Origin of the sequence: Williamsia soli (genome assembly GCF_017377795.1) — a bacterium.
In the GTDB taxonomy this organism is placed as follows: domain Bacteria; phylum Actinomycetota; class Actinomycetes; order Mycobacteriales; family Mycobacteriaceae; genus Williamsia; species Williamsia soli.
Window position 1 is genome coordinate 169,547 of sequence record NZ_JAFRDR010000001.1, and the last position, 230,686, is coordinate 400,232.

Here is a 230,686-nt window from a genome sequence, read left to right on the forward strand (position 1 = left end):
CGCTCGACCTTCGCTGCGATGAAGAAGGTCGCTGCGGATCGTCTGGCGACTTAGCCCGAAGCGTGGGACGGCGCGGGCCTGCGGGATAGACTCCTGCGCCATGACCACGAGCAAGTGGGGCCAGGACTCGAACGAGGCGCAGGCGCAGTACTTTGCCGCGCAACTCGAGGAGTGGGCTACACAGATCGAAGAAGAGATCACGACCCTCGCGGCACCCGCAGAGACCCATGCCACGAAGCGAGTCGAATTGTATGAGGTTCGTAGACAGATCGATGCGCTGCGCCGGCGGTTTCCCGCCGCTTTCTGAAGCGTTGCGTCCTTGGTTCCGGGGCTGACCGCACCATCTCGTGCGACATGCCCGCGCATGAAGGTGGAGTGAGGCGGAGTATGTCAGCGTGGGGCCACGCTGTCACCCATTGCAGGCTGTGAGGTCGGGTACGGTGCCCCGTCGCGATGCCGGCCATTACCGTGCACGTCGGGGGGAATGTCCGATTTCATATCCTCACGGAAGGCCCCATGAGCAACAAGTCACTACCCGCGATCGTTGACGTCGCCTGGTTGCAGTCCCATCTCGACGACGCTGATCTGGTGGTCGTGGACGCCACCACTCACCTTCCGATCCCAAAGGACGGGCCGTATGTCCCCGAGTCCGGGCAGGCGACCTATCAGGCCGAACACATCCCGGGCGCGCTCTTCGCGGAGCTGTTGACCGACTTCGCCGATCCCGACAACGAGCAGGCCTGGACGGTGCCGAGCTCGGAGCGATTCGCCGCGGCGGCGGGCGCCTTGGGGATCGGCTCCGGAGCGAAAGTGGTCGTCTACGACCAGTCGGCGGGCTTCTGGGCAACCCGCTTCTGGTGGCACCTGCGGCTGGAAGGTTTCGACGACGTCGCTGTACTCGACGGTGGCATCGCTGCGTGGAAGACTGCGGGGCTCCCGGTCACCGACGAGCCGTCGACCGCGACACCCCGCGAGTTCGTTCCCCTACGCCGACCGGAATTGCTGCGCTCGACAGAGGAGATCTTTGCCGCCCTCGATGACGAATCGACCATTCTGGTCAACGTGCTGGACGAGCCGACCTACCGCGGCGAAACCACCACCTACGCACGCAACGGCCACATCCCGGGCAGCATCAACGTGCCGGTCACGGGGGTGCTCGACGCAGAAAACGGCGGATTCAAACCCGTTGAGGAGCTGCGAAGAGCATTCGAAGCTGCGGGTCTTCTCGACACCGACAAGACAATTGTCACCTACTGTGGCGGCGGGATCGCTGCAACCGGTGTCGCGCAGGCCCTTTCGCTGGTGGGTCGGAACGATGTCGCAATCTACGATGGTTCGATGACCGCGTGGGCTGCCGATCCGGATCTGCCGTTGGTCACAGGTGATTCGCCGCGCTGATCTGAGACTTCTCTCGCACGTTCACTGTCCGTCGGTGGTGCCTTCGGAGCCACCGACGGCGTGTTTACGTTCGCCGCCCGCACCTTCCTGGGCTGCCTCGTAGACGTCTTTCTCCTCGTCCTTCTCAGCGGTCTCGCCGACGGGCTCTTCGTTCTCATGCGGGAAGGTCATGGGTGCAGCGTGCCCCAACCGGTGTGACACCAAACAGCGCCCCGACCATCAGGTCGGGGCGCTGTGTTGTTGTCTGTCGGATCAGCCGATGCTCACGCCGCGGTTGTTCAGCCAGACCTGGGGGTCGATCTTGGCGCCGCTCTGGTCCCAGACCTCGTAGTGCAGGTGCGGTCCGGTGGACTGTCCTTCGTTGCCGACCGTGGCGATCTGCTCGCCGGCCTTGACCTGTTGTCCGGCCGTCACGAAGCTCTGGTCGACATGGCCGAAGACGCCGATGGTGCCGTCGTCTTGTTGGACCCGAACCCACTGCCCGAAGCCGCTCGCGGGTCCGGACTCCAGTACTGTGCCGTCGGTGACCGCGTAGACCGGGGTGCCGATCTCGTTGGCGATGTCCAGTCCGTAGTGGGTGGTGCCCCATCGGGCGCCGTAGCCCGAGGTCAGGGTGCCCGTGGTCGGAGAAACCGCAGTGCGGCCGTCGGGTTGGGCCGACTGCGGAGGAAGCAGGTCCTGCACCAGGTCATCGAGCGGCGCGGGCAGCGTCAGGTCCGACGGCAGGGTCAGCTCCGGGGGCAGTGCCGGCAAGGGGGGAAGTGCAGGGAGTTGGGGCAGCGCGGGGAAGCCGGCGTTGACCGGTGCGGCCGGGGTGTCCGCAGAGGCCTGAGCGGCCCCACCCACCGACAAGCCGATCACTCCGGCGACGGCGGCGAATGCGCCTGCTTTGGCCGTGGTCGGGACCACGCCGGTTCGGGGGGCGCGATGCTGCGGTCCACGGCTTGCGGACGCCTCCTGCACCAGTACTCTGCGTTGAGCAGCGGTCGGTTGCGCGCCGGACTGCGTCAAACAGATGCCACGCTCCCACGGAGCCATCTGGGCGCGCGTGACGCCGGGTCTGACCTGGAGGCCCGGTGAGACAGGGGCCACGGCGGGCGCCTGAAGGTACGGGGCGGGTGCGGTCAGGCGGTGTCGAGCCACAAATAGGTCCTTTTCTCAGAAGCAACGTTTTGGTATCAGCGAGGACACGGAAAGGTTACTACGTGCCGTGCGGGCGCCGCAGGCGGGCATGACGGAAACGGGCAAACCGGTCAGCCTTCCGTAAACTGGTGAGCGTTGGTAATGGTGAGCGTCGTGGTAGTCGTGAAAGAGGAGTGTGCCCGGTGTCCGAACGCCATCGGAGTTCAGATGGTCACATCAGTCGGCGGGGGCTACTCATCGCGGGCGGTGGTGCGCTCGCTGCAGCGCTTGCCGCCTGCGCGAGCGGGGGTACGACGACACAGAAGTCCTCGGCTCCGCCGCCGGTACCCGAGGCGCAGGTGACCTTCGAGCCGCCGTCGGCAACCGTGGGCTTTGATCCGGTGGGCACGGTGCTGGTCAGTGTCGCCGAGGGCACGCTGGCCGACGTGGTCATGACCAACGATGAGGGTCGGGTGATCCCCGGGGTCATGACTCCCGACAGATTGGCCTGGAAGCCCGACACCGCCCTGGGTTACTCCAAGACCTACCGGCTCGAGGCGACCACCCGAGACGCGGCGGGCCGTACCCGTTCGACAACCAGCACATTCAGCACCGTCGAACCGAACAACCTGACCATGCCCTCGTTCGTCACCACCGGTGGGGGAGCGCTGCGGGACGGCGCCACCTACGGCGTCGGGATCGTCACCGTGGTGCATTTCGACGAACCGATCACCGACCGTGCCGCTGCGCAGAAGGCGCTGTCCGTTCAGACGGAGCCCGCCGTGGAGGGGCAGTGGAATTGGGTCGACAGCCAGAACGTGCACTGGCGGCCCAAGGAGTACTTCCGGCCCGGGACCAAGGTGACCGCTCGTGCGATGGTCTACGCCATCGACCTGGGCAACGGTCTGTACGGCCAGGATGACGCAGTGTGCTCGTTCACGATCGGCGATTCGCATGTCTCCATCGCCGACGACACCACGAAGCAGGTGAGCGTCTACGTCAACGACGAACTGGTACGCACGATGCCGACCTCGATGGGCCGGGGCGGCACCGAGACGGTGAATGGGAAGACCATCCACTTCTGGACTCAATCGGGCACCTACACCGTGCTCGACAAAGCCAACCCGGTGATCATGGATTCTTCTACCTACGGACTGCCGGTGAACTCGCGTCTGGGATACCGCGAGACCATCAATTGGGCCACCCGGATCAGCAATGACGGCATTTACCTGCACCAGCTGGAAGACACCATCCCCCAGCAGGGCAACACCAACATGTCGTCCGGCTGCCTGAACCTGAACCCCGACAACGCCAAGTGGTTCTACGACCTCGCGGTCACCGGCGACGTCGTCGAAGTCCGCAATACCGGCGGTCCTGCGCTCGAGTTGTGGCAGAACGGCGACTGGGGCGTGCCCTGGGAGACCTGGACGGCCGGCAGCGCACTCTGACAGACCGGCCGGCGACGAACAGCAGTGCCCCGACCGCTTGGCCGGGGCACTGCTGTCTGCGCGGGGGTGGCGCTATTCCGCCATCACGTCCGAGTCGTCGTGTTCCACTGACTCTTTGCCCCCGGGGAGGAAGTAGTAGCCCAGGCACACGAGGCCGAAGAACAGGTAGCCCAGTGCCACCTCGGGCGCCGCGTTCCAGGCGACCTCCGGGGCGTGGATGAGGCCGATGAACGAGAGCACCGCACCGACGGCCGACGCGATGGCCGCGTAGAGGAACTTCTTGTCGATGATGAAGGTGACCATCGTGCCCAGGACGAGTCCGACCAAGACCGCCCCCTCGCCGAACACCTTGAGGCCTTCGTAGACGACGCCCGCACCGTTGAGCGACTCCATCCCGACATCGTTCGCCGTCGTGCCGGCCGCTGAGAGAGCGTTGTCGATGAGTCCGTGGGCCCACTGCGCGAGGTTCGGCAAGATCGCCGCGACCACCGCGATGGCGTGGATCCGCGGTACTGCCTGGAAAGCCTGCGCACCGATCAGCAGACCGATGTACAGCAAGATCGGCACGATCGCCGGTACCGGCAGTATCGAATCGAGCACCCCGAAAAGGCCTAGGAAACAGAGCAATCCGATCGCGACGCCGCTGGCGAGTGAGTAGCTCGCGCGACCGCCGGCGTCTTTCCAGCCGGGATGACCTATGTACACCGCAGGCGGGAAAGGGGAACCGAAACCGGCACCGATGATCGCGCCGGCGCCGTCGGCCAGCAGCACGCTGCGCAGGTTGTAGTTGTCGCCGGCGGCTGCCGCGCTCTCGACATTGCTCATCGCCTCGGTGAAGTTGTAGACACCGAGGGGGATCGCGGTGCCGAGCAGTGGCGCGAGGTCTTTCAATCCGTCGAACAGCATGTCGAAGCGCTGGTCTGGGACGCCGACCGCGATGTCGCCGATTGCGTCACCCACGGCAGGCGCATCCATGAAACCGCCGGCCCAGCCGATGGCGGTACCGACGAGCAGGGCGGCCAGACCGACCGGAATGTTGCCCGGCAGGCGCACATTGGTGAAGAAGCCGATCAGGATGATGGCGAGCACCGGTAGGCCGATCCACGCGGCTTCGTACATCTGGGCCGCGGGCCGCATCGAGATGAAGGTGATCGAGATTCCGGCGAGGGTGCCGAGCATCGCTGCGCGCGGGGTGATCTTGCGGATATACGGACCGACGAACGCCCCGATCATCACGATCACGCCGATCATGAACGCCCACGCGAGACCGGCCTGCCAGGCTGCGATCGCGTTGTCGGTGTTGAGGTAGACCGGCAGCATGACCACGAAGACGACGATGAACATGTGCGGGACGCTGGGTCCGTACGGCAGCGCCGTGACGTCGGTGCGATTCTCTTTCTGCCCCAGGCGTCGTGCCAGCCAGGTGTAGTAGAGGTTGCCCAAGATCAATGCGACACCGAGCGCGGGCAGCACCGTTCCCAGGACGTCACCGGGGGAGACGCTGATGACGCCGATCATCAGCCCGGTGAGGGTCAGGACGTTCACCAGGATGTTGAATCCCAGGCCGAAGAAGGCGTTGGTGTCGCCGCGAGTCCACCACGGGATCTTCACGGGTTCGGGGGTCGGCAGTGGGACTTTTTCGTTGACTTCAGTACTCATGGACGGTTCCTGTCAGCTCTGGGAGGCGGGGGCGGAGGCTGGTGTGACGGATAGAGCGGCAATGGCGGGGATGACCGCCGCGGAATCGGCGACCCAGCCGAAGATTCCACCTTGCGCACTGATCATTTCCAGACCGATGCGCTGGAACTCCGGGAAATACGATCCGACGCAATCGGATACGACGAGGCACTCGTATCCGCGGTCGTTCGCCTCCCGGGTGGTGGTGTGCACGCACACCTCCGTTGTGACCCCGGTGACGAGCAGTTGCGTAATGCCCGCCCCGGTGAGGATCTCCTGCAGGTCGGTGGCGTAGAACGCCCCTTTACCCGGTTTGTCGATGACGATCTCTCCCTCGATGGGTGCGAGTTCGTCGATGATGTCGTGGCCGTACTCGCCGCGGATCAAGATGCGGCCGTACTCACCGGCGTCGCCGATCCGCTTGGACGGCGCGCCGCGCCGAAGTTTTGCTGGGGGACAATCGGATAGGTCGGACACGTGGCCTTCGCGGGTGTGGATCACCATCATTCCGGCGGCTCGCGCGGCGGCAATGAGGTCGGCGAGAGGCGGGACCACCTTCAGGAGCATGTTCACGTCGTTGCCGAGGCTCTCCCCGAAACCTCCGGGCAGGATGAAGTCGCGCTGCATGTCGATGACGATGAGCGCCGTTTTACCCGCGATCAGCGAGTACGGTTCGGGCGCCGCATCGACAGATGTTGACACGGTGGGGGATTCGGTCATGAATGCTCCTCGATGACTGATGTTGGTGCCGAATGGTGGTGCTGCGCATCGGCGGGCAGCGCGGAGATGGTGCGGGGTTCGTCGAGAAATCTTGCGGCGAGAGTCAGGACTGTGTCGTCGGAGAGCGCCGGCCCGAGGATCATCGCGCTCAGTGGTCGGCCGTCGGCGGTATGGCCGACAGGAATGGCGACACCGGTGAGGTCGAGAAGATTTCCGAAGTGTGTGTAGTGACCCAGCATTGTGTTGCAGTCGATGGGACGCGCAAGCACCTCCTCGACCGTGAAGGTGGTACCGATGGTGGGGACCACCAGGACGTCCATGTCTTCCCAGAGGCGGGCCACCTCGGCTTTGAGGTCTTGTAGCTTCTGTTGAGCGGCAAAGGCATCGACGGCGGTGTATTTCTCGCCGCTGCGGAGGATGTCGCGGACGACGGGGACGATCGACTCAGGTTGTGCAGCGAGGAAATCAGCGAACTCGACGAGGCGTTCGGCGACCCACGGTCCCGAATAGAGCAGGGCGCCTGCGGCGAGGAACGGAGCCAATGGTGCATCGACGATGTCTTCTGTGCGGGAGATTCGGTGGCGGAACGCCAGGTGCGCTGCCTGCATCTCGTCATCACCGAAGAAGTCGAGCTCATCAGGGGCGGGCAACCCCACCCGGATCGATCGGCCGTCGTGGCGGGGACCGCGGTCCCGAGACCAGGAGTCGCGGTCGTCGCGACCGATCACCACGTCGAGGACCCGGTCGGTGTCGTCGATCGATCCGGCCATCACGGTGATGCAGTCGAGCGACTTGCAGGCCGGGACGAGTCCGACAGTGCTGATCAGACCGCGGGACGGCTTGAAACCCACAACTCCGTTGAGTGCGGCCGGAACTCGGCCCGACCCGGCGGTATCGGTGGCGACAGCGAAGGGCACCTGCCCCAGGGCCACGGTCAGAGCGGACCCGGAACTCGAACCACCGGAGATCATTTCGTTGCCGTACACACTCCGCGGCACCGTGTACGGGGTGCGGGTCCCGTTGAGACCTGTCGCGAACTGGTCGAGGTTCGTCTTGCCGACGTACAGGGCGCCGGCGTCGAGAAGACGCTGCACGACAGGTGCCGTGGCCTCGGGGAGGTAGGCGTAGTCGGGGCATGACAGCGTGGTGGGGACGCCAGCGACGTCAATGCTGTCCTTGACTCCGAAAGGGACCCCGTAGAGCGGGAGGGTGCGGGCGCCGGGTCGTTGTTCGATGGCTTCGGCTGCGGCGAGGAGCTTCTCGCGCGGCACAGTCGACAGCCAGGTACCGTCGTCGCCCCTGGCGGCGATCGCGTCGGCCACGCGGGCCGCTGTTTTTGTCGGGGATCCGCTACCGCTCGCGTGGGACTGCAGGATCTCTGCGACCGATGGACCGATCGTGGGCCCGGTTGCCGTTGCATCGAAAGTCATAATGTCGATTGTCGACAGAATCGTGCCAACGGCGAAACGGCTGTGTGTCGTTTGTGTTAGCTGTTGCTCTCCAGGCCCAGGTAGGCCAGTTGTCCGTGGTTTTTGGCCGCCGCGACCGCAATTCGTGGATCGTTGGTTTCCAAAGCTTCGAGAATTCGCTGGTGTCGCCGGATCCCGTCGCTCGGGTCGTGGACGCGGGCTTCGCTACGAAGATTGATCGCCATCGGCAGCTGCAGCTTGAGCAGGACAGGTTCCATCGCTATGTCGAGCTGTCGATTGCCGGCGAGCCCGACGACCGCCGCGTGGAAGCGCCGGTGGGCGTCGTCCTTCTCCAGGTCGTCATCGCGCTCACTCGCGGTGCGCATGTCTTTGAGGGCTTCGCGGACCGGATCGAGGGCGGACTCGACATCGGCAAGGGGCAGCGCCGACTCGATGGCATGTCGTTCGAGGATGTGCCGCAATTCGAACAATTGCAGGATGTCCTGTGGTGACCACTCGGTGACGCGTGACCCCCTCCGCGGGAAGTGTTCGACGAGGCCCTGCTGGCTGAGCAGGCGCAGTGCCTCGCGCAGCGGCGCCCGGCTGATGCCGAGACTTGCGCACAGTTGTTCCTCGACGATCTTCTCGCCGGGCTTCAGTGCTCCCGACAGGATGGCGTCGCGAACACGGCGGCCCGCAACGTCGACCAGGCTGACGGGAAGGCCTTGCTCGTCGATCGCTCCTCTTGGCACGGCCACAAGCCAGCCTCGTCCTTTCGCTCAGCGAACCGGGTGATTTTGTCGACAATCCTAGCCGGATGATGGAGATTCTTACCTCCGACGTCATCGCCCAGGGACACCTGCAGGCAGCACGATTGTCATCACACACAACATTCAAGGAGTAGACAATGACCGGAACTATCCAGGACACATCGCATCTCGACACCGTGGGTGCGCTCGTCGACCGGTATCTCGCCGCATGGAACGAGACAGAACCCGTCGCTCGTCGGGCGCTGATCGAGGCACTGTGGACCACCGACGGCGTGTATACCGACCCGCTCGCGTCGGTCTGCGGCGTCGACGGTATCGATCAGGTCATCGCCGGCGCGCAGGAGCAGTTCGCCGGCCTGACGTTCGTTCGTGGAGACGTACTCGACGCCCACCACAACATCGCCCGATTCACCTGGGAGTTGGTCGCAGAGGTGGGCGCCGAGCCTTTGGTGGTCGGATTCGACGTCGCGGCCGTGAACGACGAAGAGAAGATCACCGCCGTCTACGGGTTCATCGACAAGATGCCCGGCTGAGACGAGCGAGAGGGATCGGGTCTCGTGGAGCTAGGTGATGCTGACGCCCCCGTCGACGACGATGGTCTGACCGGTGACGTATCCGGAGGCCGGCGACGCCAGCCAGATCGCGGTGGCGGCCAGTTCTTCTGGGTCGCCGGTCCTGCTCAGCACCAGCCGCGGACCCATGGCCTGCAGGTAGCCGTCGGGGTAGGTGTCGGTCATCTCGGATTTGAAGAAGCCGGGGGCAATCGCGTTGACGCGGATACCTTTCCGGCTGCCCCACTGCTGGGCCAGGTCGCGGGTGAGTCCGGAGATGGCAGCCTTGCTCGCGGAGTAGGCGGCTTGCGGGAGGCCCGCGGTGGTGATGCCGAGGATGCTCGAGATGTTGATGATCGAGCTCCCCGGTTGCATCACTCGGCCGGCGGCCTGAGCGGCCCAGTACGAGCCGTTCAGGTTGATGTCGACCACCGCCCGGAACTCGTCCGGGGTTTCTCGGGTCGCCGGCACCGCGGTGCCGACGCCGGCGTTGTTGATCAGCACGTCGACCTGGCCGAACTCAGCCATCGCGGCGTCGACGAGCGCGGTGGCCTGGTCTGGCTGGGATATGTCGGTGACGACGGACAGTGCCGTCCCGCCGACGGATTCGACCAACTTCGCGGTCTGCTCGAGCCGGTCGGCGCGGCGGGCGGCCAGGACGACCCGGGCGCCGGCCTCGGCGAAACCCTTGGCAAAGGCAACGCCGAGCCCGGACGAAGCGCCGGTGACGATCACCACCTTGTCGTCGATGCGAAAGCGGTCGAGCACAGTCATGTCCAGCTCCTCGGCGTTGATGATCCGGCGTTCGATGGTCCGGGCCCGATCATAGGCTGACCGTGAACTCGCGCGGACATAATGCTTCTAGGAACGGAAGGGAACGTCCGGACATGACCGACCGACAGCGCTACCTCTTCGGCGATCTGCTGCGGGATTGGCGAACCACCAGGCGCGTGCCGCAGCTCGAATTGGCGTCGGCGGCCGACGTCTCGGCGCGACATCTCAGCTTCTTGGAGACAGGTCGGTCGGCGCCGAGTCGCACAATGGTGCTCAAGCTCGCCGACCACCTCGACGTGCCGCTGCGGGAACGCAACCAGCTACTGCTGGCGGCAGGGTTTGCGCCGACCTACGGCGAATCGCCACTGGACGGCGAGCGGATGACCATGGTGCGTAGCGCTTTACGTCAAGTCCTCACGGCAACCGAACCGTACCCGGCGCTGGCGGTCGATCGGCACTGGAATCTGGTGGACGCCAACGCAGCGGTGGCGGCATTCACCCACGATGCACCCGACGACCTGCTCGCGGCGCCGTTCAACGTCCTCAAGTTCAGTCTCGATCCGCGTGGACTCGGTGGCCGGATCATCAATCTCGGGCAATGGCGGACGCACCTGTTCGAACGGCTGGACCGGCAGATCCGGGTGACGGGGGATCCCGAGCTGAAATCATTGCTCGCCGAACTGAAGGCATTCCCGGGGCCGGAAGTGGAGGAAGAGGACGCGGTGATCTCCGGCGATGTCGCCGTGTACCTACGTCTGCGCACCGGTGATCAGGAGTTGTCGTTCTTCAGCACGGTCACCACCTTCGGAACGCCACTGGATGTGACCGTGGACGAACTCAGCGTCGAGAGCTTCTACCCCGCTGACGACAAGACCGCGGAGTACCTGCGTCGACTGCTGCCGTGAGACCGGGGAATCAGCGCGGCCGGTGAGCGGTTATCTCTGTGACACAAGAGAGGTGGATCACATGGCAAAGACCCGGTTGATACCCGACGAGACACATCCGATCACCGTTGAGGCAAGCGCAGGTCAGGTTCGGGTGCGGGCCGGCGAAACCATCGTCGCCGACACCGCGGAGTCGCTCACGCTGCAGGAATCCACGTATCCGCCGGTGGCGTACATCCCGCTGTCCGCCGTCGATCCGTCGCTGCTCAGACCCAGCGATACCGAGACCTACTGCCCTTACAAGGGCGACGCCTCGTACTTCGACCTGGTGACGCCCGACGGGGTGATCGCCGACGCGGCGTGGACTTACGCCGAGCCCTATGACGCCGTCTCGGGCATCGCCGGGCACCTGGCGTTCTATCCGAACAAGGTCGTCATCACGGTCTCCTGAACGCCGGGCCCGGCGCTGATCAGAAGCCGCCGGCGACCTTGACGACGGCGCGACCAGAGAACTTGCCCGCGCGGACCTTGTCGATGACCTCGGCGACGTCCTTCACATCGACTTCCGTCGTGACATCTGCAAGATGCTGCGGGACGAGCGAGGTGCCGAGCTTCTCCCAGAGCGCCCGCCGCGGTTCGATGGGCATCTGCACCGAGTCCATCCCGAGGAGCGCTACCCCGCGCAGGATGAAAGGCAGGACGGTCGTCGAAAGGCCTGGGCCTCCGGTGAGGCCACTGGCCGCGACAGCGCCGCCGTACCTGACCGAGCTCAGGACGTCCGCCAGTGTCGCGCCGCCCACGCAGTCGACGGCTCCGGCCCAGCGTGTCTTGCCCAAGGGGCGGGGTTTGGCATCCGGGTCCTCCGGTAACCGCCCGATCACGTCGGCGGCACCGAGGGCGCGGAGTCGGTCGGCTGCTTCGGTCTTTCCGCTGGAGGCGACGACCTCGTAGCCTGCACCCGCCAGCAGATCGATGGCGACAGAACCGACTCCGCCTGTCGCTCCGGTCACCAGAACCGGCCCGTCCCCGGGGGTGAGGCCGCGCTCGATCAGGGCTTGCACGCTCATCGCCGCGGTGAACCCGGCGGTCCCGATGGCCGCTCCGTCGTGCGGGGAGATCGGACCGAGTGCGACGACCCATTCGGCCGGAACCCGCGCGTATTCGGCGTACCCGCCGTGACGTCCCGTGCCGATCTCGTAGCCGTGGGCCAGGACCAGGTCGCCGACCGCGAAGTCCGGTGACTGCGACTCCACCACCTCGCCGGTCAGGTCGATGCCGGGGACGATCGGGTAGTCGCGCACCACCCCGCCCTTCGGCCTCAGCGCCAGCGCGTCCTTGAAGTTGACGCTCGAATACAGCACCCGGATCGTCACGTCGCCGTCCGGGAGTTGCGCTGCGTCGAGACTCTCGACCGCTGCCACGATCTGATCGTCATCCTGCCGGGCCACCAGGGCTGAGAAGTTGTCCATGTCTCGAAGCTAATCGCAGCCGCACGTTCCGGTGGACACGGGGAGGGGCGTCGAAGCAAGAAGGCCGCGACCCGAATTGCTTCGGGCCGCGGCCTTGAGTGTTGCTTGTGGTTGCTAGACCCCCAGAGCGGGAGCCAGGGTGCCGTACCAGGATTCCTTCAGACGGTCCTGCCAGAACGACCACCAGTGCACGCCTTCAGGCGTGATGTGGGTCTGGGGGTTGATGCCGGCCGCCTGGAGGCTGGCGACGTAGAGCTGACTGCTGATGCCTGCGGCAGCTTCCAGCGGAACCATCTGGGAGAACTTGATCGGGTCGAACGACGCGCTGGCCGGGTTGAAGGCCGGGTTGGTACTCGGTGATCCGGCGCCGGACGAGACGTAGACGCGCTTGCCACGCAGGTTCGCGGTGTGCAGCGACGGGTCGTTCTCGAGCCAGGCACCGGCGGGCCAGATGCCCCACATGTTGACGGGGTTACCGCCCATCTCGAGGACGGATGCGGCGATGCCCTGGGCGAATCCGGGGGAACTGACGGTCGGGTAGCCGCTGTACGAGGCGACACCCTGGTAGAAGTTCGGGTGCTTGGAGGCCAGGTTGAGCGCGGAGGTGCCGCTCATCGACAGGCCCGCGATCGCATTGCGGCGGTTGTCGCTGCCGAAGTTGGCCTGCATGTAGGCGGGCAGCTCCCGGGTCAGGAAGGTTTCCCACTTCTGCCGACCCAGGGTGGGGTCGTCTCGCTGCCAGTCGGTGTAGAAACTGCCGCCGCCGCCGAACGGAATCGCGACGTTGACGTTCTTACCGGCGAAGAAATTCTGTACATCGGTCTCGAGCAGCCAGCCGCTGTTGTTGTTCGGGGCGCGAAGACCGTCGAGCAGGTACAGGGTGGCGTTGTTCGAGCCACCGCCTGCGGCGGGAAGCACCTTCACCGGAATGCTCTTGCCCATCGAGGCCGAGTAGACGCGGACGGTCTGTGGTTCGGCGGAGGCAGTGGCAGGAACGGCAGCGACCGACAGGGTCACACCGGCAACCACGGCAGCGGCGCCGGCGACCAATTTCCGCCAGGCAAACTTTGCGCGCATCAGTTTCCTTCATATGCAGTGTTCAGATGGCCCGAAACGAGCCGGGAAGTCCTCGGAGCCGCCTGCGACCCCGAGAAAAGATAACAGCAAAATAACAGCAGAGCCGCCCACGTGCATCCCCGGTCCGGAGGTCCGGCCGGCGCTAGGGCTTCCACCTGCAGGTTCATCCCGGTTTTTGTCTTCGCTGATCCGTACTTCTGGTGCTTCCCAGCCGAGGTCAGGCAGCAATCTGGCTGAGCCCACTATTCACACGCGGATACAGCACTCGCGTGATCAAGGTGCTGCCGACGCCGAACGACAGGAAGCTCTGAACGAGGACGAGGACGACGGGCAGTCCTGCTTGACGAGATCCAGGACGTCGCACACTTAAAACTGTGCCGGCGTGGACGCCACGAGCTGGCCCGTCGGCTTCGGTACGTGCGTGGCCGCTGTGGGCGGCTACTGGTCGGACGGCCGACGGTTCGCCACCGCACACCTTCGCTGAACGCGGAACATGTTGTCCCAAGAAAGGTCCGCCACCTGGGTTAAGCGAGTCCAAAGAAGAGGATCTTGACGTGTTCACGTCGGTTGACATCCCCGACACCGCGCTTGGAGGATCTGTGAGTTAAGTCACTTCGAAGGCGGAGCTCCTTTGAGCACAACGGTTATGTCGGAGCCAGTAGTCAACTCATGCGACCACTCTCGGTCGGTAGGGAAGTCGTTGTCCACTATGGCAGCCAATACTCGTACTTCCACCAGCACGTAGACGGCGTGGTCCGGACATGGTTTGAAACGCTGTTCGCGTCCCAGCGGCACGGATCTGCACCCGATGAGCTTGTGCCGACGATGCGTCAGATCGGTGGGTTCGAGCTCGATCCTCATGCAGAACCAACTGAGTTTCACCACGACGAGGCGACGTTCGCGTTGTGTGACACCGTGGCTGGTCAGCACCTGACACCGCAGCTGCTGCGGGTGCCACCTTCACTGTCGTCGAGGTTGTCAACCGGCCGGGTACCCCCGCCGCCGCCGCGCCGGACCGTCGGTGGCCGATAGAGCAGCTCAACAAACGCAGGCGATCCGTGACTGGGCACGAACCCAAGGTCTTGATGAACCTGCTGCGATTCTGCTTGCCTTTGTGGCTGCGCCACCAAAGGTGCGGGGCGAGCTGGACTCGCTCGTCCTAGACCCTGTCGTGTATCGAATCCGGGCCTATGGCCGTGAGCGCATGCACACGTCGGTGCCCAAGACTGAAGACGATTTTGTTGTTGATTGGGATTACGATCCACACGACCCGAACTACGACATGTTTAAGAATGAAGACATTCATGCTGCAGCTGTGGACCACTGAGGCCACTGACAGTGAGCCAGTCATCTTGAAAGACAGTCCGCGCTACCTTGCGTTCTGACAGTCGGTGCGCCCTCAACGCCGACGAATCGAATCAACGGCCAGGCTAGACGCAGACCGAAATACACTGTGGCGCAACTTGAACTGGTAACGCGAGGTGTTGATGTGAGACGAGTAGCTTCTGGCCGTCACCGAAGGTATGGTCCAGGAGGGATACGTTTTGCTGCCAGGAAAAAAATTCGCTTTGAGCGCAATAGTCGAGACCCTATGGTTTGTAGCGCCGCCAACGGAAATCAATGTAGGGTGCGGGGCGTTTCGGCCGATTCCACTCCGCCGCATCAGCACAAAACGTACAATCCTGTGGCAGACAGTGAAGTGCCGGGAAAAGGGGGCGGACTCATGAGCAGGCTTACCAATTGTCGCGCGATCGGTGCCGGGATCGTGGCGGCGGCCGGCGCTGCACTGGTGCTGGGGGCCGGACCCGGTGCTGCCGTACCGGACACCGGCTCTGCTGGAGCGGGCACCGCCGACCTGTCGCTAGCTATTTCCTCGGGCTTCGACACCTGCTACCTCGCGATCACCAACAACGGACCGGGCACCGCACACAACGTCATCGCCGTACCCAGCAGCCTGGCCGCCCTCGTAGCCGGTGGGCCACCGGAACTATTGGGCACTGTGCCCGCCGGCCAATCGCGCACCGCATACTTCAACGGATGCGGCTTCATTCACGGCACACCCCTCACCTACTCGGTGTTCTCGACCACCGCTGATCCCAACCTGTCCAACAACACGGTCACCTACTAGATCTGCCGCCAAGCGGCCTGGTCTTCCGGTCCCTGGTGGGCCGCCGGTCTCGCCCCCACTGCGACTACACGTTTACTTCTGCTCGACCTCGATACCGCGAGCCAGTCGGTCCGGAAAGTTGTCCAGATATACTGTGGCACAGTCAAATTGCGGCATTCGTACAGGCCGTGTCAAGTAGACTGCTGCATGTTGCTCAGACGGACAAGGACAAACCGACGTCTCGCTGAGCGTCATTGTGAGCGACTCGGCGATGATGCAGACATCGGCGAGAGGGACTGGCGTTGACGCTTACTCTCTGGGCTGCTGTCGGACTTCGGTGAGGAACATCGTGACGACCCGACGCGCCTGTGCGACCCAGCGATCGCCTCCGGGGTCGTTGGCCACCTGCTGGTGGGTGAGGCCTGCGCACAGCGCGGTGAACAGGTCGACGTCCTCTGCGCGGCTCACGCCGGCTGCCTGCAGCAGCGCCGCTCCGCGGTTCAGGAATTCGATGGCAATCGCGTAGGACTCCGGGGAAGGTTCGAACCCAGGGATGGTGCGCTGGAAAAGTAGCTGGTGACGTTCGACGTCGTCGCTCGAGAATCGGACGATCCTGCTGACGAATTCGGTGAGATCTTGTTCAGGATTGCCAGTCGGCGTCAGGTCCGCGGTGTATGCGAGTAGCTGGCGGTTGCCGTCTGCAAACATCGCGTCGTAGAGCGCCAGCTTGGAGTCGAAATAGGCGTAGAGCGACGGCTGGCGCAGGTCTACCCGATCTGCCAAATCGCGCAACGAGATTCCGGCCAACCCGTCTGCCCGGCTGAGCGCCCAGGCCTCTTCAACGATCGTCGCGATCTTCGCGGCCCGGCGCACGGCGCGACGGTCGGGCACAGAGGGCTCGGCCCCGGGCTGTTCCGCCTCTGACACGGCAACACCTATCCACGATAGAAAAACTATGAACGATCGAAGTCATCATACGGGCTCGTGGATACGCCGAAGGCACACCTTGTGGAGCTATCAGTGATAGATATACTATCAACGATAGTGTGGCTGCCTATTGTTCCGACCGCGACAATCGGCCTTCGAAAGGACCGTTTTTGATGACCTCCAGCACTGGAATGCTGTACTGCGACAAAGATTCGCTGTGTCTCACCGCACCTGAGGGCGTGTGCGGGCACCCGCTCGCCGGAAGTCGAGCGTGAGCATCATGACGAACCCGAAAATTCGAGCGGCCTTGGCGATTGCCGCGGCAGCAGTGCTCGCCCTGAGCGCGTGCACGTCGCAATCACCGACCGGCGCCACCGATACATCGACGACGGCGGCCGAGCCCGACTATTCGGCCCAGCTGCGCAGCGCCATCCCCGCAGTCATGAAGGACAACGCCATCCCGGGCGTTGTCGTCATGGTGCAATCGCCCTCTCGAGGGGACTGGACCTCCACATTCGGCACAGCTGAGCTCGGCCGAGATGTGCCGATCGAGATCAATGACTACCTGCGCATCGGCAGCAACACCAAGACCATGACCTCGACCGTCATCCTGCAGCTCGTTCAAGAGGGCGTTCTCTCGCTCGACGACCCGATCTCGAAGTTTCGGCCCGACGTGCCTGGCGGCGACAACATCACCATCGCCGACCTTTCCGAAATGCGCAGCGGGCTCTACAGTTACACCTTCGACCCGGCCTTCAATGCCACGCTGGATGCTGATCCGCAGAAGGCGTGGACGCCGGATGAGCTGCTCGCGATCGCCTTCTCTCATCCGCCCAATTCGGCGCCGGATCAGGTCTTCGACTACAGCAACACCAACATCGTGCTGCTCGGGGTGGTGATCGAACAGCTCACCGGGATGTCGGCCTCAGAGGCGTTCGCACAGCGCATCTTCGAACCGCTGGGTCTGACGCACACCCACCTGCCGGCGCCAGACGATTCGTCGATTCCCGACACTCATCCGCAGGGTTATCAGTTCGGCACGAACGTCGAAACGATCGACTCGTACGCCGTCCCCGCCGCTCTCCTGCCCGACGCGCTGAATGGAACCCTGAAGCCGCTCAACCAAACAGACGCGAACCCGTCGTGGGCGTGGACGGCCGGCGGCGCCATCTCCACCCCCACTGACCTTGCCACCTACGTCAAGGCCCTCGTCCGCGGCGGCTTACTCGACGACGAGACCCAGAAGCTGCGACTGGACAGTGTGCAGTCGATGACCTCTGGCACACCGAGCGGCGTCGGCTATGGCCTCGGGATCGCACAGTTCGCCCCCGGCATCTTCGGGCATGACGGTCAACTGCCCGGCTTCTCTACGTTCATGGCTTACAACATCGACACGGGCGACACCATCATCATCGGCACGAATCTTTCGGCCTCCCCGGTCGACGGAGAGAACGCCGCAGTAGTGGTGGCGAAGTCCATCATCGGCACGCTCTACGGAAAATCCGCCGTACCCGGCGACCCGGCCGCCGCGCCCACTCAAACCTCGGGAGTGCCCAAGTGACAACCACACCCACACACTCTGCAGCAATACCACCGAACCCCGATCCCGACGGGGCCGCTGCAGCAGGAGAGGCGACGTCATCGCCCGCTCGACGGAGAGTCTGGCAGATGTTCGCTGCGATGCCGGTCATCATGATCGTCACGCACTATCTGACGGTCATTCCGCATGAGTACAGCCATTCGTTCATGGCCTGGATTGTGGGCATCAAGAGCAACCCGTTGCTGATCGACTGGGGCGGCACCGGCGCGTGGAATCTGTTCCTGCTCGCACACATCGACGAGAACGTCGACTACACCCAGGCGCTGGCAGCAGGCGATCACTGGCAGGTGGCGTTGGCCGCGTTCGCAGGACCAGGAATCGGCAACGGTCTGGGATACGTCGTGGCCCGGCTGATGATCAAGCGAAGGCCGATCGTCAGCCGGCCGTGGGTTGCCCTCTGGCTGTTCTGGTACCTGTTCTTCTGCGTCGCGAACCTGTACGACTACGTCCCCCTGCGAGTGTTCGCCGATGACGGAGACGTCACTCATTTTGTCCTCGGCTGGCAGATCGACCGCTGGTGGATCTACACCATCGTGGGCTATCTGGTGCTGTGGATCGTGGTCGACTTCTACCGTTCCGTTCTCCCGTCCAGCCTCCAGGCCATAGGATTTGAGTCGTTCACCCTCGCTCGGGCGGCGATGCTCGTGGCAGTGACGCTGTGGCTGTTCGGCTACTTCGCCCTTCCGGCTCTGATGGAGGAAGATTCGGTGTCGTTGTTCATGGGACGGACCTCGCTCGCGTTGATCCCCGTCGTGGTCGTGGCTGCGTGGAACCGGAGCGTCGTCCGGCCTCTACGGACGGAACCGACGGTCGGCGCCACCGCGGCCGAGCATGAAGGCACACGGTGATCAGGTCGATCGCGCCGCGATACGCTTGGCGCGCAGTGACAGTCGTATTGCTCTGCTTATCACCGGTTGTGCTGTGTTTCGCGCATGCGAACGCGGCGCCGGGTGACGTCACGACCGTGTCGGCGGTGTCGGGCAACATCGCTACTGCGACCATCACCAACCGGTCGACAGCTGTGATCGGGTGCAAGCTGTTCGGGTTGCCTGCAGGTTCGGTGGCGGACAGCGGATCGCGGCCGCCATTCGGCTACGTCAACCCTGTTGATCCGGGTGCACTGATCCTGCCCGGGACCACGAGAACGGTGACTCTTGAGGTGTTCACAGAGGACGGCCCGAACGGATCCACTGCCCTTCCTGAAGGGGTCTACGACCTGTACTGGGGCTGCACCACCGTGCCGAATGTCGACGGCGTCGAACAATGGGGCACTCTCGCCCCTGCCGGCGGGGTGCCGACGGCGGTGACGTCGCGGCTGGTGGTGCCCGGAGACGCTCCGGAGACTCCGTTGCCTGCGCCGCAGGCGGTCGTGCCCGGACCCTGTTACGACGCACGTTGTTTGCCACCCGACCTCGCCGATGTCGTCGACGACCTGTGGAACGAATTGACCTCCCCGTAGCACCATCGGTCGGGGCCGCGAGTGGCGTCCGTTGCGACCGGGCTTTCACTGCGGACCCCGATAGGCTCCGAGCGTAGCTACACGTACTGCGTGAGGCTGTGATCGATGGTCAGAGGGGCAGAGGGTTGGTGAGGAGCCCGGTGGCCTCGCCGCGGCCGGACAGAATCGAGCAGAACTCGACGGCGTCGATCTCGAGTGACTCACCACCGTGGCCGGACCGGTATGAGCCCCCTGCCGGACCGGTCAGGTCCAGGGTGAACGGTAGACCGTGCGTGCCTGCCCATTCCGCGACAATGTCGGCGACGAGGCGCCCGTCGTGCTCGGCGTCGATGTCGAGCTCGGTGCCGGCTGCGCGGGCGATGTCGACTCGGTGCATCCAGACGTCGCGAGTGAAGCCGACGTCGAACAGGTACGCGACCGTCTGACGTCCCACCGGGGCGGGCAGACCCAGCAGCGGCAGCTTGGCAATCGGGCGGGGCAACGTCGTGCGGGATTTGAGCGCCTTGGGGGCGATGGCGTCCCACTCGGCGATCAGCTCGTCGGGCGAGTTGGTGGACCGCTCGCGGACGTGTACTTCGTTCATGCCGTCCCACCAGTACTGCCCGCCGATCTCGGCGACCAGTGGCTTGCCCTTCCGGATCTGCCGAACGAACTCGACCGGAGACGCCTGCCCGGCGGCCGATCCGACTATATGGGCCGCGACGGCGTGCACATCCCACAGCTGACACGCGGTGGGTTTCGTCCAATCGCCCTCGCGGAGTGCGCGTAGGGCGGCGGCGAACTTGCCGTTCTCGACTGCGGCGATCTGCATCGCCTCTCGGTGCTCGATTCGTGGGATCGAGGTGACGTCAGTGTACGAGGGGACGGTCATGGTCGGCCTTTCGAGGCAGTTCGTGATCGGAAACTGGTTCAGTTGGCTCGGCATGGAGCACCGAAAGCGTCAGATGCATCCGGCGACGCGGCTATCGCTCGGTAGCACTTCCGAACTGGTCGATGTTGGCCTCGACCCAATTGCGCAGCGCGGCGAGGGGTTCGCTGGCTCCCCGGCCGAGCTCGGTCAGTTCGTACTCGACGTGCAGTGGGACCGCGGGCAGCACCGTCCGCGTCAGAAAGCCGCCGGACTCGAGCCGCCGGAGCGCAGCGGTGAGCACCTTGGGGCTGACCCCCTGCAGCCGCGCCTTGAGTGCGCCGAAACGCAGCGGACCGTGCTCGAGAGCGCCGATGATCAGCGCGCTCCACTTATCGGCGAGGAGATCGAGAATCGGCCTGCAGGGGCATGTCGCGGAGTAGACATCACCAACGTGCGTGGACAAGTGCCGGCTCCATTCGTCTCCGAAGTGCTTGGTTCCCACAGGGTACCAGAAGCCCTTGCGGGTAACTAGGGGGTCTTGCATACCGTCGAGGCATGACACTTCCAACAACCACCAAGTCCATAGCCGCGCTCTCGCCAGGGTCGGTGGATGATGCAGATGCCTTTGTCGAACTCGAACTGCCGGTCGGCGATATCGGTCCTCGTGACCTCGTGGTTCAGGTCAAAGCGGTCTCGGTCAACCCTGTCGATGTGAAACAGCGCCGCGGTTTCGCGCCGCAGGATGGTCCGAAAGTGCTCGGTTACGACGCTGCGGGAACGGTGGTCGCGATCGGTGCTGACGTCGACCTCTTCGCCGTCGGCGACGACGTCTTCTATGCAGGCTCCATCGGACGTCCCGGCACCAATACCGAACTTCACGTTGTCGACGAGCGTGTGGTCGGCCGCAAGCCGGTGAGCTTGTCTTACGGTGATGCCGCAGCGCTTCCCCTCACCTCGATCACCGCGTGGGAGGCCTTGTTCACCGAGATGAGGTTGACCACCGAGTCCACGGGCACCTTGCTGGTGATGGGTGGGGCGGGCGGTGTCGGTTCGGTGATGATCCAGCTCGCGAGGGCTCTGACCGGAGTCACGGTGATCGCCACGGCGTCGCGGACGGAGTCCATCACGTGGGCCGGTGAGCTCGGTGCCCACCACGTCATCGATCACCACAACCTCGCAGCTGAGGCGAAAGCGGTTGCCCCGCAGGGGATCAACTACATCTTCTCGCCATTCTCGGCGGGTAATGTAGAAATTTACGCCGACATCATGGCGGTCCGGGGGACCGTGGTGGCGATAGACGAGCCGGCAGGACTCGACATCCTGCCGTTGAAGTCGAAGAGCCAGTCCTGGCAGTGGGAACTGATGTTCACGGTTCCGCTGCATATGCCCGACAGCACCAGTCAACACGAGCTGCTCAATCGCGTGGCGGACCTGGTGGACCGGGGCATCGTGAGAACCACCGTCAACAAGCGATTCAGCCCGATCGATGCGGTTTCACTGCGGGAAGCCCATCGCGCGGTGGAAAGCGGTGCGATGGTCGGAAAGGTCATCGTCGAGGCAGGTTGAGGTCAGGGCACCTCGAACACCAGGAGTGAGGTGGAGGTGGTGGCGACGGTCCTGCCGAGCGAGTCGGTGATCTCCGCTTCGGCGAAAGCCACTCGCCGGCCAGCCTTCTTCACCCAGCCCCGGGCGATCAGATCTCCGGAGTCGAGTGTGGTCCCACGCATGAAGTTCACCTTGATCTCGACGGAGGTGTAACCGAACCCCTGCGGAAGAGTTGTGTGGACCGCGCAACCGGCGGCGGAGTCGAGCAACGTGCAGATGATGCCGCCGTGGACGGCTCCGATCGGATTGAAGTGAGATTCGTTCGGCGTCAGCGTGAACTCGGCTGCTCCCGGTGTCACCGAGGTCAGGCGTGCGTCGATCAGTCCGACGATCGGTGGCGCCGGAATCCGGCCGTCGGCGAGCGCGTGCATGTAGTCGATTCCGGACAGCGTGGTGGCAACCTGGGCGGGTATGGCGGGGTCATGCCAGGTCACGTTGCGGTTCCGGACTTCTCCCCAGTCGATGCCTGCGATGGCGGCGTCCACGGCGTCGCTCGAAATCGGTTGCGTTTCATCGATACTCATAGTTGATCCTTCAGTGTGCGGGTCGACTTCGGACAAATAGGGCGGTGGGAACGGCCACGACGGCGAACACGACGGCTGCGACGACGGCGCAGATGTGGAAGGCCGACTCGAAGGCCTCGGCGGGTGAGTCGGTCAACGCTGCGGCGGCGACCTGCGACGTCAGGATGGATCCGAGGACGCTCGTCCCGAGCACGCCGCCGAGCTGTCGGAACATGTTCACGGTGCCACTTGCCATTCCGGCACGGGCCGGCTCGACGCTGCTCATCGCCGCCGCTGTGGCGGGGGCGATCAACGAGCCGAATCCGACGCCCAAGACCACGAGCGCGATCGTCATGTTCGTCCAGCCCTCGCCCGGGTGGACCCGCAGCAGAAGCAGGGCCCCGACTGCGATGGTGAGAAGGCCGGACGTCAACATCACCTTGAAGCCGGTCCGGGGCAACAGACGTGGTGCGATACCGCTGACGACGACGTAGGTGCCCATCAGTGCCAGTAGGTGCAGACCGGTCGTCCAGGCGTCGAGTCGGCCGACTCTCTCGAAGAAGAGCACGGAGATGAACGCCAGGCCTGTGAACCCGAACAGCACTGTGGCGCTGACCAGCATGACCGTGGAGAACGAGGGCGATCGGAACAGGCGCACGTCGAGCATCGGGGCGTCCACCGCGCGCTCGAACGCGATGAAGACGGCGAGTGCGCCGACGAACACGACGATCGCGATGATCGCTCGGGCAGAACCGAATCCGCTGTGCGAGCCGTCGATGACCCAGAACGTGAGTGCGGCGATGGCGGTCGTTGCGCTGAGCAGACCCGGTAGGTCCAGCCTGGCGCCCGGCACCTTGCTGGCCGGGACGACGAACGGGGCGATGAGAGTGACGGCGAGCGCTGCGATCGCGTTCACCCCGAAGACGGCGTTCCAGGAGAACGCCCCGAGTACCGCTCCGGCGGACAGTGGCCCGATCGCCAGGCCCAGGCCCGAACATGCCGCCCAGATGCTGATCGCCTCGGTGCGCTCTTTCGGGTCGGTGAAGCTGTTGCTGATGATGGACAGGCTGTTCGGAAGTACGAGCGCTGCGCCCACGCCTGTGATGGCCTGAGCGGCCAAAAGCCATGCGCTGGTGTGGGACAGGAATGAGGTGAGGCTGCCTGCCGACATGATCGCGGATCCGATGACAAAAGCCGTCCGTCGGCCGATCACGTCACCCAGGGTTCCGGCCGAGAGTACGAGGCTGGCCACCACCAGGGCGAAGACGCTCGGGATCCAGACCATCGTTGCGCTGTCGGCGGCAAGGTCGGACTGGATCGCCGGGACCGAGGAGATGGTGGCGGTGATGTTGAGGAACGTGAGCATCATCCCGAAACAGACCGCAGCAAGCGCGACCCATCGCGATCTGTCGGCGTGCACGGGCGGGGCAGTCGGCTGACTTGCAGTGAGCATAGTCAGAACAGTAGAGGCTGGCTAGTGGTAATACAAGGCAGGGGGTGAAGCGGAGCGGAACTCGACCAGATTTCTGCAGGTGCACTGCGTAGGCTGCCAAGATGCCGTTCGCCGACGAACTCTTGGGTGCCCCTGCAGTAAAAGCTCTGGCCGGTTGTCTCACGGTTGCCGGACAGCGCAGCACCGCAACCAAGAGGTCTGCGAAGGCCTTCGATGGAATGGCCCTCAAAGAGCGGTCTGACCTGGTGTGCGACGCCCTCCTCGAGGACCTCCCGGACGACTACGTCGACTTCGTCGCGGCGGTCAACGCTCTGGTGGCCCAACCGGAATGCTCGGGTTGGATGGTGTGGCCGATAACCGAGGCCGTCGCGTCGCGGGCTTCCACCGCCGGATCGGCCAGGGCGTTCGACACCGGGCTCGTACTTCTCAAGAAGTTGACCCCCAGGCTCACGGCAGAGTTCGCGTTACGGACGATGCTCATCGCCGACGTCGATCGCACCCTTGCCGCTGCCAAGCGGTGGACCACCGCAAGGGACGAACACGTGAGGCGACTCGCCAGCGAGGGAACGAGGCACTACCTGCCCTGGGCCAGGCGCGTCCCCCAACTGCTCACCAGGCCCGACGCCACCCTGCCGATCATCGACGCCCTCTACCGCGACCCCAGCGACTACGTCCGGCGATCGGTTGCCAACCATCTCAACGACCTGAGTCGGCAACACCCTGAGCTCGTGGTCGACACCGCGACCCGCTGGCTGGCGGCGCCGGACGCCAACACCGACCGGCTGGTGCGCCACGCACTGCGGACGCTGATCAAACGGGGCGACGCGAATGCTCTGGCGCTGCTGGGTTTCGCCGCGCCGGCCAGCATCAGCCTCGTGGGGTTGAACGTGGATCCGACTGTCTCCGTCGGCGGCACGTTGGGCATCTCGGCAACCCTGATCAACTCCGGTGACGAGCCGGTCAGAGTGATCGTCGACTACAGCGTGGGGTTCCGTAAGGCGAACGGCACCGTCGCCCACAAGGTCTTCAAACTGGCCGCCAAGACGGTCGGCCCAGGCGAGCGAGTCGACATCGCCAAGACGCATTCCTTTGCGCCGATCACGACGCGGCGGTACTACCCCGGGGGTCACGAACTCGCGATTCAGGTCAACGGTCTGCGGATGGGTCTGGCGGAGTTCGAACTGCTGGGGTAGTCGCCTGCGATCTCGACGGAATATAGGGATGGTCTGGCCGCTGTCGCAGGTCGCTCTATCTGCTCGATGCGTCGTAGTGCATGGGGACGGGTGACTGCTGCAGGAACTGCTCCTGCTCTGCCGCAATGGCGAGCTGCACCGGGTCGAGTTCGGCAGTCGGGTACACGGAAGCTCCTGGGAACGTCACTCGGGTGATCGCCGATCGCTTGTCGGTGTACTCGATGTAGGTGATCTCCATGGAGATCGACGACATGTCCGGCCATCGAGACGTGAACGACTCCCACACCGCGAGTTCCGCCGGAACGGGACGGGTGCCGTTGAGCGAGAGCGACAGACTCGGCTGCGGCTTGACGGGGTCGACGCCATCAGCTGGTGACGTCCCGACGACGACGGTGCCTGACTTGCTTCCGAAAACCACCGCATACCGGTCTGCCACGTCGTTCATCGTCCTCGCGATGGCGATGCCATCGGACCCGGCGGGGACGGAGATGGTCCAGTCGCCTCCTCTCGCGTCGACCTCCACGAACGCGGGGTCGTTCAGCATTGCGAACCAGGTCTCGATCTTTTCGGGCGCGGCCGGGACGTACGAGTAGACATTGGATCGGAGCGTGACCGACAGCGTGGTCTGGTAGTCCTCGAAATCCGGATGGTCGGTTTCGTCGTGGAACAGCGTTGCCGCGCGACTGACCTCGTTCGACCGGGCGTTGTCGTGGAAGACGAGGTCGACCAGGAAATCATTGCCGTGAGTGAATGAGTGCTGGTAGCTGTAGTCGACCGTGGCAACCCCGGGGAGCTCGCGCAACGCCTGGGCGATCGATGCCGACTCGTCCGACTGATCTGAGCCGGGCGCTGCGAAAATCGTTCGGATGAAGAGCACCAGGGCGAGAACTCCGATGACGAACAATCCGACGAGAAGATAGAACAGTTTCAACAACGGGTGCCTGCCCTCTGCCATCACGTTCCCTTCGTCCGCGGTCGTCGACGATTGGACGCACCGCCGCGACTATCGGTTCAGTGTCGGTCGGTCCGATCCGTAGGCCGACCGGCAGGCTCCACATAGGATGGCCCATGTTCTGGCACGTCGACAGCAGGGCCGACCACCACTGGGGGCACAACAATGAGCAGCAGAGTCGCACTGGTCACCGGTGCCTCATCGGGCATCGGCGAATCGACCGCCATCAGGCTGGCGGCAGCTGGTTTCGTCGTCTACGCCGCCGCACGGCGGGTCGAGAAGATGGAACCGTTGAAGACCAATGGCATTCGGGTCATCGGTATGGACGTCACCGACGAGGATTCGATGTCGCACGGTGTCGAAGAGATTCTCGCGGAAGCGGGCCGGATCGACGTGCTGGTCAACAACGCCGGTTACGGCAGCTACGGATCGATCGAAGATGTTCCTCTGGACGAGGCCCGGGGCCAGTTCGAGGTCAACGTGTTCGGTGCCGCGCGATTGATCCAGTTGGTGCTGCCGGGCATGCGCGAACGCCGGTCGGGCACGATCATCAACATCACCTCGATGGGTGGCATCATCACCGCACCTTTCGGCGGCTGGTACCACAGCACGAAGTTCGCACTCGAGGGACTCAGCGACTGCCTGCGTCTCGAGTTGCGGCCCTTCGGTATCGACGTCGTCGTGGTGGAACCGGGCATGATCAAGACCGAGTGGGGCACGATCTCAGCAGACAACCTGGTGAAAACTGCGGGCGAGGGGCCCTACGCGCACGATGCATCAGCTGTCGCCGACGTGCTCCGAAGCCAGAGCGCATCACGGTTGCCGTCGTCGCCGGAGGCGGTGGCGAAGTCGATCGTCAAAGCAGCGCAGGCGAGTCGGCCACGGACGCGATATACGGTCGGGACCGGCGCCAAACCGATGATCTTCCTGAAGCGAGTCCTGCCGGACCGGGCCTGGGACTTCGTGATCACCAAGGGCATGCGCGCGATGTGATCACGGCAAGACCTCGGTGGTCGATTCCAACGGCTCGTCGTGCTCGACCGTTGTCGCCAGGGGCTTTTCGATCACGAAACACAGCAGGATCGCGCCGAGAAGGGCGAGCGGGCTGACGAACAAGAAAACCGGCATGAGTGCGTCGTTGTACGACTCGATGATCGGGTCCTTCACCGCGTCGGGGAACCCGCGCACCAATTCTGGAGTCAGTGATTTCGCGCCGTCCGCAGAGCCTGCGGCGTCGCCGGGGACCTTGCCGACGAGCAGGTCGGCGAGTCGAGAGGCGAAGAGGCTACCGACCGCCGCGGCACCCAGCGAGGCGCCGATCTGGCGGAAGTAGTTGTTCGCCGCCGTCGCCGTGCCTACAAGACTGTACGGAAAAGTGTTCTGCACGATCAGGATCAAGATCTGGATGGAGATGCCCAGGCCCGCACCGAGAATGCCGAGGTAGACACAGATCAGCCAGGTCATCGTGGCCAGGGAGATCGTCGACAGCAGGAACAGGCTCAGGGCAAGCAGGAGCGACCCGACGATCGGCATCGCTTTGTAGTGTCCGGTCCTGGACACGAGTCGTCCCACGGTGATGGAGCAGACGAGCATGGTGCCCATCATCGGCACCATCAGGAGACCGGCGTGGCTGGATGTGACGCCCAGGGCCATCTGCAGGTACGTCGGCATGTAGGAGATCGCACCGAACATGCCGACACTCGCCAGCAACCCACCCGCGGTGGTGAGGTTGAAGTTGCGCTGCCGAAAAAGTGACATGGGCATCACGGGTTCGGCTGCGCGGCGTTCGACCATGATGAAGACCAGCCAGGCGACGACGGTGCCCATCACTATCCCGATGATGGTGGGTGAGGTCCACGCGTAGTGCGAACCGCCCCAGCTGGCCACGAGGACGATTCCGGTGGTGGCGACTCCGAGCACGGTCATGCCCAGGATGTCGATCTTGTGCCGGACACGGATCTTTGTGGGCGGGTGCAGGAACGCGACGGCGGCCACGACCGCCAGCACTCCGAGAGGCAGGTTCATCCAGAACACCCAGCGCCATCCGGGTCCTTCGGTCAGCCAGCCGCCGAGCAGCGGACCGGCAACCGAGGAGACAGCGAAGACGGCGCCCATGATGCCGGCGTACCGACCGCGTTCTCTGGCCGGGACGACGTCGGCGATCGTGGCCTGCGAGAGGATGATCAGGCCGCCTGCACCCAGCCCCTGCAGGACCCGGGCGATGATGAGGCACACCATGTTCGGTGACAGCGCACCAAGAACCGACCCGACGGTGAAGATGCAGATCGCAACGATCAGCAGGATCTTTCGGCCGAAGAGGTCGCCGAGCTTTCCGTAGATCGGCATCCCGATGGTGGAGGCGAGGATGTACGAGGTGATGACCCAGTACATCTGGTCGTTGCCGTCGAGCTCGCCGACGATCGTCGGTAAGGCCGCACTCATCACGGTCATGTTCAGAGAAGCCAGCAGCATGGCGACCAGCAGCCCGGCGAACAGGAGCAGGACACCGCGGCGGGACGGCGTGGCCGGTGCCTCGACCGCGCGGGTATCGATCGCCACGTCAGGCCTCTTCCAGGACGGTGGTGAACGACTGTGCGGCGCGATGTACCAGCTCGTCGAGTGGTTGGCCGTCCCGAGGCTCGGCGAGCATCCAGTCGACGGCAATGCGGACGACCGATTGTCCTGCCGCTACAAGGATCTGAGCAGTCGCGCGGATGTCGACGGTGTGGGTGCGGTCCTTCCATCGGTCGGTCTCGGTGAGGCGGGACTCGATGAGTGCCCGGGCGAGGTGATGAAGTTTTTCGGTGTGGGCCAAGCGGATCCGCGACAATTCGGGATGGCGGTGCATCAGTGACATCCGGAGTTCGCGTGACCCGGGCCCGCCCGCGGTCTTGTCGAAGATCTCGAACAGAAGCAGCGCAACCTTCTCGATCAGGTTGTCGTCGCCTCGGATCGCGAAACCCGAGGCGGTGTCGTCGTCGATGGAGGGTTGCCGGAGGCCGAGTATCGCGTCCTCCTTGGAGGGGAAGTAGTTGAAGAAGGTGCGCGGCGAGATGTCGGCTGTCTCTGCGATGTCTTCGATCGTGACCTTCGACAGGTCATCGTGAACGAGCGCCGCGGCGGCCGCGGCCTCATGGATTGCCGTCCACGTGGCGGCGCGCTTGCGCTCACGGAGGGATGGCTGTGCAGAGGTCGGGGACACCCACCCACCGTATCAAAAATTGCAGTCCTGCAAAATTGCACCCCTGCATACTCCGGAAGTGGTGGGTTTTGGCGAGCGTGACCTGCGGTTATGCTCGTCAGAACCCACCAAAATCGGTCAGCCGAGTTGCGACTTCAGGGCGTCGAGAACAGCAACATCTTCGATGGTGGACGGCACGGTGTAGTCCTCGCGGTCGGCGATCTGTCGCATCGTCTTGCGCAAGATCTTTCCCGATCGGGTCTTGGGCAGACCGTTGACGACGGTGACGTCGCGGAAGGTCGCCACCGCGCCGATCTCGTCGCGCACCATGGCCACGAGTTCGGATCGTAAGACATCCGGGTCGATGTCGACGCCCTCCTTCAGGACCACGTATCCACTCGGCCGCTGTCCTTTGAGCTCGTCGTGGATCCCGATCACAGCACATTCGGCGACGGCGGGGTGAGCGGCGACCACGGCTTCGATGCTGCCGGTCGACAGTCGATGTCCGGCAACGTTGATCACGTCGTCGGAGCGGCCGAGCACGAAGACGTAGCCGTCGTCGTCGAGGTACCCGGAGTCGCCGGTCAGGTAGTAACCGGGGAAGGTCTTCAGGTAGGAGGCCTGGAAACGTTCCTCGTCGTTCCACAGCCCGGTCAGCGTGCCGGGCGGCAACGGCAGTTTGATGACGATGTTGCCCTCGTCGCCCGCCGCGACCTGCTCGCCGGCGGCGTCGACGATCTGAACCTGGAAGCCGGGCACCGGGACCGTCGCGGAACCGGGCTTGAGCGGCATCGGTTCGAGACCGAGGAGATTGGCGGCGATCGCCCAACCGGTCTCGGTCTGCCACCAGTGGTCGACGACGGGAACGCCCAGGACTTTCGTCGCCCACGTGTAGGTGTCGGGGTCGAGTCGCTCACCGGCGGCGAACAGGGTGTGCAGCGACGAGATGTCGTGATCGGCGAGAAGCGTGGCGTCAGGGTCCTTCTTGCGGATCGCCCGAATCGCGGTGGGCGCGGTGAACAGTGCCCGGACCCCGTGGTCGGCGATCACCCGCCAGAACGCCCCGGCATCGGGTGTGCCGACCGGCTTCCCTTCGTAGAGAACGGACGTGGCGCCGGCGAGCAGCGGACCGTAGACGATGTAGGAGTGCCCTACCACCCATCCGACATCGGATGCGGTCCACCAGACGTCGCCCGCAGAGATGTTGTACAGATTGCGCATCGACCACGTCAGCGCGACCGCGTGGCCGCCGTTGTCGCGGACGACACCCTTCGGCTTGCCGGTGGTCCCGGATGTGTAGAGGATGTAGAGCGGATCAGTGGCGTCCACCGGAACGGGTTCTGCAGCAACGGCATCGGTGGACAGTTCGTCCCAGTCGAACCAGCCTTCGTGGTCGGCGGCACTGCCCTCGACCTCTTCGCGGTTCTTGACGATGATCGTCGCCGGTGGGTGGGCGGAGAGTTCCAGCGCTTTCGCGACCATCGGCAGGTACTCGACGGTGCGGCCGGGTTCCAGGCCGCCCGACGCCGTCACGAGGGCGACGGGCTGTGCGTCGTCGATACGGGTGGCCAGTTCGCGGCCCGCGAATCCGCCGAACACCACCGAGTGCACCGCGCCGATCCGGGCGCAGGCCAGCATCGCGATCGCCGCCTCCGGGATCATCGGCATGTAGACGATGACCCGATCCCCGGCCGCGACCCCGCGATCGCGCAAGACACCGGCGAAGCGGGCGACCTCGCCGAGCAACTCGGCGTAGGTGTAGATCCGGGTGGTTCCGACCATCGCCGAATCCCAAATCAGCGCAGGGCGATCGCCATGGCCTGCTTCGACGTGCCGGTCGAGAGCATTGTGGCTGGTGTTGAGTTTCGCCCCAGGGAACCACTGGTAGCCACCGTCACCGATACCGAGGGCGATCGTCGGCGGCACGTACCAGTCGACGGCGCCTGCCGCCTCCATCCAGAATGCGTCCGGATCCTCGACGCTGTGGTGGAAAGCTTCCGTGTACGACACCATCGTCTGTCACCTCTCGCTGCGTCAGGGCGCAGCGAGGGCCGTGGAGCGTCGTCGCTGTGCCCGGTTGACCGCTTTGATCAACACACCCTGGCGCGGCGCGAACAAGTAGATGACCGCGAAGGCCAGGCCCTGGGCGAGCACCACCATCGCACCGGGCGCAACGTCCAGGTAATACGCATAGTAGATCCCCAGGACGGCGCAGGAACAGGCCAGGATCGGAGCGATGACGAGCATCCTGTTGAAGCGGTCGGTGAGCAGGTACGCCGATGCACCCGGGATGATCAGCATCGCGACAACGAGCACGACGCCGACAATCTGAAGTGCCACAACACAAGTCAGGGCCAGCAGGCCGAGTAGAAGTGCACCGAGTCGGCGCGGCGACAGCCCGATCGCATGGGCGTGCGTGGGGTCGAACGCGAAAAGCGTGAGGTCGCGGCGTTTGAGGGTCAGGACGACAACCGCCACCACAGCCAAAATGATGATCTGCCACAGATCGGCCTCGGACACCCCGAGGACGTTGCCGAACAGGATGTGGTTGAGGTCCGTCTGACTGGGCGTGATCGAGATCAGGACCAGCCCGAAAGCGAACAACGTGCTGAACACGATCCCGATCGCGGCATCCTCTTTCACGCGGCTGGTGTCTCGGACCACTCCGATCAGCAACACCGCACCGAGGCCGAAGATCAACGCTCCCACCGCGAACGGGGCACCGAAGATGTAGGCGAGGACAACACCCGGTAGCACCGCGTGCGACACCGCGTCACCCATCAACGACCAGCCGATCAGCACGATCCAGCAACTGATCATCGCGCAGACCGCCGCTGCGATGGTCGTCGCGAGGAGCATGTTGACCATGAAATCCTCGGCGAGCGGATCCAGCCACCAGTCGACTATCACGGGACCACCTGCCCGTCGAGGACGTCCATCCCGAAAGCCCGGGCAAGGACTCGTGGCCGCAGGACCTCCCCGGGAAGATCGTGCATGAGAACCGTTCGCATCAGCAGGACCGCCTCGTCGCAGAAGGTCCCGAGGGAACCGAGGTCGTGGGTGGAGATCAGGATCGTCTTGCCTTCTGCCGCGAGGGACACCAGCAACCGGATGATGGTCGCCTCGGACTTCTTGTCCACCCCGGCGAACGGTTCGTCGAGCAGCAGCACGTCGGCGTCCTGGGCGATACCTCGAGCGACGAACGCCCGTTTACGCTGACCGCCCGAGAGCCTGCCGATCTGCCGGTCCGCCAGATCAGTGAGCTCGACCTGCTCGAGAGCGTGTGCGACCGCGTCCTTGTCCGCCTTGCGGGGTCGGCGCATGAAGTTCTGGTGTCCGTACCGGCCCGTCATCGCGACCTCACGAACCGAGATCGGGAACGTCCAATCGACGTCCTCGGACTGGGGGACATACGAGATGAGGCCGTTGCTCCGGGCCTGCGCGGGGGTGCCGCCCGAGATGGACACTGACCCGGCGTCGGGCTTGACCAGCCCCATGATCGATTTGAACAGCGTGGACTTGCCGGAGCCGTTCATCCCGATGAGGCCGCAGATCCGGCCGGGAGCGATGTCGAGGTCGACATGTTCGAGGGCGTGTACGTCCCCGTAGTAGACGCTCACGTCTTTGACGGAGATGGCAGGTGGGGCAGGCGACGAGGCATCGGAGAGAGGAGTCATCGGTTACCACCTTCGGTGAGCGCATTGACGATCGTGTCGGAGTCGTACCGGATGAGGTCGAGATAGGTCGGAACGGGCCCGCCCGCCTCGGACAGCGAATCGACGTACAGTGTGCCGCCGAAGACGGCGTCGGTAGCACGCTCGACCTGTCGCATCACGGCATCGCTGACCGTCGACTCGCAGAACACCGCCCGGATGTTGTTCTCGCGTACGAAATCGAGGGTCGATTGCAGTTGCTTCGAGGTGCCCTGCTGTTCGGCGTTCACCGGCCAGACGAACTTTTCGCGCATCCCGGTGTCGCGGGCGAGATAGGAGAACGCACCTTCGCAGCTGACCAGCGCTCGGCGCTGCTCGGGGACCGTTGCGAGTCGGGCGACCATCCGGTCGTGCACCTGCTGGAGTTCGGCTTTGTAGTCATCGGCGTTCTCGCGGTACTCCAGGGCGTGTTCGGGATCGAGGTCGCTCAACGCTCTCGTGATGTTGTCGACGTAGATCTGCACGTTCAGCGGCGACATCCAGGCGTGAGGGTTCGGCTTGCCCGCACCTGCGTCGCCCGTGATCGGGATCGGGACGACGCCGTCGCTGGCGACGATGTGTTCGGCGTCGAGACGGTCGACGAATTGCTTGAACCAGGCCTCGAGGTTGAGCCCGTTGTCGATGATGAGGTCGGCGTCGGCTGCTCGGCGTAGGTCGCCCGGAGTCGGTTCGTAGCCGTGAATCTCCGCGCCGGCCTTGGTCACGGACTCGACCCTGACCTTGTCGCCCGCGACGCCTGCGACGATGTCCTGCAAGACCGTGAAGGTGGTCAGGACCGTCAGCCGGGAGTCGTCGCGATCGCGCTTGCCGACACACGCGCTCAGTGCCAGTACGCAGGCAGCGACCAGGAGGATCGCGCCGCTGCGTACAGCTGCTGTTCGCATCCGCTCATCTTAGAGTTCGGGTGGCCGAACTTTCAAGTTCAACCACCTCTGCGATCAGGTCTGCAGGAAGGCGGCGACGACCTCGGGCCAGCGACGCACCTGTTCGGGAGTGTCGGCTGTCATCAGCCGGGCGCCGGGAATGATCGCGGTGAGCGAGCGGGCGGACGACAACGGATGGCCGTCATCGCCCGACCAGGCGAGCACCAACACCGGCACACCGATGGCAGCAAGGGCTGCGGCCGGGGGCAGGTCTGACAGGGCTGCGCCACGCAACACCGACGGCAGTAGTGACCGGGGGACCGACGGAGGGGAAGGGCTCTGCACGATTCCGTTCAACACCGGCGGCGGCGGTCCTGCCGTGGCCTCGAAGGCGGCCATGCCCTCGCGCTCGATGAGTGCAGCGCCGTCCCGATATCCGGCGACGTGCCGGGCACGGGTCTGTCCTGCCGTCGGCGGCGTCGTGAGAACCAGACTGCGGAACCGGCCCGGTTGGGCGACCGCGGCGTAGAGCAGGGTGGCGGTGCCCATGGAGGCACCGATGCCCGAGACCTGTTCCGTGCCGGCGGTGTGGTCGAGCAGGTCGAGTAGATCGAGGGCGAGATTGGGCCACGTGTAGTGCTCGGGCATGGCATCTCCGGTGGAATTCCCATGTGCCCGAGCGTCGTAACGAATCAGGCGGTGCCCGCCTTCGAGTGGGGACCAGTCGAACGGCCCGGCAGGCTGATCTCCGGTTGCGCTCGCGGTCAGGCCGTGCGCCCAGAGCGCAGGCGGGCCCACCCCGGACTCGGTCCACGCGAGCCGGGCTCCGCGAACCGTGCAGTAGTGTGGCGCTCCGGTCATCGCCCCGGTCCGGCCTGGGTGGCGAGCTCCACCAGATCCCGTGCAGGGCCCCGTAATCCGCCGCTGCGGTTCCAGACCGCCCGTAGCGTGCGGGGCATCCGGACGCCGGTCACGGAGATCCGCACGAGTCTGCCGTCCGCCAATTCCGGGGTCACGGACAGACTCGAGAGCACCGCGGGTGCGTCCGAACTCAACACCGCAGCCTTGACCGCAGCGACCGAGGTCAGCTCCAACAGGGGATCGGCGACCGCTCCGAACGCAGCCTCGAACGTGACGCGCGTACCGGACCCCGGTTCCCGTTGGACCAATGGTGTTCGTGCCAACTCCTCCGTGGTGATCGCGTGTTCGCTTCTGGCCCAGGGGTGTTCAGGGCGGGTGACCACCACCAGCTCGTCGCGGCCGACAGCCAGGTTGTCCAGCCGCGACTCCACGTCGGGGCCCTCGACGAATCCCAGGTCGACGGTGCCGCCCAGCACCTCGCGCGCCACATCCGCTGAGTTCATGGGCCGGACACTGATGCGGGCCTCGGGATGGAGTCGGCGCAGACTCAGTGCCCATGAGGGGATGAGGTATTCGGCGATCGTCATCGATGCCGCGACAGTCAGCGAGGCCCGTTTGCTGCCGAGCAACGATTCGACACCGGCAGAGAACTTCGCGGCGGCGTCGAGCAGGCCCGCCGCCCATTCCAGCACGGCGACACCCTCGGTGGTCAGTTCGGTACCCGCCGGCGAGCGGCGGAAGAGCACGACGCCGAGTTCGCGCTCCACCGCGCGCACGCGGGAGCTGATCGCCTGCTGGCTCAGGTTCTGTTCACGAGCTGCGGCGCTCATGCTTCCGCTCCGCGCCACCGACACCACCACGTCCAGCGCAGACAGGTCGGGGACGCGCGCGGGCAACACCATCATCGCAGGGTACAAGGCAAACTTGTGACATGACAAGTACAAGCCGTCTACCGGTGAGAACGTCTGAGCTGCACGATTCAAAGCATGACGCCGAACTGGTTTGCCGCAATCATGGGTACGGGGATCGTGGCCACCTCAGGGGTGGCCCTGCACTCGGACTTCCCGGGTCTGTACACATCCGCCACCGGTTTCTGGCTCCTCGCGTCGGTGGGGTTGGTGATCGCGACCGTCCTGTTCCTGCGCGGAGGCCCTTCCGAGCACGCCGGCGACCCGACGATGGTCCACTTCTACGGAGCGCCCGCCATGGCACTGCTGACCGTCGGCGCCGGCACCATCGAGCTCGGTCCGCAGTTCCTCGGCAACCATGTCGCGGTGTGGGTCGGCGGGTTGCTGTGGCTGGCCGGCACCGCGGCCGGACTCTTCACCGCCGTGTGGATCCCGTTTCGGATGATCACCGGGGCACAGAGTGCGCAGGCGGGTGCGATGCCGAGCTGGCTCATGCCGGTGGTCCCGCCGATGGTCTCGGCTGCCACCGGATCGCTGCTGATCCAGCACATCCCGGCGGGACAACTGCGGCTCGGCGTCCTGGCGACCTGCTACGGCATGTTCGGCCTGAGTCTCGTCCTCGGGTTCCTGACCATCGCAATGGTCTACTCCCGCCTCGTCCATCGGGGTCTACCGTCGGTCGACGTGGCCCCGACAGTCTGGATCATGCTCGGTATGATCGGTCAATCCATCACCGCTGCAGTGCTGTTGGGCAACAACTCGGCACTGGTATTCCGGGGGCAGCAAGCGCCGATCGCGGCCGGGCTACACATCCTCGGGATCGGCTACGGACTGGTGATGTCCGGGTTCGCCGTCTTCGTCTTCGCACTGGCAGTGTCCATCACGGTGCACAACGTGCGCCGCGGGATGAGTTTCACCCCTGCCTGGTGGAGCTTCACCTTCCCGACCGGCACCTGTGTCACCGGATCTGCAGCTCTTGCATTCGCCACCGACTCCGGGTTGTTGCAGATCATCGCGGGGGCGCTGTATGTGCTGCTGATCCTCGCCTGGGTGGTCGTCGCCTCTCGGAGTCTGATGCAGGTTGTCGGACAGACACTGGCGCCGAAGGTGCCGGGTTTCCAGATGCGTACCGGCACTGCAACACCTGCGCTCGAACGGAATGCCGGCACCGACGTACACGCAGTTTCGGTCTAGGTTCCCGGTTCATCCGTGCGGTGATGGCAACCGCGAGATCGCTTGCGGGCCAACGCCGCATTCACCACCAGCATCGCCGTGACGGTGAGTGCGGCGTCCTCGTGGTCGGTGGCAGTGACCGGTGTGCGTCGGGGTGCCGACTGTAGTTGCTCGGCCAAGGTGCTGAGCCCGGTGTGGTCACGGCTGAGCGCGGCGCGGTCGGACATCTGATTCTGCAATTCACCGCGTGGTGCGATGGGACGGTCCGCGACTGCAGTGAGTCCATCGGGCCGTGCCACCGGCCCGCCGGCCCGGTCGATCGCGGCGTCGGCCACGCGTCGTCCCATGACCAGACCTTCGAGCAAACTGTTGGACGCCAGACGATTTGCGCCGTGTAGTCCGGTGCGGGCGACCTCGCCCGCGGCGTACAGCCCTGGGATGGACGTCGCTCCCGAGGTGTCGGTGACGATTCCACCACACAGGTAATGGGCGCCGGGAACCACCGGAATGAGGTCGGTGGCCGGATCGATGCCGATCACCTCAACCCCTGCGGTCACGGTGGGGAATCGGCGGGCGAAGTCGCTGATGTGCCGCGCGTCGAGGTAGACGTGCTCGGCACCCGTCCTGGCCATCGCAGCGGTCACCGCGTTCGCGACCACATCGCGCGGTGCGAGGTCACCGAGGAGATGGACGCCTTCGGTGACCGAATGGCCGTCGATGTCGACCAGGATCGCGCCCTCCCCACGAAGCGCTTCGGTGATGAGGGTGCGGCGCCCTCGAACTCCCGGGCGGTAGAGCATCGTGGGATGGAACTGGATGAATTCCATGTCGGCCACTACTGCCCCGACCGCGTGTGCCAGAGCTATCCCGTCCCCGGTCGAACCGAGGGGATTGGTGGTGGCACGGTACATGTGGCCGGCGCCGCCGGTGGCGAGAACGACGGTGGGAGCGAACACTTCGGCGGTGCGACCGTCGCCCGACCCGATGCGTAGGCCCACTGCGTCACCGCCCGTGGACAGCACCACCTGCTGGGCGTGCGACTCGTCGATGACCCGAATCTGCGAATGGGACAGGGCGCGGGTGGCGAGTGAGCGTTGCACCTGCGCGCCGGTCGCATCTCCTCCTGCGTGGATGACGCGGCGGACGCTGTGTCCGCCTTCTCTCGTACGCAGGAACCGACCGTCGGGACCCCGGTCGAACTGCGCCCCCCATTCCACAAGGGTCGAGACCGCCGCGAAGCCGTCGCCGAGGATCGATGCGGTGGCGACCTCGTCGGTCAGTCCGGCACCGGCGACCACGGTGTCGCGGGTGTGCAGCGCCACCGAGTCCTCGTCGTTGTCGGGCTCGACGACCGCGATACCGCCTTGGGCGAAATAAGTCGCGGTTCCCGGGTCGAGGTCGTCTGGGCGCCAACCGCGCCCCTTGTTGAGAACGATCACGGTCAGACCCGCCTCGGCGGCCCTGACCGCAGCGGTGAGACCGGCGACGCCGGCACCGACGACCACGAGATCAGCACGCAACGCAGCGTCGGCAACCATGGGTGGAAAGTCTATCGGTCAGCGTTTGACCAGTGATATCCGTAGCTCGTCGAGCGGCACCTCGACGCCGTCCGGGGTGGACACCGTCACCTGCACCGGCGCGCCGGTCTTGTCGGAGACCATCTCGAGTGGCTTGCCCTTGGGCTGGCAGTACTTGTCACCCCACTGCATCAACCCGAACAAGACCGGCACGAGGTCGGCGCCCTTCTCGGTGAGTCGGTACTCGAAACGGGTCCGCTGGCCGGGCTCCTGATACGGCGACTTCTCCAGCAGACCCTCGGCGACGAGGGCCTTGAGCCGCGCGGCGGCGACGGCGTCGCTGACCCCGACCCGCCGGGCGAAGCCGTCGAAGCGGGTGGTGCCGTACATCGATTCGCGCATGATCAGCATCGCGGTCTTGGTCCCGACGACGTCGAGGGCGCGCACGATGGAGCACCGATTCCCGGGAACCCAGCGGTCGAGGTCAGCCAGCTTGTCGTCGAGTACTACAGCCATGCGTCCATGGTACGCGGCCTGACTAGGGTGTACAGCAGTCAGGAGGCAGTCAGCTCAGGACGAGGCAGAACGGATGGCCGACCGGATCGAGGTAGACGCGAAAGCCCTCGTGCTCCTGCCCCTCGACCTTGGTGGCACCGAGCGCGAGAACCTGGGGTTCGGCGGTCTCGAAGTCGGAGACCTGGACGTCGAGATGGAACTGCTGACTACCGTGCGGGTCGGGGAACTGCGGTGGCACGTAACTGGTGGAGGGTTGGAATGTCAGTTTCGCCTTGCCCAGACCGCAGTCGAGTTCGACCCAATCGGAATCGCTGGTGTCGAGTTCTCCGCCGAGCAGCTGCTGGTAGAACCGGGCCAACTCCACCGGATTCGGACCGTCAAGTGCAATTGCATTCACGAAACCGATCATCAGTACTCCCATCTCGTGTGTCGACTCGCCACCAGGGTCACTTGAGGACAAGATGTACTCGTGGTGGGCGAATTCGATGCGTGTTGGTCAACGGTAATTGCTGCCGCCGACACTCACGCGGCGTTCGGTGACGCCCCCGACAACGGATGGGTGCAGCGGTGCCGGTTGGAATCAGGTCACCCCGGGCTCCACGGTAGTGATGCCGGCGCCAAGCCGGTGACCGGTCGCAGGCTGTGGCTGCAGTGGGTCGACGAGGTCTCGGGCCATCGATTGATCGAATTGTCGCCGTGTCCCGGAACCGACGGCGCCGACTCCGCGTGTGCCCTCTTCGCCGATCACGGCGGACCCCACAGGTTCGTTCCTACGTCGTCGACTCTCACGTTCGGTACGCACTACCAATCGGAGACCACCGTCAGCCGCAACGGCTCGAGCCGGGGTGGCTCGGTTGCGACCGCTCGCGGGTCCGTGGCGCCCGCACCGCCCCAGCGACACGCCACCGAGCAACCCCGGGTGTCCGTTCCCGAGTCTGTCGGAGAACAGGTGAGTACCGGTCGTCGGTCGCGGCATCTCGACGACACGCAGCAGGAATCCGACGATCAGACGTCGCAGACTTCCCCGCCGAGTGCGCCTGGGACGGCGCGGACGCGTCGGGCCGCCGACAGGGCAGCTGAGGCTGTACCCACCGTCGACGAGGCACTGCTCGCTGTCGCGGAAGCTCTGGCCGCGTTGGCCAGGGCGATCCGCCGCCGCGACGACACCGTCTAGCCCCGATCACCCGCCGACGTCATCCCCGGTGAACGTCCGTCGAGGCACTGTGTCCTCGACGGGTCATGTCGGGTCTGGATGTGGTGTGCGTGGCCGCTCGTGGCGCCTCAGTACCCTAGGGGGGTATGGTAGCCGACAAGCGCCGAACGAGGAGTGATCATGGCAGACGAACATCTGGAACACGAGCAGCACCAGCACGGTTACATCCACCGCAAGGACGATTACCTCAAGCGGTTACGCCGGATCGAGGGGCAAGCCCGTGGACTCCAGAAGATGGTCGAAGAAGAGAAATACTGCATCGACATCCTGACGCAGGTGTCCGCGATGACGAAGGCGCTGCAAGCGGTCAGTCTGGGGCTCTTGGAAGAGCACATGTCTCACTGCGTGATCGACGCCGCCCGCGAGAGTGACGAGGCAGGTCAGGCGAAGGTCAAAGAGGCCACCGAGGCGATAGCCCGGCTGGTCCGTTCATAGAAGGGGACGTCACGACATGAGTGCAGACACGTACACAGTGGTCGGGATGACCTGCGGGCATTGCGTCGCATCGGTCACCGAAGAGGTCAGCGAAGTGTCCGGAGTCGATCGGGTCGAGGTCGACCTGGAATCCGGTGGCCTGACCGTTCACGTCTCGGAACCCGTTGCGCGCAAGGAGATCGAGGCCGCGGTCACAGAGGCCGGATATCGGTTGGCGTGAGGTCATGGCCACTGCTGCGCCACAGGCGCGTATAGATCTCGAGATCGGCGGCATGACCTGCGCGTCCTGCGCCAATCGAATCGAACGCAAACTGAACAAACTCGACGGTGTCGAGGCGACGGTCAATTATGCGACCGAGAAGGCCAGCGTTCGTTACGCCGACCCGATCGACACCGCGGCCCTCATCGCCGCCGTTGAGGCGGCCGGTTATTCCGCCACCCCACCGGCGAGAGCCGATGACGACGAGGCGCCCGGTGAACCCGCGAAAGACGGCGAACTGCGGGCGCTTCGACACCGCACACTGGTCAGTGCGGCGCTCTCGGTGCCGGTCATCGCCATGGCGATGATCCCGGCGCTGCAGTTCGACAACTGGCAGTGGCTGTCGCTGACCCTGGCCGCGCCGGTGGTGGTGTGGGGCGGCTGGCAGTTCCATCGCGCTGCCGTCATCAATGCCCGGCACGGGGCCGCGACCATGGACACCCTGGTGTCGGTCGGGACCGTCGCAGCGCTCGGTTGGTCGCTCTACGCACTCTTCTTCGGATCTGCCGGCGATCCGCAGACCGCCCATGGCGCAATGGATATGGGCGGTACCGATGGAACCGGGAACATCTATCTCGAAGCGGCCGCGGGTGTGACCACGTTCATTCTCGCCGGCCGCTACTTCGAGATGCGCTCCAAGCGGCGGGCCGGTGCAGCGCTCCGTACGCTGCTCGGTCTGGGTGCCAAGGATGTGACGCTCCTGGTGGACGGTGTCGAAAGGTTGGTTCCCATCGAGCAACTCGCGGTCGGGGATCTGTTCGTCGTGCGGCCGGGCGAGCGCATCGCCACCGACGGGGTGATCGACAGCGGAACGTCGGCGGTCGACGCCTCGATGTTGACCGGAGAAGCGGTCCCGATCGAGGTCAATCCGGGTGACACCGTGGTCGGGGCGACGGTCAATGCCGGCGGACGCGTTGTCGTGCGGGCGAGTCGAATCGGTGCCGACACCCAGCTTGCCCAGATGGCCCGGTTGGTGGAGCAGGCGCAAACAGGTAAGGCACGGGTACAGCGCCTCGCCGACCGGATATCGGGCGTGTTCGTGCCGATCGTCATCGCGCTTGCCCTCGGCACCCTGGCAGTTTGGCTCCTGCTCGGATACGGCGCAACCGACGCTTTCACCGCCGCGGTTGCCGTGCTGATTATCGCCTGCCCGTGTGCGCTGGGCCTGGCCACCCCGACCGCGCTGATGGTCGGTACCGGCCGAGGGGCGACGATGGGTGTGCTGATCAAGGGGCCGGAGGTGCTCGAGTCCACCCGACAGGTCGACACCGTCGTGCTCGACAAGACCGGGACGGTGACCACCGGCCAGATGGTCTTGACGGACGTGAGGGTCGCCGACGGCGAGGAACACGACCATGTCGTCGCGATGGCCGGATCCGTCGAGGACGCGTCCGAGCATCCCATCGCCCGGGCGGTTGCCGACGGGGCTCGTCGGCTCGTCGGCACCCTGCACCCGGTGACCGAATTCTCGAGTACCGCGGGTCTCGGGGTGCGTGCCACCATCAACGGCGTCGAGGTGGTGGTCGGTCGGCCGAAGCTGCTGACGGACAGCGGTTTCGAGCTGCCTGCCGAGCTCGATGTGGCGCTCGAGGAGGCCGGTGCAGCAGGGTACACGGCGGTGGTCGTCGGTTGGGACAGGCGGATCCGCGGGGTCTTGGTGGTGGCCGATGAGGTGAAGCCGACATCAAAGCAGGCGGTGGCCGAGTTCAAGGGGCTCGGTCTGATGCCGGTCCTTTTGACCGGCGATCACGAAACGGTGGCGACAACCGTTGCGGCGCAGGTCGGTATCGAGACCGTGATCGCGGGGGTACTGCCCGCGGACAAGGTCGACGTGATCAAACGACTGCAGGCCGAGGGAAGAATCGTCGCGATGGTCGGCGACGGCGTCAATGACGCCGCGGCACTGGCCCAAGCCGATCTCGGGCTCGCGATGGGCACCGGGACCGATGCCGCCATCGAGGCGAGCGACATCACCCTGGTCCGCGGGGACCTGCGCGCGGCGGGCGATGCCATCCGGCTGTCCCGGGCCACGCTGCGCACCATCAAGGGCAATCTGTTCTGGGCCTTCGGCTACAACGTGGCGGCCATCCCGCTGGCGGCGGCCGGACTGCTCAGTCCCATGATCGCCGGAGCGGCGATGGCCCTGTCGTCGGTGTTCGTGGTCGGAAACAGTTTGCGGCTGCGTCGCTTTCGGTGACGGGATGCGAGGGCTCGCCGGTCTACGTCGGAACCGGCGGGTTCGGAATCTGGTCGAGCTCGGGCTCGTCGGCGCCCTTGGCGAACACCAGGGGATAGAGAATGCCGGCGATCACCGCACCGAGCAGCGGAGCCAGCCAGAACAGCCACAGCTGACCCGGCGCCCCATTGCCGTTGAAGAACGCGACGGCAGTCGATCGGGCCGGGTTCACCGACGTGTTGGTGATCGGGATGCTGATGAGGTGGATCAGGGTCAGTGTCAGTCCGATCGCGATGCCCGCGATGCCTGCTGGTGCACGAGTGTCGGTGGCGCCGAGGATCACGACGACGAAGATCGCCGTGAGGACGACCTCGGCGATCAGGGCAGCCAAGAGGGTGTATCCGGACGGGGAGTGGTCGCCGAATCCGTTCGCGGCCATATTGCCCTCGGCTTCGAAACCGTCTTTGCCTTTGGCTATGACAAGAATGACAACGCCTGCAATAAGACCGCCGACCACTTGCACCACTATGTAACCGGGTACGTCTTTCCATTCGAATCGTTTGGCCAGTGCGGCCCCTACGGTGACAGCGGGATTGAAATGACCTCCCGAAATGTGGCCGAGTGCGTACACACCGGTCAGGACGGTGAGGCCGAACGCAATCGACACACCGAGGAAGCCGACGCCCACCTGGAAACTCGTTCCGGTGTCATCGTCTTGGGCAATCGACTTGGCGGCGAATACGGCTGTACCGCAACCGCCCAGAACCAGCCAGAATGTGCCCAGCGCTTCCGCAGCGAGCTTCTGGACAGTGGTCGGAGAGGACATGTGGGTTATACCTCCATCAATGGGACGTGCCGGGCACCGACGAATAGACTCATGGCAGCGTGGAGCGCTCATGATGAACACGGGTGAATCCGCCGTTTGCTCTGCCGAAAGTATTACCACTGTGACCGCTGAATCGTTCTTCCGATTGCAAATTGAAATGTCACGGATCGAGAAAGGTGGCCGATCGTGCCGATGATTGCGGAGTCATACCCATGAGCAACGTTGTCGATGGTCCCGAAATTGATTGCCTGCCCGTTCCCGGCGATCCGGAACGGGTGCAGATCCTGACCTCGCGAGACGTTCCGCTCGGTGGTCCGAGGGCGATGGTGGTCCACCGCACACTGCCTCAGCGGGCCCGTTCGCTGATCGGGGCGTGGTGCTTCGTCGACCATTATGGACCGGCGGACGTCAGCGAAACCGGTGGAATGGATGTACCCCCGCACCCGCATACCGGCCTGCAGACAGTGAGTTGGCTTTTCGAGGGTGAGATCGAGCATCGCGACAGTCTCGGTGAACACGCGATGGTGCGGCCCGGGGAGGTCAATCTGATGACCGCCGGTCACGGTATCTGCCACTCCGAGGTGTCGACGCCCGACACCACGGTGTTGCATGGCGTGCAGCTCTGGGTGGCGATGCCGGACGATGCACGTGACTCCGAGCGGCGTTTCGAGCACTTCGTCCCGGAGCCCTTCTCGGTCGACGGAGGGCGCGTGAGTGTCTTCATCGGAGAATTGCTCGGCAGGACATCGCCGGTCTCGACGTTCACCCCGCTGGTCGGCGCGCAGATCGACCTCGACTCCGGGTCGTCGCTGACCATCCCGGTGCAGACCGATTTCGAATACGGGATCCTGGTCGATCAGGGAACGGTCGGCGTCGAGGGCTCCGAGGTCGCCCGTACTGAGCTGGGATATGTGGGTATTGGCCATGACCAGATCACCGTGCAGAGTTCGGGCGACGGGCCTGCGCGACTGATTCTGCTGGGCGGCACACCTTTTGAGGAAGAACTGGTGATGTGGTGGAACTTCGTCGGACGCAGTCACGAGGAGATCGTGGCGTACCGGCAGCAATGGCAGGATCACTCGGACCGGTTTGGTGAGGTGTCCGGATACAGCGGTGATGTCGATCGGCTGCCTGCGCCGACGCTGCCGAATGCGAGGATCAAACCGCGCTCCGGCCCCGGTGCGTGACCCCGGAATAGCAGTGATGGGAAGGTGGTTGAGCGGGGCATGACGCAAAACAGTGAAGCATTGACGGACAAGACCGGTGCGGCGGTGATCGTTTCGCCGGATCCGGCGAAACGCCGGTACACGGTCTCGGTGGAGGGGCAGGTCGCCGGGTTCACCCAGTACGCAGATCGGACCGCGCAAGGGTCGAGTCAGCGCGTTTTCTACCACACGGAGGTCGACGACGCCTTCGGTGGCCGCGGGCTGGCGACCATCCTGGTGAAGGAGGCCCTCGATGATGTTCGTGCGCAGGGGAAACGGATCGTAGGGGTGTGCCCGCTGGTGGCGGCGTACCTCAAGAAGCATCCTGAGTATTCCGACATCACCGACCCGGTCACCAAAGATGTTCTCACCTGGCTAGGGGTCTGAGACCACAGCGAATCAGGGCATACCGACCAGACGTGACAACGCGGCGGTGCCGGCTGCTGCCAGCACCACGACGACGAACGGTGCCTTTCGCCACGCGAGGACACCACCGACGGTGACGCCGAGAATTCTCGCCGGGGTTGCGATGTCGCCGCCGTCGGTGAACGTCGCGGTGGCGACCAACGCGGCGAGCAGGACGACGGTGCCGGCGGTGGTGAGTTGCTGCAGGCGGTCGGGCAGCGTCCACCGCGCGGCAAGCACCGGTCCGGCAAACCGGAACGCGTACGTGCCGACGGCCAGCACGGCAATGCCCGCGAGCAGGACCGGGACCGATGTGGTCATGAGTGGATCGCCGGTTTCGGACGCCGGAGGGGCATGGTCAGCACCAGTGCCGACAACGCCAGCAGGATCGGGACGCCGGCGGGCAGCAACGGCGAGACCGCGACCGCGATCACCGCTCCGACTACCGCTGCGCGGCGGGTCGCCCGCTCTGCGAGCGACGGCAGTATCAAGGCGAGCAGTACCGCTGGGAATGCGGCATCGAGCCCGAACGCGTCGGTATCGCTGACCAGCGTCCCGCCGAGCGCGCCGACCAGGACCCCCAGGTTCCAGGAGACGAAGAGACCGCCCCCGCAGAGCCAGTACACCGATCGACGTTCGTGCGACGAGGTTTGCGACAGGGTGAAGGCGACCGATTCGTCCACCATCAGATGTGATCCGACGAGCCGGCTCGCGAGCGAGGTACCGAAGACGTCGCCGAGGGAGAACCCGAACAAGATGTGGCGGGCGTTCGCGAGTAGGCCGGCCGACACAGCAGCGACGATGCCTCCGCCGGCGGCAACGATGGCAACGAACGCGAACTGGGATGCGCCCGCGAAAACGACGATCGACATCACCAGCGGCACCCACAAGGGGAGACCACTGCTGACGGCGATGGCGCCGAAGGAGAGGCCGACGACGGAGATCGCCGCGCACACCAGAGCGATGTCGCGTGTGAGCTGAGGATCGAGTGTTCGCCATATCGAACGCATGACCAAAATAATGGACCACAGCTGCCTCGTTCGTCAAGCCGAACGAACGGTAGTCTGTGTCGAACGTATCGATCGAGGGGTCCACGACATGAGCGGCGCACCACTACAGGCAATAGCGACATCGCTGCAACGAGAACGAAAACGTACCGGGTTGTCGCTCGCCGAGGTCGCACGGCGAGCCGGGGTCGCGAAATCCACCCTGTCGAGTCTGGAGGCGGGCAACGGCAACCCGAGTGTGGAGACGCTGTGGGCGCTCAGTACCGCACTGGGTGTTCCCTTTGCGCACCTCGTGCAGCCCCCGATTCCGCGCGTACAGGTGATTCGCGCAGGTGAGGGTCCCGCATTCTCCTCAGAACGGTCGAATTACCTGGCCACCTTGCTGGCCACGTGCCCGCCCAACGCCCGTCGCGACATCTACCTCATCGCGGCGCAGCCCGGTGAGCCTCGCGACGCCGATCCGCACGCAGCCGGTGTGGTGGAGCACGTTGTGCTCAGCGCCGGGCGGGCTCTGGTCGGCCTGACCGCCGAACCGGTCGAACTCGGGCCTGGTGACTACATCAGCTACCCCGGCGACCTTCCACACATCTTCAAGGCGTTGGTCCCCGACTGCAGTGCGGTGTTGATCTCCGAACACATCTGAGCCCGGCCCGGCGATGAGTTGTCTCCTGCGCCCTGGTCCATATGGGTGTACGCGAACCACACGGACCGGTAGGAGGTACCTCGATGGCGGCACCTCGCCGCGGTGTCGGTCTGCCGACCTTTGGCCCGCTGGCCGGTCCGGAAGCGGTGTCTGTCATCGCCCGCACCGCCGATGACCTGGGCCTCGATGGCGTCTCTGCTACCGATCGGCTGTTGCTGCCCGCCGACCCGGGCCCCGTCGGAAGGCCCTGTCAGCTGCCGATGCCCGTCTGGGATCCGATAGAGACGCTGACCTGGGCGGCGGCGCATACGACGCGCGTCCGGCTGGCGACGACGGTGATCCACTCGCTGTTCCAACCCCCGGTGGCGCTCGCTCGTCGGCTCGGGACTCTTGACCGGCTCAGCGGGGGCAGGCTGATGGTGGGCATCGGCCAGGGATGGACACCGCACGAACATGAGGCCGCGGGCGTGGCGATGTCCACGCGAGGAAGGCAGTTCGTGGAGCACCTGGAGCTGATGCGCGAGTGCTGGCGGGCGGGACCGGTGTCCCATGCCGGAGAGTTCTACGATCTGAGATCTAGTTGGGTCGAACCCAAGCCGGTTCAAGACCCGCTCCCGGTGTTCATCGCCGCGGTGACCCCGGACGGGATCGCGCAGGCGGCCGCAATCGCAGACGGCTTCATGTTCCCCGTGACCTGCTGGGATGCCGCACGCGATGCCGTCCGAGGATATCGAGAGGCGGGAGGGAGCGGCCCGATCGCGCTGCGGCTCAATCCGATTCGGGACCGGCGCGATCATGCTCTCGAGAGATTCTCCGAGTCGCTGGCCGCCGACTTCGGTCGGGCCCTGGCTCTCGGTGCGGACGAGGTGCACTGGGAGTTCAACCAGTCGTCGATGACTTTGGCCGATCAGTGCAAGGCCATGGCACTCATCGCCGATATGGCCTAAATTAGAACGAGTTCTAGTTTGGGTCGCGTCAGTGAGGAAATGTGATGAAGGCAGAGTTGCCCGAGGTAGTACCCGTGTCGGACGTCGACGCGTGGACCGATGAGGTCGACGTCCTGGTGGTCGGATGCGGTGTCTCCGGCGGCAGCGCCGCGGTGGCGGCGGCCTCCGACGGGGCGCAGGTGCTCGTCCTCGAACGCGCCGCCGTTGCCGGTGGCACCTCATCGATGGCAGGCGGCCATTTCTACCTCGGTGGCGGGACCGCCGTGCAGAAGGCAACAGGCCACGACGACTCACCCGAGGAGATGGAGAAGTACCTGCTCGCGGTCTCACGTGACCCCGAACCCGAGAAGATCCACGCCTACAGCCATGGCAGCGTCGAGCATTTCGACTGGCTGGAGTCGCTGGGGTTCGAGTTCGAGCGCAGCTATTACCCCGAGAAGGCCGTCATCCAGCCCGAGACACAGGGCCTGATGTACACGGGGAACGAGAAGGTCTGGCCGTTCTGTGAACAGGCCGTTCCCGCTCCCCGTGGGCACAAGGTCCCCGTGAAGGGTGACCTGGGCGGTGCCGGAATGGTGGTCGATCTGCTCGTCAAACGCCTCGCTGAGTTGGGTACAGAGATCCGGTACGAGACGGGTGCCCGCAACCTGGTCGTGGATGAGTCCGGTGCCGTGGTCGGGGTGAAGTGGAAGCGACTGCAAGACACCGGCTTCATCAAGGCGAAGTCCGTGATCATCGCGGCGGGCGGTTTCGTGATGAACGAATCGATGGTCGCCGAGTTCGTCCCGCAGATGGCCGAGAAGCCGTACACGCTGGGCAGTACCTATGACGACGGGCTCGGTATCCGCCTCGGCGCATCTGTGGGCGCCGCACTCAAACACATGGATCAGCCCTTTGTCACCGCCCCCGTCTACCCTCCGTCGATCTTGCTGACCGGCATCGCCGTCAACAAGGACGGGAACAGATTCGTCAACGAGGATTCGTATCACTCACGGACCTCGGCGTTCGTCATGGAGCAACCGGACGCCATCGCCTATCTGATCGTCGACGAGGCGCACCTGGAGCGACCCGAGTTTCCTCTCGCCCCACTCATCGACGGCTGGGAGACTGTTGCTGAGATGGAGTCGGCATTGGGGATCCCGACGGGGAACCTGACGAAGTCGCTCGACCGATACAACGACAACGCCGCCCGGGGAGAGGATCCCGACTTCAACAAGCGGCCGGAATGGCTTGCACCGCAGAACAGTGGCCCGTGGGGCGCGTTCGATCTCTCCCTTGGTAAGGCGATGTACGCGGGTTTCACGATGGGTGGGGTGGCGACATCGGTCGACGGTGAGGTCCTCACGGAGGCCGGCGACGTGGTGCCGGGGCTCTACGCGGCGGGTGCCGGGGCTGCGAACATCGCCCAGGACGGGAAGGGTTACGCGAGCGGGACGCAGCTGGGTGAGGGGTCGTTCTTCGGTCGGCGGGCGGGACGCCACGCGGCGGCACGCTGAGCCACGCTATGGGGAGACCGACACTTCTTCCTGGGCGATCTGGCGTCGTCGGGCGCGCACGAACACATGACGGAAGGTCAGGAACCTGACTGCTGTGGCGATCAGGTTGACCGTCATCAGCACCACCAGCTCGAGCCGGCTCGAGGGGTGCTCGGAGATCTGGTGCAACGCCATCAGTGACAGTGCGCTGAGTGCTGCGCCGAAGCCGAACACCAAGATGCCTTGCACGTGATGCACCAGCAGTCGATGGCTGCCGCGCAGCGCAAAAGTGAACGCGCGGTTGGCTGCGGTGTTGAGAATGGCCGCGATGAGCATCGATACGAAGTTTGCCGCCTGAGCGCCCATCAGCGGATGAAGCGACAGGTACATCAGTGCGTACGCCGTCGTGCAGAGGATGCCTACAGCACAAAAACGCAAGACCTGGGTCGACAAGGGCTTACGAAGTAGTTCGACGAGAAAGTGCCGCCGGGGAGGATCTTGCGCCGCCTCAGCGGTCTCGATCGCGTCTCCGGGGACCGGGCCTACCGTCACACCCACCACGATATGGCAGGAACCCCCAAAATGTGTTATCGCCCCGGCCGGTGGCCGGGGCGACAACTTCTATGTTTGCTGTATCAAAGGAGCGACTCGAGTCGGGACGGTCGGTCGGGGGGTGTACCGCCCCGACCCGAGTCTTGATCTACCCCAGATGCTGGTTCTCGCAGTCGCGGATTACGCGGCCGGAGGCGTCAGCACCGTGTCGATGAGGTAGACGGTTGCGTTGGCGGTTTTCACACCGCCACAGACCACAGAGGCATCCTGAACCTTGAGGGTGTCGACCGGACCGGCGACGGTCACGGTGCCGCCTTCGACGGTCGCGTGGTCGCCGATGACCTGCTCAGGGGTGAGCTGGCCGGGGACAACGTGGTAGGTCAGGATCTTGGTCAGGGTTGCGCTGTCGGTCTTGAGGGACTCGACGGTCGCCGGGGGCAGCTTGGCGAAGGCGTCATCGGTCGGGGCGAAGACGGTGAACTCGCCGCCGTTCAGGGTGTCCACCAGGTTGACATCGGGGTTGAGCTGGCCGGATACGGCCTGCGTCAGGGTCTTGAGCATCGGGTTGTTGCTCGCGGCGGTGGCAACCGGATCGGCAGCCATTCCGTCAACCGATCCTGCGCCGGTGGGGTTTGCCTCGGCGTATGCCGCACAACCGGGTCCGACCAGGGTGGCGGGCTCCATCGAAGTGCTTGAATCCGAGGACATCTCGGAAGAAGTCATGGGTGCCGACGTCGCGGCACTGGACGAAGAGGAGTCGGAACTGTCGTCCGAACAACCTGCCACGAGGCCGATTGCCAAGCCAACGCTCGCCACTGTTACTGCGACGCGCTGAATTCGTTTGAGAGCCATGTTCGCTGTCCTATCGATTGCTGTCGGTCTACTGCACGGTGTGGGCGACGCTGCCGTTGCTCGGACTCGAGCTCCGGCTTCTGCCGATCACTTGGTCGATCACTGCAGGTTCGGAGCTGTGCGCAGAGCGGATGGGTATGGATCGAAAAGAATTTTTCCGAGTTCGGAGAACCATCCGGAATGCCGACGACTCCGAATCCCCTTCGTTATCAACACTTGCCAGTGCGTTACCCAATCGAGATCTTCTGAAGGGCTGAGGAAATGCGAACAGCAGCGACGGCACGCAACGGGCTCGCGGGCCTGATTGCAGTGGGTGCCGGGCTCGCTGCCGGTGAGGTCACGGCAGCAGCCGTCTCGTCCTATGCCTCGCCGTTCTATGCAGTGGGTTCTTTCTTGGTGGATCGGGCGCCGGCTCCCGTGCGTGAGTTCGCCATCGACACGTTCGGCACGAATGACAAGCCGGTTCTGTTGTGGGGCATAGCTATTGCCGTAGTCGTGCTCGCAATCATCGCCGGCATCGCCGAACGCCGCACCGTACCGATCGGTTCTGCGTTGATAGTGGCGTTCGGGGCATTCGGGGTCCTGGCTGCGCTTCATCGACCGACGTCTGACATGTGGTATGCCGCACCGTCATTGGTTGCCGCGGTGGTGGGCATTCTCGTGCTTCGCGGTTTGCGTGGCTTCTTGTGGAGCGGTTCTTCGCCGGGTGGACGGATGAGGGGTTCGGCTACCCGGCAACAGACCGGTCCGAACGGCGGCGCGGCGGTGGAGAAGCCGCAGTCCGATGGCAACCGCGATCTGTCGAGAAGGCAGTTCGGTGTCGCGGCGGGTGTGATCGCGGCCGTCTCGGTGGCCGGAGCATTCATCGGGAGGCAGGTGTCGACGATGGGCGATGTCGTGGCCGACCGGAAGCGGGTCCGGCTGCCGCGGCCGAGCCGGGCGGCGGCACCGATCCCCGCGGGTACCGACGTCGAGATCGAGGGCATAACGCCCTTCGTGACGAACAACGCCGACTTCTATCGCATCGACACCGCACTCCAGGTGCCGAAGTTGACGACAGGCGAGTGGAAACTTCGGATCCACGGAATGGTCGACAACGAGATCACCCTCGATTGGGACGACCTGATGGACATGCAGGCCGAGGAGAAGATCATCACACTCACCTGTGTCTCGAATGAGGTGGGTGGAAACCTGGCAGGCACCGCCCGCTGGATCGGCTACCCGATGAAGACGATCCTCGAGCGCGCCGGCGTACAGGACGACGCCGACATGCTCTTCTCCACCAGCGTCGACGGCTGGACCTCAGGCACTCCGCTCGACGACGTCACCGACGGCCGCGACGCAATGCTCGTCATCGGCATGAACGGTGAACCGCTACCACTCGAGCACGGGTATCCCGTGCGGCAGGTGGTTCCGGGCCTGTACGGATACGTCTCGGCCTGCAAGTGGGTGGTCGACTGGGAGATCACCAGGTTCGACAAGGCCGAGGCCTACTGGACAAAGCGGAACTGGGGCGTGAAGGGGCCGATCAAGACAGCATCCCGGATCGACCGGCCCGAGGGACTCTCCAGGCATCCCGTCGGGGATGTGGTCATCGCGGGAACCGCATGGGCGCAGCACCGCGGTATCGCCAAGGTCGAGGTGCGCGTAGACAAGGGGCCGTGGAACACCGCGACCCTTGCTCCCGAGTACACGAATGACACCTGGCGGCAATGGTTCTGGACCTGGCCCGCAACGGCAGGTCAACACACTGTCTATTGTCGCGCCACCGATGTGACGGGGGCGGTGCAACCCGAGCAGAGGGTCGCTCCGATTCCCGATGGGGCGACCGGCTGGCACAACCGAGTGTTCCGGATTGAGTAGGTGTTCTGATGACTATCGCTAGTGTTATGGATGTGACCGACCGAATCCCCGAAGCTCAGGTGGATCTGACTGATCTGCTGATCAGGACGGCCGGCCATGATCGACAGGCCTTTGCTGAGTTGTATGACGCGACGGGCGCCCGGGTATTCGGGCTCATCCTTCGCGTACTACGCGATCGTGGTTACGCCGAAGAGACACTGCAAGAGGTATATCTGCAGATCTGGCAGAAGGCGGGCGGGTTCGACCCGTCGGCCGGTTCAGCGCTCAGCTGGATGCTGACCATCGCCCACCGCCGTGCCGTGGACCGGGTACGGAGTGAAGAGGCCGCCGGCAAGCGCTCGAACGACTACTCGGTATCCAACTTCGAGGCGCCGGGCGACACTGTCGCCGACTCGGTGATCGCCGAAGAGGAACGCTCGGACGTGATGTTATGCCTGGGCAGCCTCACCGCCACCCAGCGTCAGAGCATCGAGTTGTCTTACTATGGAGGCCTGACCTACCGGCAGGTCGCGGAGCGTTTGGACGCCGCCCTACCGACGATCAAGTCCCGTATCCGCGACGGCCTCCGCCGCCTCAAGACTTGCTTGGAGGCGAACCCCCATGGCTGAACACAGCTGGATCGATGAGCACATCGAGCTCTATGCGGTGGGTGCGCTCGACGACACCGAGATCGACCGAATCGAGGTCGAGATCGCCCGGGAGACGGTGGCCGAGCAGCGCAGGTACCGGCACGAGGTGTCCCGTACCCGTGAGGCGCTGGCGAAGATGACCATCGAGGTCGCGACGCCGCCACCCCCACGGATCCGAGAGCAGTTGCTCGCCAGCCTGTCGTCGCAGCCGCTGGATCCGCCGGATTTTGACCGGTCCACCGACGGCGTGGACCCAGGCAAGGCCGTCAGCGCATCGAACAATGTCATCGACCTTGCTGCCCGTCGTCGTCGTATCAGCCTGGCCGTCGGCTCGGTCGCAGCTGCCCTCATGCTCGTCATCGGAGGGGTGCTCGTCGGCAGGGTGACCGCCCCGGACACGGGCGCTCCTGTGGCCAGCGAGCTGGAGCAGGACACGAGCAAGGTGCTCAGCGCACCCGATATGCAGCTACGACAGGATGCGGTCGGCGGCGGAAATGTCACTGTCGCGGCGTCACGCGAAGCGAACACTGCGGTGGTGTTCGCCGACGGTCTACCGCCGACCCCGACTGGCCAGACGTACCAGATGTGGCTGCTCGGTGACTCGCACGATCCGACGTCGGTAGGCCTGATGCAGGGCGACCCCGGGCGTCAGGTGATCGCTCTCGATGATCTGACGGGCTCCGACAAGCTGGGCATCACCATCGAACCCGATGGGGGATCTCCTCAGCCGACCGGCGAAGTGATCACGGCGGTCCAGTTCTAGTCTGAGATTCACCGTTTGTACTGCCCAAACGCGTGCAGCCATCTGCTTCGGTTCGGGTGTCGGTAACTGTTGAGTGTGTCGAGTTCAACACCATGACCACCCCGCTTCGCATGCTATGTTCCAACGCAGTGATGTGGCGCACGCGTGTCGTGCGCCACATCAGGCTATTTAGGGGTGGGCGCCAGAGCACACGTTCGGTTGCCCACCCATACCCATGACGAGGGAGCTTGTATGAGTGTGGGTGTCGTGCGTGAGACGACGGCTGGGGAGAATCGGGTGGCGTTGGTCCCGAAGGTCGTCGCGACGCTGGTGAACAAGGGTGTGCCGGTGGTGGTGGAGTCGGGTGCAGGTGAGGCTGCCTTGATTCCGGATCAGTTGTATGTCGATGCTGGTGCGTCGATTGGTGATGGGTGGTCGGCTGATGTGGTGGTGAAGGTCGATGCCCCGACTGATGCCGAGATCGGGAAGTTGTCGTCGGGTTCGTCGTTGATCGGGTTCTTGGCTCCGCGCAATGATGAGAATCAGATCGGTGCGTTGAAGGCTGCCGGTGTGCAGGCGTTCGCGGTCGAGGCCATCCCGCGGATCTCTCGTGCCCAGTCGATGGACGCTTTGTCCTCGCAGGGCAACGTCTCGGGCTACAAGGCGGTGATCTTGGCGGCGGAGAAGTCGACGCGCTTTTTCCCGATGCTGACCACCGCGGCCGGGACGGTGAAGCCGGCGACGGTGCTGGTCCTGGGTGTGGGTGTGGCGGGTTTGCAGGCGCTGGCCACGGCCAAGCGGCTCGGTGCCCGCACCACGGGGTACGACGTGCGCCCGGAGGTGGCCGAGCAGGTCAAGTCCGTGGGCGGGCAGTGGCTCGATCTGGGGATCGACGCTGCCGGTGAAGGCGGGTATGCCCGTGAGTTGACCGATGAGGAGCGCGCGAAGCAGCAGCAGGCCCTTGAGGATGCGATCAAGAGTTTCGATGTGGTGATCACGACCGCGTTGGTGCCGGGTCGTCCGGCGCCGCGGTTGGTGACCGCGGCCGCGGTCGAAGGTATGAAGCCGGGCAGTGTGGTGGTGGATCTGGCTGGTGAGACCGGCGGCAACTGTGAGCTGACCGAGCCCGGTGAGAATGTGATCAAGCACGACGTGCTGATCTGCAGCCCGCTGAATCTGCCCGCGGGTATGCCTGAGCATGCCAGCGAGTTGTATGCGAAGAACATTCTGGCGCTGATCGAACTCGCGCTCGATGATGACGGTAATTTCGCGCCGGACTTTTCTGACGAGGTGTTGGCCGCGGCGTGTGTGACGCGCGAAACCGAGAAGGCAGGTGCCTGAGATGTATACGGGTTTACTCGCGAATATCGCGATCCTGGTGTTGGCGGGCTTTGTCGGCTTCGCTGTCATTTCCAAGGTGCCCAACACCTTGCACACGCCGTTGATGTCGGGGACGAACGCCATTCACGGGATCGTGGTGCTCGGTGCGTTGATCGTGTTGGGCCGGTTGCCTGATGATGCGCCGTGGGGTGTGCGGATCATCGCGTTCGTCGCGTTGATCTTCGGAACGTTGAATGTGGTGGGTGGGTTCTTGGTGACCGACCGGATGTTGGGCATGTTCAAGAGCAAGAAGGCCCCTGTGGCGGCGCCGGAGCAGGGAGCTGACAAGTGAACAATCTGGTCAATATTTTTTATATTGTTGCGTTTTCGATGTTCATCCTCGGTTTGTCGGGGCTGACTGGTCCGAAGACCGCGGTGCGTGGCAACTGGATCGCCGCGACCGGTATGGGTATCGCCGTGATCGCGACGTTGATCGAGATCCGCGACACCTATGCCATCAACTGGATTTTGATCGTGGCTGGGTTGGCGATCGGTGTGATCTTGGGTGTGCCGCCGGCCAAGCGGACGAAGATGACGGCGATGCCGCAGTTGGTGGCGTTGTTCAACGGTGTCGGTGGCGGCACGGTGGCGTTGATCGCGTGGTCGGAGTTCATCGAGACGGCAGGTTTTTCGGAGTTCAAGCACGGTGAGTCCCCGACCGTTCACATCGTGATCGGGTCGCTGTTCGCGGCGATCATCGGTTCGGTGTCGTTCTGGGGGTCGCTGATCGCGTTCCTGAAACTGCAGGAGTTGCTGAACAAGAATGTGGAGAAGGCGTTCGTGAAGAACGCCAAGATCTTCCAGCTCGCCAACATCGTGTTGTTGGTCATCGCGCTGGCGGCGTGTGTGTTCATCGGGGTCAACGCCACCCCGGGTGAAGGCTCGAGCCAGTGGTGGATCGTGCTGGTACTCGTCGCCGCCGCGGTCATGGGGTTGTTCGTGGTGCTGCCGATCGGCGGCGCCGACATGCCTGTGGTCATCTCGCTGCTCAACGCATTGACCGGTTTGTCGGCCGCGGCGGCGGGTTTGGCGCTGAACAACACGGCGATGATCGTGGCCGGCATGATCGTCGGCGCCTCGGGCAGCATTTTGACGAACCTGATGGCTACCGCGATGAACCGGTCCATCCCGGCGATCGTGTTCGGGTCCTTCGGTGGCGGCGGCGGCGCGGCTGCAGCCGGTCCTGCCGGCGAGCAGGGGACGGTCAAGGCCACCAGCGCTGCCGATGCGGCGATTCAGATGGCGTACGCCTCCCAGGTGATCGTGGTTCCCGGGTACGGACTCGCGGTTGCCCAGGCGCAGCACGCGGTCAAGGACATGGCGAGCATTCTGGAGGAGAAGGGTGTGGAGGTGAAGTATGCCATCCACCCCGTTGCCGGCCGGATGCCCGGACACATGAACGTCCTTCTCGCCGAGGCTGATGTGGAGTACGACGCGATGAAGGAGATGGACGACATCAACGGTGAGTTCTCCCGCACCGATGTCACCCTGGTCATCGGGGCCAACGACGTCACCAACCCCGCCGCCCGCAACGATCCGTCGTCCCCGATTCACGGGATGCCGATCTTGAACGTCGACCAGTCCCGCTCGGTCATCGTCCTCAAACGCGGCATGGCCTCGGGCTACGCCGGCATCGACAACCCACTGTTCACCGCACCAGGAACCTCGATGCTCTTCGGCGACGCCAAAAAATCCGTCGGCCTGGTCATCGAAGAACTCAAAGCGCTGTAACAAGCGTGCTCTACGCAGAGGATCTCGTCGAAGGTCAGACGTACGAACTTGGTTCGTATCTCGTGACCCGGGACGAGATCCTCTCGTTTGCGCAGCAGTGGGATCCGCAAGGTTTCCATACCGATACAGCCATCGCAGAGGCAGGATTCTTCGGCGAGGTCATCGCCAGTGGCATCCACACCCTTGCCGTCTTCCAGCGCCTCTCGGTGCTCGGTGCCTACAACCGCTGGGCCGTCATCGCAGGACGGACGTTGCGAGATGTGCAGTTCCGCAGTCCCGTTCGCTCGGGCCAAGAACTGACCGGCTCGTTGAAGGTCACCAAGGTCGACCTCGACAAACCGGGTCGGGCCCTCGTGGTCACCGAAGGTGTACTCGCCACCGGCGACACCACCGTGCTGACGGTCGATCTCGACATGTATGTCCGTACGCGACCCGTCGCCTGACGACGTCACCACCCAAAGTTCGCGCCACCTACTGCGATACGCGCCGGATACAACGGGAGCGAATCGCGGCAGGTGGCGCGAATTTTGGGGTCGGGGACCAGTCGGATCAGAGCCAGTCGGCCGGGGTGTCGAGGGTGGTGCGGTCGAGACTGGCGAGGAGGTCGAACTGCGGACCCGTCTTCGGCAACTCGTACCGGTAGAAGTACTGCGCCGCTGCGCGTTTGCCGTCATAGAAGTCGCCGGTCTTCGCGCCCACCGCCAGCAGCTGCTCCAGCCAGATCCAGGCGATCACCAGGTGTCCGGTGGCTTCGAGATACACCGTCGAGTTCGCCAGGCTGACTGCGGGATCACCTGCAGACCACAGGGTTCCGGTGATCTCCACCAGCCGCTCGAGTGCCGTGCGGAGCTGTCCGGCGTACTCCGGTTCGGCCGATTCGGCTCTCTCGATCGTCTCAGTGATCGTCCTGGTCAGCAGCTGCAGACCGGCCCCACCCTGCATGACGACCTTCCGGCCGAGCAGGTCGAGACCGTGGATCCCATGGGCGCCTTCGTGAATAGGGTTGAGACGGTTGTCGCGGTAGAGCTGTTCGACGTCGAACTCTTTGGTGTAACCGTATCCGCCGAGGACCTGAATCGCGAGGCTGTTGGCCTCGAGGCACCACTGCGACGGCCAGCTCTTCGCGATCGGGGTCAGCACATCGAGTAGCAGTAGTCGCTGTGCGGCTATGGCCGGATCGGTGGCGGTCTGCTGTTCGTCGACGAGCCGTGAACAGTAGAGCCCCAATGCCAAAGCGCCTTCGACATAACACTTCTGGGCCAGGAGCATCCGCTTCACGTCAGGGTGGGAGATGATCGCGACGGGTGCGGAGTTCGGGTCCTTGTTCGTCACCGGACGGCCCTGGGTCCGGGTCTTCGCGTAGTCGAGCGATTGCAGGTATCCCGCGTAACCCAGTGAGGTGGCGAGGAATCCGACACCGATCCGGGCTTCGTTCATCATCTTGAACATGTAGCTCAGGCCGCGGTGTTCATCGCCGACCAGGTAGCCGACAGCGCCGGACTCGGCCACGGGGTGATGCGTTCCGTCACCGAAGTTCAGCAGGGTGTTGGTGGTGCCGCGGTTGCCCATCTTGTGATTGAGCCCTACGAGCGCCACATCATTGCGGGTGCCGTCGGCGAGGAACTTCGGCACCACGAACAACGAGATCCCCTTGACGCCCGGACCGCCTCCCGGCGCCTTGGCGAGGACGAGATGCACGATGTTCTCGGACAATTCGTGATCTCCGCCGGAGATCCACATCTTGGTCCCGGTGACCCGGTAGGAGCCGTCGTCGGCAGGCTCTGCCTTGGTGGTGATGTCGGCGAGCGACGACCCGGCCCCGGGCTCGGAGAGGCACATGGTCCCGAAGAACCGGCCCTCGAGCATCGGCTTCACCCAGGTGTCGACCTGCTCGGGAGTGCCGTACTCGACGAGGAGGTTGGCGTTCGCCATCGTGAGGAACGGGTACGACGCGGTCGCGGCGTTGGCCGCCTGGAACCAGGCCATGGCCGCACGGGCCACGACGGTCGGCAGCTGCATGCCGCCCAGCGATTCGTCGAACTGGGCTGCGACGATTCCGGCCTTGCCGAACTCGTCCAGGGCAGCTGAAACCTCGTCGATGATCACGACCTTGCCCTCGGCATCCATCCGCGGCTCGTTCTGGTCGGACTTCTTGTTGTGTGGGGCGAATCGTTTGACCGCGATGTCGGCGCAGAGGTCGAGGATTCCGTCGAACGTCTCCTTGGAGTGTTCGGTGTAGCGCTCGAGCGAGGTCAATGCAGCGACGTCGAGCCACTCGTATAGCAGGAAGTCGAGGTCACGACGGGACAGCGGGGAGACGGCCATGGGTGTCCTTGTAGTTGAACGGGCTCGAGCGTAGAACTTAGCGCTCGCTTATATATGAGCACTCGCTTAGGATGCACTCTGCACCGATCTTCGTCAAGATCCCTCGATGCGAAAGGTGGGCACATGGTCCAGCAGGTCTCGGACTCGGCGGCGGCAGAGCGAATCAGGCGCGCAGCCATCGAGGCCTTTGCGGAATCGGGGTACGGCGGAACGTCGACCCGGGAGATCACCAAGCGTCTCGGCATGAGTGCGACGGCGATGTACCCGCATTATCGGTCCAAGGAAGAACTCCTCTTCGTCATCAGTCTCCAGGGTCACCGGGCAGCACTGGAGGTACTTCAGGTGGCCGACGATCCGGCCGCCGATCATCTCACCCGACTACGTGCGGTCGTTGCCGCCTTCGCAGGTTGGCAGGCCGAGCAGCGTCAGGTGGCGCGAGTCGTCCAGTACGAGTTGCACGCGTTGACGCCCGAGCACTACCGGACCATCGTCGCGATCCGACGACAGACGACGGCGGTCATCGCCGAAATCGTGGAAGGCGGAAAGAAGTCGGGGGAGTTCGACATCGATGATCCCGACGACGTGGTGCTGGCGATCTCATCGCTCTGCGTGGATGTCTGCCGATGGTTTCCGTCGACCCGACATCGCGATCCCGAACGCCTGGCCCGGACCTATGCCGATCTGGCTGCGCGGTTGGTGTTGGGAGCTCGGTAGACCGGCGACCAGCGACCCGCCCACCCACCCGTTTTTGCGTCGCCCACCGGTTGTTCCAGGTGGTGCGCGCAAATTCGGGTGGGGGAGGGTGTTGGAGCCGGGCAGCCCCACCCGTAACCGGTGTTATCGAGCTGAGACCTCTTCAGTGCGGACCTGTAGCTTCGGTCGGATACTGTTGCGCCAGTGACTCAAGTTGCGCGTGTGACGCGTGTGAATAGGACGCTCGTGGCTGCTGCGGCGGCCATCGGGATGTCGACCGGCGCTGTGGCACTGATTCCGACAGTGATGAATCCGGCGTCGTCGGCCGTGGTGCCGACGGTCTCCGAGGCCGACCTCACCGCCATGTTCAACGCTGCCCAGGACGAGTTCGGTCGCGGCAACGCAACGGCCGGCCTGAGCAAACTGCGCACCCTGCTCGCCGCCAATCCTCGCGACACCGACGCGCTGGCCCTGCAGGCACTGTGGTCCGACTACTGCGCCGACAGGAACGCGACGCAGTCGGCGCTGACGTCGCTCGACGCCCTCGACCGAACGCTGGCGCAACGAGTCAGGAACTCGATCTCCGCCATCGACGCAGGCGTGCGGATCGGCCCCGACCCCGTGCCGCGGTACTACCCGCAGACCACCGGCATCGTGGTCCTCGGTGCGGGACTCCGGCCCGACGGTGCGCCCACCGACGAGACGGCGAGCAGGCTCTTCGCTGCCTGGACCCAGGCGATCGTGGCGTACCAATCCCCGATCATCATCTCGGCGGGCGGCTCGCACCATGGCCGAACCGAGGCCACCGTGATGCGCGACTGGCTGGTTGCGCATGCGCTCCCCGCCACGCGGATACACCTCGAGACGCGCGCCCAGAGCCTGCCGCAGCATGCCGCGCTGGCGGCTGACGCGGTACGCGGACTGCGCGTGCGGGAAGTCGTCCTGGTGACCTCGCCCGACGAGATCCGGCGCGCGGCCAGCGACTTCCTGATCGCAGGGGTTCCGGTGGTCGCCGCGACCACGTCGACCCGCAATCTGGTGACCAACGCGGCACCGCCGTCGAAGGTCAACCAGAAGTCCTTTTATCAAGACGCCGCCCAGGTGGTGGGCATACCGGCCGAGCGTGGCACCGGGGTTGCGCCACGGGCCTTCATCGCGCCGGCTGCCTGATCGGCGCTGCCGACTCAGGCGGCGGGCACCGACCGGAAGTGACTGATGATGCGGCCCTCCGCATAGACGTGGAACGCAAGCCCGGGAGGCTGGGTTTCGTTGATCACGTCCGAACCCTCGAACGGCAGATTGAGCGTCGATGACACCCCGGGGGCCAGGCACAACGGCCGGCCTGCGAACGCGGTGACCGCGCCGGTGTGGGCATGTCCGCACAGGAACGCGACGATGTTGGGGTGCTTGTCGACCAGCGCGATGAGCCGTTCCTCACCCGACTGCCGGATGGTGTCCATGAACGGCATCTGCAGCGTGACCGGCGGATGGTGGAACGCCACGAACACCGGGATGTGAGACCCTGCCCCCGCGATCTGCGCATCCATCCAGGTGAGGGTGTCGTCGTCGAGACGACCCTCGTTCTGGCCGGGGATCGAGCTGTCACACATCAGGAACAGTGCGCCCGCGATCATCTGTGAGTAGTTGAGCGGACCGGTCTCGGTGGTCCCGCGCAGCAGCGCGTGCCCGAATTCGCCGCGGACGTCGTGGTTGCCGGGTAGCACCAGCATCGGCAGCGGGGTGATCAGGGTTGCCGCGGCTTCCTCGTACTCGCTCTGGCGACCGTCGTCGGCGATGTCGCCGGTGACGACCAGCGCGTCGATGCCGTCGGCCCGGCGGTTGATGTAGTCCAGGACCGAGGTGACCCGATCGCGTCCGCCGGCGGTGCCGTTGAAATGCAGATCGCTGATGTGCGCGACGACGAGCACGTGCTCTCCTCCAAGTCTTGTGGTCCAGCGTGAACGCGTGCTCCGGCGTCGGCTCCGGCTCTGCCTTCGTTCGGCTCGAGTCCGGCTCCGGCCACGCCATCGTGTCGGCTGGGCAACGCTCTGACTGCTACCTGTGTACGACCGTAACGTTTGGCCCCGCGCAGGTCACATTCTCCCGGCGATACTCACAGGTCACCGGGCAGCTTGTCCCGGCGGATACCCCGCCACGACGGGTGACGCAGATGACCCGCGGTGGTCCAGTCCATGAATCTCACATCGGCGACCAACTTCGGCAGCACCCAGACGGCGTCGGCCGAAACCTTGCGGTCGAGGGTGTCGAGAAAGGGGGAGGTCTTGCGACGCAGGGGTTCCAGTTCGGTCATCAGAGCATCGAGTTGGCTGTCGCTGAAACCCGTCCCGACCCGCCCCACATAGCGAAGCCCGGTCTCCTCGGGCAGACCCATCAGCAATGACCCGATGCGAGCGCCCCGGCCCCCTTTGCCCGGACGCCACCCGCCGATCACCACTTCGATGTCGCTCCAGTTCTTCTGCTTGAGCCACGTCTTCGATCGCCGGCCCTGCTGGTAGGTGGAATCGCGGCGTTTGGCGACCACACCCTCCCAGCCGCGATCGCGGCTCGTGGCGATGGCAACCGACCCCGGCCCATCGAGCAGGGGCGGGAGTTGGACGAGGTCGGAGCGAAAAGCCTTGGCGATCTCTTCCAGCAATCCTCGCCGGTCCTCCCACTTGAGCTTCAGCAGCGACGACCCGTTGAGGTAAAGAATGTCGAAGAGCAGCAGTTTGACGTCGACATCCCCGATCTCGCTGCGGCCGGCGAGACGGGTGAAGTTGGTCCGGCCCTGTTCGTCGAAGGCCACGACCTCCCCGTCCAGCACCACATCGAGCAGGCCCAGGTCGTCGCCGATGGTGTGCAGTGACGGGAAGTCCTTGGTCATGTCGATGCCGGACCGTGACGTCAGCCGGAGCTTGCCGTCGATGTAACGCAACAGGATTCGATATCCATCCCACTTGCCTTCGAATGCCCATGTGTCGCCGGTCAATTTCTCGATGGACTCGTCGGTGGCCAGCATCGGCCGCGGGTCACGCAGGCTGTCAGGCACGATCGGGCGCGGCTCGTCGGACATCAGGTGAGCCAGCCAGTTCTTGTCGCCGGTCTTGATCAGGGCATACCGGCCCTGGACACGCTCCCCGTGCAAGCGCACGATGATCTCTTTGTCGCGCCACTTCTCGGTCTCATAGGTGCCTCGGTCCCAGATCTCGACATGGCCACCGCCGTACTCTCCGGCGGGGATGTCACCCTCGAAGTCGCCGTAGTCGATCGGGTGGTCTTCGGTCTGGACGGCGAGGCGGTTCTTGTCCCCCTCGAGTGGCAGGTTCTTGGGTATCGCCCACGACACCAGCACTCCGTTGCGTTCGAGCCGGAAGTCGTAGTGCAGCCGACGGGCGTGGTGTTCCTGGATCACGAACATCGGGCCTTCGGCGCGGTCGTCGTCGGATCTCGTGTTACCGAACGGCTCCGGCGTCTTGGTCTCGTCTCGCTTGCGCCGGTACTCGCCGAGGTCGACAACGTCGGTGTCCGCGGCTGTCGTGGCCTGTGGAATCGGAGCCGAGCCGGTGGCGGACACATCCTCCAGGCCGGTGAGCAGATCGCCGAACTCGTCGAGTCGGGCCGTCATCTCGTCGAACATGATGTGCCGGATTTCTTTGTCTTCCAACTCTTCCCACGCACGGGGTGCGGCTACCCGGGGCTCGTCGCGGCCACGCATCGAATACGGGGCGAGCGTCGTCTTCGACGCGCTGTTCTGGCTCCAGTCGACGAAGACGCGGCCACCGCGCACCGACTTCGTCATCTGTGCGGTCACCAGGTCCGGGCTTTCCGACTGCAGTTGGTTCGCGATCTGCTTGGCGACCTTGCGCGCCGAGTCGGCGGAGATCGGGGCGTCGAGCCGGAAGTAGACGTGAATGCCTTTGGAGCCGCTCGTCACCGGGAAGCTACGCAACCCGATCCCGTCGAGCATCTCTCTGATACGCAACGCGACACTCGCGCACTGGAACAGGGTGACGTCGGGTCCGGGGTCGAGATCGAGGACGACGCGGTCGGTCATCCGATCCTGTTTGTACGACACACCCGCAGCGTCGGAGCCGAGCGTCCACTGCGGGACGTGTAGTTCGAGCGCAGCCTGCTGGGCCAGCCAGACGAGTTCGGCGCGCGACGAGAGAACCGGGTAGACGACGCTACGGTCGCTGTGTTCGAGCTGCACCCGGCCCACCCATTCCGGTGCGTGGCCCGGCAGGTTCTTTTCGAAGAACGGGGTGCTCTCGACCCCGTCGGGCCAGCGTTTACGGGTCACCGGCCGGTCACGGATATGCGGCAACATCACGTCGGAGATCTCGCTGTAGTACTCGATGACCTGTGCCTTGATGGTCCCCGTTGCGGGGTAAAGCACCTTGTCGAGGTGGGTCACCGAGATGGTGTGCCCGTCGACGTCGAGGCTGTTACGGCTGGGCATGACCCGACCTTTCCCGCGCCAGGGGGCTGCGTCAAATGGCCGATACCTGCACAATGACGATATGCGTTCGATTTGGAAGGGCGATCTCAGCTTTGGCCTGGTCAATGTGCCGGTCAAGGTGTACTCGGCGACGGAGAGTCATGACCGGAAGTCGCATCAGGTCGATTCGAAGGACGGGACCCGGATCCGGTACCGCAAGGTCCGTGAAGGAACGGACGACGAGGTCGAGTTCTCGTCCATCGCGAACGCCTACGAGAGCGAGGCCGGCGAGACCGTGGTCCTGACCAAGGACGACCTCTCCGAGTTGCCCGTGCAACGCAGCCCCGAGATCTCGATCACCGACTTCGTGCCGGTCGACCAGGTCGATCCCATCTTCTTCGACAAGCCGTACTACCTCGAGCCCGCGAGCAAATCGCCCAAGGCCTATGCGCTGATGCGGGAAGCGCTGCAGGAAACCGACCGACTGGCCATCGCCACGTTCACCCTCCGCAACCGCACCCGTCTGGCTGCTCTGCGGGTCGTCGGCAACGTCCTGACCTTGCAGACCTTGCTGTGGCCCGACGAGGTGCGGGAGGCGGCCTTCCCTTCGCTCGACGAGTCACCGGACCTCAAGCCCCAAGAATTGAAGATGGCTGCCTCGCTCATCGAATCGATGTCAGGTGACTTCGACCCCCAGCAGTACGAAGACACCTACCAGTTGGAGCTGAGCAAGCTCATCGAGGCGAAGGCCGAGGGCACCGAGGCGTTCAGCGCACCGGAGAAGGCCGACGATGACGATGACGACTCGGAGGTCGCGGACCTGCTGGCCGCCTTGCGTGCGTCGGTGAAGGACCGGGGAGGGTCTGCGTCCGCAGACTCCGAGGACGACGAAGACGAGGACGCGCCGAAGAAGGCGCCCGCGAAGAAAGCGGCCGCCAAGAAGGCCCCCGCCAAGAAGGCAGCAGCCAAGAAAGCGCCGGCCAAGAAGGCGCCTGCCAAACGCAAGGCCGGCTGAGAACCTCCGTTTCCGACGGTCTGTGCTGCCCGAGATCGGCGCGCTCTGGCAATCTGGACACATCACACGCAAAGCAGTAGGACCAGACCTCGGTGACGTCGCAGCGCCGCCGAAAGACACCCGTGCCCGCAGACGGGTCACCGCCGTCGAGATCGCCGAGGCCGCGGCCCTGGCCGATGTCGCCGCGGCCATCTGCGTCCTGAGCCGGGTCCTGCCGATCGGAGGAGCGGCGTCGTTGGTCGCCTCGGTGCCGTACGCGATCCTTGCAGGCAGGCGCCGGTTCCGCGTCAGCCTCCTGGCGGCGTTCACCGGCTGGGTCGTCGCATTCCTCTTCGGTGGGGTGACCGCGGCGAATCTCGTTGGCAGCGCAGCCGTTTTCGGAACGCTGGTCGGTATCGCCTTTCGTCGCAGCTGGAAAGCGCCGCGAGTCACGCTCTCCGCCTTCCTCTTCCTGGCGATTCCGTCGTCGGCGATCGCGACCGGACTCATCGCACTCTTGACCGACTACCGCGAGTTCATGATCACCCAGATCCGCAACGGCTGGCAGGGCACCGAGCGGGTGATGAACAACGCGGGCTTCGAATCGGCCACCGCGATCATCGACCCGGCGGTCACGTGGTGCCTGAGGTACTGGTGGATTGCGATCCCGGCAGCTGGTGTCGTGGGCGTGACCCTGTCGGGCCTGGCTGTCTACGTGGTACTGAAGGGTCCGGTGCCCGGGATGATCGCCCGTCTGGGAGCCCCGCACACCGACAACAGGATCGATGAACACGGGCCGGTGGCGCCGTTGCCGCTGCAGTTGCGTGGGGTGGGCGTGCAGTACCCGGGCGCGGCGGTACCGGCGATCCACGACGTGTCGATGAGACTCGGCGCCGGAGAGGTCGTCGCGGTGACCGGGCCTAACGGAGTCGGGAAATCCACTCTCGCAAGGGTCGTCGCGGGTCGGGCCCCGACCGCAGGCACCGTCGAGCGTCCCGGAGCTGTCGGGTTGGGCAAGCGCGGCGGCACCGCGGTGATCAGCCAGCGGCCGGAGACGCAGGTACTGGGCATGGTGGTCGCCGACGACCTCGCCTGGGGCAATCCGCAGCTGACCGAGGACCAGATGACCGTTCTGCTCGATCGGGTCGGCCTGTCGGGGATGCTGACGCGGGAGACGACAACGCTGTCCGGTGGTCAGCTCCAGCGACTGGCGATCGCAGCCGCGCTGTCGCGGGAACCGGCGGTACTCATCAGCGACGAGTCGACGGCGATGGTCGACCAGGACGGTCGCCGGGCTGTGATCGGTGTTTTCCGGGAGCTCGCCGACAGCGGCGACACCGCGGTCCTGCAGATCACCCACGACGTGGGCGAGGCCTCGCTTGCAGACCGTGAGGTGGTGCTCGACTCGAGCCACCGCGACGCCGGTGCCGAACTGCTCAGCCCCAGCCGGGGGATCGGGCACATCCACGGTGCGCATGTCGGTCTGTACGACGTCGGCTACGCCCACGACGCCGGAACCCCTTGGCACAACCAGATCTTCAGCGGACTCAACCTACAGATCGCGGCCGGTTCTGCCGTCCTGATCACCGGACCGAATGGTGCAGGCAAGTCGACGCTCGCCAGGGTTCTCACCGGACTGCAACCGCCCACCAGCGGGTCGGTGATGGTCGACGGGGCGCAGGTCCGCAACGGCCGGAAACACGCGTTGCTCGGGTTCCAGTACTCCCGATTGCAGCTGGTCCGGTCGAAGGTGCGGTCCGACATCCGAGACGCCGCGGGCGTCGATGACACCGCGGTGAACGTCGCCCTCATCGAACTCGGCCTCAATCCCGCCGTGCTCGGCGACGCGCTCGTCGATCAGCTCTCCGTCGGCCAGCAACGCCGGGTGGCCCTCGCCGGTCTGTTGGCCTGCCGGCCGCGTCTGCTGGTGCTCGACGAACCGCTCGCCGGTCTCGACACCCCGGCCCGCGCGGCGATGGTGCGGGCACTGGCCAGGGTCAAGGCATCCGGCACCACGCTCATCGTGATCTCGCACGACGTCGGCGAGCTCACCGAACTCGTGGACCGGACCATCGTCGTGGACAGGGGGACCATCGACGGACAACCGGTCGCCCCGGCCCCGGATCCGTCGACACTGAAGTCGACGGCAAACCTGGCGAGCGTCGTGCGGACGCTTCCGAACCCCTCGCCCGCCCGAGGATGGTGGGTCGGCACCAAGCTGATGATGCTGGCGGCGATAGCGGTCATGTTCGCGCTGGAGCCGACCTGGCTCAGCGTGGCGGTGGGAGCGGGGATCGCGACGGGGTGGACCCTGCTCGGCAGGGTGCCGCGCGCGGCGCTCCCCAGGCTGCCACTGTGGCTCATCTGGATCACCCTGTTCGGCGGACTGATCACCGCGCTCGGCGGAGCCGATCCGTATGTCACGGTGGCCGGGGTCGAATTGGGTCTGGGCGGGGCGTCCTACTGGGGAATCCTGATCTCGATGACGGTGCTGTCGCTGTACAGCGCGCTGCTGTTCTGCTGGACCACTCCCATGGTCGAGATCCCCTCGTTCGCCCAGCGATTGGTGGGTTGGGCCGAGCGGGTGGGGATCCCGGCCCAGTCGGCTGCGGTGTCGGTCGCGCTCGCGTTGCGGCTGTGCCCCTTCCTGATCAGCGACTTCCGTACGTTGTTGCAGACCATCGCGCAACGCAAACCCGAACACAAACAGAGTGTGACCGAGCGGATCAACGGCTGGGCGGCCTGCCTGCCGGTCGTCTGCTCGCTGGCGGTGCAGAACGGCCGTGAGCTCGCGGCGGCCATCGAGGCCAGGGGCGGGATCGGATCAGTTGCACGCATCGACCGGAGTCCGAGATTTATCGACCTCGTCGTGCTTATCGTGGTGCTCGGGTCGGTCGGCGCGGTGATCACCCTGGGCTGATTGCGGGTCCGGGTCGGGGTCGGGCGAGCACCGGCCGATGTCGACCACCTGGGAGTACTCGTATGACCGCACAACCAGAGCATGACCGTTCCGGCGCGGACAGCCCGGTACCGAACGCCGCGGCGCCGGACGCCCTTGTCACCGATGTCCTGATCATCGGGGCGGGCATCTCCGGGATCGGTGCTGCATATCGGATCAAAGAACGAAATCCGGGCCTCAGTTACACGATCCTCGAGCGACGCAGCCGGATCGGCGGGACCTGGGATCTGTTTCGCTATCCGGGCATCCGGTCGGACAGCGACATCTTCACGCTGAGTTACCCGTTCGAACCGTGGACCCGGCCCGAGACCGTCGCCGACGGCGGCGACATCAGGGACTATCTGACCGAGACGGCGCGCAAGCACCAGATCGACCGGCACATCTCGTTCGACACCAGGGTCCATTCCGCCGACTGGGATTCGAAGACTGATACCTGGACGGTGCGGGCGGAGCACGACGGTGACCCGGTGACGTTCAGTTGCCGGTTCCTCTTCTTCGGCACCGGGTACTACGACTACGACGACGGGTACACCCCCGACATCACCGGCATGGATCGGTTCGAGGGACAGATCGTCCATCCCCAGTTCTGGCCGGAGGATCTCGACTACGCCGGCAAGGAGGTCGTGGTCATCGGCAGCGGGGCCACAGCGATCACGCTGATCCCCTCACTGGCGCGGACGGCGAACAAGGTGACGATGCTGCAGCGGTCGCCGACCTACATCGCGTCGATCTCGCGGGTCAGCAAGGTCTCCAACGCAATCCGGAAAGTGCTACCCCTCAGGATGTCTCACGCGATCATCCGGTGGCGCAACATTGCGATCATCGTGGTGTCCTACGCGGTCGCGCGTAAGTTCCCCACCGCCATCAAGAAGTTCCTGCGGAAGGTGGCCGTCACGAACCTTCCCGAAGGTTTCGATGTCGACAAACATTTCAAGCCCACCTACCAGCCGTGGGATCAGCGAATGTGCGCCGTACCCGACGCCGACATCTACAAAGCGATCGCCGAGGGCCGGGCAGCCGTGGTCACCGACCGTATCGACTCGTTCGACGAGAAGGGAATCCGGCTTCAGTCCGGTGAGCGATTGGACGCGGACATCGTCGTGACCGCCACCGGGTTGCAGCTGCAATCGCTCGGCGGTATCGCCGTGAGCGTCGACGGAGCGGACGTCAAGACCAGCGACCGGTTCGTCTACAAAGGTCATCTGCTCGAAGACGTCCCGAACCTGGCCTGGTGCGTGGGCTACACCAACGCCTCGTGGACGATGCGCTCGGACATGACGGCACAAGCCGTGGCAAAGCTGTTGGCGTACATGGGAGAAAAGGGGTACACGCATTCCTACCCGCACCTCGGCGATCGGGTCATGGCGGAAAAGCCCAGCTGGGATCTCAAGGCCGGGTACGTGATGCGAAACCCGGACGCGTTGCCGAAGTCGGGTACCAAACGGCCCTGGAACGTTCGCCAGAACTTCGTGCTCGACTCTTTTGATCATCGGTTCGATCGGATCGGGGAGTCGATGGTGTTCGGTACTGCCGGGAGTCCGGATGAGTCGGGCGTGGTGGCGAAAAGCGGTGCTGCGCAGCGATAAGGTCGACGTATGAAGTTCTACGTCCTGTGTGGCCTACTGGGTGCGGCGGGTGTGTTGACGGTTGCCGCCGCCGTGAACGAGGACACCACCTGGTGGTTCGCGGTCGCGATGGTGGTGATCGTGTTTCTGGTGGCGATCCACGATGTCGTGCAGAAGAAGCACGCCATCCTGCGAAATTACCCGGTCCTGGGACACATGCGGTTCCTGCTCGAGTCCATTCGGCCGGAGCTGCAACAGTATTTCATCGAACGGAACTACGACGGCAGGCCGTACGACCGCAACGTGCGTTCTCTGATCTACCAGCGGTCGAAGGGTTTACATGCAGAGCAGGCCTTCGGCACCGAGCGGGAGATCACCGAACCGGGGTACGACTACCTGTTGCACTCGATGGCGCCGGTGAAGATCGGGGCCTCGGTACCAACGGTCCGGATCGGCGGGCCGCAGTGCAGCAAACCCTTCGATGCGTCGTTGTTCAACATTTCGTCGATGAGCTTCGGTGCGTTGTCGGCCAACGCGGTCCGGGCCATGAACAAAGGCGCCGCACGAGGTGGATTCCTGCATGAGACCGGAGAGGGTGGTATCACCGCCCACCACCTCGAATACGGGGCGCCGCTGGTGTGGGAGATCGGGTCAGGCTACTTCGGTTGCCGTGACCGTGACGGGAACTTCGATCAGGAACTGTTTGCGCAGAAAGCATCCCACCCGAACGTGAAGATGATCCTGATCAAACTGAGCCAGGGCGCGAAGCCTGGGCTCGGCGGCGTGCTGCCCGGCGCCAAGGTGACTGCCGCGATCGCCGAGGCGCGGGGCGTGCCGCTCGGCGTGACGGTGATCAGTCCACCCGCCCACAGTGCGTTCACCAGTCCGATCGAACTGATGCACTTCGTGGGGGAACTGCGGCGACTGAGCGGCGGGAAACCGGTCGGCTTCAAGCTCTGTGTCGGTACTCGCACCGACGTACTCGCTCTGTGCAAGGCGATGCTGCGGACCGGTGTACTGCCGGACTTCATCACCGTCGACGGGGCCGAAGGTGGCACGGGCGCAGCGCCGCCCGAGTTCTCCGACCATGTCGGCACACCGCTGAAACTGGGTCTGATGATGATGCACAACGCGTTGGTGGGCTCGGGGTTACGCGGTGCCATCAAGATCGGGGCCGCGGGGAAGGTCGCCAGCGGCACCGACATCGTCAAGGCTCTGGCCCTCGGTGCCGACTTCACCAATGCTGCCCGCGCCATGATGATGGCCGTCGGGTGTATCCAGGCGCAGAGCTGCCACACCAACCGCTGCCCGGTCGGCGTCGCGACACAGGATCCGCGCCGCGCGCGGGCACTGAACGTCGAGGACAAGGGCGACCGCGTCCACAACTATCAGCACGGCACCGTGGAGTCCGCAATGCAGGTGCTGGCCGCCATGGGGCTGACCAGTTTCGAGGACCTCGGACCGGCGCTGGTCATGCGCAGGGTCGGACATTCGTCGGCGGAGTCGTTCGAGGATCTCTTCGAGTGGCTCGACGAAGGTGAGCTGATCCGTGGGTCGCAGCGCACGGAGTGGAGCCGGGACTGGGAACGCGCGGATCCGACCACGTTTGCGGTGCCGAAGGTGCGCACCGCGTAGCTCATCAGCCACCTCGGTCACGTGCGTCACTCGCGTTCGATCACGCCTGTGATCTCGGTCTCCGGTGCGTTTGTTCGAAAATCGGTCGGGTACGCCTTGTGTCGAACGCTCAATATCGCCCCCATCCAACCGAAGGAGAATGATATGAGCATTTCGACAAGCACTTTGCGCAACCAGCTGCGCACCCTGTTGACCTTGACGAATACCGAGGTCCAGGTCGCGGAAACCCGTATTGCCCAGGCTCGCACCGACGCGGTGCGTAAGGAATTGTCCGAGAATGCGGCCAATGGTCGTATCCGCGCAGTGGCCATCGAGAAGGCCATCCGCGACCTCGGTGGGCTGCCCGATGTCCTGCGTCCGGTTCTCGGACGACTTGCGGCCACGGTGAAGGCGCTCGCCGAGCAGGCGCAACCCTTCGACGAAGCGCTGCTCGGTGACCTTGCACTCGAGCATCAGTTGCTCGACCGGTCCATCTACGTCAAGGCGCTGGCCACGGCCGAGAGCGAGCCCGAGGTCGTCGCGTTGGCCGAACGCTTGATCACCGCGCATCAGGCAACCGTCGACTGGCTGACCATCGTCCTCGCCGAGGAAGCGATTGGCGGACCGGTCGCGCTCCGGCGCGGACCGCTGCAGGCCGCCAGCGGCGCGGCACTGCGCGTCGCTGGTATCCCGGCAACGCTCACCGCACGCGGCGTCGACCGTGCCGTCGATGTACTGCGCAGTGCCCCGGCACGTCTCGGCGGATTCGTCGACAAGACCGAAGAGGCAGGTGGAGCTGCGGTCGCACTCGCGACCGACGCTCGCGACAAGGCGGTCAAGCGTGTCACCGACGCCGGCGAGACCGTCGTCGAGCGCGCCTCGGACGCGGGTAAGGCAGCGAGCAAGACTGTCAAGGCAACTCGCGATGCGGCGCTCGACGCTGCGGAGGACACCGCTCGGGCACAGGGCGCGACCGGCGCAGCCGACGCAATCCACGCCGTGCGCGACGCCACCGGCCTCGTCGACCCCGAAGATCTGCCGATCGTCGACTACGACTCGCTCAACGTGAACTCGGTGGTCTCGGCGGTCAAGCAACTCGACGAGCCGTCTGACATCCGTACCGTCATCGCGTACGAAGAGGCACACAAGGGACGCCACGGTGTCATCTCGGCAGCCCAGACCCGCCTCGCCGCCATCGCGGAAGAAATCGTCGGTGTGAAGTGACCTGATCGGTCTCTTGCACTGAACTCCGCTCGCCGTCACCGCAACCCGGTGGCGGCGAGTTTGCGTTCGGATAGTGGGGGTTTTGGCGACCGTTTTCCCAGGTCGATCTCGCCGGAAGCCACCGAGATCGGGATAATCGCTGGCCTCCCACCGAGCGGATGGGGCACAGTTGATCGGTGACCGCACCCTCCGCTCTGCCCCGGGCTCTGAAGCCGTTTCGGCATCAGCAGTATCGGTTGCTGTGCATGGGCCTGGTGCTCGCGATGTTCGCGGACGGTATCTGGACCGTCGGTGTGGTGTGGCAGGTCATCGGGATGGGCGGCGGGCCCGGTCAGCTGTCGCTGGTGACCGCTGTGGCCGCGGTCGGGATGGTCGCCTCGACCCTGCTCGGAGGCGTGCTCGCGGACCGGATGTCGCAACGCACGATCCTCATCGCACTGGAGGCGACCAAGCTGGTCGCGATCGGCGGGGTCGGGCTGCTGGCAATGACGGATTCCGTCGTCCTGTGGCACCTCGTCCTGGTGTCGCTCATCGGTGGCATCACCACCGGTATCTACTATCCGACGTACTCGGCATTGCTCCCGACGCTGGTGCCACGCGACGAACTGATGGCCGCCAACGGCATCGAAGGTACGTTGCGGCCCACAATCTTTCAGGCTGCGGGTCCCGCGGTGGCCGGAGGACTGATCGCGATGTCGTCGCCGGCGGTGGCGATCATCGGGTCGGCGGTGGCCTCCGCACTCTCGGGCATCCTGTACCTGCTGATGCGGCCGACGCCGTCGCGCAGCGAGTCCCGCCCCAAAGCCGAACTCGTGCGCGGAACGGTCACCGACATCGCCGAGGGCTTCGTCTACATGTGGCGAACCCCGTGGCTGCTGGCGACCCTGTTGTTCGCGATGGTGCTTGTGCTCTTGGTGATGGGCCCCTTGGAGGTCCTCATCCCGTTCGCTCTCAAGGACAGGGCAGACGGTGACGCCGGCTCCCATGCGATGGTGTTGGCGGCCTTCGGGATCGGGGGTGCGATCGGCTCTCTCGTACTCGCGTCGATGCAGATGCCCCGGCGTTACCTCACGGTCATGTTCGTCATCTGGGGACTGTCGTCGCTGCCCCTGGTGGTGATGGGTGTGACCGACCAGGTGTGGGTGTTCGTCGTCGCGGGCCTGGTGTTGGGTTTCGCCTTCGACGGGCCGATGGTCATCTGGGGAACGCTGCTGCAGCGCCGGGTACCACTCCACATGCTGGGGCGGGTGTCGAGTCTCGACTTCTTCGTGTCGGTCGCACTGATGCCGGTGTCCATGGCGATTGCCGCACCGGTCAGCGAATTGATCGGGCTGACAGCGACCTTCGTCATCGCGGGCATCGCGCCTGTGCCGATCGCCGCGATCGCCTATTTCTGGGCAAGGTTGAACATCGACGAGATCGCCCATCCGTTGCGAGACGACATCGAGGTCGTGTCACCGGTCGGCGGCAGGACGTAGTACGTCCGCCTGAGTCGCCTGAGAACCGCGGACGCTGCTGCCGCCTGAGGGGTTCACACCAGGAACGCGCTCGCGGCGTCGCGCACCAGAACGGTCAGGTCGTTGACGATCGGTGACTCCAATGTCCAGAACTGCCAGAACAACTGGACATCCACGTGACGATTGCCGAGCGTCTTCACCGTGCCGGCAGCGAGCGCAGGCTGGATCTGAGCGGCCGGTACCGCACCCCAGCCTGCGCCGAGTTCAACCGCGCGCCGGTACTCGGTCGAGGCCGGGACGTAGGTGATCGGTGGGTCGACGTGGCGGCGGGTCAGGCGCCCGAGAAGATCGAACTGGATGGTGTCCTTGCGATCGAACGCCACCATCGGGGCCCGCCCGAGGTCGGCCGCCCGCAGTCCGTTCGGTAGCCATGTCTCGATGAAATCGACACTCGCCACCGGTAGATAACGCATCGCGCCGAGTGGCAGTACGGTGCACCCACGCACCGGTCGCGGATCGGAGGTGACCGCGCCCACCGCCTGACCGGCGCGGAGAAAACCGGTGGAGTGGCTCTCGTCGTCCCGGAGGATCTCCACCGCAACCGGGTGACGGCGCTGGATCTCGGCGACCACCGGTAGGAGCCAGATGGAGATCGAGTCGGCGTTCGCGGCGATCGGCAGATGCATCCGGGGAGTGTCTCGCGGATCTTCATGTCCCACTTCGGGTTCACCGGCGAGATCGGCTGCGGCTTCGAGGCGGAGTAGGTCCCATTGCGCGGCCAGTCGGAGCAGGACCTCACCGTCGGGGGTGGCCCTGGCGGGTTTTGTGCGTTGCACGAGGACGCGCCCGACCGTGGCCTCCAGGGCCTTCATGCGCTGACTCACCGCAGACGGTGTCAGGTGTAGCGACTCGGCTGCGGCATCGAATGTGCCTTCACGCACCACCGCCGCAAGTGTCTGCAGGCCCTCGCTGCTGATGTCCATCATGAATCATTCTAATGGATCGTGAAAAACATTCGCTGGATTGACGGTCGCGACGGCCTTAGCGTGTGTCGGGTGACTTACTTCGTACCTGCCGTCGCCGGCCTCTTCACCGGGGCCGGGCTCATCATCGCCATTGGCGCCCAAAACGTATTCTTGCTCCGGCAAGGGATTCGACGCGAGCACGTGCTGTCGGTCGTGGCGGTCTGTACTGCGTCGGATATCGTTCTCATCCTGGCCGGCGTGGCCGGACTCGGCGCGCTCGTCACGGCATATCCACAGGTGGTCGACATCGCGACGATCGCCGGTGGTGCATATCTGTTGGTTCTTGCGACCATGGCCGCGCGTCGGGTGGCCCGTCCGGTCGCCATGGACACCGCCGGTGGGGCGGCGGCGGCGAGTCGCTGGGCCGCTGTGGGCACCGCGGTCGCGCTGACGTGGCTCAACCCGCACGTATACCTCGACACCCTGATCACCCTCGGTGCGATTGCGAACAGCCATGGTCCGCAGGAGAAATGGGTGTTCGCCGCCGGCGCGTGTGTGGCGTCGCTGCTGTGGTTCGCCGCGCTGGGGTTCGGATCGGCCCGCCTGGCCCCGCTGTTCGCCAAACCGCGGGCCTGGCAGATGCTCGACGTGCTCGTCGCCGTGGTGATGGGCACACTCGGTGCCGGGCTGATCCTCAGTGCCGTGTTCTGACGGCGGTCTTGGCTCCGCGCCGGTTTCTGACTACTGTTGTTCTCAGAGTTCCCCGGCAGTGAGGTACACCAGCATGGACAACGACAAGGCAGTCGCCACCTTCTTCGAACTGAAGGAGAGTCAGGCGGTGAGCGCACCGGCCGATCTCGACGAGCTGTGGGCGGCCCTCGAACCGATCGGCCGCGACTTCATGCTCGGAGCCTGGTCGGGTGGAGAGCTGCCCAGCGGCCACGCCATGGACGGCCAGTTGGAGCAGGTCAACTGGCACGGCAAGACGTTCGACGCATATCACGATGTCAAGCCACTGGTCTGCCGCGACGACGAGGGCAACCTCTACTCGAACAAGGAATTGGGCAAGGGCGAGGCCAGCCTGTGGGCGGTCGAGTTCCGGGGTGAGACCACCGCGGCCATGGTCTACGACGGTCAACCCGTCATCGACCACTTCAAGAAGGTCGACGACACCCACGTCATGGGCATCATGAACGGCAAGACCTCACTGGTGCGCGACAAGCACTTCTACTTTTACCTCGAACGCGAGTGACCCCCGCTTCATTCGAGGCGCGGGCCGCGGTGCTCAGCGAGGTGGGTGCGCCGCCGGCGTTGCGCGACGTGCAGGTTCGCGAACCGGTTGGTGATGAAGTCCTGGTGCGCATGCAGGCGGTCGGCATCTGCCACACCGACATCTCGTTGGCCGACCGGTGGCCGGACAAGCGGATGCCGATGGTGTTCGGTCATGAGGGCGCCGGGGTCGTCGAGGCGGTCGGCCGTACAGCCACTTTGCGGGTCGGCACGAGGGTCGTCCTGACGTTCAACAGCTGCGGACAGTGCAACCATTGCAAGGCAGGCGAGCCCGCGTATTGCCGGCAGTCGACCGCTCTGAACATGCGTGGAGACAGAGGTGAGGTGACGGGATCAGTGCGTGGCGAGCACGGTCCGATCAACGGTGACTTCTTCGGTCAGTCCAGTTTCGCCACATATGCGCTCGCGCACCAGCGCAATACTGTGCCGATAGGCGAAGAGATCGGAATGTCGGTGGCTGCTCCGCTCGGATGCAGCGTGCAGACCGGTGTGGGCGCGATCCTCAACGCCTTGCGCCCCGTGCTCGGGCAGAGCGTGGTGGTCTTCGGCGCAGGCGCGGTGGGTCTCTCCGCAGTCATGGGTGCCCGGATCGCGGGTGCTCGCGTCATCGTTGCCGTTGATCCCATCGCCGAGCGGCGAGCGCTGGCGGTCGAGCTCGGCGCCACCGCAACGGTGGATCCTGCTGCGGGCGATGTGGTGTCGGTTGTGGCGGAGTTCACCGGAGGTGGTGCCGATCATGTCCTGGACACCACTGCCATTCCCGCGGTCCTCGCCGAGGCGGTCACCGCCTTGCGCTCTCGCGGACAGCTGGGCATCGTCGGCCTCGGAGCCCCGACCGCGGCGCTTCCGGTCGGACTGATCATGGGTAGAGGTCTACGGATCCGCGGAATCGTAGAAGGCGACAGCGTGCCCACCACCTTCATCCCGGAACTGATAGATCTCTACAAACGTGGTGATCTCCCGCTCGAGAAGCTGATCACGACCTACGACTTCGCTGATTTCGACAATGCCTGGGCCGCCGCACAATCCGGAGCGGCGATCAAACCGGTCCTCACCTTCTGATCGCCTTCCCCCACCGATTTTCGCGCCGTCCACCCGCCTCTGCGAGTGGATGGCGCAAAAACGGGTGGGGGGAGGTACCAGGCTCGGGGAAACTCAGGCTGTCGAACCGAGATCGGGGAGCGGGAAGGGCAGCGGTGAACTGCGACGCGGACAGGGTGAGTCGAACTCGTCGCGACAGGTGATGGTGATCGACAGATCGTTGTTCTGGTGGCAGTCGAGATGCCGAGAGTCGCCGCCCAGGCACGTGAGTGTGAAGGGCGACTGGGCGGGTTGACCGTCTTCATCCTCCTGGAAGCTGATCTCGACATGGCCCTGATACGGACTGGTGACGTAGACGTCGAACCAGGCGTAGCTCTTCACGGTGAAACAGGCGGGGACCACGGACACGCTCACATCCATCCACAGGTCGTGGACCTCAGGAAGCCAACTGGTCGTCCGAAAAGGGAACTCGCCGTTCGCGTTGACGCATTTGAACGCGTCGGGGTCGCGCTGCACGCCACCGGCGACCCCGGGGCCGAGGTCGAGGGTGATCGCACTGTGGACGCGGTATTCACCAACCCCCGGCAGAACTCCGACAGTGTCGGGTTCGTCGGCCGATGCGGCGGCGGGGAGCGTGGCCACGAGACCGACAGTCATGAGTACGGCAAACAGCGAGCGGAAGACCATCCCGGCACTTTTTGGCATGCGCTAGATTAGATCCGTTTCGACGCTGAGGTTGGGTCAACGCCGAAACCGTATTCCTTTGTCTGGCTATCTTTCCCGGTCAGGGCCTGATGATCGTCAGGCCGAGTCGATGGCGCCCAACGCGTACCGCCCCGGCGTATGGCCGTACTCACGCGAGAAGGCCGTCACGAACGCGGGCACGCTGGAGTATCCGACGCGGTGCGCAACCTCGGTCACCGATTTCGTCTCGAGTAGGACGACGGCCGCGTCGAGCCGAGTTCTGGTGCGCCACTGCGAATACGACACCCCGAACTCGCGGACGAAGTCGCGCTGCAGGGTCTTGGTACTGGTGTGCAGTCGGGCTGCCCACTCGTCGAGGCGAGTCTGGTCGGCGGGGTCGTGCAGGAGCGTTCGGGCGATGGTCTGCGCGAAACCTGTGGCGCGCGACGATGACGGTATCCCGATGGGGTCACGGCCGACGAAATCGCGGTGGGTGGCGCCCAGACCCGCCATGATCGTGGCCCGAGCCGCCAGCGCCTTCGCCTCGTCCTGGCCAGGTCGAGCGATCTGCTCGATGAGCCTGCGCGACTGCTGGTCCGCCGATACCGCCGCCACCCGCAACATACGCAGGCACTGCGGTACTTCGCGCAGACAGATGCGATAGATGATCTGCTTCCGCGACGTGAAGACCTCGTGGGTGACGCCGCGGCGCACCCACAATGCCTCGGTGGCGCCGATGAACTCGGTTCTGTTGGCGTGACGCACAGACAACATGCCGTCGGGGGTCCAGTACAGCTGGTGCACGAAGTCGCTGCGGGATTCGGGGATCTCGAGTGCGCCGCCGGACCCGTATTTGAGGATCAGGATTCCGGTGGGTGGACCGAGGCCGTATCCGTACTCCTCGACCCAGAGCGGGTCGGCGCCTGCCCCGAAGCTGCCGGCAGGTCCGGACCTGTCGAAGTGTCCTCCGAGCGTCACAGAGTGTCCTCCCGACGAAGCCGCTGTGGTCATTGGTAAGGCTAGCCTCAGCTGGAAAGCTCGGCGCGTCGGGGCCCGCGTCGCGAGTCCACTCCTGTGAGAAAGAAGTACATCTTGTTTGCACGTCATCTCGGGTTTCGTATGGCTGCTGCTGCCGCCACGCTGGGCCTTGCTCTGTCCGCCGTGGCCTGCGGCAGTGATTCCGACAGCGGTTCGGCCGCCGAATCGACGACCAGCGAGACCCGGGTTTTCGCTGCCGACAACGGTGAGATCGAGATCCCGGTGGCGCCGCAGCGGATCGTCGCCACCGGCTACGCGGTACCGCCCCTGATCGAGGCGGACGCACCGCTCGTCGGTATCTCCGAATGGAAGCGCGGGATCCCGCTGATGACGCCTGACGATCTGGCCGACTATGAGTCGACCCAGAAGATCGCAGGCGACACGTCGGCTGCCGACACCAACTACGAGGCCATCGCCGGCGTCAACCCGGACCTCATCATCATCGGGGTACCGCAACCGGCGATGGTCGACCTCGACCTGGGCGCTCTGGAGGCGATCGCACCCGTCGTCGCCATCGGACCGACCAACCCGGCAGCATGGCGGGAACTGACCAAAAGACAACTCGATGCCGCGGGCAAGCTCGACGCCTACGAGTCGACCAAGAAGACCTACGACGAGAAAGCGGCTGGACTCGAGCAGAAGTACGCGGGAGTCCTCGGACCGCTGGAGTTCGGACACCTGGGTGCATACGGCGAATCGGCCGCAGGCAACTTTCAGCGGGAGTTCGGTGGATCGTGGGGCACCAACATCGCGCAGGACGTCGGAGTGAACTACTACGGCGAGGTCAAGGAGAAACTCGGCGGATCGCAGGACAGTTCGGAGTACCCGTCCATCGAGAGCATCCCGGAGAGCTTCGCCGACGCCGACGTGATCACGTACACCGTCGAAGCCGATGGATCGGTCGGACCCGAGGTCCGATATGTCCTGGACTCGCCCTTGTTCAAGACCCTGCCCGCAGTCCAGGCAGGCAAGGTCTACGGCCTCAAGTACACCGAGGCCGCGACCTACACCTCGGCGCTGCAGACCCTCGACGCGATCGATGAGGCGCTGGCTCCGTTGCTGACCGGATCGGCCGGACCGAGTAGCTCGGCACCCACATCGTCGACCCCCAGCGGGTCGTGAAGATCACCCGAGACGATCCACGGAGCCGTGTCGCCACCCACCATCGGTCGGGTGACGGCACGGCTCGGATCGGTTATCCGATCGGGGTCTGCAATGTGGTGGTCAAGAGCCGGGAGGTGATCACTCCCCGCATGATCAGACTCACGCTTCAGGGCCCGGAACTGGCGGGCTTTCACACCTACCAGGCCGATGACCACGTAAAGATCGTCTTCCCGGACGCCGACGGCATCCTGCGGCCGCCCGTGCCCAACGACGCACAAGAACTCGACTGGCCACGCCCCTGGGGGCCCGCTCGCAAGTACACGATTCGGCGCTTCGATCCCGAGCTGCTCGAGATCGATCTCGACTTCGTCCTCCACGAGGGCGGTGTGGCGTCGACCTGGGCGGCGAACGCGGAACCGGGCGACATCGTGGTGATCGCCGGGCCGCCGGGGGCGCACGCCTTCGCGCACAACTTCGACCACTACATCTTTGCCATCGACGCCACAGCGCTACCCGCGGTGGCCCGGTGGCTCGATGAATCGACGGTCGACGTGTCCGCCGATGTGATCATCGAGGTCTCACATGAGGAGGAGACCCGCTACCCGTTGGCCGATCGGGCCGGTGTCCGCGTTCAGTGGCTCGTCCGGCCCACCGACCGTTCGCTGCTGGTCGAGGCGGTCGACGCTCTTGACCTACCCGCCGGCCGGGTCTTCCACTTCGGCGCGGGTGAGGCCGACGACATCCGCCCGCTGCGCCGCCGCGGGACCGACCGGTTGATCATCGGGTACTGGAAGCGCGGTTCAGCCGACCACGACGGCGATTAGCCCCGGGCTAGTCGGCGACCTTCACCACGGCTTTGCCGAAGTTGCGGCCGGCGAGGAGTCCGCGGAAGGCGTCGAGGACGTTGTCGAGGCCGTCGGTGATGTCTTCGCGGTACTTCAGCGATCCGTCTGCAACCCAACCCGACGCCTCGTCGAGGAACTGTGGCATCTGCTCGCCTGCGAACTCGGTCTGGATGAAACCGCGGATGGTCAGGCTCTTGACCAACACCGCATTCATGAGCTGGCCGGTGCGATCAGGTCCTTCCGGGAGCGACGTCAGGTTGTAGTTGGCCACCAGGCCGCACACGGGGATGCGGCCGTAGAGGTTCATCCGGCGGATGACCTGATCGAACACGTTGCCGCCGACGTTCTCGAAGTAGACGTCGATGCCGTCCGGTGTCGCGGCCTTGAGCTGCTCGGCGAAGTCGTCGGCACGGTGGTCGACCGCGGCGTCGAAGCCGAGTTCGTCGATGAGGTACTGCACCTTGTCGGGGCCACCCGCGATGCCGACAGCCCTGGCACCCTTGATCTTCGCGATCTGTCCGACCGCTGAGCCCACAGGTCCGGCCGCGGCGGCGACCACGACAGTCTCGCCGGGCTGCGGAGTGCCGATGGTGAGCAGGCCGGAGTAGGCGGTGAATCCCGGCATCCCCAGCACACCGAGTGCTGTCGACGGCGGGTTGGTTGCTGGATCGAGCTTGCGGAGGTACCTGGCCTTCTCTACCGAGTGCGTCTGCCAGCCGCCGTAGCCGAGGACGATATCGCCTTCGGAGAAGTCGTCGACCGTCGACTGCAGCACGCGCGAGACGGTGGCGCCGACCATCGTGTCGTCGATCTCCACAGGAGGGGCATACGACTTGGCGGCGCTCATCCGACCACGCATGTAAGGGTCGAGGGAGAGGTACAACGTCTGCAACACCACCTCGCCGGGTGTGGGTTCGGGTAATGCCACGTCCTCGAATCGGAAGTCCGAATCCTTCGGCTCTCCATGTGGTCGGGATGCGAGCACTACGCGGGTGGTGTTTGTCATTCTTCTCCTCATCGAGACACTGATTACCCCAGCTGCAACGGTCCCGGCCCGGGCCGATGTTCCTCACCGTAGGCGAATGTGAGGTACCTCAAGTCGTTGTTCGGCGAACCGGTGGTCGATAGTGTGGGCCGATGAGCAGCGACGCCTCCGAACCTTTTCAGTCTCCCGGTCGTGCCCGTCAGAACGAGATCTACACCGCCGGGGTGTTCGGCCGAAAACCGAAGGTGCCGACAAACTTCGAGGCGCTGGAACGTGCTGCGCGACGCAGGATGTCGGCCAAGGCGTGGGCCTATGTGGCCGGGGGTGCGGGCGACGGGGGGACGATGCGGGCAAACCGGACCGCGCTCGAGCGGTGGGCGATCGTTCCGCGGATGCTCCGGGACGTGTCCAAGCGCAGTCTCGCCACAGAACTGTTCGGACAGCATCTGCCTGCTCCCGTTCTGTTCTCCCCGGTGGGCGCGGGCGCACTTGCCTTTCCGGATGCAGACGTCCACATAGGAAGAGCTGCAGCTCAACTCGGGGTCCCGTACATCTTCTCGAGTCAGGGCAGTGCGCCGATGGAGCGCACGGCAGCTGCGATGGACGAGGTCACCCCCGGGGCGCCGCGCTGGTATCAGCTGTATTGGTCCACCGACGAGGACCTCGTCGACAGTTTTCTCGCACGGGCCGAAAAGTCCGGTGCTGCAGCCATAGTCGTCACGCTCGACACCACCATGCTCGGCTGGCGGCCCCAGGATCTGAATCTCGGCTCGCTGCCCTTCGCGCAGGGTCTCGGGATCGACCAGTACACCTCGGACGACAGATTCATCTCGATCGTTCGGGATCGGATCGCGGTGGCGCCACCTCGGGAGAGGCCGGCGATCACCATCGGCGCCATCAGATCTCTGATCTCGATGGCTCGCCACACCCCGGGAAGCGCTGTGCGCAATCTCGTTTCGCCGGTGCCGCGGGAATCGGTCCAGACGTTCCTCGAGATCTATTCCCGGCCGTCGCTGAACTGGACAGACATTGCCGGACTTCGCGAACGGACCTCGTTGCCGATCGTGCTGAAAGGAATCCTGCATCCCGACGACGCATTGCAGGCGGTGGACCACGGTGTCGACGGCATCCTCGTCTCCAACCACGGAGGCAGGCAGGTCGACGGCTCGATCAGTTCCATCGACGCCCTCGTCGACGTCGCGAAGGCTGTAGACGGGAGATCGAAGGTGCTGTTGGACTCCGGTATTCGTGGTGGTGCCGACGTCTTCAAGGCGCTTGCCCTCGGCGCTGACGCGGTATGCATCGGACGACCGCACATGTACGGATTGGCGCTCGACGGTGCGGATGGCGCGCGCGATGTCGTCGCCAACATCATTGCCGAACTCGACCTCACCCTCGGGCTGTCCGGGCACACCAGTACGGCAGATCTCACGGCCGCTGCCCTGAAGAAGGCCACCTGACTACTATTGACGAAAGTCAGCAGGTACCGTGGAGTCAGCGCCCGGGATCGCCCGATCCCGGCCGCGGCTCGATGGGAGAAACAATGGTCACGCTGAACAACGCCACCGTCCTGGTCACCGGCGCCAACGGTGGGCTCGGTACCGAGTTCGTCACGCAGGCGCTCGCGCGCGGTGCCACCAAGGTCTATGCGGCGGCACGCAACCCTCGGGAGTGGGGCGACGACCGGATCGTGCCGATTCGCCTGGACGTCACGGACGCCGCGTCGATCGCGGCCGCGGCGTCATCCGCCGCCGACGTCGACATCGTGATCAACAATGCAGGTCAGTCGACTGCCGGCCGGCTGATCGATCAGCCGGTCGGCGAACTGAAGGCATTGATGGACATCAACCTCTACGGGCCGATCGCGGTGACCAAGGCGTTCGCCCCGGTCCTCGCAGCGAACGGCGGGGGCGCTGTCATCAACGTCCACTCGGTGCTGAGTTGGATCGGTATCGGCAGCTCGTACAGCGTGTCCAAGGCTGCGTTGTGGATGGCGACCAACGTGCTGCGTCTCGAGCTGGCGCCGCAGGGGACCCAGGTCCTGGGCCTGCATCTCGGCTACACCGACACCCCGATGACCGCGGACGTCACGGCCGAGAAGAACGACCCCGCCGACGTCATCCGGGACGCCTACGATGGCCTCGAAGCCGGCCAGTTGGAGGTCCTCGCCGACGACGTCAGCATTCAGGTCAAAGCCGGTCTCGCTGCGCCTGTCGAGGCCCTGTACCCACAGTTCGCGCCGTCCCGATGATGGGTTGTTCTGGCGAACGCGACCTGGCGTTTTGTTCGCCAGAACGACCCATTTTCGGAAGTCAGGTGAGAGGCTTGCCGGCCTTGATGCGCCGTCTCGTGTCCCACAGGTAGGCGTTGAACGGGAATGCGCGCAACGGTGTCGGCAACCGCCCGACCACGTTGCGGGCGATTCGGTTGTGGAGGTCGAAGAGGCGCTGTTGCCGTGGGGTCCACGTCAGATTCATCTTCTCGCGGAACTCCGGGGGCAAGAAGCCCGTGGTGAGGAACAGGCCGAAGTCGCCGATCAGTAGCGACACCGGCTTCGGCAGGAACTCGAACCTCGCGATGCTGACGAGCAGGTCGCGGATGGTGTCGTCGATCTCCAGTCCGGACACGGTCGAATCCCAATACTGCTGGAAGTCGGCGCGCGTCGCGGGCCACATGTCTCGAGGCATCTGCAGGGTGGTGCCCATCAGCGCACCCTGCTGGTAGGCCTCTTCGGTGACCGCGGCCGGATCGCCGAAGAGAACCTGCATGTCCTCCCAGCCCTTGTAGAGGCACGCTGCGACCCAGAGCTGCAGGGTCGGATCGAAGGCGCTGTACTCGACCGGACTCGACTCCGTCGACCGAACCTGCGCATGCGAATGCCCGACAGCGCGGCGGTAGGCCCTGCGGTCTTCCGGGGAGCCGTTGACGGCCACCGCCAGGTAGGCGAGCGTCGTGCGGCCCCGTTTGAGTGGGTGCTTGAACAGATTTCCGCTGTCGACCTTGCTCTCGGCGACGCCGTAGCCAACAGCGGGGAGGGCGAGTTGCATGATCACGTTGGCAGCGCCGGCCAGGGCGGAGATGCCCGGCATCTCCAGGAGATCGCCACTCGCGCTGTCCGCCTGTTCGCGGGTCCACACCGGTGCTCGGTGGGTTGGGCGGGAAAGGGGCGAAGCCTCGGAGAGTGCGCTGCTGCCTTCAACGGTCCCAGACGTCATTGTCTGCCTTCCTGCCGAGAATATTGTGAGAACATGCGTTGTCGCTTTCAATTGAAGTCGCGTTTGCAGTGATTGTCAATTGCGGACACCGAAGGTGGAATGATGGGTGTCATGCCTGACCCAATGCGCCCGTACGGCGGCGAAAACGGAGCTGACCGGGTGAAACGTCGCCGGGCGGCTCTGGTGGACGCGGCGCTGGACATCATGGGTTCACCTGACGGCGGTGCGATCAGCGTCCGAGGGGTGTGCCGGCAGGCCGGACTCACCGCGCGCTACTTCTACGAGAGTTTCACCGATGTCGACGACCTGGTCGGCACGACGTATGACGTCGTGGTCCTCGATATCGCCGAGTCGGCGCAGGCCGCGGTGGCCGCAGGTGGCAGTTCACCCAAGGACCAGATCCGCTCTGCCGTCGGCGCCATCGTGCGCCGGATCGACTCCGATCGGCGCCGCGGCAGGATCTTGTTCTCGCAGACCCTGCTCAGTGGCCGTCTCGCGTCCAAGCGCATGGATGCGGCAATGATGTTCGCCGCACTGACGGTGCAGACCTCGGGCACCCACTTCGAGGGAGCGGCGGTGCAGGGCGCGGCCCACTTCTACGTAGGTGGTCTCGGGCAGGTTCTCAGCGCTTGGATCGACGGCCGAATCGATTGCAGCGACGATGAACTCATCGATCTGTGTGTGACGATGATGTACGGCGCGGTCGTCGAACTGCTCCCGCAGAATGTCACCGGGGTCGAGTGACGCGGCCGTTCCATCGATCGATGCCGGCCCACAGCAGCAAACCTGCCACGGCCGAACCGACCCCTATGATGCACAACAGGTTCCACCCACCTGCGTCGTAGGCATACCCGGAGGCGACCGACCCCGCCACCGCACCTGCGAAATAGGTGACCATGTAGGCGGTGGTCACACGACTGCGCGCATCCGGCGAGAGTGAGTAGATCGCGGACTGGTTCGACAGCTGCGAGGCCTGCACTCCGAAATCGAAGACGACCAGGCCGACGAGCAGTGCCGCGAGCGGCGTCCCGGGCCAGGCCAGCAACAACCATCCGGCAACGGTGATCACCCACGCGCCCGTGGTCGCCCCCCGTAGATGTCCGCGGTCGGCCAGCTTTCCGAACATCGGTGCGGCGACCGCACCTGCGACACCAGCGAGGGCGAAGGCCCCGATCATCGCCTCGGAATAGGAGAAGCGTTCACCTCTGCTCCCCGAGAGGAGAAAAGCGATCGATGTCCACATCGCGCTGAAGCCGAACATCGTCAGAAAGCCCAGCGCCATCCGTTGCCGCAGCATCGCCTCGGTGGCGATCATCCGTCCGACCGAGGCGAGCAATGCCCCATACGCCTGGGGAGGGCGAGTCCGGTCCGCGGGCACGAGGAGGTAGACGACCACCGCCAGGATCGCCATCAGGGCTGCGCCGACGAACAGCACCGCCCGCCAGCCACCGACTTCCGCGATCGCCCCGCTGACGACCCGTGCCAGCAGGATGCCGAGCAGCAGACCGCTCATCACCACTCCGACCACACGTCCGCGGTCCGAGGGCAGGGCCAACGACGATGACCACGGTACTACGATCTGCGCGGTGGCCGCGGAGACGCCGACCAGCAGCGAGGCGACGAACAGCGCGCCGAACCCCGGGGCGAGCCCGGACAGCAACAGCGACACCGCCGATGCTGCCATCATGCTGGGCGCCAACACTTTTCGGTTCCACAAGTCTCCCAGTGGGACCAACAGCAGAAGGCCTATCGCGTATCCGAATTGCGCAGCGGTCACCACCAGCGCCGCGGTGGACGTGGAGACGGAGAAGTCGGTGCGGATCTCCTCGAGAACGGGTTGTAAGACGTACAGCGACGACACCGAGACGCCGCAGGTGAGAGCGAACAGCAGTACGAGCCGCCTGCTGATGCCGGTTGCGGTGGGCGGAGGAGGCGACCCGTCGGGACCGGGCGGGTCAAAAGGCACGGTTTCAGCCTGCCGGATCTGCGCCGCTCGATCGAATCGGACAACTCGTCAACCGGGGGCGGGTGGTATTGCCCAGTGCGCCCGCGGTGGCACAGTAGGTTTACGGGTATGGATACCGGAGCTCGGCCAGCGCCGCGTGAGTACGGCGAGGGGCTCTGGCGTCAGTATGGGGAAGAAGATCTGCCGGTCCCGCTGGCCGCGGCGCTCTCTGCGTTCGCCGAGCACGGCTATCACGGCACGTCGGTCCGGGACATCGCCGCGCGAGCGGGGTTGAGCGTCCCGGGGCTCTATCACCACTACCCGTCGAAACAGTCGTTGTTGCAGGGGTTGCTAGAGCTGACGATGAGCGACCTGCTCGGACGTTCTCGTGCGGCCCTCGAGCAGGCGGGCAGTTCGCCCGTGGAGCGGTTCGACGCGGTGGTCGAATCGCTGCTGAGGTTTCACATGTACCGCAGGGCGCAGGCGTTCGTCGGGTCGACTGAGATCCGCAGTCTCGAGCCGGTGTTCAGGGTGGAGTACATCGCCACCCGCGACGAGCAGCAGCGCATGGTCGACGCAATCGTGCAGGCGGGCGTCGACTCCGGCGATTTCCGCACCCCGCACCCCGTGGATGCGGGCCGTGCGGTGACAACGATGTGCGTCGGGGTCTCCACCTGGTATCGACCCTCCGGCAGACTGGGTCCGGACGAACTGGTGTCGCGGTACCTGCTCATCGCGCGTCAGATGGTCGGATACTTCTCCACTTCGTCCTAACCCACCGGGTTGACTGCCCGGGGGCGACCGTGACACTCTGTTACCCGAAACCGAACGATCGCTCGGTCGGGATAGCCCGGCTGGGCGACGTACACGAGGAGGTGCCCCATGGCGATTGACCTTTCCTACGATCCAGTTGTCCAGGACGTGATCGACAAGACCAGCGACTTCGTTCGCGGTCACGTTCTGCCGATCGAAGAGAAGTTCGCCGGCGACATCGCCGCGGCGGGCGGTGACGAGCTGCGCCTCGAGCTCCGTGATCGTGCCCGCGACCTGGGAATCCTGGCGCCGCACGCGCCAGTCGAATACGGCGGTCTCGGCTTCAACATGTCCGACCGGGCGCCGGTGTTCGAAGCGGCTGGATACTCCGTGTTCGGTCCGATCGCCCTGCACATCGGTGCTCCCGACGAGGGCAACGTGCACATGCTCGCCCACGTCGCCAGTACGGATCAGAAGGAGAAGTACCTGGCGCCGCTGGCGCGCGGCGACGTGCGCTCCGCGTTCGCTATGACCGAACCGGCACCCGGTGCAGGCTCCGATCCCGCAGCGCTGCGTACTGCGGCCGTCAAGGTCGACGGTGGCTGGAAGATCAACGGCGACAAATGGTTCATCACCGGTGCCGACGGCGCGGGGTTCTTCATCATCATGGCCCGCACCACCGGTGAGCCCGGTGATCGTGGGGGAGCGACGATGTTCCTCGCCCCGGCCGACACCCCGGGCATCACCGTCGGGCGGCACATCAACACCATCGACCGCGCAATGATCGGCGGACACTGCGAGGTCGCGTTCCGCGATGTCTTCGTTCCCGACGAGGACGTCCTCGGCGAGGTCGACGAAGGTTACCGCTACGCACAGGTGCGACTCGGACCCGCCCGCATGACCCACGTGATGCGGTGGATGGGCAGTGCCAACCGAGCGCGCGACATCGCGCTCGACTACGTCGCCAGGCGAGAGGCATTCGGCGGCAGACTCGGTGACCTCGGCATGATCCAGCAGATGGTGGCCGACAACGAGATCGACTTGGCCGCTGCACGATCGCTGCTGGTCAAGGCGTGCTGGGAACTCGACCAGGGTGCGCACGGTGGAGACGAGACCTCGATCGCCAAGACCTTTGCCGCGGAGGCGTTCTCGCGGGTGGTGGATCGATCGATCCAGATGTGCGGCGGTATGGGCGTTTCCGACGACCTGCCGTTGGCGCGGTTGCAGCGCGAACTGCGTCCCTTCCAGATCTACGATGGCCCCTCCGAGGTCCATCGCTGGGCTCTTGCCAAGCGCGCGGTCGGCAAGGCCAGGAAGGCCGCAGCTGCCGGTGGCAAGCCATGAGCGAACTGCCCGGCATGAACACCGAGAAACTTCGTCGGTTCCTCGTCGACCGTGGTGTCGCCGTCACCGGCGAACTGGTCGTGGAGCTGATCAGTGGTGGTCGTTCGAACCTGACCTTCACTGCACACGATGACAACTCGCGATGGGTGGTTCGGCGTCCCCCGACCGGTGGTCTGACCCCGTCGGCACATGACATGAACCGGGAGTGGACGGTCACCAACGCGCTGCAGGGTACCGACGTGCCCGTCGCGGGAACCGTGGCCTTCGACAAGGAGGGCGAGATCCTCGGCGCTCCTTTCACTGTCGTGGAGTTCGTGGACGGACTCGTGGTGCGCAGCGCCGACGAACTGGAGGCGCTGAGCGACGACGACGTCGACCGCAATCTCGACGGACTGGTGCAGGCGCTGGCGGATCTGCACGCGGTCGACTACCAGGCAGTGGGCCTCGGTGAGTTCGGACGGCCGGACGGATTCGTGGCCCGGCAGGTCAAGCTCTGGGCTCGGCAGTGGGAGCACGTGAAGACCCAGGAGCTCGACGATGTGGCCACACTGCATGCGGCATTGAGCGAATCCATCCCGGCGCGGTCGGAGAACTCGATCGTGCACGGCGACTTTCGTGTGGACAACACCATTCTCGCCGCCGATGATCCAGGTGTCGTGAAGGCCGTCGTCGACTGGGAGATGTCGACCCTCGGCGATCCGCTGACCGATGTCGCGCTGATGTGCACGTATCGGGAACCGATCTTCGACGAGATCCTTGGGATGAAGGCAGCGTGGACCAGTGCCCGTTACCCGTCGGGCGCCGACATCGCACAGCGGTACGCCACCGTGTCGGGCCGCGAATTGTCCGACTGGAACTTCTATCTCGCGTTGGCCAACTTCAAACTCGGAGTGATCGGCGAAGGCATCACGCACAGGGCGCGGAGCGGGTCATCGGCGGGCGCCGGTGCAGAGCAGGCCGCAGCGGTGACCGGAGAATTCATGGCGGCCGGACTGCGCGCCATCAAGGGTGAGAACGGCTGAGCGATGGGGGATATGGCAGTGGAGGTCAATGTGGTCGGCGAGCGCAAAGCGGCACTGGTGACGGGCGCGTCCCGGGGTATCGGAGCTGAGGTCGCGACTCGATATGCCGAGGCGGGTTGGGATCTGACGATCAGCGCCCGCAGCCGGGAGCCCCTGGAGCAGCTCGCACAGCGCCTCGGTGAGAAGTTCGGGGTGCGGGTCGCGGTCGCCGTCGCGGACATGGCCGACGCGGAGCAGTTGGAAGCCCTGGCCGCAGCGCATACCGAGGCGTTTGGTCGGCTGGACCTGCTGGTGCTCAATGCCGGCATGGGTCAGAAGGGGCCGATCGCGGAATTGCCTGTGCGCAGATTCGACAAGCTCTATCACGTGAACGTGCGATCGGCGTACGTGCTCCTGCAGGCGTTGTTGCCGACGCTGCGCAGAACCGCTGAGCTGGCAGGTGCGGCGAAAGTCGTTGCCATCGCCTCGATCACCGGCGTCTACCCCGAACCCGAGCTGGCCGCATACGGCGCGACCAAGGCCGCGCTGATTTCGCTGTGCGAGACGTTCAATCTCGAGGAGTCGGACAACGGTGTCTCGGCGACGACGATCTCACCGGGTTACGTGAACACCGATCTGTCCGAGTGGACCAAGGACAAGATTCCGGCGGAGGAGATGATCACCGTCGGCGACGTCGCCACGATGGTCGAAGCGGTGAGCCGGCTCTCCAGATACGCGGTGCTGCCAGGTGTGGTGCTGTCTCGTCCGGGAACCAACCTCGGCCGCGCCTGATCTTTGCGCGACGCGCATCTCGGACCGGTGGACGGGGCCGGGTCAGGTCAGCGGAGGGACTCGGCGGTCGCGACGATGTTCTTCGTCATGGCCGAGAACACGGCCTTGTGGGCGGGCAGATTGGCGAACCAGTACAGCCGCCCGACGATGCCGCGCGGATAGAACACCGTTCGTTGTTCCAGGCGGCTGCCGGTGTCGGTCGCACTCACCCGCAGCTCGAGCCAGGCGGTACCGGGCATGACCATCTCGGAACGCAGACGCAGCAGCTGTCCGGACTCGACGGTCTCGACCCGCCACCAATCGAGCGCGTCGCCGGACTGCAGATGCCGCGGGTCTCGCCGACCCCGTGACGCCCCCGGACCCCCGAGCAGTCCGTCGGCCCAGGACCGGAGCTTCCACGCAGACGAGTATCCGTACCAACCGTTCTTGCCGCCGATGCTCTCGATGACCTTCCAGAGTGTGGCGGGATCCACGGAGGCTTCTGCAGTCGCCGAATCGGTGTAGGTCTCCTCGCCTGCCCACTGCGGATCGGAGGGGATCGGTTCTGACGGTGCGTATCCCGGTGAGGCATTCGACCACGCCGTCTCCACCTCGCCCCGTTCAATGCGGGCGAGTGCCAACTCGACGGACGTACGGTATCCGGTGAGTCCGTCAGGCGGCGGTTTGATGACGGAGTTGATGTCGTTTTCGGACGCGATGGCGTCGTGTTCGAGTGATTCGACCAGTGGCCTGGCCAGCCCGCCCGGAATGGGGGTGACGCTACCCACCCAGAGACTGGCGAGAGTAGGTGTCAGCAAGGGCAATACGAGGATGCGCCGTCTGCTGAGGCCGGCCACCTCGGCGTAGATCTGCATCATGTCGCCGTACTCGAGGACGTCGGGACCGCCGATGTCCCAGGTCCGTGATTCTGGAACCGGAGCCGTTGCGGCCTCGATCAGATAATGCAGCACGTCGCGCACCGAGATGGGCTGGATCTTGTTGTGCACCCATTTGGGGGTGGTCATCACGGGAAGTCGTTCCGTGAGGTGCCGGATCATTTCGAAGGATGCCGACCCGGAACCGATCACGACACCGGCCTGCAGGACGATCGTCTCGATGCCCGACGACATCAGGATCTCGCCGACCTCGGTCCGCGAACTCAGATGCTGGGAGAGCTTCACGTCGGATGGGTGCAGGCCGCTGAGGTAGACGATCCGGGAGACGCCGGCCTTGCGCGCGGCCTTGACTACATTGAGCGCCGAACGTCGTTCCTCGGCGCCGAAGTCCTTGTTGCTGCCCATCGAATGCACCAGGTGGTAGACCACGTCGACGCCTGTGAAGGCGTCTTCCAGGGACGTCAGGTCGCCGAGGTCGCCTTTGATCACCTTCGCGTCGTCGGCCCACGGCGCGCCTGCGAGCTTGTCGGGGGTCCGAGCCAGGACCCGGACGTCGTGACCACGTTCGATCAACCGCGGAGCGAGTCGGCCGCCGATGTATCCGGTGGCGCCGGTGACCAGTGCGCTGGGGGTCGGCGACGTGGGGGACTGCATGAGCGCTCCGATGGTTGAGGGCGTTGATTCGAGGCTACGTACCTGACAAGCCTGTACCCGAGAGCAGCGCTCTGCTAAACCGTGATTCGACGCCTGTTGCGGGCGCTTGGCTCATCTCCGCTTGGCTCATCGCCGCTTGGCTCACCTCCGCTTGCTCATCGCATCGTCATCATCAGACGTCGGCCGTCTTCGTCGTCGACATCGGCGTGCGCATGGTCGTTCACCGACATCACATTGATCCCGGACTTGCCGACGATGAGTTTGGTGATGGAGGCATTGACCATGGTCCGCGAGACGCTGGGCCAGTTCTCGGGGCTGATGCCCCACAGGTGGGCGACGACTGCTCCGATGGTGCCGGCGGACGACGCCGCGATGGCCACCTGCCCGGGGCCGGCGTGCTCGGCGATTTCTGCCAGCGCCTGCAGCATCGAATCCCGGTAGTCGACGTACGAGCCGGGCCCGGTCGTCTGCACGTCAGCGACCCAGTTCAGCAATGAGGCGTCGAGTCTGCGCTGAAAACTGCGCTGCGCCTGCGCCGCCTCCTCCGATGTCCCGGTCGGCGGCACGTCCGTGTGCGCGAGCCTGGTGAGGTCGTACTCGTTCCAGCCGGCGTTGACCACCGGGGCCGGGGCGCTCGACTCGGGAAATTGCCCGACGATCTCCTCGATCGTCTCCAGTTGGCGCGCAAGATTTCCCGACACGGTGAAGTCCACCTTAGGGATTCGCGCAGCCAATTTCTGCCCGACGTTCCGGGCCTGCCGGCGGCCGAGATCGGTGAGACTGCCGTAGCCGTTCTCGTCGGTTCCGGCCTGGCCGTGGCGAACCAGATAGATGACACCCATACCGCCCATCTTGCCGGTAGCCGGACCGCTCGCGTCATCGAGGTTTGTCCCGGCCCCGCATGGTTGCCTCGATGTCGCCTGGTGTTCAGTCCGTCTCGGTACAACTGAGGACAACACACAGACAGTCGGGAGGTGGTTCGCATGGACACACACGAAGGATCGAAGCTGGACGAGATGCTCGACTTCGAGTCGAAGTGGTACCGCCTGGGCGGCGGACCCTCCGAGGAGATCCACGACAGGTTCGGGATGTCTGATCGCACCTTCTTCAAGGAGTTGAACGACCTGATGTCCGACGGTGCCCGGTTCGATGACATCGCACCCGATGAGCTGGCCGGCATGCGCGCGGTGATCCGCAGACGGTTATGGCTCGCGCGCTGACCGGCGAACCCCGGTTTCACGATTAGGCTGACCCTCATGGAGGCAAGGCGGGACTTCCGGTTCGGGGTCAACCTGTTGGGTCGCGGCAGTGCGGGCGAGTTCTTCGAGCAGGTCAGACATGCAGAGCGCTGCGGAGTAGACGTCGTCCTGCTCCCCGATCATCTGGAGCTGGGTGCGCCTTTCCCGATGCTGGCTGCAGCTGCAGCAGCAGCGCCGACCGTCAGGGTCGGCAACTTCGTCCTCAACGCCGGGTTCTACCGTCCGGTGTTGCTGGCGCGCGACATCGCGAGCGTCGATCAGCTCACCGGAGGCCGGTTCGAGATCGGGCTCGGCGCCGGGTACGTGGAGGCGGAGTTCGAGGCCGTGGGCCTGCCCTTCGAGAGCCCTGGGCGACGGGTCGAGCATCTGAAGGACACCGTGCTGCAGCTCAAGGACCTGCTGTCGGATCCCGGTTTCGTGCCGCCGACAATTCAGTCGCCGCCACCGATCATGATCGCGGGAACGGGGAACAAGGTGCTGACCTTGGCCGCACAGCACGCCGACATCGTCGCCCTGGCAGTCCTCGCCGACGACGAGGCGCTCGCCGAACGCGTCGACTTCCTCCGGAAGCAGGCGGGCGACCGGTTTGATGCGCTGGAGATCAACCTGATCATCGCGGACCTTGCGATCGATCGGGAACCGGACCTCGAGATCCTGCGCAGTCACCGGCCCGACGCCTCGGACAGTGAACTGCTGCGGCTGCCCAATGCCCTGCACGGCACCCACGATGAGGTGGTGGCGCGTATCCGGGAGCTCCGTGACACCTTCGGCGTCACCTACCTCACGCCGATCGAGCCGTCGGCCGCCGACCTCGATGCCTATGGCCGGGTGATCGGCGAACTGCGAAGCCGGACCTGAGCGCGGCGTTCGCCAGACCCGGGCAAGGGGCATCACTACGATGGGTCCAGGCCACTACCCGAGACCAGATCGACAACCGACCGGATTGGAAAAAGCCCTGATCACCGACGTGACGGAACCGAACGCCCAGATCGTCCGCCGAGGCCGCACGACCCTCGAGGACGTTCACCAGATGTTGCGGGACGGATCCTGCTCGGTGCTCTCGCTGGACATCTTCGACACCATCTTGTGGCGGCGGGTCCCGCGGCCGACCGATCTGTTCGTGTTGCTCGGTGAGCGGCTCCGTCGCGAGGGTGCGTTACCCGACTGGATCGAACCCCACGCGTTCCGAACGATGCGGATCACCGCCGAGACCGAGTCGAGGGAACGTCGCGGCAAACTCGGTCCTGAGGTGTCGATCTACGACATCTGGCGCGAGATGCCCGCCGAGATCCTGCTCCGCGACGACATCGAGTACTACGTCGAGGCCGAGGTCGCCGAAGAGCGCCGGATCCTCGTTCCGGACTTCGACATCGCCGAGTTGGTGAACACTGCGCACGCTCACTCGGTGCCGATCGTCGTGGTGTCCGACACGTACTTCTTGCAAGAACATCTCGATCGATTCCTGGACCGGCCGCATCTGGAGCCGCTCAAGTCCGCGCGATTCTTTCGTTCCCACGAGCACGGGGTCGACAAGGCGCACGGATTGTGGAAGGTCGTGCTCAAAGGTCTCGGAGTGCGGCCCGGCCAGATCGTCCACATCGGTGACAACAAGCGGCCCGATGTCACCGCGCCCGGCAAGCTGGGCGTGCGCACCGTGCACTTCACGCGGATCACCGACGACTACGAAGCGATTTTGCGTCGCGAGGGCGCGCCGCTGGAGCCCTTCGGGGTGAGCGCGCCGCACCTCGACGCGACCGAGGGTGACTTCGGGATCACGAGTCTGCGAGCGAAGCTGATCGAGAACGCGAACCTCGACGCCGTCGCGCCCGACGTGGCGTGCTCCTGGAGGTACGGCGCGGCTGTTCTCGGCCCGGTACTGACAGGTTTCGCCGACTGGGCGGCCCATCGCGCGGCGGAACGTGGCACGAAGGTGCTGTGGTGTCCGATGCGCGAAGGGGAGATGCTGGCAGACCTCATCAACAACGCTGCCCGCAGCGCAGGCCTGGATGTGGTTGCGAAACCGATCTGGCTGTCCCGGCACCTGACCTCTGTCGCCGCGTTGGGGGTTCTGGACCAGGACAGCATTCACACGTTCATGCGCCGCCGACACGGCATGACCATCGGCGGCTTGCTGGCGATCCTGCAGCTGCGCCCAGGAGACGTCCCGGCCCTGGCCGACCGACTCGGGGTGGTTCTCGACAACGGCATCATCGCCGACGACGTCGCGGCGGCGCTGGTGGAGACGCCGCATCTGCGCAATCGGATCGCGACGACCGCGACCGCGACGCGCGAACGTCTGCTCGCGCACCTGCGTACTGCCGGCGCCCTCGACAGCGACGACCTGACGATCGTGGACCTCGGGTGGGGCGCGACCATCCAGAGCCAGCTCGGGGTCGCCCTCGGCCTTGCCGGGGTGCCGATCAAGCCCGCCGGGTTGTACCTTGCCACGGACAAGCGCAGCACGAAGGTGATGTTGCGGGGTCTGCGGGTCGAGGGCTACCTCGGTTCGGCAGGAGAACCCGTCGGAGTCGTCGGAGCCGTCACCCGGAGCCCGGAGATACTGGAGCAGGGTGTGAGCAGCCTGTGCGGATCGCTGCTCGACTTCACCCCCGAGGGGGATCCGATCCTGGCGCCGATCGCGGGTTCGGCCGAACAGAACCACGCACGGCGAGCGCTGCACCAGGGTGTGCACGCGTTCCAGGACGAATGGCTTCGCTATGCGGGCGACTCCGACCTGTGGCCGGCGTTCAACGGTGGCGAGGTGCCGCTGCTGGGCAACATCGTGGCCTCGTCCATCACCGCCCCGACCCCTGACGAAGCCGCCGTGTTCGGCGCCTGGGAACACGAAGACAATTTCGGCTCCGACCTCGTCAGTCACGTGATCCCGGTCAAGTTGCTACCGGCGGTCCGCTACATGTCGCCCGGCGACCTCGACGACCTCGGGATGCGCGACGCCTTCTGGCCCCAGGTGCTGGCCGCAGCCGACCCGCGCCTCGCTTCGGCCGCCGATGCTGTGCGCACGGGTGCTCTGCCGGCATCGGTGTTCGAACCCGATGAGCCGCAGAGCGAAACGGTCTTGCGCTTCCGGACCGGCGACGGGAAATGGCACGATGGTCCCAAGGTGCCCCTGCGGATCAACCGGAACGGACTGTCGTTCGCGCGCTTGAACTTCGAGGCCTTCGACGCGACGGACGTGTCGCTCGCCATCCCCGGTCGACCCGCGCTGGTACGTCTCGACTGGATCGAGGCGACGGTGACCGCCGGCGGGCACCGGCACCCGACTCCGCTGCGCTGGGAGCAGCCCCAGGACTTCGCAGGACTCGTGTACGCCGAATCAGCCTGGCTCGGCGGTAATCTCGTCGAATTCCATGCACCGCATTCGGCGCTGTGGCTGTCGCTCGTCGATCGTGCCGGCGCACCGGTGAGTTCGGCTCAGATCACCATCGCGTTCGCGGTGCTGCCGCAGTCGTTGTCGGGACTCTCCCACCGGGCGCCCGCGGCACCTAGACTCACGAGACTGACTGCGCGGGCCAAGGCCGAGTATCGGTCGGGGGGCCCACTGGCTCTGGCGGCCGGTGTGGCGCGCATCGTCGGACGGGCCGGTGCCCCGGTGGCTCCTCCGGACGACGATGAGAAGAAAGACAGAGATGAAGACTGAGTTCGGGGATCGGAACGACCCGCATGTGCAAGCGCGCGCCGCTCGGCAGGCGCCGTTGCTCCTGCACTCCCTGACGTTGTTCTCCGAGGTGATCGGACGGATCTTTGCCGCGGCCGGGCCGCGGACCGTGGTCGAGGTCGGGGTCGAGTCGGGTGGCGCGAGTTCGATCTACCTCGACCACGGAGCCGATGCGGTCTACTGCGTCGAGCCGGTTCCGACCGATGAGATGCGCACGACCCTGGGGGACAAACCCGATTTGCATCTGGTCGAAGGGTTCTCGCCGGCTGTTCTGGCCGAGATCCCGCTCGGCGACGTCTATGTCGTCGATGGCGACCACAATTACGTCACCGTGCGCGGCGAGCTCGATTGGATCCTGGCTAACGCCCCCGATGCTGTGGTGATCCTGCACGACCTGCTGTGGCCGTGGGGTCGGCGGGATCTGTACTACAACGCCGCAGGACTCGACCCGGCAGATGTCCATGACCACGGCGCCGAGGGTCCGACCGTCTGGCACGACGACGTCACCGCTGCCGGGTTCGTCGGCCTCGGACAGTTCACCGCCGCGGTGGACGCCGGCGGGGAACGCAACGGGGTGCTGACGGCGATCGAGGACGCCCTCGGGGCCCATCCGGCGGGTGGGCACGAGTTGGCTTTGGTGCCCGCCGTTTTCGGTCTCGGGGTGATCTACCCGACCACCGATGTGGACAAGGCGGAAAGAATTCGCGCGGCGCTCGAACCGTACGACGGATCGCCGTTGCTGGCGGCGATGGAGAACAATCGGATCGCGCTGTATACGAGGGTGCTCGCCATGCAGTACGAGATGGCCGCAGGTGCGATCGATCGCGATGATCTGGCGTATCGGGTGGGACAGCTGAGCGCCGAGCTGCAGCAGCAACGTGACGAGACGGACCGGCTCATCCGATCCCACCAGCATGAACTCGAAGCCCTACGGGCGAACCCGCCGATCTCGATCCGGAACGTGGGTGGCCGGGCAGTGCGTAAGGCCGGCCGCACAGTGCGGGGCCTACGCGGCAGGGTCCGGCGGTAGGTCTCATTCGGTGGTGAACAGGCGCTGCCAGTTCACCGGGCTGGTCAGCGCAGGCAGCGCGGCCCGATAGGCCTCCTGTACGTTTGCGGCGTCCGCGCGGAAGAACTTGCGTACCTTGAGGTTTCGTGCCCCGAGTGTGCGGGCGGCGCCGGTGTCGCGGGTGCGCAGTCGCACGCCGTTGCCGGATGCGTCGGCCACCACCACCTGATCGAACAGGGAAACATGCCACCAGTGGGCATCCGTCGGGGGAATGGCCACACACCCTCGCACCACCCGCCCGGTGAGCTGAGTTGCCGCACGTTTGGCGAGCACCACGTCGAAACGATCCTTGGCGGGTTCGAATCCGGCGGGATGTACGGGCAACTCACGGTAATTCACCCCGGGGACGTCGGCCTCGTGATGCATCACCGTCTCACCGAACGCGGCGCGTTCGCGGCGGATGTCCACCAGCGCCTTCCGGCCACCGTCGGCGAGGACGCCAGGTCCGGCGAGGAAATCCTCGATACCCCGAATCATCGTGTACGCCAACCCATATTGCATCGCCACGATGTACTGCGAGATCTCACGGAACATGCGGGTACTCAACGACTTGACGTCGAGGTCGCTGTGCAGCGCCGCGGTGATCAGTGAATTCCGGATGCTGAAGTACATCGTCCAGTCGTCGTTGTCCTTACGGGAGAAGTCCATGTGCCACACCGCAGCTCCCGGCAAGGTGACGGTCTGGACGCCGGTGGTCTCGGCGGCCCGGATGCCGTATTCGATGTCGTCCCACTGGAAGAACATCGGAAGGGGCAGCCCGAGTGTCGAGATGACCTCCGCCGGTAGCAGGCACGTCCACCACCCGTTGTAGCCGGCGTCGGCCGGCCGGTCCTGGCGCTGGGTCAGCATGTCCGCGTCGTGCAACGCGTTTTTCGCCCACCGGCCGGCCCTGAGCGTGTGCAGGTCCGCGTACTCCGCGCCGACGTGCAGCCGCGTCGGATTCATCAGGTAGAGCATCTGGGCTCCGACGATTGTCGGATGAGGGGTCACACCTGCGAAAGCGGCCAGGCGCAACGGGGTCTCGGGTTCGCAGCGGATGTCGTCATCCATCAGGATGAGATCGAGATCCTCCTCGTGCGCGATGGCCTCGGATATGCCGCGGGTGAAGCCGCCCGCGCCGCCGAGATTGGGCTGCCGGATGTATGTGAGGCGCTCGCCGAGAGCGGCGGACGTCTGATCGAAGCCGGGTTGCTCGCAGACCAGATCGTCGCCCTGATCGACGACGTACACCGCGGTCAGGCGCTCGCGCGTCGATTGATCCGACGCCAGCGCCGTCAGGGTGGCGACACAGTCGGCGGGTCGATTGAAGGTGCAGATCGCCACCGCCGCGGCCCGGACCCGATGCGGAGCCATCGTCGACCACACCCCTTCATCGATGGTGAGGTCACCGTCATCGGCGATGAAACTCACCCATACCGAACCGCCGCCGGAGTACCTGTCGAGGGGCACCGTGCACGTCGCCGCGCCGGCGCCCGCCAACTCCAGCCGCGACACGACGTGGACCTGTCCGTCGCCGTCGCAGCCGTGAACGACCGCATGGGCACGGCCGGCGGTTGCGAAGTCGAATGCCAGGTCGACGCTCGTAACCGTCGTCCACCGCTGGAAGTAGGCGGCGGGCACGCGTCCGAAGTAGGTGTCGGTGTCGACGGTGGCCCCGTGGCGGGCATGCACCGCGGTCCGGGTGCGATCGCCGCCTCCGTCGATGGTGGCGTAGAGGTCGGCGTCGGTGTCCGGCGTCGGTCCGGCGAAGAGCACACGCTGCAACACCAGCGGTGTGTGACCTGGGCAGAGCTGCGCAGCGGTCTCGGCGCGATCGTTCATACCGCCATCCTGCTACAGGTCGACCAGCGCCGACGCCGGGTGGGTGCGGAGTGTCAGCGCTCGAGCCAGTGCGTCGCGCTCAGTGGCCGGGCGGCGGCGACCGCTTCGTGATCGCACGCGAACCCGACCGTCCATCGACCACCCTCGAGTTCGACGGCACCGAGGGTCATCGGGGTCGGCAGCGCGGTGAGGAAATCCCCGAGAGCGGCGGGCGACAGTGTCCACAGCTCACCCCTGATCGAGGTCCCGGCAGCGGTGTCGCGGACCAGCCCCGGTTTCGCGGGTTCGGTGTCGAGTGCGACCAGCCGATAGGCCGCAGCTGTCGCGGCGTTCCCGTTCCACCGGGCGCCGCGGTCGGTCAGCTGGTGCATCAGCGGTTGTCCCCGCAAGTGCGCACCGACGACGAACACCTCGGTGGTCGCGGCCCCCGCGAGCTCGGGCCAGGAGGGTCCTTCGGCAGCCGCCACGGTGCCGATCCGGCCGGCGATGTCGAGTGCGATGGCGTCGTCGTGGTCGCGACAGACCACAGTCACCCCGAATTGGGCCGCGCTGCCGTCGGTATCGTCGACGATCCCGGCCGGGACAGCCACAGCGCAGAGGTCGAAGAGATTGCAGAAGTTGGTGTACGTCCCCATTGCCGCGTTGACGCCGATCGGGTCGGCGGCGACCTGATCGAGGGTCGGGTGCATCGGTGCGGTGGGGACGAGCAGGGCGTCGGCGTCACCGAGCGCGGCCAATGCACGCATTCGGAGTTGCTCCACCCGCCGACGGTCGGCAAGCAATTCGACCGCGCTGAAGCGATCGGCCGCACCGATGATTGCTGCCACGGTCGGGTCGAGAACGGTGGATTCTGTTGCAGCCGAGATGAACTCGCCGACCGCCTCGAACCGTTCGGCGACGAGCGCGCCCTCGTAGAGAAGCTTGGCCGCGGCCAGGAAGTCGGAGATGTCGATCCGCTTGATCCGGACGCCCGCGGATTCAGCCTGCTCGATGGCGGCTTCGAACGCGTCCTGCCACCGCTCGTCCAGGGCGGGTAACTGGGCGGGGACGGCGACCACCGGACTGTCCGGAGCGGCGAACTTCACCGCGGTGCCCCAGTTCTCGGCGCCGGCCATCGATCCCATCGCGCGGTTGGCGAGGTCGAGATCGCGGGCGAGGATGGTGACGCAGTCGTAGCTCGCGCACGCCGGGACCACACCGGCCGTACTGACCACACCCAACGTGGGTTTGATGCCCACGATGCCCTGCAGCCCGGCGGGTACCCGCCCGGACCCGGCGGTGTCGGTGCCGATGGCGATGTCGGCGAACCCCAGTGCGACAGCGACCGCAGAACCCGAACTCGAACCACCGGAGATGCGCTCGGGCCGTCGCGAATCACGCACTGCGCCGTACGGGCTGCGGGTGCCGACGAGCCCGGTTGCGAACTGGTCGAGGTTGGTCTTGCCGATCACCACCGCACCTGCCGAACGCAGGGCTGCCACTGCGGCGGCGTCTCGCTCGGGTACGTAGGCGAAGCCGGGGCAAGCAGCCGTCGTCGGCAGCCCCGCGACGTCGACGTTGTCCTTGACCGCCAGCACCACACCGGCCAGGGCGCCTCCGGCGGCCACCGAGGCCGCGTGCTCCCGCTCGACGTCTGTCCGCTCGCGCAAGGTGATGAACACCTCGGGTCGATCGGCCGCGTCGATGAGGTCGTAGATGTCAGCAATCCGGCTCATGCCACTTTTCCTGTCTTGGTGGCGAACTCGCCACCATCGGACCAACGTTGCCGTTCGATTGCCCTGGCGGCCTCCATCGCGGAGCGATCTGCGGTGATGGCGCCGGCATTGTCGTCGAGGAACCGCTGGTGTTCGGCGAGCGAGAACGTGCCGTCGCTGATCTCCACTGTGCCACGCCCCGCGGCCATGTCGGCTCGTAGGTCGAGGAGTTCATCGGCGCTGACCGGGTACCAGCTGATCTTGTCGAAGAAGCGGAGCAGCCAGGGATGTTCGGGTTCGAACCCGGCGGCCCGAAGTGGATGCCGGTGGTTCCAGACCTGGGTGGTACGTCCGACGAACTGGTAACCGCCCGGACCCTCCATCCCATAGATGCACATGTACGCACCTCCGATGCCGACCGCGTTCTCCGGTGTCCAGGTGCGGGCGGGGTTGTACTTGGTGGTGATCAGTCGATGACGTGGGTCGAGCGGGACGGCCACGGGCGCACCGAGATACACGTCACCGAGACCGAGCACGAGGTATTCGGCGTCGTAGACGATCCGGTGCACGTCGTCAACCGAGTCGAGGCCGTTCATCCGGCGGATGAACTCGATGTTCCAGGGACACCAGGGCGCATCCGAGCGGACGCCGAGCATGTATCGCTCGATCGCCTCGCGGGTGGCCGGATCGTCCCAGGACAGCGGTAGATGCACAGTTCGACTCGGTACGACCAGCTCTGAGGCCGACGGCAGCTGGGCTTCGCATTCGGTCAGCCACGCGAGCAGCGTCGACTGTCGCATCACGGTGGGGTCGACCTTGACCTGCAGGGACCGGATGCCGGGGGTGAGGGTGATCAGGCCGGGCGGGCGTTCGGCGTCGATTCGTTCGGCAAGCGCATGAACCCTGGCGCGCAGCGCCAGATCCAGGCTCATGTCGCCGTACTCGACGAGGATGTTGTCGTCGCCGCTGCGACGGTAGGTCACCTTGGTGGTGCCGTCGGCCGTCGTCGATCCACCCAGGACCCCGTCGTCGAGGTCGGTGCCTGCGGAGATGACGGTGCTGAACCCGGCCCGCCGGTGCGCGCCGAAGCTCGCAACGCTGGCGACCTCGGCCGCGCGGACCGGGACGAACTGCACCGTGTCCCCGGGCTTGAGCTGTCCGAGCTTCCAACGCTCCGCGGTGGTGACGGTCACCGGGCACACGAATCCTCCGAGACTCGGACCGTCCGGCCCGAGCAGGATGGGGGTGTCGCCGGTGAAGTCCAGTGCACCAACCGAATACGCGGTGTCGTGGATGTTCGATGGGTGCAGGCCCGCCTCGCCGCCGTCGTTGCGTGCCCATCGTGGCTGCGGCCCCACGAGTCGAACTCCGGTGCGGTCGGAGTTGAAATGTACCTCGTAGGGGGTGTTGTAGAGATCGTCGATGTCCTCGGGCGTGAAGAATTCGGGGGCGCTGTGCGGCCCGACGGTCACGGCGAGGTGCCAATTGTTGGTCAGTGCGGGCTTCTCGTCGCCGAGGATGCGGCGGGCCACTCCGGCCGGAACTGCCGAAGCGGTCGCAAGGGTGTCACCGTCGGTCAGGGCGCGACCGTCTTTGCCTCCGAACTTACCGAGAGTGAACGTCGATCGGCTCTCGAGATAGAGCTCGGCGTCGACGCCCCCTGCAACGGCGACGTAGACGCGCATCCCGACGACGCCGACCGCGCCGATGTCGAGGATCTCTCCGGCTTTGAGGGTGATCGGAACCCATTGCGGCACAGACTTACCGGAGACGGTCAGTGAGACGGGCGCGCCGGTGACCGCGACGACGGTGTCGGCGTCGAACTGCAGTTGCGGACCCACCAGGGTGCACTCCAGACCGGGTGCACCTTCGGCGTTGCCGACCGCGATGTTCGCCAGCCGGAACGACAGGTCGTCCATCGGCCCTGACGGCGGGACGCCGACGTGCCAGTAACGGATGCGACCGGGCCAATCCTGGATGGTGGTCTGCGGGCCCGCCCGCAGGATCGAGATCATGGACATGGTGATCAGGCCTCGCTCACGCCGGGCCGGGTCACGATGACCCGTACCGCGGTGGGGTCGAAACCGTTGCAGGGGTTGTTGATCTGCGGGCAGTTGGAGATGAGGACCAGCGTGTCCACCTCGGCTCGCAGCGCCAGGCGTTTGCCGGGTGCGGACAGTCCGTCGACGATGCCGAGGGAACCGTCAGCGTCGACGGGCACGTTCATGAAGAAGTTGACGTTTCCGACCATGTCGGCCTTGCCCAGGCCGTGCGGGACGCCGCCGATGAGGAAGTTCTCCACACACGCGTGCTGGTGTTTGGTGTGGTGGCCGTACCGCAGCGTGTTCGACTCCTGTGAGCACGCACCACCGAGAGTGTCGTGGTTGCCCACCTCGTCGGCCACGATCGTCATCAGCGGGGACGAATCCTGATCCCGGATCACCGATCCGGTGGTCAGGAATATGTTGCCCTGGGCGGCGATGGTCGCCTGTGCCGAATAGCGGATCGAGTGATCGCGGCCGCCGAAGAACAGGGTGTCGACGGCCTGGTTGCCGTACAGATCGACGATCGTGAGGACGTCTCCGGCCGCGACGACGCCGGACCACGGGGCACGCTCACCGATCTCGTGGTCTCCGATCACCTCACCGGCCACCAGTGCCAGTTCTACGGCCGAAGCGGTTGTAGCCGTGCTCATCACGCATTCCTCTCGAAGTGTGCTGCGGCCCAGACATCCTCAGAGTTGAGGGCCGCACGCTGATATTCCGGGTCGGTGTCGGGTAGATCGGCGAGCAGGGTCTCGAGATCGCCGGGTGCCCGCCACGCGAGGACCTCCACCGGACCCACATCGAACCCGGGCGAGGGGTCCAGCGGATGCGCGGTGTTGACGATCGCGACCGTGCACGGCAGATGGAGCAACAGGTCCACGTGCTTGTCCAACCCCGCCGAACCCTTCGAGGTCAGGGACCCGTCGGACTCGACCACGACGCCGTGGAAGAACGACAGCGACGGAGCGACATCGGTGGCGCGCAGGCCGTGTTTCGCGGCGGCGAGCAGGAACAGCTCCCGGCCGGCAGGTGTCTGCGAGTAGACCTCACCAGCACCGTATTTCGCGGTGTTGCCGGCCAGCGTGCTGGTGCCGCAGAGCGCGTCGTGATGGCCGGAGTCATCGTCGACGATGGTGGCCAGGACCCGACCTTGATCGCTGAGCAGGGGATGGCCGGCGCCGAGGTATGCCTGCCAGGGAACCTTCACGGTGTCGGCGACATTGAGCCGTTCCCACGGTGCGTCCGCGCGCCAGAGCAGCACGTTGGCGCAGCCGGTCCCGGCGATATCGCGAAGCCGGAGCCTGGTGCCGCGGGCGAGCACCTTGCTCGTGTAACGCCCACCGGGCACCGTCTCGGCCCACGTCATGTCCTGCGCGACAACACCGTCGGGCACGTGCGGCCAGGCCGACGCCGGTACGACGGGCATTGTGTCGGTGATGGTGGCGGCTTGGGCTCGAGCGTGCTCACGGGCTCCTGCGGTGGTTCCGGTGGACGTCATCGTCATGTCCGGGTTGTCCTTTCGAAATCGGGGGTGGCTATTTGTCGTCTGCTGCCGGCGTGAACACCTTCACGGGCATCGGGTGCTTCTTGCCGTGCGGGAAGCAAGCGATGCCGACGAGGATCGACGCCACGATGCAGATCGGGCCTGCCCACTTGAGGATGGGCATCTCGCCGGCGGGGTCGAAGATCTCCGCGCGTGGCCAGGCCAGGTTGACCACCATCAGCAGTCCGTACACAACCGCCAGGATGTTGAGCGGGATCCCGAAGCGGCCCAGAGTGAACAGCTTCTTGCCTTCGGCGTCCACAGCGCTGGTGGTGTTGCCGGGCCACCCCTTGAGCCGGCGCCAGAGCATCGGGCCGGTGACCGAGAGGTACGCGAGATAGATCAGGATGATGCAGACACTGGCGAGGGTCGCGAAGATCGCCGAGTTGCCGATGTTGACGACGAGGACGGCGATGCACAGCACACCGATCAGCACCGACGGTGCGATGGGGGTTCCGGTCCGCGCGTTCACGTGGCTCAGGAGTTTCGACGCCGGCAGCCGGTTGTCGCGGGCCATCGAGAACATCAGTCGTGAGCACGCGGTCTGAATCGCCAGGGTGCAGATGAAGATGGCGACGACCACGTCGCACAGCAGCACCTTGCCCCAGAAGGAACCGAGAACCGAGTCGAGGACGTAGGGCAGGCCCCCGACGGCCAGTTCCTCACCCAGGCTGGGTGCGGCCATGAGCGCGCCGAGCAGCATCAATCCGCCACCGATTGCCGAAACGGTCAGTGCCAGGCGGATCGTGCGCGGTGCGACCCGACGAGGGTTCTTCGTCTCCTCTGCGAGTTCACCCGCCGATCCGAAGCCGACCATCACGTAGGCCGCCATCAGCCCGGAGACGATGAAGGCCCAGACGTAACCGGGCTGCTGACCGGGCAAGCCGGTGTCGAACACGACGTCGGGTCCGCGCTCGGCGTGGGTGAACAGCGCCAGGATCACCGCGGTGACACCGACGATCTCGCAGGTGACGCCGATGTTGTTGATCCGGCTCATCCAGTTGACGCCGATGCAGTTGATGAAGGTGGTGACGACCAGCAGGATCGATCCGAGCAGGACTGCGTTGGCGGCACCACTGGTGCTGGTCAACGCCGCGTCGTCGCCGATGATCTGGAAGCCCTCCCAGATCGAGGGCATGACCACCTGAAGTGCGATCGCGGCTGCGGACGCGGTGACGATCTGGGCGAGCATCATGAACCAGCCACCGAACCAGCCGATGACCTCACCGCCCATGCGCCGCGACCACTGGTAGATCGCACCGGAGATCGGATAGCGCGCGGCGATCTCGGCGAAACAGAGGGCGACCAGGAACTGGCCGACGTAGACGATCGGCCAGGTCCAGAAGAACGCCGGACCGCCGAACGAAAAGCCGAGACCGAAGAGCTGGAAGATCGTGGTCAGGATGGAGACGAACGAGAAACCCGCCGCAAACGACGCGAAGGTTCCCAACGAGCGGTGGAGCTGCTGGGTGTAGCCGAACACGGAGAGATCGTCGGCGTCCGGAGTTGGTCCGGCGCCGCTGCTCACTGGTGCGGTGGGGGGTTGCGCGGTTGCGGTCATGGGAGGTCTTCCTGCTAAGGGGCCCATGAGCCCTGGTATCTGTCAGGTGATAGATAACCGCGTAGCCATTTCTGTCGAGTGACAGGTTTGTTTCCGGCGCGGAAACGCGTGAAACAAATATGTTTCCGAGAACGCACTCGGTGCAGGTCAGGGGCTCAATGACCGGCGCGGACGCCATCAACAGGGCGTCGATGACAGTAAGGTCAGTACCTGTGACTCATGTTGCGGCAGGCCCAGGACGCCCTCGATTGGTGGAGCAACGACGTCGTGGTGCCACTGCTCGCGAGGAGATCAGGGACGCCGCTGCGGAGCTGTTCACCACACGTGGCTACGCGGGTACGTCCACCAGGATGATCGCCGAGGCCGTGGGGATCCGGCAGGCGTCGCTCTATCACCACTTCAAGACGAAAGACGACATCCTCGAGTCCCTGCTCAAGGACACCGTCGTGCTGCCGCTCGAGAAGGCGCGCGAGGTTGCGGCAGCCGACGGTCCGACGCTTGCCAGGCTGCAGGAGTTGGCGGGCTTCGACGCCGGGCAGCTCGCCGCGGCGCGCTGGAATCTCGGCGCGCTCTATCTACTCCCCGAACTGCGCACGGAGCGATTCGCCGAGTTCCGTCAGGCGCGCACCGACCTGGCCCGCATCTATGCGCAGCTGGCCGGCGAGGTCCTCGGTGATCAGTCGGACCCGCGCAGGCACGTTCCGTTCCGGCTCGTGGAATCGGTGATCAGCATGCGCTCCGACGAGATGGTGGGCGCACTCGGCGCCGATTCTCTCGGCGACCTCGTCGGGGTACTCGTCGAGAGCATCGCGCTCGTCCTCACCCGGAGGTGACGAACTGAGTTTGTGACAAGCAGGCGAGTCAGGCCTTCCACTCGGCGGTGCGTTCCCCGGTGGCCTCGGCCAGAGCTTCCCTGAGCTTCGCTGCGGTGAAATCCTTGCCGTACGAGGGAGTTCCGGGCTGCTGGCGCCACGACTCGGCGATGGTGCCAGCGTCCACGGGGTCGAATCCGAGCTCGTCGACAAGGGCCGAGACGATCTTCTTTCCGTCCTCGTCGTCGCCCGCGATGGGCAGGGCGATGCGGCCCTCGGTGCCGGCCTCGGTGCCCTTCTCAAGCAGGTGCTTCCAGTAGATCCCGTTGAAGACCTTGTAGACGGGTGCGTCGAGAAGCTCTGATACCCAGGCGCTTTCGGGAGTCCCGTCCTCGATGGCGGCAATCTTGCCGTCGCGCTGTTGCGGGTAGTAATTGTTGGTCTCGATCACCGGTGCACCGGGCTTGCGGGCCGACAGGATCCCCTTGGCCAGGTCCGGGGTGTTCTTCTGCGGAATGCTGACGATGACCAGGTCGGCATCCTCTGCGGCCTCTTTCGCCCAGACGGCCTGAGCGCCGGTTTCGGTGGCCAGGTCCGCGAGCGTCTGGGGATCGCGCGAATTGGCCACGCGCACTTCATGGCCCAATTGGGTCAGTCGACGCGTCAGTGTCCCGCCGATGAATCCTGCTCCGATGATTCCGATCTTCACTCTGGTGACCCCTTACGTCGTGGAAAACACTCTGTTTCGGCCAACTCGTGCGGCGGGGAGTTCATTCCCCGACCTCGGATGATCGAGGTCAGGGCAGCTCTTCGGGGCGGGCGTCGTGGACCAGCAAAGCGATCTGGACCCGGTTGTTGTACCCGAGCTTGTCGAGGATGTGGGAGATGTGGCTCTTGACCGTTGCCACCGAGACGAACAGTTCCTCGGCGATGGCAGAGTTGGAGCTGCCTTGGGCGACGGCAACCGCCACGCGCTGCTCACCCGGGGTGAGCTGATCGAACTGGGTGGCCGCCTTCGACTTCCGTTCACCGGGCTCGGTGAAGCGGACGATGAGTTTGCGGGTGATGGCCGGAGACAGGATCGGCTCGCCCGCCACGACCTTGCGCAACGCCGCGATGAGGTCGGCAGGCGGAGTGTCCTTGAGCAGAAAACCGCTCGCCCCGGCCTGCAGCGAGCGCAACACCAGATCGTCCGTGTCGAACGTGGTGAGCATGACCACATGCGGGGGATCGGGCAGGGCGCGAAGCATGTGCGTGGCGACGAGGCCGTTGACCTTGGGCATCCTGATGTCCATGAGGACCAGGTTGGCCCCGGTCTCGGCGACCTTCTCACGCACCGCCGAGCCATCGGACGCCTCACCCACGATGTCGATGTCAGGCTGGCCGGTCAGCATCGTGCGCAGCCCCGCGCGCACGAGCCACTCGTCGTCGACCAGTAGCAATCGGATATCTGCGGTCACCTCGGACACTCGGTCTCCCAGGGCAGTCGCGCCGTCAACACGAAGTTTCGCTCCTTCACACCATGTTCCATCTCGCCGCCGGCGAGGGTGACACGCTCTTGCAACCCGACCAGTCCCGAGCCGGTGCCCGGTATGGAGTTGTTCATGGCTGCGACAGGGTTGAGTGGCTGCCGGATGCAGATGGTCAGTCCTTGTCCCGGGGCGCCGCTGATGACCACGGTGATGGTCACCTCGCCCGCGTGCTTGCGCGCGTTGGTCAACCCCTCTTGCACGATTCGGTATGCAGCGCGACTGATGACGCCGGGCACCTCGTCGAGGTCGTCGACTTCGATGGTGGCCCTGATCGGGCTGCCCGCGAGCTCTGTCTCGGCGAACAAGTCGTCGACGAATGCCAGTGTTCGCGTCGGGGAGGCGAGGTCGTCGGTCTCCTCCCGCAGCATGCCGATGACATCGCGCAGGTCGACGAGCATCTGGTGCACACCTGCCCGGATCACCCCGGCGGCCCGGCGCACCTCGTCCTGAGAGGCGTCCTCGCGGAACTCGAGAGCACCGGCGTGCACCGACAACAGACTCATGCGATGGGCCAGCACATCGTGCATCTCGCGGGCCAGCCGTTCCCGTTCGGTGGCCCTGGCGGCAGCGATCCGCTCGCGCTGCTCCGATTCCACGTTGCGCGCCAGTTCGGCGAGCGAGATCAGCAACTGGCGGCGATTGCGAACCATCGTTCCCCAGCCGACGGCCACCGCCGTGATGAGGATCGAGTACAGCAGCACCGCGTACCAGATGTCGGTCTGGGCGTCGGGGTAGAGGAAATAGATCGACATCGACGCGCAGATGCCGAGCGCACCGACCGATATGGAGTAACGAAGGGGCTTGTGCACGGCCAGGGAGAACAAGGAAAGAAGTGCGGCACCACCGATGAATGACGCGACGCCGGAGAGGAGGGTCAGGATCAGGGCGATCGCCAGCGGCCAGCGACGCCGCCAGATCAGGGCTCCGCAGCCCAGGACCCCCACGACGATGTCGGTTGCCAGCAGGGGACCCCAGTTGCCGAAACGCTCCCAGACGCCGACGGTGCCGATCGCCAGGGACAGGACGATCATCAGGACGTCGATGGTGACGTCGCGGTTCGTGCGCCTGCCGGTCAGTGGGTGGGGGTCGGCCTCGAGGGTCTCCCGCACGGCGCCGGGCATCCAGGCGCGACGCGCGGACAGAGTCTCCCAGCCCGACGGCGGGCTCGGCACACCTGCGGAACTCATACCCCGATGGTCCGTGACAAGAGGGCGTCGGGCATCAGGCGAAAGTGTGAACTCTGACGTTCGATTACTTTCGACGGCCACTGCGGTCTGAAAGGGTGACAACACACACAGCACCAAGAATTGGAGTTATAGCCATGTCCCGCATGATGTTCCTGAACACCACCGCCTCCGACATCCCCGCCACGCGGACGTTCTTCGCCGAGCTGGGCTTCGAGTTCAACGAGACCTTCAGCGACGAGAACACACTGTGCCTGATCATCAACAATCAGACCTTCGCGATGTTGATGACCCCGGCGCGTTTCCAGGACTTCATCACCGGCGGCATCACGGACACGAGCAAGGAGCGCGAGGTCCTGATCGCGGTGTCGGCGGAGTCCCGCGAGGAAGTCGACGCGATCGCAGACAAGGCGCTCGAGATCGGTGGGTCGGCGTGGCAGGACGCTCAGGACCACGGCTTCATGTACGGCCGGAGCTTCCGCGACCTCGACGGTCACGTCTGGGAGGTCACCTGGATGGATCAGTCGGCCATCGCAGGCTGATCCGACTCGCCGGAGGCCGGCAAACTCGCGGTCGCGGGCAACCCGAACCGTGCGAAGTCGGCCTCCATGGTGTCAGAGAAGAACGCCACGACATGGGCCACGCCGTCTCCCGTGATGTCGAGGACCTGCAGCTGGAACGGCCGGTGCACCCCGTCGGGGTCGCGCATGTACAGACCGAACGCCGGCTGCCCGTTTGCTGTGGCCGGGAGCAGCAGCATGTCGTCGGCCTTCTCCGCCGGACAGTTGCCGCGGATGAGGCGTCCGATGGTCTCGGCGCCCTGGTACCAACCGGTGAACGGCGGCATCTCCCAGATTGCCTTGTCGGTGAAGAGCTGCACGATCGCGTCGATGTCGTACGACTGAAACGCCTCCACCCACTTGTTCAGCAACTCTTTCTGGGCAGCGTCTTGCGGCTCCGACACCGTATCGCGTTCGGGAGCAATCTCTTTGAGCTGTGCCCGCGCACGCTGCAGCAGGCTGTTGACGGTGGCGGTGGTCAGGCCGAGGGTGTCGGCGACCTCGTTTGCTCGCCACTGCAACACATCTCGGAGGATGAGCACGGCGCGCTGGCGCTCGGGCAGATGTTGCAGGGCGGCGATGAACGCGAGGCGGATGGATTCACGGGATCCGACGATCGTCGCCGGGTCGGACGTCTCGGCGAGTGACTCGTCGGAGTCGGCGAACGGCTCGAGCCACGGGACCTCGTGGTCTTGCAGGAGCGGTGCCTCGGGATCGTAGGAATCGCCGCCGAGGCCCGAGGGCAGCGGGCGACGCTGTTTGGACCCCAGCGCCGTCAGACAGGTGTTGGTCGCGATCTTGTACAGCCAGGTGCGGACCGAGGCGCGGCCGTCGAAACGTGAGTATCCGCGCCACGCGCGGATGTAGGTCTCCTGCAGCAGGTCTTCGGCATCGTGATGCGAGCCCATCATTCGGTAGCAGTGGGCCAGCAGTTCTCGACGGTACGGTTCGGTCACTTCCAGGAAGTCAGGATCGGCCGTTGCCTCGACAGTCATGGGGGACAGATTACGCCGGGGGTCGGACAACAGCGAGAGAAAATGTGGATGGGGGACTCAGCTCGTCCAGAATCCCTCCTGCACGGCTGCGGCTTCGGGAGATCAACCGGACCATGCACAATCGAGGGGTGCTGACCTGCAGCGAAGGAGTACGACGGCGCGACGCAGGAATGGGACGTCAGCGAGTTCGGTCATCGCCTCATTTTGTCGTGATACAGGTTGAGGTGTGATTCGAGTCGGTACCTCGGGGTGGGTGTACCCGCCGTGGCGCAAGACCTTCTATCCGGAGGGTCTCGCGCAGCGACGTGAGTTGGAGTTCCTCTCGCGAACTCTCAACTCGGTGGAGCTCAACGGGTCGTTCTATGCGCTGCAGAAACCGGCGAGCTACCTCAAGTGGGCCGAGCAGACGCCCGACGACTTCGTGTTCTCGGTGAAGGGGCCACGGTTCATCACCCACATGAAACGACTGGTCGGCGTCGAGGAGCCCCTCGCGACGTTCCTCGCCTCCGGTGTTCTCGCCCTCGGTCCGAAACTCGGCCCCATCCTGTGGCAGCTCCCGCCGAACCTGCCGTTCGACGCCGCCGCGCTGACGGACTTCGCGGAGATGCTCCCCCGGACGACTGCTGCGGCGGCGACCATGTCCGAGGGTCACAGCGACCACATCGCGGGACGGTCTTGGACGACCACCGACGCAGATCGCCCGCTGCGGCATGCCCTCGAGGTCCGCCACCCGAGCTTCAAGGACTCGCAACTGCCAGAGTTGCTGCGAGAGATGGGTATTGCGCTGGTCCTCGCTGACTCGGCGGGCAAGTTCCCGGTCATCGACGAGGTGACCGCGGACTTCTTCTATGCGCGATTGCACGGCGACCAGGAGCTCTACACCAGCGGTTACACAGACGAGGCGCTCGACGCCTGGGCGGTCAGACTTCGTGAACGCGCGGACGGAGGCGACGTGTACGTCTACTTCGACAACGACGCGAAGGTCCGAGCGCCCTACGATGCGCGAGGACTGCTCGATCGACTCGATCCCGGCGGGCTCGGGTAGCGTTGTTGCCTAGCGCTCAACCAGTGACGGCGCCCACCGGACGACTGGGGTGCCATCGATGATCGAGCGTTTGGACAAGCTGCAGCGCAAGCACCCTGTCCTCGGATTCGGTATCGCCGTGATCTACAAGTACGCCGACGATCAGGGCGGCTATCTCGCGGTCCTGATGACGTATTACGCGTTTCTCGCCATGTTCCCGTTGCTGCTCCTGCTGACCACCGGCGTCGGCATCGTGCTGGACGGCAATCCCGGGTTACAGGAACGGGTACTGAACTCGACGCTGAGTCAGTTCCCGGTCATCGGCGATCAACTCGGCCAACCACAGGAGCTGAGCGGCGGGATCTGGGGTGTGGTCATCGGCGTCGTCGGCGCTCTGTACGGCGCCTCCGGCGTAGGTCAGGCCGCGCAGAACGCGATGAACACGGTTTGGGCGGTGCCGCGTAACAAGCGCCCCAATCCGATCTTCTCCCGGCTGCGAAGCCTGCTCCTGCTGACGGTCCTCGCCCTCGCCCTGGTCGGGACCACCGTGCTGTCGACGTACGGCAGCCTCTGGGGACTCTTGGGCCCCTGGGACACCTGGGCAATCGCAATCACGGCGGTGGTCGTCAACTCTGCGGTCTTCATGGTCGCGTACAAACTCAGCACCACCAACACGGTGAGCTACCGCGACGTCCTGCCCGGGGCCATCGTGATGGCGATCCTGTGGCAGTTGCTCCAGACCTTCGGAACTTTTTACGTGACGCAGGTCGTGAAGAACGCCAGCACCACCAACAGTGTTTTCGCGGTGGTTCTCGGTCTGCTCGCGTACTTCTACCTGGCGGCGGCCGCAGTGGTCCTCACCGCTGAGATCAATGCCGTCCGGGTACATCGGCTCTACCCACGCGCGCTGCTGACGCCGTTCACAGACGAGGTCGAACTGACACAGGGCGACCGCACGGCCTACACCCGGCAGGCGAAGGCTCAGCGCGCAAAGGGATTCGAGCAGGTCACGGTCACTTTCGAGAAGGCGAAGAAACCCGACGACCCGAGCTAGCGCGAGCAAAGATCGGACGCCGGACCCAAGGGTGGTGCTACCGCAGTACGTTTTCTACGCACTACTAAATAGCCCGCGTAAGAAAGGTCGGAACTCATCCGGCACCTATCCGATCCCTGCGTTCACCGGTTGCGGAAACCTGGTAGGCCCAGTGCTGAACTCGCTGGTTTCGGATCCGTTCTCTGTTGGTGGAGCTTCCTCAGATGACGCCGTGCGTGGGCGGCGCCGACTTGTGAAGCAGAGCGCGACCGATGTGCTGGTACTTCCACCGCACCGGATCGTGCAGGGTGTGGGTGCGCGCGTTCCGCCAGAAATGATCGAGTCCGAGATCTACTCCCGCACTTCGGGTTCCCGACACCTCGAACAGTGCCGAGGCGACGTCGTTGGCCGCGCGGTCGGCGACGATCTTGGCGGTGGCCACGGCGATCGAGGCCGCGGCCGCAGCTTGTGCCGCACCGCGCGCCGGGGTGTCGAACGTGGCATCAACCGCAGTTCCCGCGGCGGTCAGGGTCGCTTCGGCGGTGGTCACCACGACCGCGAGTTCCCCGAAGCGCTGGATCAGCAGCGGGTCGTCGATGGCCCTGTCGACGCCTGCCTCGAACCATGCACGGCTCTTGGTGCGCGCGAAATCCACTGCGGCAGAAAGGGCTCCGCGGGCAATACCTGCATCGATCGCGACATGCAGCAGCTGTGCGAAAGCGCCGTACCCGCTCGGTGCACCCACGGCTTTGGCTCTGGCAACCAGTTGATCGCCGCGTACCGACACACCCTCGAAGGTGATCGTGCCACTGCCGGTGGTGCGCTGCCCGATGCCATTCCAGTCGTCGACGATGCGGACGCCGGCTGCATCCGCGGGGATGAACGCGACGTATTCGCCGTCGGGCAGGCCGGTTTTGCCTTCCGGATCGTCCAGTCGCGTCAACACTGCGAGCGTGTGTGCGTACAGTGAGCCCGTGCAGTAGAACTTCGAACCGTCCAGTCGCAGGCCGCCACCGTAGGGGCGGATGGTGGTCGCGATGTCGGCGACGGTCTTGCCGCCTCGCTCGGACTGCGCATTGGCAATTCGACTGCCGCCCAGCACATCTTCGAAGAGCTCGCGCTGTTGGGGTGGCTCGGCGGCCAGCCGGAGCAGATTCAGGTACACAAAATGGCTGTGCGGGATCTGCGCGATGTTGGGGTCGGCGGTGGCCAGGATCCGCACGACCTCGGCGACCACACTCGGAGCCAGATCGGCACCGCCGAACCGGGCAGGCACCGTGATCGCCAGCAGCCCGCTGGCCGAGAGCTGGTCGATCTCCTTGTACGGGAGCTTGCGATCGCGATCACGTGCCGCGGCCCCGGTGGCGAAGTGCTGCGCGAGGTCGCGGGCGACCGACAGAGCCTGCTCCGCGGAGTCGATACGTGCTGCGATCGCAGTGCTCACGGTGCCCCGACGCCGGCTGCGGTTTCTGCAGCCTCCAATTCGCGAACCAACGGCAGAACTTTGGCGCCGAAGTACTCGATCTCTTCCTGAAAGTGCAGGAACCCGCCGAGGATGAGGTCGACGCCGAGGCGTTTGTAGGCGACGATGCGTTCGGCGATCTGCTCAGGGGTACCGATCAGCTGGGTCTTGAAACCGTCGTTGTACTGGACGAGATCTTCGAACTTCGAGTCTGCCCACATACCCTTGCCGTCGGACGTGGATGCGCCGGCCTGCTTGACGGAATCCCGGAAGCCCTCCACCGCCGGGCGGTTCGCCTTCTCGATGATCTCCCGGAGGGTGTCGCGGGCCTCGGCCTCGGTGTCGCGGGCGATGATGAAACCGTTCAGGCCGAACTTGACCTCACGATTGTGTGCCCGAGCCACCGCCCGCAGGTCGTCGACCTGCTCGGTGACCCCGTCGAAGTCCTTGCCGTTGGAGAAGTACCAGTCCGAGAACCGGCCACCGTTGTTGCGAGCGGCCGTCGAATTGCCACCCTGGAAGATCTCCGGATTGGGGCGTTCAGGGGTGTTCAGCGGCTTGGGCTTGAGGGTGAAGTCGCGGATCCGATAGAAGTCGCCGGCGAACTCGACGTTGTCCTCGGTCCAGATCTTCCGGATCACGTCGATGAACTCTGCACTCCGACGGTACCTTTCGTCGTGCTCGAGCCACGGCTCTCCGAGTGCCTTGAATTCGCCGGAGAACCAGCCCGACACCACGTTGATCGCGAACCGTCCGTTCGAGAGATGGTCTGCCGTGGCGCCGAACTTGGCGAGTACCGCCGGATGCCAGAGCCCCGGATGGATTGCGGCGATGACCTTCAGCTTCTCGGTCGCGCCGAGCAGGGCCAGACTGAACGACGTCGACTCGTGCTGGAACTCTGCTCCGTAGGACGCCATGTACCGCACCTGGGAGAGCGCGTATTCGAAGCCGACCTTCTCCGCGGTCTGGGCCAGTTTCTTGTTGTACTCGAAGTCCCAGCTGGTCCGCTGCTCGATTTCGCTGGTCACCAGCCCGCCGCTGACGTTGGGTACCCAGTAGGCGAACTTGATCTCGTCTGAGATTTTTTCAGTGGTCATGTTTGAGCTCCTGAGGTTCGGCGCTGATCAAGAAGCGCTGGCGGGTTTGAGCGAAGGCAGGAAGGCGCCGCGAACGGGCTCGGCGGCCCGGTCGTCGGCGTTGAGGAGTCCACGCTGGATCAGTTTTGGCCGCACTCCCTCCCCGAAGTGATAGGCCTCCTCGACGTGTGGGTAACCGGACAGGATGAAGTGGTCGAGGCCGAGCTCGGCGTACTCCGCAATCCGATCGGCGACCTCGTCGTGTGATCCGACGAGCGCTGTCCCTGCGCCACCGCGGACCAATCCGACCCCCGTCCACAGGTTCGGATAGATCTCCAGCGACCGGGCATCGGTGTCGGCGCTGAAAGCGCTGCCACCGCCGTGCAACTCGCGCATCCGTCGTTGTCCCTCGGACTCCGACTTGGCCAGGTTCTGCTGAGCGTTTGCCACCAACTGCGGGTCCAGGGCCCCGATGAGCCTGTCGGCTTCGGCCCATGCCTGCTCGGAAGTGTCGCGCGAGATGACGTGCAGCCGGATGCCGTACGTCAGGTCACGTCCCTCGACGGCTGCCAGACCACGGATCCAGTTCAGCTTCTCGGCGACGGCGTCGGGCTTTTCACCCCATGTCAGATAGGTGTCGGCGTACTTCGAAGCAACGGTGCCGGCTGCGGGCGATGAGCCACCGAAGAACACGGGAGGCAGCGGATCCGGCTTACGAGCCAGTTGGGCACCCTCGACGCGCAGATGGCGGCCCACGAAGTCGACGGGATCTTCCCGGGTCCAGAGCTGCCGGATGATGTCGAGGAACTCGCCACAGCGCTCGTATCGCGCTTCCTTGGACAAGAAGTCGCCGAAGGCCCGTTGCTCGGAGGATTCGCCACCGGTGACCACGTTGAGGAGCAAGCGGCCTTTCGACTGCCACTGATACGTCGAGGCCATCTGCGCCGCGAGCGTCGGGCTGGTCAGTCCCGGGCGCAGCGCCACCAAGAACTTCAGGGTGTCGGTTGTCTCGAGAAGCATCGCGGTCGAGAGCCAGGCGTCTTCGCACCAGAGCCCGGTTGGGGTGAGGACGGCCTCGAAGCCGTTCACCTCGGCGGCCCCGGCCAGCTGGTTCAGATAACGCAGGTCAGCGGGGCGATCACCGGACATGTTCGATCCGTGACCACCAGCCATCAGATTCCGTGAATCGCCGTACGTCGGCAGGAACCAGTGGAAATGCAGTGACACAGGCGAGCCTTTCGGTTGAATGCAGAGTTGAACCCAGTGTGGGCGGCTCCCGCGCCGGGTTCCCAGGGTTCAGATCGCTGTGATTCCAAGTCGACTGTGGGATCTGCGTGGCGACTATTCTCGCCGGTGAACGCCTCTGTGACGTGCGTTCAGTTCAGCCGGTCCGATCGATGTCCGCGTTGCACAGAATCTGCAAGCGCTGCTACCTTGACGCTTATGACGAGCACAGGCCACTACATCCCGGAGGTCACCTACATGACCACCGCTCTGGGGTGTCGTCTGCCGTTTGCTCGCGTTCTCTGTTGTCGAATGTCCTGATCCGAATCCGCCGCACTCGCGGCATTCCGTTCTGACATCCCCCGCTCGGCCACTGCTGTGGTTCTGGGCGCGACAAACCCACGAGGACTCTCGATGACTGCCACACTTGATCACCGCATAGCCACCACCACCCGCCCGTCTGTGACACGCCCGACCGGTTCCCGCGTCGCCGCGCCCGCTCGTCCTCCTCGTCCGCTGGGAATCCCCAGCCCGAACAAGGCACCGGTGAAATTGGGCAGCGCCCGCGCTGGGATTCACATCGCCACCCCGCAACTGCACCTGTCGACCAAGCCGGCGGCAGTGGTGTTGCGGGCCGCACGCCTGCACGGCCCGGTGTTCCGCGACGCGGCGTCCGGCGCCTCGGGCCTGAGCATCTCCACCGTGAACCGGCAGGTCAGCGCCCTCCTGAAGGTCGGCCTGCTGCGTGAGCGCGCCGACCTCGCGCCTGCCGGTGCCATCGGTCGGCCGCGGCTGCCCTTCGAGCTGAACACGGCCGAGTTCTTGACGGTCGGCATCCATATCGGCCTCAAGGTCACCTCCATCACCACTCATGACCTCTTTCACCGCGTGGTCGGTGCCATCCAGATCCCGACCCCGATCGCCGACAGCCCCGAGCAGACGCTGACGGCCATCGGGCTGAGCGCAAAGCGTTTTCTGTCGCGGTGGCAGAACAAGAAGGTGCTGTGGGCCGGGGTCGCACTGGCCGGACGGGTCGACAAGGCCGGACGGGTCAGCCATTCCCGACTCGGATGGCAGTCCGCACCGGTCGGCGAGGTGCTCGCGTCGGTGATCGGGCTGCCGATCTCCGTGGCGTCGCACGTCGAGGCGATGGCTGCAGCCGAGCTGCTGCTGAACCCGCAGGCCGAACTATTGGTTGATCCGGGTCAAGAGGGCGGCAGCTTCGTCTACTTCTACGCTCGCGAGACCGTCGGCATCGCCTTCACGGTCGGCGGTAGCGTCTACACCCCGACCGCCGGCCCCCCGGAGATCGGGCACTTCCCGGTCGGACGCACCGAACTCCTCGACCCGCACGGCACCGGTCGGCTCGAGCCGACCGTCAGCGACACCGGCATCGTCGACGCCGCCATCGCTGCGGGTCTGACGATCGAATCAGTGGAAGACGTGCACCAGTTGGCTGCGGAGGGCAACGAGATCTCCCGAGCCATCCTCGACGAGCGCGCACGGCTGCTCGGCAAGGCAGTCGGCCTGATTGCAGACATCTTCAACCCCGACCACGTGGTCCTCGGTGGGCAGGCGTTCACAGACGCCCCCTCGACCCTGCCGATCGTCGCGCAGGCCGTCCGCGAGACCTCGGTCGCCGATCGCCGGGACGTCCGGGTGTCACGCTCGGGTGCAACGGTGCAGCAGCAAGCCGCAGGTGCGGTTTCCCTCGACGCGATCTACAGCGATCCGGTAGAGGCTCTGGCCAGAACTGCCTAGCGAGACGCTTTCCGGAGGGTCGGCCGCGCGTGTTCTGGACAGACGAGGAGCGAGCGGAGCGATGCGACGAGGAAGGAAGAACTCGCGCCTGATGGCCGCCCCGACAAGCGAGCGGAGCGAGCCATCAGGCACAGCCCTAGTCGGTGGTGCGCTTGTGGTACGCGCGCAATGCGAACGGCGCGAATATCAGGGTCAACGCGATCGACCAGAGCACCGTCGAGAGTTCCGGATTCTGCAGGGGCCAGGGAGCGTTGGCGGGCGCCGCCGGTCCGTTGCCCCACAGTTCACGCATCGACTGGACGAGCGACGAGATCGGATTCCACTCCGCGATCGTGCGCAGCCAACTCGGCATCGGCTCTGTCGGGACGAATGCGTTGGACAGGAACGTAATCGGGAACAGCAGGGTGAACATCACGCCGTTCACGGCTTCCGGTGAGCGCATCACCGATCCGATGAGAATGCCGAACCAGATCATGGCGAAACCGAACAGCAGCACCAGGGCGAAGGCGAGAGCTGCTTTCGCGAATCCTTCGTGGATCCGCCAGCCGATCAGCAGACCGGTCAGCGCCATCACGACGATGCCGATAGAAGAGTGGATCAGCGCTGCCACGGATCGTCCGACGAGTACTGACGACCGTGCCATCGGCAGTGACCGGAAGCGGTCGATGATGCCCTTGTCCAGATCGTTGGTCAGACCGAGGGCGACGATGAACGCCGAGAAGGCGATGGTCTGACCCATGATTCCGGGGAGCAGCCACTCTTTGTAATCGAACCCGTCGCCGGGGCTGATCGACGCACCGAAGACGTACGCGAACAGCAGCACGAACATGATCGGCTGCACCGTCACGTCCGAGAGCATCTCGGGTTGCCGTTTGGTGTGAATGAGGTTGCGCCGCACCATGACCAGCGACTCGCGCACTATGTCTGGTTTGCCTATCGCCGATCGCGGGGTTGCTTTCGTCGTTCCGGCGTTGCTGGCGGTGGTGGTCATCACTTGTTCTCCTCGGCGTCGGCGTCGGCGTCTTCAGCTCGGTGTCCGGTGAGGGAGAGGAAGACGTCGTCAAGGCTTGGGCGGGTGAGTCCGATGTCGTCGACGGCGATCTCGCTGCGTTCGAAGATCCCGGCGATCTTGGTGAGGTCGCCGATTCCGTCAGCACTTGCGGTCAATTGCCGCTGCGACTCGTCGACGAAGACCTCCCCGCTGTTCTCCCGCAGGAGCCGGGTCGCCTCGGGCAGGTCCTCGGCAGCGGAGACCGTCAGCACCAGGCTGGCCTTGCCCGCCTGTTCCTTGAGCTGCAGCGGGGTACCGGCCGCGATGATCTTGCCCTTGTCGATGACAACGATGTCGTCGGCGAGTTGGTCGGCCTCTTCGAGATACTGGGTGGTCAGCAGCAGGGTGGTGCCATGGTTGACGAGTGACTTCAGCACATCCCAGAGTTCCTGCCGGCTTCTCGGGTCGAGACCTGTCGTCGGTTCATCGAGAAACAGCACCGGTGGTGAGGCCAGCAGGCTGACGGCGAGATCGAGCCGGCGACGCATGCCGCCCGAGTAGGTCTTGACCACTCGGTCAGCGGCGTCGGTGAGCGAGAACTGCTCAAGCAGTCGGTCACCTGCGGCGCGGACCTCCTTGCGGGGCAACCCGTAGAGGCTGCCGATCATCCAGAGGTTCTCACGCCCGGTCAGCAACTCGTCGACGGTGGCAGCCTGTCCGGTCAGGCCCATGCTGCTGCGGACCAGGTCTGGATTCTCTGTCACGTCGTACCCCGCGATACGGGCCGTACCCGAGGTGGGCAGGCTCAGCGTGGTCATCATCCGGACGATGGTGGTCTTGCCCGCGCCGTTCGGTCCGAGCAGTCCCAGCACCGAGCCGGGCGGGACGTGGAAACTCACTCCGTCGACGGCACGGACGCCGTCGAACTCTTTGACCAGGTCGATGGCCTCGATGGCGTATTCGGTGGTGACTGCTGTGGAAGTCATGGGGCTCACCGTAGCGACCGAGTCGGACATCGGGCCAGCAGTTTTCTTGCTGAGCGTTGACACGTTGTTCTCCTAGTTGCTCGTCGAGTCAGATCGCAACGGATCTGTCGTGGAAATATCGTCGGGTGTTCATCTCGAGATCGGTTCTGTCATCCTCCGAGTTGAAGCGAACTTGAAGTCAAGAGCTGTGGCGGGTCCACTCGGTGTTCATCGTCCCGGGCATCGAAAACCCGACGGGGCGGATTCGGGATCAGGGCACCTGTTGCAGTTTGATCTGTGCGCCCCACGGATCACTGATGGTCGCGAGTCGCCCATACGGGGTGTCCATCGGGGCGGCGACGACGGTGCCGCCGAGTTCCTCGACGCGTGCGGCCGTGGCATCGGCATCGACGACGCCGATGTAGATGGACCAGTGCGAGGGCACATCGGCAGGTAAGAAGCCGCGCCCGTCCATGATGCCGGCGTATCCCTCGCCCGGCTCGGCCTCGGGCAGACTCAACTGGGCGTAACGGAACTCGTCGGTGTCGCTGAGGGTGATGGTCTGTCGCCCGGTGACCGCCGGGTAGAACTCGACCGCCTTCGCGAAGTCGGTGCTCAGCAGCTCGAAGTAGCAGGGTGCATTGGCCTCCATGTAGAGCTGAAAGCCCTTGTGCTCACGAGGTTCCCAGAGTCCGAAGACTGCGCCGTGGCCGTTGCGGCCACCGTTCGACGCCGGGTCGCTGCCCGGATCCATCACGATGGCCATCGTCCCCTGACTGGGAATCTCCATCGGTTCGACGAAGACGCTGCCACCTGAGGTCGAGACCTCTTTGACGGTGGCCTCGATGTTTGGTGTCTGGAAGTACGTGCACCAGAAATCGGGCATGTCGGGGCTTTGCTTCGGTCCGAGGCCGGCAACGAGTTTGCCCTGGTAGGTGAACTGCGAGTAGCCGCCCATCTGCTCGTCCGGTTCGGTCCGGTTCCACCCGAACAGGTCGCCGTAGAACGTGGCGGCGCGATCCGGCTCGGTGCTGGAGAGATCGATCCAGATGGCGACACCGTCCGGATGTGAGTCGATGGCTGGCATGGCGGGCTCCTAGTGTGGTTCGAAGGTCGTCACAGGCATAGACCGGGCCCGGTGCCGGAACTCATCGCCAAGAGGTTGTCGCGGCTACAACTCCGCACGTGCGGACTATTGGGCTTGACACAGGCGCACTGGCGGTCGAACCTCAGAAGGTGAGTGAAGTGCGAATTCGGCAGGCGGCCGAACTCCTGGGGATCAGCGATGACACTGTTCGCCGGTTGATCGCGGGGGATCAGCTGCGTTCATACACCGATGACAGCGGCAGACAGGTCGTCGACGGGGCAGATCTGGCGCGTCTGGCCAGCGAGCGCGCGCCAGCGCTCTCGAGCGCCGACGCGCCGGTCGTGCGGTCGGCCCGTAACCGGTTCGTCGGACTCGTCACCGAGGTGAGGTCGGATCCGGTGATGAGCCAGGTGACCATGCAGTGCGGACCCTTCGAGGTCACATCCCTCATGAGCACCGACGCCGTTCGCGAGCTCGACCTGCGCCCGGGGTCGGTGGCCACGGCCGTCATCAAGGCGACCAACGTGATCGTGGAAACGAGGCCCGTCGAGTGAGGTCGAGAAGTCTGGCCGCACTCGCCCTCCTCGTGGCGGTGGCCCTGTTACCGGTGGGGTGTTCGTCGAGCGCGCCGGGTTCGAATACGGAGAAGGTCACGCTCACGGTGAACGCAGCGGCATCGCTCAAGAAGAGCTTCACGGCACTCGCCGAGCAGTTCTCGGCCGACAACCCCGACATCGAGGTCGAGTTCAACTTCGACGGTTCGCAGGCGCTGGTCACCCAGATCGACCAGGGCGCGAACGTCGACGTGCTGGCCACCGCCGACGAGAAGAACATGCGCAAGCTCGGGGACAAGATCACCGATCCCCGGATCTTCGCGACCAATGTCCTGACGATCGTCACCCAGCCGGGCAATCCCGAGAACATCCAGGGTCTCGCTGATCTCACGAATTCCGATGTGACCACGGTGATCTGCGCGGTCGACGTGCCGTGTGGCAGCGCGACCGCCGAGGTCGAGAAGGACGCCGGTGTCGACATCAAGCCGGTCAGTGAGGAAACGGCGGTGACCGGTGTGCTCACCAAGGTGCAGACGAAACAGGCCGACGCCGGTCTCGTGTACGTCACCGATGCCGCCGGTGCCGGCGACACCGTCACCTCCGTGTCCGATCCCGCCTTTGCTGCGGTCGTCAACAAGTATCCGATCGGCGTCGTCGCGGCGACCAAGAACAAAGAAGCCGCACAACAGTTCGTCGACATGGTGCTCGGCACGAAGGGCAGTTCGCTGCTCGAGTCGCAGGGCTTTGGTCCGGCGACTTGAGCAACGACGGATCCGCACTGAAGGCGGTACCGGCCTGGCTATACCTGCCGGCCGCGATCGGAGTGGCGCTCGTGATGCTGCCGCCGATCGCACTGGCGGCGAACACCCCGTGGGATGACTTCTGGGGCAACATCACCTCGGAATCATCGCTGGATGCACTGAAGCTGAGCGTACGGACCGCGGCGGTCAGCACGGTGCTGTGCATCGTGCTCGGGGTGCCGATGGCGATGGTGTTCGCCCGACGAATCGGTATGCCGGTCCGCGTGCTTCGGTCGGTGGTGCTCCTGCCGCTCGTCCTCCCTCCGGTGGTGGGCGGAATCGGACTGCTCTATGCCTTCGGCAAATTCGGTCTGGTCGGCGAGCCGTTGTCGGCGATCGGGATCGACATCGCTTTCTCGACAACCGCGGTGATCCTGGCCCAGACTTTTGTGGCACTGCCATTTCTGGTGATCAGCCTCGAAGGTGCACTCCGCAGTGTCGGAAGCCGTTACGAACAGGTGGCGGCGACCCTTGGTGCGTCCCCGACGCGAACGCTATGGAAAGTGACCATGCCACTGGTGTTTCCCGCTCTGCTGTCCGGCATGGTGTTGGCTTTCGCACGAGCCCTCGGTGAGTTCGGGGCGACGATCACCTTTGCCGGCAACCTGCAAGGCGTCACCCAGACCGCGCCGCTTGCGATCTACGTGGAGTCGATCAGCGAGCCCGAACAGGCTCTGCCGCTGTCGATCGTATTGGTTGCCGTGGCGTTGCTGGTGGTGATCGCGGTGCATGTGCGCGACTCCAAGCGGGCGGTGGTCCTGTGACCGGGGACCTCGTCGCCGAACTGGCCAGCGAAGTGCCGTTCCTCGACCTGAGCATTCAGATCCCGGCCGGGCAGACCGTTGCGATCCTGGGGCCGAACGGTGCGGGCAAGAGCACGCTGATGAACATGCTGGCCGGACTGCTCCGGCCCGACTCCGGCTCGGTGACGGTCGGGGCGCGCGAACTCGTCGGCGCGAAAACATTTGTGCCGCCACATAAACGCGGGGTTGCACTGCTCTCGCAACAGGGCATGCTGTTCCCGCATCTGACCGTGGCGCAGAACGTGGCCTTCGCCCCGGCCGCCGCGCGCATGCCGCGCGCCGAGGTGCGCTCCCGGACGAAACGATGGCTGGACGCGGTCGATGCGACCGATCTGGCCGACCGCAGACCCGCCCAGCTGTCCGGCGGGCAATCGCAGCGGGTCGCACTGGCCCGGGCGCTGGCCGCAGACCCCGATCTGCTGCTTCTCGACGAACCCTTCAGCGCGCTGGATGTGGATGTGGTGCACAGGATCCGTTCGATGCTCCGGGGCATCCTGCAGGATCGCGCCCGGACCACCCTGCTGGTGACCCACGACGTCGCCGACGCGGTGACCCTGGCCGATTCGGCGATCATTCTCGGTGACGGCAAAATCGTGGCGCAGGGGCCGGTGCGGGAATTGCTCGCCAGTCCGGTCAATCAGTTCGCGGCGCGGTTGGCCGGACTGAACCTGATCGGTGGTCGCTGGTCGGGCGGGGTCGTGGAGACCGGTAGGTTCGCCCTCGCGGGGATGGTCGATGAGACGGTGGCCGCGGGTACATCCGCGATGGCCGCATTCTCCCCACGGGCGGTGGCCGTATACCGGAAACCGCCATCGGGGAGTCCGCGGAATGTCGTCAAAGCCCTTGTGACGCAAGTAGTGCCACAAGGAGATCTGGCGCGGGTCGACTGCTTGGTCGACGGTGGTGTGGTCACCGCGGCGATCACCTGGGCTGCAGTGAGCGAACTAGGGCTGGTCGCCGACGACGAGGTGTTTCTGGTGATCAAGGCGACCGAGGTGACGGTGTACGCAGCGAGATAAGCGGTCCGCCGTAGCACATCGCACCTGCAGCACCACGGAAGCGGTGCCCATCCGTGATCTGCGATTGTCAAAACCCGACACCATAACCCGACTTCCCGTGTAAACCGCTTTAGCAGGTGGTTCGGTGATCACACCGCTCTGATCCGAGGGGACGTGTCATGGCAGGTACTTCGATGCGACGTGCGATATCGCTGGGCGCGACCGTGGTCCTCACGTCGGCGGTCGTGGCCGTGGGCGCGGGAGGCGCGAACGCCGTACCTTCGGGCTCCCATGTCTACACCTTCACAGGTCACAGCGAGTACCTCTGTGTTCCAGACGAAGTGACAGCGCTGTCCATCGAGGCGGTGGGCGGTGCGGGCGGCAATTTCGGCTCGACCGGCGACGGTGGCCTCGGCGCACGGGTCACCGCCACTGTCGCGGTGACGGCCGGAACCGAAGTGGTGGTCACAGTCGGACAATGGGGGCATGGACACGGCGGGTACGGCGACGGGCACGGCGGTCGCCACGGACTGAGCCCCGGTGACGGACTGGGTTTCTCCGGTGCCGGCGGTGGTGGATCCAGCGCGGTCAAGTCGACCGACCATCTGTGTGGAGACCACTCGGCGGAAGACTCCAGTTACCTGGTGGTCGCAGGCGGTGGAGGCGGAGCAGGCGGAGACAGCGACCCGGCCGCCAATGACGGCGGCGATGGCGGCAATGCGGGCAAGCAAGGATCGGACGGAACCGATGGCGTGCCGGACCCGAGCTCGGGAATTTACGGTGGCGAAAAAGGTTGCGGCGGCCGCCAAGCACCCGATACGGCATGCAACAACTCGCGGCACGGCGGCGACGGCACCGACATCCAGAAAGACATGGACGGTGGCGGTGCGGGAGGCGGTGGCGGTGGCGGCTACAACGGAGGCGGCAAAGGTCACGGCGCGCATCTACCGTTCAACACCACAGGGGGCGGGGGCGGAGGCGGAGGAGCGTCATACGTCAAGGCAGGCAGCACTGATCCACGTTTCGGGAACTATCACAACCACAAATCAAATGGTTTCGTCGTCATCCGCTGGGGTGAGGACGGCGAAGATCCGGGCGGCGGGCTGAGTTCAGACGACCCGCTGTCAGGGCTGTTCGGGAGCAGCTAGGGCCGGGGTCGCCGGCGTCGCTGACGTGATTGACATCACGCTTCCGTGTACCTATCGTGACTGAAGTGACATCAGTTCAGTTACCTGCCAGGGCACAGGAAGGTCGATGACGTGCCCGAACGTTCTTACGACCTGCTGGTGATCGGAGCCGGGATGGCCGGTCTGACCGCGGCGGCGAGAGCTGCCACCGAGGGGAGGTCCGTGTGCGTCGTGGAGGTCGCTGCAGAGGTGGGTGGATCAGCGAGATTCGCCGGATACGCCTGGACCGCGCCAGACCGCGCTGTCATGGCGCAACACAATCCGAAGGGCGACCCGATCTTGCGAGATGCTTTGGTGGACGGGTTCGCAGGAGGCATCGGCTGGATTCGCTCGGTGGGCGTCGATGTTGCTGAGCCGCAATCGATCCTGAGCTTCGGGCAAGGACACAAGTTCGACACCAACCACTATGTCGACACGTGCAAGCGGGTCGTGCTCGACAGCGGCGGGCGGCTCCTGCTGAACACCCAGACCGAGTCGTTGCTGACCCAGGCCGGCGATGTGCTCGGGGCTCGGGTGACCGGGGAAGTCGGCACGGTCGACATCCGGGCGGTGAGCACACTTCTTGCGACCGGGGGATTCCAGGGCAACAGTGACCTTCTGGCTCGGTATGTTCACTCCGACGCCGGAGCAATGCAAGTGCGGTCGAACCTGAACAGTGTCGGCGCCGGCCTTCGGCTCGCGCAGCATGCCGGTGCCGCGGCCGGCGTAGACGACGCGGGGTTCTACGGGCACCTCATACCCGCCGGTGTCGCGTTCGCGGACTCCGGCGACTTCGTCGATCTGTCGCTGTATTACAGCGAACACGCCTTGCTGTTCAACACCGCCGGCCACCGCTTCGTCGACGAGACGTTGGGCGACCACCTCACCACGATGGCGCTTCTCGACCAGCCGGAGAGTCGCGGCCTGCTGATTGCCGATGAGCGCGTCCATCGCGACTGGATGCTCGCCTCGTACGTAGAAGGGGCGGTCGCCGTCGACAAGTTCGCCTTGGCGGACAAACGGGGTGGCCGGGTAGGTGTGGCCGAGGACTTGTCGGAGTTCGAGTACTTACCCGACGACTGGGGCTACGACGGCCCGGCCATTGCCGAGCAGATCGCAGACTTCAACAGGCGGGCCGGCGGGCAGGCCGAAGTGATACCGGGCCGAGCGCTCGACCGGCAGCCACTCGACGAGCCGCCCTATTACCTGATCGAGGCGGCTCCGGCGATCACCTTCCCCTTTTACGGGGTGCGGATCGATGCGCAGGCTCGGGTGCTCGACTCGGATGGCGTGCCGATCAAAGGCTTGCTGGCAGCGGGTTCAGACACAGGCGGGCTGTGGAATCGCGCCTACGCCGGTGGTCTCGCGACCGCGTTGGTGTTCGGGCTGGCGGCCGCCGAGACTGCTCTGGCGGCGTCACGATCCTGACTCGACCGTGCATATGAGCTGTTCAGTGCGCTGTACTAAATTGAAATGGATTCAGTTCAAATTAGTGTCCTCTCGTGATTGACATCACAACCGAACCCGATTAAGTTTCAAACTGACATCAGTTCAGTTTGGCGAAAGGCGAGACATGTCCTACCTCTTGGTACACGGCGCCGGTATGGGTGCGACGTGCTGGGATCGCCTTGCGCCGCTGCTGAACGAACAGACCGTGGCCGTCGACCTGCCGGGCCGGGGTACGCGTGCCGGGCAGGATCTCCGCACGGTGACGCTGGACGATTGTGCAGCCGCGATCATCGACGACGTCCGCGCCGCGGACATGCATGACATCACCGTCGTCGCCCACTCGTTCGCCGGCGTCTCCGTGCCGAGGGTCCTCCTCGAGTTGGCCGACCGGATCAGGCACGTCGTCTTCTTGTCGGCGGTGGTTCCGCCGGAGGGGACGCGGGTCATCGACGGGATCGATCCCGGGGTACGTGAGGCGGTGGAGCAGTCAATCGTTGGTGGTCTCTATCGACAGGACCCCGCCGCCGTTCCCGCGATGCTCTGCAACGACATGACGGAGGAGCAAACGAAGTGGACGCTCGGTCATTTGGTCGACGACGCGGCAGCGCTGCTCTCCGAGCCCGTAGACCTCTCCGGCCTCGAGGCGGCTGTGCCGCGAACCTACATTCGGCTCTCCCAGGACGCCTGCTACACCCCAGACCTGCAAGCCAGGGCGGCGGCGTTGGTGGGAGGAGAAACACTGCACCTCGACTCGGGCCACATGGCGATGATCTCGATGCCGGAGACGCTCGCGAAGACGCTGGATCACATCAGCTGACCGCCGGTTTCACCGGTTTCACCGTTCGACCTCTAATCGACGAGAACCTCACCCGGGGTTCGGGACAGAAAGTTCAAGCACAATGAGATCACTCACGAAAGCGATTGCAGCAGTAGCGATCGCCGCCTCAACCTTCGGCCTGGCGGCCTGCGGCGGCAGCTCTTCCTCCTCCGGTCCGGTGGAGGGCAGCTGGGACGACGTCGTCGCCGCGGCGAACAAGGAGGGCAGCGTGATGCTGTACTCCAGCCAGAAGCCGGCGAACCTGGAAGCGCTGAAGGCGGCCTTCAACGCCAAATATCCGGACATATCAATGGATTTCGTCCGCGGCACCGACGCCGAGATCAATCCGCGGATCGAGACCGAGAACAAGACCGGCAAAGGCATCGCGGACGTTCACATGCTGACTGACGCCGGGTGGATCCAGAACGCGGCCGACTCCGGTGCGTACTCCGCCGACCTGCTCGGCCCCGCGCTGGAAGCGCCGGCCTACGAACCGGACAAGAGTGTCATCAACGATCGGTTCTTCCTCACCAGCGCGGCCGTGTTCGCGCTCGGCTGGAACACCAATGCCGTTCCCGGAGGCCTGACCACGCCGCAAGACATCTTGAATCCCGCGTACAAAGGCAAGATCGGCATCGTCAATCCGACCGGGATCGCCTCCTACGTCGATCTGTATCGGTACTACGCCAAGACATACGGTGAGGACTACTGGGAGAAGTTGGCAGCGCTCGAACCCCGTGTCTACCCCAGCGCCCTCGGTGTGGCGCAGGCGTTGACGTCGGGCGAAGTAGTTGTCTCCCCGTCGGTGCAACCGCTCGTCACCGAGGTCGACGCAGGTGCACCCGTGAACTGGAAGCTTCCGCCCACTCCGTGGGGCACGCCGTGGTACAGCCAGGTCGTCGGAGTTGCTCCGCATCCCAACGCCGCACAGGTTCTTGCCGACTTCATGGCCACCGCCGAGGGACAGACGGCACTGAATACGGGTTATGCCGCTGCCCTGCCTGACATCCCGGGTGCGGTCGCACGAGCCCAAGACATCGCGTCCCCTGATGTCGCCGAGCTGACTCCCGAGAAGGTCGAGCAGTACTCCGAACAATGGCAGAAGCTCTTCCAGGGCTGATAGAACACCGCCAACAGGCCCCCGATCCTGACATGCGAAAGGACGCCATGAACACCACATCGCCACAGTTCTCCGGAACTGACGTGCTGATCACCGGTGCGTCGAAAGGGATCGGGGGCGCCTGTGCACGGGAGTTCTCGCGCCGAGGCGCGACTGTCTGGCTGACCGACGTCGACGATGTGGCAGGGTGTGCCCTCGCAGACGAACTGGGCCAAGGCGCCCGCTATCGTCACCTTGACGTCACATCGGAATCAGACTGGATCACAGTTGTTTCCGAGATAGCGCAGCGCGGGTCCCTCAACGTTCTGGTCAACAGTGCCGGCGCCGCAATCAAGGCGCCGTTGGTGCAGACCTCACTCGATCAGTTTCGCGCGATGATCGACCTGAATCTGACCGGCACCTTTCTCGGGATCAGAGCCGCGGCCGGTGCGATGTCGGCGGGCGGTTCCATCATCAACCTCGCTTCGTTACGGGGAGTATTGGCCACCGCAGAGCTCGGCGCCTACGGTGCGTCGAAGTTCGGCGTCCGCGCACTGACCAAGGTCGCAGCTCTCGAGCTCGCGGATCGCGGGATCCGGGTCAATGCAGTCTGCCCGGGCAGTATCGACACCGCGATCACAGCCTCGGCCGACTTCGCCGCCGACGACGTCGAGGCGTACGTGAGAAGCATCCCGATGCAGCGACGCGGTACGCCGGCCGAAGTCGCGAAGGTGATTCTTTTCCTGGCCGGCGACGACAGCAGCTACGTCACCGGCACCGACATGCTCGTGGACGGCGGTACCGCCGCCGGCGTCCGCACACCTAAGAAATCAACGCAGAAGGTATGAGATGACCTCAGAATTCAGAGTTTCCGGTCTGACGAAGACCTATGGATCGAACGTGGTCGTCGACCAACTCGACCTGACGATCGAGGAGGGCGAGTTCTTGGTCCTGCTCGGCCCCAGCGGCTGCGGCAAGACCACGACGCTACGGTGCCTTGCGGGTCTGGAGACACCGCAGGACGGCACGATCGCCTTCAAGGACCGGATCATGTTCGACAGTGGAGAGCACGTCAATGTTCCGGCACACAAGCGGAACATCGGCATGGTGTTCCAGTCCTATGCGCTCTGGCCGCATATGACGGTACGCAAGAACATCCAGTACCCGCTGAAGGTCCGGAAGATGAAGCAGGCCATCGCCGACGGCGCGGTCGAGGCAGCGGCCGGGATGGTCGATTGCGGAAAACTGCTCGACCGGTTCCCATCACAGCTCAGCGGTGGACAACAGCAACGGGTCGCGGTGGCGCGTGGACTGGTCGCACAACCTGATCTGGTGCTGTTCGACGAGCCCCTGAGCAACCTCGACGCACGACTCCGTGATCAGGTGCGGTCGCAGATCCATCAGCTGCATCAGAACCTAGGATTCACAGCAGTTTTCGTCACGCATGATCAGGCCGAGGCGTTCGCGCTCGGCGATCGGTTGGCGATCATGAAGTCCGGCAAGATCGAACAATACGACGCCCCCGAGCACGTCTTCGAGAATCCGGTCTCCGAGTACGTCGCGGCTTTCATCGGAATGGGAAACCGACTCGAGCTACGGCGTGGCCACGACGGCTGGATCACCTCTGCTAACGACCCGATCGATCTGCGGCACTCGGTGGTCCGCGGTCTGGCCGACGAAGGTACGTCGGCCGTTGCGCGCTTCCGCCCGGACGACCTGCTCCTGCATCAATCGATGGCCGAGGTGCCCGCCGGTAACGTCGCCCTGCATGCCGAATTGGTGACCTATGAATACGGCGGCCGGCATTTTGATGTCACAGTCAAGAGCGGCAGCGAAGAGTTGACTCTGCGCGCTGCGGCGTCCGAACACAGTGCGGCCCTGCGGAAGAGCAAACCAGGTGCACCGATGGTGGTCAGCTTCTCCCCATCGGCTCTTCGGGTGTTCGCCGGCGACGATGCAGACCGCTTGGCGGCAGCAGAGCTGGCGCCGAACCGTGCCAAGGAGACGGTCTGATGGCGACGCTCACCGCAGAACCCGAATCACCACCCTCGGCGTCTTCCGGGCGGCCGTCACGCGCGGTGATACCTGCACACTGGCGGAGCCGCATCTGGTACGGGGCGCTGATGGCGATACTCGCCTATCTTGTTCTCCTGCCGATGATACGACTGCAGCTCCTGGCGTTCGAGAACGGTGGACAGGGGTATCGCACCACATATGGTCGCTTCGACATCGCCGAGACGATCTGGACCACCATCGCCTTGGCACTGGGGTCCCTCGTCATTGCCCTGGTGCTCGGCACGCTCCTGGCCTTCGCCGCGAGCAGGCTGCCGGCGAAACTGGGATTCCTGCGGATCATCCCCATTCTTCCCATCGTCATGCCTGCGGTCGCAAACATCGTGGGCTGGGCGTTCCTGCTGTCGCCCGGACCGGGCTACCTGAACGTCCTTCTCCGAAAGCTGCCCTGGTGGAGTGGATCCGATACCGGGCCGATCGACGTCTACACCGTGCCGTGGATCATCATCCTCACCGGCTTCGGGCTCACCTCGTTTGTCTACCTCTTCGTCAGCTCAGGGATGCAGAACATCAGTTCTGAGCATTTGGAGGCCGCCCAGGTCAGCGGATCGTCGACGGTCGGTGTGTTCTTCAAGGTGGTACTGCCACTGCTTCGCCCGTCGTTGATCTACGGCGGTGGCATCGCGTTTCTGCTCGGACTGGGACAGTTCACCGGACCGTTGTTGCTGGGTCAGAACAGTGGTGTGAAGGTCTTGACCACCGAGATGTACCGCCGGGTGTCGGAATCGCCATCCGACTTTGCGGCCGCCGCCGCGGCCGGCTCACCGCTGGTGATCTTCGGCATCGCGCTGGTGCTGATCCAGAAACTGATGCTGGGCAACCAGACCCGCTTCGTGACCCACGGCGGCAAGGCGTTCGCGCCGCCGACCGGCAAGGGCACCTGGGCGACGGTCACCATCTCGCTGTTCGCGCTCTTCGCACTGGTGATACCGCTCGTCGGTTTGATCATCGTCTCGTTGACCCCGTATTGGTCCGGGTCGCTGTCGTGGGGTCTGTTCACCCTCGACAACTTTCGTGAGCTGTTCCGCACAGATGCGATCGTCGAATCCGTTGTCACGAGCGTCGTCACCTCGCTGGGTGCGGTCGTCATCGTCGTGCCCATCGGATATGTGATGGCAAATCTTTTGGTCCGGGGTCGGCGCTTCAAGATCTTGGCGTTGATCGGCGATCTGATGACCGCGCTGCCCCTGGGCATTCCGGCAGTGATCTTCGGTGTCGGGTTCCTGCTGACCTACACCGAGCCGCCCTTCATTCTCTACGGCACCCGGACGGTGATCATCCTGGTCTACATCGTGCTGATGCTGCCGTTCGCGACCCGTATGCAGATGACCGCGATGCTGTCGCTCGGTAACACATACACCGAAGCATCGGCTACGAGCGGTGCCTCGCCATTCGTGACCAACATCCGAATCATGTTGCCGCTCATGCGACCAACGATTCTCAGCGCGGTGGCACTGATGTTCATCCTGCTCACCCACGAGTTCGCGGCGTCACTTCTGGTGCGCGCGTCCACCACCCAGGTCATGGGCACCCTGCTGTTCGACATGTGGCAGAACGGAACGTATCCGTTGGTGGCGGCGATGGCGCTGCTGATGACCGCGGTGACCACCGGTGGTGTGGCGATCGCCATGCTGATCGGCGGCCGAAACGTGCTCAGCAAGCTGTGACATTCGGAAAGGTATACGGCGCAATGAATGATGGTCGATCGCGGCTACAGGACAAGGTGGTGCTGGTCACCGGTGCGACCGGGGGAATCGGTGTCGAGATAGTCAGGCGGCTGGCCTCGGAGGGCGCAGTCGTGGTGGCAACAGATCTCGACTCCGAACGGTGCGGGACGCTGATCGCGGGACTCGACGAACCGGATCGGCACCAGGCTCTCGGTCTGGACATCGCGTCGGAACCGCAATGGTCCGAGGTCGTCTCCACGGTGTCGGACCGCTTTTCACGACTCGACGCGGTGATCAACAACGGTGCCATCGGCAGTCTGGGATCGGTGGTCGACGAAGACCTGGATCGCTACAACCGCGTCATCGAGGTCAGCCAGACAGGCACCTGGCTCGGAATGAAACACGCGGGAGCCTTGGTGGAGCGGTCCGGGGGCGGATCGATCGTCAACATCTGCTCGATTCTCGGCACCGTCGGCGGGTTGGGGAACAGCTTTGCGTACGCGGCCGCCAAGGGCGCCGTTCGGACGATGACGAAGAACGCGGCCCTGTACTGGGCCACAAAGGGCGTGCGGGTCAACTCGATACATCCCGGGTTCATCGAAACGCAGCAGCTGCTCGATCGCTATGAGGGCACCGAGCGCCATCAGGCAATGCTGGCGAACACACCGATGGGTCGACTGGGCAAGGCCGCCGAGGTGGCGGCTGCCGTGGCATTTCTGGCCGGTGACGACGCCACGTTCATCACCGGCAGTGAGTTGAACGTCGACGGGGGATGGACCGCTGCTTGAGCGGGTTCATCGCCGCAGGATCGGGGTGGATGTCGTCATCGCACTGTGAAGACGTCCACCCCGTCCTGGTTTTCGACCAGGAGCTTCCCGCGGTGAGCGAGTACATCGAGGTGTGCCAACGTTTCACAGGTGGCGACCATCTGATTGAAGTTGTCGAGAGTGTCGAACGGTCGCTCGCGGCGGGTCCAGGTGAGTGCTCGCGCAACAGAGAGTCCGGTACCGGAGTCCAGCCGTTCCACGGCGGCCATGGTTGCAGCAAAACGCCTCTGGTGATGGGCGAGCAGTTCGCGGACGCGCGCGTGGACTCCTGAGCCTGTGTCCCCGTGGGACGGCAGCATGATCCGGTCGCGGTCGTCGAGCATCAGGTGCAGCGATCGCAGGTACTTGTCCAGCGGAAGGTCCCAGTCCCCGAGTTCGAACCCGATGGACGGGGTGATCGTCGGCAGCACATGGTCGCCCGTGTAGGTCGCGCCGCGATCCAGGTCATGGAACACCATGTGTCCCTTGGTGTGCCCGGGCGTATGGATTGCGACCAGGTTGTGACCGGGCAGGACCAGGGGACCCTCCGACAACCAGCTGTCCGGCCGCTCCCAGTCGGCCGCGACGAATGGCTCACCGACGGAGTCCTTGTACGCTTGCTCCGCTATCAGAGGCGCACCGGCTCGGTTCAGTTCGCGCAGTGAGCTCTCGGGTACGTTGCTGCCCAGTCTGGCGATGGCGTCGATGCCGACGACCTCGGCGCTGCCGAGATGGATCCGGCATCCGTGTCTGCGACGCAGTTCGACGGCGAACGTGTAGTGATCGCGATGCACGTGGGTCACGTAGATGTCGTGGATCTCGTCTGCGTTCCGTCCGATCCGGGCCAGGGCGGCGGTGATCTCCGTGTAGGTGGTCTCGCGATGCCATCCGCCATCGATGAGTGCGAGACCGGAGTCGGTCTCGAGGACGTAGACGTTGATCGCTCGAAGGCCGTCCCCGGGCATCTGGAGAGGAATCCGATGGACACCGTCGGCGACAGGGAAGCAACCGGGGTCGGACCAGGTGATCGTCATGGGTTGGTGAGCGGAACCATCGTCTGCTCGCTTCCGTACCAGATCATGCGCCGCCCACCCATGTCGCCGACATTGGAGACCGCCTCTTTCCATTCAGGGCTCGCCAGAGCGGCTTTGAGCGCGTCGGGAGACTCGAAGCTCAGTACCGACAGTCCATCCCAGCCGGCCGACTTGTCGTCGAAGGTCTCCTGGAGGTCGGTGTGCTGCCAGCGCAGGAGTCCTGGGAGCTTGTAGGTGGGTTCGGCGTGCTCCCCGCGCCACCAGTCGATGAACTGCTCGTGGGTCCAGGCGCTCGGCTTCGTGCCGAGAACGATCAGGTTGTACATCTGTTCTCCTAACTGAATTTGGGTCGATTTAGGGGTGCCGCGAAAGCCAAGTGAATGCGTCCGATGCCGAATTAGGGCCGTACAATCCTCAAGGCTGCGTTGGTCACCGTGACGTTGATGTCGTCGAGGGTCAGCTTCCCCTCCGGCCGATACCAGCGCCACACGCTGATGATGAGGGGTAGGACGAGTCGCCCCAGCATGCGTGGGTCGTCGTCGATGAAGGCGCCGCTCTTGATCCCGGAGGCGATGAGGGCGGTCCACTTCACCTCGATCTCCTGGACGAGTTCGCGGCAGCGGATCCGCTCGGCTTCTTCCTTCTCGGATTGCCGGGGTGTCGCCAGCAAGTCCATGTGGTTCTGAAGGATTCGGCGCTGAAGGGCGTCGGTGGGGGAGGCCTCCAACGCCGCCGTGATCGCGGCGCGTAGCGCTTCTTCGGGATCGGACTGTGAGGCCGTCGCCGCGTCGAATCGCTCGACGGAATCGGCCAATTCGAGACGCATGATGGTCAGAAGGCAATGCGCCTTCGATTCGAAGTAGTGGTACAGCGCGGTCTGGCCGATGCCGACCTCGTCGGCGATCGACGCCCATTTGGTGTGTTCGTAGCCGACCTTGCCGAACTGGTCGATGGCGGCAGAGAGAATGCGAGTTCGCTTGGAGCGCGGGCTCTCGCGCTTCACAGTGGCATCAACCGTCATCGTGTCCCCCGGATATCGTCATGTACATCGATCACCCACGCTACCGCGTTTGAGCTGAACTCGGGTCGACTTGTGCCACCAGCCGGGATGCCAGCCCCACAGCGTCTGGCCGGGACAGCTTACCGACCCGATTCTGTGGCAGATCCTCCACCGTGAACAAGTACTCAGGCCACTTGAATTTGGGGAAATCTGACTTCGCCAGCTGTTCGGTGACGTCGTGGAGGGCCAACTGCGGACCCCCGGTGACCACGAGTGCCGCTGCCCGTTCCCCGAGCAGATCATCGGGTACGGGCACCACACAGACCTGTACCACCTGAGGGATCGAAGCGATCGCCGCTTCGAGCTCGTTGATGTCGATGTTGCGGCCACCGCGGATGATGATCTGCTTCTGCCGGCCCATCACCCGGATCGACCCGTCGGTGGCAACCTCGACGAGGTCACCGGTCGGCAAGAATCCGTCTGCGGTCAGTTCCGGTGGTGTCGGGGTGCCGCCGCGGGCGTATCCCACGAACAGTGACGGACCCTTGACCTGAGCGTCGCCGATCTCGTCGGCAGGCACCGGGACACCGACCCCGTCGACCGCACGAACGATGGTCCCGGGGAAGGGCCGACCGTCTCGGCCGAGCCGGATCGCCGGCGGATCATCGAGTTGCGGGGTCGTGTGGCCCAGACACTCGGACATTCCGAAAACGCGCAAAAAGGTGGTTCCGAGGTGGGTTTCGGCTTGGCGGAGTGTCCGTTCGTTCATCGGGCCACCGCCGATCGTCATCGCTCGCATCGACGAGAGCGTGCCCTCGGCGCCTTCGACCACCGACAGCTGCAGCGCCATGGTCGGAACGAGCATCGTCCACGCGACGCGTTCACGAGCCATCACCTCCAGCGCGACGGCCGGTGACCACTTGCCGACCGAGACCATCGTCCCGCCCAGGTAGGCGGGAAAGTACATGCCGAAGCAGAACGCGGCCACCGAGGACAGTGGGACAAAGGCCCCGATCGGTTCTCCGGGCTGCAGGCCGACCGTGTCGATGGTGCTCTGGCAGGCGTAGCGGATCGCTTCCTCGGACTGCACAACACATTTGGGACGCCCTGTCGATCCGGAGGTCATCGCGATTGCGGTGCCACCGTTCCATCGTTCGACGTCTCGGAAGCTACTGCGGGCGCGGAGTCGATTCGTCTCGAAGGTGTCGTGGACTATCGGGAACGCGGTGTCCGAGACCGCCCAGTGGGCCATCGATGTCGGCTCGGCGACAACGAGGTCCGGATCGATGTCGTCGATCGCCAGCTCGAACTCGGACTCGGCGGCATGTGGGCTGAAGACAGCGACCACGCCACCGCGAAGGCCGACGGCAAGTGCGGCTGCGACTGTGTGCCAGGTGTTGTCGGCCTGGATCAGGACCGTGGGAGCGCCCGCGTCGATACTCGCGATCCGGTCCGCCAACGACTGCGCCGCGGACACGACCTTGCCGATGCTGTGGTGCCCGAGATCGTCGATGACGGCGATCGAATCGGGCGCCGACGCGGCTCGTGCGAGCATCTCCTGGGCGAGAATCTTCACTGCGCTGTCTCTTTCTCGATGCGTTGGTGTTGGGGAGTCGACGGGGTGATCACTGCGCGCCCGGCGATCGAGCCGGTGCGCAGCAGCCGGTATACGTCGGCGGCCTCACTCAAAGGGTAGGTCGCGGTTTCGGCGTGGAGGCGGCCCCGGGTCGCCAGGTCGACGACGGCTTCGAGGTCGGCTCTGGTTCCCCAGAATGGTGCGTTCACCTGCCAGCCGTTGACCAGCCCGACGTCTTTGCCGATGGTGAGCCTGCCGCCGCCACTGCCGACCATCACCATTCGGCCACCGGGTGCGAGCAGGCGCGCGGCCGGTCCGACGGTGGTCGGTGCGCCGGCGAAGTCGAATACGAGATCGGCACCGCCCAGGGCGCGGATGGCGGATGTCGCATCGTCGAGGGTGGGATGGGAGCTGAGTGCGCCCAGTGTCAGCGCAAGATCCAGAGACTCGGCCCGGGTGTCCACCGCAACGATCCGCGTGACACCCAGCTCACGAAGGATCTGAAGCGCCAAGTGGCCGAGCCCCCCGATACCGACCACCACCGCGACGGTGTGCTCGTCGACCAGGTCGGCATTGGTCCGGATCGCATGGCAGGCGGTCAATCCGGCGTCCGCGAGTGGTGCTGCCTCGGCGTGGCTGAGCGAACCTATCGGCACCAGGACGTCGGCTGAGGGGACGAGCATGAACTCGGCGAGCCCGCCGGGATGGCCGAGGCCGTTCCCGATCCGCGCGAGCCGGCCATCGGCATGTGGAGCCAGCCGCAGGCAGTAGTTCTCGCGGCCACGAAGACAGTTGCGACACCGCCTACACGACCAGATGCCGTGGACAACAGCTGATTCGCCGACCCACGCCTCGTCGGCCGAACTGCCCACCGCCACCACTGTCCCCGCGACCTCGTGGCCGAGGGTGAGGGGAAGCGTGTAGTCGAATCGGCCGGCGCCGGCGTCCATGACGTGGAGATCCGAGCGGCACAGGCCGACGGCACCGACCTCGAGGAGAAGCTCATCACCCGTGGGTTCCGGCGTCGGAACCTCTCGCAACTGTGGAGATTCGCCCCACGCGGTGAGCTGTACCGCCAACATCAGCGGGCGGTCCATCCGCCGTCGACGACAAGGGTCTGGCCGGTCATGTACGACGACGCGTCGGACGCGAGAAACAGGACAGCGCCATTGATCTCGCCGTCGACGCCGCCGCGGCCCAGCATGGTGTTACGACGCACCCAGCCGGCGGACTTCTCGTTCTCGAACAAACCATCGGTCATCTCGGTATCAAACCACCCTGGAACGACCGCATTGACTCGGATCCCACGGCGTCCCCATTGGCCGGCGAGTTCGCGCGTGAGGCCCAGCGTGCCTGCCTTCGAGGCCGCGTAGCTGGCGCCCCCGATCGGCGCCGTGGACACCAGTCCGATCACCGAGGAGATGTTGATGAAGGACGCACTGCCGCCCTCGGGCAATTGTGTTGCGGCATAGGTAGCCAGATGGAACCCCGCCACCAGGTTGAGCTCCAGGATGGAGTTGAAGCCGTCGACGGTCTCGTCCTCGGCGAAGGGGGGACCGGGACGGCCGGCGTTGTTGACCAGGATGTCGAGGCGCCCGAAGTCGCGTCGCGCGCGGTCGACAAGTTCTTTCCGGTCGGCATCCACCGTGACGTCGCACCGAATCGGGACGATGCGGGGGTCGGTTGCGGCCAGTTCTTCGAGTCGCTCGAGTCGCCGGGCGGCGGCGTACACAGTGGCACCCGCTGCCGCGAGGATCCGGGCGAATCCGAGGCCGAGGCCCGAGGATGCACCCGTGACAACGGCGACCCGACCGCTGAGATCGAACAGCTCTGCGGGCGTCGGTACCGCGACGGATGTGTTGTCTGTCAATGTCTTCCCCTCGTCCTCAGTAGACCGCGGTCCGGCCGCCGTCGACCGGGATGACGGCGCCGGTGGTGTATCCCGCGGCGTCGCCCGCGAGATGTGTCACGAGGCCGGCGATCTCGTCGGGATTGCCCAGACGCCCGGCCGGCAGGCGGTCGACGATCTTGCCGACGAACTCATCGTCCCAGTTCTCGGCCATGTCGGTGGCGAATCCGCCTGGCATGATGCAGTTCACGCGAACGGTCGGACCGTACTCTTGCGCATAGGCCATCGTCAGGGCGTTGAGTCCGTTCTTGGCCGCGGCGTACATCGCCTCGGGCGGACTCGGTCGTACCGCTCCGATGCTGGAGATGTTGATGATGGAACCGCCGCCGGCGGCCACCATACGTGCACCGGCGACTGCCATCAGCCGGAACGGCCCTTTGAGGTTGACCTCGATGGTCTTGTCCCACAGAGACTCTGTCACCGAGACCAGATTCTCGGCGAGCGGAGCGATTCCAGCGTTGTTCACGACGATGTCGAGGCTGCCGTACGTGGCGATGATCTCGTCGACGGCAGGTTCGATCGACTCCCATTTGCCGACGTGCAGTGCGAACGGGTGAGCGCTGCCGGGTCCGGAATCGCCGAGGCTCCGGACAGCTTCCTCGCAGGCGTCGAGTTTGCGGCTCGAGACGATCACGGTGGCGCCGGCATCGCGTAGCCCTCGGGCGATCGCCAGTCCGAGTCCTCGGCTGGCGCCGGTGACCAGTGCGACCTTGCCATCCAAATACGCTGTGCTCATTTGTATTTCTTCAATTCCAGACGGGCGATCGTACGCAGGTGCACTTCATTGGGGCCATCCGCGATCTGAAGCGCGCGGGTGATGGCGTGTAGGCGGGCGAGGATCGTGTCGTCGCTGACCCCGGCGGCTCCGAAGGTCTGCACGGCGCGGTTGACCACGTTGTGCGCGACCTCCATGGCCGATACTTTGATGGCCGCGACCTCGGAGCGCGCCGACGCATTGCCCTTGGTGTCCATCAACCAGGACGACTTCAGGACGAGGAGACGGATCTGATCGATCTCGATGCGGCTCCGGGCGATCCACTCCCGGACCACTCCCTGGCTTGCCAGCGGTCCGCCGAACGCAACGCGGTCGATCGAGCGGCGGCACATCATCTCGAGTGCGCGCTCGGCCATGCCGATGGCGCGCATGGCGTAGTGCATGCGGCCGGGGCCGAGTCGTCCCTGCGCGATGGCGAATCCGTCGCCCTCGGCGCCGAGCATGTTCGTCGCGGGCACCCGTACGTCGGTGAACTGGACTTCGCCGTGTCCAAGACGGTCTTTGAAGCCGAACATCGGCAGATCGCGAAGGACCTCGACGCCGGGAGCGTCTGCGGGTACAAGGATCATGCTCTGCTGCCGGTAGGTCGGGCCTTCGGGGTCTGATTTGCCCATGAAGATGATGAGCTTGCAGTCCGGGTCCAGGACGCCGGAGGTGTACCACTTGCGGCCGTTGAGAACGTAGTCATCCCCGTCGCGCAGGATGGTCGAGGTGATGTTGGTGGCATCCGAACTCGCCACGTCGGGTTCGGTCATCGCGAATGCGGACCGAATACTGCAGTCCAGCAAAGGTTTGAGCCACTGCTCTTTCTGAGCCTCGGTGCCGAACATGGCGAGGATCTCCATGTTGCCGGTGTCGGGTGCGGAGCAGTTGATGGTCTCGTTGCCGATGATGGAGCGGCCCACGACCTCTGCGAGCGGGGCGTATTCGAGGTTCGTCAGGCCGGCACCGAGGCCGTCATGCGTCATGAACAGATTCCACAGTCCGAGTTCTCGGGCCTTTGCCTGCAGATCCCGCATGATCTGCGGTTGCTCGTGGGGGTTGTCATTGGCGGCTATCTGGGCGTCGTAGACCTTTTCGGCGGGATAGACATGCTGGTCCATGAAGCTCTCGAGGCTGATGAGCAGTTCCTCGGTGCGGGCGGAGTAGGAGAAATCCACGGTGAAACTCCTGTGGGTTGAAGGTCAGCGGTCGAGCAGGGCAGTGCCGGTATTGATCAGGCGATTGATGGTGGCGGGCAGCTTTTCCTGATCGGGGTCGTGGTGTCGGCCCTCGCGATGCCGACGAAGGTTGTGGCCCATGATGGCTGCCATCTTCAATCGGCCGAGGGCGTCGAACCAGGTGAGATCGGGGAGGGGCCTGCCACCGTCGGTGTAGAGGTCGATCAGCTCGTCGGTCGAGGGCAGTCCGGACACCTCACGGCCGACGTCGGGGAAGTTGCTGCCGTCGGCAAAGACGAAGAACCAACCGAGTTCGACTCGGGGGTCGCCCGCACTCCAGATCTCCCAATCGATCAGTGCAACCGGTTCGGAGCCTCGAGACAGGATGTTGCCGAGCCGGTAGTCGCCGTGCACCAGTGCAGGTTTGATGGGCGCCGGCACGGAGTCCTGGAGAAGCTGCAACAGCTTGTCTCCGCCGACGACCAACTCCGGCGGCACGGCAGCCAGAGTGCGAGCCCACCGCTCGAGTTCGGCGGCCGGGGTCAGCGGATCGTTGATGCCCTCGATCACGGTGAAGTCGATGTCGTGCAGTCGCGGCAGGATCTCGGCGGCCCGGCGCATCCGGCTCGCGGCGAGCGCCGGCTCGACCTCGGGATCGTCGAGGACCGGTTCGATGGACTCGCCGGGCACGAACTCCATTGCGAACCAAGCGGGTTCGGTGCGATCGACCGCCACCACCCGCGGCACCGGCACATCGCTGTGCTCCAGAGCCTGCAGAACGGTTGCCTGTCGCAGCATGTCGTGCCGGCCGATAGAGCGCTGGCCCTCGGGCACGGCCTTGATCACGACGTCGCCACCGGACGTCGACACCTTGTACGTCAGGCCGGAATGGCCGCCGGGCAAGGTCTCGAACCCCGTCATCACGAGATCGCAGTCGGTCAAGAGCTTGTCGGCGACGCGATCGCGAAGGGACGGTGAGGTCGGCGCGGTCATGGGCGTGGCTCCCGGGGTAGGCCGAGGACACGCTCGGCGATGATGTTGTGCTGGATCTCGTCGGTGCCGCCGGCGATCTTGTAGCCGGGCGCACCGAGGACATGCTCGGACCAGGCGAAGGTGCCCCACTCGCCGGAGTCCGACGTCAGGTCGCGCCCGAGGAGTAGACGTGCGACCTCGGAGGTGCGGGCCATGGTGTCGGTCGCCAGTAGTTTGCCCAGAGACGCCTCCGGTCCGGGATTGTTTCCGGCGACCACCGCTCCCGCGACCCGCATGTTGCTGATCCGCTGGACGTAACTGCGGGTCACCAGATCAGCGACGCGGTCCTTCTCCAGGTCGCTGAGGGGCCGGCCCAGGTTGCGGGCCAGCTCGACTGCCTGATCGGCGTTGGCGAGTCCGAGGTTTCCGCCATCGAGCCGCTCGGCGGCCAAGACGGTGAGCGCCACGGGCCATCCTTTGCCGACCGGGCCCAGCCGGTAGGTGTCGTCGAGCTGCACACCTTCCAGGTAGACCTCGTTGAACGACGCGCCGCCGGTCATCTGCCGGATCGGGCGCACGGTGACGCCCGGGGCATCCATCGGGATGAGAAACACGGTCAACCCGGCATGTTTGGCGACGGTCGGGTCGGTGCGGCACACCGCCACACCGACGTCTGCCACGCTCGCGCCGGAGGTCCACACCTTGTGTCCGTCGATGGTCCACGTCCCGTCGGTTTCGACGGCGCGGGTGCGGACGGCGGCGAGATCAGAACCGGCCTCGGTTTCGGAGAACAGTTGGCAGGCGATCAGGTCGGTACGCAGCATCGCCCGAACATACTGTTCCTGCTGTGCCGGAGTGCCCCACTGGGCAATGGTTGGTGCGACGAGTTGTTGTGTCACCGAGAACATCTCGGTGCGTTTCGGGATGTCGAAGCCCTCTTCGACGCGGCGAAACGCCAGTGTGTACGAGAGGGGGAGATCGCGGCCGCCGTATTCGGTAGGGGACGACAGTGCGCCCCAGCCGGCGTCGAACTTCGCGCGCTCATACTCGGAGATCGCGTCGGTATGGGCCCTCTCCTCGGCGGGTGTCCAGCTCTCGAACACCGACACCGAGTCGTCGCCGCGACCCCACGGGGCCTCGGTGCGCGGCGCAGCAACGCTCTGCAACCAGGCGATCGCGTCTGCAGTGAACTGCCCGAGTCCGGGGATGCTCTGCTGGGCGGTCATACCGACAGCACCGTGCAGGCGCTGATGCCGGGTGCGCCGTAGACATGGGTGAATCCCGTTGTGGGTGAGCCTGGTACCTGGCGAGCACCGGCTTCGCCTCGCAGCTGGGTGACGATCTCGTACACCTGTCGCAACCCGGACGCGCCGATCGGCTCACCGTTGGCGATACATCCACCGTCGGTGTTGACAGGTATGCTTCCGTTGATCTCGGTGGCGCCGGCAGCGATGAGTTCTTCTTGCTCGCCTGGTTCGCAGAAGCCGCACTCGGCCATGTGCATGATCTCGGCGCCGCTCTCGGTGTCCTGGAGCTGTGCGACGTCGATGTCCGACGGTGCGACGCCGGCTTGTTCGAAGGCGGCTTTCGCGGCATCGGCGCTGACGCTGGGAGGTTCGCCCTCACCCTGTACCGCGGGGCTGAAGACCTCGAAGGAGCCGAATCGTCTGGTGCGATGCGTGATTGCCCGCAGCTGCACCGGGCGTCCACCCAGTCGTCGGACTGCGGCCTCGTTCGCGACGATGACGGCAGCTCCGCCTTCACCCGGGGAACAGAACATGTACCGGGTCAGCGGGTCGTTGACCATGTCGGCGCCTGCGATGGCCTCGACCGACATCGCCTCGCGGCGCCACGCGTTCGGATTGAGGACACCGTTGCGGTACGCCTTGGCGGCGACCCGGGCCAACGTCTCCCGGGAGATGTTGTGTTGGTGCATGTATCGCTCGATCTTCGAGCCGAAGAATTGTGTCGTCACCATGAGTCCGGCCTCGCCGTACCCCTCGGGAAGGCCCCATTCGGCCGGTGTGGGGTCGAAGGCGCCGCGGGGATGTTTGTCGAATCCCACCGCGAGTGCGATGTCCGCAGCACCGGCGCGCACCGCGTTGACCGCAGAGAACAGCGCGCTACCGCCGGTGGCGCAACCATTCTTGACGTTGGTGAACGGGATGCCGGTGAAGCCCAACTCGGCGACGAGCGTATCGGCGAGGCCGGATCCGTCGCTTCCGCCGAAGGCCACCTGGACGTCCGGCCAGGTGAGACCCGCGTCGTCCAGTGCGTTTCCGATCGCGGTGACCGCCATCTTGCGCCCGGTGACGCCCGGCTGCCTACCGAACTGGGACAGCCCGGCGCCGATGATCGAAACAGTCTGCGTCACCGGCCGGCTCCTGACACTCCGGTGGTGCCGACGGCGAACCGAGGCACCGGTGAGATGGAGACCAGGCTCACCGGTGCTCGATCCAGTTCGGCGAAGTCGTCACAATCGAGGATTGCTTGGATCTTGATTCCTTCGGGGAGTTCCACATATCCCACCGCGAAGGGCGAGAAACCTTCGACGGGTGGGATATACGGCGGAGATTTGGGCGGAAACCGCTGAATCGTGTACGCCCAGACGACTCCGTGCGTGCTCAGCTCGACCGCGGTCGTGGTTCTGCTCGCACATCGACTGCACATCTCGTTCACCGGGAATGCGACTGTGCCGCAGACGGTGCACTTGCTGCCGTCGAGCACCGCGGTTCGCTTATCGCCCATCTCTTTTTGTCCTCTCCGAAGTGGTGGTGATCGTCAGCCGATCAGCGGCCGACCCACTTGGGCTCACGCTTTTCGAGGAATGCGGTGACACCTTCCCGGCCGTCCTCGGACTGCAGCGCGTTACCGACCGCGAGGTGCTCCATGACCATGAGCGACTGGATGTCGGCGTCGAGGCCGCGGTCGATGGTCATCTTGGTGAGCTTCATCATGAACGGGCTCTTGTCGGTGAGCTGGGCGATGAAGTCTTCGACCGTCTGGTCGAGCTCCTCCGCCGGGGCCGAGGCGTTGATGAGATCGAAGTCGGCGGCCTCGATGCCGGAGAGCAGCTTGCCGGTCAGCATCAGTTCCTTGGTCTTGCGGATGCCGATCATGCGGGGCAGGCGGTAGATGGGTCCGGCGCCGCCGAAGAGCGCACGGCGGATGTGGAAGTCGCCGATCTTGGCGTCGTCGACGGCGATCGCGAAATCGCAGGAGATCATGAGTTCGAAGCCGCCGGCGGTGACGTAGCCCTCGAGGACCGCGACCGACGGGGTGTTCATGGAGTAGAGGCGATCGCAGACCTTGGCCGACAGGACTGCGACATCCATCGCGTTGGTGCTACCGACGTAGTCCTTGAGCAGGATATCCAGGTCGAATCCCGAGCAGAAGGTGTTGTTCACGCCGCGCAGGACGAGGACCTTGAGGTTCGGGTCGGCGTCGACCTCGGCGATGATCTCGTCGAGACGGTACAGCAGCTCGGGGGTCACGGCGTTCTTCTTGTGCGGGCGGTTCAGCCACACACGTGCGACGTCTCCGTCTTTTTCCAACAGGATGTGGTCGGTGTCAACCATCGGATGCCTCTCGTTTGACTTCAAATTGAACTGGATTCACTTCAGTTTTACTCGGTTGGCGGCGCAGCGTCAATACCGCCGCCGATCGACTCTGTCTTTCCCGTGCTCGCGCACCGTCAGATCCCGATCAGATTCGCGATCCGCGCGCGGTGCCGCCGCGAATCACCCTGCAGCGCTTCATTTCCCAATGCGCGACGAAAGTAGGAGTGGGCTGCGTGCTCCCACGTGAAGCCCACGCCGCCATGGAGTTGGATCGCCTCGGCGGACGCCTCGAGGGCCGCATCGGTGCACACGGCGCCGGCCACGGCGACGGCGAGCCGCGCTTCATCTGGGTCTTCTGCGAACACTGCAGCGGCGTAACGCGACGCCGACCTCGCCCGCTCCAGGGTGATCAGCAGGTCGGCGAGCCGATGTTTGATGGCCTGGAACGAGCCGATCGGCCGGCCGAACTGTTCCCGGGTCGAAACGTACTCGAGGGTGAGTTCGAGCAGCCGGTCGACGATGCCGGTGTTCTCGCAGGCCACCGCGAGAATTCTCAGATCCTCGATCCGCGCGCGAAACGTGGCGTCGGCGCCAGGTTCGGTCATCGTGAGAGCTGCGGTTCCCTCGAAGGAAACGTCGGCGAGCCGCCGGGTGGGGTCGATCGCCCTTCTCGTGACGCGTGACCTCGGCGACGGGTGGACGGCGAAAGTTCGCCGGCCGTCGGTGGTCTCTGCCGACACGATCAGCACGTCGGCGGCATCGCCCCCGACCACGTGGGTGACGCCGCCGCTCACCGTCCACCCGGAGTCGGTTTCCTCGGCTCGGAGCTGGTCGTGCTCTGGTTCGAGACTGCTGACCGCGACGAGGAGGCTGCCGGCCATGGCCTGCGCGAGAAGTTCTGCGATGGCTTCGTCGGCGGCGCCGAGCAAGAGCGCCTGGGTTCCGAGGATTGCCGATGAGAGCACCGGCTCGCAGACGAGTGCGCGGCCGCACTCCTCCAAGATGATGCTCAATTCGTCGGTGCCGTATCCGAGTCCGCCATGCGACTCCGGCACGGCAAGGGCGGCGACGGACATGTCATCGGCCAGCTGTTGCCACAGTTCCCGGGAAAAGCCGTGGTCAGAAGCGGACGCTTCCCGCACCGCATCGATATCGCTGTGTTTCGCCAGTAGCCCGCGAAGCGCGTCGCGGAGTTCTTGCTGTTCGACACCGGGAAAAAGGGAGGCGGGCTCGGACCGCGGCCAGGGTTCTTCGATGGCGGTGGCGCCAGGAGAGGTCATTCAGGTTCCAGTCGAGTTGAGTTCAGTTTGGTTTAATTCCCCGAGCCTAACCCGGATACACGTCTGGAACGAGGGTTTTACTGAACTAACTTCATTTCATGAGGCGGTGGTAGGAGACCCAGGTGAGATCGGCTGAGATGTCGAGACCGCAGGTGCCGCGACGTGGGACCACTCTTGGCGAATCGCGGCGACGATCGCGGCGACGACGGGGTCGGCACCAGCTGCTTCGATGTTCCACGCAATGCCTGCTGAGAATTCGAGTTCGCCGCTTGCCAGTGGGATGACGCTGAACGCGGGATCGGCGAATACACTTGCGGCACCGCCGGTCGCAGGATCGTAGGTGAGCGTGAGTCCGCGGCTGTGCCGTATGTAACTGGCGAGCATAGCCGGGTCGTTCTCGTCCATCCGGTGGAAGTCGCGGATACCCGCTTCGGCAAGGCGTTGATGAAGCCTGTTCAGGGCCAACGGTTGTGGAGTCGCCGGTCGCAGGACGACGGCTCGGTCTGCCAGCTCCGCCAATCTGAGTTCGTCGCGTCGCGCGAGTGGATCGTCCGCGCGCATCGCCACCATGAGTTGGTAGTGGCTGATCACCACGCTGTCGAGCGCAGCGTTGTTCAGTGGCAGGTGAACGAGCGCAGCGGCGAGTTCGCCCTTTTCGAGTGATTGCAGCAGATCGACCGAGCGCGCCGAGCGGTACAGCACCGAAGCGGCGGGCAACGCTCCCTCGGTCACCTCGATGAATCGGTCTGCGTCGGCGGGCGGAGATAGATGCGTTCCACCGATTCGTACGGTCGGGGGAACGTTCTTGAAGGCGTTGGCCGCGATTTTCAGGTCGTCCACAGCGTTCAGGATCTCGCGGACGCGTACGACGAGGGCCTCGCCGGGCGCGGTCAATTGAACCTCGTGATGTCGACGTACGAACAGGGCGCACCCCAGTTCGCGTTCGAGATCCTTGACCATCCGACTGACCGGCGACGGTGACAGATGAAGTCGTGCAGCAGCCCTGGCGAAGTGCAGCTCTTCGGCGACTGCGACGAAGCACCGCAATTGGGGGAGATCCACGATCACAGCATGAAGACGCCCCTGGCGGGCGTCAACAGCAGAGAACAACGATGCGTTTTGGAGAAGCTGACCGTGTTCCAAACAGCGATGTTCAACGGGAGATCCGGCTGCGAAAGTCGTCGCATGACCCCGAGTGAGATGGCCGTAGAGATCGATGCCCTGCCTTTGGCCGCGGTTCGGGTCATCGACCTCACGGATGGGTGCGGAGAGACCGCAGCACGACTCCTCGCAGACCTGGGCGCAGATGTCGTACGGGTCGAGCCCGTCAGTGGTGCGCGTTCACGGACCCAAGAACCCCTGTGGGGACGGACGAGCATCTACTACGAGACGCATAATCTCAACAAACGTGGGGTTGCACTCGACTTCGACCGGCCGTCGGGAAAGGCCCACTTCCTGCAGCTCCTGCAGAGTGCACACATTCTCATCGAGGGCCTCGGCGCCTCCCGGCTCTCCGAGTCGGATATCGCGCCGGCGTCTCTACGTGAGCGCTTTCCTAGCTTGGTGATCATCTCGATCAGTGACTTCGGAAACAGTGGACCGTACCGGACCTGGGTCGGCACCGAGGCTGTGCACTCGGCTCTGAGCAGCATCCTGTCGCGATCCGGACTTCCTGGTCGTCGGCCACTGCTGCCTCCGGGCGCGATGGCAACGGAGTCGGCTGCGCTGACAGCCGCGTGGGCAGCGATTCTTGCGTACTACAACCGCCTCGAGTCGGGTGCGGGAGACAGCGTCGATGTGTCTGTTCTCGAAAGTGCCGTCCAGGTCATCGATCCCGGATCCGGGATGGCCGGATCAGCGGCAGGAGGAGCGTCGGCCGTGGACACCCCGCGCGGCCGCCCCGATGTCAAGCACCGCTATCCGATCTTCGCGTGTGCAGACGGCTACGTGCGGTTGTGCATCCTGAGCCCGCGCCAGTGGCGGGGTGTTGTTGCCTGGCTGGGTAGGCCGACGTCCTTGTCCGACCCTGCGCTCGAGCGTCTGGAAGCGCGCTATACGCAAGCGGCACAGATTGATTCGATCCTCTCGGAGTTCATTGCGACGAAGACTCGTGACGAGGTGGTCGCCGGTGGCGAGCAGTTCGGCGTCCCCTGCGCAGCGGTTCTCGATGTCGGCGACGTGTTTGTGGCAGAGCACTTCCGCTCGCGGTCCACCTTCGTCGCGGTAGAAACGGCGGAGGGCTTGCTGCGTGTTCCGAATGGTCTGATCGAGATGGACGGTCTGCGGATGGGTGTTCGCACCCGGGCGCCCCGGCACGGCGAGCACAACTCCGAGGTCCTCACGGACTGGCGCGACGCGATGCCTGATGAGACCGAAATACCGGTTCCGGCAACGCCGCGACGTCCACTCGAAGGGATCCGCGTACTCGACCTCGGGGTGATCGTCGCAGGCGGCGAAGCCAGCCGACTTCTGGCCGACATGGGCGCCGAGGTCATCAAGATCGAGAGTTCTCGATTTCCCGACGGGAGCCGACAATCCATGGTCGGCGATCTTGTGAGCCCGGTGGTGGCTCGCGGTCACCGAAACAAGCAGAGCATCGGCATCGATCTGCGGTCCAGAGCCGGTCTGGAATTGATGAGGAAACTGGTGGCGACCGCCGATGTCATCCTGTCCAACTTCAAGCCCGGCACGATGGACAAATTGGGACTGTCTTATGCGGAACTCTCGCAGATCAACCCGCGGATCGTCGTGGTCCAGTCCAGCGCTTTCGGGTGCGTCGGCCCGTGGAGTCGCCGTCTCGGATACGGCCCACTCGTGCGGGCCGGAACGGGACTGACCGCCATGTGGCGATACCCCGGTGAAGTCGCCGGTTTCTCAGACATGGCAACCACCTACCCCGACCATGCTTCTGCCCGAATCGCAGCGCTCGGTGCCGTGTCTCTGCTGATCAGACGAAGGCGCACCGGCCGAGGCGGGAGGGTCGAGATCTCGCAGGCAGAGGTGATCCTGGCGCAGTTCGCCGATATTCTGGCCCTGGAGGCCCTTATTCCAGGTAGTACGGAACCTCATCGGGACGGGCGGATACCGGACGCGCCACGCGGGGTCTACCCCGCGTCGGGGGATGACGAATGGCTCGTCATAGACATTCGCGATTCGTCTGACTGGAGGAGACTGGCGGACCGGATCGGGCAACCGGCACTCGCCGTCGACCCGCGATTCGAGACCGCCGAACGCAGGGTCGCCCATCGCGAACTGCTCGACGGGATCATCACCCGATGGACGACATCACGATCGCCCCGAGAAGCGGTGGCAGCGCTGCAGCGGATCGGGGTCCCCGCCGGCATGATGCTGCGAGTCGCAGATCTACTCGAGGACGAGCACCTGCGCGATCGGGGCGCATTCACGGTGGCAGTACATCCGTTGGTCGATCACCCCTTACCGAGTGAGAACACCCCTGGACACTTCACCGGCGTGCCCGACGTCGAGCTGCGCCCGGCACCTCTACTCGGTCAGCAGACCCGCGCGATCGCCGGCCGATTGCTCGATCTGACACCTGAACAAGTCGACGAACTCCTCGGCTCGGGAGTCCTCGAAGAAAACCTTCCGCCGGCTTCGCCGGTCGGCGCCGAGTTCGAATCCCATGGACAGGAGAAGACGTATGACCACCAGCAACGAGTACACGCCGAACGAAGGGTACCCACCTGCGCCGCTACTGAAGGAACGCCGTGGACACGTCCTCGTACTGACGATCAATCGGCCTGACGCACGCAACGCCATCAACAAGACCGTTGCGGACCAGCTGGGACGGGCCTTGGCCGACGCGGACCGTGACCGTGACACGCGTGCGATCATCGTGACCGGGGCCGGCGGAAAGGCCTTCTGCGCAGGCGCCGATCTCAAGGCGCTCGCCCGGGGCGAGGGAATCGGCTCCGACGGACCGTGGGGATTCGCCGGCTACGTCCGTCACGCCGTCTCAGTGCCCACGATTGCTGCGGTCAACGGGTTCGCCTTGGGCGGCGGAACCGAAATAGCCTTGGCCAGCGACCTCGTGATCGCCTCCACAACAGCGACTTTCGGTCTTCCCGAGGTGAAGCGCGGGGTCATCGCCGGTGCTGGGGGTGCTTTTCGCCTGGCGGCGCAGATCCCACCGAAGGTCGCTCTCGAGCTGGCATTGACGGGCGAACCCATCACGGCAGGACGTGCTCTCGAGCTGGGTCTGGTCAATCGGGTGGTGGACCCCGAGGAATTGCTCGATACCGCACTGGAGCTGGCCCATCGAATCAGTTCGAACGCTCCACTTGCAGTCCAGGCAACAAAACGAATCGCCAGGGCGATCGGCGACGGCTCGTACGAGGCAGAAGCGCAATCGTGGAAACGGACCAAAGAGGAAGCGGGCGGGGTCATGAAGAGCTTGGACTCTGCTGAGGGGGTACGTGCCTTTGCCGAGAAGAGAACTCCGACGTGGAGAGGTGAGTAAGGAGCGTTTCTGCCGGATCTTGAACCGAGTATTCCGAATCCACCGTGTTTGAAGGGACTTTCAACGATGAAAACCAGATACAACATTGCTGTCGCAGCCGCCGCTGTCATCGCGTCGTTCAGTCTGATCGCTTGCGGGACCGGCACAAACTCCGCCGGGCCCACCGAAGGAAGCTGGGACGACGTCGTCGCCGCGGCGAACGAAGAGGGCAGCGTTCTGCTCTATTCGAGTCAGAAGCCCGCCAACCTAGAGGCGTTGAAGGTTGCATTCGAGGCGAGGTATCCCCAGATAAGTATGGAGTTCGTACGCGGCACCGACGCTGACATCAACCCTCGCGTGGAAACCGAGAATCGAATCAACAAGGGAACGGCGGATCTCCACATGGTGACCGATGCCGCCTGGATCGAGAACGTTGCGGAATCCGGCAAGTACTCGACGGAATTGGTAGGGCCGGCCTTCGCCGAACCCGCCTACGAGCCCGCGAAGAGTCTGATCAACAACCGGTTCTTCCTCACCAGCGCGGCGGTTTTCGCGCTCGGCTGGAACACGGCGAGCGTTCCGGGAGGACTCGAGGATCCCAGGGACATCCTCAATCCGGACTACACAGGAAAGATCGGAATCGTGAACCCTGCTGGGATCGCCTCATATGTTGATCTCTATCGCTATTACGCAGACACATTCGGCGCCGACTACTGGGAAAAGCTGGCAGCGCTCGAGCCACGCGTCTTCCCCAGTGCCATCGCAGTGGGTCAAGCCCTGGCATCGGGCGAGGTGGTCGTGGCGCCGGCGGTGCAGCCATTGGTGTCTGAGGTTGCGGCAGGGGCACCGGTCGACTGGGCGCTTCCTGAAAATCCCTGGGGAGCACCGTGGTTCAGTCACGTTCTGAGCGCCGCACCGCATCCCAATGCGGCGCAGGTCCTTGCCGACTTCATGGTCACCAAAGAAGGGCAGACGGCGCTGAACAGTGGATACGCTGCGGCACTTCCCGACATCACCGGCGCAGTTGCGCGTGCGCAGGACATCGAGTCACCCGACACGGCCGATCTGACCCCCGCGAAGATCGAGGAGTACTCCCAACAATGGGAAAAATTGTTCCTGTCCTGAGGCTGACGACCCCGGATTCCGAAAAGGAGGCGCCCCGGTGCGACAACTAGACCCCCAGACCCCGGTCCTCGTAGGCGTAGGGCAAGCGTCCGACTTCCTCGACCGGCCCGACTACCGGCAGCTCAGTGCCGTAGAGCTCGCGGCGAGCGCTGCCAGGGCAGCGATCTCGGACTGCGGCGTAGCCCCCCGGGTCATTGCCGGTCAGATCGACACCGTCGTCGGTATACGGCAGTTCGAGAACTCGACGCCCGTGGCGATCGCACCGTTGGGTCGATCGGACAACTATCCCAGGTCGGTTGCGGACCGAATCGGCGCGGATCCACGGCGCGCGATCTTGGGGGTCAGCGGGGGCCAGGCTCCCCAGCAGCTGGTCACCGAGATGGCCGGCGCGATCGCACGGTCGGCTTCTGGGGTGACCTTGATCTTCGGGGCCGAAGCAATCTCCACGGTCCGCCATCTCGCCACGGCCGAGGGGCGGCCTGATTTCACCGAGCGACGCGGAGGTCAGCTCGAGGACCGCGGATACGGACTGCAAGGCCTGGTCGCGGAGACCGAAACGGTCCACAGAATCGTCGGCGCACCTTCTCGATACGCGCTGTTCGAGAATGCTCGTCGCGCTCGGGTCAAACAGACGCGCTCTGAGTACGCACTGTCGATGGGGCAACTGCTCGAACCGTTCACTGCCGTTGCCGCCGGAAATGTGCATGCCGCGGCTCCGATCGAACGGACCGCCGTGGAGTTGGCCACGGTCACCGAGCGCAATCGTATGATTGCAGACCCGTATCCACGGTTCATGGTGTCGCGAGATCAGGTGAATCAAGGAGCGGCAGTTCTACTCATGTCGATCGGTGCCGCCCAGGAACTCGGTGTCCCGGAATCGAAATGGATCTTCTTGCACGGGCACTGCGATCTCCGCGAGAAAGAACTCCTGGCGCGGCCGGACCTGAGTACCAGCCCGGCTGCGATCGCCGCCGCGGCACACGCCCTGCGCGTCGCTGACGTCGAGGCCGATCATCTCTCGTTCATCGACCTCTACAGTTGCTTCCCGATCGCTGTGTCCAATGTCTGCGATGGTCTCGGTCTCAGCCCAGCCGATCCGAGGCGGTTGAGTGTCAGCGGTGGCCTTCCGTTTTTCGGCGGTGCCGGCAACAACTACTCGATGCACGCAATCGCGGAAACAGTCGTTCGTCTGCGCTCGGCGCCGGGGTCGTTCGGCTTGGTCGGCGCGAACGGCGGCTACCTCAGCAAGTATTCGGTGGGCGTCTACTCGACCAGACCGGTCAGGTGGCGAGACAGTGAGAGCGGTGATGTCCAGGCGAACCTCGACGCGGCTCCGAGTGTGCTGTCGACCGAGATGGCCGATGGCTGGGCCGTCGTGGAGAGCTATACCACCACGTACGGCCCGGCCGGTCGGACCGGCATCGTTGTCGGCAGGCTCGAAGACGGCAGACGCTTTCTCGCCAACTCGATTGACGGCGATGTCGAGATGCAGAACCTGCTCGCCGACGAGCAACCCGTAGGAGAGTCGGTCTTCGTGCGCTCCGGGCGTGCCGGTCGCAACCTGGTCGCGGCGAACGAGGAGGCAATGGTCGAGCTGGCCGAACAATTGCCGTGAGCCCCGATGCGGTGCAAGAGGGTCGGGCGGGTCGCGGCGCGGGCCGGATGGTCAGAAGCTGAAGTCACGGTCGGTTTCCGCATCAATTAGCGCCGAGGTCTCGACAACGACGGTTTTACTGAACTAAGTTCATTTCATGGGAACCGTGATCGAGGAGTACTACGCGACGCTGGACAGTGGACGTCTCGAGGATGCGGTGGGCCTGCTCGCCGAAGACGTCCAGTTCACGATGGTGTTGCCGACCGGCATCAACCGGGACGGCGGGCGGATGAGCATGCTGGGTTATCTGCGCGCCCGACCGGATGTCGATAGGAAGCACGTGTTGTTGCGGGTGGCCGCCGACGGCGACCTACTGTTCGCGCACGGGGCCGTGACCGAAAAAGGCGCCGTCACAACCGGATACTTCGTGGGCGTGATGCACGTGAACGATGACGGTCTGGTCGATCGCTACCAGGTGTCGTTCGACCCCGAATTCTCACTTCTGCCTCAAGGTTTCACCCCTGAAGGAGCGTCAGTATGACAACGGCAGTCTCGACTCCTGTGCTTGCGCAGTGGTTCGCGTACATGGATTCCGACGATCCCGACCGCGTGCTGACCATGATCTCCGACGATTTCGTGATGTCGGTGCTGTTTTCGAAGGGCGGCGGGGAATCGGCCGAGTTCGTCGGTGATCGAGAGGGTTTGGTGGGCTACCTGGCGCAGCGGGAGAAAAGCACCCTGGTCCATCACATCGACAACGGGGCGGTGGTGGACGGTGTGGAGGTGGTTCTCGGTCGCACCACCCGGGCCGGCGCCTTCGAGGCCACATTCAACGCCAGTGCGCAGGTGAATGCGGACGGCAAGGTGCGCAGGGTGCTCATGGCTCGGACCACCGAGGTCGCATTCGACTGAGCTGCGTACCTCGCAGCCGATGACGTTACGGTTCCAAGCGGACGAGCGTCTTTCCGGTGTTGTCTCCGGCCAGCATCGCGGTGAGGGCGACCGGCGCCTGCTCGAGGCCGTCAAAAACCAACTCGCTGTACTTCATCCGGCCTTCACGTAGGTATCCGCCGATCTCGGTACGCATCTCGGTGGCCAGATGATTGAATGACCCGGCGCGGAATCCCTCGACTCGGATGCCCTTGGAGACGAGCTGGAAGAGATTGGTCGGTCCCGGCGCGGCAGTGGCGTTGTCGTAGTCGGACAGCGCACCACACACGGCGACTCGTCCGCCGGGGCGCATGTTGTCCAGTGCGGCGGCGAGGTGTTCGGACCCGACGTTGTCGAAGTAGACATCGATACCGGCGGGCGCTGCCTTCGCCAGGAGATCTGTGATCGGGCCCTCGTGGTAGTCGAAGGCGGCGTCGAGGCCGAGTTCGTCCAGGAGGTAGGAGACCTTCTGGGGACTTCCCGCTGAGCCGATCACGGTGGCGCCGCGCTGTTGTGCGAGTTGGGCTGCGATGCTGCCGACTGCGCCCGCCGCTGCTGACACCCACAGGGTGTCGGTCGGACGGAGCCCAGCGACCCCGAACAATCCGGCATACGCCGTCAACCCCGAGCTGCCCAGCGGTCCGAGAAACCACTGCGAGGGGAGTTCTCCTCCGTCGAACCGGCTCAGGCTCCCGTATCCGCCAATCGTCGCGCCGTCGGTGCCGATCACGGCGTAGTCGCGGTAGCCATACATGTGGGAGACGGTGTCTCCCGGCGCGAACTCGCTGTTTCTGGATTCTTCGACCACGCCGAGGGCAAGGCCGACCAGGGGCTCGCCTGGCTTGAACGGTGGCAGATAGCCGTTCGGGGTGCTCGATCGGAGTCGGATCCGGATCGACGGGTCGATCGAGAGCCAGGTGTTGCGGACCAGGACTTCGCCGGCTCGCAAGGCTGGGACCAGACGGGTGGTCATCACCAGGTCGGAAGCCTTGAGTCGGCCGTCCGGCCGAGACTGCAGGCTCAGCAGGCGATTGCGTGTCGTCACGGGTTGTCTCCACTCTCGATCGGGTTCATTCTGGATGAAATGACTTCAGTTCAGGATATCCCGACATTTCGCCACACGGACGAGTTTGCTGAACTAAGTTCAATTTTGAGAGGAGGCAGATGTGACAGGCGCGACGCAGATGGGATTCTTCGCGCCGCTGCGCGTCCGACGCCTGCGTCTGATGCTCCTGGTCGAACTCGGTGCCAGTGTCGGGGTGTGGATCCTGGTCCTCGCGGCACAGTGGATTCTCACCGAAGCGGGTGAATCGGCAACCACGGTCTCGGCGGTTCAGTTCGCGATCAGCGTGCCGTTCTTCCTGTTCGCACTGCCGATCGGCGCCATCGCCGAATACACCAGCCATCGACGTCTTCTGGTGGGCATCTCGCTGATCTTGCTGATCGCGTCGGCAGTCCTCGTTGTTCTCGACATCCTCGGCCAGGTCGGCGTCGCGGTCTTGATGGGCAGCGTTTTCGTGGCCGGCGCCGGCCTCGCCGTTGTCGCCATCGTGTGGCAGGCATTGCTTCCCCACCTCGTCAGCCGCGACATGATGACGGTCGTTCCGGCGATCGATGGCGCGGTGTTCAACGGGGCACGCGCGATCGGACCGCTGATCGGCGGTGCGATCCTGGCAGGACTCGGATCAACGTGGGCCTTTGCCTCGGTCGGAGTCCTGTTCGCCGGCTGCGCCGTGATCGCAGCCTGGCAGGTGCCGACCACAGCTGGCACCGGGGCGACACGAAGCCCGGTCGGCAAAGCAGTATCCGGGGGCATCCGGTTCATCCGCCACTCCAGGTGGACGCGGCGGTTACTGGTCCGATTGACGATATTCGGCATACCGGCCAGCTGCCTATGGGCGCTCCTGCCACTCGTTGCCCACGATCGCCTGCGCGCGAGCACGTTCGAGTTCGGTGTGATGTCCGGCGCGATCGGTGTCGGAGCGGTGGTCGGCACCATCGTCCTGATGCCATTGCGGGCGAAGATGAGCTGGAACCGATTCGTTGCGTTGGGGTCTGGCGCGTACGCGGTCGTTCTGGCGGGGATGGCATTCGCCACCCGGCTCGACGTGATCCTGGTGCTGATGGTTGTTGTCGGCGCCGCGTGGGTCGGTGTGCAGAGCACCTGGATGATCGCGGCCCACAGCGTCGTACCGCCGTGGATCAAAGCACGCATCATCGCCTTCATCATGCTGACGTTCCAGGGCAGTCAAGCCGTCGGAGCAATCGTCTGGGGAATACTTGCCGATCTCATCGGCCTGGTTCCGGCAGTCGCTACCGCCGCCGTCCTGATGATCGTGGCCGCTGTCGGTGTCCTGCGGCGAGGGATCTTTCCGAGCGAGGGAATCGCTCCGGACCCTGCAGTGTTCGAGGCGGTTGCTTTGCCGGAGGCCGGGTTTGGGGACCGTCAGGTGGTCATCGAGACGACGTACGTTGTGGCGCCCGAGAATCGGTCACACTTTTTCGATGACATCGAGGAGCTGAGGCGCTCCCGCCTTCGTCTGGGAGCGCTGCGCTGCACCGTCATGCAGGCCGCGCAGCACCCGGACACCTACGTCGAATACTCCACCTTCAGTGCCTGGGCGGACTACATCCTGCACGAAACCGAGCGGCTCACGGTGCCGGAGATGCGTCTACGCGAAAGGGTTGCAGCGAACCTCAAGTCTGCTCCGGTGACCAGGGTGCTGGTGGTCCCAGAAGGAACGAACAGTAGATGAAAGAGGAATCCAATGGGAAATGACTTCCCGCACCTGTTTTCACCGTTTGAACTCGGTGGGATCGCACTCAAGAACAGGCTGGTGGCCTTGCCTGCCGGGACGAGCATGGCCGAACACGGCATTCCGACCCACGGCGACACCGAGCACTTCGAGCGTTTGGCCGCCGGCGGAGTGGGGCTGATCATCGGTGGCGCGACGGTGGTACACCCGACGACAACCCTGCGATCCAGAAAGCTCATCGAGGGTTACCGCGACGAGTCCGTTCCGGCTGCCGCTGCAAAAGCTGACGTCATCCACCGACACGGAGCGCGGTTCATCGGGCAACTCTGCCATCTCGGTCGTGAGTTCATCGGTGGTGAATCGGATTCGCCGCCCTCGGCTCCGTCGGCGATCAAGACGGCGCGCGACGCCTACCCACCACACGAGTTGACCGTCGCGGAGATCGAGGACATCGTCGAGGGCTGGCGTATCTCGACCGAGAACCTGGTCAAGGCAGGTGCAGACGGAGTCGAAGTGCACGCTGCCCACGGCTATCTGCCGGCCCAGTTCATGTCACGGCTGACCAACCGCAGGACCGACGGCTTCGGAGGGTCTTTCGAGAATCGAATGCGATTCACCCGCTTGGTGATCGAGGCGATGCGGTCGGTCATTCCCGCCGGGTTCGTTCTCGGGGTTCGACTCAGTGGCGAAGAAGAGATCCCCGGCGGGATGGACCTCGAGGACTGCGTGCGTATTGCGGAGGAACTCACTCCTCTCGGGGTCGACTACTTCAGCATCACGCACGGCACCCGCGGCAAATACGTGAAGGACTCGACCGACGCAGACGCGGTCGCCATCCCGTCGGCGTCGAGAGTCCGTGCGGCGACCGGGGTTCCGACCCTCGTCGGTCAACGGATCCGGGATGCGGCAACGGCCGACCACGCCATCAAGAACGGGCACGTGGACATGGTGGGAATGGCACGGGCGCTGATCGCCGATCCGGACCTCCCGATCAAGTCTCAGACCGGCCGCCTCGACGAGATACGCGGCTGCCTGGGGATCAATCAGGACTGCCGGGCATTCGACCCACATCTGCACTGTGCGGTCAACGCCGAAATCGGTCGTGGCCGGCATCCGGGCGTGGGAGTCCAGGCGCCGAAGTCCAAGGAGATCTTCGTGATCGGTGGTGGCCCGGCAGGAATGGAAGCTGCTCGCGTCGCTGCAGGTCGGGGGCATCGCGTCACCTTGTTCGAGCAGAGCGCGGTTCTCGGTGGTGCTGTCCGGGTGGCCGCTGCTGCGCCTCACCGCGCAACCCTGGGGGATGTCGTCGACTACCTTCAGCGCGAACTCAGAAGGCTCAAGGTCGACGTGAACCTCTCTGCCGGAATCGAATCAGATGACGTGGCCGACATCGCCGAGGCAGCAGATCACATTGTTGTCGCCACCGGATCACGACCTGCGGATCTACCAGCCGGCCTCCGCGGCCGATCTGCGGTGACGGTGGACGATGTGCTGCTGGGTCGTTTTCCGGATGTGGCGAGCCGCCGCGCTGTTGTCTTCGATGAGGGCGACGGATTCTGGCCTGCCTACAGCGCCGCCGAGGCGCTGGCACAGCAAGGATGGCAGGTCATTTTGGCCACCGCGCTCACCGGACTTGCCTCACGGGTCCCGGCGGAGAGCGCGGGGCCACTGCTGACCCGGCTCGGGGCTGCCGGGACCCAGTTCAAGGTGGGCCACTCCGTGGTGGTGCCGGACGATCCAGCGGCGCCGTTGCGCCTGCGGCCCGTGTTCGGTGGCTGCGACATCGACCTCGAGGACGTTCTCATGGTGTGGCATCAGCCGCGGGTGCCGGCGTCGTCACTCGGGTTCGAGGCCGGGAAGTCGATCACCATCATCGGTGATGCGGTGACCCCTCGGCGTCTGAGCCACGCCATCGCGGAGGGCTATCGCCTCGGCGCTGAGCTATGACAACCGCAGGTACACAAACAAAAGCACACGGTCCAGTCAAAATCACACGTTGCAGCAGGTGCTTATGACTGGACGGTGTGCATTTGTCACGCCTTCTTGTTCGACGCGAGCACACTCGCGCGTAGTCGCTTGTATCCCCGGACGTGCAGGCTCCCTATCGATTTGAAGAAGAAGCGGTCGTCGCCGTCGATCGCGTTCGCGAGTTCGGTATCGGCGAGGATCGTTCCGGGCCGGGCGGAGCTGGTCAGCCGCGCGGCGATGTTCACCGGTTCTCCGAAGACGTCGCCGAGTCGGGTCAGTACCGTGCCGAAGGCGATACCGACGCGCAGCGGTGGCAGGCCGTGTTCGTCGGTGAGCTGCTGTAGGGCGAGTGCCATGTCGGCCGCCGCGGCCGGATCTTCGACCTCGAACATCACCGCGTCGCCGAGGGTCTTCACCACTCGCCCGCCCCGTGAGTTGATCACGTCGTAGGCGTTTGTCTCAAACGTTTCGAGAAGACCGTCGAGCTCATCCATCCCGATCTTGCGCGACAAGCTCGTGTATCCGACGATGTCGACGAAACCGACTGCAAGAGTTCGGTTCACGCCGTCGGTGGTCGCCAGCGCGTTCTGCAGCGCAGAGGCGAGATGGCGTCGCCAGACCAGCGTCTGTACCCGTTGCACAGCGCCGAGCATCGTCTCGAGATCTGGGCTGTCGCCCCTGCGGATGCGATCGGCCATGTTATTGGCCTCCCAGTCCGCGAGCCTCGACATGGTCTGGCCGAGTGCCCTGGCCATGGCGATCTCGAACTCCGGGGGCTGGCCCTCGTCGAGGCCCCGGACCAGCTGCAGGGCCTGCACGTCGTCGGCGGTGAAGAGCTTGTCGTCGCCCGATTCCATCGTAAAACCGAAGGCGGACCAGACCCGGCGCGCGTGATCGGCGGAGATGTTCAGCGCCGCGGTCATGTCTTCGAGCGTGAAGAGGCGATCGCCGCCGAGCAGTTGCGATTCGATGGACTCCGCGGAGATCTCGGGCTGCTCGGTCACGACACCGCTGTCCGGGAGACGGCCGCCTCGGGTAGCCCGAGCACGCCTTTCATCAGGTATGCGAGTAACGCCGGCATCTCGGGCCGACTCCAGTTGCGGCGTAGACGCATGGCGTCGTTGGCGATTGTCAGCGCTGCGTGCACGGTCACCGCGGCCTCCGGGTTGGGAAGGTCGGCCTCGATCTGCTCGACCAGGTGCACCCAGCGTGCCACGTATCGGCGCTGATAGGTGATCAGATCGCCATTGTCGAAGCCTTCGAGGACGCTGCGGCTGTTGAAGGAGACCGACAGGTCGGGAGTCGAGGTCAACACCTGGACGTACGAGTCGACCAGGAGCCCCAGCAGCGATGTGGCGTCGTCGGCCACCGAGTAGGCCGCGATCGCACTCGCTTCCAGGCGATTCGCACTTCGCTGGCTGATGCCGATGAGGATGGCCTGCTTGCTCGGAAAGTGCTTGTAGACACTGGGGCCGGTGATCCCGACGGCCTCGCCGATCTCATCGACCCCGACCGGCGCGAAGCCTCGCTGCTGGAACAGGGTGGCCGCGGCGTCGAGGATCTCGTCCCGGCGACCGGTCGGTTCGGCGAGGGCCCGGGGGAGTGGTGCGATCGGCTGCGCGTCGTCCGGCGTCATGTCGACGACGCGATTCGCGAGCGTCACCAACCGCGCGACTGCCCGTGACGTCGAGATGCGGGTGCGGTGGACAGACACACTGCCGTTGATGCTGAGGATGGTCCAGGCCAGCTGATCGAGATCCCGCGGCGACAGATCCGTGCGGTGGCCGAAGACGGCGCCGGACCACCGATGCAGGACCGTGCGGGTGCGCCGGGCGACCTCGTCGTTCTGGTCAGGTGTCAGATGCGCGGTGGACCAGCGCCACAGCGCCGCCGAGTTGGGGTTGGTCACGCCGAGCGCGCAGAGCTTCTCGATGGCCTTGTCGATCGGTATCTCGCCATCGGCTGCCGGAGCGAGTGCGGTGTCGGTGCACCGCTCGATGTCCTCGACCCCGGACATCACGGCAGCGAACAGGATGGCCTGTTTGTCGGCGAAATGCCGGTAGATGGAGGGGCCGGTGACACCGGCACCCTTGGCGATGTCGGCCACCGAGACATGGTCGTATCCACGCGCGAGAAACAGTTCCGCGGCCTGGTCGACAAGCTGGCGTTTGCGGTCGGCGGGCCGGCGGTGACGAGTGTTTCTCGAGCCGCCCGCGACATCGGGGTTCGTGGACATTGTGAATCAACCATAGCGCACGGTTGTGAGATTGAATGCTGCTTTGTACTCGGGGTATGGTCAAATAAGTTACAGCGCGTTAGCCTGGTGTCAGATCGAAGGCGAGTGCTGGCGAACAGCGCCGTTCATGTGAAAGGAAACCCCAGCGTGAGTGAACAAGCATTTATCTACGAGGCCATCCGCACGCCTCGTGGCAAGCAACGGAAGGGCTCACTGCACACCGTGAAGCCCGTCGACCTCGTGGTCGGCCTCATCAACGAGCTCAAGGTTCGTTTCCCGGACCTCGATCCCGCCGACATCAACGATGTCGTCCTCGGCCTCGTCTCCCCGGTCGGCGAGCAGGGTGCAGTGCTGCCGCGTACCGCGGCACTCGTCGCCGGTCTCCCGGACACCGTTCCCGGTACCCAGATCAACCGCTTCTGCGCCTCGGGCCTCGAGGCCACCAACCTCGCCGCCCAGAAGGTCGCCTCAGGCTGGGACGACCTCGTGATCGCCGGTGGTGTCGAATCGATGTCCCGCGTGCCCATGGGCAGCGACGGTGGCGCGATGTTCACCGACCCGACCACGGCCTACGACCTCTACATCGCGCCCCAGGGCATCGGTGCTGACCTGATCGCCACCATCGAGGGCTTCTCCCGCGAGGACGTCGACGCCTACGCCGCCGAGTCGCAGGCCCGCGCCGAGGCCGCCTGGTCCGGTGGCTACTTCGCCAAGTCCGTCGTGCCTGTCAAGGACATCAACGGCGTCACCCTGCTCGACCACGACGAGCACCGTCGCCCGGGCAGCACCGTCGAGAGCCTCGGCAAGCTCAAGCCCGCGTTCGAGGGCATCGCCGCCATGGGCGGGTTCGACGACGTCGCACGACAGAAGTACGTCAACGTCGAAAAGGTCAATCACGTTCACACCGGCGGTAACTCGTCGGGCATCGTCGACGGCGCAGCGCTGGTGCTGGTCGGCTCCGAGGCGGCAGGCAAGAAGGCGGGACTCACCCCGCGTGGCCGCGTCGTCGCCACTGCTCAGACCGGTAGCGATCCCACGATCATGCTCACCGGCCCGACGCCGGCGACCGAGGCCGTACTCAAGAAGGCCGGCCTGACCGTCGATGACATCGATGTCTTCGAGCTCAACGAGGCCTTCGCCTCGGTGGTCATGAAGTGGCTCAAGGATCTGAAGATCCCGCACGAGAAGACCAACGTGAACGGCGGCGCGATCGCGATGGGCCACCCGCTCGGTGCCACCGGCGCCATGCTGGTCGGAACCGTCCTCGACGAGCTCGAGCGCACCGGCGGCCGCTACGGCCTGATCACTCTGTGCATCGGCGGCGGCATGGGTGTCGCCACGATCATCGAGCGTGTCTGACCCTCTCCGGCCCTTCCCCACTTCACGAAAGAGTTGCGAAAACCTATGACCGACAACATGATCAATTGGGAACAGGACAGCGACGGCGTCGTCCTGCTCACCCTGGACGACCCGAACCAGGGCGCCAACACGATGAACGCGCTCTACACCACCTCGATGGCCGCAACGGTTGATCGTCTCGAGGCCGAGAAGGACAACATCTCCGGCGTCATCCTGACGTCCGCTAAGAAGACCTTCTTCGCCGGCGGCGATCTCAAGGACATGACGTCTGATCGCGCGGGCATCGACAAGGTCGAGCTGGCCACCCAGATCACCAAGACCACCAACGGCATGAAGGCGGTTCTGCGCCGGCTCGAGACCCTGGGCAAGCCGGTGGTCGCGGCCATCAACGGTGCTGCACTGGGCGGCGGTCTCGAGATCGCGCTGCACACGCACTACCGCATCGCTGCCGATGTCAAGGGCAACCAGCTCGGACTCCCCGAGGTCACCCTCGGCCTGCTGCCCGGTGGCGGCGGCGTGGTTCGTACCGTGCGCCTCCTCGGCATCCAGACCGCCCTGATGGGTGTGCTGCTGCAGGGCACGCGCTTCAATCCGACCAAGGCCAAGGAGACCGGTCTCGTCGACGAGGTCGTCGGCACGGTCGATGAGCTGATCCCTGCCGCCAAGGCGTGGATCGCCGCCAATCCCGAAGCCGCTCAGCCGTGGGACAAGAAGGGGTACAAGATCCCCGGTGGTGGACCGTCCAGTCCGTCACTCGCACAGGTGCTCCCGGCCATGCCGTCGCTTCTGCGCAGCCAGCTCAAGGGCGCGCCGATGCCCGCACCGCGTGCCATCCTGGCCGCTGCGGTCGAGGGCGCGTACGTCGATGTCGACAGCGCAGACGAGATCGAGACCCGCTACTTCGTGTCGCTGGTGACCGGCCAGGTCGCCCAGAACATGATCAAGGCGTTCTTCTTCGACCTGCAGGCCATCAACGGTGGCGCATCGCGGCCGGACGGCTTCGAGAAGTACACCGCCAAGAAGGTCGGTGTCATCGGCGCCGGAATGATGGGCGCAGCCATCGCTTACGTCTCGGCGAAGGCCGGTATCGAGGTCGTCCTCAAGGACATCAACATCGAGGCCGCAGAAAAGGGCAAGGGCTACGCGATCAAGCTCGAGGAGAAGGCACTCTCCCGCGGCAAGACCACCAAGGAGAAGTCCGACGCCCTGCTGGCGCGGATCACCCCCACGGTCGAGGCAGCCGACTTCAAGGGCGTCGACCTCGTGATCGAGGCCGCGTTCGAGTCGGTCGAGGTCAAGCACAAGGTGTTCCAGGAGATCGAGGACATCGTCGAACCCGACGCCATCCTGGGCTCCAACACCTCGACCCTGCCGATCACCAGCCTGGCCGAGGGTGTCAAGCGGTCCGAGGACTTCATCGGCATCCACTTCTTCTCGCCTGTCGACAAGATGCCGCTGGTGGAGATCATCAAGGGCGCCAAGACCTCTGATGCGGTGCTGGCCAAGGTCATCGACTACACCCTGCAGATCCGCAAGACCCCGATCGTCGTCAACGACAGCCGCGGCTTCTTCACCTCGCGCGTCATCGGCACCTTCGTCAACGAGGCCATCGCGGCCGTCGGTGAGGGTGTGGAGCCGGCGTTCATCGAGCAGGCGGGTGCACAGGCCGGTTACCCGGCACCGCCCCTGCAGCTGATGGACGAGCTGACGCTGACCCTGCCCCAGAAGATCCGCAAGGAAACCGAGAAGGCACTCGCCAACGAGGGCAAGCCGGTCCCCGAGCACGGATCCTCCGCCGTGGTCGACAAGCTGGTCGACGAACTCGGCCGGCCGGGTCGCTCGGGTGGCAAGGGCTTCTACGATTACGACGAGAGCGGCAAGCGCATCGGCATCTGGCCCGGTCTGCGTGAGACGTTCAACTCGGGCTCGAAGACGATCCCGTTCGAGGACATGAAAGAGCGCATGCTCTTCGCCGAGGCCCTCGAAACCGTCAAGTGTTTCGATGAGGGCGTGCTCGAGACCGTCGCCGACGCCAACATCGGCTCGATCTTCGGTATCGGCTTCCCGGCGTGGACCGGCGGTGTCATCCAGTACATCAACCAGTACGAGGGTGGTCTGCAGGGCTTCGTCGATCGCGCGCGCGATCTCGCGAGCAAGTACGGCAAGCACTTCGAGCCGCCGCAGTCGCTTGTCGACAAGGCAGCAAAGGGCGAGAAGTACTGACGTTTTTCTGACGGGGAGGTGTTCCCGCGCGGCTATGTGAGAGGCGCGCAGGAAGAAGTCATCTCTCAGCCTCTGCGCTCATCACGGCCCGGTTCCTGCAAGGGAACCGGGCCGTGATGCGTATCAGGCACCACCGATACCGGCGTCAGCTCAGGGCGTTTGGGTTCTCTGCCGTCGCCGAGGGAGACGCCGCGGATGCGCCGGATCATCCACGGAATGAAAAACGCCCTGGCCCAATGTGTTTCACGGGCAATGGTCTGCGCGATCGTCAGCGGTGGGCGCGGCGGCAACGCCCTGCCCCATTGCGGGTCGCTGCCGGGGAGGCCTAGGGCGTGGGCGGCGCCCGCAGCGAATCTCTGATGTCCGAAAGGGGACGCGTGCAATCGATCGGGCGCCCACGAGCGGGGGTCGGTGAGGACCGGGGCTGCGTACAGGTCGACGAGGACGAATCCGTACGTCGTCGCGAACTCTCGCATCATCTCGTTGACCGCCAGTAGCCGCGCTTCGATACGTCTCGCTATCGGTACGGTGCGCGCGAGGTTCGGAAAAGTCGAGATCAGTACGGTCGCATCGGTCTTGCGTAGCTCGCCGTAGATGTAGTCGAGGTCTTCGTGAACCTGCGACGCCGGAGTGCTGGCGAGCACGTCGTTCATGCCGAGGGGCGCCGCGACCAGATCTGGTTGCAGCGCGATGGCCGGAGCCAGCTGTACATCGCGGATCTGTCGGGTGGTCCGGCCCCGGACCGCGAGATTGGCGTAGCGAAGGTCCGGGTTGTGCCCGGCCAGCTCTTCGGCCAGGCGATCGGCCCACCCGCGGTAGCCGGTGTCATCGTCGCCGTCGCACATACCTTCGGTCTGACTGTCTCCAATGGCGACGAAACGTGAGTAGCTCACTTCGCAGATTCTAGAGCCGTGAGGCGACAGGGGGAGTCAGGGGCATCCTGCCGCGTTCTTGCGGCGAGATGTAGTGCGCAAAGCGAACTATATTTCCAACCTCTATTTATACGCCTGGATTCGGACATTACGGACGGTTTCGAAAAGTCCATCGTCGCTGATTCTGTCCAGAATTTTACTTACGGATTCACCTTGACACGGTTGTAAGGCAGGGGTTATTTTTCGAGTGGCCCAGATCACACCCGGATCGGGCACTCCGAATGGCAAGCACGCGATTCGGTTGCAAACCCCGTGTAACTCGGAGGGCCTGGCCGGGCTTATTCGTGCTGTTCAAACCCCATATCTTCGCTTCGGCGAACCGATCTGGCCGCACCTATTCGTCTGAAGTCAGTAGCCGCCGGGAAAGGCATTGAAATGCGTAAGAGAACCGGCCGGATTGCGGCAGTATTTGTCGCGGCGGCGTGTGTCTTTTCCGTCGTCTCCTGTAGCGACGACAGCGGGTCCGATGACGGCGGCAGCACTGCGGCCGCACCATCGGAGAGTGGCACCAAGGCCACAGGTACGCCGATCAAGGTCGGCTTCCTCAATCCTTCGAACGGCCCGATCACGCAACCCGGAGTCGAGGTCGGGCAACAAGCGGCGGTCAAGTACATCAACGAGTCGCTCGGCGGTATCGACGGACACCCCATCGAGGTGACGAGTTGCGCCGTCGACGTCTCGGCTCCGGAATCCACGATCGGTTGCGCCAATCAGCTGGTCCAGGCCGGCGTCACAGCCGTGATCGACGGATACGACGCCGCGTCGAGTGCGGCCCTTCCCATCCTCAAATCCGCCAACATCCCACTCGTGGGCCAGATTCCGTTCGACTCGGTGACGGGGTCGTCGGCGGACAATCGGGTCTACTTCGGACCGCCACAGGCCTCGTTCCTGGTCGGGGTGATGCAATCTCTGAAGGCGCAGGGTAAGAACTCCCTGACGCTGGCGAACGTCGATGTCGCCGCCGCACGCCAGACGTTCGAGCGCATTCTGCTGCCACTGGGCCAGCAGCTCGGTCTCGACGTGAAAAGCGTCTACTACTCGCCGACGAACCCGAACTACACCGCGTTGGCGTCGACCATCAACTCCGGTAACCCCGACGCCGGCGGCCTGATGACCTCGCAGACAGATGCGAACTGCACCAAGCTGGCACAGTCCCTGAAGTCCGTCGGTTTCAAGAACACGATGTTCCTCGCTGCGTGCACCGAGTTCATCGACACGATGGGCGCGCAGGCTGTTGGCGCCCAGACGTATTCGCCGATCTGGCTCGATCCGGCCACTGATTCTGCGCCTGCCGATATGCAGGCGAACCTGGCCACCACCAAGAAGTACGTGGATGAGGCAGGCGAATCCGGTGGCTTCTATGCCTACGGAACCTTCTCGACGTTCGTCGACTTCGCTCGGACCCTCGGCGCAGCCAAGCCCGTGGAATACACCGGTCCATCTGTGCTCGCCGCACTCAAAGGCGTGACGGACTACCAGAGCTGGCTCGGACCGAAGCTCAACTGTGGCAAGCCGACCACACCCAACTGCACCACCGAGATGTTCGTCTTCGAGGTGGTCGGTGACAAGAAGACCGAACCCATCGGCGGCGGTCTGACTCAGCCCAACCCGGCTGCGCTCTCGGCCATCCCCGGTGCGAGCTAACCGATAGCGGGACAACCGACAGCACCACACCGGCGGTGGGTCGCTCGAGATCCTCGAGCGATCCACCCCGGTCCCCGATGCCTCGATCGCGCAACACTCGCTCCGGTCTTACGCAGATACACACAGTGAGGTGGGCAACGACCCATGAGTCAATTCATCCAATTCGTGTTCCTCGGCCTGGCGGTCGGCGCCGTCTACTCGGTGTTCGCCACCTCATTGGTCGGCATCTACGCTGCCACCGGGGTCATCAACTTCGCTCAGGGTTCGATAGCTCTCTGGGCGGTGTATGTTGTTGCCGCACTGCGCACCGACGGTACCCTCGTACTTCCTGTAGGGAGCCTGAGCATCGGTAGTGAGGACAACCCGACGCCGATGGTGCTCGCCATCGTGATCGGCGTCGTTTCTGCTGCGCTGTGGGCGCTGCTGGCGCACTATCTGATCTTCCGGCCGCTGCGCCACGCTCCGGTGCTGGCGCAGGTGGTCGCCTCGGTCGGCCTGATGCTGTTCATCACGGCTCTGGTGCATCTGCGCTTCAGCACCGATTCCCTGATGGCGCTACCGATCCTGCCGCAGAACACATTCGAGATCGCCGGCGCGGTCGTCAACGTGAGCGACATCCTCATGGCCGTCGTCGCGATACTGATCGCCCTGCTGCTGTGGGCGTATTTCTCGCTGACGACTCTCGGCGTCGCGACCAGGGCCGGCTCCGAGGACGAGCTGGCCGCACGACTTGCCGGCTTCTCGCCGGATCGGCTCGCCGCGATCGTGTGGGTGATCACCGGTGCCGCCTCCGGCCTCATCGTCGTCCTCGGTGCGTACACCATCGGTCTGGATGCCACGAGTTACACGTTCTACATCATCCCCGCGCTGGCGGTTGCGCTGGTCGGGCGGCTCACCTCGTTCGGGGTCGCGTGTGCGGCAGGGTTGATCTTGGGTGCATTCCAGGCCGTGATCCTGTGGGCGAGCACCCTGGAGTGGTGGCCCAGCTGGGCGCAAACCGGGGTCGGCGACGCTGTTCCGTTCGTTGTCGTGGTGATCGCGCTGTTCTTGCTGGGCGGCAAGATCCCGTCGCGCGGCTCGCTCGGCGAGGCGAAGATGCCTGCGGTGTTCATTCCCAGAATCCGCCCGATTCCGGTGGTGCTGATGGTCGCCGCCGTGGTGGTCGCTGTCCTGTTGACCTCCGGCAGTTGGCGTTTCGGCATCGTGACGTCGATGATCTTGTCTCTGATCGCATTGTCCCTCGTACTGCTGACCGGTTATCTCGGTCAGATCTCGCTGGCGAGTATGGCGTTCGCTGGTGCGGCGGGCTTCGCACTGTCGAAGGTCACGACGAACTGGGGCGTCCCCTTCCCGCTGAGCATCCTGCTGTCGGCATTGATCGCCACCGTGCTCGGTGTGATCGTCGGCGTTCCCGCCCTCCGTATCCGTGGTGCGCAATTGGCCGTCGTGACACTGGCTGCGGCGCTTGCCATTCAGAGCTTCGTCTTCAACAACCCGTCGTTGACACCGTTCGAGGGCAACCTCATCGAGGACCCCACGTTGTTCGGCTGGGACCTGTCGGTGCGGCAAGGCAGCGAACTCACGACCATCGAGTTCTCGATGATGGTGTTGGTGGTCGTGACGGTATTGACGCTGATCGTGATGCGGTTCATGGCGGGCGCAACGGGTCGCGCGTTCCTCGCGGTGCGTTCGAACGAGCGAGCAGCGGCTTCGGTGGGAATCAACGTTGCGGCGACCAAGATCCTGGGATTCGCGCTGTCGGCATTCCTCGCGGGTGTCGGTGGTTGTCTCATCGGTTACAGCCGCGGGCAGCTGTCCGCGGGATCGTTCACCGTGATCATCGGCCTGACGCTGCTCGCGATGACCTACGTCGGCGGCATCACCTCGGTGTCGGGTGCGTTCGTGGCGGGCATCATCGGTCCGCTGGGGGTGGGGTACGTCTTCCTCACCCAGACCTTGGATTTCGGGAAGTACTACGAGCTGATCGCGGCCGGCAGCCTGTTGCTGATGGCCGTGCTCAATCCGGTGGGTGTCGTCGGCGCCGTGCGAGAAGTCGTCGACCGCATCAAGGAGAGAACAGGTAAGACCGGACACCACGAGGCGCACTCCGCGCCTGCCGCGGGCCCGACGGTCGGCCCCTCCGAAACGAAAGCGAGCTCTCATGTCGGCTGAAGCAGGTGTTGCATTGCTGCACGCACGAGGTCTGTCGGTCCGGTACGGCGGTGTGGTCGCCAACGACGACATCACTCTCGAGGTCGGGGCCGGCGAGATCGTCGGTCTCATCGGTCCCAACGGGGCGGGTAAGACCACGTTCGTCGATGCCGTCACCGGGTTCACCAAGTCAACCGGTGAGGTGACGATGGGCGGGGTCCGGATCGACGGGTACAGCCCCCACCGCCGACGAGGCACGGGCATGGCTCGAACCTGGCAGGCAGGAGAGCTGTTCGCGGACCTGACGGTGGCCGAGAATCTGGCGGTCGCGGTGCAGAAGCCGGGCCTCAAGGCTCTGGTCGCGGATATCTTCACCGGGTCGAAGCCGCCTGCGAAAACCATCGGCGAGGCGCTCGCGATGGTGGGTCTGACCGATTCCGCGGACCGGCATCCGAGTGAGCTGGCCCTGGGTCAGCAGAAACTGGTGGGTGTGGCGCGGGCACTCGTGGGGGGCACCAGGATGGTGCTCCTCGACGAACCGGCTGCGGGCCTGGACACCCACGAGAGCCGCGACTTCGGAAACGAACTGCGTCGCATCGCCGCGAGCGGCATCGGGGTGTTGTTGATCGACCACGACATGTCGCTTGTTCTCGACGTTTGCGATCGGCTCTACGTCCTGGACTTCGGAAAAGTCATTGCCGCGGGCAATCCCCAGCAGATCCGAGACGACCCGCGGGTCGTGTCCGCCTACCTGGGCAGTGCCGAGGTGGAGGCGGAAGTCGACATCGACGCCGCCGGGGGACCCGAGGCGTCCCCGCTACTGCAGAAAGGATCGGCGCAATGACAACCACCACCGCCGTGTCCACCGAGTCGGTGCTGACGATCGAGGGGCTGAACGTCGGCTACGGCGGCGTCCCGGCCGTCCGCGACTTCAACGCGAGCGTGCGTGCCGGGGAGATCCTGGCGTTGCTGGGGCCCAACGGTGCCGGCAAGACGACGACCTTGCTCGCCACGGTCGGCGCACTGCCGCTCATGTCGGGGACGGTGACCGCCCTCGGGACGCCGCTGGACAAGCGGGTCGAGCGCAACGCGCGACGAGGCTTGACATTGGTCCCCGACAACCGCGGGGTGTTCCACAAACTCACCGTGTCCGACAACCTGAGGCTGGCCAAACGTAAGGGTGGCGCAGAGCTGAGCGACGTCTTCGAGTACTTCCCCAAGTTGAAGACGCTCAAAGGTCGGCGTTGCGGCAACCTTTCGGGAGGTGAGCAACAGATGCTGGCGCTCGCGAAGGCGTTGCTGGCGAAGCCGAAGGTCCTGCTGATCGACGAGCTCAGCCTCGGGCTGTCGCCGATCGCGGTGAAGGACCTGCTGCCGCGTCTGCGCACGATTGCCGATGAGCAGCAGATGGCCGTGGTCCTCGTCGAGCAGCACATCGACCTCGCGCTTGCGATTGCCGACTCGGCAATCGTCCTGCACCATGGCCGAGTGGCTTTGGCGGGGGCGGCGCAGGATCTCCGGGGCCAACGCGAGAAGGTTGAGGCTGCGTACTTCGGACTGGCCGGAGACGGAGCGCAGCGGAGCTCGACCAGGTCGGGAGACGAAGCGCAGCGGAGCTCGACGGGTGAAACCGGAGCGCCGGCAACGGTTGTCGATTAGCGCCTGAACTCGGGGCAGGAGTGTGGAAGCGGTCCGTCGTGGGGCACCCGGGACGGGGCGCGGCCGCTCGCTGGAGGAGGGAAAGTGCCGAAGACGACCAGCTCGGGCGAGGTCTCAGCGAAGACCACTCGTAGTACCCGCAACCGGCCGACCGACGACGAATTGCTCGACGCGGCTCTGTCGGTGATCGCAGATGTCGGCGCGCAGCGGGCGACCATGGACATGATCGCCGAACGTGGTGGTACGTCCCGGGTCACGTTGTACGCGCACTTCGGTTCGCGCGATTCCCTTGTCGAGGCCGTCCTCGATCGTGAGCTCACCGCGCTCACCGAGTGGATGTTCGCCGCGTACGACAAGGGCGACGACATGACCTACGGCGACCGGGCCAGGTACTCCGTCGAGGCGTTGTTCGAGTTCGCTCGCCGCCAGCCGCGGGGGTTCCGGGTGCTGTTGACGAACCGCGATGAGGATCACGATCCCGGTCGCCGGCTGTTCGCGGCGCTCGAACCCCGCATCGCCGAGCGGCTGCGGGGAAACTATGCCGAGCAGGGCGACACGGTCGGGGCCAGCGCCGACACCTTGGCGTCGATGCTGCTCGGCATGAGTCTCGATGTCGCCTACCGCGCGGTGATCGTCTCGGGTGCGGGTATCGACGCCGCATGTGATCTCGCGGTGACCGCGTCGCTGGCAGTGCTGCGATCGGTGGAGGTTCGTCAGCTCCACGCGATCGACGAATCGCTCGAGTCGTAGCCGGCGGAGCGCGTCCGCCCTGTCTGGCCCGCGATAGCGACCCATTCGGCCCACAGAAATGGAACACGTTCTAATCTGAGGGGGTGAACGTGACCTTTGAGGAATCCAGACGAGAACTGCAGACCGACAGCGGAGTGCTGCGCTATCACGAGGCGGGTTCCGGTCCGCCTTTGATCTTGTTGCACGGTTCCGGTCCAGGAGTCACCGGCTGGCGCAACTACCGAGGAAACATAGGGGTGTTCGCCGAGAACTTCCACTGCTACGTCCTCGAGTTCCCCGGGTTCGGCGTGAGTGATCCTGTCAAAGGCCATCCGGTACTGACCGCCGGGTCGTCGGTGATCAGGTTCATGGACGCGCTCGGCATCGAGTCCGCGCCGGTCATCGGCAATTCGATGGGTGGCGTGGTCGGCGTCAACCTGGCCATTAAGAAGCCGGACCGGGTGAGCAAGCTCGTGACCATCGGTGGTGTCGGACCGAACGTCTTCAGTCCCAGCCCGAGCGAGGGCCTGCGGTTGCTGCAGGAGTTCACCGATGCACCCGATCGGGACAAGCTGATCCGCTGGCTGACCGCCATGGTGTTCGATCGCGCCCTGGTGACCGATGAGCTGATCGAGGAGCGCTGGGAGGCCGCCATCAATCCGGACGCCCAGGCGACGGCTCAGATGATGTACGGCTCGGCGGCCTTCGCGATGCAGCAGGAGTTCATGGCCGCATCCGACACCCCGCCGTACTGGTCGATGATGCACAAGGTCGGCTGCCCGACGCTGCTCACCTGGGGTCGGGACGACAGGGTCAGCCCGCCCGACATGGCGATGGTCCCGATGCGGTTGATACCCCAGGCCGAGTTGCATGTCTTCCCGAACTGCGGGCACTGGGTGATGATCGAAGCCAAGCGTGCGTTCGAGAGTGCAGTCGGTGAGTTCCTTCTCCGCTGAACCCTGATCTGGGTCCGGGCGTCTAGCGTTCGTCCGGGCCTGCGGTGACCACCTGCAGCGCGACCTCGGCCAGTTTGACGTTCGAATCCTGGGACAGTCGTGCGAGGAGTCGGAAGGCTTCGTCCGGGTCGAGTTTGTAGCGTTCCATGATCATGCCTTTGGCCTGGCCGATGATGTCGCGGTTGGTGAGCGCCGCCCGAATCTGGTCTTTCTCCCTGACCGCCGCGAAGGCGATCGCCGCATGTGCGGCGAACAGCGAGCCGATGGAGACCGATTCGTCGTCGAAAGCGTCCGCCGATGAGCTGTGCAGATTGAGCGCGCCGAAGGTGTCGTCCTCTATGTACAGGCAGAAGCAGATCATCGACTTGATGCCCAGACTCTCCGCGCCTGCGGCGAAACGCGGCCACCGGGTCTCCGAGCCCATGTCGTCGATCTGGATGGTCTCGGCGTTGAGCGCCGACCGGATGCACGGGCCCTCCCCGAACTCCTGCTGCAATTCGTCGCATTTGCCTGCCAGGTCGCCCACCATGACCGGCGTCTCGACCTTGGAGTTCCCGGTCACCAGGGTGACACTCGCGTACTCGCCACCGGGAACGTTTTCGACCGCAGACTTCGAGATCGCGCGCAAAACGGTGTCGCTGTCCTTGCTCTCAGACCGCAGCAGCCGCGCGACTGCGGCCATCCGTTCCGGCAAATCGGTGTTGGGTGGTGTCATGTTCCTGATTCCTGCCATGGCCCGTACTGCTAGACAATTCTGAAAGTCTACTTATAGATGTCAATTCGCCGTGGTCGGACGGCGACTTCCACGATCCTGTGGTGGAGAATGTCCGGACACTCACGTATCTTGGGCATCCTGGCGCTCGGGGGACAACCAAAAAGGGGACATTGCATGCAGCTCGGCAGGATCAGGCATGGTCGCCTTCCCCGACTCGTGACTGTTGTCGCGGGGGCCGCACTCCTTCTCGGAATGTCCACCATCACAGCGACAGCCGATCCCGTCTGGCCGGGCGGCCCGGAGATCCCCGGTATCTCCGCTCCTGACCTGCCGAAGCCCGGCCCCGCGAGCCCGGCGCCGACGACGTCCTCCCAGCAACCGCTGGGCCGCGCCAACTTCTCGACCCCGACACTCGATCCCGCCGACGGCGAGACGGTCGGGGTCGCGCAACCGGTGGTCATCTCCTTCCAGGCGGCGATCGACGACAAGGAGGCCGCGGAGAAGGCCATCAGGGTCACCGCGACGCCGCCGGTCGCGGGCAGTCTGTACTGGGTGGGCAACAAGGAACTCCGGTGGAAGCCCAAGGAGTTCTGGCCGGCGAACACGACGGTGTCGGTGCAGGCCGGCAGCGCCACCTCGAACTTCACGATCGGCAAGTCCTGGATTGCGACGGCCGACGACAACACCCACACCATCACCGTCACGGTCGACGGCACCGTGGTCCGGACGATGCCCACGTCGATGGGCGCCAACGATCACCCCACACCCAACGGTGTCTACACCGTCGGCGAGCGGTTCGCGGACATGTACATGGACTCGTCCACCTACGGGGTGCCCGTGGACTCACCCGACGGCTACCGCACGTATGTCGAATATGCGACCCGCATCTCGAACAGTGGCATCTTCGTCCATGCCGCGCCGTGGTCGGTCGGGCAACAGGGCAACACCAACGTTTCCCACGGTTGTCTCAACGTCAGCACCGAGGACGGACGGTGGTTCTTCGAGAACGCGCCCAAGGGTGCGCCGGTCGTGGTGGTGAACACCATCGGCGGCACCGCAGATCCTGCTGATGGACTGACCGACTTCACCACCCCGTAACTTCCGGAAATGGGTCGTTCTGGCGAAGTCGACCTGCAGGTTTGTTCGCCAGAACGACCCATTTTCGGGGGTTGGGGTGGCTACCAGATGTGGACGCGGTCCTCATCGTCGAGGTACAGGCCGTCGCCCTCTTTCACCCCGAACGCGTCGTAGAACGCGTTGATGTTGCTGATGACGCCGTTGCAACGGAACTCGGGCGGTGAATGCGGATCGATCGACAGGCGCCGGATCGCCTCGGCGTCGCGGGTCTTGGTGCGCCACACCTGCGCCCAGCCGTAGAACACCCGCTGCAGACCTGTGAGTCCGTCGATCTCCGGCGGGGTCTGCCCGTCCAACGCGATCTGGTAGGCCACAAGTGAGATCGACAGACCGCCGAGATCGCCGATGTTCTCACCGATGGTGAAGTCGCCGTTGACCTTGTACTTCTCGTCCAGTCCCTTCGGGGTGAAGGTGCCGTACTGGTCGATGAGTTTGCGTGTGCGGGTGCTGAATTCGGTGCGATCGGTGTCGGTCCACCAATCCACGAGATTGCCGTCACCGTCGTACTTCGCACCCTGGTCGTCGAAGCCGTGGCCGATCTCATGGCCGATCACCGCACCGATACCACCGTAGTTGGCGGCGTCGTCGGCCTCGGGGTCGAAGAACGGAGGCTGCAGGATCGCTGCGGGGAACACGATCTCGTTCATTCCCGGGTTGTAGTAGGCGTTGACCGTCTGTGGGGTCATGAACCACTCGTCGTGGTCGACCGGCGAACCGATCTTTCCGAACTCGCGATCCTCCTCGTAAGCGCTTGCGCGAGCGATGTTCCCGAATAGGTCATCGCGCTCGATGCGCAGCGACGAATAGTCGCGCCAGGTCGCCGGGTATCCGATCTTCGGCGTGAACTTCTCGAGTTTGACCAGGGCCTTCTCGCGAGTGTCCGGACTCATCCAGTCCAGATCGGAGATGTTACGCCGGTACGCCTTCACAAGGTTCTCGATCAGCACGTCCATGCGGGCCTTGGCTTCGGGCGGAAAGTGTTTTGCGACATACAGTTTGCCGACGGCGAATCCGAGGCCCTGCTCGACGAGGCCGACCCCGCGCTTCCACCGGTCGCGAATCACCTCCGAACCGGTGAGGGTCTTGCCGTAGAAGTCGAAGTTCTCGTCGACGAACTCGTCCGAGAGGTACGGAGCGGCCGAATGCAGCAGCCGCCACTGTGCCCACACCTTCCACTCGTCGAGTTCGCGTTCGCCCCACAATGCCGCGACGCCCCCGACGAACGAGGGTTGGCCTACGACCACCTCGCCGAAGGTCTCGGATCCCGTGGTCTGCAGCCCCGAGATCCAGGAGTCCACATCGAATCCGCTTGCTTCCGTCGTGAACTCGGACAGGGTCCTGAGGTTGTACGTGAGGTCGGCGTCGCGGCGGCGTACCACATCCCAGTGCTGGGATGCGATGGCGGTCTCGAGGTCGACGATGGTATCGGCACGGGCGGCGGAATCGTCGAATCCGGCCAGTGCGAACATCTTCTCGACGTGAGCCCGGTACGCGGTGCGCGTCTCGGCGTGATTGTCATCGCGGTAGTACGACTCGTCGGGCAGTCCGATCCCGGACTGCGTAATGTGCATCAGATAGCGATCGGACGCCTTGGCGTCGGTGTCCACGTAGTAGCCGAAGAGGCCACCGATTCCGCGGCGCTGCGCCGCGCCGACGAGCCGGGCGAGCTCAGTGCGGGTGGTCGCGTCGCCGAGCGCCGCGAGGTCCGCGGTGATCGGGGAGATGCCGAGTGCATTGATGTGCTCGGTGTCCATGAAGCTGGCGAAGAGGTCGCCGATCTTCTGGGCGTCGCTGCCGGGGGCAGGCGAGGACTCCGCGCACTCGGTGATCAGGTCGCGGACGTTCTCCTCCGCGCGGTCGCGCAGCACGTGGAAGGCGCCGTCGACCGCGCGGTCCTCGGGAATGACGTGGTCGCGCAACCAGGTGCCGTTCACGTGCTCGAACAGGTCGTCTTGTGGCCGCACCGACTCGTCGACCCAGCTCAGATCGATACCGGACCGTGCGGCGGTGGAATTGGCGGTGTCTGCGGTAGAAGTCACCAGACCATCCTGGCACCGAACCGCGATTTCGTCAGCCGCCGCTGGAGCTGTCCGAGTTCTGCGCAGCCGCGTCATCCGGGCTCTGATGGGCGGTGAGCAACAGATGGTCGAATATCCGCCTGCTCTCGTCGTCGAACGGTACGTTGCCGTCGACGGACGCGACGATGTTCTGTGCCAGCGTTCTGAGCTTGGTGTTGGTCTGCTGCGAACGCCAGGTCAGGACGTCGAATGCGCGGTCGGCGTTGATGCCGTAGACGAGCATCAACATGCCCTTTGCCTGTTCGATGACAGCCCGCGACACCGCGAAGTCCTTGACCGCGGCGTCCATCGTCTCTTTCAGTTCACCCTCGTGCACGTCTGTCAGGTCCACATAGAATCCTTCGGTGCCGATGAGGGATCCGGATGGGTCGGTCAGACGATCCCCGACGACGAGCACATGACGCACCTGTCCGCGGCGGTCGACGATCCGGTGCCTGCTGCTGAACGACTTGCCCTCCCGCAAGAGGTCGTCGATCGCCCGCTCGACCCGCTCCCGGTCATCAGGGTGCTTGTGTGCGAGCAGCAGTTCGGTGGTGGGTGAGACCTCGCCGGCCCCGTAACCGTGGATGGCGGCGACCTCATCGGACCAGTGCCACTGGTCCTGCGCGATGAGGTAGCGAAAGCTGCCCACCTTCTGGACGGCGCTGCCGCCGAGCACTTCCTGCACCGACTGGGTGTCGGTCCTGCTGTTCTCCAAGAAACTGCTCCCTGTTCACACCTGTATGGAAGTCAGCCGAGCGTCCATCGGGCAGGGTTGCCACCGGGCTGTCGGCAAAGACGCAGCCCTCGGTTCGAGCCAGTGATTTTCTAGCATGCCGAAGTGGGCCGTGGACACAAAGGGTGTGCATAGCAGAACGGGCCGTCGAAGAGAACACTTTGGGTTCAGCTGACTTCAAATCCGCGTGAGCCGAAGTCGCCGGGCTACTGTGACGCGGTGCTCAAGACGATGCTGGTGCGGCGACTCGCGGTGGATCTCTGCCGCCTCGGTGCCCAGAACTGTTGCCTGTGAACATCTTCACGTCGTAGTCCGCTCGCCGTAGAGCGCCCACGACGCCTCCGCTGCCGCTCTTCGATGAGGCCCGCCTCGACGCGCGCGGCACCTCCCTCTCCTATCGATGGTGATCATCGGTGCCAGAGCTAGCTCATCAGGGGTTGTCCTCATGTCAGTTGTACCGGCCATAGCTGCGCCGACCGAGACGGTCGACCCGAACGCGACCAAGCGGCCCCGGGAATCCGGGCGCACGTCGAAACTGTTGTCGCGGGTCGGTTTACCGATTCTGTCGCTCGTCGTCTTCATCGCGCTGTGGCAGTTGGTCGTGAGTCTGAAGATCTGGAACGAGACGCTGATCCCCGCACCGAGTGCGGTATGGGACGCCTTCGTCGAAACGAATACGACGACCGACGGGGTCCGCGGCTACGCGGGCAAGTACCTCTGGGAGCACCTGCTCATCAGCTTGCAGCGCATCGGTTACGGCATCGCCATCGGCATCGTGGTCGGTATTGCGTTCGGGCTGTTCATGGGTACCTTCAGCAAGGTCCGGGCCCTGTTCGAACCCTGGATCACCTTCCTGCGCACGTTGCCGCCGCTGGCCTACTTCTCGCTGCTGATCATCTGGCTCGGCATCAACGAAGAGCCGAAGATCACTCTGCTGGCCATCGCGGCGTTCCCGCCGGTCGCCGTCGCGACCACCTCAGCAGTACTGGCGGCCCCCCAGAGCCTGACCGAAGCGGCGAAGGCGCTGGGTGCCAGCAAGTTCGAGGTGATCAAAGACGTCGTGATCCCCTCCGCGTTGCCCGAGACCTTCACCGGCATCCGGTTGGCAGTCGGTGTCGCGTACTCCTCGCTGGTGGCAGCGGAGCTGGTCAACGGCCTGCCCGGCATCGGCGGCATGGTCAGAGACGCCTCCAACTACAACAACACCCCGGTCGTGCTCGTCGGCATCATCGCGATCGGAACCTCCGGCTTGATCATCGACGGTCTGCTGCAACTCATCGAGCGCAAAACCGTGCCCTGGCGGGGACGCGTCTAGAACGCTCGCGCCTGCCTCCTCTGTGTCCCACAAGAAGAAAGAACGAACCAACATGAGCCAAACACCCCGCTCTGCCCGATTGCGCCGACGATGGGTGGTGCTCGTCGCCGCGCTGTCCGCGCTCACGCTGACCCTCGGCCTCGCCTCCTGCTCCGATGACGAGAGCGACGGAAAGACCATCACAGTCGGCTACCAGGCCTTTCCCAGTGGCGACCTGATCGTCAAGAACCAGAAGTGGCTCGAAGAGGCGCTGCCCGACTACACGATCAAATGGACCAAGTTCGAGTCCGGCGCCACGATCAACCAGGCCTTCATCGGCAACTCGATCGACATCGGCGCCATCGGCTCGAGCCCCGTCGCCCGTGGCCTCTCCGGCAACTCGCCGATCGGCTACAAGGTCGCATTCGTTCTCGACGTCGCCGGCGACAACGAGGCGCTGGTCGCCCGCAACGGCACCAATATCAACAGTGTCGCCGAACTCAAGGGCAAGACCATCGGCACCGCACTGGCCTCGACCGCGCACTACAGCTTGCTGGTCGCACTCGAGCAGGCCGGACTGTCGGCGAACGACGTCAAGATCGTCGACCTGCAGCCGCAGGCCATCATCGCCGCATGGGAGCGCGGCGACATCGATGCCGCCTACACCTGGCTGCCGACCCTCGACGAGCTGCGCAAGACCGGTAAGGACCTGGTCACCAGCCGCGCCATCGGCAAGTCGAACCCCACCCTGGATCTGGGTGTCGTCTCGAACAAGCTGATCTCCGATGATCCTGCGGCGGTCGACGCCTGGCGAAAGGTCGAGGCCCGAGCACTCGATCTGATCAACACCGACCCGGCTGCTGCCGCGGGCTTCATCGGCCAGGAACTCGGGATCAGCGCCGAAGAAGCGCAGGGACAGCTCAAGCAGGGCATCTACCTCACACCCGCAGAGGTCGCCTCGCCGCAGTGGCTCGGAACCCCGGGAGCGGTCGGCAACATCGCCAACAACCTGCTCGACGCCGCGGAGTTCTTGGTGGCGCAGAAGCAGATCGACTCCGCGCCGACCCTGGAGCAGTTGCAGGAGGCCATCTACGTCGAAGGTCTGCCCGGTGCCTTCGACCAGTGACAGTCGAGCCATCCACCTCGACAACGTGTCACACCGTTACGGCAAGGGTGGCGACGCCGTCACCGCGGTGGGTCCCGTCTCCCTCGATGTCCCGGCCGGCGAGTTCCTCGTCCTGGTCGGGGCGTCCGGGTGCGGCAAGAGCACGCTGCTGCGCCTGATCGCAGGCTTCGAAACGCCCACCGACGGTCAGGTCGACGTGCTCGGCAAACCCCCGACACCAGGTGAGTCCGCCGGAGTCGTGTTCCAGCAACCACGGCTGTTCCCGTGGCGGACCGTCGGCGGCAACGTGGAGGTCGCGCTGAAGTACGCCGGGATCGAGAAGGCGGACCGCAAGGCCCGTCGCGACCAGCTGCTCGAGCGGGTCGGCCTCGAAGGCACGGCCGATCGGCGGATCTGGGAGATCTCCGGTGGACAGCAGCAGCGCGTCGCCATCGCGCGGGCGCTCGCCGCCGAGAATCCGCTCTTCCTGCTCGACGAACCCTTTGCGGCGCTCGATGCGCTCACCAGGGAACGGCTGCAGGAAGACGTCCGTGGCGTGAGCAGCGACACCGGCCGGACGTCGGTATTCGTGACCCACAGCGCAGACGAAGCAGTGTTCCTCGGGTCGCGGATCGTGGTGCTCTCCAAACGCCCGGGGCAGGTCGCCCTCGACCTCGAGGTGGATCTGCCGCGCGGGACGATCGACTTCGACGAACTACGGAACTCCCGGGAATACAACTCGATCAGGTCCGAGGTGAGTCACGCGGTGAAGGCGGCGGCTGCTTGAGTTCGGCTCAGGTCTGTTGTTTGTCTCACCAGCTGTGTTTTTTCGCTCCGCTTCGCTACGCGGGGTGTGCGGCCCTTTATCGCGTGCTCTTCCTCAGTCGGCTCAGTCGCTGCGCTCCCTCGCTCCCTCGTCCAGAGCACGCGGGCCGCACACGGGCGGTGCGAGTTCGCCATGCTCACCGCTCCGGTAAGCAAGCGTCTCGAAAACGGGAGCTAACCTCCTAGGCTCTTGTGCATTTCCCAGACCAGGATTTCGCTGTCGGTGGTGGCGGTGAGTTTCTCACCGCCACCATTGGTGATTCTGACGGCGTCGCCTGTCGCCAGCTCCTCGCCGGTTCCTTCGAGCCGCGCTGAGCCGGAGGCGACGAACACGTGACCCCACGGCAGGTCGGGCAGCAGCACCGACTGGCCGGTCGAGAGCCGCGCGACATGAAATGCGGCGTTCTTGTTGGCGATGCGGATCGCCGAGTCGTACGCCGGCATCCCCGAGGCGACCGTGACGAGTCCGCCGGCAGTCAGTTGCTCGGAGATGTCCAGTTGGTCGTAGCTCGGCTCGATGCCCGGCTCGTCCGGCAAAACCCACATCTGCACGAAGTGGACGGGCTCGACACCGGTCGTCGCATCGGCTCGCCAGGTGTCGTTGCGCTCTGAATGCCGGATGCCGGTCCCTGCGCTCATGCGCTGCGCGAGCCCTGGAAAGATCACCCCGCTGTGGTCCATCGAATCCTGGTGGACCAACGACCCCGACAGCACCCAGGTGATGATTTCCATGTCGCGATGGGGATGGCTGTCGAACCCCTGCTGGGGCGAAACGGTCTCGTCGTTGTGGACCATCAACGTCCCGTGGTGGGTGTTGGCGGGGTCGTAATTGTCGCCGAACGAGAAGCTGTGCCGCGACGCGAGCCACTCGGTTCGGGTGTCCGGCCGGTCGTCGGCCCGGTGGAGTACGTGGCGATCGTTCACCTCGACCATCATCCTCCGCTGCCAGAAATGAGCCCGAATCAGGGCAGATTAAGGGTAGTTACTCGATTGTGACGACCTCGTAAGCAAGTTGGGAACCACATTGGTGGCATTCACCCTGTTACAGGAGTGAAAATTGGGACTATGCGTCGTTCCCCCGGCCGCCTCGCGGCCACTGCTGTTCTCGCGCTCGTCTGCGCGCTCGGTGTTGCCTCGTGCGGCGCGTTCAGCAAACCTCTCGATACGGGCGCGGCGGCACTGCTCGACTCGTTCGCCACAGCGATGGAAGACCAGGACGCAGTCGCCGCTGCCGCACTCACCTCGGCACCGGGGCAGGCCGAGGGATCGCTGGGCGCCTCGTTCGCAGGCATGGGTGCGCAGAAGGTGAATGTCGATGTCGAACGAGCCGAGGAATACACCGACGGCACCGCCACATTCGAGCTGAGCACGACGTGGGTTCTCGGCGATGATCGCGAACTCAAGACGGAAACCTCTGGCTCTGCCCGACGCCTCTCGCTCGGCTGGCGGATCCAATGGCAACCGGAAGTGCTCGCCGACAACATGCCCGCCGGCGGCAGCTTGCGCAACCTACGCACCGACGCGCGTCCCGCACCCGTGGTGCAGGACCGGTTCGGGAAGAACATGCTCACCCTGCAGACGATCAACGAGATCGTCCTCGACCCCGCGGCCACCCCGAACGTGAACTCGTCGATCGGATCGCTCGCGACCATCATCGAGCCTCTCGCGCAACTGGTCACCCCGACTGTCATCCGTGATCAGCTCGCGGCCGCCCAGAACACGCCGGTGACGGTGGTGTCGGTGCGAGATTCAGACATGGTTGCCCTCGCCGGTGACCCGAAGTCGGTGCCGGGCGTCTCGGTCAAGCCGGTGCCGCAACTCGTTCTGCTCGACCGTCGAATCGCCTCACCTGTCTTGGACGGGGTCCACGACTACTGGCAGGCGATCCGGGATGCCACCTCCGGATGGTCGGCGCAGATGGTCGCCCCGGGCGTTCGGCCCGTGCAACTCGCCGGCGAGCAGGGACCCGCAGGACCGAACGTCGGCACCACCATCGACCAGGTCACCCAACTCGACGCGCTCGACGCCGTGGTCGAGGTGGCCCAACCCGCGAGCATCCTGGTCCTCGACGCCAAGACCGGTGCGATCCGCGCATCCATGCGTAACGACGCAGCGGCCGAGCAGGACATCACGATCGACAAGGACTACACCCCGGGTAGCACTCTGGAACCGGTTGCCACAGTGATCAACCAGCTGGCCGGATCCGACGACGCCCGCGCCGCACAACTGCTGGCGCAACTGGGCCTCGACGTGGACTTCACAATCCCGGGCATTCGTCCGTCCGGCCCCCAGGGCGGTCCGGTCGCCGAGCCGGTTACGTTCCGGCCCGAGGATCTCAAGGTGTCCGCTCTGAACATGGGTGCGCTGGGCGTTGCGATCGCGCGTACGAATTCAATTGCGCCGTCGATCATCTCAGGCCAGCCCGGGCGGGTCGAGGGCGGTGAGCTGGGTCCGATCGACAAGAAGGTGCTGACGACGGTCAGTGGTGCGATGAAGGAGGCGGCGACCACAGGTGACGCCAGCGACCTCACGAACGCGCCAGGGCTGCGCGCGCTGGTCGGGACCAATGGACCGCAGGGTCCCGGCTGGTTCGTCGGCATCGCAGGCAGTCGCGTCGTCGTCGTCTACACCGAGGGGGAGCGATCCGGATCCGCGGCTCTGGCTGTTGCGCAACGCTTCTTCACCCCCCGCGCGCATCCGCAATGAAGTCAGGTCCGCAACGCGAGCCTGCTTTCACCACCGCGGCAATCCGTGACAGCGACGATCCGACCGCGCGGGTGATCCTCAGCGCGGCCGTCCAGATGATCGCCGCCCGCGGGTACCACGGCACCTCCGTCCGCGACATCGCCGGGTTCGCCGGCATCAGCGCCGGTTCCATCTACAACCACTTCGGGTCCAAGCATGAACTCCTGGTGACGATTCTGGCCCGCGGTGGGGAAGCGCTGGTGGAGGCCACCGAGCAGGCCCTGCTCGATGCGCCCGCCGACCCCGTGCATCAACTCGACGCCATCGTCCGTACGCACGTCGGCGTACACGCCGAGAACCCGCTGGAGAGCTACATCGGCAATTCCGAACTCCGCAGCCTCGACCCTGTCGCACTCGAGCGGGTGATCGCCAAACGTGATGCGCAGCAGCGGATATTCGATCGGGTGGTCGCAGACGGCGTCAGGCGAGGAGAGTTCCACACGGACAACCCGGTAGAGGCCTCCCGGTTCGTGGTCACCGCCTGTACCGCCGTCGCCATGTGGTTCAGGCCGGGCGGGCGGGCCACCGAAGAACAGGTGATCGCGCGTTATCAGGCGGTGGCCCGAGATGCGGTGGGCCACCGCGCCGGGTGATCACGGCATCATCTGGCGGCCGGATATTTGTCTGCCAGGTACTGCTCGAAGGTCTGGTTCCCGAAACCCGGCTCCGTGAGCAGGTTCTCACCGGCGGCGAACGCCTTGAACAGCTTTCCCGGAAGACGTAGCGGGACCCGCGGACGGTGTCGTCCCGTTGCCCGCTTCCAGGCGTCGAGCAAATCGGCCGCAGTGCGCTGCTCAGGACCGCCGATGTCATCGACCCGGCCCGCGGGGTCACCCGCCGCCAGTTCCACCAGTCGCGCCGCGACTTCAGTGGTGGCAATGGGCTGGAAGCGGATCGACGGACTCACGAACACCGGTGAGTACCGCTGCGCGGTGAACATCTCCTCCACGAACGGGTGGAACTGCGTGGCCCGCTGCAGGGTCAGGGGCACGCGAGACTTCGTCGCGATCTCCTCGATCTGGACGCGCTGCTTGTAGAACCCCATCGGGATGGTGTCGATGCCGACGATCGAAAGCAGCACCACGTGCGCGACCCCTCCCGCGGCAGCCGCTCGAAAGAGATTCTCGGCGACCTGTATGTCCTTCGCGCCGTTGGTCGTCGCGAGGTGGATGACGGTGTCGACGTCGTCGAGGACAGCGCTGTCGACGCCGGTGAGCAGATCTCCGGTGACCAGACCCGGACCGCTGCGCCTGCTCAGGGCGCGCACGTCGTGTCCGGCGGACCGCAACTGCGCGGTGGTCGGGACGCCGATCCGCCCGGTGGCTCCGGTGACCAGGAATGTCGTCATGATTGCTGCCTTTCGTCGTCTCGGCCGGCGTGTGTTTGCCAGGCAAAACCCCAGACCGACGAGATGTCGCGAATGTGACAAGCTCATCGAATTGGCTGACACACGGTCGGATCCGACGGCCGAGACCTGGCGAAAGGGTATGCAATGTCGCAGGCGAGCGCACTCGACGAGTTCGAGCGGCTCCGGCCACGTCTGTTCGGCATCGCCTACCGCATGACCGGAGCCGCCGGCGAAGCCGAAGACCTGGTGCAGGATGCCTGGCTCCGTTGGCAGGGGACCGATCGGGACGTGGTTCGCAATGCGGAGGCGTTCCTCGTCACCACCGTCACCCGACTGTCGATCAATGCGGTGACATCCGCACGAGCGACACGGGAGACCTACATAGGACCCTGGCTGCCCGAGCCGGTTTCGACCGTCGACGATCCTGCGCTCGGGGCCGTTCGCGCCGAAGCGCTGGAAATGGCGGTGGTCCTGCTTCTCGAACGGCTCGATCCGCGCGAGCGCGCGGCGTACATCCTGCGCGAAGCCTTCGACTACCCGTACCGCGAGATCGCTCAGCTGCTCGAGACCAGTGAGGCCAATGCCCGGCAGCTGGCCCGCAGGGCGCGTGAACACGTCGGTCGTGAACGCCACTCGTCGGTCGACCCCGATGAGCGCGCGCGCATCATGGCCGCGTTCGTCGCGGCCGCCCAGATGGGTGATCTCGCGGCGCTCGAAGCTGCGCTCACCGCGGACGTGGTGTCGATCAGCGACGGCGGCGGCGTCGTCAGCGCCGCCCGCGTCCCGATGACCGGTCGCGACAAGGTCGCCCGGTTCGTCCTCGGTGCCGTCACGAAGTTCGCAGTCGGGTCATATCCGCTGCTCGTCGAGTGCAACGGCGGGCCTGCGGTGTTGATGGTGCGAGACGGGAAACCCGATACCCTGCTCTCGTTCGAGTTCTCGGCCGCTGGGACGCTGAGGAGCGGAGCTGGAGAGGGATCTACGAGAATCAGTCGACTGATGTTCGTGCGGAATCCCGGCAAGCTCACGCATTTGGGGGCGCTGATCCCGCCCGTCGACCGGGCGTCAGACGGTGATGACTGAACGTCGCACGAGCAGCACCCGGACTGCACGCCAGCCCAGCAGGAATGCGCCGAGCACGATGGTTGCGACGATGATGAAGCTGAATGCGAGGCCCTGATGGAAGAGGTGGCGCAGGGTCATCCCGATCGCGACGGCGCCGATCCACACCAGCGCACCGTCGGGGATGAGTCGTTCGGGCCGGAAGTCGTAGTCGAACCCGTGGTCGGCGCGCATGTGCGCGAAGAGATATGCCAGGGCCCAGCCGATTGCCGCGCCGATCGCAAAGGGCCAGGTGGTGCTGAACACGCCTTCGATCGACAGACCCTCGGCGTGGTTCATGCGGCCGATGAAAGCGAAGACGAGCACCGCGAGTAGATCACTGAGGGCGGTGAGCGTTCGGCGCATACGAGCCACCGTAGCGGGCACCGCGCGCGCTCAGCGAACCGAATCGGGCGAATCCGGCCGTTCGTCGGACGGTCGGATGACCGGGGGGTCGGGATCGGTGGACACGCTTTTCGAGCGGTCTTCCGCGACGTCGTCGAGCTCTTCCGCCACTTCTTCCTCGATCAAGTCCGCGCTCTCGGCCTCGGCCCGGTAGGTACCCCGGAACATGACGAGGATCACAATCCAGCCCACGAGAGCCACCAACAGATAGCTGATCATGCGGTACACCAGAACCGCGGTGACCGATTCCGCTGCGCCCATCCCGGCGGACGTCAACGCGGGCACCAGCACGCCGTCGACGACGCCGAGTCCTCCCGGGAGCAGTGGTATCGCGGTGCCCACGGCCTTCGATGCGGCGTACGCCACCATCAATCCGGCGATGCTCGGTTGCCCGCCGACCGCGTAGCAGGCGAAGGCCAGGCAGGCGACGTCCGCGACCCAGTTGAACAGTGACCACCCGAACGCTTGCGAGGCCTCCTTCGGTTTGAGTTGAACTGCCTGCAGTTGTCCCAAGATCTCGTGCCACCGCTGGACGCCGTGATCCGCGGCTTTGTCGCGGAGGTGATTGATCCACCGCAGCAATGTGACGCCGATGCCCTCGATCGATTCCGGGTGCCGGGCGATGTACTGGGCGACCAGGGCGAACGCGATGAAGCCGCTGATCGAGAAGATGACCGAGAACGGACTCGTCTTGGCTCCCGCCAGGAGGGCGCCTCCCAGGCCGAGGACGGCGAGACCGACGCCCATCAAGAGTCCGGACATGACGACCTGCCACGACGCGATGACGGGTGTCGCTCCCCACTTGCGGGTTTCGCGGTAGGTGAATGCCGGCGCGAGCACCTGCCCACCGGGCATCGTCTGGCTCAGCGAGTTCGCTGCGAGTACCACTGACAGAGACTGCCACTGCTTCACCCTGACACCGGCCGATCGGAGAAGCGTCCGCTGCACCTGCGCGAAGCTGTCCATCGAGAGCACGGCTGCCAAGATGCAGAGGGCAACCCACTCCCACTCGATCTCGTCGAGGTGGAACCAGGTCTCCTTGAGCTTCGGCCAGACCAGATAGGCCTCGACCGAGAGAATCACCACGACCAACGCGAGTGCCGCCCAGCGCACCCACCAGAAGCGGCGGCGGGTCGATTGCGTCGCCGTCATGCTAGGCACCCTATCGGGCGGCAGTGTCCGAGTTACAGTCGAGACTCGGCGAAACCGTACGCGAGTATTCGCCCCTGCGCCGGGTTCAGCGCGAGAGGCAAGGGTGGGGGCTAATGTTGCCCAGGTGAGCCAGGGGAAACTCGAGGACGTCAGCACCACAGACCGAACCGCAGATCGTTTGAAGGTGCATCCGGTCGTCCGGGCCGCCGCAGAGTGGTCGTGGCGCCTGGTGGTGATCGCGGTGGCGCTGTATCTCGCGGCCCGCGTAATCGCCCGGTATGAGGAAGTGTTCGTGCCGATAGGTCTCGCGGTCCTCGGCACCGCATTTCTGGTGCCGCTGGTCGACTGGCTCAACCGCCGCGGTGTGCCCCGGGCCCTGGCCGTAGTGGGCTCGCTGGTCGTCGCCATCGGAGCCGTCGCCGGGATCATGACTTTTGTCGTCCAGCAGTTCATCGACGGTGTACCCGATCTGACCGATCAGGTCACCAAGACCATTGACGACAGTCGCGGGTGGCTGATCGACGGTCCTCTCGGTATCCGCGAGGAACAGATCGATCACCTGGGAGACGATTCGATCAAGTTCTTGCAGGACAACCAGGACAAGGTGACCTCTGGGGCGCTGGCGACCGCCACCACCGTCAGCGAGATCGTCACCGGTGCGCTCCTGATGCTCTTCCTGATGATCTTCTTCCTCTACGGCGGCGGCCAGATCTGGCGTTTCTTGACCCTGGCCATTCCGGAGGGGTCCCGCGAAAAGGTGTGGGAAGCAGGGCAGAACGGGTTCGGATCCCTGGTCGGCTATGTGCGCGCGACTGTGGTGGTGGCGGCCGTCGACGCGATCGGTATCGGCGCGGGTCTGGCGATTCTGCAGGTGCCGCTGGCTCTTCCGCTGGCATCCCTGGTGTTCATCGGCGCGTTCATCCCGATCGTCGGTGCACTGATCACCGGCAGCCTCGCAGTCCTCGTGGCCCTGGTGACCCAGGGCTGGATCGCCGCAGTGATCGCCCTCGCCGTGGTGGTGGGCGTGATGCAGCTAGAAAGCCATGTGCTGCAACCGTTCCTGTTGGGCCGTTCAGTACGTCTGCACCCGGTGGCGGTGGTGCTCGCGATCGCGGCCGGCCTGGTCACCGCGGGCATCGTCGGTGGTCTGCTGGCGGTGCCGATCATCGCGTTCCTCAACACCGCGATCCGGACGCTGGTGAACAAGTCGAAGTCGATCGACGGCGACAGTGAGCTGGCCGAGGTGGCCGCGGCCAGCGGCAAGGAACACGAACGAATGTACGAGGCCGAACCCGACCGGCCGAAGTGGGATGATCTCGACGCGCACGGTGCCCGAGGGCCCAAGAAGACCGAGAAACCTGACGATGACGCGGCACCGGACGACAAGCGGGGCAGCTCAGACGATTCCAGCTGACACATGAGTTCCCGCGCAGCGCTCTCCTCCATGCTCGACGATGATCCGGTGGGCCCGCTCTGGCGGGCCGCCCAGGTGTTCCGGTTGCTGAGTTTTGTTTACGCGCTGGGGTTTCAGCTCGCGGTGCACAATGACTACGAACGGGTTGCGTGGAGCTGGTTCCTCTTCGCGATCTTGACAGTGTGGACCGGGATCAGCACGATCGGTTACCTCAAGGGCACCGGACGTCGTTGGTCATGGGTCATCGTCGAGTTGGTGATCGTGTGCGCGCTGGTGATCTCCACCAGGTTTATCGCATCGGCCGACTGGGCGGCGGCCAACCAGTCGTTCCCCACGACCCTGTGGGCGACGAATGTCGTTGTGTCGGCCGCGATCCTGGGCGGGCCGCTGGTGGGCGCCGCCTTCGGGCTCGTGGTGCGGGCCGCCAGCGCGGTCGCCAAGGGTGGTTACGACCTCAATGTGGGACGCGATGCCACGGTCGTGGTGCTGCTGGCCGTGGGGGTCGGGGTCGGTCTGGCCTCGGTGACGGCCCGCCGGAATCACGATCGGGTTGCCAGGGCGATGCGGGTCGCCGCCGCGGCCGAGGAGCGCGATCGGCTGAGCAGGCAGGTGCACGACGGGGTGCTGCAGGTGCTGGCGTTGATCACCCGCCGTGGCGCGGAAATCGGCGGCGAGACAGCGCAGTTGGCGCAGTTGGCGGGTGAACAGGAACGGTCGCTGCGGCGGTTGATCGCCGATATCGAACCGGCGACCATGTCCGGCGAGCCGGCAGACATCGATCTTCGGTTGCTGCTCCGCCCCCATGCCGGCGACCGGGTGTCCATCAGTGAACCAGGTCAGCCCGTCACCCTCGATCACCGTGTGGCACTGGAACTCGAGGCCGCGGTGGTCAACGCCCTCGACAACGTCAGATTCCACGCGGGCCCTGCAGCGAAGGCCTATGTGTTGGTCGAAGATCTCGGCGACGAGGTGGTCGTCAGCGTGCGCGACGATGGCGTCGGCATCGACGACGGCCGGTTGATGGAAGCAGTCGCCGAGGGACGGATGGGGGTGTCCCGGTCCATTGTCGAGCGGATGCACGCACTCGGCGGATCCGCCCGGCTCGACACGGGACCGGGCGAAGGTACCGAGTGGGAGCTGACGGTGCCCAAGAATGAGCGGACGCGGAATGAGCGTTCGAAAGGCAGCGGTCCGACGACGGATACGAAGGGTGAAGCAGATGCCTCCTGAGGACTTGCGGGTCATGGTCGTCGACGATCATCCGATCTGGAGAGACGGGGTGGCCCGCGATCTCAGCGATGCTGGATTCGACGTCGTGGCCACCGCGGACAGCGTCGAGGCTGCAGCGCGACGAGGTGGTGCCGTGCAGCCGGACGTGGTGCTGATGGACATGCATCTGCCCGACGGCAACGGGGCCGAGGCGACCGTGCGGATCCTGGAGGTGTCGCCGCACAGCCGGGTGCTGGTGCTGTCGGCATCGGACGAGCGTGAGGATGTGCTCGAGGCCGTGAAGGCCGGCGCGAGTGGATATCTGGTGAAGAGTGCGTCGAAGGAAGAACTGCTTGCCGCGGTCCAGGCGACGGCGAACGGTCAGGCGGTCTTCACGCCCGGCCTCGCCGGGTTGGTGTTGGGGGAGTATCGCCGTATCGCGCGGGACCCTGACCGCCCGGTAGATGCTCCGGCACTCACCGACCGGGAGACGGAGGTACTGCGGTACGTTGCGAAAGGGTTGAGCGCCAAACAGATCGCAACAAAGCTGACTCTGAGTCATCGGACCGTCGAGAACCACGTGCAGGCCACGCTACGAAAGTTGCAGTTGGGCAACCGGGTGGAGCTGACCAGGTATGCGATCGAGCATGGTCTCGACGAAGAACCTGGCGGCTGATGGTCTTGCCCGCGGTCTTACAACTGCGTTCCGGATCGGTGGGTTTTGGTAGACCGCTTCATCTGCGTATCGAGGTCACCAGTTCAAGGCCGTCGTAGGTGACCCAGGTTGCTCGGCCAAAATACTAGATCGCATCGATGATGGGGGTGTCGTGACAATTGCACATGAGCGAGCGCTGTTCGAGCGGCGGGTTGAGGCCGCCGCGGACCGCCCCGGCGCTGACTGAACGTCCCTGGACGTGAAACTGCGTTCCTGCTCGGTTCCTCGGAAAGCTCCAGCGGAATTGTCTGCGGTGCGGCTCAACCACCTCACGATCGGACGCGCCAGATTCGGCAGCGAAGCCCGGGTTGACCCTGGAGATCTGGGCACCTACCACGTGAACGTCCCGGTCTCGGGTGAAGTTGTTTCCTGGTGCGGTGACAAACAGACCGTCGCCACACCGCGATACGCAGCGGTCAGGCCGGTCGACAGACGCCGGCGTCGGAGCACGCCAGCTACAAAACCTGTTTCAGGAGCGGTTCGAAATGACCCCGACGACCTTCATCCGACACATCCGCCCGGAGGGGGTACGGAGCGACCTCCAAAAAGGCGACCAGACAACCAAAGTCAGTGACGTGGCATTCAGCTGGGGATTCAACCACCTGGGCCGATTCGCCAGCTACTACGAGCGCAAATACGGCGAGAAGCCCTCGCGCACTCTGCGCGCGGCACTGGTTGAACCACGGCCCGTCGCACCACCTGCGTGGCAGCCGAAGGTCGCTCGAGAGGAACGGTCGATGACGAAGACGAAGCCCGGACGTGCCCGTCCCTCCGGGGCTCGGGGATGTACGAAAGCGTCGATCTCGCATTGGTGTCGGGATATCCTGATGCGGGTGGCGTCGAGGCTGGTGTCTCGCTGGAAGAACTAACGGACGATCTAAGAGGTAGGCATGGGTCTCGAGTCCCGTGAAGGACGCATCCGTGAGATACGAACACTCGATGGTCCGAGCGAGAAGGCCTTACGTAAGTATCAAGTCTTCGATACGCAGGACGCGCGGGTGGCGCAGGCGGCGGCGTCCCGGCTCATGACCCCGCATCGATTGCAAGTTCGGGCATCGCAGTTTCGCGGGCGTATGTGTGCTATGCCCGTCGGTTCATCTGTTGTGCTGCTGGTGGACTATTCAGATGAAGCCGAACTCGAACACCTAGAGACCATGGACTACTACACGGTGATTGTCTCACTGCGCGGTGGGACTACAGTCCAAGGCGCCAACCGTCTCACTGTCGGCCCTGGCGATATTTGCATCGTTCCTCCGGGACCGTCACTTGTCCTGCGATACCATGCCGGTTGTAGCCTGCTGGGGGTGCGGATTCCCCGCCAAACGGTGCTCCGGTCCTTCACAGTCTTGACCGGCCAGCGCGCAGATGTGCTATCGCCGTCGTCTGTCTTCTTAGCGGACGCTTCCGCACGCACTCCGTGGCTCGGTGCCCTTCACCTCGTCTTGACGACCGCACACAGCGCCTCGACGGGGTTCGCCCGCGCAGTGGGCGAATACCTCGAGCAATCGCTTCTGACAGCTCTTATCTTGGGCCACTACGGGGTAAATACCCCCGCGAAGCCGGGCCTGGTCCCCGCTCAACGTCTGGGGGCGGACACAATTCATCAGGTGGCACAGCTCCTTGCTGACAGATACGCAGAACCACTGTCGATCACGGAGATCGCCAACATGGTCGGAATAAGTACCCGGCGGTTGCAGGTGGGCTTCCAGAGGCTTTACGGGGTGTCTCCTGGGACGTATCGACTCAACCTGCGTTTGCAACGAGCTCACGAGGAACTCCTCGCTGCCTCCCCCGACACCACTGTTGCCGACATCGCTGCCCGGTGCGGGTTCGTCAACGGGGGCCGGTTCAGCCGCGCCTACCGAGTTCGGTACGGAACCACTCCCTCAGTGACCTTGCACGGATGAAGTGATACTTCTGGTCGCATAGAGGCCAAAGCGTCGCATATCGTCTTGGGGCATTGCGCATCGCTGAATATGTTGAACCTCGCAACTGGGCCCGCGTTTCCGGATGAAATCACGTCCGTCAGGAAGCCGCAGAAAACGAGGAGTCATCGATGTCACCCGACCAGCGTGAGAGCGCATATGACCTCACAAATCCGGACATGCCGGAGATGGCACAAACAGGTGTCGCGGCCGCACCCGACCATCCATTGATACGCGGTGTGTCGACGGACTCGATGACTGTCGAGAAGGACGTCCGTATCCCGACATCCGACGGAAAGTACGTGCTCTGTGACGTATTTCGTCCTCGTACCGCCGGCACCTATCCCGTCTTGCTCAACAGTGGCCCGTACGGCAAGGACATTCCGTTCGACATCCAGTGGCCGTACGAGTACGAACGATCGGCACAACAGAGCGAGTACATGACCATCGAGACAGTTGAACCCGAGGTATGGGTGGCTGATGGATACGCTGTAGTGCGTATCGACCAAGCCGGTACCGGTAAGTCTCCCGGTGTCATCGACGTGTGGTCACCTCGGGATACGGGTTACTACTATGACGCAATCGAATGGGCGGCATCTCAGCCATGGTCAACTGGAAAGATCGGCCTTATCGGTGTGTCCTATTATTCGGCCACACAGTTCGCGGTCGCTGCCCGACGTCCTCCTCATCTGGCTGCGATAATCCCGTGGGAGGTAGGCCCCGACCTGTATCGCGATTTAGTCCGCAATGGCGGGATCCTCGACAACGGGTTCATGGACTTCTGGTTCGAATTTTGGGTCTTGTCCAACCAGCACGGACTCGGCTCCACGCCGAATGAGGAACTCCAGGACATGTTCGTGGATTTTCGCGAGCTCATCCGTTCTCACGAATTCTTTGATGACTTCTGGGCTGAACGCGTCGACGACCTCTCCAAGGTTGAGGTACCCATGTTCACCGCCGCAAACTGGGCCGGTACGGGGTTGTCCCTCCGCAGCCATTTCAGCGCATTCAATGAGTCCAGTTCCACCCACAAATGGCTCCGAGTCCACACCGGCGGACACATCGAACCTTTCTACAGCCTCGAGGCGCTGGCAGAGCAGAAACGGTTTTTCGACCACTTCCTCCGCGGGGTCAACAATGGCCAGCTTGATGTACCGCCAGTTCATCTCGCAATCCGAACGGGTTCGGAAGTTTCCTGGCGATACGAGAACGAGTGGCCGCTCAGTCGAACAGATTGGACTCCAATGCATCTCGACGCCGCTGACGCTCCTACTTTGCGCGACAGCCAGCCAGATTCCGAAGGGAAGGCTCAATTCAGCGCAGAGCCAGACGACGCGATGTGGGCGCCTGTCACGTCGTACAACGATGTATTGACGACAACGAGCGGCGCGAACCAGAACATCAGTCGCTCCTTTCTGTCAGCTCCTATCGACAACGATATGGAGGTGACCGGCCCGGTCGCCCTATCGCTGAGAGTGTCTTGTTCGGCCGGAGACACGGATCTGTTTGTCGTGATCCGTGACATCGATCCAAGCGGCAACGAGGTCGTTGTGGACGGTGTCGACAACCCGAAAACGCCGGTGACCTTCGGCTGGCTGCGGTTGTCGCACCGCGAGCTGGACCCAGAACGCTCGACGGTGGGAAGGCCGGTGCTGCGACATGATGCACCCGCCGTAGTCGAACCTGACGAAATCGTCGACGTGCAGATCGAAGTGGGTCCGACAAGCTGGGTCTTCCAGGCCGGACACCGGATCTGCATAGAGATCGGCTCTCGTGATCTCCCCGGCGCCTTCCCGTTCCTGCACAACGACAAAATCGATCGGCGCACAGGCGGCGAGGTCACTATCTACACCGGGCCAGGCACCAACTCGACCTTGTTGCTTCCGGTCATACCTGTGACCGGAGCGTAGCAACTGTCGGCGCACTCGACGTATCTCGCTCGACGAGCCCTGCGGCGGCCCGCGGCCAGCCCGAACCGCGGTCCTAGGTCCACCAGCATCATCTCAATCAAACTACAGTTCAAATCAGTGAACGGAGACACCGATGTCATCCAATGATCAATCCGGCGCATCCAAGGTTGAAATCAAGTTCAAGCAGGGCAATCCTCTGAGTGACACTACCTACCCTGGTCTCAATCATCATGTGACTGTCGAGAATTCGATGCGCATCGAACGGGATATCCCCGTACCTATGCGCGACGGGACGGTGCTGCGCATCGATGTTTTCCGTCCAGATGGGGTGAAGGAAAATCTGCCCACCATCATGTCGTGGAATCCGTACGGCAAACACGGCGAAGTTCCTTGGTCCACGCCTCTGTTTCAGCAATTCAACCTCGGGTTCGACACTTCCAAGTTGTCGAAGTACACAGCGTTTGAATTCCCCGACCCGGAGTGGTGGTGTGCACACGGTTATGCCGTCGTCTTCGCTGACCAGCGAGGAGTCTGGGGATCAGAAGGTGATGCTACCTACTGGACGCAGCAAGAAGCTCTCGATGGTCACGACACCATCGAGTGGCTGGCCGCTCAATCCTGGAGTAACGGAAAAGTCGGTCTCGCAGGATGTTCTAACCTCGCATGGACGCAGTGGTACATCGCTGCCTCTCGACCGCCGCATCTTGCAGCGATCAACCCGTGGGAGGGTGTAAGCGACTTTTATCGAGAGTTTGTATTCCATGGCGGCATTCCAGAGACCAATTTCTCTGTTGGTGTGTGGCACCACAACGCCAGCTTCTCTGACGGCCTAGTCGAAGACATCCCCACCATGGCCGCGGATCACCCGCTGCTCGATGAGTATTGGGAATCGAAGGGGGCAACCCTCGAGGATATCGAGGTGCCAGCGTTCGTGGTCGCAAGCTGGTCGGATCACGGCCTTCACACACGCGGATCTCTCGAAGGCTTCAAGAAGATTTCGTCGAATCAGAAGTGGCTGCTCGTCCACGGTGGGAAGAAGTGGGCCGCACAGTACGCCGACGAAAACTTGCAGCGCCAACTCGCCTTCTTCGACAAATTCGTGAAGGGAGTTCAAACGACGGACGTGGACGACTGGCCGCCCGTCGTCATCGAGGTCCGTGACAGCTTGAAGGACGGCGGAACCTTCCGGACGGAGAATGAATGGCCGCTGAAACGAACTCAGTTTCAGCAGCTTCACCTCGGACCCACCGGCAACCTTCTCCCCGAACCGAGCCCGGAAGGCCAGACTGTTTCTTACGACAGTGCCGATGGCAGCGCAGTCTTCGATCTGGAGTTCTCGCATGACACCGAGATCACGGGAAATATGGCTCTCAAGCTGTGGTTCGAAGCGCCCGACTCCGACGATGCCGACCTCTTCGTTGCTATTGAAAAACTTGATGCATCGGGCGCAGAGGTGCCGTTCCACTACTACTCCGTTCAGGAGGACGGACACGTTGCGTTGGGCTGGTTGCGAGCTTCGCACCGTGAACTGGACCTGTCCAGGTCGACACCTGAGCAACCGGTCCACACTCACTCCAACCTGCAGCCTCTTCCCGCTGGCGAACCCACCCTGCTCGACATCGAGATTCTTGCCTCCAGCACACGGTTCTCCGCGGGCGAAACGCTCCGCGTGTTGATTCAAGGACGAGACGTGAACACCTACCCGCCAATGACACCGACGCTTGCTCACAACGATTCGGTCAACAAGGGGCGCCACGTGATCCACGTCGGCGAGGACCACGACAGCTATCTCCTTGTTCCTGTGGTTCCGTCTTGACGGGAGTCCGCGTGTGTCAGGCCGGGCTCACCCGGTAGGTCAGACACCTCTGAAATCGAGGAAACCGCAGCCACCAAGAGGCACGCACGTAAACCAACGCACAGGACGTCAGTCCTACTTCTCATTTACGAGCGTCTCATCTGAGATCTGTTTTTTTGGAGTGCTTTTCACCTACACAGGGACCATCGCACCGCCGCATTCAGAGAAAAGCAGCCGAACGCCCAAAGGAAGATCCCGGCCGCGACATCCGGTCCTTGATGGTCAACCCTGTGCTCGCAGTAGCAGTGCAACAGATCTAACTCCACGCCCAAACCGACTAAGGCATACAGACCGGAACACTAGAGAGGCATCAATGACGAACAACAGCAAACTCAATTTCAACGGACGTGTCGCGATTGTCACCGGGGCAGGATCCGGAATGGGTCGCGAGCACGCAATCACCTTGGCATCGAGGGGTGCCAGAGTCATTGTTAATGATATCGCACCGAAATCCGCGGCCGAAACTGTACGAGCGATCACGGACGCTGGTGGTACGGCCGCGGCGGACACCAATGACGTCGTCACCGGTGCTTCGAAACTGGTTCGCACAGCCATCGATCACTATGGCCGCCTCGACATTGTCATCAACAACGCCGGTATCGTCGAATTCGGATGCTTCTGGGAGACGGACAGCAAGGAGTGGTGGAGGATCTTCGATACGCACCTCAGAGGCACCGTGGAGATATCGCGACACGCGATGCCTTACCTCATCGAATCCGGTAGCGGCCGACTCATCAATACCTCATCGCATGGCTTGCTGGGTTCGTCGAACGGATCGGCGTACAACACTGCCAAGGCAGCAATCTGGGGGTTCGGTAACAGCATGGCCGAAGAGGCGGGCGCCGTCGGAGTGCAGGTCACAACGGTGATGCCATCTGCCTGGACACCGATGACCGAGCGGGCGTTCGACAACCCGACAATCGCGAAGGTGCTGCGGGATCATCTTCCAGCCGACGCGGTTGCCGCGTTCGTCACCTGGCTGGCGCATCAGGACACCACCGTGCATGGTGAGACCTTTCAGGTCGCCGGGATTTCCGCTGTCAGAACCGCGTTCGGTGTGATGCCCCGGGTCCGGGTCGAAAGTGCCACCCCCGAGGATTGGGCGCGAAACACCGACATCCTTATGCGAGACGCGGAACTCACACCGCTGCGCAGCGCGGGTGAATCTTTCCGCGCCGAAGTCGTTTCCTTTGACCCGTCCCTGGACGACGAACTGCCCAAGGCTGTGACACCAAAGTAGGTCGGGTCGAGGGGTTCGGCAGCCGCTGTTGTATCCCTATCGGGGACTTCGCACATAGTTTCGAAGCGCAAAGAGCGCCCCGATCGCCATTTCTCAGGACGAAGTCATCTGGGCGGACACAGCTCGAAGTTGACGAGCTCTCGGTTCCGTCGTCTGATGAGCAACCGACCACAGCAACTTGCTGCACGTCCTGCCGGCGATCCATACCCATTAGCGCAGTTGAGTCGGCTACCCCCGGATCAACTCAGCTCGAAAGCGGAAGCGCAGCAAGTGAGGTCGTCGCGATCACTGTCAACTCAGGACGGCCGACACCGGCTGTGGCGAGCACTTCCATCCCACGTGTGACGGCCACGAAGTAGGCGGCGAGGGCATGCGCGTCGGCGCAGGCATCGATCTCACCGCTGTCCTGGGCGTCGATGATGCACTGGCAGTAGATTGCTTCGAGTCGGGTGAATCCGCCGAGGGCTGACGAGGCTACGTCGGAGTCCCGGTATCCGAGTTCGACGGTGGCCTTGGTGATGAGCGAGTCCTGGCGATTGTCCTGTGTCAGAGCGAAGGCGACCTTGAGCATCTGGGCCTTGATCCGTTCGAGCGGGGTGGAGTCGGGTCCGGACAGAGCCTCGTCCACAGCGGCAACAGCATCGCTGGCACTTGCCGAGAGAGCTCTGAGGAATAGTTCACGTTTGCCGCCGAAGGTGTTGTACAGGCTCTGTTTTCCGAGCCCGGTCGCCTTGATCAGGTCATCCATGGTCGTTCCGGCGTAACCGTTCTGTGCGAACACCTCGCCGGCTGATGCGATGACCTGATCTTCGCTGAACTTCCTGGGTCTTGCCACGGCTTCACACTACGTGGTTATTGACTATCTGGTCCATAAGTGTATTTTGGACCGTGTCGTCAAAAACTCGAGACAGGAGCTGACATGGGACAGATGGATTCCCGCACCGCGCTGGTGACCGGAGGGACCTCAGGTATCGGCCGCGCGATCACCACCAGGCTGATCAGCGAAGGAGCGCACGTTGTCGTCACCGGGCGCCGCGAATCAGAACTCGATGCGCTCGCCGCCGATTTCGGGGACAGGGTGAGCCCGATACGCAGCGACGTCTCCGATCTTGATGACCTCGACCGGGTGTACGCGGCGATCGCTGATCGGAGAAGTGGCCTCGACCTCCTCGTCGCCAATGCCGGCGGAGGCACGTTCGCGGCGTTGGCCGATCTCGAACCCGATGCCTTCGACCGGACGTTCGGCATCAATGTCCGGGGGACGGTCTTCACTGTTCAAAAGGCTCTGCCGCTGCTGAATCCCGGGGCATCGATCGTGGTCACCGGGTCGTCGTCGGCGGCCCGGGCGACCGCATCGTTCGGTGTCTATTCGGCGAGCAAGGCCGCGATCCGCCAGTTCAGCAGAGTCTGGGCGGTCGAACTCGCCGAGCGAGGTATCCGGGTCAACACGATCACGCCGGGCCCCACCGAAACACCCGGGCTCGCCGGCCTGGCCTCCGACCCCGATGAGTCCCGCGCCTTGCTCGAACGGGAGGCAAGCCGGGTCCCGCTCGGTCGGCTCGGACAGCCATCGGAGATCGCGGACGCGGTCTTGTTCCTGTCGTCGCCCCAGGCGAGTTTCATCACCGGCAGCGAGCTGTTCGTCGATGGCGGCGAATCGCAGGTCTGACATGGCGGCCGGTGGCAACGAGAGTAAGTGGTCAACGGTGTCCGGACCGGGAAGTCAGCGTCGGAGCCATCGAAAGACCACCTCGTGGTAAGTCCCCATACCGACTGAGTAGTGCTACTCATCCGATTGGCTGCCTATGCGGCGACGATCGATGCATGACCGAACAGAATCAAGCCGTCATCAGCCGGCTTTCCGCCGAGTTCAACTCTTTGTCGAGTCAGTTTGCTCGTGTGTCGGGCGATCTGACCGAATTGCACACCGTGCTGGCCGCGCTCGAAGCGCCGGCGACGGATCCCGAAGTCCCCGAGCAGGAAGCAGCGGAGGAGCAAGCCGCGGCTACCGAGGAGTCGATCCAGTCACAGGCTGAACCCCAGCCCCGAGTTGAACCCCAGCCCCGGTCTGAACCTCAGCCCCAGCCCCGGCCGGCTACGCAGTACGGACCCCATGCCGGTCCGCAGGGTCCTGCGTCGCCGTGGAGCCACAGCGCTCCCGATCCCCGCGCATACATGGGCCGGCCTGCGATCGGTGGGCCGCAACGCGCGCCGTACCCCTCCTGGATGCAGCCGACGGCCGCCGGCCGACAGGCTGCCCCGGGACGGCCCGTCGGTCCGTACGCGCCGGGTGCGCGCCCGTTGCTGCCACCGCCGCCCGGTTCGGGCGGCAGGCGACCGGCCGGACCACCTCCGCCCGCGAAACCGTCCCTCTGGCAGCGGATGACCGCCGATCCAGGCGGTGGCCTGATCGGGAAGATCCTCGCGGTCGCCGGTGTGGCCGTGACGCTGATCGGTGTTGTGATGATGCTGGTGCTCGCCGCTCAGGCGGGCGTCCTACGTCCTGAGATCAGGGTCGCTGCGGGCGCCGTCTTGGCCGCGGTCCTGGTGGTCGTCGCGGTCCGGATGGCTGATCGCCCCGGTGGCCGGGTAGGTGCGATCGCGTTGTCCGCCACGGGTATCGCAGCCGCGTACTTCGATGTCGTCGCCGTCACGCGGTTCTATGACTGGCTCCCGGATTACGGCGGCCTCGTCCTGGCCGGACTGGTCACCTTCGGTGGCCTACTGCTGGCCCGCCGTTGGGACTCGCAACATCTCGGCCTGCTGGTCTTGATCCCCGTCTTCATCCTCGCTCCGGTTCTCACCGAAGGCCCGTCGCTGCTGCTGGTCGGGTTCATGCTGGCCATGGCCATCGGCTCGTTCCCGGTGCAACTGGGCAAAGACTGGGTATTCCTGCACGCCGCCCGGGTCACCGCCAGTACCGCGACCCTGCTCGCCTGGATCTTCGCCAGCGCCTGGGACTCGGAATCGCACGTTGCCCTGGCGACGATTGCCATCGTGGGCAACGCGGTCTTCGGTGTCGCCGGCTCGGTCGTCCTGGTACGCAACACATCACTGCCGCACCTGACCGCCCTGCTCGGCTGCGCCACAATCGTTCCCGTGGTGTTCTCACCGATCACCCTGGACCGCTGGGTGTCGGCGGCGATCATCGGCGGCGTCGCCGCACTACTGCTCGCAGTCGTGGTTCTCGACCGCACGCTGCCGACCGTGCCCCGCCGGATCTATGCGGCAACCGCGGCCGTCACCGCGGTGATCGCCGCAGGCGTCGCGTTCGAGGGACCGGTCCTGGCGCCGGTGCTGCTCGCGATGTCCATCGTGATCGCGGTGGCCGGGCGATCCGATCTCGTGGCCCGGGTCATCGCAGCCCTGATCGGAATGTTCGGCGGCATCGGTTTTCTCGCGATCTCGCCCCCGAACCAACTGACCGTGCCGACCGAGATCGAAACACCCGTCGCGGCATCGATCGTGGTCGGCAGTGTGCTCGCGGTCGCCGCGATCTGGCTGAATCTCTGGGCGTGGTACCGGGCTGCAACAACTCCGCCGTCGGCTCAGAACGTCCAGGGCTTCGGGATCCTCGCCGCTCTCGCGTCGCTCTACGCGGTGACGTCGCTGACGGTGACCGCCGGGGTCGCGATCGGCGGCACCGAGGGTGGTTTCCTCGGCGGGCACATGGCCGCGACCATCTGCTGGATGGGTGGCGCCGCGACCCTGCTGGTCATCTCGATCTCCATCGCCAAAGGCCACAAGCGATTTGGTGGCATCGGTCGCAACGTCGCGGTGGGCGCCGGACTTGGATTGACCGCGGCAGCCGTGGCCAAGCTCTTCCTGTTCGACCTCGCGACACTCGACGGCATCTTCCGGGTCGCGGTGTTCATCGTCGTCGGTCTGATCCTGCTGGCCGTCGGGGCGGGCTATGCCCGGGCATTGGGCAACACTGCCGCAACCGGCAACGCCTCCTGACCCCGGGAGTTCGCGCCATCTGCCTGCATACGCGCCAGTTGCACCTGGCGCGTATGCACGTAGGTGGCGCGAACTTTCAGGGATGGCGTGAGGCGAAGGCGCGCAGGAAGGTTTCGTAGCCGGCGTCGACTGCCCGGGTGAAGGATTCGTCGTCGATGGCGACCGTGCCCAGACGGCTCATCTCGGGAAGCTCGGCGCTGATCAGCGCCAGGAACTGGCGCGCGGTCAAGTCGGGATCGGCCACGTCGAGCCGTCCGGTCTCACCCAGGCGGGCGAACTTGTCGGCCAACATCGCCAGGATCGGCCCGGCCGCGTTGTCGAGCACGTACTGGTAGACCTCGGGGTCGCGCCCGACAGCGGCATGCAACTGGCGGTTCAATGAGATGGAGCAGTCGCTGCGTTGGCACTCGGCGAGCTGCAATGCGGCGTGGCGCAACACCTCTCGCCACTGCACGCAGTCGGGGTCGATCTCGTGCACGGCCGCTGATGTCCTGGCGTTGATCACCTGCGCGGTGTACGCGACATGGTCGCGGAACAGCTGTTCCTTGCTGCCGAAGTGGTTGTAGATGGTCGGCTTGGACACGCCGGACTTCGCGGCCACCGCGTCGATACTCGTGCGCTCGTAGCCCTCGATATCGAAGATCTCCCCCGCCGCTCGCAAGATGGCCTCACGCTTGTCGGGCCGAAGGCGCCGTCGTGTTGCTTCGCCGCCCGCAACCTGCGTAGATGCCATGTCGAAAGATTCTACCCGCACCGAACCATTGACTACACTATACGGTTCAGTTTAGTTTGGTGCGCATGACGACAGAGGCTCGCGACACGCAACAGAAGAGCATCGAGAAGGCGCCGGCGCTGATCATCATCCTGCTGGGGCTGGCGGCCTTCATGGCGGTGCTCGACGGCACGGCCGTCACCACCCTGCTGGACCGCTTCGGCGAGTCCTTCGACGCGCCCATCACGTCGGTCGTCTGGGTGGTGTCGGGATATTTGCTGGCAGCTGCCCTGGTGCTGCCGATATCCGGTTGGCTTCTGGAGCGGTGGGGTGGGCGGCGAGTGCTCACGGTGGCGCTGGTGCTGTTCGTCGCAGGGTCGGTGCTGACCACCACCGCGTGGTCGGTGGAGAGTCTGATCGCATTCCGGGTGATTCAGGGTTTCGGGGGCGGTCTTCTCGAACCCACCTCGCTGAGTCTCGCGGCCGCAGTCGCGGGAAAGGAGCGGATGGGCAAGGTGATGGGCCTGCTGTCGGTGGTCATCAACTTTGCGCCCATCGCCGGACCGTTGCTCGGCGGGGTGCTGAGCGGGCCCAGCACCTGGTACTGGATCTTCTGGATCAACATCCCGATCGGCGCCGTGATCCTGGTGGGGGCACTGACGTTGCTCCCGAAACAGGAGACTGGGGCAGGGGGAAACGGACGCCCCGACATCAGAGGATTGCTGTTGCTCTCGCCGGGATTCGCCGCGGTGCTGTTCTCGGTTGAGCAGGCGGGCAGCGGATCAGTTTGGCGGATAGCGGTTCCCGCGATCCTCGGCGTCGCACTGTTGGCCGGCTACGTGGTTCACGCGCTGGGCGCTGACAAGCCGGTGATCGATCTGCGGATGATCGCCCGATCGAGGGGTTACGCGGCGAGCCTAGGGGTGATGGCCGCAGTCGGGGTTCTCATGTACTCACAGCTGGTGATGTTGCCCGAGCTCGCGCGCAACGAGTTCGGCCGCAGCGGGGCGATGGGCGGGATCATCGTCGCGTCCCTCGGGGTCGGATTGCTGTTCGGGATGAGCGTATCGGGCGCGGTCAGTGACCGGACCGGACCACGACCGCTCGTCACCGGTGGCGCGTTGCTGACTGCCGGACTGTTCGCCGTGGTCGCGGTCGTCATCGACTCGATTGCCTTGCCCTACTTGATGATCATCTACGTCGGGATAGGTGTCACCTTTGGTGCGGTCGCCTCACCGACGTTCTCCAACGTGTACCGGGTGGTGCCCGCCGACGCGGTACCCCAGGCCACGACGTCGCTGTTCATCACGGTGCAACTGGCCGCGGCGGGCGGCGCGACCCTGATGGGGGTGCTGCTGTCGGGTTCGACCAACTGGACGCTGAACTTCGGGATCCTCGCCGCGGTGGCTGCGGTGGCCGGACTCATCGGCGTGCTGCTCGGCGAAGGCAATCACTCCGGTGTAGCCACTCGTCGATGACAACCATCGCCGGTGAGGATCACTCCTGCGAGTTGTTGTTGTTGTTCCCGCGGCGAAGTAGATCCCGTACGCTGATCTGCTCCTCTGAGGTTCCGCGAGCGCGACGCCGACCACTCGACGAGGTGTCTTGTGGTGCAGGCGCGGGTGTCTCGGGACGCGGTTGCTCTGGCTCGGGCGTCCGCGGCGGGTTGGGACGAGGGGGCTGTTGTTCCGGGTTCAGCGACGCGATCAGCGGTTGTCCGCCGGTGCCTGCCGGACCCAGGTTCGGGCGCCTTCGTAGCGGGCTGCTCAGCTCACCGCCCGCCGAACCAGAGGCGAGGGGACCGCGGCCTGACGGATCCTGTCGTCCTGCCGGCACGCTGCGCGGACCGGTCGGACGGGGCTCGTGGGTACGTCCATCCGGGCCGGAAGAGGGCCGGTTCGACCCGGTCGGCTGAGGACGAGGCGGACGCCCGGGCTGACGCAGGGGTTCGGCGGTGTCCTGACGATGTCCCGGCGTCGTGCCGTTGCCATTCGTGCTGGTGCCGTTCGTGTTGCTGCCGCCGGCTCGGATGACACCGCTTCCGTTGGTCGCCGGAGTGTCCGTGCCGCCCAGGCGGATCCCGCCTGCACCCAAGCTCCAGCCGCCGGTGTCGGGTCGGCCTCTGCGGGCGTTCTCGCGGCTCGGTGTCCGTGGTGCCACCGGGTCGGAGTCCGGCGCGGGGCGACTCGGGGCCCGGCGCACGGAACCGCCCACGGGTGGTTCGCTCGGACGATCGGCCGGTGGTCGTGGCCGAATCGGGTCGGCCTGGCGACTCGCGGGTGGCCGGCCGTTGGTCTGGCCGCCGACCGAGTCCGGACGTAGTGCGCCCATCCGTCCCGTCGGTGCGGCCACCGGGCTCGACTGCCGTGGTGTCGGTCCCGATTCCTGGTGTCCGACTGGGATACCGGCCGGGCGATCAGGAACAGGTCGGGATTGAGGTGCGCTCGGCCGGGGCGGGACCGGACGTGCGATGGGACCGGACGGGCGAGCAGCGCCCACGCCGGCGGGAATTGCCCCGACACCAGCGGGCACGGCCCGGGGGCCGGCAGCAGGCTGGCTGCGCATGGCCGAGGTCGGGGCCTCGGCGACCACGGTGCCCGCGCTGCGCGGCGTCTTGGCTGCAGTCATGACGCGCTTGCCGTCCAGCTCGTCGTCGAGAATCGTCTCTCCGAGGCCGATCTTCTCCTGAATCACCTTCATCCAGTGCGGAGCCCACCAGCAGTCGTCGCCCAGCAGCTTCATGATCGCCGGCACCAGCAACATACGGATGATGGTGGCGTCCAAGATGAGTGCGGCGATCATGCCGTAGGCGATGTACTTCATCATCACGATCTCCGACAGCCCGAAGGCGCCGGTGACCACGACCAGAATAGCCGCGGCGGCCGTGATGATCCGGCCCGTATGGGCCGTGCCCTTGCGGATCGCCTCGGTGGTCGTCGCGCCCTTCTGCCTCTCCTCGACCATGCGGGAGAGCAGGAACACCTCGTAGTCCGTCGAGAGTCCGTAAATGATGGCGATGATCAGCACGAGGACCGCGGACATCAGCGGGCCGGGCGTGAAGTTCGCGATCGATGAACCATGACCATCGATGAAGATCCACGTCAGGATGCCCAGCGTCGAACCGAGTCCGAGTGCGGAGACGAGTGCGGCCTTGATCGGCAGCACCACAGATCCGAACGCGAGGAACATCAGCAGGCTGGTGACCATGATCAGCAAGAAGATCATCAGCGGTAGATCGTCGAGCAGTGCATTGATCGAGTCCTGCGTCAGCGCAGGGGTGCCGGCGACGTACATGTCGAGGCCCTCGGTGTTGATCTGCCGTAGTTCCTTGACCGCCTCGCCCGCGGTGTTTTGATCGATCAGACCTGCGGACATCTGCACGACGTTGTCCGAGGCCTCTGCGCCGTCGAGGGTGAACTCCTTGGTGAAGCCCGGGATCTTGTTCGCTTCGTCGGCGATCGTCTGGAGCTTGGCCGCGTCGTCGCTGCTCTCGGGGTCGTAAGAGATGACGAGCTTGATCTCTTCGGTGCGCTCGGTGGGGAAGTAGGTGTCGAAGTCCTGCTGTGCGACGCGGTTCGGGTTCTGCGGCGGCAGGTACTTCTCGGTGATGCCACCGAACTGGATGCCGGCGAACGGGATGATCAGGGCCAGCAGCAGCAAGACGACCGGGATCGCGGTCTTGAGCGGGTGGCGCATGACCCAGCTCGCGAGCTTGCCCCAGAAACCGTCCTCGACCTCTTTCTTGGTCTTGGTCCGGCGCAGGAACGAAAAGCCCCACATGTCGATCTTGGGTCCGAGGATCGACAGGATCGCGGGCAGCACCGTGATCGAGCAGATGGCGGCCAGCGTCACCGAGGCGATGGCGCCATAGGCCACCGACTTGAGGAAGCCCTGCGGGAAGAGCAGCAGACAGGCCAGCGCGCCGACGATGATGGTTGCCGAGAACACCACGGTCTGTCCCGCGGTCATCACAGTTCGTCGGACGGCACTGCGGGTGTCGTAGCCTTCCGCGAGTTCCTCTCGGAAGCGGCTGACGATGAACAATCCGTAGTCGATGGCGATGCCGAGCCCGATCAGTGTCACCACCGATTGGGCAAAGATGTTGAGTTCGGTCACCTGCGCCAGGATCTTCATGATGCCCAGCGAGCCGGCGATCGTCAGACCACCGATGACCACGGGCAGACAGGCGGCGATCACCCCGCCGAAGATGAAGAACAGCATGATCGCCACCAGCGGCAGGGCGATGATCTCGGCACGCTTGATGTCTTCGTCCATGCCGGCGGACATGGCGCCCGCGACGGGCTGCAGGCCGGCCATCTGGAACTGGGTGCCGGGGAGGTCGTATTTGGTGCTCAGGTCGTCGAAGAACGGTTCGACGATCTTGTAGTTGTTGAGGATCGTGGTGTCGTCGTCGCCCTTGATGCCGATACTGATGAACGCGTGCTCACGGGATTCGTCGAACAGCCTGGCCCTGATCTGATCCTGCGTGGCCTTGTCGAAGTCGTTCTCGGCCGCCTTGAAGGGATCGACGATGCCGGGGTCGGTGCGGTTGACGATGTCGCCGTGCTGGGCGATGAGATCCTCGACAACCGTCTCGACCTTGGCGCCGAAGGCGGGGTCGTCGACCTTGGTCCCCGCGGGCGGGGTGACGAGCATGATGACGTCCGACTTGTGATCGCGCCCGAGGACCTCGTCGGCGAGTTGAGATCCCTCCACCGATTCCGAACCCGGATCGAACCAGCCGGACTGGCTCAGATGCTTGTTCAGGTCGAGCCCGTAGAGGCCCAGGGCGGCCATCAGCGCGACCATCACGCCGATGACCACAAAACGTAGCCGGTACACGAAGTTGCCTATGGCACCAAACACCGCAGCTTCCTTTCCGTACTCGGTACGTCGTCGTTGTCGGGGGCGTCTTCGTCTGGTCGTTCCGGGCTGGAACGACCGTGGTGTGTCACCACCGAGGGTGTTGTCAGTTCTGGCGACCCGACAGCAAGGCGGTGAGCGGCCGGAACGGTGCCAGCCATGCGCCTTCCTCGGGCAGCGAGTCCAGGCTGATCCGTGGCAGCGGCTCACGGAACACACCTGGGATGTCCTCTAGGTCTACAAACTCCAAACTCTCCGACGTCAGTGCCCACGCAGCATGCTCGCGGAAACCGAGCACCTGCACCGGAACACCATCGGCGGCGACATCTTCGAGCAGTTCCCGGAAGGCCTGCCCGTCCGCCGACGCCACGATGAGGCCCGCCAGCCCCACAGTGTGCCTGCGCAACTCGATGTGGTCGAGCATGTCCGAATCCACGTCGCTGTCCTCGTCCACTTTGGGCTTGGCGAAAACAGCGAAACCAACATTACGCAATGCCTCGACCCAGGGACGCACGACTTCGGCCGTACCTGGGGCGATATTGGTGAAAACGGTCGCTTCCGGCACCGGGGACAGCCCCGACTTCGGTCGATTGTCGCCGTCGGCGGTCACCCGTGGCGTGGTGGCCGAGATGTCTGCGGTCCGGGCGAGCAACCAGCGGCCCAGCGCATCGAAGCGGGGGCGATGAGCTGCGGTGGGACGGCCGCCCAGAATGGAGCCGAGGCCCATGTCGAGGTTGGGAGCGTCCCAGATCAGCAGGACCCGGGCTTCCTGGCTGGCGCCCGAGATGGCGTGGGCCACGGAAGTGTCGGGGGTGCGCTGGCCGTCTTCGGCGTAGGACCCGGGACTCATCGGGGCACCCGTGTGAGAACGAACTCAGTGACCGGGCGACCCTCGCGGGCAGCCCGTCCCTCGAACTTGGTGACCGGCCGTGCGATCGAGAACGGGACCGGCTGATCGGTGGCGGTCAGCACGGACTGGCCGTCGATCACCGCGGAGATCGACTCGGCGTAGTCGGCGTGGTCGGTGGCGATGTGCAGTACGCCACCGTCGCGCAGCACGTGGGCGATCTGTATGAGGGTTTCCGGCTGGAGCAGCCGACGCTTGTGATGGCGGGCTTTCGGCCAGGGGTCTGGAAAGAACACCCGGACCCCGGTCAAGGACGCAGGCGCCAGCATGTTCTTGAGCACGATGACGGCGTCACCACGGATGACGCGGATGTTGTCCAGACCGGCGCGCTTGATGGCTCCGAGGAGCTGCGCGATCCCGGGGCGGTAGACGTCCACCGCGATCACGTCGGTGTCGGGCTCGACGGCCGCCATAGCTGCGGTCGAGGTGCCGGTTCCGCAGCCGATCTCGAGAATGAGTGGGGCAGAGCGACCGAACCAAGCGGTCGGGTCCACTTGTTCGGTCTCGCTGACATCCCGGCCGATTCGCGGCCAGAGCTCCTCCCAGTTCTGCTGCTGAGCTTGAGTGAGGCTGCCGCGACGCGACCGAAAACTGGTCACCCGCGGATAGAGGCGGGCCCGCTCACGGCGCTCCGCGTCCCGGTCTGCCGGCGCATCGGTTGCCTCGGAGACGTCGGTCACACCGGAAACGTCGGGAGCCGATACCTCGACGTGGTCCAGTTCCGAGTTCGGGTTCGAACGTGGGCTTGTCACCCGGCCATAGTCCCGCATTACTCACCGATGTGACAGCAGGGGTTTGCCAAACAGCTGCTGATTGTTATCTCGAGGTGATCGGAACCAGATCCCGATCGCGCGCGTCTGAGCTGGTGGAGACGCATTTCCAGGCACCATCGACCAGGCCTGCGCACGGGGAGGGATCAGATGGAACGAACTGTTGTCGGGCTCGGAGATCCGGGATATCTCGACATCGCGGCTCGGCTCGACCAACTGTGTTCCCGCCTGCCCGAGGCAGTCGCACTCCGGCGCACTGTCGATGACCTGCACGGACCGTTGCGGGTGGCGGTCACCGGCCGCCACGGCACCGGCCGAGACACCCTCGCGCGAGCGGTTCGGCGGGTCTTCGACGTGAGCCCGATCGGACCGGGGGACGAGGATGCGGATGCCGACGTCTGGTTGCACGTGCTGGCCGGCTGGCCCCGGCCCGACGATGCGGACGCAGTCTCCCGCCTGGATCCGGAACGGAGTCTGGTGATCCTGGGCAAGGCCGACACCCTGGGCTCGTGGCCTACGGCCCGGGCACGCGCGGGCGAGTGCGCCGATGAACTGGGGAGGGCGGTGGTTGCGTTGATGCCGCTGCTCGCCGTGGCCGACCTCGGCGACCCCGACATGGAGCTGCTGGCTTCTCTCGCATCCGCAGGCGAGACGGTGCCGCCGATGCAGGCGTCGTTTGTCGACGCAGGCGGTCCACCCCAACGGCTCGCCCGAATAGGGCTGCTGCGCACTCTCGATGCCTACGGAATCGCCTGCGTGCTGGCCTTGCTCGCCGATGGACCCATCGACGCGGTGGAGCTGGGGGCACAGCTCATCGCCCGCAGCGGGCTGCCCGCGCTCGGCGAGTTCTTGACCGCCGCGGCGGGTTCGGCCGAGCGGCTGCGGCTGGCCCGGGTCGCGGACCAACTCGAACTCGTCGCCGCGTCGGGCGTTTGTCGCGACGACATCGAGCATTTGCTGACGGGGTCGTTGCTCGGGTCATCGCTGGAGGTGGCGACCCGGTGACCGTCGACGTCCAGGACATGCGTGAGGTGATCGAGCAGGTGGCTGCACTCACCGGGCGGCCTGCCGTAGATCCCGACCCCGTCGACGTGGTGGTTGCAGGGATCGGACGGGTGGGGGTCACTGCGGTGACTTCGGTGCTCGGCACGGCGGGACTGCCGGTTCGGGAGTGGAGGCCGGGTGCAGCCGACCGGACGGCCGTGGCCTTGCTGATCGTCGATCCCTCGTCGGGCATCGGATCAGGTGAACTCGAACTCGTCCAGAGGTTGCAGGCCGACGCTGCTGTCGTTGCACTGGTGTGCAACAAGATCGACGCGTTCTGGGATTGGCCGACGCTGCTGAAGGTCAATCGCGGTCTGCTCGATCCCGACGGCAGATTGCCGATCTTCGCGGTCTCGGCGGCTGCCGCTCTCGCCGGGCACGGGGACGAGTCGGGGTTCGGGGCGCTGGCGGCATGGCTGGGCGAGCAACTCGATCCGGTCGCGCGCTCGGAGCGCCTGGCAACGGTGGCGGCGGAACGAGAACTGGGCGAGCTCATCGACGACCTGGCCTCTCGTGACCGCGCGGATCCGGCAATTCCGATGCTGGCCGAGCGTGCGGCCATCCACGCGGCGCGCGATCGTGGTCGTCCCGACCGGCTTGCGGCCCTTCGGGGCGGCGCCGGGCAGATCCGCAGCGGTGTGCTCGCCGAGGTCGCCGGGTCGGCCCGGGACATCGCCACCGAAGCGGCCGGGAGAGCCGCTGAGCTGCCGCGGTCGGGTATCGAAGACTTCGCCGCCGGTCTTGCCGGTCGCCTGGACCGTCTGCGACACCGAATCCGGTGCAGAACAGCCGACGAGATCGGGGCACTCGAGGCCCGGACGATGCTGGGATTGGAAGACACTGAACCCGCAGGTTTACCTGCGCCGCCGCCGGCGGTGCCGTTGCCGCCGCTACCCACCCAGCGTCGTGGTGCCGAGGATGCGCTGCTGGTGGTGTTCGGGGCATCCGCGGGTCTGGGTCTCGGGCGGCTCATCGTGACCCCGATGACTGCTGTCGACACACTTCAGTGGATCTCGATGCCGCTGACACTGATCCTCGGTGTCGTGATCGCGGCCGGACTGGTCCGGCTGCGCAGGCTATCCGCTCTGCGCACGTCGATGGGCAGCTGGGCGCAGGCAGCGGTCGCCGATGCCCGTATCGGTCTCGAGCAGGAGATCTCCCGCCAGCTGCTCACCGCTGAGTCGGTGATCGGCGGCCGGGTCACCCGGCACTACGAACGGCGCGCACATCTGACCGCCGACCGGGTCGCCGACCTCGATCGCCAGATCCGGGAGTGTCGCCGATCGGCGACGGTCGCGCGGGACAACGACAACACCCGGCTCGCTGCGGCGATCGAGGTCCGTGACCGGATCGATCAGATCCTCACCCGGCTCGGCTGACTTCAGGGCGCTCCCCGGCTGCTCGGCTGTGCCGGTGTGAGAAGTCGATCGGTCGAGATGGAACCCGATGGGCCGCGGGTGCGTCCAATCCAGCGGACGGCACCAACCACGACGCGGGGGAGACCACATGGACAGCGAGTTCCTGGCCGGGCTCGGTGGGGATCCGGCGGATGAGCAGGCTGCATATGTGCAGCACGCGGAGCCCGCGCCGGCAAGCGAGGTCTACGACAATCTGTGGATCGTCGAGAACGATCGCATCTGGGATCTGGGCCCCGCGGATGTGGACACCGATGCTGACGGCATCGCAGATTCGCTCACCCGTCCCGGTCCGGACGGACTCACCGTCTACACCGACAGCGATCGCGACGGACAGGTCGACCTCATCACCGAGGTCCGCAAAGACGGCGGCTTCAGTTCGCAACGACTCGATCCGTCGAGCGGCGAGTGGATCGCTACCGATTCGGGTCGACTCGGGTGAGTCCGCGAGCCATTCCACCCATTTGTGTAGTCAATCTATAGAAACATGTAGATTTGACGACGGCTACGTTTCTTATCACTCCACATGGTGAGATGTGCCCTATTACACGCCCCGATTGACGGGATCGGGGAATGGCGAAGTAACCTGAGAAAAAGACCCCCCACGGAGGGGCTGACCGGCGCAGACGCTCACCGCACAGCGATTTCTGCCCGGGCGGTCACCGGCAGGAGAGATAAACAATGACCTCAGCAACAATTCCCGGTTTGGACCCCGACAATGCGCCGACGTCGCACACCGAGTTGCTGGCGTGGGTTCGCGAGATCGCAGAGCTCACCCAACCTGACCGTGTCGAGTGGTCCGATGGCTCCGACGCCGAGTGGGATCGTCTGACGACGGAACTGGTCGCTGCCGGCACCCTCACGAAACTCAACGAGGAGAAGGCGCCGAACTCTTTCCTGGCGAACTCCGATCCCGCCGACGTCGCACGGGTCGAATCGCGCACCTACATCTGCTCCAAGCGCGAGGTCGACGCAGGTCCGACCAACAACTGGGTCGATCCGACCGAGATGCGCGCGACCATGACCGACCTCTACCGCGGCAGCATGCGTGGCCGCACGATGTACGTCATCCCGTTCTGCATGGGTCCTCTGGGCTCGGACGATCCGAAGCTCGGCGTCGAGATCACCGACTCCGCCTACGTGGTGCTGTCGATGCGGGTCATGACACGAGTCGGCCCCGAGGTCATCGCGGCACTGGGTGAGGACCGGTTCTTCGTCAAGGCGCTGCACTCGTTGGGTGCCCCGCTCGAATCGGGTCAGGACGATGTGCCGTGGCCCTGCAACCCGGACAAATACATCACCCACTTCCCCGAGGATCGCGAGATCTGGTCCTTCGGTTCGGGTTACGGCGGCAACGCCCTGCTCGGCAAGAAGTGCTACTCGCTGCGTATCGCATCGGCGATGGCTCACGACGAGGGCTGGCTGGCCGAGCACATGCTCATCCTCAAGCTCATCAGCCCGGAAGAGAAGGCCTACTACATCGCGGCTGCCTTCCCGAGTGCGTGCGGCAAGACCAACCTGGCGATGATCCAGCCGACCATTCCCGGCTGGCGCGCCGAGACCCTCGGCGACGACATCGCGTGGATGCGGTTCGGCGACGATGGCCGCCTGTACGCCGTGAACCCGGAGTTCGGTTTCTTCGGTGTCGCGCCGGGCACCAACTACAGCTCCAACCCCAACGCCATGAAGACCATGGAGGCGGGCAACACGATCTACACGAACGTCGCCCGCACCGACGACAACAACGTCTGGTGGGAAGGCCTCGAAGGCGACCCCCAGCACCTGATCGACTGGCGCGGCAACGACTGGACGCCCGACTCCGACACCCCGGCAGCGCATCCGAACTCGCGCTACTGCACCCCGATGAGCCAGTGCCCGATCATGGCTCCCGAGTGGGATGACCCCCAGGGCGTACCCATCTCGGCCATCCTGTTCGGCGGACGTCGCAAGACCACCGTGCCGCTGGTCACCGAGGCTCGCAGCTGGCAGCACGGCGTGTTCATGGGTGCCACCGTCGGCTCGGAGCAGACCGCAGCCGCTGAGGGCACCGTCGGCACCATTCGTCGCGACCCCATGGCGATGCTGCCGTTCCTCGGCTACAACGTCGGTGACTACCTCAACCACTGGATCGACCTCGGTAAGAACGCCGACGAGTCGAAACTGCCGAAGGTTTTCTACGTCAACTGGTTCCGCCGCGGCGACGACAAGCGCTTCCTGTGGCCAGGATTCGGCGAGAACAGCCGCGTCCTCAAGTGGATCGTGGAGCGCATCGAGGGCAAGACCGGTGGCATCGACACCCCTGTCGGGATCGTCGCCACCCCGGAGGCCCTCGACCTCGAGGGTCTCGACGTCTCCGAGGCGGACGTCGCCGAAGCTCTCGCAGTCAACACCGACGAGTGGCGCAGCGAGATCCCCTCCATCGAGGAGTGGTTCGACTTCGTCGGCGAGAAGTTGCCGACAGGCATCAAGGACGAGTTCGACGCACTCAAACAACGTCTGTCTGCAGACAAATAACGAACATCAACCACAACGCCGCCGCCGGGTCTCCCGGCGGCGGCGTTGTCGTGTCACCGGCCGCTCACGATCGACCTGGCTGCGCAAATCATCCTGTAGGAGGATTCCCAGGCAGGATGTAAGGGGAAAGATCAGGGTCGTCCCCGATGATTCGGCGGCGGGCTGCCAGTCAGTATTTGAGTCAGCCCTAACCAGGCATCGTGCACCACTGACCGAAAAGTGAGAAAGGCCAGACACATGACCGCCCCACCGACCGCAGTTGCAGCCCGTGCGACCGATTTGAGGAAGATCTACGGCACCGGAGATACCCAAGTGCACGCGCTGGCAGGAGTCTCCGCAGACTTTGTCCGCGGCGAGTTCACCGCCATCATGGGCCCGTCGGGGTCCGGCAAATCCACGCTGATGCATTGCCTGGCCGGCCTGGATACGGCCAGCAGTGGTTCGGTCAGCATCGGGGATACGGATCTGACGAACCTCTCCGACAAGCAGACGACCTTGCTGCGTCGCGATCGCATCGGCTTCGTCTTCCAGTCGTTCAACCTGGTTCCCACGCTCACCGCCAAAGAGAACATCACCCTGCCGCTCGACATCGCGGGCCGCAAGGCGGATCAGCAGTGGTTCGACACCGTGATCGGACGCCTCGGCATCGCCGATCGTCTCGGCCATCGGCCCAGCGAGCTCTCCGGTGGCCAGCAGCAGCGTGTGGCCTGCGCCAGGGCGCTCGTCGGCCAGCCGGAGATCATCTTCGGCGATGAGCCGACCGGCAACCTGGACTCACGTTCCTCCGGGGAGGTCCTGAGCATCCTGCGGGCTGCGGTCAGCGAGTTCGGGCAGACCGTCGTGATCGTCACCCACGACCCTCGTGCGGCCAGCTATGCGGATCGGGTCGTATTCCTCGCGGATGGCCAGATCGTCCAGGAGCTACGCAACCCCGATGCCGACGAGATTTTCGAGTACATGAAGAACCTCGATGAGACACCGTCGAGCGGAGGCTACTCGCAAGCCCCCAGGGAGCTCTGATGGCGTCGAACACCATGCGCAAGGTCTCTCTGAGAAACCTTGCTGCGCACAAGCTCCGGCTTGTGTTGACGGTGTTGTCCGTGGTCTTGGGTACCGCGTTCGTCGCGGGCTCGATTATATTCACCTCGACGGTGTCGACGGCGTTCGACGGCATTTTCAACAATGTCGCGCTGGGTGTCGACACCCAGATCACGCCGAAAGAGTCGAACTCCTCCGGTGTTCCGGACTCGGTGCTCGACCAGCTGGAAGACAACAAGTCCGAACTCGGGATCGCCAAGATCATGCCGTCGTACAGCGGTCCGGCGACGATCGCGAAGGCCGACGGCAAGGCACTGCAGACCGGAGGCGCGCCGAGTGTCGGCAGTGCCTTCCAGCCTCCGGATCAGCGACTTTCGGATACGGAGAGCCGGCTCATCGCAGGCCGGGCACCTGCGGCACCGAACGAGGTTGCGCTGAACGATTCGGCCGCTGACGAAGCCGATCTGAAGCTCGGGTCGACCACGAAGGTGGCGATCAGCCGCGGCATGGGTGCTCCGATGGAGGTGACCATCGTCGGGCTCCTGAACGTTCCAGGCGACACCAGTGGTTTCACCAACGTCCAGTTCCTCGAGTCGACGGCAAAAGACCTGTTCTCCGACGGATCGCATTCGCAAGCCATCGATCTACAAGCTGTGCAGGGAGTGAGCCCCGAGGAGCTCAAGTCCCGGGTCGGCGCCCTGATCGGTGATGGCTACGAACTGCGCACCGGTGATCAGGTCCGACAGGACGAAAAAGACAACATCAACCAGTTCCTCGATGTCTTCAACTACATCCTGCTGGCGTTCGCTGCGATCGGACTGATCGTCGGCACGTTCATCATCTACAACACATTCTCGATGATCGTGGCGCAGCGGGTGCGAGAGTTGGCTCTGCTCAGGGCAATCGGCGCGAGCCGCAAGCAGGTCACGAGGTCTGTGCTGCTCGAGGCATTTGTCGTCGGGTTGATCGGTGCGCTGATCGGACTCGCCGCAGGTATCGGTATTGCGGCGTTGCTGCGGGCCCTGACGTCGTCGACAGGTCTGCCGACGGCGTCGCTGCAGATCGGTGCGACCGCGGTCATCGCCTGTCTCGTGGTCGGTATCGGTGTGACCATGATCAGCGCCTACGCCCCGGCTCGACGTGCGTCGAAGGTGTCGCCGGTCGAGGCGATGCGCGAGAGCGCCACAGACGGGCAGGCGTCACTCAAGGTGCGGACGATCATCGGAATCGTGTTGGCCGTCGTCGCGGTTGCGTTGCTGGCCATCGGCGCGGCGGGCGAGGGCCCAGGCGCGGCAGCCACAGTCGGCGGCGGCGCGCTGGTGATGATCTTCGCGGTGGTGTTCGCGGCGCCTGCGTTGTCGCGGCCGTTCGTCGGTGCGATCGGGTCCGTGCTCGCGCGGCCCTTCGGAAAGATCGGCCAGTTGGCTCGCACCAACGCGGTTCGCAATCCGAGGCGAACGGCTGCAACGGCTTTCGCGTTGACATTGGGCCTCATGCTGGTCGCGGTGATCGGCACGCTCGGTTCGTCGTTCAAAGGAACCATCGACGAGGCGATCGACACGGGTCTGACTGCGAACCTGATCATCTCGGGTTCGCAGGGCAGCGGTTTCTCGCCGTCGGTGAGCGAGTCGGTCGATGGCATCGAGGGTGTCGAATCGGTGGTGTCGTTCGGGGCTGTCCAGGCGCAGGTCGACGGCGACAGCGTATGGGGTTATTCCCCGATCGGTGACATGGAGACGGTGACCCCGTACGAGATGGTCGAAGGCCCTCCCACAGTGGAGCCGGACGGCATGGTCGTGGGAGAGCGTACGTCGAAGGAGAAGGGTTGGAACATCGGTGACACCGTTGAGATGACCAACTTCGACGGCACTGTCGTCCCGGTGACGGTTACCGGCATCTTCAAGGACAACCCGCTCGTCGATCCATGGGCGATCGGCAGTGACGCGTACCAGAAGCTGATCCCCGAGCCTTTGCGGACAGATGTCTTCGCGGCCATCAAGACCGTGCCGGGGGCAAACATCGACCAGATCAGCGATCGCGTCGAGGATGCCACCGCCGACTACCTGACGGTGAAGGTGCAGACGCCGGCAGAGTTCAAGGGCGAGCAGTCATCTCAGATCGATCAGATGCTCAGCGTCCTGTACGCGATGCTCGGACTCGCCTTGGTGATCGCGGTGCTCGGTATCGTGAACACGCTGGCGTTGTCGGTGATCGAGCGCAAGCGGGAGATCGGGATGCTGCGGGCGATCGGTATGGCCCGGGCGCAGGTGAGACGGACGATCTACATCGAGTCGCTACTCATCGCGATCTTCGGTGCCGTCCTGGGCGTGGTGCTCGGTGTCGCGTTCGGCTGGGCGTTGGTCCGGACCCTGCGGTACTGGGGACTGGGCGATCCGGTGTTCCCCTGGGGTCTGATCGTCATCACCCTGGTGGGCGCGGCGATAGTCGGTGTGCTGGCGGCATTGTGGCCGGCATCCCGCGCGGCCAAGACCAAGCCGCTCGAGGCGATCGCCGAGTAGTAGTCTCCGCAGAAGCACACGCTCCGGTCAGAAGCACGCGTTTCAACGTGTGCATATGGCCGGAGCGTGTGCTTTTGTGGTCTCAGTTCTTGCGGAGCAACAGAACAAGGTTGCTGCCCAGTACTTCTCGGACCAGTGGGACACGCATGATCCACCAGAGTCGGCCCGGCAGGTAGCGGGGGAAAGCGCGCAGCAGGGTGGCCTCACCAGCCGGGACGGACTCGGCCCACCGCATACCATCAGCGGCTGTGACCTTGAAAAGCGATGTGCCATAGAGATTCTTGGGCGGATGGCCGTGCTTGCGTGTGTACCATCGCGCTGCGCGAGCACCGCCGACGTAGTGGGTCAGGCCCATCTCGTGACCGCCGAAAGGCCCGTACCAGAGGGTGTAGCTCAGCAGGACGAGTCCGCCGGACCTGGTCACCCGCAGCATCTCTTGGGCCATGGTCCACGGATCACGCACGTGCTCTGCGACATTCGACGAGTAGCAGACGTCGACGACACCGTCGGCGATCGGCAAGGCCATGCCCGAACCACGGACACTGGCGCGCTGGGGAAGCCCCGCAGCGTGCATCTCGGTGGGGTCGGGTTCGACGGACACGTAGTCGGCGCCGCGGGCGCGGAACACCTCGGCGAAGTACCCGGGACCACCGCCGACGTCCAGCACGGTGAGGCCCCGCAGATCCGTGCCGCTGACATCGAGGTGGAGTGCCTCGATGAGTTCCACGGAGTCATCCGCCAAGGCGCCGTAGAACCGATCGGGATCGGGCTGTTCATACCGGAAGTGGTTCAGCAGGCGCACGGACCGAGATACGGACGCCCGCTGCTGCGCTCGGCGGGTGGTTCCTCTCACCGGGGACACGTTACTTCGCCACCGCCCACCCGTGGCCTGGAGCGCTGTGCCCGCTACCCTGGCTGGCAGTGAAGAACGCGACCGACACCACCGGGCCTGCACCTCTGCGTGAGGTGCTGTTGCTCTGTTGGCGCGACAGCGACCACCCGCAAGGTGGCGGCAGCGAGCGCTACCTGGAGCGGATCGGGGCCGAGTTGGCCGGTAGCGGTGTCCAGGTCACGCTGCGCACGGCGCGCTATCCGGGATCGGCGGCCTCAGAGGTCCGCGACGGCATCACGATTTCTCGGGGTGGGGGTCGCCTGGGCGTGTATCCGTCAGCGCTCGCGGCGATCGTCGCGAGTCGGTTCGGTCGCGGTCCCCTCGCAGGTATCAACCCCGACGTGGTGATCGACACCCAGAACGGCATCCCTTTCTTCGCGCGTTGGGTCGCGGGTGCGCCGGTGGTCGTGCTGGTTCACCACTGCCACCGGCGGCAGTGGCCGGTTGCCGGAGCGTTGCTCGGCAAGGTGGGGTGGTTCATCGAGTCGACGATGTCGCCCTGGGTGCATCGACACTCGCAGTACCTGACGGTGTCGTTGCCATCGGCCGAGGATCTCGATGAGATGGGGATCGGCCCCGAGCGCGTTGCGGTGGTGCGGGCCGGCACAGATCCCGTACCGGAGGTGGAGTCGGACGCGGCCGGTCCGATGCGGTTGTGCGTACTCTCCCGGCTGGTGCCCCACAAGCAGATCGAGCATGCGCTCGAGGTCATGGCGCGGCTGTCAGGGACTCATCCCGATGTGGTTCTCGACGTCATCGGAGGCGGCTGGTGGTCGGAGCAATTGCACCTGCGTGCAACAGAACTGGGTGTCGACGACCGCGTCGTCTTTCACGGTCATCTCAGTGAGTCCGACAAGCACAGGGTGCTGGCCGGCGCCGCCCTGCACGTGATGCCGTCACGGACGGAAGGGTGGGGGCTCGCGGTGGTCGAAGCCGCAGGACACGGTGTTCCGACCATTGGCTATCGCTCCTCGCGGGGCCTGACCGACTCCGTCATCGACGGTGTCACCGGGGTACTCGTCGACGACATCGACGAACTCGCAGCCGCCACAGCACAATTGCTCGACGATCCAGCGTGGTGTCGCGAGCTCGGCGAGAAGGCCAATCGGCGTGCCGAGGGGTACTCATGGCCGGTCGCCGCATCAGGTGTGACGCATGTGCTGACCGAGGCCGCAGCGGGGCGTCGGGTGTCCGGCCTCGTCCAGGGCTGACTCAAAGGTTCAGCGCTGCGCCGGGTTTCACCTTGAAGCTCGGCATGTCCTCCAGGGACACCGTGGCCTCGTACGTCCGGTCATAGCCCGTCGCACTGATCTTCCAGCCGTCGGCGGTGCGGCGGTAGCGGTCGTTGTAGAACGCAGCGCCGAAGAGCATGAAGTTGAAGTCGGCCACGATCACGCGATCTTGCAGATACCAGCGTCCTGTCGCCTCGTCGCCGTCGACGACGATCTCGGGATGATCGACCCGATGCTCGGTGATGATGGCCGCACCCAGAGACGACTTCATGAACTCCACCAGTTGGTCGCGGGTGTTGAACGACAGACTGTCGCCGTAGTCGCCGGTGACATCGTCGGTGAGGGTGTCTTCGAACTCATCCCACAGCTTCGTGTCCAGGGTGCGGAGGTAGCGGTATTTGACCTGCTTGATGGCTTCGATGTCGTCCACTAGCTGAGCCTCTTTCGGTGCGCTGATCGGTGCGCCCATTTCAGCACAACGGCCACAAAACCATTGGCGATCAAAAGAACCCACCAGAGGTGAGCGATCCATACGAGCGTCCGATCGGTCGCCGATGCCGCGTACGTTCGCGGTTCCGGCACCCGGTGGACCCGCAGGTCGTCGCCTGCGAACACCGTGTCGAGTTGGGCAAGCGTGCGGTCTGCGGCACCGACGGCATCGGAATTGCCCTCGATGAGAACCCAGCCGACGCCGAGGTCGGCCAAGGTGCTGGGATCGGCACCCGCCACCAGCGCAGCTTCGGCGCGGGCGGCCCGGGAATCCGCGGCATCGACGCTGCGGCCACCGACGACGAGCTCGCCGGTCTGCAGAACGTCGGCGCGTAGGAGTCTGGGTGCGGGGTCGAGGGAGACGTGTCCGGTGAATCCGTACTCCCGGTTCATCCCGGTGGGCAAGATCAGCACGTCGCCCTGTCCCGCTCCGATCGTGTCGGACACCCGCTGCCATTCAGCCGGATAGGTGCTCGGGGTCAGCGTGTTGCCGACACCCCAGGCAAGGTCGGGGAGTGGTGCCATGATGAGCGCCGCGGCGATCACCGCTGCGAATGCCCGTGGCACGAAGCGGCCGAGGGTCTGGATGGCCGCTGCTGCGGCAAGGGCGTACAGCGGCGCCGCCAGCGCGACCCACTTCTGGGTGTCGCGCAGCAGACCGGCACCGGGGATCACATCGACCAGCCATTCGAGCGACGCGATGCCCGGTGGGGTCGCGGCCAGGACGACGAGGACAACCGCAGCGAGACCGAGCCAGGCCACGCTGGTGATCACCCCGTTGCGCCGGCGCCGATACAGCGTCGGCAGACCGGTGGCCACGACCAGGAGCAGCAGTGTGGTGGCGACCAGGGCCCATCCCGAGGTCCGGCTGGCGGGCACGGCGTCGGCGTTCCAGATGCCACCCAATCCGAGCACTGATCCGGCCGTTCCGAGCAACGGTTCGGCCCGGGCGGCGAACGCCGCCACGGATCCCGGATCCGAGGTCGTGGCGCCGCTGCCGAGGATCACGGCAGTCAGCCAGGGTAGAGCGCTGAGGACCCACACCCCCAGTGCGATGGCTGCCATGCGGAGGCGTCCGGACGCCAAGGCCGGAATGACAAGTGCTGCCAGCAGAACGCACGCTGCGAGCAGTGAGCCGGTCGGTGTGAATCCGGCAACCGCGAGCCAGCCACCCAGCATCGACCAGTGGGCAAACGAGTTGTCGCGGCGTACCAGCACCGCACAGACGACGATCCAGCCGAGGGCTGCGTATCCGAACAGCAGGCTCCACTGACCTTGCAGGAGACGTTCGGCGACATATGGATTCCAGGTGGTGATGACGACGGCAGCGAACATTCCGGGTGTTCCCGAGGCGGGTATCGCGAGCCGGGCCAACCTGCCGTATCCCACTCCGGCGAGCAGCAATGCCGCGAACGTCAGCACCTTCACCGCGATTCCGCCATCGATCACCTGGGAGACCATCGCGATGAACCAGTCCTGAGGGACCGCACGAGGTGCACTGTCTCCGAGCCCCAACGCAGAGTCGGTGGGGTAGGAGCGGGGTGTGCTCACCATGTCGCGGATCAGCAGATACCCGGGCCGGAAGATCGGCGCGAGGACGAGAAGTGAGAGCCCGGCGCTGGAAAGCCACAGGGTGATCCACTGCCTGCGGGTCATCGCGCCACAGCCGATCGTGCCCTTACGGTCGCCCACCGTGCCTCTTCCGCGATCGAGTGGGCCTCTATCGCGGGAGCGACTGTTCCGGCGGCACGCTCGACGACGGTAAGGGCACGCTCGGCGGGGTTGCCCCAACGGTAGGGCCGCCCTGACCCCGCGAGCGGAGCGAGCAATTTCAACACAGCACGCGCGCGAGGCGGGTGACTGCTTCGTGGATCATCGGAACCGGGGTTTCGCCGAATGTCAGTCGCAGGTGCGAGTGGTCGGACTCGGATGGAAACCACGGGGCGCCTTCGCCGACCAGCACACCCTCGGCGCTACCCGCGGCCGCGACATCGCGGTCGTCGAATCCTGCGGGCAACGTCACCCACAGATGCATGCCGCCGTGCGGGATCGCCGGGATCTCGACCTGCGGGATCAGCCGGCGCAGCGCTCCCACCAGGGCATCGCGTCGTTCTCCGAGCGCGCGACTGACGTGCCGGTTGTGCCGCGTCCAGGCTGGTGAGTTCAGGAATTCGACGGCAGCTTCTTGCACCGGACCCGACACGTAGAAGTCGTCGAGGGTCTTGGCCGCGCGCAACCGCGCGAGCGCCGGGCCCCGGGCGCACAGGGCGGCCACGCGCATGCCCGGCCCGACCGGTTTGCTCAACGACCGGATATGGACGATGTGGCCGTTCGGGTCACGGGATGTCAACGGGGGCGGCGGTGTCCGGTCGATACCGAGATAACGCGCGTAGTCGTCCTCGATCACGAACATCGAATGTTTGTGCGCCAGTTCGAGAATGTCGTCGCGTCGCGAGTGGGACAGCGTGACGCCGCTGGGGTTGGAGAACGCCGGCTGCACCACCAACAACCTGCTGCCGGTCCGCGTGATGGCGTCGGCGAGCAGGTCGGTGCGGATGCCCCGTTCGTCCATCGGGACGGGTATGACGTCTGCGCCGTGGCTGCGGGCGATGGCGACGGTGCCTGTGTAGGTGGGGCTTTCGACGATCACCGGCTCGCCGGGCCGGACCAATGCGCGGATGGCGATCGACAACGCGCTCTGCCCACCCGCGGTCACGATCACCTCGGAGGCGTGGATGCCGTCGATCTCGGACGCGAACCAGCGCCGGAGTTCGGGGCTGCCCTCCAAGGGGTACCGACCCCAGCTGTTCGACCGTTTGAGGGCCCGCGACATCGCCGCGTTCAGTGCGGCTGTCGGCACCAACTCGTCGTCGAGGTACCCACCCTTGAGGCGGATGACGTCCGAACCCGGAGTTCGCCAGAGATCCAGGGTGCGTGACAACTCGGGCGGAATGCGTGAGCCGAGGACCGACTCCTGCCAAGACGTGTCTGCCGGGACCCGCGGGGCCGGTGGCGCAGCGACGAAGGATCCGGCGCCCGGACGCACGTCGACGAGCCCTTCGGCGGCGAACTCGGACAGCACGCGCTGAATCGAGTTCGGAGAGACGCGGTGCTGTTCCTGCAAGAGGCGTACCGACGGCAGTCGCGTCCCCGAGCTGCTCTCCGATATCAAGGATCGGAGGGTTTCGCGAAGCACTGTTACTCCGCTATCGTTATCCATGAACGCCAAAGATAACAGTTCAACTGTTTCTCGGATAGCAGATAACAGTCGCCGCGGGGTGTCCGCCCGCGCAGGCATCCTGCTCGGCGGACTCGGGGTACTGGCCTTCAGTTTCTCGCTGCCTGCCAACAAACTGGCGGTCGCCGGCATCGATTCGTACTCGATCACTGCATGGCGTGCCGCGCTCGCTGGACTGCTCGCGCTCGGTTACCTGCTGATGGTGCGTCCCACCATCCCCTCCGGGCGAAACCTCGGCGCACTGTTGTGCTCCGGCTTCGGTGTTGTGATCGGCTTCCCGCTGTTCTCCTCGTTGGCGCTCGAGACCATCGACGCATCGGCCGGCGCCGTGGTGCTTGGCCTGCTTCCGGCGCTCACCGCAACCTTCGCCTCCCTCCTCGCGGGCGAGCGCCTGCCCTGGAAGTTCTGGTTGGCGACCGGCGCAGGAGCGCTGGTGCTGGTCGCCTACCTCCTCAGCACGAGCCCGTCGGGATTCTCCGGATTCACGCTGGAGTGGGGACATCTGTGGATGGTCCTGGCCACTGTCAGCGCCGGATTCGGGTACGCGGTCGGAGGAGCGCAGGCCAGGCAGATCGGTGGAGCTCAAAGCGTGTCGTGGGCCCTGGTCCTGCTGTTGCCGGTGTCGATACCGGTGTCGATCGTGCTCGGGACGAGCGGCACTTACGAGTTCACCGGATCGGTCATCGCCGGGATGGTCTACGTCACCGTCATCTCGCAGTTCCTCGGCTTCTTCGCCTGGTACGGCGGGCTGGCGCGCGGTGGGATCGCGCGCGTCGGTCAGATCCAGCAGATCCAGCCACTGATGACGATCGTGTGGTCGTCGCTGCTGCTCGGGGAGCGTCCCGATCCGTGGATCTACGCGGTCGGGGTGACGCTCGGCCTGCTGGTGTGGGTTGCCCAGCGCGCCCGGTTCCGCACAGCAGTCGCATCTGCACCGACACAGGAGGCCAACGGCCTCGTCGACGACATCGACACCCTCCCTCGACTGCAAGCAGTACTTCCCCTGAGACACTGAGCGCCATGGCGAGGGTGATGGCTGGCGTGGGCGGTGTCGCCGCCGGCACCATGGTCGCCAACATCTGCGGCTACCTCATCCACCTGCCCGCGGCCCGGTGGCTCAGCGAGAGCTCCTACGGAGAGTTCGCCGTCCTACTGCAGACGATGCTGGTCCTCGGGGTCCCGGCGTTGGCTCTGCAGGTGGTGATCGCGCGGGAAGTCGTGCATGGGCGTCCGATCGCCGACCTGGTGTCGATCACGATTCGGACAGCGGCCGCAGTGCTGGGGGCCGCGGTGATCGCCGTCCCGATCGTGATGTGGATCGCCGACACCGGCCTGGCGTCGACCATCGCCGCGTTCGCGACCGCGCCGCTGCTCGTCCTGATCTCCGCGGGCCAGGGCATTCTGCAAGGTCGGCAACAGTTCTCGCTGCTGTCGTGGGTGCTGGCCGGCGTCGGCGCTGCGCGTACGGTGCCGGGGATCGTCGTCATCGCTGTCGGTGGGAGTGCGGCGGGTGCCCTCGCCGCGACCGCCGTCGGCGCCGCGGTGTCGGCTGCCGGGGTCTGGGTCGCAGTGTCGCGGACCGGGTCGGAACCAGACCGGCACCCAGGTACCCGGGCCATAGCGTTGACGATGGTCCTGCGGGCGTCGCAGGTGCAGCTCGTCCTCATCGCACTCTCGTCGGTGGATCTGCTGCTGTCCCGACCGGTCCTGGGAGAACAGGACGCCGGCGTCTACGCGCTGGGGACGATCGCGACAAAGGCTGCTTTCTGGCTGCCGCAGGCCATCGGCGTGGTGTTGTTTCCACAGTTCGCGGACACTGCCCGCTCGTCGGCGGCGCTGCGAACTGCCGTCGGTTGGTTGCTCGCGATCGCCGTGACGGTGGTCGGCGGGGCCGCGATTCTCGCGCCGCTGGCCCCGGTCTTGGTCGGCGACGAGTACCGCGCCGTGGTTCCGATCCTGTGGATCTTCGCGCTCACCGGCAGTGCGCTGTCGATCCTGCAGGTCGGTCTGCTCGCGGCGATCGCGCGGGACCAGACACTGATCGCGGCACTGAGTTGGCTGGTTCTCGTCGTCGAGGTCGTGATCATCGTGGCCTGGGCGCACAGCATCACCACGTTGGCCCTGACCGCGGCAGGATGCGCGGTCATCGGCACCGCACTGACCCTCGTTGCCCTGAGGTTCAGCACATCGATGACGCGCCGCCGGCTCTCGGGCAGTCGTACTGTGGATGCATGAGCATTCGTCTCGGTTACCAGATCCCCAATTTCTCCTACCCCGGCGGCAACGTCGCAGACCTCTTCCCGACCGTCATCGCCCAGGCACAAGAAGCTGAAAGTGCCGGATTCGACACGGTTCTCGTGATGGACCATTTCTACCAATTGCCCGGTATCGGGTCTCCGGACGAGCCGATGCTCGAGGCGTACACGGCGCTCGGGGCGCTCGCTACCGCGACGTCGACCATCAATCTGTCGACCCTGGTCACCGGCAACACGTACCGCAACCCCGCGATGCTGGCGAAGACCATCACCACCCTCGACGTCGTCAGTGGCGGCCGCGCGATCCTCGGCCTCGGCGCCGGTTGGTTCGAGCTCGAACACGACGAGATGGGTTACGAGTTCGGCACATTCACCGAGCGTTTCGAGCGTCTCGAAGAAGCCCTGCAGATCATCGAGCCGATGCTGCGCGGCAAGAAGCCCGAACTCGACGGCAAGTGGTACCAGGCGCACGGAACCCGCAACAATCCCCAGTTCCGCACCGACCTGCCGATCATGCTCGGCGGCGGTGGCGAGAAGAAGACCTTCGGGATGGCAGCGCGCTACGCCCAGCACCTCAATGTCATCGCCGCGCCCAGCGAGCTACCGCGCAAGCTCGAGGCACTTGCCAAGCGCTGTGAAGAGGCCGGCCGAGACCGTTCGACGATCAAGACCAGCTTTTTGGCGACGGTGTTCCTCGATGCGGACGGCGACAAGGCCCGCGCCGAGGTGGTCAGGCGTATGCGTGCGGGCGGCGTCGATCACGACTCGGTCAGTGCCGACGACTGGGCGAAGGCCACCGAACGGTTCTTCGTGGGATCCCCCGACGAGGTTGCCGCCGACATCAAGGCGCGTGTTCTAGACGCGGGCATCGACGGTCTGACCATCAACATGCTGCACAACGGGCACGAGCCGGGCAACATCACGCTCGCCGGTAAAGCCTTGGCCCCGTTGGTGAACTAGCTCCTCAACGCACAAACCCACTCGTTCCGGTCACACCCAAGGGTCCGAGACCTCTGGATGTGACGGGAACGGGTGGGTGTGCGGTCGAGCTGGGATCAGGGTCGGCGCCAGGGTTCGTCACCGTCGCGGCGAGGGCCCTGATCTGAGGGCGGATCCTGTTGCGGCACAGTCCAACCTGGATCGCGAACCGGCGGCTGGTCCTGCTGTCCGATGCTCTGCTGATCGAGGTAGGGATACTGGTCGCCGACCTCGGCGAAGCCGTCCTGATTGTGACCTGCGAAGCCGTCCTGAGGGTGGTCGGCGAAGCCGTCGCCGCGGTTGTCCCGCACTGCGGGGATCTGACGCGTCTGGTCCGGATCGAACGGCGCCGCGGGAGGAGGGCGGTTGCCCTGATCCCCACCTCGGTACTGCTTGATCAGATCGGTCCGCTGCTGCTCGTCTGGATCGGACGGGTTGTACGGCGAACCCGACGCCGGGGCGGGTGTGCTCGGGCCGCGGAGCAGCAGCCACACGCCTGCGGCGAGCAGGACCACTCCGAGGATGCCGGCGCCGATCGGGATCCAGCGCCCCCACAGTTTGATCGGACTGTCGAGGTCTTTGGCGTCCGCGGCGAGCTGTTCCTGCGTGCTCTGGGTGTAGGAGAAGACGACGTCGAGCGCGGTCAGCCGGTAATCGAGCATCGCCTGCGGCGAGTCGTCGCTGACGTTGAGCTTGAACTCCTGCTTGATGTGTTCGCGCTCGTTGATGATGGTGCCGCTGACCGGATCGACGTAGAGGTCTCGGGTCGTGGTCTGGATCAGCGAGGCCGGTAACCGCTCGTTGTTGCGGTACCCCTCGAACCCGCCGTACCAGCCGGCAGGCTGATCAATCGAGGTACCGGCGAGCTGCTGGTCGTTGGCATCGGTGAGGGTGCTCAGGTCGGTCTCCGGGACCTCCTGGGTGAAGTGGTAGGTGTTGACGCCGTTGATCTCGGTCTCGTCGACGAACTGCAACGGATTCGTGGTGCGGCTCGGTAGGTCGAAGTAGGTATAGGTCTTGCCCTTGTCGACACCGAACGGGAAGCGGTACTGCAGTCCCTGGCGGTCGGGGAGGCTGACGCTGTTCTCGCCGGCGTCGACCTGGACCTCGGACTGCCCACCGCCGCTGATCTGCGGTTCGGCGGTGGTGCGGTTGGTGGTGATCCGGTCGCGGGTCGCGGTGAGAAGCGCTGTCATGCAGTCATTTCCACCACCCTGAGCCGGTGGGGTCACGGTCTCGTCACCGTCGGTGTACGAGTCGATCCGGATGGAGTTACCCGCCTGGAAGGTGACCTTGTTGGCGTCGGCGGGGTCGACGACCAGCACCCGCTGCTGTTCGGTCAACTTCGCGTCCGACACCTGCGGTCGCGGCTCGTCGAGTGAGCAGCGGTTGAAGATCTTCGCGGGCAGCGCATCAGAGGCGGACACCCCCTGCTGACCCTGGCTGTCGGCGACGCTGGTGATGTCGAGATCCATGGGTGTCTTCTTGAGCGTCCCCACGTAATAGAGGGGGAGCGCGATGGCCACCACGATGAGCAGAACGCCGAAGAAGATGGCGACCGG

211 protein-coding genes and 5 pseudogenes (2 of these 216 cut by a window edge) are annotated in these 230,686 nt (G+C 64.8%); 122 read left to right on the top strand and 94 right to left on the bottom strand.

Translation table 11 applies throughout. The features are described from left to right. From J3S28_RS00800 to J3S28_RS00810, 3 genes are all read left to right on the top strand, one after another. Window positions 1–54, top strand: the end of a protein-coding gene (locus tag J3S28_RS00800; RefSeq protein WP_207835937.1) for a DUF3263 domain-containing protein. 183 nt of this gene lie to the left of the window's left edge; 54 of the gene's 237 nt are visible here — the last part of the coding sequence; the start codon falls outside the window, past its left edge; it ends in the stop codon at window positions 52–54. Between the two features lie 46 nt (window positions 55–100). Beyond that, window positions 101–307 carry a hypothetical protein gene (locus J3S28_RS00805; RefSeq protein ID WP_207835938.1) on the top strand — a complete coding sequence of 69 codons (207 nt, stop codon included), beginning with the start codon at window positions 101–103 and terminating at the stop codon, window positions 305–307. Window positions 308–516: 209 nt separating this feature from the next. Further along, the gene (locus J3S28_RS00810) at window positions 517–1,398 is read left to right on the top strand and encodes a sulfurtransferase (RefSeq protein ID WP_207835940.1); all 882 of its coding nucleotides are present in this window, start codon (window positions 517–519) and stop codon (window positions 1,396–1,398) included. A 21-nt stretch (window positions 1,399–1,419) separates the two neighbouring features. Here J3S28_RS00810 and J3S28_RS00815 read toward each other — a convergent pair whose 3' ends face one another. After that, window positions 1,420–1,569, bottom strand: a complete 150-nt coding sequence (locus J3S28_RS00815) for a hypothetical protein (protein ID WP_207835942.1) — start codon at window positions 1,567–1,569, stop codon at window positions 1,420–1,422. Window positions 1,570–1,650: 81 nt separating this feature from the next. Further along, window positions 1,651–2,436 carry a M23 family metallopeptidase gene (locus tag J3S28_RS00820; protein ID WP_207838048.1) on the bottom strand — a complete coding sequence of 262 codons (786 nt, stop codon included), beginning with the start codon at window positions 2,434–2,436 and terminating at the stop codon, window positions 1,651–1,653. Window positions 2,437–2,723: 287 nt separating this feature from the next. Here J3S28_RS00820 and J3S28_RS00825 point away from each other — a divergent pair, with 287 nt between their 5' ends. Then, window positions 2,724–3,968 carry a L,D-transpeptidase gene (locus J3S28_RS00825; RefSeq protein ID WP_307796719.1) on the top strand — a complete coding sequence of 415 codons (1,245 nt, stop codon included), beginning with the start codon at window positions 2,724–2,726 and terminating at the stop codon, window positions 3,966–3,968. Between the two features lie 72 nt (window positions 3,969–4,040). On the opposite strand, the gene J3S28_RS00830 is transcribed toward J3S28_RS00825, so the two are convergent. Genes J3S28_RS00830 through J3S28_RS00845 form a run of 4 tightly spaced genes read right to left on the bottom strand, consistent with a single transcriptional unit; the run spans window position 4,041 to window position 8,532 of the window. After that, the gene (locus tag J3S28_RS00830; RefSeq protein ID WP_207835945.1) at window positions 4,041–5,627 is read right to left on the bottom strand and encodes a SulP family inorganic anion transporter; all 1,587 of its coding nucleotides are present in this window, start codon (window positions 5,625–5,627) and stop codon (window positions 4,041–4,043) included. Window positions 5,628–5,639: 12 nt separating this feature from the next. Beyond that, a complete protein-coding gene (locus J3S28_RS00835; RefSeq protein WP_207835948.1) occupies window positions 5,640–6,365 on the bottom strand; it encodes a cysteine hydrolase family protein in 726 nt (241 codons plus the stop codon). Further along, a complete protein-coding gene (locus J3S28_RS00840; protein ID WP_207835956.1) occupies window positions 6,362–7,795 on the bottom strand; it encodes an allophanate hydrolase in 1,434 nt (477 codons plus the stop codon). The genes J3S28_RS00835 and J3S28_RS00840 overlap by 4 nt, the downstream gene beginning before the upstream one ends. A gap of 56 nt (window positions 7,796–7,851) precedes the next feature. Next, the gene (locus J3S28_RS00845; protein WP_207835959.1) at window positions 7,852–8,532 is read right to left on the bottom strand and encodes a GntR family transcriptional regulator; all 681 of its coding nucleotides are present in this window, start codon (window positions 8,530–8,532) and stop codon (window positions 7,852–7,854) included. Between the two features lie 149 nt (window positions 8,533–8,681). Between J3S28_RS00845 and J3S28_RS00850 the strand changes: the two genes are divergently transcribed. Then, window positions 8,682–9,077 (top strand): nuclear transport factor 2 family protein, encoded by a 396-nt coding sequence (locus J3S28_RS00850; RefSeq protein WP_207835969.1) that lies wholly within the window; start codon window positions 8,682–8,684, stop codon window positions 9,075–9,077. Window positions 9,078–9,107: 30 nt separating this feature from the next. On the opposite strand, the gene J3S28_RS00855 is transcribed toward J3S28_RS00850, so the two are convergent. After that, window positions 9,108–9,869 carry an SDR family NAD(P)-dependent oxidoreductase gene (locus J3S28_RS00855; protein WP_207835971.1) on the bottom strand — a complete coding sequence of 254 codons (762 nt, stop codon included), beginning with the start codon at window positions 9,867–9,869 and terminating at the stop codon, window positions 9,108–9,110. A gap of 113 nt (window positions 9,870–9,982) precedes the next feature. Here J3S28_RS00855 and J3S28_RS00860 point away from each other — a divergent pair, with 113 nt between their 5' ends. After that, the gene (locus tag J3S28_RS00860) at window positions 9,983–10,774 is read left to right on the top strand and encodes a helix-turn-helix domain-containing protein (RefSeq protein ID WP_207835973.1); all 792 of its coding nucleotides are present in this window, start codon (window positions 9,983–9,985) and stop codon (window positions 10,772–10,774) included. Window positions 10,775–10,835: 61 nt separating this feature from the next. Continuing rightward, window positions 10,836–11,204, top strand: a complete 369-nt coding sequence (locus tag J3S28_RS00865; RefSeq protein WP_207835975.1) for a DUF427 domain-containing protein — start codon at window positions 10,836–10,838, stop codon at window positions 11,202–11,204. A gap of 19 nt (window positions 11,205–11,223) precedes the next feature. Here J3S28_RS00865 and J3S28_RS00870 read toward each other — a convergent pair whose 3' ends face one another. Together J3S28_RS00870 and J3S28_RS00875 are read right to left on the bottom strand one after the other, a co-directional pair. Beyond that, complete coding sequence (locus tag J3S28_RS00870) at window positions 11,224–12,222, bottom strand: oxidoreductase (protein ID WP_207835977.1); 999 nt, start codon at window positions 12,220–12,222, stop codon at window positions 11,224–11,226. Between the two features lie 114 nt (window positions 12,223–12,336). Beyond that, the gene (locus J3S28_RS00875; RefSeq protein ID WP_207835979.1) at window positions 12,337–13,299 is read right to left on the bottom strand and encodes an alpha/beta hydrolase; all 963 of its coding nucleotides are present in this window, start codon (window positions 13,297–13,299) and stop codon (window positions 12,337–12,339) included. 642 nt (window positions 13,300–13,941) lie between these two features. Between J3S28_RS00875 and J3S28_RS28185 the strand changes: the two are divergent. The 3 genes and pseudogenes from J3S28_RS28185 to J3S28_RS00885 all read left to right on the top strand — a co-directional run. Continuing rightward, window positions 13,942–14,331: pseudogene (locus J3S28_RS28185) on the top strand (DUF6461 domain-containing protein); the annotation flags it as partial. Then, window positions 14,321–14,626: a hypothetical protein gene (locus J3S28_RS00880; protein WP_207835981.1), complete on the top strand. Its 306-nt coding sequence runs from the start codon at window positions 14,321–14,323 to the stop codon at window positions 14,624–14,626. The pseudogene J3S28_RS28185 and the gene J3S28_RS00880, both read left to right, overlap by 11 nt. Window positions 14,627–15,022: 396 nt before the next feature. Further along, window positions 15,023–15,427 carry a hypothetical protein gene (locus J3S28_RS00885; protein ID WP_207835983.1) on the top strand — a complete coding sequence of 135 codons (405 nt, stop codon included), beginning with the start codon at window positions 15,023–15,025 and terminating at the stop codon, window positions 15,425–15,427. A gap of 288 nt (window positions 15,428–15,715) precedes the next feature. Here J3S28_RS00885 and J3S28_RS00890 read toward each other — a convergent pair whose 3' ends face one another. Next, a complete protein-coding gene (locus J3S28_RS00890; RefSeq protein ID WP_307796722.1) occupies window positions 15,716–16,333 on the bottom strand; it encodes a TetR/AcrR family transcriptional regulator in 618 nt (205 codons plus the stop codon). A 280-nt stretch (window positions 16,334–16,613) separates the two neighbouring features. On the opposite strand from J3S28_RS00890, the gene J3S28_RS00895 reads away from it, so the two are divergent. The 3 genes from J3S28_RS00895 to J3S28_RS00905 all read left to right on the top strand — a co-directional run bounded on the left by J3S28_RS00895 (window position 16,614) and on the right by J3S28_RS00905 (window position 19,392). After that, entirely contained in the window at window positions 16,614–17,894 is a 1,281-nt protein-coding gene (locus J3S28_RS00895) for a serine hydrolase domain-containing protein (protein WP_207835986.1), read from the top strand. Window positions 17,895–18,001: 107 nt separating this feature from the next. Further along, window positions 18,002–18,781 carry a hypothetical protein gene (locus J3S28_RS00900; RefSeq protein WP_207835988.1) on the top strand — a complete coding sequence of 260 codons (780 nt, stop codon included), beginning with the start codon at window positions 18,002–18,004 and terminating at the stop codon, window positions 18,779–18,781. 35 nt (window positions 18,782–18,816) lie between these two features. Then, on the top strand, window positions 18,817–19,392 hold the full coding sequence (locus J3S28_RS00905) for a hypothetical protein (protein ID WP_307796724.1): 576 nt from the start codon (window positions 18,817–18,819) through the stop codon (window positions 19,390–19,392). 109 nt (window positions 19,393–19,501) lie between these two features. Here the strand turns inward: J3S28_RS00905 and J3S28_RS00910 are convergent, their stop codons facing one another. Next, window positions 19,502–20,263, bottom strand: coding sequence for a maleylpyruvate isomerase family mycothiol-dependent enzyme (locus J3S28_RS00910; protein ID WP_207835990.1), 762 nt, complete (start codon window positions 20,261–20,263; stop codon window positions 19,502–19,504). A gap of 91 nt (window positions 20,264–20,354) precedes the next feature. Beyond that, on the bottom strand, window positions 20,355–20,705 hold the full coding sequence (locus J3S28_RS00915) for a winged helix-turn-helix transcriptional regulator (RefSeq protein WP_237340906.1): 351 nt from the start codon (window positions 20,703–20,705) through the stop codon (window positions 20,355–20,357). Between the two features lie 92 nt (window positions 20,706–20,797). Here J3S28_RS00915 and J3S28_RS00920 point away from each other — a divergent pair, with 92 nt between their 5' ends. Continuing rightward, on the top strand, window positions 20,798–21,808 hold the full coding sequence (locus tag J3S28_RS00920) for a zinc-binding alcohol dehydrogenase family protein (protein WP_207835996.1): 1,011 nt from the start codon (window positions 20,798–20,800) through the stop codon (window positions 21,806–21,808). A 2-nt stretch (window positions 21,809–21,810) separates the two neighbouring features. Here J3S28_RS00920 and J3S28_RS00925 read toward each other — a convergent pair whose 3' ends face one another. Next, complete coding sequence (locus J3S28_RS00925; protein WP_207835999.1) at window positions 21,811–22,371, bottom strand: PaaI family thioesterase; 561 nt, start codon at window positions 22,369–22,371, stop codon at window positions 21,811–21,813. 10 nt (window positions 22,372–22,381) lie between these two features. Next, window positions 22,382–23,803, bottom strand: a complete 1,422-nt coding sequence (locus tag J3S28_RS00930; protein WP_207836003.1) for an MFS transporter — start codon at window positions 23,801–23,803, stop codon at window positions 22,382–22,384. Window positions 23,804–23,904: 101 nt separating this feature from the next. On the opposite strand from J3S28_RS00930, the gene J3S28_RS00935 reads away from it, so the two are divergent. Continuing rightward, on the top strand, window positions 23,905–24,996 hold the full coding sequence (locus tag J3S28_RS00935; RefSeq protein ID WP_207836006.1) for a DNA alkylation repair protein: 1,092 nt from the start codon (window positions 23,905–23,907) through the stop codon (window positions 24,994–24,996). A 55-nt stretch (window positions 24,997–25,051) separates the two neighbouring features. Here the strand turns inward: J3S28_RS00935 and J3S28_RS00940 are convergent, their stop codons facing one another. Beyond that, window positions 25,052–25,951, bottom strand: a complete 900-nt coding sequence (locus tag J3S28_RS00940; RefSeq protein ID WP_207836009.1) for a hypothetical protein — start codon at window positions 25,949–25,951, stop codon at window positions 25,052–25,054. A 162-nt stretch (window positions 25,952–26,113) separates the two neighbouring features. On the opposite strand from J3S28_RS00940, the gene J3S28_RS00945 reads away from it, so the two are divergent. Beyond that, window positions 26,114–26,941: an oxidoreductase gene (locus J3S28_RS00945; RefSeq protein ID WP_207836011.1), complete on the top strand. Its 828-nt coding sequence runs from the start codon at window positions 26,114–26,116 to the stop codon at window positions 26,939–26,941. Here the strand turns inward: J3S28_RS00945 and J3S28_RS00950 are convergent, their stop codons facing one another. The 8 genes from J3S28_RS00950 to J3S28_RS00985 form a co-directional block, all read right to left on the bottom strand. Continuing rightward, complete coding sequence (locus J3S28_RS00950; RefSeq protein WP_207836013.1) at window positions 26,942–28,507, bottom strand: MDR family MFS transporter; 1,566 nt, start codon at window positions 28,505–28,507, stop codon at window positions 26,942–26,944. It lies immediately after the preceding gene. Window position 28,508: 1 nt separating this feature from the next. Then, window positions 28,509–29,150, bottom strand: a complete 642-nt coding sequence (locus J3S28_RS00955; protein ID WP_307796726.1) for a TetR/AcrR family transcriptional regulator — start codon at window positions 29,148–29,150, stop codon at window positions 28,509–28,511. Between the two features lie 117 nt (window positions 29,151–29,267). Further along, window positions 29,268–31,142, bottom strand: a complete 1,875-nt coding sequence (locus J3S28_RS00960) for a propionyl-CoA synthetase (protein WP_207836015.1) — start codon at window positions 31,140–31,142, stop codon at window positions 29,268–29,270. A gap of 21 nt (window positions 31,143–31,163) precedes the next feature. Beyond that, window positions 31,164–31,997: a metal ABC transporter permease gene (locus J3S28_RS00965; RefSeq protein ID WP_207838060.1), complete on the bottom strand. Its 834-nt coding sequence runs from the start codon at window positions 31,995–31,997 to the stop codon at window positions 31,164–31,166. Window positions 31,998–32,035: 38 nt separating this feature from the next. Next, on the bottom strand, window positions 32,036–32,806 hold the full coding sequence (locus J3S28_RS00970; RefSeq protein WP_207836017.1) for a metal ABC transporter ATP-binding protein: 771 nt from the start codon (window positions 32,804–32,806) through the stop codon (window positions 32,036–32,038). After that, window positions 32,803–33,726, bottom strand: coding sequence for a metal ABC transporter substrate-binding protein (locus J3S28_RS00975; protein WP_207836020.1), 924 nt, complete (start codon window positions 33,724–33,726; stop codon window positions 32,803–32,805). The genes J3S28_RS00970 and J3S28_RS00975 overlap by 4 nt, the downstream gene beginning before the upstream one ends. Window positions 33,727–33,780: 54 nt before the next feature. Then, the gene (locus J3S28_RS00980; RefSeq protein WP_207836021.1) at window positions 33,781–34,566 is read right to left on the bottom strand and encodes an alpha/beta fold hydrolase; all 786 of its coding nucleotides are present in this window, start codon (window positions 34,564–34,566) and stop codon (window positions 33,781–33,783) included. Then, window positions 34,563–35,468, bottom strand: coding sequence for a LysR family transcriptional regulator (locus J3S28_RS00985; RefSeq protein ID WP_207836022.1), 906 nt, complete (start codon window positions 35,466–35,468; stop codon window positions 34,563–34,565). Before J3S28_RS00985 ends, J3S28_RS00980 begins: the two co-directional genes overlap by 4 nt. Window positions 35,469–35,552: 84 nt before the next feature. On the opposite strand from J3S28_RS00985, the gene J3S28_RS00990 reads away from it, so the two are divergent. Beyond that, a complete protein-coding gene (locus tag J3S28_RS00990; protein ID WP_207836024.1) occupies window positions 35,553–36,668 on the top strand; it encodes a TDT family transporter in 1,116 nt (371 codons plus the stop codon). Here J3S28_RS00990 and nadB read toward each other — a convergent pair. Genes nadB through J3S28_RS01005 form a run of 3 tightly spaced genes read right to left on the bottom strand, consistent with a single transcriptional unit; the run spans window position 36,665 to window position 39,089 of the window. Continuing rightward, entirely contained in the window at window positions 36,665–38,185 is a 1,521-nt protein-coding gene (gene nadB / locus J3S28_RS00995; protein WP_207836029.1) for an L-aspartate oxidase, read from the bottom strand. The genes J3S28_RS00990 and nadB overlap by 4 nt on opposite strands. A gap of 18 nt (window positions 38,186–38,203) precedes the next feature. Next, a complete protein-coding gene (locus J3S28_RS01000) occupies window positions 38,204–38,680 on the bottom strand; it encodes a winged helix-turn-helix transcriptional regulator (protein ID WP_207836030.1) in 477 nt (158 codons plus the stop codon). A gap of 49 nt (window positions 38,681–38,729) precedes the next feature. Next, the gene (locus J3S28_RS01005) at window positions 38,730–39,089 is read right to left on the bottom strand and encodes a VOC family protein (RefSeq protein WP_207836032.1); all 360 of its coding nucleotides are present in this window, start codon (window positions 39,087–39,089) and stop codon (window positions 38,730–38,732) included. A 63-nt stretch (window positions 39,090–39,152) separates the two neighbouring features. On the opposite strand from J3S28_RS01005, the gene J3S28_RS01010 reads away from it, so the two are divergent. The 4 genes from J3S28_RS01010 to J3S28_RS01025 all read left to right on the top strand — a co-directional run bounded on the left by J3S28_RS01010 (window position 39,153) and on the right by J3S28_RS01025 (window position 42,784). Further along, window positions 39,153–39,854: a hypothetical protein gene (locus J3S28_RS01010; RefSeq protein ID WP_207836036.1), complete on the top strand. Its 702-nt coding sequence runs from the start codon at window positions 39,153–39,155 to the stop codon at window positions 39,852–39,854. Between the two features lie 159 nt (window positions 39,855–40,013). Then, window positions 40,014–40,328 (top strand): metal-sensitive transcriptional regulator, encoded by a 315-nt coding sequence (locus J3S28_RS01015; protein WP_237340907.1) that lies wholly within the window; start codon window positions 40,014–40,016, stop codon window positions 40,326–40,328. Window positions 40,329–40,344: 16 nt separating this feature from the next. Further along, a complete protein-coding gene (locus tag J3S28_RS01020; protein ID WP_207836038.1) occupies window positions 40,345–40,548 on the top strand; it encodes a heavy-metal-associated domain-containing protein in 204 nt (67 codons plus the stop codon). Between the two features lie 4 nt (window positions 40,549–40,552). Beyond that, window positions 40,553–42,784: a heavy metal translocating P-type ATPase gene (locus J3S28_RS01025; protein ID WP_207836039.1), complete on the top strand. Its 2,232-nt coding sequence runs from the start codon at window positions 40,553–40,555 to the stop codon at window positions 42,782–42,784. A gap of 22 nt (window positions 42,785–42,806) precedes the next feature. Here J3S28_RS01025 and aqpZ read toward each other — a convergent pair whose 3' ends face one another. Continuing rightward, a complete protein-coding gene (aqpZ, locus tag J3S28_RS01030) occupies window positions 42,807–43,589 on the bottom strand; it encodes an aquaporin Z (protein ID WP_207836040.1) in 783 nt (260 codons plus the stop codon). Window positions 43,590–43,801: 212 nt separating this feature from the next. Between aqpZ and J3S28_RS01035 the strand changes: the two genes are divergently transcribed. Both J3S28_RS01035 and J3S28_RS01040 read left to right on the top strand, forming a co-directional pair. Further along, window positions 43,802–44,776, top strand: a complete 975-nt coding sequence (locus J3S28_RS01035) for a pirin family protein (RefSeq protein WP_207836041.1) — start codon at window positions 43,802–43,804, stop codon at window positions 44,774–44,776. A 39-nt stretch (window positions 44,777–44,815) separates the two neighbouring features. Then, the gene (locus J3S28_RS01040; RefSeq protein WP_207836042.1) at window positions 44,816–45,181 is read left to right on the top strand and encodes a GNAT family N-acetyltransferase; all 366 of its coding nucleotides are present in this window, start codon (window positions 44,816–44,818) and stop codon (window positions 45,179–45,181) included. A 12-nt stretch (window positions 45,182–45,193) separates the two neighbouring features. Here J3S28_RS01040 and J3S28_RS01045 read toward each other — a convergent pair whose 3' ends face one another. Then, window positions 45,194–45,520 (bottom strand): AzlD domain-containing protein, encoded by a 327-nt coding sequence (locus J3S28_RS01045; RefSeq protein WP_207836044.1) that lies wholly within the window; start codon window positions 45,518–45,520, stop codon window positions 45,194–45,196. Further along, the gene (locus J3S28_RS01050; RefSeq protein WP_207836046.1) at window positions 45,517–46,209 is read right to left on the bottom strand and encodes an AzlC family ABC transporter permease; all 693 of its coding nucleotides are present in this window, start codon (window positions 46,207–46,209) and stop codon (window positions 45,517–45,519) included. Before J3S28_RS01050 ends, J3S28_RS01045 begins: the two co-directional genes overlap by 4 nt. 88 nt (window positions 46,210–46,297) lie before the next feature. On the opposite strand from J3S28_RS01050, the gene J3S28_RS01055 reads away from it, so the two are divergent. From J3S28_RS01055 to J3S28_RS01065, 3 genes are all read left to right on the top strand, one after another. Continuing rightward, window positions 46,298–46,849, top strand: coding sequence for a helix-turn-helix domain-containing protein (locus J3S28_RS01055; RefSeq protein WP_207836049.1), 552 nt, complete (start codon window positions 46,298–46,300; stop codon window positions 46,847–46,849). 83 nt (window positions 46,850–46,932) lie between these two features. After that, window positions 46,933–47,796 carry an LLM class flavin-dependent oxidoreductase gene (locus J3S28_RS01060; protein WP_207836052.1) on the top strand — a complete coding sequence of 288 codons (864 nt, stop codon included), beginning with the start codon at window positions 46,933–46,935 and terminating at the stop codon, window positions 47,794–47,796. A 44-nt stretch (window positions 47,797–47,840) separates the two neighbouring features. Continuing rightward, window positions 47,841–49,292 (top strand): FAD-binding protein, encoded by a 1,452-nt coding sequence (locus J3S28_RS01065; protein WP_207836055.1) that lies wholly within the window; start codon window positions 47,841–47,843, stop codon window positions 49,290–49,292. 6 nt (window positions 49,293–49,298) lie between these two features. On the opposite strand, the gene J3S28_RS01070 is transcribed toward J3S28_RS01065, so the two are convergent. Next, complete coding sequence (locus J3S28_RS01070; protein WP_307796729.1) at window positions 49,299–49,823, bottom strand: GtrA family protein; 525 nt, start codon at window positions 49,821–49,823, stop codon at window positions 49,299–49,301. Between the two features lie 180 nt (window positions 49,824–50,003). Continuing rightward, the gene (locus J3S28_RS01075; RefSeq protein WP_207836061.1) at window positions 50,004–50,675 is read right to left on the bottom strand and encodes a fasciclin domain-containing protein; all 672 of its coding nucleotides are present in this window, start codon (window positions 50,673–50,675) and stop codon (window positions 50,004–50,006) included. Window positions 50,676–50,936: 261 nt separating this feature from the next. On the opposite strand from J3S28_RS01075, the gene J3S28_RS01080 reads away from it, so the two are divergent. The 7 genes from J3S28_RS01080 (at window position 50,937) to J3S28_RS01110 (ending at window position 57,463) form a co-directional block, all read left to right on the top strand. Next, window positions 50,937–52,538, top strand: coding sequence for a molybdopterin-dependent oxidoreductase (locus J3S28_RS01080; RefSeq protein WP_207836065.1), 1,602 nt, complete (start codon window positions 50,937–50,939; stop codon window positions 52,536–52,538). A gap of 26 nt (window positions 52,539–52,564) precedes the next feature. Continuing rightward, window positions 52,565–53,146 carry an ECF RNA polymerase sigma factor SigK gene (sigK, locus tag J3S28_RS01085; protein ID WP_207838065.1) on the top strand — a complete coding sequence of 194 codons (582 nt, stop codon included), beginning with the start codon at window positions 52,565–52,567 and terminating at the stop codon, window positions 53,144–53,146. Next, on the top strand, window positions 53,139–53,930 hold the full coding sequence (locus J3S28_RS01090; protein ID WP_207836069.1) for an anti-sigma factor: 792 nt from the start codon (window positions 53,139–53,141) through the stop codon (window positions 53,928–53,930). The genes sigK and J3S28_RS01090 overlap by 8 nt, the downstream gene beginning before the upstream one ends. A gap of 231 nt (window positions 53,931–54,161) precedes the next feature. Continuing rightward, a complete protein-coding gene (locus tag J3S28_RS01095) occupies window positions 54,162–55,250 on the top strand; it encodes a Re/Si-specific NAD(P)(+) transhydrogenase subunit alpha (protein WP_207836080.1) in 1,089 nt (362 codons plus the stop codon). A 1-nt stretch (window position 55,251) separates the two neighbouring features. Next, complete coding sequence (locus J3S28_RS01100) at window positions 55,252–55,581, top strand: NAD(P) transhydrogenase subunit alpha part 2 (RefSeq protein WP_084839465.1); 330 nt, start codon at window positions 55,252–55,254, stop codon at window positions 55,579–55,581. Further along, the gene (locus J3S28_RS01105; protein WP_207836082.1) at window positions 55,578–57,020 is read left to right on the top strand and encodes an NAD(P)(+) transhydrogenase (Re/Si-specific) subunit beta; all 1,443 of its coding nucleotides are present in this window, start codon (window positions 55,578–55,580) and stop codon (window positions 57,018–57,020) included. Before J3S28_RS01100 ends, J3S28_RS01105 begins: the two co-directional genes overlap by 4 nt. Window positions 57,021–57,025: 5 nt before the next feature. Further along, window positions 57,026–57,463: a MaoC/PaaZ C-terminal domain-containing protein gene (locus J3S28_RS01110; protein WP_307796731.1), complete on the top strand. Its 438-nt coding sequence runs from the start codon at window positions 57,026–57,028 to the stop codon at window positions 57,461–57,463. 106 nt (window positions 57,464–57,569) lie between these two features. Here J3S28_RS01110 and J3S28_RS01115 read toward each other — a convergent pair whose 3' ends face one another. Beyond that, window positions 57,570–59,345, bottom strand: coding sequence for an acyl-CoA dehydrogenase (locus J3S28_RS01115; RefSeq protein WP_207836085.1), 1,776 nt, complete (start codon window positions 59,343–59,345; stop codon window positions 57,570–57,572). Between the two features lie 123 nt (window positions 59,346–59,468). On the opposite strand from J3S28_RS01115, the gene J3S28_RS01120 reads away from it, so the two are divergent. Together J3S28_RS01120 and J3S28_RS01125 are read left to right on the top strand one after the other, a co-directional pair. After that, window positions 59,469–60,059 carry a TetR/AcrR family transcriptional regulator gene (locus J3S28_RS01120; RefSeq protein ID WP_207836088.1) on the top strand — a complete coding sequence of 197 codons (591 nt, stop codon included), beginning with the start codon at window positions 59,469–59,471 and terminating at the stop codon, window positions 60,057–60,059. Window positions 60,060–60,260: 201 nt separating this feature from the next. Continuing rightward, window positions 60,261–61,208: a YdcF family protein gene (locus J3S28_RS01125; protein WP_207836091.1), complete on the top strand. Its 948-nt coding sequence runs from the start codon at window positions 60,261–60,263 to the stop codon at window positions 61,206–61,208. 14 nt (window positions 61,209–61,222) lie between these two features. Here J3S28_RS01125 and J3S28_RS01130 read toward each other — a convergent pair whose 3' ends face one another. Beyond that, window positions 61,223–61,966: a metallophosphoesterase gene (locus tag J3S28_RS01130; protein ID WP_207836093.1), complete on the bottom strand. Its 744-nt coding sequence runs from the start codon at window positions 61,964–61,966 to the stop codon at window positions 61,223–61,225. Between the two features lie 185 nt (window positions 61,967–62,151). After that, window positions 62,152–64,497: an ATP-dependent DNA ligase gene (locus tag J3S28_RS01135; RefSeq protein ID WP_207836101.1), complete on the bottom strand. Its 2,346-nt coding sequence runs from the start codon at window positions 64,495–64,497 to the stop codon at window positions 62,152–62,154. A gap of 61 nt (window positions 64,498–64,558) precedes the next feature. Between J3S28_RS01135 and ku the strand changes: the two genes are divergently transcribed. The 8 genes and pseudogenes from ku to J3S28_RS01165 all read left to right on the top strand — a co-directional run bounded on the left by ku (window position 64,559) and on the right by J3S28_RS01165 (window position 74,310). Further along, window positions 64,559–65,491, top strand: coding sequence for a non-homologous end joining protein Ku (ku, locus tag J3S28_RS01140; protein ID WP_207836104.1), 933 nt, complete (start codon window positions 64,559–64,561; stop codon window positions 65,489–65,491). A 22-nt stretch (window positions 65,492–65,513) separates the two neighbouring features. Then, window positions 65,514–66,728 (top strand): annotated as a pseudogene (locus tag J3S28_RS28945) (DUF2232 domain-containing protein); the annotation flags it as partial. A 291-nt stretch (window positions 66,729–67,019) separates the two neighbouring features. Then, window positions 67,020–67,406: pseudogene (locus tag J3S28_RS28950) on the top strand (ATP-binding cassette domain-containing protein); the annotation flags it as partial. A gap of 261 nt (window positions 67,407–67,667) precedes the next feature. Beyond that, a pseudogene (locus J3S28_RS28955) lies at window positions 67,668–68,390 on the top strand (energy-coupling factor transporter transmembrane component T family protein); the annotation flags it as partial. 62 nt (window positions 68,391–68,452) lie between these two features. Next, a complete protein-coding gene (locus J3S28_RS01150; protein ID WP_207836106.1) occupies window positions 68,453–70,015 on the top strand; it encodes a flavin-containing monooxygenase in 1,563 nt (520 codons plus the stop codon). Window positions 70,016–70,024: 9 nt separating this feature from the next. Continuing rightward, the gene (locus J3S28_RS01155; RefSeq protein WP_207836109.1) at window positions 70,025–71,629 is read left to right on the top strand and encodes an FMN-binding glutamate synthase family protein; all 1,605 of its coding nucleotides are present in this window, start codon (window positions 70,025–70,027) and stop codon (window positions 71,627–71,629) included. Window positions 71,630–71,773: 144 nt separating this feature from the next. Next, on the top strand, window positions 71,774–72,832 hold the full coding sequence (locus J3S28_RS01160; RefSeq protein ID WP_207836115.1) for a DUF8129 domain-containing protein: 1,059 nt from the start codon (window positions 71,774–71,776) through the stop codon (window positions 72,830–72,832). A gap of 176 nt (window positions 72,833–73,008) precedes the next feature. Beyond that, entirely contained in the window at window positions 73,009–74,310 is a 1,302-nt protein-coding gene (locus J3S28_RS01165) for an MFS transporter (RefSeq protein ID WP_207836118.1), read from the top strand. Window positions 74,311–74,363: 53 nt separating this feature from the next. On the opposite strand, the gene J3S28_RS01170 is transcribed toward J3S28_RS01165, so the two are convergent. Beyond that, the gene (locus J3S28_RS01170; protein WP_207836121.1) at window positions 74,364–75,272 is read right to left on the bottom strand and encodes a LysR family transcriptional regulator ArgP; all 909 of its coding nucleotides are present in this window, start codon (window positions 75,270–75,272) and stop codon (window positions 74,364–74,366) included. Between the two features lie 72 nt (window positions 75,273–75,344). Here J3S28_RS01170 and J3S28_RS01175 point away from each other — a divergent pair, with 72 nt between their 5' ends. From J3S28_RS01175 to J3S28_RS01185, 3 genes are all read left to right on the top strand, one after another. Further along, complete coding sequence (locus J3S28_RS01175; protein ID WP_207836125.1) at window positions 75,345–75,965, top strand: LysE/ArgO family amino acid transporter; 621 nt, start codon at window positions 75,345–75,347, stop codon at window positions 75,963–75,965. Between the two features lie 73 nt (window positions 75,966–76,038). After that, the gene (locus J3S28_RS01180) at window positions 76,039–76,506 is read left to right on the top strand and encodes a DUF4334 domain-containing protein (protein WP_207836128.1); all 468 of its coding nucleotides are present in this window, start codon (window positions 76,039–76,041) and stop codon (window positions 76,504–76,506) included. Next, complete coding sequence (locus tag J3S28_RS01185; protein ID WP_207836131.1) at window positions 76,503–77,606, top strand: NAD(P)-dependent alcohol dehydrogenase; 1,104 nt, start codon at window positions 76,503–76,505, stop codon at window positions 77,604–77,606. Before J3S28_RS01180 ends, J3S28_RS01185 begins: the two co-directional genes overlap by 4 nt. 93 nt (window positions 77,607–77,699) lie before the next feature. On the opposite strand, the gene J3S28_RS01190 is transcribed toward J3S28_RS01185, so the two are convergent. Together J3S28_RS01190 and J3S28_RS28675 are read right to left on the bottom strand one after the other, a co-directional pair. Then, window positions 77,700–78,290, bottom strand: coding sequence for a hypothetical protein (locus J3S28_RS01190; protein ID WP_207836133.1), 591 nt, complete (start codon window positions 78,288–78,290; stop codon window positions 77,700–77,702). A 96-nt stretch (window positions 78,291–78,386) separates the two neighbouring features. Then, a complete protein-coding gene (locus tag J3S28_RS28675; RefSeq protein ID WP_207836135.1) occupies window positions 78,387–79,247 on the bottom strand; it encodes a helix-turn-helix domain-containing protein in 861 nt (286 codons plus the stop codon). A 141-nt stretch (window positions 79,248–79,388) separates the two neighbouring features. On the opposite strand from J3S28_RS28675, the gene J3S28_RS01200 reads away from it, so the two are divergent. Both J3S28_RS01200 and J3S28_RS01205 read left to right on the top strand, forming a co-directional pair. Then, window positions 79,389–80,429: an ABC transporter substrate-binding protein gene (locus tag J3S28_RS01200; protein ID WP_207836140.1), complete on the top strand. Its 1,041-nt coding sequence runs from the start codon at window positions 79,389–79,391 to the stop codon at window positions 80,427–80,429. Beyond that, window positions 80,426–81,235 carry a siderophore-interacting protein gene (locus tag J3S28_RS01205; RefSeq protein WP_207836141.1) on the top strand — a complete coding sequence of 270 codons (810 nt, stop codon included), beginning with the start codon at window positions 80,426–80,428 and terminating at the stop codon, window positions 81,233–81,235. Before J3S28_RS01200 ends, J3S28_RS01205 begins: the two co-directional genes overlap by 4 nt. 7 nt (window positions 81,236–81,242) lie before the next feature. On the opposite strand, the gene curA is transcribed toward J3S28_RS01205, so the two are convergent. After that, window positions 81,243–82,262, bottom strand: coding sequence for an NADPH-dependent curcumin/dihydrocurcumin reductase (gene curA / locus J3S28_RS01210; RefSeq protein WP_207836143.1), 1,020 nt, complete (start codon window positions 82,260–82,262; stop codon window positions 81,243–81,245). A 131-nt stretch (window positions 82,263–82,393) separates the two neighbouring features. Here curA and J3S28_RS01215 point away from each other — a divergent pair, with 131 nt between their 5' ends. Together J3S28_RS01215 and J3S28_RS01220 are read left to right on the top strand one after the other, a co-directional pair. Continuing rightward, the gene (locus J3S28_RS01215; RefSeq protein ID WP_207836148.1) at window positions 82,394–83,701 is read left to right on the top strand and encodes an alpha-hydroxy-acid oxidizing protein; all 1,308 of its coding nucleotides are present in this window, start codon (window positions 82,394–82,396) and stop codon (window positions 83,699–83,701) included. A gap of 83 nt (window positions 83,702–83,784) precedes the next feature. Continuing rightward, window positions 83,785–84,492 (top strand): SDR family oxidoreductase, encoded by a 708-nt coding sequence (locus J3S28_RS01220; protein ID WP_207836157.1) that lies wholly within the window; start codon window positions 83,785–83,787, stop codon window positions 84,490–84,492. 61 nt (window positions 84,493–84,553) lie between these two features. Here J3S28_RS01220 and J3S28_RS01225 read toward each other — a convergent pair whose 3' ends face one another. Then, complete coding sequence (locus J3S28_RS01225) at window positions 84,554–85,456, bottom strand: oxygenase MpaB family protein (RefSeq protein WP_207836165.1); 903 nt, start codon at window positions 85,454–85,456, stop codon at window positions 84,554–84,556. A gap of 111 nt (window positions 85,457–85,567) precedes the next feature. Here J3S28_RS01225 and J3S28_RS01230 point away from each other — a divergent pair, with 111 nt between their 5' ends. Beyond that, the gene (locus J3S28_RS01230) at window positions 85,568–86,200 is read left to right on the top strand and encodes a TetR/AcrR family transcriptional regulator (protein WP_084839629.1); all 633 of its coding nucleotides are present in this window, start codon (window positions 85,568–85,570) and stop codon (window positions 86,198–86,200) included. On the opposite strand, the gene J3S28_RS01235 is transcribed toward J3S28_RS01230, so the two are convergent. Continuing rightward, window positions 86,184–87,422 (bottom strand): MFS transporter, encoded by a 1,239-nt coding sequence (locus J3S28_RS01235; protein WP_207836167.1) that lies wholly within the window; start codon window positions 87,420–87,422, stop codon window positions 86,184–86,186. The genes J3S28_RS01230 and J3S28_RS01235 overlap by 17 nt on opposite strands. 108 nt (window positions 87,423–87,530) lie before the next feature. On the opposite strand from J3S28_RS01235, the gene J3S28_RS01240 reads away from it, so the two are divergent. The 4 genes from J3S28_RS01240 (at window position 87,531) to J3S28_RS01255 (ending at window position 91,291) form a co-directional block, all read left to right on the top strand. Further along, on the top strand, window positions 87,531–88,175 hold the full coding sequence (locus J3S28_RS01240) for a TetR/AcrR family transcriptional regulator (RefSeq protein ID WP_207836170.1): 645 nt from the start codon (window positions 87,531–87,533) through the stop codon (window positions 88,173–88,175). A gap of 108 nt (window positions 88,176–88,283) precedes the next feature. Next, the gene (locus tag J3S28_RS01245; protein ID WP_207836172.1) at window positions 88,284–89,498 is read left to right on the top strand and encodes an acyl-CoA dehydrogenase family protein; all 1,215 of its coding nucleotides are present in this window, start codon (window positions 88,284–88,286) and stop codon (window positions 89,496–89,498) included. Further along, window positions 89,495–90,520, top strand: coding sequence for a phosphotransferase family protein (locus J3S28_RS01250; protein WP_207836175.1), 1,026 nt, complete (start codon window positions 89,495–89,497; stop codon window positions 90,518–90,520). The genes J3S28_RS01245 and J3S28_RS01250 overlap by 4 nt, the downstream gene beginning before the upstream one ends. 3 nt (window positions 90,521–90,523) lie before the next feature. Continuing rightward, entirely contained in the window at window positions 90,524–91,291 is a 768-nt protein-coding gene (locus J3S28_RS01255; protein ID WP_237340909.1) for an SDR family NAD(P)-dependent oxidoreductase, read from the top strand. A gap of 47 nt (window positions 91,292–91,338) precedes the next feature. Here J3S28_RS01255 and J3S28_RS01260 read toward each other — a convergent pair whose 3' ends face one another. Both J3S28_RS01260 and J3S28_RS01265 read right to left on the bottom strand, forming a co-directional pair. Beyond that, window positions 91,339–92,820, bottom strand: a complete 1,482-nt coding sequence (locus J3S28_RS01260; RefSeq protein ID WP_207836178.1) for an SDR family oxidoreductase — start codon at window positions 92,818–92,820, stop codon at window positions 91,339–91,341. 155 nt (window positions 92,821–92,975) lie between these two features. Continuing rightward, complete coding sequence (locus J3S28_RS01265; RefSeq protein WP_207836182.1) at window positions 92,976–93,662, bottom strand: histidine phosphatase family protein; 687 nt, start codon at window positions 93,660–93,662, stop codon at window positions 92,976–92,978. Window positions 93,663–93,803: 141 nt separating this feature from the next. Between J3S28_RS01265 and J3S28_RS01270 the strand changes: the two genes are divergently transcribed. The 4 genes from J3S28_RS01270 (at window position 93,804) to J3S28_RS01285 (ending at window position 98,785) form a co-directional block, all read left to right on the top strand. Continuing rightward, window positions 93,804–94,040, top strand: coding sequence for a DUF3263 domain-containing protein (locus tag J3S28_RS01270; protein ID WP_237340910.1), 237 nt, complete (start codon window positions 93,804–93,806; stop codon window positions 94,038–94,040). A 36-nt stretch (window positions 94,041–94,076) separates the two neighbouring features. Then, window positions 94,077–94,937: a TIGR03621 family F420-dependent LLM class oxidoreductase gene (locus tag J3S28_RS01275; RefSeq protein ID WP_207836184.1), complete on the top strand. Its 861-nt coding sequence runs from the start codon at window positions 94,077–94,079 to the stop codon at window positions 94,935–94,937. Between the two features lie 109 nt (window positions 94,938–95,046). Then, window positions 95,047–97,737, top strand: coding sequence for an HAD family hydrolase (locus J3S28_RS01280; RefSeq protein WP_307796734.1), 2,691 nt, complete (start codon window positions 95,047–95,049; stop codon window positions 97,735–97,737). After that, window positions 97,727–98,785 carry a class I SAM-dependent methyltransferase gene (locus J3S28_RS01285; protein WP_207836186.1) on the top strand — a complete coding sequence of 353 codons (1,059 nt, stop codon included), beginning with the start codon at window positions 97,727–97,729 and terminating at the stop codon, window positions 98,783–98,785. Before J3S28_RS01280 ends, J3S28_RS01285 begins: the two co-directional genes overlap by 11 nt. A 3-nt stretch (window positions 98,786–98,788) precedes the next feature. Here J3S28_RS01285 and J3S28_RS01290 read toward each other — a convergent pair whose 3' ends face one another. From J3S28_RS01290 to J3S28_RS01315, 6 genes are read right to left on the bottom strand one after another with little or no spacing between them, the layout of a single operon-like run. Further along, a complete protein-coding gene (locus J3S28_RS01290) occupies window positions 98,789–100,645 on the bottom strand; it encodes a glycosyltransferase (RefSeq protein ID WP_207836197.1) in 1,857 nt (618 codons plus the stop codon). A gap of 53 nt (window positions 100,646–100,698) precedes the next feature. Continuing rightward, window positions 100,699–102,360: an allophanate hydrolase gene (gene atzF / locus J3S28_RS01295; protein WP_207836205.1), complete on the bottom strand. Its 1,662-nt coding sequence runs from the start codon at window positions 102,358–102,360 to the stop codon at window positions 100,699–100,701. Further along, window positions 102,357–104,360 carry a 5-oxoprolinase/urea amidolyase family protein gene (locus J3S28_RS01300; RefSeq protein ID WP_207836208.1) on the bottom strand — a complete coding sequence of 668 codons (2,004 nt, stop codon included), beginning with the start codon at window positions 104,358–104,360 and terminating at the stop codon, window positions 102,357–102,359. Before J3S28_RS01300 ends, atzF begins: the two co-directional genes overlap by 4 nt. A 5-nt stretch (window positions 104,361–104,365) precedes the next feature. Further along, on the bottom strand, window positions 104,366–105,034 hold the full coding sequence (locus J3S28_RS01305; RefSeq protein ID WP_207836210.1) for an urea amidolyase associated protein UAAP2: 669 nt from the start codon (window positions 105,032–105,034) through the stop codon (window positions 104,366–104,368). Next, window positions 105,034–105,888, bottom strand: a complete 855-nt coding sequence (locus J3S28_RS01310; RefSeq protein ID WP_207836213.1) for an urea amidolyase associated protein UAAP1 — start codon at window positions 105,886–105,888, stop codon at window positions 105,034–105,036. The genes J3S28_RS01305 and J3S28_RS01310 overlap by 1 nt, the downstream gene beginning before the upstream one ends. Before the next feature lie 31 nt (window positions 105,889–105,919). Further along, window positions 105,920–107,488 carry an amino acid permease gene (locus tag J3S28_RS01315; protein ID WP_207836216.1) on the bottom strand — a complete coding sequence of 523 codons (1,569 nt, stop codon included), beginning with the start codon at window positions 107,486–107,488 and terminating at the stop codon, window positions 105,920–105,922. A gap of 191 nt (window positions 107,489–107,679) precedes the next feature. Here J3S28_RS01315 and J3S28_RS01320 point away from each other — a divergent pair, with 191 nt between their 5' ends. After that, complete coding sequence (locus J3S28_RS01320) at window positions 107,680–108,321, top strand: TetR/AcrR family transcriptional regulator (RefSeq protein ID WP_207836219.1); 642 nt, start codon at window positions 107,680–107,682, stop codon at window positions 108,319–108,321. Between the two features lie 28 nt (window positions 108,322–108,349). Here the strand turns inward: J3S28_RS01320 and J3S28_RS01325 are convergent, their stop codons facing one another. The 3 genes from J3S28_RS01325 to J3S28_RS01335 all read right to left on the bottom strand — a co-directional run bounded on the left by J3S28_RS01325 (window position 108,350) and on the right by J3S28_RS01335 (window position 111,019). Next, a complete protein-coding gene (locus J3S28_RS01325) occupies window positions 108,350–109,009 on the bottom strand; it encodes an NADPH-dependent F420 reductase (protein WP_207836221.1) in 660 nt (219 codons plus the stop codon). An 88-nt stretch (window positions 109,010–109,097) separates the two neighbouring features. Then, window positions 109,098–109,769 (bottom strand): response regulator, encoded by a 672-nt coding sequence (locus J3S28_RS01330; RefSeq protein WP_307796735.1) that lies wholly within the window; start codon window positions 109,767–109,769, stop codon window positions 109,098–109,100. Then, window positions 109,757–111,019 carry a sensor histidine kinase gene (locus J3S28_RS01335; protein ID WP_207836223.1) on the bottom strand — a complete coding sequence of 421 codons (1,263 nt, stop codon included), beginning with the start codon at window positions 111,017–111,019 and terminating at the stop codon, window positions 109,757–109,759. Before J3S28_RS01335 ends, J3S28_RS01330 begins: the two co-directional genes overlap by 13 nt. A gap of 134 nt (window positions 111,020–111,153) precedes the next feature. Between J3S28_RS01335 and J3S28_RS01340 the strand changes: the two genes are divergently transcribed. Next, complete coding sequence (locus J3S28_RS01340; RefSeq protein WP_207836225.1) at window positions 111,154–111,558, top strand: VOC family protein; 405 nt, start codon at window positions 111,154–111,156, stop codon at window positions 111,556–111,558. On the opposite strand, the gene J3S28_RS01345 is transcribed toward J3S28_RS01340, so the two are convergent. Beyond that, on the bottom strand, window positions 111,537–112,571 hold the full coding sequence (locus tag J3S28_RS01345) for a sigma-70 family RNA polymerase sigma factor (RefSeq protein ID WP_207836227.1): 1,035 nt from the start codon (window positions 112,569–112,571) through the stop codon (window positions 111,537–111,539). The two genes, J3S28_RS01340 and J3S28_RS01345, sit on opposite strands and share 22 nt — an antisense overlap. Window positions 112,572–112,797: 226 nt before the next feature. Between J3S28_RS01345 and J3S28_RS01350 the strand changes: the two genes are divergently transcribed. Next, the gene (locus J3S28_RS01350) at window positions 112,798–113,616 is read left to right on the top strand and encodes a DUF72 domain-containing protein (RefSeq protein ID WP_207836229.1); all 819 of its coding nucleotides are present in this window, start codon (window positions 112,798–112,800) and stop codon (window positions 113,614–113,616) included. A gap of 58 nt (window positions 113,617–113,674) precedes the next feature. Beyond that, window positions 113,675–114,649, top strand: coding sequence for a YihY/virulence factor BrkB family protein (locus J3S28_RS01355; RefSeq protein WP_207836242.1), 975 nt, complete (start codon window positions 113,675–113,677; stop codon window positions 114,647–114,649). A 199-nt stretch (window positions 114,650–114,848) separates the two neighbouring features. Here the strand turns inward: J3S28_RS01355 and J3S28_RS01360 are convergent, their stop codons facing one another. Genes J3S28_RS01360 through J3S28_RS01370 form a run of 3 tightly spaced genes read right to left on the bottom strand, consistent with a single transcriptional unit; the run spans window position 114,849 to window position 118,393 of the window. Beyond that, window positions 114,849–116,072 (bottom strand): SfnB family sulfur acquisition oxidoreductase, encoded by a 1,224-nt coding sequence (locus tag J3S28_RS01360; RefSeq protein WP_207836250.1) that lies wholly within the window; start codon window positions 116,070–116,072, stop codon window positions 114,849–114,851. Further along, window positions 116,069–117,187 (bottom strand): dimethylsulfone monooxygenase SfnG, encoded by a 1,119-nt coding sequence (gene sfnG / locus J3S28_RS01365; RefSeq protein ID WP_207836272.1) that lies wholly within the window; start codon window positions 117,185–117,187, stop codon window positions 116,069–116,071. Before sfnG ends, J3S28_RS01360 begins: the two co-directional genes overlap by 4 nt. A gap of 27 nt (window positions 117,188–117,214) precedes the next feature. Next, on the bottom strand, window positions 117,215–118,393 hold the full coding sequence (locus tag J3S28_RS01370) for an LLM class flavin-dependent oxidoreductase (protein WP_207836274.1): 1,179 nt from the start codon (window positions 118,391–118,393) through the stop codon (window positions 117,215–117,217). Between the two features lie 411 nt (window positions 118,394–118,804). Here J3S28_RS01370 and J3S28_RS01375 point away from each other — a divergent pair, with 411 nt between their 5' ends. Next, window positions 118,805–120,151 (top strand): ROK family protein, encoded by a 1,347-nt coding sequence (locus tag J3S28_RS01375; RefSeq protein ID WP_207836276.1) that lies wholly within the window; start codon window positions 118,805–118,807, stop codon window positions 120,149–120,151. Between the two features lie 136 nt (window positions 120,152–120,287). On the opposite strand, the gene J3S28_RS01380 is transcribed toward J3S28_RS01375, so the two are convergent. From J3S28_RS01380 to J3S28_RS01390, 3 genes are all read right to left on the bottom strand, one after another. Beyond that, a complete protein-coding gene (locus tag J3S28_RS01380; protein ID WP_207836278.1) occupies window positions 120,288–121,142 on the bottom strand; it encodes an ABC transporter permease in 855 nt (284 codons plus the stop codon). Then, window positions 121,142–122,128 (bottom strand): ATP-binding cassette domain-containing protein, encoded by a 987-nt coding sequence (locus J3S28_RS01385; RefSeq protein ID WP_237340912.1) that lies wholly within the window; start codon window positions 122,126–122,128, stop codon window positions 121,142–121,144. Before J3S28_RS01385 ends, J3S28_RS01380 begins: the two co-directional genes overlap by 1 nt. Window positions 122,129–122,378: 250 nt before the next feature. Then, window positions 122,379–123,194 (bottom strand): VOC family protein, encoded by an 816-nt coding sequence (locus J3S28_RS01390; RefSeq protein ID WP_207836290.1) that lies wholly within the window; start codon window positions 123,192–123,194, stop codon window positions 122,379–122,381. Between the two features lie 149 nt (window positions 123,195–123,343). Here J3S28_RS01390 and J3S28_RS01395 point away from each other — a divergent pair, with 149 nt between their 5' ends. The 12 genes from J3S28_RS01395 to J3S28_RS01450 all read left to right on the top strand — a co-directional run bounded on the left by J3S28_RS01395 (window position 123,344) and on the right by J3S28_RS01450 (window position 135,408). Continuing rightward, window positions 123,344–123,748 (top strand): TOBE domain-containing protein, encoded by a 405-nt coding sequence (locus J3S28_RS01395; RefSeq protein ID WP_207836293.1) that lies wholly within the window; start codon window positions 123,344–123,346, stop codon window positions 123,746–123,748. Further along, on the top strand, window positions 123,745–124,509 hold the full coding sequence (modA, locus tag J3S28_RS01400; RefSeq protein ID WP_207836296.1) for a molybdate ABC transporter substrate-binding protein: 765 nt from the start codon (window positions 123,745–123,747) through the stop codon (window positions 124,507–124,509). The genes J3S28_RS01395 and modA overlap by 4 nt, the downstream gene beginning before the upstream one ends. Window positions 124,510–124,583: 74 nt before the next feature. After that, window positions 124,584–125,312: an ABC transporter permease gene (locus J3S28_RS01405; protein WP_207838075.1), complete on the top strand. Its 729-nt coding sequence runs from the start codon at window positions 124,584–124,586 to the stop codon at window positions 125,310–125,312. Next, window positions 125,309–126,370 carry a sulfate/molybdate ABC transporter ATP-binding protein gene (locus tag J3S28_RS01410; protein ID WP_207836308.1) on the top strand — a complete coding sequence of 354 codons (1,062 nt, stop codon included), beginning with the start codon at window positions 125,309–125,311 and terminating at the stop codon, window positions 126,368–126,370. Before J3S28_RS01405 ends, J3S28_RS01410 begins: the two co-directional genes overlap by 4 nt. A 173-nt stretch (window positions 126,371–126,543) precedes the next feature. Next, complete coding sequence (locus tag J3S28_RS01415) at window positions 126,544–127,497, top strand: glycine-rich protein (protein WP_207836310.1); 954 nt, start codon at window positions 126,544–126,546, stop codon at window positions 127,495–127,497. Window positions 127,498–127,608: 111 nt separating this feature from the next. Next, window positions 127,609–128,943, top strand: coding sequence for an FAD-binding protein (locus J3S28_RS01420; protein ID WP_207836322.1), 1,335 nt, complete (start codon window positions 127,609–127,611; stop codon window positions 128,941–128,943). Between the two features lie 145 nt (window positions 128,944–129,088). After that, window positions 129,089–129,781: an alpha/beta fold hydrolase gene (locus tag J3S28_RS01425; protein ID WP_207836325.1), complete on the top strand. Its 693-nt coding sequence runs from the start codon at window positions 129,089–129,091 to the stop codon at window positions 129,779–129,781. Window positions 129,782–129,863: 82 nt separating this feature from the next. Next, window positions 129,864–130,901, top strand: a complete 1,038-nt coding sequence (locus J3S28_RS01430; RefSeq protein ID WP_207836329.1) for an ABC transporter substrate-binding protein — start codon at window positions 129,864–129,866, stop codon at window positions 130,899–130,901. A gap of 47 nt (window positions 130,902–130,948) precedes the next feature. Beyond that, window positions 130,949–131,728 carry an SDR family NAD(P)-dependent oxidoreductase gene (locus tag J3S28_RS01435; protein WP_207836332.1) on the top strand — a complete coding sequence of 260 codons (780 nt, stop codon included), beginning with the start codon at window positions 130,949–130,951 and terminating at the stop codon, window positions 131,726–131,728. Between the two features lies 1 nt (window position 131,729). Beyond that, window positions 131,730–132,893 carry an ABC transporter ATP-binding protein gene (locus tag J3S28_RS01440; RefSeq protein WP_207836334.1) on the top strand — a complete coding sequence of 388 codons (1,164 nt, stop codon included), beginning with the start codon at window positions 131,730–131,732 and terminating at the stop codon, window positions 132,891–132,893. A gap of 110 nt (window positions 132,894–133,003) precedes the next feature. Further along, complete coding sequence (locus J3S28_RS01445) at window positions 133,004–134,620, top strand: ABC transporter permease (RefSeq protein ID WP_237341000.1); 1,617 nt, start codon at window positions 133,004–133,006, stop codon at window positions 134,618–134,620. Between the two features lie 23 nt (window positions 134,621–134,643). Further along, entirely contained in the window at window positions 134,644–135,408 is a 765-nt protein-coding gene (locus J3S28_RS01450; RefSeq protein ID WP_207836339.1) for an SDR family NAD(P)-dependent oxidoreductase, read from the top strand. A gap of 35 nt (window positions 135,409–135,443) precedes the next feature. On the opposite strand, the gene J3S28_RS01455 is transcribed toward J3S28_RS01450, so the two are convergent. From J3S28_RS01455 to J3S28_RS01525, 15 genes are all read right to left on the bottom strand, one after another. Continuing rightward, window positions 135,444–136,460 (bottom strand): MBL fold metallo-hydrolase, encoded by a 1,017-nt coding sequence (locus tag J3S28_RS01455; protein WP_207836349.1) that lies wholly within the window; start codon window positions 136,458–136,460, stop codon window positions 135,444–135,446. Beyond that, the gene (locus tag J3S28_RS01460) at window positions 136,457–136,786 is read right to left on the bottom strand and encodes an EthD domain-containing protein (RefSeq protein ID WP_207836352.1); all 330 of its coding nucleotides are present in this window, start codon (window positions 136,784–136,786) and stop codon (window positions 136,457–136,459) included. The genes J3S28_RS01455 and J3S28_RS01460 overlap by 4 nt, the downstream gene beginning before the upstream one ends. A 71-nt stretch (window positions 136,787–136,857) precedes the next feature. Further along, window positions 136,858–137,481, bottom strand: a complete 624-nt coding sequence (locus J3S28_RS01465; RefSeq protein ID WP_207836356.1) for a TetR/AcrR family transcriptional regulator — start codon at window positions 137,479–137,481, stop codon at window positions 136,858–136,860. Between the two features lie 40 nt (window positions 137,482–137,521). Further along, window positions 137,522–139,015: a class I adenylate-forming enzyme family protein gene (locus J3S28_RS01470; RefSeq protein ID WP_237341001.1), complete on the bottom strand. Its 1,494-nt coding sequence runs from the start codon at window positions 139,013–139,015 to the stop codon at window positions 137,522–137,524. 17 nt (window positions 139,016–139,032) lie between these two features. Continuing rightward, window positions 139,033–140,118: an NAD(P)-dependent alcohol dehydrogenase gene (locus J3S28_RS01475; RefSeq protein WP_207836361.1), complete on the bottom strand. Its 1,086-nt coding sequence runs from the start codon at window positions 140,116–140,118 to the stop codon at window positions 139,033–139,035. Continuing rightward, on the bottom strand, window positions 140,118–140,906 hold the full coding sequence (locus tag J3S28_RS01480) for an SDR family NAD(P)-dependent oxidoreductase (RefSeq protein WP_207836365.1): 789 nt from the start codon (window positions 140,904–140,906) through the stop codon (window positions 140,118–140,120). Before J3S28_RS01480 ends, J3S28_RS01475 begins: the two co-directional genes overlap by 1 nt. A 16-nt stretch (window positions 140,907–140,922) precedes the next feature. Further along, window positions 140,923–141,681, bottom strand: a complete 759-nt coding sequence (locus tag J3S28_RS01485) for an SDR family NAD(P)-dependent oxidoreductase (protein ID WP_207836367.1) — start codon at window positions 141,679–141,681, stop codon at window positions 140,923–140,925. After that, window positions 141,678–142,880 (bottom strand): acyl-CoA dehydrogenase family protein, encoded by a 1,203-nt coding sequence (locus tag J3S28_RS01490; protein ID WP_207836404.1) that lies wholly within the window; start codon window positions 142,878–142,880, stop codon window positions 141,678–141,680. The genes J3S28_RS01485 and J3S28_RS01490 overlap by 4 nt, the downstream gene beginning before the upstream one ends. Window positions 142,881–142,904: 24 nt before the next feature. After that, the gene (locus tag J3S28_RS01495; RefSeq protein WP_207836407.1) at window positions 142,905–143,873 is read right to left on the bottom strand and encodes a phosphotransferase family protein; all 969 of its coding nucleotides are present in this window, start codon (window positions 143,871–143,873) and stop codon (window positions 142,905–142,907) included. Then, on the bottom strand, window positions 143,870–145,078 hold the full coding sequence (locus J3S28_RS01500) for an acyl-CoA dehydrogenase family protein (protein ID WP_207836422.1): 1,209 nt from the start codon (window positions 145,076–145,078) through the stop codon (window positions 143,870–143,872). The genes J3S28_RS01495 and J3S28_RS01500 overlap by 4 nt, the downstream gene beginning before the upstream one ends. Further along, window positions 145,075–146,226 (bottom strand): thiolase family protein, encoded by a 1,152-nt coding sequence (locus tag J3S28_RS01505; RefSeq protein ID WP_207836424.1) that lies wholly within the window; start codon window positions 146,224–146,226, stop codon window positions 145,075–145,077. The genes J3S28_RS01500 and J3S28_RS01505 overlap by 4 nt, the downstream gene beginning before the upstream one ends. Next, window positions 146,223–146,600 carry a Zn-ribbon domain-containing OB-fold protein gene (locus J3S28_RS01510; RefSeq protein ID WP_207836432.1) on the bottom strand — a complete coding sequence of 126 codons (378 nt, stop codon included), beginning with the start codon at window positions 146,598–146,600 and terminating at the stop codon, window positions 146,223–146,225. The genes J3S28_RS01505 and J3S28_RS01510 overlap by 4 nt, the downstream gene beginning before the upstream one ends. 41 nt (window positions 146,601–146,641) lie before the next feature. After that, window positions 146,642–147,430 (bottom strand): enoyl-CoA hydratase/isomerase family protein, encoded by a 789-nt coding sequence (locus tag J3S28_RS01515; protein ID WP_207836441.1) that lies wholly within the window; start codon window positions 147,428–147,430, stop codon window positions 146,642–146,644. Between the two features lie 116 nt (window positions 147,431–147,546). Next, window positions 147,547–148,692, bottom strand: a complete 1,146-nt coding sequence (locus J3S28_RS01520) for an acyl-CoA dehydrogenase family protein (protein WP_207836450.1) — start codon at window positions 148,690–148,692, stop codon at window positions 147,547–147,549. Between the two features lie 96 nt (window positions 148,693–148,788). After that, window positions 148,789–149,754, bottom strand: a complete 966-nt coding sequence (locus J3S28_RS01525; protein ID WP_207836451.1) for a LysR family transcriptional regulator — start codon at window positions 149,752–149,754, stop codon at window positions 148,789–148,791. A 123-nt stretch (window positions 149,755–149,877) separates the two neighbouring features. On the opposite strand from J3S28_RS01525, the gene J3S28_RS01530 reads away from it, so the two are divergent. The 6 genes from J3S28_RS01530 to J3S28_RS01555 all read left to right on the top strand — a co-directional run bounded on the left by J3S28_RS01530 (window position 149,878) and on the right by J3S28_RS01555 (window position 156,779). Next, the gene (locus J3S28_RS01530) at window positions 149,878–152,454 is read left to right on the top strand and encodes a CaiB/BaiF CoA transferase family protein (protein WP_207836453.1); all 2,577 of its coding nucleotides are present in this window, start codon (window positions 149,878–149,880) and stop codon (window positions 152,452–152,454) included. After that, entirely contained in the window at window positions 152,351–153,169 is an 819-nt protein-coding gene (locus J3S28_RS01535; RefSeq protein ID WP_207836464.1) for a crotonase/enoyl-CoA hydratase family protein, read from the top strand. Before J3S28_RS01530 ends, J3S28_RS01535 begins: the two co-directional genes overlap by 104 nt. A gap of 66 nt (window positions 153,170–153,235) precedes the next feature. Further along, on the top strand, window positions 153,236–154,273 hold the full coding sequence (locus tag J3S28_RS01540) for an ABC transporter substrate-binding protein (RefSeq protein WP_207836466.1): 1,038 nt from the start codon (window positions 153,236–153,238) through the stop codon (window positions 154,271–154,273). Window positions 154,274–154,310: 37 nt separating this feature from the next. Then, window positions 154,311–155,888, top strand: a complete 1,578-nt coding sequence (locus J3S28_RS01545) for an acetyl-CoA acetyltransferase (protein ID WP_207836479.1) — start codon at window positions 154,311–154,313, stop codon at window positions 155,886–155,888. Between the two features lie 136 nt (window positions 155,889–156,024). Beyond that, a complete protein-coding gene (locus J3S28_RS01550; RefSeq protein ID WP_207836482.1) occupies window positions 156,025–156,408 on the top strand; it encodes a nuclear transport factor 2 family protein in 384 nt (127 codons plus the stop codon). Further along, on the top strand, window positions 156,405–156,779 hold the full coding sequence (locus tag J3S28_RS01555) for a hypothetical protein (RefSeq protein ID WP_207836485.1): 375 nt from the start codon (window positions 156,405–156,407) through the stop codon (window positions 156,777–156,779). Before J3S28_RS01550 ends, J3S28_RS01555 begins: the two co-directional genes overlap by 4 nt. Window positions 156,780–156,804: 25 nt before the next feature. On the opposite strand, the gene J3S28_RS01560 is transcribed toward J3S28_RS01555, so the two are convergent. Further along, the gene (locus J3S28_RS01560) at window positions 156,805–157,842 is read right to left on the bottom strand and encodes an NADP-dependent oxidoreductase (RefSeq protein WP_207836487.1); all 1,038 of its coding nucleotides are present in this window, start codon (window positions 157,840–157,842) and stop codon (window positions 156,805–156,807) included. Window positions 157,843–157,963: 121 nt separating this feature from the next. Here J3S28_RS01560 and J3S28_RS01565 point away from each other — a divergent pair, with 121 nt between their 5' ends. Further along, window positions 157,964–159,553 carry an MFS transporter gene (locus J3S28_RS01565; RefSeq protein ID WP_207836489.1) on the top strand — a complete coding sequence of 530 codons (1,590 nt, stop codon included), beginning with the start codon at window positions 157,964–157,966 and terminating at the stop codon, window positions 159,551–159,553. A gap of 12 nt (window positions 159,554–159,565) precedes the next feature. Then, window positions 159,566–161,500: an oxidoreductase gene (locus J3S28_RS01570; protein ID WP_207836497.1), complete on the top strand. Its 1,935-nt coding sequence runs from the start codon at window positions 159,566–159,568 to the stop codon at window positions 161,498–161,500. Between the two features lie 86 nt (window positions 161,501–161,586). On the opposite strand, the gene J3S28_RS01575 is transcribed toward J3S28_RS01570, so the two are convergent. After that, the gene (locus J3S28_RS01575; RefSeq protein ID WP_307796741.1) at window positions 161,587–162,525 is read right to left on the bottom strand and encodes an adenylate/guanylate cyclase domain-containing protein; all 939 of its coding nucleotides are present in this window, start codon (window positions 162,523–162,525) and stop codon (window positions 161,587–161,589) included. Beyond that, entirely contained in the window at window positions 162,522–163,757 is a 1,236-nt protein-coding gene (locus J3S28_RS01580) for a TetR/AcrR family transcriptional regulator (RefSeq protein WP_207836499.1), read from the bottom strand. The genes J3S28_RS01575 and J3S28_RS01580 overlap by 4 nt, the downstream gene beginning before the upstream one ends. 147 nt (window positions 163,758–163,904) lie before the next feature. Between J3S28_RS01580 and J3S28_RS01585 the strand changes: the two genes are divergently transcribed. After that, entirely contained in the window at window positions 163,905–165,116 is a 1,212-nt protein-coding gene (locus tag J3S28_RS01585; protein ID WP_207836502.1) for an acetyl-CoA C-acetyltransferase, read from the top strand. A 45-nt stretch (window positions 165,117–165,161) separates the two neighbouring features. After that, window positions 165,162–167,339, top strand: a complete 2,178-nt coding sequence (locus J3S28_RS01590) for a 3-hydroxyacyl-CoA dehydrogenase NAD-binding domain-containing protein (RefSeq protein ID WP_207836503.1) — start codon at window positions 165,162–165,164, stop codon at window positions 167,337–167,339. A 65-nt stretch (window positions 167,340–167,404) separates the two neighbouring features. Here J3S28_RS01590 and J3S28_RS01595 read toward each other — a convergent pair whose 3' ends face one another. Beyond that, on the bottom strand, window positions 167,405–168,232 hold the full coding sequence (locus J3S28_RS01595) for an SGNH/GDSL hydrolase family protein (RefSeq protein WP_207836504.1): 828 nt from the start codon (window positions 168,230–168,232) through the stop codon (window positions 167,405–167,407). Between the two features lie 414 nt (window positions 168,233–168,646). Here J3S28_RS01595 and J3S28_RS01600 point away from each other — a divergent pair, with 414 nt between their 5' ends. From J3S28_RS01600 to J3S28_RS01625, 6 genes are all read left to right on the top strand, one after another. Next, window positions 168,647–169,915, top strand: a complete 1,269-nt coding sequence (locus tag J3S28_RS01600; protein WP_207836505.1) for an ABC transporter substrate-binding protein — start codon at window positions 168,647–168,649, stop codon at window positions 169,913–169,915. A gap of 144 nt (window positions 169,916–170,059) precedes the next feature. Continuing rightward, the gene (locus J3S28_RS01605) at window positions 170,060–172,087 is read left to right on the top strand and encodes an ABC transporter permease (protein WP_207836506.1); all 2,028 of its coding nucleotides are present in this window, start codon (window positions 170,060–170,062) and stop codon (window positions 172,085–172,087) included. After that, window positions 172,077–172,910 carry an ABC transporter ATP-binding protein gene (locus J3S28_RS01610; protein WP_207836507.1) on the top strand — a complete coding sequence of 278 codons (834 nt, stop codon included), beginning with the start codon at window positions 172,077–172,079 and terminating at the stop codon, window positions 172,908–172,910. The genes J3S28_RS01605 and J3S28_RS01610 overlap by 11 nt, the downstream gene beginning before the upstream one ends. Next, window positions 172,907–173,725 carry an ABC transporter ATP-binding protein gene (locus J3S28_RS01615; RefSeq protein WP_207836511.1) on the top strand — a complete coding sequence of 273 codons (819 nt, stop codon included), beginning with the start codon at window positions 172,907–172,909 and terminating at the stop codon, window positions 173,723–173,725. The genes J3S28_RS01610 and J3S28_RS01615 overlap by 4 nt, the downstream gene beginning before the upstream one ends. Window positions 173,726–173,809: 84 nt before the next feature. Further along, window positions 173,810–174,475 carry a TetR/AcrR family transcriptional regulator gene (locus J3S28_RS01620; RefSeq protein WP_207836513.1) on the top strand — a complete coding sequence of 222 codons (666 nt, stop codon included), beginning with the start codon at window positions 173,810–173,812 and terminating at the stop codon, window positions 174,473–174,475. Between the two features lie 83 nt (window positions 174,476–174,558). Beyond that, complete coding sequence (locus J3S28_RS01625; RefSeq protein ID WP_207836514.1) at window positions 174,559–175,410, top strand: alpha/beta fold hydrolase; 852 nt, start codon at window positions 174,559–174,561, stop codon at window positions 175,408–175,410. Between the two features lie 22 nt (window positions 175,411–175,432). Here the strand turns inward: J3S28_RS01625 and J3S28_RS01630 are convergent, their stop codons facing one another. After that, the gene (locus J3S28_RS01630) at window positions 175,433–176,125 is read right to left on the bottom strand and encodes a GAF and ANTAR domain-containing protein (protein ID WP_207836522.1); all 693 of its coding nucleotides are present in this window, start codon (window positions 176,123–176,125) and stop codon (window positions 175,433–175,435) included. Window positions 176,126–176,299: 174 nt separating this feature from the next. Here J3S28_RS01630 and J3S28_RS01635 point away from each other — a divergent pair, with 174 nt between their 5' ends. Continuing rightward, on the top strand, window positions 176,300–177,223 hold the full coding sequence (locus J3S28_RS01635; RefSeq protein WP_372435925.1) for a L,D-transpeptidase: 924 nt from the start codon (window positions 176,300–176,302) through the stop codon (window positions 177,221–177,223). An 80-nt stretch (window positions 177,224–177,303) separates the two neighbouring features. On the opposite strand, the gene J3S28_RS01640 is transcribed toward J3S28_RS01635, so the two are convergent. Beyond that, window positions 177,304–179,301 (bottom strand): M13 family metallopeptidase, encoded by a 1,998-nt coding sequence (locus J3S28_RS01640; protein ID WP_307796742.1) that lies wholly within the window; start codon window positions 179,299–179,301, stop codon window positions 177,304–177,306. A gap of 31 nt (window positions 179,302–179,332) precedes the next feature. Beyond that, entirely contained in the window at window positions 179,333–180,037 is a 705-nt protein-coding gene (locus J3S28_RS01645; protein ID WP_207836529.1) for a PAS and ANTAR domain-containing protein, read from the bottom strand. A gap of 463 nt (window positions 180,038–180,500) precedes the next feature. Between J3S28_RS01645 and J3S28_RS01650 the strand changes: the two genes are divergently transcribed. Genes J3S28_RS01650 through J3S28_RS01660 form a run of 3 tightly spaced genes read left to right on the top strand, consistent with a single transcriptional unit; the run spans window position 180,501 to window position 183,241 of the window. After that, window positions 180,501–181,370 carry an ABC transporter permease gene (locus J3S28_RS01650; protein ID WP_207836531.1) on the top strand — a complete coding sequence of 290 codons (870 nt, stop codon included), beginning with the start codon at window positions 180,501–180,503 and terminating at the stop codon, window positions 181,368–181,370. Window positions 181,371–181,422: 52 nt separating this feature from the next. Continuing rightward, entirely contained in the window at window positions 181,423–182,475 is a 1,053-nt protein-coding gene (locus J3S28_RS01655) for a taurine ABC transporter substrate-binding protein (RefSeq protein WP_207836547.1), read from the top strand. After that, a complete protein-coding gene (locus tag J3S28_RS01660) occupies window positions 182,459–183,241 on the top strand; it encodes an ABC transporter ATP-binding protein (RefSeq protein WP_207836552.1) in 783 nt (260 codons plus the stop codon). Before J3S28_RS01655 ends, J3S28_RS01660 begins: the two co-directional genes overlap by 17 nt. Window positions 183,242–183,453: 212 nt before the next feature. Here the strand turns inward: J3S28_RS01660 and J3S28_RS01665 are convergent, their stop codons facing one another. Further along, a complete protein-coding gene (locus tag J3S28_RS01665) occupies window positions 183,454–184,212 on the bottom strand; it encodes a pirin family protein (RefSeq protein ID WP_207836570.1) in 759 nt (252 codons plus the stop codon). 132 nt (window positions 184,213–184,344) lie between these two features. On the opposite strand from J3S28_RS01665, the gene J3S28_RS01670 reads away from it, so the two are divergent. Next, complete coding sequence (locus J3S28_RS01670; protein ID WP_207836572.1) at window positions 184,345–185,985, top strand: NTF2-like N-terminal transpeptidase domain-containing protein; 1,641 nt, start codon at window positions 184,345–184,347, stop codon at window positions 185,983–185,985. Beyond that, the gene (locus J3S28_RS01675) at window positions 185,982–186,617 is read left to right on the top strand and encodes a TetR/AcrR family transcriptional regulator (protein WP_207836574.1); all 636 of its coding nucleotides are present in this window, start codon (window positions 185,982–185,984) and stop codon (window positions 186,615–186,617) included. The genes J3S28_RS01670 and J3S28_RS01675 overlap by 4 nt, the downstream gene beginning before the upstream one ends. Window positions 186,618–186,625: 8 nt before the next feature. Here the strand turns inward: J3S28_RS01675 and J3S28_RS01680 are convergent, their stop codons facing one another. Next, window positions 186,626–187,372 (bottom strand): SDR family oxidoreductase, encoded by a 747-nt coding sequence (locus J3S28_RS01680; RefSeq protein ID WP_207836584.1) that lies wholly within the window; start codon window positions 187,370–187,372, stop codon window positions 186,626–186,628. A 144-nt stretch (window positions 187,373–187,516) separates the two neighbouring features. On the opposite strand from J3S28_RS01680, the gene sigJ reads away from it, so the two are divergent. Continuing rightward, window positions 187,517–188,455, top strand: coding sequence for an RNA polymerase sigma factor SigJ (gene sigJ, locus J3S28_RS01685; protein WP_207836586.1), 939 nt, complete (start codon window positions 187,517–187,519; stop codon window positions 188,453–188,455). On the opposite strand, the gene J3S28_RS01690 is transcribed toward sigJ, so the two are convergent. Together J3S28_RS01690 and J3S28_RS01695 are read right to left on the bottom strand one after the other, a co-directional pair. Beyond that, window positions 188,438–188,839: a DUF3054 domain-containing protein gene (locus tag J3S28_RS01690; protein WP_207836589.1), complete on the bottom strand. Its 402-nt coding sequence runs from the start codon at window positions 188,837–188,839 to the stop codon at window positions 188,438–188,440. The genes sigJ and J3S28_RS01690 overlap by 18 nt on opposite strands. Window positions 188,840–188,869: 30 nt before the next feature. Beyond that, the gene (locus J3S28_RS01695; RefSeq protein ID WP_207836591.1) at window positions 188,870–190,030 is read right to left on the bottom strand and encodes a lysylphosphatidylglycerol synthase transmembrane domain-containing protein; all 1,161 of its coding nucleotides are present in this window, start codon (window positions 190,028–190,030) and stop codon (window positions 188,870–188,872) included. A gap of 124 nt (window positions 190,031–190,154) precedes the next feature. On the opposite strand from J3S28_RS01695, the gene J3S28_RS01700 reads away from it, so the two are divergent. From J3S28_RS01700 to J3S28_RS01735, 10 genes and pseudogenes are all read left to right on the top strand, one after another. After that, window positions 190,155–191,444, top strand: a complete 1,290-nt coding sequence (locus J3S28_RS01700) for an AI-2E family transporter (protein ID WP_307796746.1) — start codon at window positions 190,155–190,157, stop codon at window positions 191,442–191,444. Between the two features lie 3 nt (window positions 191,445–191,447). Further along, complete coding sequence (gene macS / locus J3S28_RS01705) at window positions 191,448–192,674, top strand: MacS family sensor histidine kinase (protein ID WP_237340913.1); 1,227 nt, start codon at window positions 191,448–191,450, stop codon at window positions 192,672–192,674. Beyond that, complete coding sequence (locus J3S28_RS01710; RefSeq protein ID WP_207836598.1) at window positions 192,664–193,329, top strand: response regulator; 666 nt, start codon at window positions 192,664–192,666, stop codon at window positions 193,327–193,329. Before macS ends, J3S28_RS01710 begins: the two co-directional genes overlap by 11 nt. Before the next feature lie 292 nt (window positions 193,330–193,621). Beyond that, window positions 193,622–193,942: an AraC-like ligand-binding domain-containing protein gene (locus J3S28_RS28195; RefSeq protein ID WP_307796835.1), complete on the top strand. Its 321-nt coding sequence runs from the start codon at window positions 193,622–193,624 to the stop codon at window positions 193,940–193,942. Next, complete coding sequence (locus J3S28_RS28200) at window positions 193,854–194,237, top strand: helix-turn-helix domain-containing protein (RefSeq protein ID WP_237340914.1); 384 nt, start codon at window positions 193,854–193,856, stop codon at window positions 194,235–194,237. Before J3S28_RS28195 ends, J3S28_RS28200 begins: the two co-directional genes overlap by 89 nt. Before the next feature lie 21 nt (window positions 194,238–194,258). Beyond that, window positions 194,259–194,879 (top strand): annotated as a pseudogene (locus J3S28_RS28865) (cupin domain-containing protein); the annotation flags it as partial. Window positions 194,880–194,975: 96 nt separating this feature from the next. Further along, window positions 194,976–195,275, top strand: a complete 300-nt coding sequence (locus J3S28_RS28680; RefSeq protein ID WP_307796748.1) for a helix-turn-helix transcriptional regulator — start codon at window positions 194,976–194,978, stop codon at window positions 195,273–195,275. A gap of 272 nt (window positions 195,276–195,547) precedes the next feature. Next, the gene (locus tag J3S28_RS01725) at window positions 195,548–197,203 is read left to right on the top strand and encodes a CocE/NonD family hydrolase (protein WP_237341016.1); all 1,656 of its coding nucleotides are present in this window, start codon (window positions 195,548–195,550) and stop codon (window positions 197,201–197,203) included. 133 nt (window positions 197,204–197,336) lie between these two features. Continuing rightward, on the top strand, window positions 197,337–199,019 hold the full coding sequence (locus J3S28_RS01730; protein WP_207836623.1) for a CocE/NonD family hydrolase: 1,683 nt from the start codon (window positions 197,337–197,339) through the stop codon (window positions 199,017–199,019). Between the two features lie 160 nt (window positions 199,020–199,179). Next, a complete protein-coding gene (locus J3S28_RS01735) occupies window positions 199,180–200,298 on the top strand; it encodes an SDR family NAD(P)-dependent oxidoreductase (protein WP_207836633.1) in 1,119 nt (372 codons plus the stop codon). Window positions 200,299–200,542: 244 nt separating this feature from the next. Here J3S28_RS01735 and J3S28_RS01740 read toward each other — a convergent pair whose 3' ends face one another. Continuing rightward, complete coding sequence (locus J3S28_RS01740) at window positions 200,543–201,133, bottom strand: TetR/AcrR family transcriptional regulator (protein ID WP_207836636.1); 591 nt, start codon at window positions 201,131–201,133, stop codon at window positions 200,543–200,545. An 84-nt stretch (window positions 201,134–201,217) separates the two neighbouring features. Between J3S28_RS01740 and J3S28_RS01745 the strand changes: the two genes are divergently transcribed. Continuing rightward, window positions 201,218–201,967, top strand: a complete 750-nt coding sequence (locus tag J3S28_RS01745) for an SDR family NAD(P)-dependent oxidoreductase (protein ID WP_207836639.1) — start codon at window positions 201,218–201,220, stop codon at window positions 201,965–201,967. A gap of 155 nt (window positions 201,968–202,122) precedes the next feature. Next, entirely contained in the window at window positions 202,123–204,258 is a 2,136-nt protein-coding gene (locus J3S28_RS01750) for a DUF2339 domain-containing protein (protein ID WP_207836641.1), read from the top strand. 76 nt (window positions 204,259–204,334) lie between these two features. On the opposite strand, the gene J3S28_RS01755 is transcribed toward J3S28_RS01750, so the two are convergent. Then, entirely contained in the window at window positions 204,335–204,991 is a 657-nt protein-coding gene (locus J3S28_RS01755; protein WP_207836643.1) for a TetR/AcrR family transcriptional regulator, read from the bottom strand. A 65-nt stretch (window positions 204,992–205,056) separates the two neighbouring features. Here J3S28_RS01755 and J3S28_RS01760 point away from each other — a divergent pair, with 65 nt between their 5' ends. Beyond that, complete coding sequence (locus J3S28_RS01760) at window positions 205,057–206,448, top strand: MFS transporter (RefSeq protein ID WP_207836645.1); 1,392 nt, start codon at window positions 205,057–205,059, stop codon at window positions 206,446–206,448. A 19-nt stretch (window positions 206,449–206,467) separates the two neighbouring features. On the opposite strand, the gene J3S28_RS01765 is transcribed toward J3S28_RS01760, so the two are convergent. The 3 genes from J3S28_RS01765 to trmB form a co-directional block, all read right to left on the bottom strand. Further along, window positions 206,468–209,836, bottom strand: a complete 3,369-nt coding sequence (locus J3S28_RS01765; RefSeq protein WP_207836657.1) for an MMPL family transporter — start codon at window positions 209,834–209,836, stop codon at window positions 206,468–206,470. A gap of 103 nt (window positions 209,837–209,939) precedes the next feature. Next, window positions 209,940–210,683: an NYN domain-containing protein gene (locus J3S28_RS01770; protein WP_237340915.1), complete on the bottom strand. Its 744-nt coding sequence runs from the start codon at window positions 210,681–210,683 to the stop codon at window positions 209,940–209,942. Continuing rightward, entirely contained in the window at window positions 210,680–211,510 is an 831-nt protein-coding gene (trmB, locus tag J3S28_RS01775) for a tRNA (guanosine(46)-N7)-methyltransferase TrmB (protein WP_207836659.1), read from the bottom strand. The genes J3S28_RS01770 and trmB overlap by 4 nt, the downstream gene beginning before the upstream one ends. A 150-nt stretch (window positions 211,511–211,660) precedes the next feature. Between trmB and J3S28_RS01780 the strand changes: the two genes are divergently transcribed. The 6 genes from J3S28_RS01780 to J3S28_RS01805 all read left to right on the top strand — a co-directional run bounded on the left by J3S28_RS01780 (window position 211,661) and on the right by J3S28_RS01805 (window position 220,040). Then, entirely contained in the window at window positions 211,661–212,515 is an 855-nt protein-coding gene (locus J3S28_RS01780; RefSeq protein ID WP_207836661.1) for a hypothetical protein, read from the top strand. Further along, on the top strand, window positions 212,512–213,933 hold the full coding sequence (locus J3S28_RS01785) for a hypothetical protein (RefSeq protein WP_207836663.1): 1,422 nt from the start codon (window positions 212,512–212,514) through the stop codon (window positions 213,931–213,933). The genes J3S28_RS01780 and J3S28_RS01785 overlap by 4 nt, the downstream gene beginning before the upstream one ends. A 127-nt stretch (window positions 213,934–214,060) precedes the next feature. Continuing rightward, window positions 214,061–214,411, top strand: a complete 351-nt coding sequence (locus J3S28_RS01790; RefSeq protein ID WP_207836664.1) for a DUF6802 family protein — start codon at window positions 214,061–214,063, stop codon at window positions 214,409–214,411. 239 nt (window positions 214,412–214,650) lie between these two features. Further along, entirely contained in the window at window positions 214,651–216,483 is a 1,833-nt protein-coding gene (locus tag J3S28_RS01795) for a phosphoenolpyruvate carboxykinase (GTP) (protein WP_207836666.1), read from the top strand. A 237-nt stretch (window positions 216,484–216,720) separates the two neighbouring features. Then, window positions 216,721–217,503, top strand: a complete 783-nt coding sequence (locus J3S28_RS01800) for an ABC transporter ATP-binding protein (protein ID WP_207836668.1) — start codon at window positions 216,721–216,723, stop codon at window positions 217,501–217,503. After that, on the top strand, window positions 217,503–220,040 hold the full coding sequence (locus J3S28_RS01805) for an ABC transporter permease (RefSeq protein WP_237340916.1): 2,538 nt from the start codon (window positions 217,503–217,505) through the stop codon (window positions 220,038–220,040). The genes J3S28_RS01800 and J3S28_RS01805 overlap by 1 nt, the downstream gene beginning before the upstream one ends. A gap of 82 nt (window positions 220,041–220,122) precedes the next feature. On the opposite strand, the gene J3S28_RS01810 is transcribed toward J3S28_RS01805, so the two are convergent. Beyond that, window positions 220,123–220,902, bottom strand: a complete 780-nt coding sequence (locus tag J3S28_RS01810) for a class I SAM-dependent methyltransferase (protein ID WP_207836670.1) — start codon at window positions 220,900–220,902, stop codon at window positions 220,123–220,125. Between the two features lie 95 nt (window positions 220,903–220,997). Here J3S28_RS01810 and J3S28_RS01815 point away from each other — a divergent pair, with 95 nt between their 5' ends. Then, window positions 220,998–222,143: a glycosyltransferase family 4 protein gene (locus tag J3S28_RS01815; protein WP_207838081.1), complete on the top strand. Its 1,146-nt coding sequence runs from the start codon at window positions 220,998–221,000 to the stop codon at window positions 222,141–222,143. Between the two features lies 1 nt (window position 222,144). Here the strand turns inward: J3S28_RS01815 and J3S28_RS01820 are convergent, their stop codons facing one another. From J3S28_RS01820 to J3S28_RS01830, 3 genes are all read right to left on the bottom strand, one after another. After that, window positions 222,145–222,594, bottom strand: a complete 450-nt coding sequence (locus J3S28_RS01820) for a nuclear transport factor 2 family protein (RefSeq protein ID WP_207836685.1) — start codon at window positions 222,592–222,594, stop codon at window positions 222,145–222,147. After that, complete coding sequence (locus J3S28_RS01825) at window positions 222,594–224,345, bottom strand: MmpA family trehalose lipid delivery protein (RefSeq protein ID WP_307796751.1); 1,752 nt, start codon at window positions 224,343–224,345, stop codon at window positions 222,594–222,596. Before J3S28_RS01825 ends, J3S28_RS01820 begins: the two co-directional genes overlap by 1 nt. 139 nt (window positions 224,346–224,484) lie before the next feature. Then, window positions 224,485–225,849: an aminotransferase-like domain-containing protein gene (locus tag J3S28_RS01830; RefSeq protein WP_207836694.1), complete on the bottom strand. Its 1,365-nt coding sequence runs from the start codon at window positions 225,847–225,849 to the stop codon at window positions 224,485–224,487. Window positions 225,850–225,931: 82 nt separating this feature from the next. Here J3S28_RS01830 and J3S28_RS01835 point away from each other — a divergent pair, with 82 nt between their 5' ends. From J3S28_RS01835 to J3S28_RS01845, 3 genes are read left to right on the top strand one after another with little or no spacing between them, the layout of a single operon-like run. Continuing rightward, a complete protein-coding gene (locus tag J3S28_RS01835) occupies window positions 225,932–226,906 on the top strand; it encodes a DMT family transporter (RefSeq protein WP_207836696.1) in 975 nt (324 codons plus the stop codon). A gap of 5 nt (window positions 226,907–226,911) precedes the next feature. Then, window positions 226,912–228,126, top strand: coding sequence for a lipopolysaccharide biosynthesis protein (locus J3S28_RS01840; RefSeq protein ID WP_237340920.1), 1,215 nt, complete (start codon window positions 226,912–226,914; stop codon window positions 228,124–228,126). Further along, entirely contained in the window at window positions 228,123–229,106 is a 984-nt protein-coding gene (locus J3S28_RS01845) for an LLM class F420-dependent oxidoreductase (RefSeq protein WP_207836699.1), read from the top strand. Before J3S28_RS01840 ends, J3S28_RS01845 begins: the two co-directional genes overlap by 4 nt. A gap of 95 nt (window positions 229,107–229,201) precedes the next feature. Here J3S28_RS01845 and pgfA read toward each other — a convergent pair whose 3' ends face one another. Further along, a protein-coding gene (gene pgfA, locus J3S28_RS01850; protein WP_207836712.1) for a cell envelope lipid trafficking protein PgfA crosses the window boundary here: on the bottom strand, window positions 229,202–230,686 show its 3' portion. It continues 42 nt past the right edge of the window; the window shows 1,485 of its 1,527 coding nt (coding positions 43–1,527); the start codon falls outside the window, past its right edge; its stop codon occupies window positions 229,202–229,204.

Coding starts and splice junctions, on each gene's coding strand:
- J3S28_RS00975 (WP_207836020.1), bottom strand. CDS start 33,726: ATGCGAACAGCAGCTGTACGCAGCGGCGCGATCCTCCTGGTCGCTGCC.
- J3S28_RS01605 (WP_207836506.1), top strand. CDS start 170,060: ATGAGTCAATTCATCCAATTCGTGTTCCTCGGCCTGGCGGTCGGCGCC.
- nadB (WP_207836029.1), bottom strand. CDS start 38,185: ATGGTTGCCGACGCTGCGTTGCGTGCTGATCTCGTGGTCGTCGGTGCC.
- J3S28_RS01430 (WP_207836329.1), top strand. CDS start 129,864: ATGAGATCACTCACGAAAGCGATTGCAGCAGTAGCGATCGCCGCCTCA.
- J3S28_RS00835 (WP_207835948.1), bottom strand. CDS start 6,365: ATGACCGAATCCCCCACCGTGTCAACATCTGTCGATGCGGCGCCCGAA.
- J3S28_RS01760 (WP_207836645.1), top strand. CDS start 205,057: ATGACGACAGAGGCTCGCGACACGCAACAGAAGAGCATCGAGAAGGCG.
- J3S28_RS01425 (WP_207836325.1), top strand. CDS start 129,089: ATGTCCTACCTCTTGGTACACGGCGCCGGTATGGGTGCGACGTGCTGG.
- J3S28_RS00960 (WP_207836015.1), bottom strand. CDS start 31,142: ATGGTGTCGTACACGGAAGCTTTCCACCACAGCGTCGAGGATCCGGAC.
- J3S28_RS01230 (WP_084839629.1), top strand. CDS start 85,568: ATGCCTGACCCAATGCGCCCGTACGGCGGCGAAAACGGAGCTGACCGG.
- J3S28_RS01340 (WP_207836225.1), top strand. CDS start 111,154: ATGTCCCGCATGATGTTCCTGAACACCACCGCCTCCGACATCCCCGCC.
- J3S28_RS00940 (WP_207836009.1), bottom strand. CDS start 25,951: ATGGCAGAGGGCAGGCACCCGTTGTTGAAACTGTTCTATCTTCTCGTC.
- J3S28_RS01465 (WP_207836356.1), bottom strand. CDS start 137,481: ATGACGGTTGATGCCACTGTGAAGCGCGAGAGCCCGCGCTCCAAGCGA.
- J3S28_RS01285 (WP_207836186.1), top strand. CDS start 97,727: ATGAAGACTGAGTTCGGGGATCGGAACGACCCGCATGTGCAAGCGCGC.
- J3S28_RS01790 (WP_207836664.1), top strand. CDS start 214,061: ATGGACAGCGAGTTCCTGGCCGGGCTCGGTGGGGATCCGGCGGATGAG.
- J3S28_RS01215 (WP_207836148.1), top strand. CDS start 82,394: ATGAGCAGCGACGCCTCCGAACCTTTTCAGTCTCCCGGTCGTGCCCGT.
- J3S28_RS01100 (WP_084839465.1), top strand. CDS start 55,252: ATGTATACGGGTTTACTCGCGAATATCGCGATCCTGGTGTTGGCGGGC.
- J3S28_RS01245 (WP_207836172.1), top strand. CDS start 88,284: ATGGCGATTGACCTTTCCTACGATCCAGTTGTCCAGGACGTGATCGAC.
- J3S28_RS01845 (WP_207836699.1), top strand. CDS start 228,123: ATGAGCATTCGTCTCGGTTACCAGATCCCCAATTTCTCCTACCCCGGC.
- J3S28_RS01355 (WP_207836242.1), top strand. CDS start 113,675: ATGATCGAGCGTTTGGACAAGCTGCAGCGCAAGCACCCTGTCCTCGGA.
- J3S28_RS01155 (WP_207836109.1), top strand. CDS start 70,025: ATGAAGTTCTACGTCCTGTGTGGCCTACTGGGTGCGGCGGGTGTGTTG.
- J3S28_RS01315 (WP_207836216.1), bottom strand. CDS start 107,488: ATGACCGCAACCGCGCAACCCCCCACCGCACCAGTGAGCAGCGGCGCC.
- J3S28_RS01555 (WP_207836485.1), top strand. CDS start 156,405: ATGACAACGGCAGTCTCGACTCCTGTGCTTGCGCAGTGGTTCGCGTAC.
- J3S28_RS01520 (WP_207836450.1), bottom strand. CDS start 148,692: ATGACCTCTCCTGGCGCCACCGCCATCGAAGAACCCTGGCCGCGGTCC.
- J3S28_RS00900 (WP_207835988.1), top strand. CDS start 18,002: ATGTTCGCTGCGATGCCGGTCATCATGATCGTCACGCACTATCTGACG.
- J3S28_RS00935 (WP_207836006.1), top strand. CDS start 23,905: ATGCCGTTCGCCGACGAACTCTTGGGTGCCCCTGCAGTAAAAGCTCTG.
- J3S28_RS01020 (WP_207836038.1), top strand. CDS start 40,345: ATGAGTGCAGACACGTACACAGTGGTCGGGATGACCTGCGGGCATTGC.
- J3S28_RS01025 (WP_207836039.1), top strand. CDS start 40,553: ATGGCCACTGCTGCGCCACAGGCGCGTATAGATCTCGAGATCGGCGGC.
- J3S28_RS01190 (WP_207836133.1), bottom strand. CDS start 78,290: ATGCCAAAAAGTGCCGGGATGGTCTTCCGCTCGCTGTTTGCCGTACTC.
- J3S28_RS01535 (WP_207836464.1), top strand. CDS start 152,351: ATGACCACCAGCAACGAGTACACGCCGAACGAAGGGTACCCACCTGCG.
- J3S28_RS01390 (WP_207836290.1), bottom strand. CDS start 123,194: ATGCCAGCCATCGACTCACATCCGGACGGTGTCGCCATCTGGATCGAT.
- J3S28_RS01405 (WP_207838075.1), top strand. CDS start 124,584: ATGCTGCCGCCGATCGCACTGGCGGCGAACACCCCGTGGGATGACTTC.
- J3S28_RS01630 (WP_207836522.1), bottom strand. CDS start 176,125: ATGACACCACCCAACACCGATTTGCCGGAACGGATGGCCGCAGTCGCG.
- J3S28_RS01290 (WP_207836197.1), bottom strand. CDS start 100,645: ATGAACGATCGCGCCGAGACCGCTGCGCAGCTCTGCCCAGGTCACACA.
- J3S28_RS01380 (WP_207836278.1), bottom strand. CDS start 121,142: ATGACCACCACCGCCAGCAACGCCGGAACGACGAAAGCAACCCCGCGA.
- J3S28_RS01270 (WP_237340910.1), top strand. CDS start 93,804: ATGGACACACACGAAGGATCGAAGCTGGACGAGATGCTCGACTTCGAG.
- curA (WP_207836143.1), bottom strand. CDS start 82,262: ATGACAAACACCACCCGCGTAGTGCTCGCATCCCGACCACATGGAGAG.
- J3S28_RS01300 (WP_207836208.1), bottom strand. CDS start 104,360: ATGTCCATGATCTCGATCCTGCGGGCGGGCCCGCAGACCACCATCCAG.
- J3S28_RS00830 (WP_207835945.1), bottom strand. CDS start 5,627: ATGAGTACTGAAGTCAACGAAAAAGTCCCACTGCCGACCCCCGAACCC.
- J3S28_RS01240 (WP_207836170.1), top strand. CDS start 87,531: ATGGATACCGGAGCTCGGCCAGCGCCGCGTGAGTACGGCGAGGGGCTC.
- J3S28_RS01755 (WP_207836643.1), bottom strand. CDS start 204,991: ATGGCATCTACGCAGGTTGCGGGCGGCGAAGCAACACGACGGCGCCTT.
- J3S28_RS01440 (WP_207836334.1), top strand. CDS start 131,730: ATGACCTCAGAATTCAGAGTTTCCGGTCTGACGAAGACCTATGGATCG.
- J3S28_RS01725 (WP_237341016.1), top strand. CDS start 195,548: ATGACTGTCGAGAAGGACGTCCGTATCCCGACATCCGACGGAAAGTAC.
- J3S28_RS01570 (WP_207836497.1), top strand. CDS start 159,566: ATGGGAAATGACTTCCCGCACCTGTTTTCACCGTTTGAACTCGGTGGG.
- J3S28_RS01750 (WP_207836641.1), top strand. CDS start 202,123: ATGACCGAACAGAATCAAGCCGTCATCAGCCGGCTTTCCGCCGAGTTC.
- J3S28_RS01600 (WP_207836505.1), top strand. CDS start 168,647: ATGCGTAAGAGAACCGGCCGGATTGCGGCAGTATTTGTCGCGGCGGCG.
- J3S28_RS01695 (WP_207836591.1), bottom strand. CDS start 190,030: ATGACGGCGACGCAATCGACCCGCCGCCGCTTCTGGTGGGTGCGCTGG.
- J3S28_RS01710 (WP_207836598.1), top strand. CDS start 192,664: ATGCCTCCTGAGGACTTGCGGGTCATGGTCGTCGACGATCATCCGATC.
- J3S28_RS01135 (WP_207836101.1), bottom strand. CDS start 64,497: ATGCCCAGCCGTAACAGCCTCGACGTCGACGGGCACACCATCTCGGTG.
- J3S28_RS00805 (WP_207835938.1), top strand. CDS start 101: ATGACCACGAGCAAGTGGGGCCAGGACTCGAACGAGGCGCAGGCGCAG.
- J3S28_RS01650 (WP_207836531.1), top strand. CDS start 180,501: ATGTCAGTTGTACCGGCCATAGCTGCGCCGACCGAGACGGTCGACCCG.
- J3S28_RS01435 (WP_207836332.1), top strand. CDS start 130,949: ATGAACACCACATCGCCACAGTTCTCCGGAACTGACGTGCTGATCACC.
- J3S28_RS01255 (WP_237340909.1), top strand. CDS start 90,524: ATGGGGGATATGGCAGTGGAGGTCAATGTGGTCGGCGAGCGCAAAGCG.
- J3S28_RS00860 (WP_207835973.1), top strand. CDS start 9,983: ATGACCGACCGACAGCGCTACCTCTTCGGCGATCTGCTGCGGGATTGG.
- J3S28_RS01225 (WP_207836165.1), bottom strand. CDS start 85,456: ATGACGTCTGGGACCGTTGAAGGCAGCAGCGCACTCTCCGAGGCTTCG.
- sfnG (WP_207836272.1), bottom strand. CDS start 117,187: ATGACCACTGAAAAAATCTCAGACGAGATCAAGTTCGCCTACTGGGTA.
- J3S28_RS01160 (WP_207836115.1), top strand. CDS start 71,774: ATGAGCATTTCGACAAGCACTTTGCGCAACCAGCTGCGCACCCTGTTG.
- J3S28_RS01080 (WP_207836065.1), top strand. CDS start 50,937: ATGCGAACAGCAGCGACGGCACGCAACGGGCTCGCGGGCCTGATTGCA.
- J3S28_RS01445 (WP_237341000.1), top strand. CDS start 133,004: ATGGCGATACTCGCCTATCTTGTTCTCCTGCCGATGATACGACTGCAG.
- J3S28_RS01510 (WP_207836432.1), bottom strand. CDS start 146,600: ATGGGCGATAAGCGAACCGCGGTGCTCGACGGCAGCAAGTGCACCGTC.
- J3S28_RS01485 (WP_207836367.1), bottom strand. CDS start 141,681: ATGAGCACAGCGTATTTGGATGGCAAGGTCGCACTGGTCACCGGCGCC.
- atzF (WP_207836205.1), bottom strand. CDS start 102,360: ATGAGCCGGATTGCTGACATCTACGACCTCATCGACGCGGCCGATCGA.
- J3S28_RS01320 (WP_207836219.1), top strand. CDS start 107,680: ATGACAGTAAGGTCAGTACCTGTGACTCATGTTGCGGCAGGCCCAGGA.
- J3S28_RS00910 (WP_207835990.1), bottom strand. CDS start 20,263: ATGACCGTCCCCTCGTACACTGACGTCACCTCGATCCCACGAATCGAG.
- J3S28_RS01795 (WP_207836666.1), top strand. CDS start 214,651: ATGACCTCAGCAACAATTCCCGGTTTGGACCCCGACAATGCGCCGACG.
- J3S28_RS00855 (WP_207835971.1), bottom strand. CDS start 9,869: ATGACTGTGCTCGACCGCTTTCGCATCGACGACAAGGTGGTGATCGTC.
- J3S28_RS01065 (WP_207836055.1), top strand. CDS start 47,841: ATGAAGGCAGAGTTGCCCGAGGTAGTACCCGTGTCGGACGTCGACGCG.
- J3S28_RS01345 (WP_207836227.1), bottom strand. CDS start 112,571: ATGACTGTCGAGGCAACGGCCGATCCTGACTTCCTGGAAGTGACCGAA.
- J3S28_RS01335 (WP_207836223.1), bottom strand. CDS start 111,019: ATGAGTTCCGCAGGTGTGCCGAGCCCGCCGTCGGGCTGGGAGACTCTG.
- J3S28_RS01050 (WP_207836046.1), bottom strand. CDS start 46,209: ATGCGTTCGATATGGCGAACACTCGATCCTCAGCTCACACGCGACATC.
- J3S28_RS01470 (WP_237341001.1), bottom strand. CDS start 139,015: ATGCTCGCACGAGCCGCGTCGGCGCCCGATTCGATCGCCGTCATCGAC.
- J3S28_RS00920 (WP_207835996.1), top strand. CDS start 20,798: ATGACACTTCCAACAACCACCAAGTCCATAGCCGCGCTCTCGCCAGGG.
- J3S28_RS00875 (WP_207835979.1), bottom strand. CDS start 13,299: ATGCGCGCAAAGTTTGCCTGGCGGAAATTGGTCGCCGGCGCCGCTGCC.
- J3S28_RS01260 (WP_207836178.1), bottom strand. CDS start 92,820: ATGCAGTCCCCCACGTCGCCGACCCCCAGCGCACTGGTCACCGGCGCC.
- sigJ (WP_207836586.1), top strand. CDS start 187,517: ATGTCGCAGGCGAGCGCACTCGACGAGTTCGAGCGGCTCCGGCCACGT.
- J3S28_RS01015 (WP_237340907.1), top strand. CDS start 40,014: ATGGCAGACGAACATCTGGAACACGAGCAGCACCAGCACGGTTACATC.
- J3S28_RS01610 (WP_207836507.1), top strand. CDS start 172,077: ATGTCGGCTGAAGCAGGTGTTGCATTGCTGCACGCACGAGGTCTGTCG.
- J3S28_RS01460 (WP_207836352.1), bottom strand. CDS start 136,786: ATGTACAACCTGATCGTTCTCGGCACGAAGCCGAGCGCCTGGACCCAC.
- J3S28_RS01375 (WP_207836276.1), top strand. CDS start 118,805: ATGACTGCCACACTTGATCACCGCATAGCCACCACCACCCGCCCGTCT.
- J3S28_RS01665 (WP_207836570.1), bottom strand. CDS start 184,212: ATGGTCGAGGTGAACGATCGCCACGTACTCCACCGGGCCGACGACCGG.
- J3S28_RS01530 (WP_207836453.1), top strand. CDS start 149,878: ATGACCCCGAGTGAGATGGCCGTAGAGATCGATGCCCTGCCTTTGGCC.
- J3S28_RS01455 (WP_207836349.1), bottom strand. CDS start 136,460: ATGACGATCACCTGGTCCGACCCCGGTTGCTTCCCTGTCGCCGACGGT.
- J3S28_RS00925 (WP_207835999.1), bottom strand. CDS start 22,371: ATGAGTATCGATGAAACGCAACCGATTTCGAGCGACGCCGTGGACGCC.
- J3S28_RS01730 (WP_207836623.1), top strand. CDS start 197,337: ATGTCATCCAATGATCAATCCGGCGCATCCAAGGTTGAAATCAAGTTC.
- J3S28_RS01500 (WP_207836422.1), bottom strand. CDS start 145,078: ATGACCGCCCAGCAGAGCATCCCCGGACTCGGGCAGTTCACTGCAGAC.
- J3S28_RS00970 (WP_207836017.1), bottom strand. CDS start 32,806: ATGACTCCTCTCTCCGATGCCTCGTCGCCTGCCCCACCTGCCATCTCC.
- J3S28_RS01680 (WP_207836584.1), bottom strand. CDS start 187,372: ATGACGACATTCCTGGTCACCGGAGCCACCGGGCGGATCGGCGTCCCG.
- J3S28_RS01690 (WP_207836589.1), bottom strand. CDS start 188,839: ATGCGCCGAACGCTCACCGCCCTCAGTGATCTACTCGCGGTGCTCGTC.
- J3S28_RS01840 (WP_237340920.1), top strand. CDS start 226,912: ATGGCGAGGGTGATGGCTGGCGTGGGCGGTGTCGCCGCCGGCACCATG.
- J3S28_RS01780 (WP_207836661.1), top strand. CDS start 211,661: ATGGAACGAACTGTTGTCGGGCTCGGAGATCCGGGATATCTCGACATC.
- ku (WP_207836104.1), top strand. CDS start 64,559: ATGCGTTCGATTTGGAAGGGCGATCTCAGCTTTGGCCTGGTCAATGTG.
- J3S28_RS00810 (WP_207835940.1), top strand. CDS start 517: ATGAGCAACAAGTCACTACCCGCGATCGTTGACGTCGCCTGGTTGCAG.
- macS (WP_237340913.1), top strand. CDS start 191,448: ATGAGTTCCCGCGCAGCGCTCTCCTCCATGCTCGACGATGATCCGGTG.
- J3S28_RS01310 (WP_207836213.1), bottom strand. CDS start 105,888: ATGACGATGACGTCCACCGGAACCACCGCAGGAGCCCGTGAGCACGCT.
- J3S28_RS00895 (WP_207835986.1), top strand. CDS start 16,614: ATGACGAACCCGAAAATTCGAGCGGCCTTGGCGATTGCCGCGGCAGCA.
- J3S28_RS01540 (WP_207836466.1), top strand. CDS start 153,236: ATGAAAACCAGATACAACATTGCTGTCGCAGCCGCCGCTGTCATCGCG.
- J3S28_RS00980 (WP_207836021.1), bottom strand. CDS start 34,566: ATGACCGGAGCGCCACACTACTGCACGGTTCGCGGAGCCCGGCTCGCG.
- J3S28_RS00840 (WP_207835956.1), bottom strand. CDS start 7,795: ATGACTTTCGATGCAACGGCAACCGGGCCCACGATCGGTCCATCGGTC.
- J3S28_RS01170 (WP_207836121.1), bottom strand. CDS start 75,272: ATGGACATCAGCAGCGAGGGCCTGCAGACACTTGCGGCGGTGGTGCGT.
- trmB (WP_207836659.1), bottom strand. CDS start 211,510: ATGCGGGACTATGGCCGGGTGACAAGCCCACGTTCGAACCCGAACTCG.
- J3S28_RS00820 (WP_207838048.1), bottom strand. CDS start 2,436: ATGGCTCCGTGGGAGCGTGGCATCTGTTTGACGCAGTCCGGCGCGCAA.
- J3S28_RS01005 (WP_207836032.1), bottom strand. CDS start 39,089: ATGATCGGTTTCGTGAATGCAATTGCACTTGACGGTCCGAATCCGGTG.
- J3S28_RS01655 (WP_207836547.1), top strand. CDS start 181,423: ATGAGCCAAACACCCCGCTCTGCCCGATTGCGCCGACGATGGGTGGTG.
- J3S28_RS01055 (WP_207836049.1), top strand. CDS start 46,298: ATGAGCGGCGCACCACTACAGGCAATAGCGACATCGCTGCAACGAGAA.
- J3S28_RS01450 (WP_207836339.1), top strand. CDS start 134,644: ATGAATGATGGTCGATCGCGGCTACAGGACAAGGTGGTGCTGGTCACC.
- J3S28_RS01115 (WP_207836085.1), bottom strand. CDS start 59,345: ATGGCCGTCTCCCCGCTGTCCCGTCGTGACCTCGACTTCCTGCTATAC.
- J3S28_RS00865 (WP_207835975.1), top strand. CDS start 10,836: ATGGCAAAGACCCGGTTGATACCCGACGAGACACATCCGATCACCGTT.
- J3S28_RS01045 (WP_207836044.1), bottom strand. CDS start 45,520: ATGACCACATCGGTCCCGGTCCTGCTCGCGGGCATTGCCGTGCTGGCC.
- J3S28_RS01275 (WP_207836184.1), top strand. CDS start 94,077: ATGGAGGCAAGGCGGGACTTCCGGTTCGGGGTCAACCTGTTGGGTCGC.
- J3S28_RS01415 (WP_207836310.1), top strand. CDS start 126,544: ATGCGACGTGCGATATCGCTGGGCGCGACCGTGGTCCTCACGTCGGCG.
- J3S28_RS01580 (WP_207836499.1), bottom strand. CDS start 163,757: ATGTCCACGAACCCCGATGTCGCGGGCGGCTCGAGAAACACTCGTCAC.
- J3S28_RS01515 (WP_207836441.1), bottom strand. CDS start 147,430: ATGGTTGACACCGACCACATCCTGTTGGAAAAAGACGGAGACGTCGCA.
- J3S28_RS01095 (WP_207836080.1), top strand. CDS start 54,162: ATGAGTGTGGGTGTCGTGCGTGAGACGACGGCTGGGGAGAATCGGGTG.
- J3S28_RS01615 (WP_207836511.1), top strand. CDS start 172,907: ATGACAACCACCACCGCCGTGTCCACCGAGTCGGTGCTGACGATCGAG.
- J3S28_RS01770 (WP_237340915.1), bottom strand. CDS start 210,683: ATGAGTCCCGGGTCCTACGCCGAAGACGGCCAGCGCACCCCCGACACT.
- J3S28_RS01075 (WP_207836061.1), bottom strand. CDS start 50,675: ATGGCTCTCAAACGAATTCAGCGCGTCGCAGTAACAGTGGCGAGCGTT.
- J3S28_RS01590 (WP_207836503.1), top strand. CDS start 165,162: ATGACCGACAACATGATCAATTGGGAACAGGACAGCGACGGCGTCGTC.
- J3S28_RS00965 (WP_207838060.1), bottom strand. CDS start 31,997: ATGGTCAACATGCTCCTCGCGACGACCATCGCAGCGGCGGTCTGCGCG.
- J3S28_RS00870 (WP_207835977.1), bottom strand. CDS start 12,222: ATGGACAACTTCTCAGCCCTGGTGGCCCGGCAGGATGACGATCAGATC.
- J3S28_RS00990 (WP_207836024.1), top strand. CDS start 35,553: ATGACGCCGAACTGGTTTGCCGCAATCATGGGTACGGGGATCGTGGCC.
- J3S28_RS01265 (WP_207836182.1), bottom strand. CDS start 93,662: ATGGGTGTCATCTATCTGGTTCGCCACGGCCAGGCCGGAACCGACGAG.
- J3S28_RS01475 (WP_207836361.1), bottom strand. CDS start 140,118: ATGTTGGCGGTACAGCTCACCGCGTGGGGCGAATCTCCACAGTTGCGA.
- J3S28_RS01805 (WP_237340916.1), top strand. CDS start 217,503: ATGGCGTCGAACACCATGCGCAAGGTCTCTCTGAGAAACCTTGCTGCG.
- J3S28_RS00985 (WP_207836022.1), bottom strand. CDS start 35,468: ATGGTGTTGCCCGCGCGCGTCCCCGACCTGTCTGCGCTGGACGTGGTG.
- J3S28_RS01305 (WP_207836210.1), bottom strand. CDS start 105,034: ATGAGCACGGCTACAACCGCTTCGGCCGTAGAACTGGCACTGGTGGCC.
- J3S28_RS00945 (WP_207836011.1), top strand. CDS start 26,114: ATGAGCAGCAGAGTCGCACTGGTCACCGGTGCCTCATCGGGCATCGGC.
- J3S28_RS01200 (WP_207836140.1), top strand. CDS start 79,389: ATGGCTGCTGCTGCCGCCACGCTGGGCCTTGCTCTGTCCGCCGTGGCC.
- J3S28_RS01675 (WP_207836574.1), top strand. CDS start 185,982: ATGAAGTCAGGTCCGCAACGCGAGCCTGCTTTCACCACCGCGGCAATC.
- J3S28_RS01000 (WP_207836030.1), bottom strand. CDS start 38,680: ATGGCTGTAGTACTCGACGACAAGCTGGCTGACCTCGACCGCTGGGTT.
- J3S28_RS01670 (WP_207836572.1), top strand. CDS start 184,345: ATGCGTCGTTCCCCCGGCCGCCTCGCGGCCACTGCTGTTCTCGCGCTC.
- J3S28_RS01150 (WP_207836106.1), top strand. CDS start 68,453: ATGACCGCACAACCAGAGCATGACCGTTCCGGCGCGGACAGCCCGGTA.
- J3S28_RS00885 (WP_207835983.1), top strand. CDS start 15,023: ATGAGCAGGCTTACCAATTGTCGCGCGATCGGTGCCGGGATCGTGGCG.
- aqpZ (WP_207836040.1), bottom strand. CDS start 43,589: ATGTCCTCTCCGACCACTGTCCAGAAGCTCGCTGCGGAAGCGCTGGGC.
- J3S28_RS00930 (WP_207836003.1), bottom strand. CDS start 23,803: ATGCTCACTGCAAGTCAGCCGACTGCCCCGCCCGTGCACGCCGACAGA.
- J3S28_RS01090 (WP_207836069.1), top strand. CDS start 53,139: ATGGCTGAACACAGCTGGATCGATGAGCACATCGAGCTCTATGCGGTG.
- J3S28_RS01250 (WP_207836175.1), top strand. CDS start 89,495: ATGAGCGAACTGCCCGGCATGAACACCGAGAAACTTCGTCGGTTCCTC.
- J3S28_RS01550 (WP_207836482.1), top strand. CDS start 156,025: ATGGGAACCGTGATCGAGGAGTACTACGCGACGCTGGACAGTGGACGT.
- J3S28_RS01060 (WP_207836052.1), top strand. CDS start 46,933: ATGGCGGCACCTCGCCGCGGTGTCGGTCTGCCGACCTTTGGCCCGCTG.
- J3S28_RS01035 (WP_207836041.1), top strand. CDS start 43,802: ATGAGCAACGTTGTCGATGGTCCCGAAATTGATTGCCTGCCCGTTCCC.
- J3S28_RS01040 (WP_207836042.1), top strand. CDS start 44,816: ATGACGCAAAACAGTGAAGCATTGACGGACAAGACCGGTGCGGCGGTG.
- J3S28_RS01495 (WP_207836407.1), bottom strand. CDS start 143,873: ATGACCGCGCCGACCTCACCGTCCCTTCGCGATCGCGTCGCCGACAAG.
- J3S28_RS01385 (WP_237340912.1), bottom strand. CDS start 122,128: ATGACTTCCACAGCAGTCACCACCGAATACGCCATCGAGGCCATCGAC.
- J3S28_RS01800 (WP_207836668.1), top strand. CDS start 216,721: ATGACCGCCCCACCGACCGCAGTTGCAGCCCGTGCGACCGATTTGAGG.
- J3S28_RS28200 (WP_237340914.1), top strand. CDS start 193,854: ATGACCCCGACGACCTTCATCCGACACATCCGCCCGGAGGGGGTACGG.
- J3S28_RS01120 (WP_207836088.1), top strand. CDS start 59,469: ATGGTCCAGCAGGTCTCGGACTCGGCGGCGGCAGAGCGAATCAGGCGC.
- J3S28_RS01180 (WP_207836128.1), top strand. CDS start 76,039: ATGGACAACGACAAGGCAGTCGCCACCTTCTTCGAACTGAAGGAGAGT.
- J3S28_RS01745 (WP_207836639.1), top strand. CDS start 201,218: ATGGGACAGATGGATTCCCGCACCGCGCTGGTGACCGGAGGGACCTCA.
- J3S28_RS01220 (WP_207836157.1), top strand. CDS start 83,785: ATGGTCACGCTGAACAACGCCACCGTCCTGGTCACCGGCGCCAACGGT.
- J3S28_RS00850 (WP_207835969.1), top strand. CDS start 8,682: ATGACCGGAACTATCCAGGACACATCGCATCTCGACACCGTGGGTGCG.
- J3S28_RS00815 (WP_207835942.1), bottom strand. CDS start 1,569: ATGACCTTCCCGCATGAGAACGAAGAGCCCGTCGGCGAGACCGCTGAG.
- sigK (WP_207838065.1), top strand. CDS start 52,565: ATGGATGTGACCGACCGAATCCCCGAAGCTCAGGTGGATCTGACTGAT.
- J3S28_RS01635 (WP_372435925.1), top strand. CDS start 176,300: ATGCAGCTCGGCAGGATCAGGCATGGTCGCCTTCCCCGACTCGTGACT.